This is a genomic window from Sphingobacterium sp. UBA6645 (assembly GCF_002455685.1).
Classification (GTDB): domain Bacteria; phylum Bacteroidota; class Bacteroidia; order Sphingobacteriales; family Sphingobacteriaceae; genus Sphingobacterium; species Sphingobacterium hotanense.
In genome coordinates, this window is sequence record NZ_DKLH01000045.1 from 1 (window position 1) to 230,686 (window position 230,686).

General features: G+C 40.6%; 187 protein-coding genes and 8 pseudogenes (1 of these 195 cut by a window edge). 149 read left to right on the forward strand and 46 right to left on the reverse strand.

The window, feature by feature from the left end; all coding sequences use genetic code 11:
- Positions 1–105: 105 nt before the first annotated feature.
- Positions 106–1,200: a tetratricopeptide repeat protein gene (locus B2400_RS07355; RefSeq protein ID WP_293932204.1), complete on the reverse strand. Its 1,095-nt coding sequence runs from the start codon at positions 1,198–1,200 to the stop codon at positions 106–108.
- Positions 1,201–1,396: 196 nt separating this feature from the next.
- On the opposite strand from B2400_RS07355, the gene B2400_RS07360 reads away from it, so the two are divergent.
- The 4 genes from B2400_RS07360 to B2400_RS07375 all read left to right on the forward strand — a co-directional run bounded on the left by B2400_RS07360 (position 1,397) and on the right by B2400_RS07375 (position 5,129).
- Positions 1,397–2,677 carry a replication-associated recombination protein A gene (locus tag B2400_RS07360; protein WP_293932206.1) on the forward strand — a complete coding sequence of 427 codons (1,281 nt, stop codon included), beginning with the start codon at positions 1,397–1,399 and terminating at the stop codon, positions 2,675–2,677.
- 25 nt (positions 2,678–2,702) lie between these two features.
- On the forward strand, positions 2,703–3,227 hold the full coding sequence (locus tag B2400_RS07365; protein WP_286650901.1) for an exonuclease domain-containing protein: 525 nt from the start codon (positions 2,703–2,705) through the stop codon (positions 3,225–3,227).
- A 2-nt stretch (positions 3,228–3,229) separates the two neighbouring features.
- Entirely contained in the window at positions 3,230–4,219 is a 990-nt protein-coding gene (locus tag B2400_RS07370) for a mannose-1-phosphate guanylyltransferase (protein ID WP_293932209.1), read from the forward strand.
- Between the two features lie 124 nt (positions 4,220–4,343).
- Positions 4,344–5,129, forward strand: a complete 786-nt coding sequence (locus tag B2400_RS07375; RefSeq protein WP_293932211.1) for a tyrosine-protein phosphatase — start codon at positions 4,344–4,346, stop codon at positions 5,127–5,129.
- Between the two features lie 250 nt (positions 5,130–5,379).
- Here B2400_RS07375 and B2400_RS07380 read toward each other — a convergent pair whose 3' ends face one another.
- Positions 5,380–6,843, reverse strand: coding sequence for a hypothetical protein (locus B2400_RS07380; protein WP_293932213.1), 1,464 nt, complete (start codon positions 6,841–6,843; stop codon positions 5,380–5,382).
- Positions 6,844–7,293: 450 nt separating this feature from the next.
- Here B2400_RS07380 and rfbB (B2400_RS07385) point away from each other — a divergent pair, with 450 nt between their 5' ends.
- From rfbB (B2400_RS07385) to B2400_RS07470, 19 genes and pseudogenes are all read left to right on the forward strand, one after another.
- Positions 7,294–8,346, forward strand: coding sequence for a dTDP-glucose 4,6-dehydratase (gene rfbB / locus B2400_RS07385; RefSeq protein WP_293932215.1), 1,053 nt, complete (start codon positions 7,294–7,296; stop codon positions 8,344–8,346).
- Positions 8,347–8,362: 16 nt separating this feature from the next.
- Positions 8,363–8,906 (forward strand): annotated as a pseudogene (gene rfbC, locus B2400_RS07390) (dTDP-4-dehydrorhamnose 3,5-epimerase).
- On the forward strand, positions 8,906–9,790 hold the full coding sequence (gene rfbD, locus B2400_RS07395) for a dTDP-4-dehydrorhamnose reductase (protein ID WP_293932217.1): 885 nt from the start codon (positions 8,906–8,908) through the stop codon (positions 9,788–9,790). Before rfbC (B2400_RS07390) ends, rfbD (B2400_RS07395) begins: the two are co-directional and overlap by 1 nt.
- Before the next feature lie 9 nt (positions 9,791–9,799).
- Positions 9,800–10,668: pseudogene (gene rfbA, locus B2400_RS07400) on the forward strand (glucose-1-phosphate thymidylyltransferase RfbA).
- Positions 10,669–10,860: 192 nt separating this feature from the next.
- A complete protein-coding gene (locus tag B2400_RS07405; RefSeq protein ID WP_293932219.1) occupies positions 10,861–12,477 on the forward strand; it encodes a hypothetical protein in 1,617 nt (538 codons plus the stop codon).
- 198 nt (positions 12,478–12,675) lie between these two features.
- Positions 12,676–13,182 carry a hypothetical protein gene (locus B2400_RS07410; RefSeq protein ID WP_293932221.1) on the forward strand — a complete coding sequence of 169 codons (507 nt, stop codon included), beginning with the start codon at positions 12,676–12,678 and terminating at the stop codon, positions 13,180–13,182.
- 195 nt (positions 13,183–13,377) lie between these two features.
- Positions 13,378–13,896 (forward strand): winged helix-turn-helix domain-containing protein, encoded by a 519-nt coding sequence (locus B2400_RS07415; protein WP_293932223.1) that lies wholly within the window; start codon positions 13,378–13,380, stop codon positions 13,894–13,896.
- 24 nt (positions 13,897–13,920) lie between these two features.
- Entirely contained in the window at positions 13,921–14,769 is an 849-nt protein-coding gene (locus B2400_RS07420; protein WP_293932225.1) for a nucleotide sugar dehydrogenase, read from the forward strand.
- A gap of 552 nt (positions 14,770–15,321) precedes the next feature.
- On the forward strand, positions 15,322–15,819 hold the full coding sequence (locus B2400_RS07425) for an adenylyltransferase/cytidyltransferase family protein (RefSeq protein WP_293932227.1): 498 nt from the start codon (positions 15,322–15,324) through the stop codon (positions 15,817–15,819).
- Positions 15,820–15,838: 19 nt separating this feature from the next.
- Complete coding sequence (locus tag B2400_RS07430; protein ID WP_293932229.1) at positions 15,839–17,236, forward strand: nucleotide sugar dehydrogenase; 1,398 nt, start codon at positions 15,839–15,841, stop codon at positions 17,234–17,236.
- 51 nt (positions 17,237–17,287) lie between these two features.
- Positions 17,288–18,346, forward strand: coding sequence for a dTDP-glucose 4,6-dehydratase (gene rfbB / locus B2400_RS07435; RefSeq protein WP_293932231.1), 1,059 nt, complete (start codon positions 17,288–17,290; stop codon positions 18,344–18,346).
- 7 nt (positions 18,347–18,353) lie between these two features.
- Complete coding sequence (gene rfbC / locus B2400_RS07440; protein WP_293932233.1) at positions 18,354–18,902, forward strand: dTDP-4-dehydrorhamnose 3,5-epimerase; 549 nt, start codon at positions 18,354–18,356, stop codon at positions 18,900–18,902.
- Positions 18,899–19,750, forward strand: coding sequence for a dTDP-4-dehydrorhamnose reductase (rfbD, locus tag B2400_RS07445; protein ID WP_293932235.1), 852 nt, complete (start codon positions 18,899–18,901; stop codon positions 19,748–19,750). The genes rfbC (B2400_RS07440) and rfbD (B2400_RS07445) overlap by 4 nt, the downstream gene beginning before the upstream one ends.
- 20 nt (positions 19,751–19,770) lie before the next feature.
- Positions 19,771–20,625, forward strand: coding sequence for a glucose-1-phosphate thymidylyltransferase RfbA (gene rfbA, locus B2400_RS07450; protein ID WP_293932237.1), 855 nt, complete (start codon positions 19,771–19,773; stop codon positions 20,623–20,625).
- A 2-nt stretch (positions 20,626–20,627) separates the two neighbouring features.
- A complete protein-coding gene (locus tag B2400_RS07455) occupies positions 20,628–22,052 on the forward strand; it encodes an oligosaccharide flippase family protein (protein ID WP_293932239.1) in 1,425 nt (474 codons plus the stop codon).
- Positions 22,053–22,058: 6 nt separating this feature from the next.
- A complete protein-coding gene (locus tag B2400_RS07460) occupies positions 22,059–23,144 on the forward strand; it encodes a glycoside hydrolase family 99-like domain-containing protein (protein WP_293932241.1) in 1,086 nt (361 codons plus the stop codon).
- Positions 23,134–24,120 carry a glycosyltransferase family 2 protein gene (locus B2400_RS07465; RefSeq protein ID WP_293932243.1) on the forward strand — a complete coding sequence of 329 codons (987 nt, stop codon included), beginning with the start codon at positions 23,134–23,136 and terminating at the stop codon, positions 24,118–24,120. The genes B2400_RS07460 and B2400_RS07465 overlap by 11 nt, the downstream gene beginning before the upstream one ends.
- Positions 24,120–25,124, forward strand: a complete 1,005-nt coding sequence (locus tag B2400_RS17865; protein WP_414712985.1) for an EpsG family protein — start codon at positions 24,120–24,122, stop codon at positions 25,122–25,124. Before B2400_RS07465 ends, B2400_RS17865 begins: the two co-directional genes overlap by 1 nt.
- Positions 25,125–25,127: 3 nt before the next feature.
- Positions 25,128–26,231 carry a glycosyltransferase family 4 protein gene (locus B2400_RS07470; protein WP_293932244.1) on the forward strand — a complete coding sequence of 368 codons (1,104 nt, stop codon included), beginning with the start codon at positions 25,128–25,130 and terminating at the stop codon, positions 26,229–26,231.
- A 69-nt stretch (positions 26,232–26,300) separates the two neighbouring features.
- On the opposite strand, the gene B2400_RS07475 is transcribed toward B2400_RS07470, so the two are convergent.
- The gene (locus tag B2400_RS07475; protein WP_293932245.1) at positions 26,301–27,845 is read right to left on the reverse strand and encodes a hypothetical protein; all 1,545 of its coding nucleotides are present in this window, start codon (positions 27,843–27,845) and stop codon (positions 26,301–26,303) included.
- A 489-nt stretch (positions 27,846–28,334) separates the two neighbouring features.
- Here B2400_RS07475 and B2400_RS07480 point away from each other — a divergent pair, with 489 nt between their 5' ends.
- The 20 genes from B2400_RS07480 to B2400_RS07575 all read left to right on the forward strand — a co-directional run bounded on the left by B2400_RS07480 (position 28,335) and on the right by B2400_RS07575 (position 54,711).
- Positions 28,335–29,420, forward strand: coding sequence for a glycosyltransferase (locus B2400_RS07480; protein WP_293932247.1), 1,086 nt, complete (start codon positions 28,335–28,337; stop codon positions 29,418–29,420).
- Between the two features lie 68 nt (positions 29,421–29,488).
- Positions 29,489–30,634 (forward strand): glycosyltransferase family 4 protein, encoded by a 1,146-nt coding sequence (locus B2400_RS07485; protein ID WP_293932249.1) that lies wholly within the window; start codon positions 29,489–29,491, stop codon positions 30,632–30,634.
- Entirely contained in the window at positions 30,634–31,551 is a 918-nt protein-coding gene (locus B2400_RS07490) for an NAD-dependent epimerase/dehydratase family protein (RefSeq protein WP_293932251.1), read from the forward strand. Before B2400_RS07485 ends, B2400_RS07490 begins: the two co-directional genes overlap by 1 nt.
- Positions 31,548–32,522, forward strand: a complete 975-nt coding sequence (locus B2400_RS07495; protein WP_293932253.1) for a UDP-GlcNAc--UDP-phosphate GlcNAc-1-phosphate transferase — start codon at positions 31,548–31,550, stop codon at positions 32,520–32,522. Before B2400_RS07490 ends, B2400_RS07495 begins: the two co-directional genes overlap by 4 nt.
- A complete protein-coding gene (locus B2400_RS07500) occupies positions 32,515–32,934 on the forward strand; it encodes a WxcM-like domain-containing protein (RefSeq protein WP_293932255.1) in 420 nt (139 codons plus the stop codon). Before B2400_RS07495 ends, B2400_RS07500 begins: the two co-directional genes overlap by 8 nt.
- Positions 32,935–33,052: 118 nt before the next feature.
- Positions 33,053–33,814, forward strand: coding sequence for a polysaccharide biosynthesis/export family protein (locus B2400_RS07505; protein ID WP_293932256.1), 762 nt, complete (start codon positions 33,053–33,055; stop codon positions 33,812–33,814).
- A gap of 5 nt (positions 33,815–33,819) precedes the next feature.
- Complete coding sequence (locus B2400_RS07510; RefSeq protein ID WP_293932258.1) at positions 33,820–36,216, forward strand: GumC family protein; 2,397 nt, start codon at positions 33,820–33,822, stop codon at positions 36,214–36,216.
- A gap of 409 nt (positions 36,217–36,625) precedes the next feature.
- Positions 36,626–38,428 carry a polysaccharide biosynthesis protein gene (locus B2400_RS07515; RefSeq protein WP_293932260.1) on the forward strand — a complete coding sequence of 601 codons (1,803 nt, stop codon included), beginning with the start codon at positions 36,626–36,628 and terminating at the stop codon, positions 38,426–38,428.
- A gap of 65 nt (positions 38,429–38,493) precedes the next feature.
- Positions 38,494–40,485: a DNA primase gene (dnaG, locus tag B2400_RS07520; protein ID WP_293932262.1), complete on the forward strand. Its 1,992-nt coding sequence runs from the start codon at positions 38,494–38,496 to the stop codon at positions 40,483–40,485.
- On the forward strand, positions 40,485–40,832 hold the full coding sequence (locus B2400_RS07525) for a YraN family protein (protein WP_293932264.1): 348 nt from the start codon (positions 40,485–40,487) through the stop codon (positions 40,830–40,832). Before dnaG ends, B2400_RS07525 begins: the two co-directional genes overlap by 1 nt.
- A gap of 1 nt (position 40,833) precedes the next feature.
- The gene (locus tag B2400_RS07530) at positions 40,834–41,883 is read left to right on the forward strand and encodes a glutaminyl-peptide cyclotransferase (protein ID WP_293932266.1); all 1,050 of its coding nucleotides are present in this window, start codon (positions 40,834–40,836) and stop codon (positions 41,881–41,883) included.
- Between the two features lie 288 nt (positions 41,884–42,171).
- Positions 42,172–42,471, forward strand: coding sequence for a TlpA family protein disulfide reductase (locus B2400_RS07535; protein ID WP_293932268.1), 300 nt, complete (start codon positions 42,172–42,174; stop codon positions 42,469–42,471).
- Between the two features lie 350 nt (positions 42,472–42,821).
- Positions 42,822–43,388 (forward strand): RNA polymerase sigma factor, encoded by a 567-nt coding sequence (locus tag B2400_RS07540; protein ID WP_293932270.1) that lies wholly within the window; start codon positions 42,822–42,824, stop codon positions 43,386–43,388.
- Between the two features lie 47 nt (positions 43,389–43,435).
- Entirely contained in the window at positions 43,436–44,596 is a 1,161-nt protein-coding gene (locus tag B2400_RS07545; RefSeq protein WP_293932272.1) for a FecR family protein, read from the forward strand.
- A 163-nt stretch (positions 44,597–44,759) separates the two neighbouring features.
- Positions 44,760–48,263: a SusC/RagA family TonB-linked outer membrane protein gene (locus B2400_RS07550; protein ID WP_293932274.1), complete on the forward strand. Its 3,504-nt coding sequence runs from the start codon at positions 44,760–44,762 to the stop codon at positions 48,261–48,263.
- A gap of 13 nt (positions 48,264–48,276) precedes the next feature.
- On the forward strand, positions 48,277–50,046 hold the full coding sequence (locus B2400_RS07555; protein WP_293932276.1) for a RagB/SusD family nutrient uptake outer membrane protein: 1,770 nt from the start codon (positions 48,277–48,279) through the stop codon (positions 50,044–50,046).
- 1 nt (position 50,047) lies between these two features.
- Positions 50,048–50,980 (forward strand): sugar phosphate isomerase/epimerase family protein, encoded by a 933-nt coding sequence (locus tag B2400_RS07560; protein ID WP_293932278.1) that lies wholly within the window; start codon positions 50,048–50,050, stop codon positions 50,978–50,980.
- A gap of 4 nt (positions 50,981–50,984) precedes the next feature.
- Positions 50,985–52,679: a BACON domain-containing protein gene (locus B2400_RS07565; RefSeq protein ID WP_293932280.1), complete on the forward strand. Its 1,695-nt coding sequence runs from the start codon at positions 50,985–50,987 to the stop codon at positions 52,677–52,679.
- Position 52,680: 1 nt separating this feature from the next.
- Entirely contained in the window at positions 52,681–53,820 is a 1,140-nt protein-coding gene (locus tag B2400_RS07570; RefSeq protein WP_293932282.1) for a YdcF family protein, read from the forward strand.
- A gap of 15 nt (positions 53,821–53,835) precedes the next feature.
- Complete coding sequence (locus B2400_RS07575; protein ID WP_293932284.1) at positions 53,836–54,711, forward strand: phosphodiester glycosidase family protein; 876 nt, start codon at positions 53,836–53,838, stop codon at positions 54,709–54,711.
- 424 nt (positions 54,712–55,135) lie between these two features.
- Here the strand turns inward: B2400_RS07575 and B2400_RS17920 are convergent.
- Positions 55,136–55,231 (reverse strand): annotated as a pseudogene (locus B2400_RS17920) (IS982 family transposase); the annotation flags it as partial.
- Between the two features lie 305 nt (positions 55,232–55,536).
- On the opposite strand from B2400_RS17920, the gene B2400_RS07580 reads away from it, so the two are divergent.
- The 20 genes from B2400_RS07580 (at position 55,537) to B2400_RS07675 (ending at position 76,361) form a co-directional block, all read left to right on the forward strand.
- Complete coding sequence (locus tag B2400_RS07580; protein WP_260039691.1) at positions 55,537–55,923, forward strand: Rid family detoxifying hydrolase; 387 nt, start codon at positions 55,537–55,539, stop codon at positions 55,921–55,923.
- 5 nt (positions 55,924–55,928) lie between these two features.
- Positions 55,929–56,915 carry a 3-hydroxyacyl-CoA dehydrogenase family protein gene (locus B2400_RS07585; RefSeq protein WP_293932287.1) on the forward strand — a complete coding sequence of 329 codons (987 nt, stop codon included), beginning with the start codon at positions 55,929–55,931 and terminating at the stop codon, positions 56,913–56,915.
- Positions 56,902–58,206 carry an aspartate aminotransferase family protein gene (locus B2400_RS07590; RefSeq protein WP_293932289.1) on the forward strand — a complete coding sequence of 435 codons (1,305 nt, stop codon included), beginning with the start codon at positions 56,902–56,904 and terminating at the stop codon, positions 58,204–58,206. The genes B2400_RS07585 and B2400_RS07590 overlap by 14 nt, the downstream gene beginning before the upstream one ends.
- Before the next feature lie 20 nt (positions 58,207–58,226).
- On the forward strand, positions 58,227–59,078 hold the full coding sequence (locus B2400_RS07595) for a 3-hydroxyacyl-CoA dehydrogenase family protein (RefSeq protein WP_260039686.1): 852 nt from the start codon (positions 58,227–58,229) through the stop codon (positions 59,076–59,078).
- On the forward strand, positions 59,071–60,150 hold the full coding sequence (locus B2400_RS07600; protein ID WP_260039684.1) for a dipeptidase: 1,080 nt from the start codon (positions 59,071–59,073) through the stop codon (positions 60,148–60,150). The genes B2400_RS07595 and B2400_RS07600 overlap by 8 nt, the downstream gene beginning before the upstream one ends.
- Positions 60,151–60,152: 2 nt before the next feature.
- Positions 60,153–61,511 carry a hypothetical protein gene (locus B2400_RS07605; protein ID WP_293932292.1) on the forward strand — a complete coding sequence of 453 codons (1,359 nt, stop codon included), beginning with the start codon at positions 60,153–60,155 and terminating at the stop codon, positions 61,509–61,511.
- Positions 61,501–62,607 (forward strand): alanine racemase, encoded by a 1,107-nt coding sequence (locus tag B2400_RS07610; protein ID WP_293932294.1) that lies wholly within the window; start codon positions 61,501–61,503, stop codon positions 62,605–62,607. Before B2400_RS07605 ends, B2400_RS07610 begins: the two co-directional genes overlap by 11 nt.
- 118 nt (positions 62,608–62,725) lie before the next feature.
- A complete protein-coding gene (locus B2400_RS07615; RefSeq protein ID WP_293932296.1) occupies positions 62,726–65,980 on the forward strand; it encodes a SusC/RagA family TonB-linked outer membrane protein in 3,255 nt (1,084 codons plus the stop codon).
- A 26-nt stretch (positions 65,981–66,006) separates the two neighbouring features.
- A complete protein-coding gene (locus B2400_RS07620; protein ID WP_293932298.1) occupies positions 66,007–67,464 on the forward strand; it encodes a RagB/SusD family nutrient uptake outer membrane protein in 1,458 nt (485 codons plus the stop codon).
- A 15-nt stretch (positions 67,465–67,479) separates the two neighbouring features.
- The gene (locus B2400_RS07625) at positions 67,480–68,643 is read left to right on the forward strand and encodes a sialidase family protein (protein WP_260039677.1); all 1,164 of its coding nucleotides are present in this window, start codon (positions 67,480–67,482) and stop codon (positions 68,641–68,643) included.
- A gap of 78 nt (positions 68,644–68,721) precedes the next feature.
- The gene (locus B2400_RS07630; RefSeq protein WP_293932765.1) at positions 68,722–68,985 is read left to right on the forward strand and encodes a hypothetical protein; all 264 of its coding nucleotides are present in this window, start codon (positions 68,722–68,724) and stop codon (positions 68,983–68,985) included.
- Positions 68,916–69,425 carry a GDSL-type esterase/lipase family protein gene (locus B2400_RS07635; protein ID WP_349681679.1) on the forward strand — a complete coding sequence of 170 codons (510 nt, stop codon included), beginning with the start codon at positions 68,916–68,918 and terminating at the stop codon, positions 69,423–69,425. The genes B2400_RS07630 and B2400_RS07635 overlap by 70 nt, the downstream gene beginning before the upstream one ends.
- 158 nt (positions 69,426–69,583) lie before the next feature.
- Positions 69,584–69,820, forward strand: coding sequence for a sialidase family protein (locus B2400_RS07640; RefSeq protein ID WP_293932301.1), 237 nt, complete (start codon positions 69,584–69,586; stop codon positions 69,818–69,820).
- Between the two features lie 360 nt (positions 69,821–70,180).
- A complete protein-coding gene (locus B2400_RS07645; RefSeq protein ID WP_293932303.1) occupies positions 70,181–70,588 on the forward strand; it encodes a sialidase family protein in 408 nt (135 codons plus the stop codon).
- An 89-nt stretch (positions 70,589–70,677) separates the two neighbouring features.
- Positions 70,678–71,532, forward strand: coding sequence for a hypothetical protein (locus tag B2400_RS07650; RefSeq protein ID WP_293932305.1), 855 nt, complete (start codon positions 70,678–70,680; stop codon positions 71,530–71,532).
- Between the two features lie 140 nt (positions 71,533–71,672).
- The gene (locus B2400_RS07655) at positions 71,673–72,914 is read left to right on the forward strand and encodes an MFS transporter (protein ID WP_293932307.1); all 1,242 of its coding nucleotides are present in this window, start codon (positions 71,673–71,675) and stop codon (positions 72,912–72,914) included.
- Positions 72,911–73,714: an HpcH/HpaI aldolase family protein gene (locus B2400_RS07660; RefSeq protein ID WP_293932309.1), complete on the forward strand. Its 804-nt coding sequence runs from the start codon at positions 72,911–72,913 to the stop codon at positions 73,712–73,714. The genes B2400_RS07655 and B2400_RS07660 overlap by 4 nt, the downstream gene beginning before the upstream one ends.
- Positions 73,714–74,667: an aldo/keto reductase gene (locus tag B2400_RS07665; RefSeq protein WP_293932311.1), complete on the forward strand. Its 954-nt coding sequence runs from the start codon at positions 73,714–73,716 to the stop codon at positions 74,665–74,667. The genes B2400_RS07660 and B2400_RS07665 overlap by 1 nt, the downstream gene beginning before the upstream one ends.
- The gene (locus B2400_RS07670) at positions 74,664–75,581 is read left to right on the forward strand and encodes a Gfo/Idh/MocA family oxidoreductase (RefSeq protein ID WP_293932313.1); all 918 of its coding nucleotides are present in this window, start codon (positions 74,664–74,666) and stop codon (positions 75,579–75,581) included. The genes B2400_RS07665 and B2400_RS07670 overlap by 4 nt, the downstream gene beginning before the upstream one ends.
- A 3-nt stretch (positions 75,582–75,584) precedes the next feature.
- Positions 75,585–76,361 (forward strand): SDR family oxidoreductase, encoded by a 777-nt coding sequence (locus B2400_RS07675; RefSeq protein ID WP_293932315.1) that lies wholly within the window; start codon positions 75,585–75,587, stop codon positions 76,359–76,361.
- Between the two features lie 10 nt (positions 76,362–76,371).
- Here B2400_RS07675 and B2400_RS07680 read toward each other — a convergent pair whose 3' ends face one another.
- The gene (locus tag B2400_RS07680; RefSeq protein ID WP_293932317.1) at positions 76,372–77,238 is read right to left on the reverse strand and encodes an AraC family transcriptional regulator; all 867 of its coding nucleotides are present in this window, start codon (positions 77,236–77,238) and stop codon (positions 76,372–76,374) included.
- 1,529 nt (positions 77,239–78,767) lie between these two features.
- Positions 78,768–79,193 (reverse strand): hypothetical protein, encoded by a 426-nt coding sequence (locus tag B2400_RS07685; RefSeq protein WP_293932319.1) that lies wholly within the window; start codon positions 79,191–79,193, stop codon positions 78,768–78,770.
- Between the two features lie 927 nt (positions 79,194–80,120).
- Here B2400_RS07685 and B2400_RS07690 point away from each other — a divergent pair.
- The 3 genes from B2400_RS07690 (at position 80,121) to B2400_RS07700 (ending at position 86,501) form a co-directional block, all read left to right on the forward strand.
- Positions 80,121–83,426 carry a SusC/RagA family TonB-linked outer membrane protein gene (locus tag B2400_RS07690; protein ID WP_293932321.1) on the forward strand — a complete coding sequence of 1,102 codons (3,306 nt, stop codon included), beginning with the start codon at positions 80,121–80,123 and terminating at the stop codon, positions 83,424–83,426.
- Between the two features lie 16 nt (positions 83,427–83,442).
- Positions 83,443–84,825, forward strand: a complete 1,383-nt coding sequence (locus B2400_RS07695) for a RagB/SusD family nutrient uptake outer membrane protein (RefSeq protein WP_293932323.1) — start codon at positions 83,443–83,445, stop codon at positions 84,823–84,825.
- Between the two features lie 206 nt (positions 84,826–85,031).
- Positions 85,032–86,501 carry a TlpA family protein disulfide reductase gene (locus tag B2400_RS07700; protein WP_293932325.1) on the forward strand — a complete coding sequence of 490 codons (1,470 nt, stop codon included), beginning with the start codon at positions 85,032–85,034 and terminating at the stop codon, positions 86,499–86,501.
- Between the two features lie 41 nt (positions 86,502–86,542).
- Here the strand turns inward: B2400_RS07700 and B2400_RS07705 are convergent, their stop codons facing one another.
- The 3 genes from B2400_RS07705 to B2400_RS07715 form a co-directional block, all read right to left on the reverse strand.
- A complete protein-coding gene (locus B2400_RS07705) occupies positions 86,543–86,815 on the reverse strand; it encodes a hypothetical protein (protein ID WP_293932327.1) in 273 nt (90 codons plus the stop codon).
- A gap of 129 nt (positions 86,816–86,944) precedes the next feature.
- A complete protein-coding gene (locus B2400_RS07710) occupies positions 86,945–87,376 on the reverse strand; it encodes a MauE/DoxX family redox-associated membrane protein (protein WP_293932329.1) in 432 nt (143 codons plus the stop codon).
- Positions 87,377–87,544: 168 nt separating this feature from the next.
- Positions 87,545–88,249, reverse strand: coding sequence for a Crp/Fnr family transcriptional regulator (locus B2400_RS07715; RefSeq protein ID WP_293932331.1), 705 nt, complete (start codon positions 88,247–88,249; stop codon positions 87,545–87,547).
- A 413-nt stretch (positions 88,250–88,662) separates the two neighbouring features.
- Here B2400_RS07715 and B2400_RS07720 point away from each other — a divergent pair, with 413 nt between their 5' ends.
- From B2400_RS07720 to B2400_RS07735, 4 genes are all read left to right on the forward strand, one after another.
- Positions 88,663–89,610 carry a hypothetical protein gene (locus B2400_RS07720; protein WP_293932333.1) on the forward strand — a complete coding sequence of 316 codons (948 nt, stop codon included), beginning with the start codon at positions 88,663–88,665 and terminating at the stop codon, positions 89,608–89,610.
- A 71-nt stretch (positions 89,611–89,681) separates the two neighbouring features.
- Positions 89,682–90,731: a hypothetical protein gene (locus B2400_RS07725; RefSeq protein WP_293932335.1), complete on the forward strand. Its 1,050-nt coding sequence runs from the start codon at positions 89,682–89,684 to the stop codon at positions 90,729–90,731.
- 18 nt (positions 90,732–90,749) lie between these two features.
- Entirely contained in the window at positions 90,750–91,496 is a 747-nt protein-coding gene (locus tag B2400_RS07730) for a LytR/AlgR family response regulator transcription factor (protein WP_293932337.1), read from the forward strand.
- 395 nt (positions 91,497–91,891) lie between these two features.
- Entirely contained in the window at positions 91,892–92,779 is an 888-nt protein-coding gene (locus B2400_RS07735) for a hypothetical protein (RefSeq protein ID WP_293932339.1), read from the forward strand.
- A 172-nt stretch (positions 92,780–92,951) separates the two neighbouring features.
- Here the strand turns inward: B2400_RS07735 and B2400_RS07740 are convergent, their stop codons facing one another.
- The 6 genes from B2400_RS07740 to B2400_RS07765 form a co-directional block, all read right to left on the reverse strand.
- Positions 92,952–93,155: a hypothetical protein gene (locus tag B2400_RS07740; protein ID WP_293932341.1), complete on the reverse strand. Its 204-nt coding sequence runs from the start codon at positions 93,153–93,155 to the stop codon at positions 92,952–92,954.
- A 776-nt stretch (positions 93,156–93,931) separates the two neighbouring features.
- Positions 93,932–95,920: a conjugal transfer protein MobC gene (gene mobC, locus B2400_RS07745; protein WP_293932343.1), complete on the reverse strand. Its 1,989-nt coding sequence runs from the start codon at positions 95,918–95,920 to the stop codon at positions 93,932–93,934.
- Position 95,921: 1 nt separating this feature from the next.
- Positions 95,922–97,019: a relaxase/mobilization nuclease domain-containing protein gene (locus B2400_RS07750; protein ID WP_293932345.1), complete on the reverse strand. Its 1,098-nt coding sequence runs from the start codon at positions 97,017–97,019 to the stop codon at positions 95,922–95,924.
- 13 nt (positions 97,020–97,032) lie between these two features.
- On the reverse strand, positions 97,033–97,383 hold the full coding sequence (locus B2400_RS07755) for a plasmid mobilization protein (RefSeq protein WP_293932347.1): 351 nt from the start codon (positions 97,381–97,383) through the stop codon (positions 97,033–97,035).
- A 10-nt stretch (positions 97,384–97,393) separates the two neighbouring features.
- Positions 97,394–98,302, reverse strand: coding sequence for a toprim domain-containing protein (locus tag B2400_RS07760; protein WP_293932349.1), 909 nt, complete (start codon positions 98,300–98,302; stop codon positions 97,394–97,396).
- Positions 98,303–98,998: 696 nt separating this feature from the next.
- Positions 98,999–99,505: an RNA polymerase sigma factor gene (locus tag B2400_RS07765; RefSeq protein ID WP_293932351.1), complete on the reverse strand. Its 507-nt coding sequence runs from the start codon at positions 99,503–99,505 to the stop codon at positions 98,999–99,001.
- 434 nt (positions 99,506–99,939) lie between these two features.
- Here B2400_RS07765 and B2400_RS07770 point away from each other — a divergent pair, with 434 nt between their 5' ends.
- From B2400_RS07770 to B2400_RS07845, 16 genes are all read left to right on the forward strand, one after another.
- Positions 99,940–103,038 carry a SusC/RagA family TonB-linked outer membrane protein gene (locus tag B2400_RS07770; RefSeq protein WP_293932353.1) on the forward strand — a complete coding sequence of 1,033 codons (3,099 nt, stop codon included), beginning with the start codon at positions 99,940–99,942 and terminating at the stop codon, positions 103,036–103,038.
- A gap of 8 nt (positions 103,039–103,046) precedes the next feature.
- Positions 103,047–104,723 carry a RagB/SusD family nutrient uptake outer membrane protein gene (locus tag B2400_RS07775; RefSeq protein ID WP_293932355.1) on the forward strand — a complete coding sequence of 559 codons (1,677 nt, stop codon included), beginning with the start codon at positions 103,047–103,049 and terminating at the stop codon, positions 104,721–104,723.
- Positions 104,724–105,453: 730 nt separating this feature from the next.
- Positions 105,454–105,834, forward strand: a complete 381-nt coding sequence (locus B2400_RS07780; RefSeq protein WP_293932357.1) for a hypothetical protein — start codon at positions 105,454–105,456, stop codon at positions 105,832–105,834.
- A gap of 171 nt (positions 105,835–106,005) precedes the next feature.
- Positions 106,006–106,281 carry a DUF4134 domain-containing protein gene (locus tag B2400_RS07785; RefSeq protein ID WP_286651439.1) on the forward strand — a complete coding sequence of 92 codons (276 nt, stop codon included), beginning with the start codon at positions 106,006–106,008 and terminating at the stop codon, positions 106,279–106,281.
- 13 nt (positions 106,282–106,294) lie between these two features.
- Positions 106,295–106,618, forward strand: a complete 324-nt coding sequence (locus B2400_RS07790; RefSeq protein ID WP_293932359.1) for a DUF4133 domain-containing protein — start codon at positions 106,295–106,297, stop codon at positions 106,616–106,618.
- A 10-nt stretch (positions 106,619–106,628) separates the two neighbouring features.
- Positions 106,629–109,112 carry a TraG family conjugative transposon ATPase gene (locus tag B2400_RS07795; RefSeq protein WP_293932361.1) on the forward strand — a complete coding sequence of 828 codons (2,484 nt, stop codon included), beginning with the start codon at positions 106,629–106,631 and terminating at the stop codon, positions 109,110–109,112.
- A gap of 1 nt (position 109,113) precedes the next feature.
- Complete coding sequence (locus B2400_RS07800) at positions 109,114–109,794, forward strand: conjugal transfer protein TraI (RefSeq protein ID WP_293932363.1); 681 nt, start codon at positions 109,114–109,116, stop codon at positions 109,792–109,794.
- Between the two features lie 11 nt (positions 109,795–109,805).
- The gene (locus B2400_RS07805) at positions 109,806–110,465 is read left to right on the forward strand and encodes a hypothetical protein (protein WP_293932365.1); all 660 of its coding nucleotides are present in this window, start codon (positions 109,806–109,808) and stop codon (positions 110,463–110,465) included.
- Positions 110,455–111,081 (forward strand): TerB family tellurite resistance protein, encoded by a 627-nt coding sequence (locus B2400_RS07810; protein ID WP_293932367.1) that lies wholly within the window; start codon positions 110,455–110,457, stop codon positions 111,079–111,081. The genes B2400_RS07805 and B2400_RS07810 overlap by 11 nt, the downstream gene beginning before the upstream one ends.
- A 26-nt stretch (positions 111,082–111,107) precedes the next feature.
- On the forward strand, positions 111,108–112,301 hold the full coding sequence (gene traJ / locus B2400_RS07815) for a conjugative transposon protein TraJ (protein ID WP_293932369.1): 1,194 nt from the start codon (positions 111,108–111,110) through the stop codon (positions 112,299–112,301).
- Positions 112,302–112,313: 12 nt separating this feature from the next.
- Positions 112,314–112,934 (forward strand): conjugative transposon protein TraK, encoded by a 621-nt coding sequence (gene traK / locus B2400_RS07820; RefSeq protein ID WP_293932371.1) that lies wholly within the window; start codon positions 112,314–112,316, stop codon positions 112,932–112,934.
- Between the two features lie 164 nt (positions 112,935–113,098).
- On the forward strand, positions 113,099–113,350 hold the full coding sequence (locus B2400_RS07825) for a hypothetical protein (protein ID WP_293932373.1): 252 nt from the start codon (positions 113,099–113,101) through the stop codon (positions 113,348–113,350).
- Positions 113,340–114,584: a conjugative transposon protein TraM gene (traM, locus tag B2400_RS07830; RefSeq protein ID WP_293932375.1), complete on the forward strand. Its 1,245-nt coding sequence runs from the start codon at positions 113,340–113,342 to the stop codon at positions 114,582–114,584. The genes B2400_RS07825 and traM overlap by 11 nt, the downstream gene beginning before the upstream one ends.
- Before the next feature lie 10 nt (positions 114,585–114,594).
- Positions 114,595–115,422, forward strand: coding sequence for a conjugative transposon protein TraN (gene traN, locus B2400_RS07835; protein WP_293932377.1), 828 nt, complete (start codon positions 114,595–114,597; stop codon positions 115,420–115,422).
- A 21-nt stretch (positions 115,423–115,443) separates the two neighbouring features.
- Complete coding sequence (locus B2400_RS07840) at positions 115,444–116,217, forward strand: hypothetical protein (protein ID WP_293932379.1); 774 nt, start codon at positions 115,444–115,446, stop codon at positions 116,215–116,217.
- A gap of 457 nt (positions 116,218–116,674) precedes the next feature.
- Positions 116,675–117,250 (forward strand): ferritin-like domain-containing protein, encoded by a 576-nt coding sequence (locus tag B2400_RS07845; protein WP_293932381.1) that lies wholly within the window; start codon positions 116,675–116,677, stop codon positions 117,248–117,250.
- A 477-nt stretch (positions 117,251–117,727) separates the two neighbouring features.
- On the opposite strand, the gene B2400_RS07850 is transcribed toward B2400_RS07845, so the two are convergent.
- Together B2400_RS07850 and B2400_RS07855 are read right to left on the reverse strand one after the other, a co-directional pair.
- Positions 117,728–118,723 carry an OmpA family protein gene (locus B2400_RS07850; RefSeq protein WP_293932383.1) on the reverse strand — a complete coding sequence of 332 codons (996 nt, stop codon included), beginning with the start codon at positions 118,721–118,723 and terminating at the stop codon, positions 117,728–117,730.
- Between the two features lie 55 nt (positions 118,724–118,778).
- Positions 118,779–119,237: a hypothetical protein gene (locus B2400_RS07855; RefSeq protein ID WP_293932385.1), complete on the reverse strand. Its 459-nt coding sequence runs from the start codon at positions 119,235–119,237 to the stop codon at positions 118,779–118,781.
- A 232-nt stretch (positions 119,238–119,469) separates the two neighbouring features.
- Here B2400_RS07855 and B2400_RS07860 point away from each other — a divergent pair, with 232 nt between their 5' ends.
- From B2400_RS07860 to B2400_RS07970, 23 genes and pseudogenes are all read left to right on the forward strand, one after another.
- On the forward strand, positions 119,470–121,362 hold the full coding sequence (locus tag B2400_RS07860) for a tetratricopeptide repeat-containing sensor histidine kinase (RefSeq protein ID WP_293932387.1): 1,893 nt from the start codon (positions 119,470–119,472) through the stop codon (positions 121,360–121,362).
- Positions 121,355–121,987, forward strand: a complete 633-nt coding sequence (locus B2400_RS07865; protein ID WP_293932389.1) for a response regulator — start codon at positions 121,355–121,357, stop codon at positions 121,985–121,987. The genes B2400_RS07860 and B2400_RS07865 overlap by 8 nt, the downstream gene beginning before the upstream one ends.
- A 45-nt stretch (positions 121,988–122,032) precedes the next feature.
- Positions 122,033–122,167 (forward strand): hypothetical protein, encoded by a 135-nt coding sequence (locus tag B2400_RS07870; protein WP_293932391.1) that lies wholly within the window; start codon positions 122,033–122,035, stop codon positions 122,165–122,167.
- A gap of 3,071 nt (positions 122,168–125,238) precedes the next feature.
- A complete protein-coding gene (locus tag B2400_RS07875) occupies positions 125,239–127,434 on the forward strand; it encodes an LruC domain-containing protein (protein WP_293932393.1) in 2,196 nt (731 codons plus the stop codon).
- 118 nt (positions 127,435–127,552) lie between these two features.
- Positions 127,553–127,918, forward strand: a complete 366-nt coding sequence (locus B2400_RS07880; RefSeq protein WP_293932395.1) for a response regulator — start codon at positions 127,553–127,555, stop codon at positions 127,916–127,918.
- The gene (locus tag B2400_RS07885) at positions 127,918–129,111 is read left to right on the forward strand and encodes a sugar transferase (protein ID WP_293932397.1); all 1,194 of its coding nucleotides are present in this window, start codon (positions 127,918–127,920) and stop codon (positions 129,109–129,111) included. The genes B2400_RS07880 and B2400_RS07885 overlap by 1 nt, the downstream gene beginning before the upstream one ends.
- A gap of 12 nt (positions 129,112–129,123) precedes the next feature.
- Positions 129,124–129,861 carry a TolC family protein gene (locus B2400_RS07890; protein ID WP_293932399.1) on the forward strand — a complete coding sequence of 246 codons (738 nt, stop codon included), beginning with the start codon at positions 129,124–129,126 and terminating at the stop codon, positions 129,859–129,861.
- Positions 129,862–129,863: 2 nt separating this feature from the next.
- Positions 129,864–132,014, forward strand: coding sequence for a GumC family protein (locus B2400_RS07895; protein ID WP_293932401.1), 2,151 nt, complete (start codon positions 129,864–129,866; stop codon positions 132,012–132,014).
- Entirely contained in the window at positions 132,014–133,441 is a 1,428-nt protein-coding gene (locus B2400_RS07900; protein ID WP_293932403.1) for an O-antigen ligase family protein, read from the forward strand. The genes B2400_RS07895 and B2400_RS07900 overlap by 1 nt, the downstream gene beginning before the upstream one ends.
- Positions 133,434–134,342: a glycosyltransferase family 2 protein gene (locus tag B2400_RS07905; protein WP_293932405.1), complete on the forward strand. Its 909-nt coding sequence runs from the start codon at positions 133,434–133,436 to the stop codon at positions 134,340–134,342. Before B2400_RS07900 ends, B2400_RS07905 begins: the two co-directional genes overlap by 8 nt.
- A 1-nt stretch (position 134,343) precedes the next feature.
- Entirely contained in the window at positions 134,344–135,549 is a 1,206-nt protein-coding gene (locus B2400_RS07910; protein ID WP_293932407.1) for a glycosyltransferase, read from the forward strand.
- On the forward strand, positions 135,506–136,636 hold the full coding sequence (locus B2400_RS07915; RefSeq protein WP_293932408.1) for a glycosyltransferase family 4 protein: 1,131 nt from the start codon (positions 135,506–135,508) through the stop codon (positions 136,634–136,636). The genes B2400_RS07910 and B2400_RS07915 overlap by 44 nt, the downstream gene beginning before the upstream one ends.
- A gap of 152 nt (positions 136,637–136,788) precedes the next feature.
- A pseudogene (locus B2400_RS17870) lies at positions 136,789–136,965 on the forward strand (acyltransferase); the annotation flags it as partial.
- A 75-nt stretch (positions 136,966–137,040) separates the two neighbouring features.
- Positions 137,041–137,238 (forward strand): annotated as a pseudogene (locus B2400_RS17875) (DapH/DapD/GlmU-related protein); the annotation flags it as partial.
- Complete coding sequence (locus B2400_RS07930; RefSeq protein WP_293932409.1) at positions 137,235–138,170, forward strand: glycosyltransferase family 2 protein; 936 nt, start codon at positions 137,235–137,237, stop codon at positions 138,168–138,170. The pseudogene B2400_RS17875 and the gene B2400_RS07930, both read left to right, overlap by 4 nt.
- Before the next feature lie 5 nt (positions 138,171–138,175).
- A complete protein-coding gene (locus B2400_RS07935; protein ID WP_293932411.1) occupies positions 138,176–139,627 on the forward strand; it encodes a lipopolysaccharide biosynthesis protein in 1,452 nt (483 codons plus the stop codon).
- A 615-nt stretch (positions 139,628–140,242) separates the two neighbouring features.
- Positions 140,243–141,394 carry a glycosyltransferase family 4 protein gene (locus B2400_RS07940; protein WP_293932413.1) on the forward strand — a complete coding sequence of 384 codons (1,152 nt, stop codon included), beginning with the start codon at positions 140,243–140,245 and terminating at the stop codon, positions 141,392–141,394.
- A 24-nt stretch (positions 141,395–141,418) separates the two neighbouring features.
- Positions 141,419–142,600, forward strand: a complete 1,182-nt coding sequence (locus tag B2400_RS07945) for a glycosyltransferase family 2 protein (RefSeq protein ID WP_293932415.1) — start codon at positions 141,419–141,421, stop codon at positions 142,598–142,600.
- Complete coding sequence (locus B2400_RS07950; protein ID WP_293932417.1) at positions 142,573–144,417, forward strand: PAS domain-containing sensor histidine kinase; 1,845 nt, start codon at positions 142,573–142,575, stop codon at positions 144,415–144,417. Before B2400_RS07945 ends, B2400_RS07950 begins: the two co-directional genes overlap by 28 nt.
- Before the next feature lie 24 nt (positions 144,418–144,441).
- Positions 144,442–145,470, forward strand: a complete 1,029-nt coding sequence (locus tag B2400_RS07955) for an endonuclease/exonuclease/phosphatase family protein (protein WP_293932419.1) — start codon at positions 144,442–144,444, stop codon at positions 145,468–145,470.
- 92 nt (positions 145,471–145,562) lie between these two features.
- A complete protein-coding gene (locus B2400_RS07960; RefSeq protein ID WP_293932421.1) occupies positions 145,563–146,693 on the forward strand; it encodes a hybrid sensor histidine kinase/response regulator in 1,131 nt (376 codons plus the stop codon).
- 23 nt (positions 146,694–146,716) lie between these two features.
- On the forward strand, positions 146,717–147,673 hold the full coding sequence (locus tag B2400_RS07965; protein WP_293932423.1) for a UDP-glucuronic acid decarboxylase family protein: 957 nt from the start codon (positions 146,717–146,719) through the stop codon (positions 147,671–147,673).
- Positions 147,674–147,695: 22 nt separating this feature from the next.
- Positions 147,696–149,081 (forward strand): nucleotide sugar dehydrogenase, encoded by a 1,386-nt coding sequence (locus B2400_RS07970; RefSeq protein ID WP_293932425.1) that lies wholly within the window; start codon positions 147,696–147,698, stop codon positions 149,079–149,081.
- 821 nt (positions 149,082–149,902) lie between these two features.
- Here B2400_RS07970 and B2400_RS07975 read toward each other — a convergent pair.
- A complete protein-coding gene (locus B2400_RS07975) occupies positions 149,903–150,379 on the reverse strand; it encodes an RNA polymerase sigma factor (protein ID WP_293932427.1) in 477 nt (158 codons plus the stop codon).
- A 559-nt stretch (positions 150,380–150,938) separates the two neighbouring features.
- On the opposite strand from B2400_RS07975, the gene B2400_RS07980 reads away from it, so the two are divergent.
- The 6 genes and pseudogenes from B2400_RS07980 to B2400_RS08000 all read left to right on the forward strand — a co-directional run bounded on the left by B2400_RS07980 (position 150,939) and on the right by B2400_RS08000 (position 155,169).
- Complete coding sequence (locus B2400_RS07980; RefSeq protein ID WP_286650065.1) at positions 150,939–151,133, forward strand: cold-shock protein; 195 nt, start codon at positions 150,939–150,941, stop codon at positions 151,131–151,133.
- Positions 151,134–151,367: 234 nt separating this feature from the next.
- Positions 151,368–151,643 (forward strand): hypothetical protein, encoded by a 276-nt coding sequence (locus B2400_RS07985; RefSeq protein WP_293932430.1) that lies wholly within the window; start codon positions 151,368–151,370, stop codon positions 151,641–151,643.
- 73 nt (positions 151,644–151,716) lie between these two features.
- Positions 151,717–152,085: a hypothetical protein gene (locus B2400_RS07990; RefSeq protein ID WP_293932432.1), complete on the forward strand. Its 369-nt coding sequence runs from the start codon at positions 151,717–151,719 to the stop codon at positions 152,083–152,085.
- Positions 152,086–152,776: 691 nt separating this feature from the next.
- A complete protein-coding gene (locus tag B2400_RS07995; protein ID WP_293932434.1) occupies positions 152,777–153,853 on the forward strand; it encodes a sensor histidine kinase in 1,077 nt (358 codons plus the stop codon).
- A gap of 854 nt (positions 153,854–154,707) precedes the next feature.
- Positions 154,708–154,839: pseudogene (locus B2400_RS17880) on the forward strand (hypothetical protein); the annotation flags it as partial.
- A 207-nt stretch (positions 154,840–155,046) separates the two neighbouring features.
- Positions 155,047–155,169 carry a hypothetical protein gene (locus tag B2400_RS08000; RefSeq protein WP_286650069.1) on the forward strand — a complete coding sequence of 41 codons (123 nt, stop codon included), beginning with the start codon at positions 155,047–155,049 and terminating at the stop codon, positions 155,167–155,169.
- Between the two features lie 466 nt (positions 155,170–155,635).
- On the opposite strand, the gene B2400_RS08005 is transcribed toward B2400_RS08000, so the two are convergent.
- Positions 155,636–157,132, reverse strand: a complete 1,497-nt coding sequence (locus B2400_RS08005) for a RagB/SusD family nutrient uptake outer membrane protein (RefSeq protein WP_293932436.1) — start codon at positions 157,130–157,132, stop codon at positions 155,636–155,638.
- An 11-nt stretch (positions 157,133–157,143) separates the two neighbouring features.
- Positions 157,144–160,347, reverse strand: coding sequence for a SusC/RagA family TonB-linked outer membrane protein (locus B2400_RS08010; RefSeq protein WP_293932438.1), 3,204 nt, complete (start codon positions 160,345–160,347; stop codon positions 157,144–157,146).
- A 726-nt stretch (positions 160,348–161,073) separates the two neighbouring features.
- Between B2400_RS08010 and B2400_RS08015 the strand changes: the two genes are divergently transcribed.
- The 5 genes from B2400_RS08015 to B2400_RS08035 are packed head-to-tail and all read left to right on the forward strand — an operon-like array spanning position 161,074 to position 167,718.
- Positions 161,074–162,540, forward strand: coding sequence for a hybrid sensor histidine kinase/response regulator (locus B2400_RS08015; protein ID WP_293932440.1), 1,467 nt, complete (start codon positions 161,074–161,076; stop codon positions 162,538–162,540).
- A gap of 3 nt (positions 162,541–162,543) precedes the next feature.
- The gene (locus B2400_RS08020; RefSeq protein WP_293932442.1) at positions 162,544–166,122 is read left to right on the forward strand and encodes a response regulator; all 3,579 of its coding nucleotides are present in this window, start codon (positions 162,544–162,546) and stop codon (positions 166,120–166,122) included.
- Between the two features lie 13 nt (positions 166,123–166,135).
- Positions 166,136–166,513, forward strand: coding sequence for a response regulator (locus B2400_RS08025; RefSeq protein ID WP_293932444.1), 378 nt, complete (start codon positions 166,136–166,138; stop codon positions 166,511–166,513).
- On the forward strand, positions 166,506–167,315 hold the full coding sequence (locus tag B2400_RS08030) for a CheR family methyltransferase (protein WP_293932446.1): 810 nt from the start codon (positions 166,506–166,508) through the stop codon (positions 167,313–167,315). Before B2400_RS08025 ends, B2400_RS08030 begins: the two co-directional genes overlap by 8 nt.
- Positions 167,316–167,352: 37 nt before the next feature.
- Positions 167,353–167,718: a response regulator gene (locus tag B2400_RS08035; protein ID WP_293932448.1), complete on the forward strand. Its 366-nt coding sequence runs from the start codon at positions 167,353–167,355 to the stop codon at positions 167,716–167,718.
- 711 nt (positions 167,719–168,429) lie between these two features.
- Here B2400_RS08035 and B2400_RS08040 read toward each other — a convergent pair.
- The 6 genes from B2400_RS08040 to def form a co-directional block, all read right to left on the reverse strand.
- Entirely contained in the window at positions 168,430–171,165 is a 2,736-nt protein-coding gene (locus tag B2400_RS08040) for a hypothetical protein (protein WP_293932450.1), read from the reverse strand.
- Positions 171,166–171,188: 23 nt separating this feature from the next.
- The gene (locus B2400_RS08045; protein ID WP_293932452.1) at positions 171,189–171,887 is read right to left on the reverse strand and encodes a DUF4998 domain-containing protein; all 699 of its coding nucleotides are present in this window, start codon (positions 171,885–171,887) and stop codon (positions 171,189–171,191) included.
- 25 nt (positions 171,888–171,912) lie between these two features.
- Entirely contained in the window at positions 171,913–173,109 is a 1,197-nt protein-coding gene (locus B2400_RS08050; RefSeq protein WP_286650079.1) for a DUF5000 domain-containing lipoprotein, read from the reverse strand.
- A gap of 12 nt (positions 173,110–173,121) precedes the next feature.
- Complete coding sequence (locus B2400_RS08055) at positions 173,122–175,005, reverse strand: RagB/SusD family nutrient uptake outer membrane protein (RefSeq protein ID WP_293932455.1); 1,884 nt, start codon at positions 175,003–175,005, stop codon at positions 173,122–173,124.
- 18 nt (positions 175,006–175,023) lie between these two features.
- Complete coding sequence (locus B2400_RS08060; protein WP_293932457.1) at positions 175,024–178,248, reverse strand: SusC/RagA family TonB-linked outer membrane protein; 3,225 nt, start codon at positions 178,246–178,248, stop codon at positions 175,024–175,026.
- A 507-nt stretch (positions 178,249–178,755) separates the two neighbouring features.
- A complete protein-coding gene (def, locus tag B2400_RS08065) occupies positions 178,756–179,976 on the reverse strand; it encodes a peptide deformylase (RefSeq protein ID WP_293932459.1) in 1,221 nt (406 codons plus the stop codon).
- A gap of 98 nt (positions 179,977–180,074) precedes the next feature.
- Between def and ruvX the strand changes: the two genes are divergently transcribed.
- Both ruvX and ybeY read left to right on the forward strand, forming a co-directional pair.
- On the forward strand, positions 180,075–180,488 hold the full coding sequence (gene ruvX / locus B2400_RS08070; protein ID WP_293932759.1) for a Holliday junction resolvase RuvX: 414 nt from the start codon (positions 180,075–180,077) through the stop codon (positions 180,486–180,488).
- Positions 180,489–180,490: 2 nt separating this feature from the next.
- A complete protein-coding gene (ybeY, locus tag B2400_RS08075; RefSeq protein ID WP_286650086.1) occupies positions 180,491–180,925 on the forward strand; it encodes an rRNA maturation RNase YbeY in 435 nt (144 codons plus the stop codon).
- A 340-nt stretch (positions 180,926–181,265) separates the two neighbouring features.
- Here ybeY and B2400_RS08080 read toward each other — a convergent pair whose 3' ends face one another.
- On the reverse strand, positions 181,266–182,657 hold the full coding sequence (locus tag B2400_RS08080) for a Gfo/Idh/MocA family oxidoreductase (RefSeq protein ID WP_293932461.1): 1,392 nt from the start codon (positions 182,655–182,657) through the stop codon (positions 181,266–181,268).
- 483 nt (positions 182,658–183,140) lie between these two features.
- Between B2400_RS08080 and B2400_RS08085 the strand changes: the two genes are divergently transcribed.
- The 7 genes from B2400_RS08085 to B2400_RS08115 all read left to right on the forward strand — a co-directional run bounded on the left by B2400_RS08085 (position 183,141) and on the right by B2400_RS08115 (position 193,072).
- Positions 183,141–183,686 carry an RNA polymerase sigma factor gene (locus tag B2400_RS08085; RefSeq protein WP_293932463.1) on the forward strand — a complete coding sequence of 182 codons (546 nt, stop codon included), beginning with the start codon at positions 183,141–183,143 and terminating at the stop codon, positions 183,684–183,686.
- A gap of 107 nt (positions 183,687–183,793) precedes the next feature.
- Positions 183,794–184,855: a FecR family protein gene (locus B2400_RS08090; protein ID WP_293932465.1), complete on the forward strand. Its 1,062-nt coding sequence runs from the start codon at positions 183,794–183,796 to the stop codon at positions 184,853–184,855.
- Between the two features lie 124 nt (positions 184,856–184,979).
- Positions 184,980–188,474, forward strand: a complete 3,495-nt coding sequence (locus tag B2400_RS08095) for a SusC/RagA family TonB-linked outer membrane protein (protein ID WP_293932467.1) — start codon at positions 184,980–184,982, stop codon at positions 188,472–188,474.
- A gap of 11 nt (positions 188,475–188,485) precedes the next feature.
- Entirely contained in the window at positions 188,486–190,303 is a 1,818-nt protein-coding gene (locus B2400_RS08100; RefSeq protein ID WP_293932469.1) for a RagB/SusD family nutrient uptake outer membrane protein, read from the forward strand.
- An 18-nt stretch (positions 190,304–190,321) separates the two neighbouring features.
- A complete protein-coding gene (locus B2400_RS08105) occupies positions 190,322–190,693 on the forward strand; it encodes a BACON domain-containing protein (RefSeq protein ID WP_293932471.1) in 372 nt (123 codons plus the stop codon).
- 6 nt (positions 190,694–190,699) lie between these two features.
- Positions 190,700–192,223 (forward strand): sulfatase family protein, encoded by a 1,524-nt coding sequence (locus B2400_RS08110; protein ID WP_293932473.1) that lies wholly within the window; start codon positions 190,700–190,702, stop codon positions 192,221–192,223.
- 57 nt (positions 192,224–192,280) lie between these two features.
- Positions 192,281–193,072 (forward strand): DUF2490 domain-containing protein, encoded by a 792-nt coding sequence (locus B2400_RS08115; RefSeq protein ID WP_293932475.1) that lies wholly within the window; start codon positions 192,281–192,283, stop codon positions 193,070–193,072.
- 191 nt (positions 193,073–193,263) lie between these two features.
- On the opposite strand, the gene B2400_RS08120 is transcribed toward B2400_RS08115, so the two are convergent.
- Positions 193,264–194,244 carry a hypothetical protein gene (locus B2400_RS08120; RefSeq protein ID WP_293932477.1) on the reverse strand — a complete coding sequence of 327 codons (981 nt, stop codon included), beginning with the start codon at positions 194,242–194,244 and terminating at the stop codon, positions 193,264–193,266.
- A gap of 256 nt (positions 194,245–194,500) precedes the next feature.
- Complete coding sequence (locus B2400_RS08125; protein WP_149524526.1) at positions 194,501–194,920, reverse strand: nucleoside-diphosphate kinase; 420 nt, start codon at positions 194,918–194,920, stop codon at positions 194,501–194,503.
- A gap of 288 nt (positions 194,921–195,208) precedes the next feature.
- Here B2400_RS08125 and B2400_RS08130 point away from each other — a divergent pair, with 288 nt between their 5' ends.
- The 11 genes and pseudogenes from B2400_RS08130 to B2400_RS08180 all read left to right on the forward strand — a co-directional run bounded on the left by B2400_RS08130 (position 195,209) and on the right by B2400_RS08180 (position 204,280).
- Entirely contained in the window at positions 195,209–195,730 is a 522-nt protein-coding gene (locus B2400_RS08130) for a hypothetical protein (RefSeq protein ID WP_293932480.1), read from the forward strand.
- A 58-nt stretch (positions 195,731–195,788) separates the two neighbouring features.
- A complete protein-coding gene (locus tag B2400_RS08135) occupies positions 195,789–196,637 on the forward strand; it encodes a 4-hydroxy-3-methylbut-2-enyl diphosphate reductase (RefSeq protein ID WP_260040904.1) in 849 nt (282 codons plus the stop codon).
- Positions 196,638–196,708: 71 nt separating this feature from the next.
- On the forward strand, positions 196,709–197,743 hold the full coding sequence (hemH, locus tag B2400_RS08140) for a ferrochelatase (RefSeq protein WP_293932482.1): 1,035 nt from the start codon (positions 196,709–196,711) through the stop codon (positions 197,741–197,743).
- A gap of 2 nt (positions 197,744–197,745) precedes the next feature.
- Entirely contained in the window at positions 197,746–199,002 is a 1,257-nt protein-coding gene (locus B2400_RS08145; RefSeq protein WP_293932484.1) for a metallophosphoesterase, read from the forward strand.
- Between the two features lie 817 nt (positions 199,003–199,819).
- Entirely contained in the window at positions 199,820–200,209 is a 390-nt protein-coding gene (locus B2400_RS08150) for a hypothetical protein (protein WP_293932486.1), read from the forward strand.
- Positions 200,210–200,241: 32 nt separating this feature from the next.
- On the forward strand, positions 200,242–200,430 hold the full coding sequence (locus B2400_RS08155) for a hypothetical protein (RefSeq protein ID WP_293932488.1): 189 nt from the start codon (positions 200,242–200,244) through the stop codon (positions 200,428–200,430).
- A 131-nt stretch (positions 200,431–200,561) separates the two neighbouring features.
- Positions 200,562–200,897, forward strand: coding sequence for a hypothetical protein (locus B2400_RS08160; RefSeq protein ID WP_293932490.1), 336 nt, complete (start codon positions 200,562–200,564; stop codon positions 200,895–200,897).
- 1,558 nt (positions 200,898–202,455) lie between these two features.
- A pseudogene (locus B2400_RS08165) lies at positions 202,456–202,737 on the forward strand (lysozyme); the annotation flags it as partial.
- A gap of 4 nt (positions 202,738–202,741) precedes the next feature.
- Positions 202,742–203,062, forward strand: coding sequence for a hypothetical protein (locus B2400_RS08170; RefSeq protein WP_293932494.1), 321 nt, complete (start codon positions 202,742–202,744; stop codon positions 203,060–203,062).
- Positions 203,063–203,212: 150 nt separating this feature from the next.
- Positions 203,213–203,848, forward strand: coding sequence for a hypothetical protein (locus B2400_RS08175; RefSeq protein WP_293932496.1), 636 nt, complete (start codon positions 203,213–203,215; stop codon positions 203,846–203,848).
- 195 nt (positions 203,849–204,043) lie between these two features.
- Entirely contained in the window at positions 204,044–204,280 is a 237-nt protein-coding gene (locus B2400_RS08180) for a hypothetical protein (protein WP_293932498.1), read from the forward strand.
- Between the two features lie 31 nt (positions 204,281–204,311).
- Here the strand turns inward: B2400_RS08180 and B2400_RS08185 are convergent, their stop codons facing one another.
- The 8 genes from B2400_RS08185 to B2400_RS08220 form a co-directional block, all read right to left on the reverse strand.
- Positions 204,312–204,779, reverse strand: coding sequence for a hypothetical protein (locus B2400_RS08185; RefSeq protein ID WP_293932500.1), 468 nt, complete (start codon positions 204,777–204,779; stop codon positions 204,312–204,314).
- 265 nt (positions 204,780–205,044) lie between these two features.
- Positions 205,045–205,353, reverse strand: coding sequence for a hypothetical protein (locus B2400_RS08190; RefSeq protein ID WP_293932502.1), 309 nt, complete (start codon positions 205,351–205,353; stop codon positions 205,045–205,047).
- A gap of 55 nt (positions 205,354–205,408) precedes the next feature.
- Positions 205,409–205,672, reverse strand: a complete 264-nt coding sequence (locus B2400_RS08195) for a hypothetical protein (protein WP_286650101.1) — start codon at positions 205,670–205,672, stop codon at positions 205,409–205,411.
- Positions 205,673–205,761: 89 nt separating this feature from the next.
- Positions 205,762–206,061, reverse strand: coding sequence for a hypothetical protein (locus tag B2400_RS08200; protein ID WP_293932504.1), 300 nt, complete (start codon positions 206,059–206,061; stop codon positions 205,762–205,764).
- Positions 206,039–206,263, reverse strand: coding sequence for a hypothetical protein (locus tag B2400_RS08205; RefSeq protein ID WP_286650103.1), 225 nt, complete (start codon positions 206,261–206,263; stop codon positions 206,039–206,041). The genes B2400_RS08200 and B2400_RS08205 overlap by 23 nt, the downstream gene beginning before the upstream one ends.
- A gap of 1,114 nt (positions 206,264–207,377) precedes the next feature.
- Positions 207,378–208,418, reverse strand: a complete 1,041-nt coding sequence (locus B2400_RS08210) for an ABC transporter permease (RefSeq protein WP_293932506.1) — start codon at positions 208,416–208,418, stop codon at positions 207,378–207,380.
- Positions 208,384–209,358 (reverse strand): ABC transporter ATP-binding protein, encoded by a 975-nt coding sequence (locus B2400_RS08215; protein ID WP_293932508.1) that lies wholly within the window; start codon positions 209,356–209,358, stop codon positions 208,384–208,386. The genes B2400_RS08210 and B2400_RS08215 overlap by 35 nt, the downstream gene beginning before the upstream one ends.
- A gap of 42 nt (positions 209,359–209,400) precedes the next feature.
- Positions 209,401–210,153 carry an NEW3 domain-containing protein gene (locus tag B2400_RS08220; protein WP_293932510.1) on the reverse strand — a complete coding sequence of 251 codons (753 nt, stop codon included), beginning with the start codon at positions 210,151–210,153 and terminating at the stop codon, positions 209,401–209,403.
- Positions 210,154–210,552: 399 nt separating this feature from the next.
- Here B2400_RS08220 and B2400_RS08225 point away from each other — a divergent pair, with 399 nt between their 5' ends.
- The 4 genes from B2400_RS08225 to arsB all read left to right on the forward strand — a co-directional run bounded on the left by B2400_RS08225 (position 210,553) and on the right by arsB (position 213,098).
- Positions 210,553–210,882: an ArsR/SmtB family transcription factor gene (locus B2400_RS08225; RefSeq protein ID WP_260040929.1), complete on the forward strand. Its 330-nt coding sequence runs from the start codon at positions 210,553–210,555 to the stop codon at positions 210,880–210,882.
- Positions 210,883–210,956: 74 nt separating this feature from the next.
- Positions 210,957–211,430, forward strand: coding sequence for a DUF6428 family protein (locus B2400_RS08230; RefSeq protein WP_260040930.1), 474 nt, complete (start codon positions 210,957–210,959; stop codon positions 211,428–211,430).
- An 18-nt stretch (positions 211,431–211,448) separates the two neighbouring features.
- Positions 211,449–212,063: a low molecular weight phosphatase family protein gene (locus B2400_RS08235; protein WP_293932512.1), complete on the forward strand. Its 615-nt coding sequence runs from the start codon at positions 211,449–211,451 to the stop codon at positions 212,061–212,063.
- Positions 212,064–212,066: 3 nt separating this feature from the next.
- Entirely contained in the window at positions 212,067–213,098 is a 1,032-nt protein-coding gene (gene arsB / locus B2400_RS08240; RefSeq protein ID WP_293932514.1) for an ACR3 family arsenite efflux transporter, read from the forward strand.
- A gap of 89 nt (positions 213,099–213,187) precedes the next feature.
- On the opposite strand, the gene B2400_RS08245 is transcribed toward arsB, so the two are convergent.
- The 5 genes and pseudogenes from B2400_RS08245 to B2400_RS17885 form a co-directional block, all read right to left on the reverse strand.
- Positions 213,188–214,228 carry an IS110 family transposase gene (locus B2400_RS08245; protein ID WP_293932516.1) on the reverse strand — a complete coding sequence of 347 codons (1,041 nt, stop codon included), beginning with the start codon at positions 214,226–214,228 and terminating at the stop codon, positions 213,188–213,190.
- A 342-nt stretch (positions 214,229–214,570) separates the two neighbouring features.
- Positions 214,571–215,209 (reverse strand): gluconate 2-dehydrogenase subunit 3 family protein, encoded by a 639-nt coding sequence (locus B2400_RS08250; RefSeq protein WP_293932519.1) that lies wholly within the window; start codon positions 215,207–215,209, stop codon positions 214,571–214,573.
- A 7-nt stretch (positions 215,210–215,216) separates the two neighbouring features.
- Complete coding sequence (locus B2400_RS08255) at positions 215,217–216,239, reverse strand: GMC oxidoreductase (RefSeq protein WP_293932761.1); 1,023 nt, start codon at positions 216,237–216,239, stop codon at positions 215,217–215,219.
- A gap of 15 nt (positions 216,240–216,254) precedes the next feature.
- Entirely contained in the window at positions 216,255–216,953 is a 699-nt protein-coding gene (locus B2400_RS08260) for a hypothetical protein (protein ID WP_293932521.1), read from the reverse strand.
- Between the two features lie 359 nt (positions 216,954–217,312).
- Positions 217,313–217,489, reverse strand: a pseudogene (locus tag B2400_RS17885) (DUF1963 domain-containing protein); the annotation flags it as partial.
- A 301-nt stretch (positions 217,490–217,790) separates the two neighbouring features.
- Between B2400_RS17885 and B2400_RS08265 the strand changes: the two are divergent.
- From B2400_RS08265 to B2400_RS08285, 5 genes are all read left to right on the forward strand, one after another.
- Complete coding sequence (locus B2400_RS08265) at positions 217,791–218,843, forward strand: UDP-glucose--hexose-1-phosphate uridylyltransferase (protein WP_293932523.1); 1,053 nt, start codon at positions 217,791–217,793, stop codon at positions 218,841–218,843.
- Positions 218,840–219,997 carry a galactokinase gene (gene galK, locus B2400_RS08270; protein ID WP_293932525.1) on the forward strand — a complete coding sequence of 386 codons (1,158 nt, stop codon included), beginning with the start codon at positions 218,840–218,842 and terminating at the stop codon, positions 219,995–219,997. The genes B2400_RS08265 and galK overlap by 4 nt, the downstream gene beginning before the upstream one ends.
- A gap of 22 nt (positions 219,998–220,019) precedes the next feature.
- Positions 220,020–221,186 (forward strand): aldose epimerase family protein, encoded by a 1,167-nt coding sequence (locus B2400_RS08275; RefSeq protein ID WP_293932527.1) that lies wholly within the window; start codon positions 220,020–220,022, stop codon positions 221,184–221,186.
- Between the two features lie 3 nt (positions 221,187–221,189).
- The gene (locus tag B2400_RS08280; protein WP_293932529.1) at positions 221,190–222,848 is read left to right on the forward strand and encodes a sodium/sugar symporter; all 1,659 of its coding nucleotides are present in this window, start codon (positions 221,190–221,192) and stop codon (positions 222,846–222,848) included.
- A 168-nt stretch (positions 222,849–223,016) separates the two neighbouring features.
- On the forward strand, positions 223,017–223,250 hold the full coding sequence (locus B2400_RS08285; protein WP_293932531.1) for a hypothetical protein: 234 nt from the start codon (positions 223,017–223,019) through the stop codon (positions 223,248–223,250).
- A gap of 108 nt (positions 223,251–223,358) precedes the next feature.
- On the opposite strand, the gene B2400_RS08290 is transcribed toward B2400_RS08285, so the two are convergent.
- The 4 genes from B2400_RS08290 to B2400_RS08305 all read right to left on the reverse strand — a co-directional run.
- A complete protein-coding gene (locus B2400_RS08290; RefSeq protein ID WP_293932533.1) occupies positions 223,359–224,237 on the reverse strand; it encodes an endonuclease/exonuclease/phosphatase family protein in 879 nt (292 codons plus the stop codon).
- A gap of 11 nt (positions 224,238–224,248) precedes the next feature.
- Positions 224,249–226,000, reverse strand: coding sequence for a RagB/SusD family nutrient uptake outer membrane protein (locus B2400_RS08295; protein ID WP_293932535.1), 1,752 nt, complete (start codon positions 225,998–226,000; stop codon positions 224,249–224,251).
- Between the two features lie 22 nt (positions 226,001–226,022).
- Entirely contained in the window at positions 226,023–229,541 is a 3,519-nt protein-coding gene (locus B2400_RS08300) for a TonB-dependent receptor (protein WP_293932537.1), read from the reverse strand.
- Positions 229,542–229,723: 182 nt separating this feature from the next.
- Positions 229,724–230,686, reverse strand: partial view of a FecR family protein gene (locus B2400_RS08305; protein ID WP_293932539.1) — the 3' portion only. 219 nt of this gene lie beyond the right edge of the window; only the last 963 of its 1,182 coding nucleotides appear in the window; its start codon lies beyond the right edge, outside the window; it ends in the stop codon at positions 229,724–229,726.

The window sequence follows — 230,686 nt, forward strand, 5'->3', positions numbered from 1 at the left end:
AAAACTGAGATATCTTTCTTTTTTTTGAGGAATATCAGTAAGGGGGGGGGATTCCAATCCTTTGAAAATAGTCCTTTTTCAGAAAAAAAATATATGGTTAGATTCTTAAAATAGTTCTCTGCGCAGTTTCCAATATTGAAATAGATGCTCTGCAGCATCCTCATAATTCCCCATAATCATATCAATCTCCCCCAGTTTATCATGAATAGCCAGCTGCAATACTTTGTTATTCTCCTGGTCAGCAAGTATTTTCGCATGCTCTAGCTCTGATTTTGCTACACGATAGTTCTGTTGTATGAATTTCGAATAGCCGAGCATATACTCAATCTCCGGCAGGTCCATTTTAAAATTACGGGCTTTCGCAAGCTCGCGCGCCTGAATCAAGAACCATTGCGCCTCGGTATGCTTATTCTGGATCTGATATATTTTTGCTAGTTGAATCCAAGCTTTTGTTTTGCCTTGCGGATCCTTGCTCTTATTGTAAAGCGGGATGGCGCGACGTATGATGCTGTTCTCGGCCGCCCTATATTCCTTTTGGTATGCACGGATCAACGCTACACGAACCAGTGAATTCGCTTGATCGACATTACTTTTGTTGTTGACTGCCTGTTGTAGGTATCGCTCTTGCAGCGCATCAGCATCAGCGTAGCTGCCCTGAAATAAATGCGCAGTTGAAAGGTTAAACTGAACAACGCCCGCCTCCTCACGCAACTCGGTATGCTGAACTAGAGCTAACGCGTCGCCCAACAAGCTTATCGCTTTTTTTATGTCATTTTGCTTGATGGCTTCCAGCGCATACTGATTCGTTAAGCCAACGGCAAGACGCGTATTGTTGTTCTTCTTTAAAGAATTGATAAGCTCAGTCCATTTTTCCGGGCTGCTGGGATAAGGGTCGAATTGTTGCTTGATATAGGACGCATTGGAAGTTAATTGAAACTCCTCCACCAGATTTTGATGGTCCAGCTCCCGGGCAATCGAATCATAGAAACTCTTTTTCTCTTGATAGGAGTCCGCTAACACTTCTTCTTTGGTTCTTGGAGCAGGTAACACATACACCTCAGGCCCCACGCCTTTAAACTTGGGGTTGTACTTTGTAACAAAGCCCGCAGGATCCAATACCTCACTATCACTCTGAGCTTTCAGCCCGCTCATCAAAATTATTAGCCCTAGGGCCAATAGCACACGTACTTTGTTAAACATCCTTTACATTGCTTTTTTCAAAATTATCAATTCCATTTAGATTTCATAATTTGAACTGTTAATTAAAGGTCAGATTCGTATATATAAGGGTAACTTCTATACCTATGGTAAAAGTTTAGCCACATTTTGGCCTGTATAGGATCGGGCGCTTAGTAAACATTGCCTTTACCAGCAAAATTCGATAGTTTTGTTTTCTATGACAACAAGGATACCATTGGCCGAGCGTATGCGCCCTAAATCTATTGAAGATTATGTGGGGCAAAAGCATATTATAGGCGAAGGGGCCGTTTTAAGAAATGCAATTGAGCAGCAGGTCGTTCCGTCGATGATTTTTTGGGGTCCTCCCGGCGTCGGAAAGACAACCTTAGCTCTGCTAGTGGCAAAAGCATTGGCACGACCGTTTTATAGCCTTAGCGCCATTCAATCGGGCGTAAAAGAAGTTCGGGAGGTCATAGAAAAGGCCGAGCAGCTTAAGCAGTTCAATCAGGAGCAGCCTATACTTTTCATTGACGAGATACATCGATTCTCCAAATCACAGCAAGATTCTCTTTTGGGAGCCGTGGAGCGAGGGACCGTCACACTAATCGGAGCCACGACGGAAAACCCGTCCTTCGAGGTGATTTCGGCTTTACTTTCTCGATGCCAGGTCTATGTGCTGGAAGAATTGACCAAAGAAGATCTGGTGCACATCGTTGATAAGGCCCTTGCGGAAGACGAGTATCTCAAGGCTGAGCACATTAAAATTGAAGAGTACGAAGCATTGCTGCAGCTCTCGGGCGGCGACGCCAGAAAGTTATTGAACATCTTGGAATTAGTGAGCCAGGCCGCGATACATTCGCAACAAGCCGTCACTAACCAGTTCGTGGCCAGGCATGTGCAACAGAATAGAATCCGTTATGACAAGTCTGGCGAACAGCATTATGATATCATTTCGGCGTTTATAAAATCTATTCGGGGATCTGATCCCAACGCTGCGGTCTATTGGCTAGCGCGTATGATTGAAGGAGGGGAAGATCCTAAATTTATTGCCCGGCGCCTATTAATCTTAGCCTCAGAGGATATCGGGAATGCGAATCCGAATGCTTTGCTTTTAGCGAATAATTGCTTTCAAGCCGTTAACGTTATTGGCTGGCCGGAGTCCAGGATCATTCTTTCGCAAACCGTAACCTATTTGGCGAGTTCTGCGAAAAGCAATGCCGCCTATGAAGCGATTAACAAAGCGCAAGCCATGGTGAAGCAGACCGGGAATCTCTCCATCCCTCTGCATTTGAGAAATGCACCAACAAAATTGATGAAAGAGTTGGATTATGGCACTGACTATAAATATGCGCACGCCTTTTCAGGAAACTTTGTTGATCAAGAATATATGCCCGATCAGCTGCGAGGGGTTAAACTTTATGAGCCGGGAAAAAATGCGGCCGAAGAGAAGATGCGACAGTCCTTGAAGGAACGTTGGAAAGGAAAATATGGGTATTAAATTAAAGGGCGTTTAATAGACGAATATGTCAAATACATTTACAAGTATAGATTTTGAATTAGCAACAGCGAAATATAGTAGCGTTTGTGCAGTGGGCATCGTCAATGTCGTAGATGGTATTATTACTAATGAATTTTATAGTTTGGTAAGACCCCCCGAAAATAAATATATGTGGCAAACTTCCCGAATACATGGGATTAAGTCAAAACATACGGAAAATGCGCCAACTTTTATCGAACTATTTCCCGAGATCAATAGTTTAATACAAGGGCAGGCTATGGTTGCGCACGATGAGCTCTTGGATCGCTCGGTGCTGAAGGAGACCATGGGTTTCTACAATTTATCATACAAAGAGTTAGAACTTCCGCAAATGTGGGAGTGTACTAGTAAAATATATCGTGCATTAGGTTTTGAGAGAACAAAGCTGAGTATTTGTTGTGAAATCATGGGCGTTTCGCTTCAACACCACGATGCATTGTCAGATGCGCGAGCTACAGCCGAGCTCTATCTGAAGAAAGATCAAGTAAAAAATAATTTAAAAATCGGTTAATCATGAGTAAAATAATAAATGTGGTATTGTCTGGAGGCATTGGGTCAAGGTTATGGCCACTTTCCAGAAAAGCAAAACCTAAGCAGTACCTTCCTATTTTTGGCGGTAAAACGCTTTTTGAATTAACCGTCGAACGGAATCAACCCTTGGTTTCGAAAGTTACATTGGTGGGTTCTATTCAGAATAAAGATCTTGCAGAACCTTACTTGAGTAAGTTCAATAGTGATATCATCGCTGAAGCGGCACCAAGGAATACGGCTGCGGCCATTGCTTTTGCTGCATTTCACGCCGATCCAGATGACATATTGATTGTTACACCATCCGACCACCTCATCGAAGGAGAAGAAGATTATCAACAGGCAATCAATCAGGGTATTGTGTTTGCTCAGGAGGGATATATTGCCACTTTTGGAATTATCCCGACACGCCCGGAAACGGGCTATGGCTATATCGAACATGAGAGCAATACCGTGTTGGCCTTTCGTGAAAAGCCGAATGAGGAAACTGCACGCGATTTCCTAAAGAAGGGCTCCTTCCTTTGGAATTCCGGAATATTCTGTTTCAAAGCAGGTGTTTTCTTAGAAGAGCTGATGCGTTTTGAGCCTAAACTATATTCTGCTGCAGAAACGGCTTTTGAATATGCGCAAAACTTAGTTCTTGATGAAGAACACTCTTTACAGATTCCATCCAAGAGTATCGACTATGCCGTTCTTGAGCGTAGTGACCTGATAAAAGTCGTTCCTGCGAAGTTTCGTTGGTCAGATATGGGAGCGTTCGACTCTTTGTTTAGTTATCTTAAGGAAAAGGGGCATCCGGTAGACGAGAATGGCAACATTGTTGTAGGTACAAATAAGCATACGGTCTTTGTGGGTTTATCGAACTGCATGTTAATCAATACAGAGGATGCAGTATTAATTCTCGACAGAAATCGTTCGCAAGATGTTAAACAGATTTACGAATCATTGGAAAAAGGAAATTCTCTCTTAATTTAATATTTACTGTAGCGTTTATTTTACAGTCGTCGTATTCTATAAATAAGAATTAAAAATTAAATTTACAATGGTTTCACTTTATCCAGTCTACCTGTTTACTCGATAAATACCTTAATTATACGCTATGGGATTTTGGAATAATCTATTCGGAGGAAAAACGAAAAACGAAAATACGTATCTGAATAAGCTTTCTTGGATTACTTGGGATATCCACAATCATTTATTACCTGGGATAGACGATGGAAGTCCGGATGTCGAGCAATCTATGGAGTTGATCAAAGGGTTAAAAGATTTAGGGATTCATAAATCAGTATCTACACCACACGTCATGTTTGGTGTTCATAACAACACTCCTGAAACAATTCAGGCTGCGCATCAGTCCTTAACGTCCGCTTTGACGAATAATAATCTTGATTTTGAATTAAAGTATAGCGCTGAGTATATGATTGATGATCAATTGGAATCGATCATCGAAAACGATCAGCTGTGTCTGATGCCGAATAAATACGTGTTGATAGAAATGTCATATCTGTCGGAATCGAAAAGCTTATTCATTATTATTAAGAACTTATTGGAGCGTGGACTCCAACCGATATTGGCACATCCTGAAAGATATAATTACTACCACAATAATTTCAAGATATTTGAGGAGATTAAGAATGCAGGATGTATGCTACAGCTGAATTTACTTTCTATCAGTAAATACTACGGTGAGCATGTAAAAACTGCTGCGTTAACCTTAATCCGTGCAGGTATGTATGACTTTGTAGGCACTGATATGCACCATACTAGACACTTAGATGCTCTTAAGGGCGTAGTAACGAAGTATGATGTGCGTGAATTGCTACGCGATTGTCCGATTAAGAATGCAAGCATGTTTGAGGCCGTACAGGAAAAAAAAATTGCTTAAGGATCGTTAAATAGTTTACAAGGGTAGCGGTATAATCTCAGGCTATTGGGTTTTTAAGCCCTAGTAGGCCTTAACAAAAGTGCGGATATGCCTTCCAACCTATTTGGTACCAGTCTAATTTAATTTCTTTCTCTTCTGATCCGTTAACGTTGTGCGCAAATCCTCGGCTCTATTGTCGGCGTGATTATTGACTTTCGGCGCGTGCCCTCCAGAGAATAGTTACCTTCATGTGAAGAAATAGATTATTGCACTACTTATGAAGCTGAGATTGTAGTTCTGTCTTTTCTTCGCTGTCTTTCAACATGCTCAAAAAATACCGTGCATCTATTAAATCGGCGTCCTTTCTACTGATGAGATATTTGGAGACATAAAAAGACGCTTGTTGGAAAAGGTACTTTCGGCAATCGATGTTTACAGATATCCCCTTCTGATGGGGACCAAAAGACAAACCCGTTACCACATTATTGGAAGAGACGGATTTCACCTGGCTAAACTCAATGCCCTTGATGTTTAGGGTAATAGAAGGGTAGTAGAAATTTTGTGTTGCTGGAAATTTAACTTTGAGTCTAAGGGTGTTATTTTCGATTGAAGGAATCACTACGCAATGTTTTCGGTTATAATTATACTCAAATAGTTCTTCCTGTGAGGGAAACCAAAGCGAATCGGAGCCATCTTTTCCGAAAGTGTCATTCAACCATAACATAGACTCTATATAGCTGTTATCGGTTTCATGTACTGCTACATAAACCGCTTCTCGGCGGTCAAGGGGTACGGAACTTTGCTTTTTTACTAAAATTTTTATGTCATCTCCTGATAGCAAGAATTGTCTTAACATGGGTACTTTAACCATTGAGCTGTTTGCCATCGCAGGAATGAAAGGAGATGCGCCTGACTGCACCGCCATGGTTTGGATATCCAAGTCGGTAAAGCCTGCTTCTATATATCGTTTGTTCCCATGTGGTTCTACTAAGAGCTTAACTCGCCTGCCACGCAGTTCTTTGCTGCTAATTTCTTGTGCCAGCTGTAAATGTTTGGAAATAGAATCTACTGGAGCTGAATTTCCACTCATGAGATCGTGTAAAGCCACACCTGTTCCAAAGTTCACCATTTCTTTCACATTTGCCCATCGCAGACCCGCCTTCATAAAAAATCGATAAAAATTTTCTTGAAAACCTGTGTTCACGTTAGTTCCAGCATTCATGAAAGGCCATTGAGGAGAGATGGTCGTAGTGAAATGAAATCGCACCTCGTTTCCATGCCCGTCGGTACTCCCTAGTGTTTTTCCCAAGCTGTATACTGCGGGTGGAAGATCTCCCATCTCAAGATGCTCGTAATCATAATAGTAACTTTTGCCAACAGGGTTGTGCGGCGTTATTGGTTTCCCGTTGATCGCTGCCCAAGTGCGACAAAATGCGGAATGTTTACAATCATCCTGTGTTAGCATGAAAAGTAGGGACTTATTATACTTAAGTGGTGGGATGCTAGTGACAATTGATGTTACATTACCAGATAGAGGTTCTTTGAGTTCAATAGAGATTTCGGCCTCTGCGCCTTGGATTTCTGATTCGAAAGGATAAAGAAATTGCGCTATACTAGTTTCAACCGTATCGGACGGAAGAGAAACTGAGCTATCTTTTTCCTGATATAGATCTTTCTTCATACAGCCGTAGCCTGTCGCCAGGATAATGATTAAAAGTCTTGTGAAATTCTTCATATTGTAAACTTCCTGCTGGGGTTTGAAGATAAGAAACTTACGGTAACTTTTCAATCGACGGAAGTGATTTTTAGGTGACTTAAGACGTTTCCTAAAAAAAATGCTTAAAACCAATATCTGAAGCTTTCCATAAATACCCTGTCGAGTGGCGAATTGTGGTTTGGTATCCGTTGGATACATAGTGCTTCAATAGCCGAATTAGTAGGTCGCTTTTCAGTTATCGTATAGGGATTAGGATGCTTTGGTTTACCTGAAAGCATCAACCCTGTGATATTCCCGTGATATTCGTGTCGAGAAAATCATCTGTCTAGTATCGATGGTTGCATTATTTCTCCGAACTTTTTACACATATATGGATTTGCTCCTTCAGGTCTTCACGTTTAATTTATCTTTTTCACCAGCAGAGAAAGATGTTCCTCTACCATAAAGAAAAATACGTATTTTTGAACTATGAAACGATGTGTGCTTATAACCGGAGGAGCGGGTTTTATCGGCTCGCATGTAGTTCGGCAATTTGTTAATAAATATCCTCATTACCAGGTCGTAAATGTCGATGCATTAACTTATGCTGGAAATCTTGAGAACTTAAAGGACGTTGAGTCTGCTGCCAATTACGTTTTTGAAAAGGTCGACATTACTGATCGCGCAAGATTGCATCAACTATTCGAGTTCCATCAGCCTGATGGAATTATACATTTAGCGGCCGAATCCCATGTAGACAGGTCAATTTCAAATCCCTTAGCTTTCCTCTACACGAACGTCATCGGAACGGTCAATCTATTAGAGGAGGCTCGAATGGCATGGCGGGACGACTTGCTGGGAAAGCGATTTCATCATATTTCCACCGATGAAGTTTTCGGTGCTTTAGGTGATGAAGGCCTGTTCACAGAGGAAAATAAATACGAGCCACATTCGCCGTACTCTGCATCGAAAGCTTCTTCTGACCATTTCGTCAGAGCTTATCATGATACTTATGGACTTCCCGTAGTTATTACCAACTGTTCGAACAATTATGGTCCCAATCATTTTCCCGAGAAGTTAATTCCCCTTTGTATCAGCAATATTTTGGAAAATAAACCTTTGCCGATCTATGGGGACGGGAAATATACGCGCGATTGGTTATATGTCATCGATCATGCAAGGGCAATTGATCTCGTGTTTCATGAGGGCAAGAATGCAGCATCCTATAACATCGGCGGATTCAATGAATGGAAAAACATCGATTTGGTCAAGGAGCTGTGTAAGCAGATGGATGTGAAATTGGGCAGAGAGCAGGGTACGTCAGAACGTTTGATCACTTACGTTAAAGACCGCCCCGGGCATGACCTAAGGTATGCGATCGATGCTTCCAAAATTAATGCAGAGCTCGGCTGGAAACCTTCTGTAAGTTTCCAGGAAGGCCTTTCGCTTACTATAGATTGGTACTTGGAGAATAAAGATTGGTTACAGCAAGTAACGTCTGGAGATTATCAGAATTATTACGACGAACATTATTCAAAATAAAGACGGAATTTAATTGATGAAGGCGATAGAGACAGCATTACAGGGGTGCTTTATAATTGAACCCAAAATCATTGGAGACAGCAGAGGCTATTTCTTTGAGTCGTTTAATGAGTCCAAGTTTGCGGAAGCAGTCAAACAGGAGGTTCATTTTGTGCAGGATAATCAATCATTTTCCAGTTATGGCGTGTTAAGAGGTACACGCGCAGGCAGGTGAATATGCGCAGGCTAAACTCGTGCGTGTATTGCAGGGAGAAGTATTGGACGTTGCGGTTGATCTGAGGAAGGATTCGCCTACATACGGGCAGCATATTTCTGTGCTGCTGTCAGCAGAGAATAAAAAACAGCTTTTTGTTCCACGTGGTTTCCTGCATGGCTTCCTCGTGCTCTCCCAGACTGCTGAGTTTTTCTATAAATGCGACAATTTCTATAATAAAGATGCTGAAATCGGAGTCAAGTTTGATGATCCGACCTTGGCAATAGATTGGAAAATTGCCCTCGATGAGATGATCATCTCTGAAAAGGATCAAAGTTTACCTTATCTAAATCAACTAGATCGCTAATGGAGGAATTCATCAAACCGACTGTTTTGCTGATTGGATCTAAAGGGCAATTAGGTTCGGAATTAAAAGCCTTATTAGCGGAGTCTGATAAGTATAACAGCATATATGTAGATAGAACGCTCTTTCCATTAGAAGAGCTCGAGCATATTCAAGAACGGTTATCAAGGTTTAGTCCGCAATTTATTATCAATGCTGCTGCCTATACAGCGGTAGATAAAGCGGAAGAAGAGTTCGAGTTAGCAAATCTGATCAATCATCTAGCCGTCAAAGAAATGGCCATCTATGCAGAACGGGCAAGCTGTCATCTAATTTCCATTTCCACAGATTATGTCTTTGATGGACATAACACTAGCCCCTGGAAGGAGGATGATCCCGTTAATCCGATCAATGTTTATGGGAAAACTAAGGCGTTGGGAGAAATGGCCATCATGCAGGAAAATCCAAACGCTATCATCCTTCGAACATCCTGGGTCTATTCTTCTTATGGATCGAATTTCGTGAAAACAATGCTTCGCCTGATGGCTTCGAAAGAGGAACTGTCTATCGTGGATGATCAGGTAGGAAGTCCGACTTATGCTAAGGATTTAGCCTTATGCATTATCAGCATGCTCGATAGTAAGATTTGGGTGCCAGGAATTTACCACTATGCCAATGAAGGGCATTTATCTTGGTTTAACTTTGCCGCAGCGATTAAGGAAGAAATAAAATTCGATTGCATGTTAAAACCGGTCCCGAGTTCCGCATATGAGACTGCGGCAGAGCGGCCTAAATACTCGGTTTTAGATAAATCGAAAATAAAAAGTACTTTTGGTATTCAGATACCCCACTGGGAAACTAGCTTGAAGAACATGCTAGCAGACTGGACGAGTAAAACGGGTTTGTAAATAAATATCATGAAAGGAATAATCTTAGCAGGTGGCTCTGGCACACGTTTGCATCCGTTAACGCAGGTGATCTCAAAACAATTACTTCCTGTATACGATAAGCCCATGATTATTATCCGCTTTCGGTGCTGATGATGGCGGGCATTCGAGAAATTTTGATTATTTCCACGCCTACAGACCTGCCCCATTTCCAGCGGCTTTTTGGCTCAGGAAGCCAGCTGGGGCTTACTATCTCTTATGCCCCGCAGCCGAGTCCTGATGGTCTAGCGCAAGCATTTATAATCGGCGACGAATTTATTGGCCAGGATGATGTGTGCTTGATACTTGGAGATAATATTTTTTATGGTGCAGGTCTGCAGGTGTTGCTCCAGGAGGCAAAACAAAAGGTCGAGAATAATAAAAATGCGGTTGTATTCGGCTACTATGTTGACGACCCGGAGCGATATGGTGTAGCATCTTTCGACGCTGATGGAAAAGTCCTCCATATTGAAGAGAAGCCTGAGGATCCGCAATCGAATTACGCGGTTGTTGGACTATACTTCTATCCAAATAGCGTAATTTCTATCGCCAAGGGGGTTAAACCCTCGGCAAGATGTGAGCTTGAAATCACTTCTGTCAATCAAGCATATCTCAATCAAGGTAGTTTACACCTACAGCTACTAGGGCGAGGTTTCGCCTGGCTGGATACAGGTACACACGAATCCCTTTCTGAAGCAACCGAGTTTATAAAGACCATTGAAAAAAGAACATCCTTAAAGGTCGCTTGTTTAGAAGAGATCGCTATTCTGAAAGGGTTCGTGGATAAGGATCAGGTATTGAAAGCGATTAGCGATAAAAAAGGTGATTATTACGATTATGTGAGGCGTATTGCCAAATAGTCCGCAAGTATTTTTTCTGCTACATCGAAATAATTCTGTTTCGGCATTTCGATTTTTTTTGAGATTTTTATATTAATGTACTCAAAACCGATACTGTTAACCTGTATTCAATTACTGTTTTTGTGCCTCTTAAATTTATCCGGCAAAAATCCCTACGCGTACTTATTGGACGTCAAAGGGGAAAAGGCAGTGATGGAAGAAGCGTTACGGTCCAAAGTCAATTTTGGAAAAGATACATTAGCCATCCATAAAAACCTAGACCCACTCCTTGATTTTGCGAACGAAAAGAAAAGTGCTAAACTAAAGTGGGCCTATTACATGTTGATGGCGGATGCCTTTTCCATTGCTTTTGATAATGTAAATGATCGAACCGATCGTTATTTCCAGTTAGCATTAAATACGATCGCCGATGGGAAAGAGGAGGGCTTAGAAATGCTGACGAACATACGTTGGGGCTATTACTATTTCACCTATAGAAACGTAGCGCGGGCCTTTCCTTATTTTTTAAGAGCAAATGAGTTCCAAGAACGTGTATTGTCGGCGACTATTCCCTTGGTGCCGCTTCATTATGGCTATATGGCGAATTTTTATAGCTATATTGGCGATCATAAGAAAGCGATAATCTATCTCAAGCTCGGTATTCCCTATACGGAAGAGATGAGTCGAAAACGTATAGATATGTTCAACGCTATCGGTGTTTATTTACGGCGCGACTTTCAGATGTCGGAATCTGAAGATTATTTCAAACACGCGCTAAAAGTTGCTGAAAATGCTAAAGACTCCGTCTGGATAGGTATCATTTCTGGTAATTTAGCAGATTTTGAAAGAACCCGGGGGAATCTGGATAAATGTCTGGAGCTGATACAGCGGAACATCGAATATTCGGAGAAGTTTCATGAACCCCTAGATGCCATGCGAGCAAACATCGCTCTTGCCGATATCTATATACAGCGAGGGCAATGGAAAAATGCAAAAGAAGCGCTTTACAAGGCGGAAGGCTATGTGGAAGATAAACCGTACTTTCTGCAATACAAAAAAGAGATCGCAAAAGCATTTGCAGATATCGCGCACGGCGAAGGTAATAATCCTAAAGAATTAATTCATTTGCAGCAATATCTCGCGCTGAATGATAGTTTGACTAAACAGTCGAATCATGATATGATGCAGAAGATCTACTGGCAATGGGAATCGGAGCGTTATAATCAAGCTGTCGCGACAGCAGAAATGAAAAAAGCGCAGACTCAGCAGAAATATCAATTAGTAGGTATTCTGTTGCTTTTGGTATTTGTGATCATACTGTTATTGATCAACCGCTCGAGAAATAAAGAACGAATAAGATCTGCGCTACTGGAGAAAGAGCAGCTACGTTTGGCTTTCGAAAAAAGTCAGGTCGATCAAGAATTAATGGTTCTGCGTGATTCTCTTCAGGAGTTTACCAATACGATAAAGCAAAATGATGCGACCATACAGCAGTTAAGGATGGAGGTGAAACATGGCGATGACCTAGATCCTGCCTACCAAGACAAGATCAACGATAGTCTGAGCGATATGCTTGAAACGCATATCATGACTGATGAGCGTTGGATGAAATTTAGAAAAGTATTCGACCGCGTGTATCCCGGTTTCCTGATCGGGCAGAAAGCCATATATCCTAAGCTATCAGAAAATGATCTGAGGCTACTGGCTTTAATGAAATTGGACCTCAGCAATCGCAGTATGGGCGATCTTCTGGGAGTTTCGATAGAAGCAATAAAAAAAGCAAAGCAAAGACTAAAGAAAAAGCAGGAAGCTATAGAAAGTCACGTTTAAAAAGACCCTATTCTATGGGTGGTTTTGCTTATGGAATTGATAAATAATTGTTTAGTGATTTATCCCGTGGAGTGGGTTTAACCGACTTGTAGCGATTTGTCCACCTTTTGTCCACCCCTTCAAATTTCCAAAAATCGACTATTGCATCTAAATTTGACTCATTCTCTAACGAGATCAATAAAAGTAATTAAAACCACGATGAACTATTTATTATTAACCGCGATCATTCCATTAGCTGTCGGAATCTTCTTTATCTATCGAAGACTTTCCTATAGCAATTTCGATAATTATGCTGACCTAAACGTGAGCGTATTATTAGACCAGAACAATGGGGATTTTAATTCCCATTACGGATGCATAATTTTTCAACTTCCAAGCTACGGGGAACATGTGAAAGAAGTTGTTATCACGGGTGTGCAAAGCAGCAACAAGCACATCCGTGTAAATGCATTCGAAAAATTGAATTTCTTCCTGACTCCTGGGAAATCAACAGAGAGTGCGATGCGATCAATCGGTTTCTCCATTAGCAATAAAGCCTTGTTGAATCATAAAGGGCAACAAGAGAGCGTGATTGTTAAAGGATATATCATTGATAGAAAAGGGGAGAAGAAATCATATTTAAAGACTTCCTATTATACTTTACAAGATTTTTCCAAAGAGAACTTTGGGAATCAATTGGTGAAGACTAAGGGATTAGCAGTGTAATCCATATTTTTAGTTTGTTAAGAGCATCGGGCAGTCATGTTGCGAAGCTTTTCCTTTCAGTTATCAACTGATTTTATAATCAATCGTTTGCATCCTGCTTTTCCATTGTGTTAACATAAGTTTAATACACGGAAAGCCTTTAAAGAATTTGTTTTAATCAAAATGTTGAGTACTTTTGTTGCTCAATACTGACACATGTTAGACTCGCTAATTACCTCGAAGACCCGATTGAAATTGCTTATCAAATTTTTTGTTTCGGCATCAAATAAGGGATACTTACGCGGTATAGCCGAGGAATTCAACGAGTCGACCAATGCAGTAAGAAAAGAACTCAACCAGCTGACAGATGCTGGATACCTAAATCGAAATCAAGAGAACCAGCGAATTTATTATCGAGCAAATACGCAGCACCCCTTGTTTGACTCGCTTCAGAACCTGGTGAGAAAATATCTAGGTATCGACAAGGCGATCGAACATGTATTGGAGAAGTCTGGCGATATCGAGCAGGTTTGTCTTCTTGGTGATTATGCGAAGGGTATTGATTCCGGTACGATTGAAGTGATGGTGCTGGGTACAGCCATTGATGTTGAATACCTGACCCAACTGGGCGCTAAGATTGAAATTTTATTGGATAAGAAGATTATGATCTATTTTGAGAAGCCGTCGGAAGTTCAACAGCAGATCATCCTTTTTGAAAAAGAAGATCATAGGTAATTATTAAGGATTAGCAGAATTCGAATGAGCATTAATAAAATAGCGTGTATTGGAGCTGGATACGATGGGGAACCGACCATGTCCGTCATTGCTCAGAAGAATCCGGATATAAAGGTCACTGTAGTAGACTTAAATGTAGATCGAATAAACGCATCGAACAACGAGAATCTAGATAATCTACCGGTATATGAGCCAGGTCTTGATGCAGTTGTAGCAGAAGCGCGAGGTAGAAATCTTTTGTTCTCTACCGATGTGAATAAAGCGATCGTCGATGCCGATATGATTTTTATTTCGGTAAATACGCCGACAAAAACATACGGTAAGGGTAAAGGTCAAGCCGCTGATTTTAAATTTATTGAGTTATGCGCTAGGCAGATTGCGGATGTAGCAACTTCTTCCAAGATCATCGTAGAGAAATCGACCATCCCTGTTCGTACAGCAGCGACGATCAAAAGCATATTAGATCATACAGGAAAAGGCGTGCAGTTCCATGTGCTTTCCAATCCTGAGTTTTTAGCGGAAGGCACCGCTATACAGGATCTACATAATCCCGATCGTATTTTGATCGGAGGGGAGGATCAGGAAGCCATACAGGCCCTAAAGCAGATTTACGAGGCATGGGTTCCCGAGGAAAGAATCATAACGACTAATCTTTGGTCTACGGAACTTTCCAAGCTGGTAGCAAACGCTTTCCTTGCGCAACGCGTTTCCTCCATCAACTCTATCTCGGAGCTTTGCGAGGTAACTGGAGCAAATGTGGACGAGGTAGCGAACGCCATCGGACAGGATTCGAGGATAGGTGCTAAATTTTTAAAAGCATCCGTTGGATTTGGGGGTTCGTGTTTTCAAAAGGATTTATTAAATTTAGTATAAATTGCCAGGCTTAGTAACCGGAATGAAGTAAGGGTTATTAAGGGTCCGGTAATCAAATTCAGTGCTCCCGAAAAAACTAGATTCGCAGAAAAGATGATGCAATCTATGTTTAATACAGTAAATGGCAAGAAAATTGCTTTTCTGGGGTGGGCGTTAAAAAAACACAAACCATACACGATAATCAACAGCGATTTATACCGCCTATCACCTCCTAGAGGAGCAAGTGCAAATTAGCTTGTTTGACTGGGAAGTACAAAAACATCAGATATACAAGGGCTTAAACTTTTAAAAACTCGCTCCCAACATGAAATAAAGAATTTTTGAAAGAAATTGTTAATCCTACGAAGTTCGCCAAGATGCACACGGTATAGCAATTTTTACAAAATTGGATGAATTTGAATACTATGATTGGATGAAAATTAAGGGCATTATGAAAAAGCCTGCTTTTTTTGGATGGGGAAAGTTGTTGCATAGGAAAGAGCAGAAATATTTAGATTTTGTCTATTATGTTATTGGAGAATAATTGATCCTTAACGCTTAACGATAAATACTATGAAAGAAATAGAAAAAAGTGAGCATGCAAATTTTGCGGCAAAACGTCACGATTATAATCCTGGACCTCGCGTAGGTATCACTTTTAGTACGTTCGATTTATTACACGCAGGGCACATCATGATGCTAGCGGAAGCCAAGCGACAATGTGATTATTTAATCTGCGGTCTGCAAATGGATCCTACTTTGGATAGACCAGAAAAAAATGCTCCAACACAAACCGTAGTCGAAAGATATATTCAACTAAGAGGATGTGTTTATGTTGATGAGATCGTTCCTTACTCTACGGAGCAAGACTTAGAAGATATTTTAAAATCTTTTAAGCTGGATGTTCGTATCGTTGGGGATGAATATAAAGATCGTGATTTTACAGGAAGAAAATACTGTGAAGAGAAAGGAATCGAGCTATATTTCAACAGCAGAGATCATCGATTTTCGAGCTCGGGATTGAGAAAGATCGTGGCGGATAAGGAGAATGCGAAGAATGGTAAAGCTTAAAGACTAAAATATTCGTCAAGTGTATACAGATCAACAGGATAAAATAGCAGTCATTGGATTGGGATATGTCGGCCTTCCACTCGCGTTGGAATTTGGTCGGCTGTTTTCTGTTGTTGGATTTGATATCGATCGAAAGAGAATAGATCAATTAAGGTTACGGAATGACGAAACATTAGAGGTTGATCTCAAGGAGGCCAATGCGATAAAAGCTTATCTTACGAATGAAGTAGGCTTATATCTTAGTAGTTCTGCCGCTGATATTAAAGATTGTAATATTTACATTGTTACTGTTCCAACTCCAATTGATAGTTACGATGTTCCAAACTTACAGCCATTAAAATACGCGACCGAATTGGTTGCGAACTGTTTGAAAAAGAACGACATAGTTATCTACGAATCTACGGTTTACCCTGGCTGTACGGAGGAGGAGTGTGTGCCGCTTTTGGAAGAAAAGTCGGGATTTCGTCTGAATAAAGATTTTTTTATCGGCTACTCTCCAGAACGGATCAATCCTGGCGATAAAGTGAACACTCTGGTCAATGTTGTTAAGATTACGTCGGGTTCAGATGAAGATACTGCCAGTCGTGTGGATGAACTTTACCGAAAAATCATTAAAGCAGGGACATTTAAGGCTGCCTCGATTCGTGTGGCGGAGGCTGCTAAGGCAATCGAAAATGCGCAACGTGATGTTAATATATCATTTGTAAATGAATTGGCCTTGATTTTTGATCGGATTGGTATTGATACGCAAGACGTGTTAGACGCTGCTGCTACAAAATATAATTTTCTTCCATTCAAACCAGGTTTGGTCGGTGGACATTGTATTTCGGTAGATCCTTTTTATTTAGCGCATAAAGCATCTCAAGTTGGATATCAACCACACGTGATCCTTTCGGGTCGGCGTGTGAATGAACAAATGGCGAGTTTTGTTGCTTCAAAAGTGGTCAAGCTCATGTCGGCAAAAGATATTCTCATCAAAGGCGCGCGCGCATTGATTTTGGGAATAACATTTAAGGAGAATTGTCCGGATATCCGTAATTCTAAAGTTGTCGATATCTATCGTGAACTACAGGATTATGGCATTAAAGTCGATGTATATGATCCTTGGGCGAGCCCAGAGAAAGTCCGTGCTCAATTTGATATTAATTTGTTGCGAAATCTACAGGGAATAAAACACAATTCTGAGAAAGAAATCAATAAGAGAAAGCAGCATACGCAAAATTATTCAGATTTTGAAAATGTGCTGGAACATGTTGTTCTTTCGGAACAGCAGTCAGATAAATATGACGCAATAATTCTTGCTGTTGCACACAAGAATTTTAATAATCTTGATATCACCGAGCTTAAGAAAGATAATGCGGTGATATTTGATACTAAAGGGGTACTTGATCGTAATCTAGTCGATTCTCGCTTATAATGGTAAAGAGTAAGCGAATATTAAAAAAGGACAAGCTGTAAAATATAAAAAATGGGAAAAACAATTTTGATCACTGGCGGGGCCGGATTCATTGGTTCACACGTTGTACGTGAATTTGTCAATAATTATCCAAGCTACAAAATCATTAATCTTGATGCATTGACTTACGCTGGAAATCTTGAGAATCTAACAGATATTCAAAATGCTGACAACTATGAGTTTGTGAAGGCGGATATTACAGATCAGGATAAGATTAATCGGATTTTTGAACAATATAAACCTGATGGAGTTATTCATTTGGCTGCAGAATCTCATGTCGACCGATCGATCACTGATCCGACGGCATTTGTGATGACAAATGTTATCGGTACTGTGAATTTGTTGAATGCGGCAAAAGAATTATGGAAGGATAATTTTGAAGGTAAATTGTTCCATCATGTATCTACGGACGAGGTATATGGTACCTTAGGTGATAATGGACTTTTTACGGAGGAAACGGCTTATGATCCACATTCGCCATACTCGGCTTCAAAAGCATCGTCAGATCATTTTGTAAGAGCCTATCACGATACCTATGGTTTGCCTATCGTACTGACCAACTGTTCAAACAATTACGGTCCGAACCATTTTCCGGAAAAGTTAATACCGCTTTGTATACATAATATATTGAACAATAAACCTCTGCCAATTTATGGAGACGGGAAATTTACGCGAGATTGGCTTTTTGTGAAAGATCACGCTAGAGCAATTGATCTTGTTTTTCATAAAGGTCAGATTGGAGCATCCTATAATGTTGGTGGCTTCAATGAATGGCAAAATATTGATCTTGTAAAAGAGCTTTGTAAACAGATGGATCAAAAGTTAAATCGTACGCCCGGTACTTCAGCGCAATTGATCACCTTCGTAAAGGATCGTCCTGGACATGACCTTCGTTATGCGATTGATGCGACAAAAATTAATAAAGAATTAGGATATCAGCCATCTGTTACTTTTGAAGAGGGCTTGTCGATTACTATTGATTGGTTCCTAAGCAATAAGGAGTGGTTGGAGCATGTAACGTCGGGCGACTACCAAAGATATTACGACAAACAATATAACAAAAGCAATTAATTCGAGCATGAAAGCGACGGAAACGAAGTTAAAGGGCTGTTTTATTTTGGAGCCTGCGGTATTTGGAGATAGTCGGGGATATTTCTTTGAGAGTTTCAATGAAAATACCTTCAACCAATTAACTGGAACACAGACGAAATTTGTACAGGATAATCAATCATATTCTACGCGGGGCGTATTGCGAGGTCTGCATGCGCAAGCGGGAGAACATGCTCAAGCAAAGCTAGTACGTGTAATAGAAGGCGAAGTATTAGATGTGGCTGTTGATGTGCGCCCAGGATCTGCAACCTATGGTGAATATGTTGCGGTTAATCTGAGTGCTGAAAATAAATTGCAATTGTTTGTACCTAGAGGTTTTTTACACGGTTTTGTTGTATTGAGCGAAACAGCAACTTTCTTTTACAAGTGTGATAATTTCTATAACAAAGAGTCGGAATGTGGCGTTCATCCGTTCGACGCAGAATTGGCGGTTGATTGGCAGATCGCGCTTGATGAGGTACAGTTGTCGGATAAGGATAAATTGGCACCTAGTTTTAAGGAGGTCTTCGGCGTATGAAAATCATAGTTACTGGTCGCAATGGGCAGTTAGGTTCAGAACTCTACGATATTTTAAGTTCTCAGCCGGATAAGGAATGTATTTTTCTTGATAGAGAAACATTGCCTTTGGATCAACCTGAAAAAATTGCCAAAGCATTATCTGCATATAAGGCTGATTACTTTATTCACGCAGCGGCATATACCGCTGTGGATAAAGCCGAATCGGAAGAAGAGCTTGCGGACAAGGTTAATCATCAATCTTCTGCAGAGATTGCAAAATATTGCGCGGAGAATGGAGTTAAAATTATTGCAATCTCAACGGACTACGTTTTTGATGGCAATTCCTCGCGTGCATTATGCGAGGACGCCGCAGTTGATCCGATTAATGTGTATGGGGCGACAAAGCTAAGCGGAGAGCAAGCTATTCAAAAGTATGATCCAAATGCGATCATTATTCGCACTTCTTGGGTCTATTCAACATATGGCAACAATTTTGTTAAAACGATGATACGATTGATGACAGAGCGAGAGGAAATTTCGGTCATTAACGATCAAATCGGTTCACCCACATACGCTCATGATTTGGCAAACGCGATAGTTGATATTATTAACACCGAAAAATGGTTGCCGGGAATTTATCATTTTAGTAATGAAGGAGAGACTACTTGGTATGATTTTGCAGCGGCCATCAAAGAAATTAAAGGATTAAATTGTAAAATTAATCCGATCCCTACTACTGCATATCCAACACCAGCGAAGAGACCGGCTTATTCTCTGCTGGATAAACAAAAAATAAAGCAACATTATGGAGTGGAAGTTCCTTTCTGGAGGAATAGTTTGGAACGTATGTTGGATAAATTATATTAAAGCGCTAATTATATACAAATATGAAAGGAATTATTTTAGCTGGAGGTTCTGGCACGCGACTACATCCATTGACTTTAGCTGTTAGTAAACAATTAATGCCAGTTTATGATAAACCGATGATTTATTATCCATTGTCAACCTTATTGCTTGCTGGGATTAAAGAAATTTTGATTATTTCCACGCCTCAGGATCTGCCTAACTTTGAGAAGCTATTGGGAGATGGTCGCCGAATCGGTTGCAGATTTGAATACAAGGAACAACCAAGTCCGGATGGTTTGGCTCAAGCTTTTATATTGGGTGAGGAGTTTATCGGTGATGACAAGGTAGCATTGATTCTTGGAGATAATATTTTTTATGGATCGGGAATGTCTAAATTGTTACAGTCCTGTGCTGATCCTGAAGGTGGTTATGTTTTTGCGTATCCTGTTCACGACCCTGAGCGTTACGGAGTGGTGGAATTTGATGGTGAAAAAAATGTAGTCTCTATTGAAGAGAAGCCATTGGAACCCAAGTCAAATTATGCGGTCCCTGGATTGTATTTCTATGATAATGATGTTGTGGAGATTGCGAAAAACATTAAACCGTCTCATCGTGGTGAATTGGAAATAACTGACGTAAATAAAGAATACTTAAAAAGAGGGAAACTGAAAGTGGGAGTATTTGATCGTGGTACAGCATGGTTGGATACAGGCACAATACAATCGTTGATGCAGGCAGGTCAATTTGTACAAGTAATCGAAGAGCGGCAGGGTTTGAAAATTGGTGCGATTGAAGAAATTGCTTATCGAATGGGATATATAGACAGAGAACAACTTCGAACAATTGCTGAACCTTTGAAGAAGTCTGGTTATGGAGAGTATTTAGAAAAGCTTTAATCGTGGCGTTAGGTAAAAATATAGTATTCACTTCCATATTAACTGTTTCTAATTATATCGTTCCATTAATTGTATTTCCATACGTTTCTAGAGTGTTGGGCGTTGTAAATTTAGGAAAATTTGGGTTTGTTGAAAGTGTTGTAAGCTTCGCACTTTTGTTTTCGATGTTTGGCATTTACAATCTCGGTGTTCGAGAGATTGCTAAATCTAGAGGAAACCAAGATAGTCTTAACGCAACATTTTCCAGTTTGTTTTTTCTAAATGCTATTAATACAATCATTGTCTTTTTCATTTTCATATTTCTAATTTTTACCTATCAGAAGTTTTTCGAATATAAAAATTTGTTGTTTTTTGGGTCTTTTAATATTTTGTTTAATTTATTTCTAATTCAATGGTTTTTCATTGGAATGGAAAAAATTAGTTTTGTAGTATATAGGACTATAGCATTAAGGATTTTGTATGTAGCGTTGGTTTTTATTTTTGTTAAGAATACAGATGATTATGACGTTTACTATTTGCTTTCGGTATTGTTCGTTTTTTTTAACGCTATAGTCAATTGGTTTTATTCACGTAATTTTGTTCGCCTTTCAATAAGGCTCATCAATTTCAAGACCTACCTTTCCGCTTATTTTCAGCTGGGCTTATATGCTATTTTAACTTCTCTATATACTACGTTCACTGTTACTTACTTAGGTATTGTAAAAAGCGAAGCAGATGTGGGTTTGTATACGACCGCAGTAAAAATACAGACTCTGTTCTTGGCATTATTTACGGCAGTTTCTACTGCAGTTGTACCTTACGTGAGTAAATTAGTTCACGAGAAGAATATGGAAGGGATTAAAGATGTTGTTGGGAAAGTTCAACAACTATTGATGTCTATAGGGTTACCTATTGTTATTTGTTTAGTGGTGCTTGCAAGCGAAATTATCAATATTATTTCGGGGAGAGAGTATATAAATGCATCCATACTACTACAAATTATCGCTCCGACAATCGTCCTAATTGGCTTTGCTCAAATACTGGTTTTACAATTATTAATACCATTTGGTAATGATAAAATTGTTCTAAGAAACGCACTAGTGGGAGCTACTATTGGAATTGTCTTGAATGTAATTTTAGTAAATAAATTTGGAGCGATCGGATCTGCTATCGTTTGGTTATTTTCGGAAATTGTCGTTTTAGTGCTTGCTCAAATTGCAGTTAACCGGATGTATCATATCAACATTTTAGACTCAAAAGTAATCAAGCAATTATTTAGTGCTATCCCGTATGTGATTATTTGCATCATTTTCAAAAGATTAGGGTTTTCTCCGATTATAACTTTAGCGCTGGTCGGTTTATCTTTTTTCTCGTACTTTATTTTCTTAAACATTTTTGTTACAAAAAACCCACTTCTAAATAATATTCTACAAAGAATTAAAAATTAAAATCCTATGTCAAGAACGTTATCAATTGCATTTTATTTACCTCAATTTCATCCTGTAAAAGAAAACAATGAGTGGTGGGGAGAGGGCTTTACTGAATGGACTAATGTTGGTAAAGCGAAGAAGTATTTTACATCGCATTATCAACCACGTGTTCCAAAAGATCTTGGGTATTATGATTTGAGGGTTCCAGAAACCAGAAAGGCGCAGGCAGAGTTGGCTAAGGAGTATGGAATAGACGCATTCTGTTATTGGCATTACTGGTTCGGTAATGGGAAAAGATTATTGGAGAAGCCACTTAATGCCGTACTGGAGCTTGGGGAACCAGATTTTCCATTTTGTCTCGCTTGGGCAAATGAGTCATGGAAAGGCTTTCCACATGGGCTGAAGAACAGAAATACGCTGATAGAACAGACTTACCCAGGTGAAGAGGACTTTGTATCTCACTTTTATGAAATGCTACCGGCATTTAAGGATAAGCGGTATCTTCGAATTGACAATAAACTAGTATTTGTAATTTATAAACCACTTGCCGATAAACAAATTAGCACATTTATCGAGGTTTGGAGAAAACTTGCGAAGGAGAACGGATTAAATGATTTCTTTTTTATAGGACATATAAATGAATCTAAAATTGAAGTTGAAGATGTCTTACGTTTAGGTTTCGATGCAGTCAATACAGTGCGACTGAGTGAATTTGGACTTGCGTTAAACTCTTTTCCTTATAGGTTGTATAAATATGCAGAAAGAACTATCTTGAAATTGCCTCGACGCTATCCCTTTAAGAAGATTATGAAATATTTTATCAACTCTGACGTTGATTCGCGTGAGAATGTCTTTCCTAGTGTAATTACAGGCTGGGATCATACACCAAGAAGTGGGAGTGATGGATTAATTTTTACAGGATTTGAACCAGAGGTTTTTGAAGAATATTTAGAAGATATATTTGAAGTAACCAAAAACAAGAAAAATAACATCATTTTTGTAAAATCATGGAATGAATGGGCAGAGGGAAATTATTTGGAACCTGATATGAAATATGGCAAGGCATTCTTAGAGGTCTTCAAAAAGATAAAAACAAAATATGAGCGATAATTTTGAACCCAAATCACCGATGATATCGGTTATTATACCTGCATTTAATGTTGTTAATTTTTTAGAACGTTGTGTAAACAGTATTATCAACCAAAATTTCAACAATTTCGAAATTATAATTGTTGATGATGGCAGCGATGACGGTACTGGAGAGTTATGTCTTAATTTAGCGAATGGAAATAAGAATATTTCTGTAGTGCGACAAGAAAACGCTGGTGTGAGTGCTGCACGGAATGTGGGGTTTCAAAAATCAAGAGGTGATTGGATCTTTTTTCTAGATGCTGACGATTGGGTTGATAAAGATATATTCGGAGTTTTTGAATCAGATAGGGGATTGCAAAATATTGACGCGATTCAATTCGGACATCGATTAATCCGAGAAGATGGACATATTTTACGTGAGACGAAACCGTCGAATAACGCAGTATTTGATAATGCAGAAGATTTAGTTCAAAAAAATGAGTATTTTTTAATGAATATTACTTTCTGTTTTTTTCGGGCACAAAAGGTGAGGGAACTAGGCCTTTTATTTTCTAAAGGTATTAGGTACGCAGAAGACCTGGAATTTGGGGTAAAATACTATTCGCATTGTAACGGTATATTGCAAATTGATAAAGTTTACTATAATTATTTCGTTCGCAACGATTCTGCAATGCAAACAGGCGTAACGATTCAAAGTCTTTTTGATCATATTGATGTTGCAACTAATTTAATCGCTTTTTTTAACATAAGACCGACGCCTCATAAAGAATTCAAGCGAATTCAGTTATCTTATATGATTAAGAGTTTTATTTCTAGATCCCTATTAACAAATTGGTCTAGGGAGAATAAGGAAAAAGCACAAAAATACTATAATAACTTTTATGATGCTAATGTGGCAATCGTAGGACCTTTAGATATCTTGTTTCGTTTGGGCAGAATTAATATTTCAATATGTAGATTTTTATATATGGCGAAGACAAAATTTTTTCTATAATGTTGATTTACCTAATTTTACTTTTATCTCATCTAGCTTTTCATCGTTCGAGAAGTAAAATCCTTTTTATCATTAGCTTCTTAGTTCTATTTTTCGTGATGGGATTTAGAGGTTTGGAAGTTGGTACGGATGTATTGCAATATAACAATGACTTCGACATTTATGCAACTTCCGGGCTAGTATTCTCAGTTGAACCTTTTTGGTACTATTTGAATGCTTCTGTCATTTATTTTGGCGGAGAATTCAGACATGTTTTAATTGTTTCTTCTGTTCTGATACTACTTCCGATCTACGTAGTAGTGTGGAAAAAATCGGAATATCCATTTCTTTCCTTGTTTTTTTTTATAGGACTATACTATTATTGCAATAGCTTTAATGCAGTTCGGCAATTCATTGGAGTTTCGTTATCGATGTATGCATTTTATAGGTATGTTATGGATTCACAAAAATTAAATCTAAAAACTGGTTTGATTTTTTTGTCTGCTGTTCTATTTCATTATTCCTCTTTAATTTGGATTCCTTGCTTATTTTTAGCTCGATTGCTTAGAAAATTTTCTACGTCTCTTCAACTTTTTGTATTTGTTTCTTATTTGCTAGGTTCTTTTTTAGCGGATTTTGTGATAAGGCTGGCGGTCGTTGTGACAGGATATGAAATTGAGTTATTGAATATTTGGGGAAATATGGCAACCGGATTAGTGTTGATTCTAATATTTCTTTTGATAAATTATTCTATAAAAGTCAAAGACAATTTGTTTTACATATTTTGTAGTTTTGTTATTCTATCTAATTTATTAATTAGAATTCCATATGGATACCGACTAGTCCTATTTGTAGGAGTCTTTCAAATCCTTTTATTCTCCAACTTATCAAATAATTTAAATATGTCAGTTTCGGACCGAAAGATAGTGAGGCTTATTTTAATCATTTATGCTATCTTGAATATGATATATTACCTTTCTTTAAACTTTGGAGATGTTGTTCCATATTATTTTGAAAATTTATAGATAATGAATATTGCATTCTATGCCAATGATGTCTCGCTCTTAGCTGGGACTGAGAGAGCAACTTTTCAAGTTGCAAATGAACTTGCGAAACACTCTGATATAAAGGTTTTTATCTTTTCCACTGTTGGGGAACGTCAAGATATTAAGATGGCTCTAGACAATCGGATTGAGGTTGTATCTCTGAACTATGTAAATCGATATTTTGGCTATTTCAATAATATATTAAAACTTAATAAGTTGTTGAAAAAATACGAGATTAACCATTTTATTACGGTTGAAATGATGTCGATTCTCTTCACACTGCCAACAATAATTTTTCGTAATAAATCTAGGAGTAATTTCAAGTATTATGCTTGGGAACATTTCAATTACACAGTGGATTTGGGGAGATCAATTCGTTCGCTTTGTCGAAAAATGGCGGCTAAATTTGCTGATGGTATAATAGTTTTAACAGAAAGAGATGTCGAGCAGTGGAGGTCGAATGTTAAGATTAATGGGAAAATTGAAAACATTTCTAATCCTTGTTCAATGGAAATTGTTCCGCGACAATATCCCGTACAAAATAATAACATAATTGCAGTAGGTCGACTGACATATCAGAAAGGATTCGACATTTTACTTTCAATTTGGAAAGACTTTTTAAATCAATATGAAGTTCCTAAAGAGTGGATGTTACAAATTGTCGGCGATGGTGAAGATAAACAAAAATTGTTAACATTCATTGAAGAACATACTTTGGGGGATAGGGTTGAACTCATTTCAAATACCTCCGATATCAAATCTTTATATCTCAATTCAAGTTTTTTAGCAATGACATCTCGATTCGAAGGACTTCCTATGACACTTATTGAAGCTCAAACATTAGGGTTGCCAATTATCGCTTTTGATTGTATAACTGGGCCTGCAGAAGTCGTTACAGAAGGAACAGGGTATTTAATCCCGTATGATGACAGCGAGCTATTTAAAGCAAAATTGTTTGATTTGATTTCTTCCGACACAGATCGTTCCAAGATGAGCGTGGAAGCCTTCAAACAGGCTCAACGATTCAAAAGTAGTCAAATAGGTAGCAGATGGATTGAATTTTTAAGATGTGTTTCGAACGATTAGGTATTTTCATCCAATGATCAATCTTTATGTATAGAGCATTGGATGAAATTCGATATTGTTCTAAGTAATCTAAAAACGTAGCAATGGGGTTTGTTTATGACCAAGAACGTTTAGATTTCCTATTTCGACGTTCTTTATTGATTCCTTTTCATTATTTCGATTATTAATATAGATTCCGTATTGCATAAATTTGCTAGAGTTGTGATCTATTACTTTGGCATTATTTATCCTTATACGAGGAGAAATCTTTTTATGAATTGGTTCAATGTCGTCTATATCTCTATATATTAATATTCCTGAACCGTAGAAGTCTTCTCTTTTAGTCCTATTCGGGTTTTCTATAGTTACATGATCAAATACTAGATCTGGTTGGTTATAATATGATCGAATTTCAATTCCAGCGATCGGCGCATTCTTACTCATTATTTGGTTAACATTTATCGTTCCTTTAACATTTTCTGATCTGGCACCACCAATAAAAAATGCTCTTTCTCCTTCGCTTATAATTTTATTTATTGTTATAGAAACTGGTACGCTTTTTTGATTCAATGCATGCAATGCGAAGATTATCCCAGTGTTTGCATTTCTCTTTGAATTAACTTCACCAATTTGAATGTTTTCTAATTTGTCGTAGTAGTAATCTGGCTCAAAATCAATTCCGCATTCTGGAGCAATACCATGAGTACTGTGTACATTTATATAATTTATTTTGATATTCTTGCCGCTACTAATCGTTAGACCCTGGCGTCTATTTTTGCTCGAAAATATTTTGTTAATAAATATGTTTTCATTCGACTTTCCTGAAATACCTCCAGCCATATCTCCATCTCCGGACAAAATTACCCCATCTCCCCAACATGATTCTACATCAACGTTATCTATCTGCACATTACTAGATCCGACGATAAATAATCCATACCCCCACTCGCCTTGCTTGCCTCGATGAGAGTTTCTTTCTCCAATAATTCTTAATGAATTTATACGAACATTCTCGACATAATGTAGAGAAATAATGGAATAATTTGGATCTCCATTCGGAATTGCTTTAAATATGGTTTTTGGAGAGGTTAAAATTTGTGAATTAGACGGTATGGAAAATCCCTTTTTATTCAAGTTATTTGGAGTTGTTTTTTTTCTTGATTTAAGGGATGCATCAATTAAATAGTTTCCATCGTTAAAATTTAAACTAATATTATGTTTCGCCGCAATTTCTGCCGCTCTGTTTAGTTGTTCTGTTATTTGAGGTCTGTCTGGGAAGATTCCAAAAGAAGATACATTGAGTTCCGATTCGAGTTCATAATGAAAAACCCCATTGATGTTGTTTTTAGCTCTAATGATATTTCCCCCATTGTCGTTATCGTGTAGAGTTTCATTCCAGGTATAAATAATAGGTTTAGGAAGATCGCCCGCCGAATAATATCCTAATATTTTGAAATGCTGAACGCCCCTTTGTAATGCAGAGTCGAGCTTAAATTTACTTATCTCTCTAAGTTGTGAGATTGTATTAAGTACGATGGTGTCCGTCCTAGCATTACCTGGTGACACCACATGAAACGTTGATTTTTGAAGAGTTTTGTTATCTCTTCCTGATTTTGAAGATATAGGTACATCCATTCGAGATGGGATATTTTCGTTCCTTGATCTTAAAATGATCGTTAAAATAACGAGTGTAAAAATGCATGATAAAAAAAAGATCGATTTCTTGTTCATAAACCCCTTTAGATTACGATTTATAGTCAACATTAAAGTATGATTTAAGATTCGAATATAAATAAAATAAGTCACCGTCAACTAATTTAGTTTTACAATGATTTAACTCTGTTATTTAGAAAACTCCAATTGCAACGACTTTAATTAACCCAATGAAAAATATCACTATATTTGCGTCTGCAAGAGTTTTTGAGAAACACATTGATTTTACAGCAATTTTGGTTTTCGTTTTGGCAACGTCGTAATAATTTTTGACTTTCTTTTTTAATTAAGTTGTAATACAATTGCGAATTAATCACGTTAATTATAAACGATCGGGAGTCGGTATGTTTGAATCACACTGTTTGGTATTTCAATTGTTCATAGTAGTCGGCATTATCTTGGGAAATATTTATGAAAGTTTTACACGTTATTAATAGTCTACACATAGGAGGAGCCGAAAAGCTTTTGGTCGATTTTATTCCACTAGTAAATAAAGATGGAGTTAATGCTGAGGTTCTTCTTCTAGACGGTACGAGTACTAAATTTAAAGAACGTTTAATCAGTCAATGCGAAACGCCCGTTTATTCTCTTGGGGCATCAATTTATAATCCAGTACATGTTTTTCGTATAATCAGGTATCTGAAAGGCTACGACTTAGTACACGTACATTTGTTTCCTGCACTTTATTTTGTTGCTCTCGCTAAACTACTGTCCTTTTCTAGAACACCTATTATATTTACTGAGCATAGCACTATGAATAAGAGAATGGGTAACCGGTTTTTCGCGTTGGTCGACAAGTGGATTTATTCTTTTTACTCGAGAATTATCTGTATTACTGAAGAGGTTAAGCAATCATTGATTTTTAATCTAGGCATAAAGGAAGATCGACTGGAAATAATAAATAATGCTATTGATTTAGATTTGATTAATAGGTTAATGGCAAGTGATAGACGGATTTTTGGATATAATGCTTCAGATAAGCTTGTCGTGATGGTCGCCGCATTCAGGGAGGAAAAAGATCAAGATACTTTAATTACTGCTCTCTCAGAGCTCGATGAAAATTACAAATTATTATTAATTGGTGACGGAGTCAGACGTGATGAATTACAGGCTTTAGTGGAAAGATTAGATTTACGTTCTCGAGTTAGTTTTCTAGGTTTGCGAACTGATGTTATACAGATAATCAAAATGTGCGATGTGGCAGTTCTGAGTTCGCACTGGGAGGGATTTGGTTTGGCAGCAGTGGAGGCTATGGCTTGTGGTGTGCCGTTGATTGCATCTAATGTCAAAGGTTTGGCACAGGTTGTTGGTGATGGGGGACTGCTATTTGAAAAGGGAAATATTAAAGATCTTGTTGGAAAAATAAAAAGTCTAGAAGATAAATCACTTTATTCAGAAGTTTCTATCAGTGGAGTAAGGAAAGCGACAAATTTTGATATATCAAGGATGGTAAACCGGTCAATTGAGGTTTATCGTTCTGTTGTTTTGGCAAATTAGCATAAAATAAGGAGAATCGAACTTTACAATAGAATTAACCAAGAAGTTTATATTAAGCCAAAATAATTATGTCCGAACAGAAAACCTTGCACGTTATAACAGTTTCTTTCGTAATCAACCATTTTTTTGGAGAGCAATTCGCTTTCATGTCGAAGACAAACAGAAATGAATACTTTGTTGCATGCTCCCCGTCAGAGGAACTAAAAATACTCTCCAACGCTCTTCAATTTGAGGCTGTCCCTATCTTAGTTACAAGAACTATTAATCCAATAGCGGATTTGAAAGCAATTGTTAAACTCTACGCATATATTAAGAAGAATAAAATTGACAATATAGTTGGCCACACTCCTAAAGGCGGCATGGTTGCGATGATTGCCGGTTATTTAGCGGGTTTAAAAAATAGAGTATATTTCAGACATGGTATAGTGTATGAAACAAGCAGTGGAATCAAAAGGTTATTACTTAAGTATATCGATAAATTGTCTGGAATGCTTGCTAAGCAAGTTGTTTGTGTAAGCAATGATGTAAAGAGAATATCAGAGATGGACTCTTTAAACTCTCCGAAAAAGAATGTTGTTTTGGGGATGGGAACATGTAATGGTATTGATGTCAATAGCAAGTTTAACCCGGAGAGATATTGTAGCGAAGATGTTGATTCTTTACGTAGAAAATTGGGAATCGAAGAAGGTGATTTTGTTGTTGGTTATGTGGGACGTCTGGTAAGGGATAAGGGGATAAATGAATTGATTGCGGCATGGAAAATGCTTAAGCAAATTAAGGATAAGAAATTACTATTAGTTGGGCCGATTGAAGAGCGAGACCCTATTTCCGAGGAGTCAAAACGTCTGATTTTTAGTGACCCATCCATTATTTGTACTGGATTTGTTTTAGACTCAGCGATATATTTCAAATTAATGGATATCTTTATTTTACCAACATATCGAGAGGGATTTCCGACAGTATCATTAGAGGCCTCGTCGATGCGATTGCCGGTTTTAACCACTAAAGCAACTGGGTGTAGAGAATCAATTATTGAGCATAAGACTGGGATGTTTATAGAAAATAGTAGCGAGAGTATTGCAAGTCATATAATGCTATATTTTAGAGATCTTGAAATGAGATTGGAGCATGGTGAAAATGGTAGAAAATTTGTAATTGAAAATTTTGATCAAATAAAATTGTGGAACGAAATAATTCATAAATTAAATTACTGATGGAGGTAGTGGTAACAGGTGCGTCAGGATTCGTGGGCACGAACTTGGTAGCTTATTTAAATAGTAAAAACATAAAATCAATCAATTTGTCGCTACGTAATTTTGATTGGCAAAGTCATTTTAAACCGAATACTCAAGCGCTTATCCATTTAGCCGGTAAAGCTCATGATACATCAAACTCTTCAAATCCGGAGGAATATTATAAAATAAATAGAGATTTAACAATTCAAGTTTTTGATTTATTTTTGAAATCTGAGATTAAAGATTTTTTTTACTTTAGTTCCGTAAAAGCGGTTGCAGACACAATAGATGTTCCATTAACTGAGGAACGGGTTCCAAATCCTGTCACACCTTATGGAAAATCTAAGTTGGAAGCAGAAACTTATTTGGTTAATCAAGTCCTTCCTGAGGGAAAAAGATTGTTTATTATTCGTCCAAGCATGATTCATGGTCCTGGCAATAAAGGAAATCTAAACCTATTATACAAAATTGTTCGAAAAGGTTTACCATGGCCACTAGGTGCATTCACTAATCAAAGATCGTTTCTTTCGATAGATAATCTTTGCTTTATGTTGTTGCAGATATTATTAAATCGTAAAATTGAGTCTGGTATTTATAATTTTGCTGATGACGGATTGGTGTCAACTAATGAGTTAATAGGGATAATCGGTTCTTCTCTTGGTAGGGAAACCAAGATTTATAAAATACCAAAATTGATTATTTCTAACTTAGTAAAAGTGGGAGACTATTTTCCATTTCCAATTAACTCAGAACGCTTAAAAAAGTTGACGGAATCATATATAGTTTCCAATGCTAAGATAAAAAGTGCTTTGAATATTTCTAATCTTCCGTTAACTTCCGAAGCCGGATTGTTAAAAACGCTGAATTCTTTCCAAACCTCTAATACTTTAAGATGATATATTTTTTTGTTTTGATTGCTTTATTGACGTTAGAGTTTTTATATTTTAAAGTAGCTGACAAGTTCGGAATAATTGACAAACCAAATTTCCGATCTTCTCATTCGAAGAGCACAGTGAGAGGGGGGGGGGTAATTTTTTATTTTGGGGCGTTATTTTTCTTTTTATATTCTGGGTTTCAATATCCTTGGTTCTTTTTCGGATTAACATTAATGACAATTATTTCATTTGTCGACGACATGTTTTCATTGTCAAATAAGCTTCGAATAACTATTCATTTCGTTTCTGTAATTTTGCTTTCAATTCAGCTGAATCTATTTCAAATGGATTGGTATTATTTGATTGTAACGTTTATTGTTGTAGTTGGAGTTATAAATGCTTATAATTTCATGGATGGAATAAATGGGATTACTTTTTGTTATAGTTTTGCCGTGGGTCTTCTTCTGTCTATAATGAATCATCAAATTGACTTTGTCTCACAAGACCTGCTAACTTTCACGTTAATTGCTTTATTGGTATTCGCATTTTTTAATTTTCGACAAAATGCAAGAACATTTGCGGGGGATGTTGGATCTGTTTCTATCGCATTTATTCTGATGTTTTGTCTTGGACTTCTGATCATAAAAACAGGAGATTTAATCTACATACTTTTTTTACTCATTTACGGCCTTGATTCAATTTGGACAATAGTTTTGAGATTAAAGAATAGGGAAAATATTTTTAAGCCGCACAGGTCTCATCTTTATCAATATTTGGCGAATGAGGCTGGTGTCAATAAATTAGTGGTATCCTCTATCTACGGTGTGACACAATTTATTTTAGGACTATTAATAATTAAAGTAGCGAAAGTAGATTCAATTTTAAAATGGCAATTCTCAATATGTTTTGTTGTTGTTTTAAGTGTTTTTTATTTGATTTTAAAAGGATATATTTTAAGGAAATACGTTAAAATAAAAAATTCGAATGTATAAATTGATAAAAGGAGGGAGTTCGACTGATTATCGAGGCCAGATCAAATTCATTAATGATTTTGATATGACTCCAGCAAAAAGATTTTATATTATTAAAAACGAAGGGACTGAAATTGTTCGCGGATGGCGTGCTCATATGATTGAAAGTCGATGGTTTTATGTGCTTTCTGGACGTTTTGAAATAAAAATTGTTCAAATTGTGGATCCTCAAAATGTGTCAAAGAATTCTTTAATCAATGGTGTTATTTTATCCGGTGTAGACAATTCTGTACTTTACATTCCACCAGGTTACGGAACTGCTATACGAGCAATTGAAGATGATAGTGAGATGTTAGTTTTTGCGGATCGAGCTTTAGACGAAGCACATTTGGATGACCATACATATCCTTTAGATTATTTTGTGGAAGAATAAAAAAAAATTACAAAATGCAGTATTTTTCAATATATTTAATTTTTTTGTTCTTACTTCTGTGGAATTCACCAATTTTGGATTGGTTTTTGTTTCAAACCGATATTAATTTTTTGTATCTATGAGAATATTTCTTGGTTTTATTATCTTATCAATATTTTTGACATCTTGTGCTTCCAAAAAGGAATTGGTTTATTTTCAACCAGATTCCACGCGTCTTGAAGAGATTTATGACCTACAAGTACCGAAACTCCAACCAGGAGATATTTTAGCAATTTCTGTCACTGCAGACGATGTAAGGGCAACTGCTCCTTTTAATCAAGTGTCTTCATATCAGGGAGTAACTGGAACGATACAAACGACCAGCCTTTTTGTGCCAACATATACTATAGATTCGGATGGTAATATTAATTTTCCAAAGCTCGGAAAAATTAGATTGGCGGGAAAGACGAGAGTAGAAGCTATAGAATACATGAAAACTGAGGTTGGGAAATTTATTTTAAATCCCGGCATTAGTCTCGAAATTAGAAATTTTCGCGTAACTGTTTTGGGAGAAGTAAACCGTCCAGGGAATTTCGAAATTACAAATGATCGGATAACTTTATTAGAAGCAATCGGTTTAGCAGGTGATCTAACTATTAATGGTGAACGTGGCAACGTTCTGGTTATTAGGGAGAATGAAGGTGTAAAGCGGGAGTATCGCGTGGATTTGACAAACAGAAATTCACTGAATTCTCCGGTTTATTATCTAGCACAAAACGATGTAATTTATATTGAACCAAATAATGCGAAAATTCAGTCTTCCAAATACACACAAAATACATCAATTTTCGTTTCAATTGCGGGATTAATTATAACAATTATTGCTGTAATCGTTAAATAAAACTTATGGATTATAATAAAAAGCCGGGCTTAGAAGGGGAAGCTAAGGAAGTAAATTTAAAACAACTGTTTGAACAGTATGTTTATTATTGGAAATGGTTCTTATTATCATTCATTATTTGTTTGATAGCTGCATTGATTTATTTGCGATATGCGGATAAAGTTTTTGATGTAAATGCTAAAATTCTTTTAGAAAGTGATGATAAAGCATCTGGCGAATTAGCCGGCCTTTCTGAAATAGCAAGTCTAAGTTCTATTACTGGAGGTAGTTCTGCTTTTGTCGCTGATCAAATAGATGTATTAAAATCCAGAAGGATATTCAGGAAGGTAGTCGTTCAAAGTAATTTGAATATCAATTATTTATTAAAAGGTAATTTAAAAAATACTGAGCTATTAGAAAAGAATTCACCTATAAAAATTGTCTTTGTTAATCCAAACTCCACTATTTTAGACTCCGTCAAAGCGAGTTTGCTCGTCAAAAGGGTAGGGAAAAAACTAGTGATAGAGGATAGTAAATTGGGTTCATTGGATTACGTTTTGGGACAGAAAATAAAAACGTCTCTTGGTGAAATAATCTTATTGCCTCAGAAAAATAAGATTTTGTCAAATGAAATCTTAATCTCATTTGTCCCAATTAATACTGCGGTCGATGAATTACTAAAAGTAGTTCAGATTACTCCAAACAAAGAAAAGCAATCTTATGTGGTTAATTTTTCAATGAAAAGTCGGAGTATTCCTAAAGCCGAACTCATTATTAACTCGTTAATCGAACAGTATAATGAAGATGCAACTGATGATAAGTTGAAAATATCTCGTGCTACTTCCAAATTTATTGACTCGCGTTTAGATTTAATTTCTCAAGATTTAGCAACAGCTGACTCTAAGGTCGCAAATTATAAGGATCGAAATAATCTCGTGGATATGAGCTCTGAAGCGGAGTTATACATGCAGAATTTGTCTGAAAATGAGCGAAGATTAGTAGAGTTTCAAACCCAACTTAGGTTAGCCGAGTTAATGGGCTCGGCAATTTCATCAAATACTTCAACACTGTTACCGTCTAATATTGGACTTGAAGATCAGAGTATTCAATCAGCTGTGAAAAGTTATAACGAGATGGTTCTTGAAAGAGATGATTTATTGAAATCAGCGACTCCAGATAACCCCGTTGTTCAAAACTTAAATAGGAACATAAATGAACTTGGATCAACTTTAAGAGGGTCGTTAAACAACTATAAACAAGGTTTACAGGCTAATGTAAATTCACTTCAAACTCAGAAAAACAGATTTGAAGGGAAATTGAATCAACTTCCAACACAAGAGAAGGGTTTCAAGGATATTTCTAGACAACAGCAGATTGTCGAATCCCTGTACTTGTTTTTGTTGCAGAAGCGAGAAGAAAATGAGATAAAAGCAGCTGCTACCCCCGCAAATTTAAAGGTTATCGATGAAGCTTATGGGTCAGACATCCCAGTTGCTCCGAAAAAGGCAATTATACTGCTTGGAGCAATGATAGTTGCTTTCGCAATCCCTTTCGGAATTCTTTATCTGAAATTTCTTCTCGACAACAAAGTACATTCTCGTCGAGACATTGAAGAGAAATTTGCAGCACCCATCCTTGGAGAAGTGCCAAGCTCAAATGATCCAATTGTTAAAGATAATGACCGATCTTCTCTCGCAGAGGCGTTTCGTATCCTTCGGACGAATATTGCTTTCATGCTAGGAACTAAAAAGGATTCGGCGGTTATTTTCGTTACTTCAACTACATCAGGAGAGGGTAAGTCCTTTGTTTCAACGAACTTGTCTAGGATTCTAGCCATGTCAGGGAAAAAGGTTTTATTAATTGGAGCAGATATCCGTTCTCCGAAAGTTTTAGACTATTTAGGATTATCTCATTTACAACATACAAATATCGGTATTACACAATACTTAATAAATCCCGATATGCCTGTAGAGAATATCATAATTAGAAAACCAGCTCCTTACGATTTCGATATCATTTACTCTGGATATATCGCACCTAATCCGGCAGAGCTTTTGATGAACGGCCATTTTGATGAAGTAATTGAATATGGACGCACGCATTATGATTTTGTGATTGTTGATACGGCACCGGTAAGTTTGGTTACTGATACATTGTTGATTGCTGAAAACGCAGATTTAACAATTTATGTAACGCGTGCGAATTATTTAGATAAGCGTCTTTTAAATGTTCCTAAGGAGCTTTACGAAGATGGTAAACTGAAAAACATGGCGGTCGTTTTAAATGATGTTGACTTTGCACGTGGTTACGGTTATGGCTATGGTTATGGTTACGGCTATGGATACATTGATTCGAGTTCGGTTTCTTTACGAGCGAAAATCATGAAGCAATTCTCTAATTTATTTAAGAGAAAGCAGAAATAGAAATATTATGAAAGAAAGAGGTAACATTTCGTTACCTCTTTTTTTAGTCTTTATTTTCAAAGGCCATCAAGAACTTTAATATTAGTGGTGTTTTAATGGAGTCATGGAAGAATTTTACTATCACGCTCTTAAAATCGAAATGTACCAAATTTGCGCTTTTTCTGCATCGTGGCACTAACTTTGCCCAAGCTATTCATATTTGGTAAGTTTTTATGTTTCTTTCCTCATTTTTTATTCACAAAGGTAAATTGACCTCGAACTAGGACACATAATGAACAGCAATTCACTTAGACGATATTTTCGTAAAGACAGCCCAAGGTGGGTTATTTTGTTAATCGACTTGTTGATTGTCCTTTTTTGTTATTTTTTGTCGAATTTCATCATTAACAGTTTTAAGGGACGATTTGATATGCAACTGATGGTAAAGAAGTCGATTTTCGTCTTTGCCATATATTACTTTTCTTTTCTTTATTTTAAAACCTACCGTGGGATAGTTCGTCAAACGGGATTGAGAGATGCTTGGGGTTTGCTCAAAGCTGTGTTCACAGCGTTTGCTGTTTTGATGTTTACCTCCTTTATCGTTCGTAGTATCTTTCAGGAATCTAATGCAATCAGCGTATTCTTCAGACCTTCATATGCAGTTATCTTCACCCATGCATTTTTTACGACAGTTTGTTTGGTAGCTGCACGTGTATTTTACCGAACAGTATATGAGAAGTTTTTCTTTAGCGGACGAGAGGTCGAAAGAGTAATGATCTTCGGTGCAGGTAACATGGGCACATTGACCTTAAACTTGTTCAGAAATGAAATTCGGCGAAAGGTTAAAGTAGTGGCCTTTGCGGACGACAATCCGATTAGAATCGGGAAGATGATCAATGGGTATAAGATTATCGATATGGAGAGGTTGACTCCAGATTTCGTCAAAAAAATACAGATCGACAGTATCATCATTGCATTGGATGATAACAATAAAGAACGCCTTTCGAAGATATCTGCTAGAATAGAGCCTCTACCTGTAAAGCTTAAGATTATGCCTACTTCGGCAAAGCTATTGAGTGGCAAAGCGGCAACCAGACAATTGAGAACGTTGAAGATAGAGGACTTATTAGGCCGGGAAGCGATAAAATTAGAGAACCCTGTGGTTCATGAGATGATGCGCGATAAGGTAATTCTGGTTACTGGGGGCGCAGGCTCTATCGGATCTGAATTAGTGCGGCAGATTGCTTTCACAGACTTCAAACATCTGATCGTGGTAGATCAAGCGGAATCAGCGCTATATGATATACAACAAGAGCTAAGAAGTAGTTGCCAAAAGGAAAATGTTTTATTCATGGTCGGAAATGTAAGAGATCGCCAATTTATGGACTCTATATTTGAACAGTACAGACCACAAATCGTATTTCATGCTGCAGCTTACAAGCATGTTCCATTGATGGAGCAGAATCCATACGAGTCAATTCTTACGAATGTCTGGGGGTCGAAAAATGTTGCCGATATGGCTGACAAGTATGGCGTTGAGAAATTTGTGATGGTTTCGACTGACAAAGCGGTCAACCCAACAAATGTGATGGGAGCAACCAAACGAATTGCTGAAATTTATGTCTCAGGACTCAATAGTAAGAGCCGCACAAACTACATTGTTACTCGTTTTGGGAATGTTTTGGGGTCTAACGGATCCGTAATTCCTTTATTCGAGAAGCAATTGAAGAAAGGTGGACCTTTGACCGTAACCCATCAAGATATTACAAGATACTTTATGACGATTCCTGAAGCTTGTCAACTCGTGCAAGAGGCGGCGGTAATGGGAAAGGGTGGAGAGATCTATGTTTTTGATATGGGCAAGCCGGTAAAAATTATCGATCTCGCAATTCGCATGATTCGACTTAAGGGCTACAAATATCCGGAAGACGTTAATATTGAAATTACAGGTCTTCGTCCTGGGGAAAAGATTTTCGAAGAGTTACTTGCAGATAACGAAAATACCAGCAAAACTCACCATAATAAGATTATGATCGCACGGGTGAATACCGATGATGTCGATTTGAAAAGACAAAAAATTGAGTATTTGTGTACACAGGTAGTCACACCATCTGGGGATCGTAACCCGATGTTACTTGTCGAGCTTGTTAAAGAAATCGTTCCGGAATATATTTCCAAAAACTCCATCTTCTCCAAGTTGGATAATGTAGGAGAAGCTGTCGTCACAAAATAGGCGCAAAAATTAGCGTCTTTTAACCTTTCATTTCCCTTAAGGAGCGTTATCTTTGTATAACAACGATGATCAAGAAAGAGACAATAGAAAAGGTTTTAGACGCCGCTCGTATCGAGGAGGTAGTAGGGGATTTTGTCGATTTAAAGAAAAGAGGGACTTCCTTAATTGGGAATTGTCCATTCCACAATGAAAAGACACCGTCGTTCCATGTATCGGTAAATAAAGGGATCTATAAATGCTTCGGATGTGGGGCGGGAGGAGATTCCTTAAAATTTGTGATGGAGCATGAGAAGTATGCCTATCCTGAAGCAATCCGGTACCTCGCTAATAAGTACAATATACCTATCGAAGAGGTCGAACGCTCGCCAGCTCAAATGGCAGCGCAAGACAAAAGAGAGAGTCTCTATGTAATCAATCAATGGGCATCAAAATTCTTTAAGCATACCTTATGGGAAACGGAGCTTGGCCAGTCAATTGGACTGAGCTATTTCCGTGAAAGAGGGTATCGGGATGATATCATCAAAAAGTTTGATCTAGGGTATTCTCCCGAGGCGTGGACTTCTTTGGTCGATGAGGCGGCAAAGGATGGTTTTGCGAAAGAATATTTGACTGAACTAGGTTTGGCTGTAGAACGCGACGATAAGTCTTTGTACGACCGCTTTCGAGGTCGTGTTATTTTTCCTATTCATAATCTTACTGGACGTGTTATCGGATTTGGCGGCAGAACACTAAAGAAGGATAAGACTGTTCCTAAATATGTAAACTCTCCGGAAAGTGAAATTTATCATAAGTCGAATGTCCTCTATGGCCTTCACCTAGCGAAGAAGGCAATTCTGGAAAACGATGTATGTTTTTTGGTGGAGGGTTACGCCGATGTGCTTTCCTGTCATCAGGCAGGAGTGGAACAAGTTGTTTCATCTTCGGGAACTTCGTTGACCACTGGCCAGATAAAATTGATTTCTCGTTATACAAAACAGGTCGTTATACTTTATGACGGCGATGAAGCCGGAATTAAAGCCTCATTGAGAGGGACAGACATGCTTTTAGAGGAAGGATTGAACGTAAAAGTGTTGCTTTTCCCTGACGGAAATGATCCGGATTCCTATATTCAGAAGTATGGTGCTAGCGAATTCCGATCTTATGTAGAAAAGAATCAGGAAGACTTTGTCTTCTATAAGACCAATATTCTTCTTCGCGACGCGAAGGAGGATCCGATTAAACGTGCAGAGGTCATTCGTGAGGTCGTTGAAAGTATCGCTCTTATCCCTGATGAAATTAAAGTCTCCGTCTACATCCGTCAGTGTAGCTCGCTTTTAGATATCGAAGAGCGCGTGCTGCTTTCAGAGCTCAATAAAATTCGTTTAGCAAAGGCCCGTTCCAAGGAGAAAAAAGAAGCTCAGGCACAGCAGAATCAAGCTGCTGCAGCCATGGATATGCCGCCCGGAGGCGAAGAGTGGTATCCGGCGGAGATGCTTGCAGCAATGGGAGCGGAGGTGCCTTCAGCAGAGCCCGTACAAGTAGAGTCTGCTGAGCTTCGCTTAGAAAAAGAGTTGGTTCGAATTTTATTGAACTACGGTAGAGAGCTCGTGCATTGGGAGGGCGATGGTGATGTTCCGGTTGCTCCTTTTTTGTTAGCTAGTCTGGATGATATCAAGATTATGGATAAAACCTGCAAGCTAATTGTCGACGAGTTTGCTAAGCAAGCTGAAAACTTTCAAGTGCCTGAAGCAAAGGTTTTTTTCTCTCATGAAAACCCTGAGGTTTCAACTTTAGCGGTAGATTCGGTAGTCAACAAATACGAATTAAGCCCTAGTTGGAACGACGATAAGCGGAAAATATTCGTGCCGGAGGAACTAGATCAACTAAAATCGCTCGTTATTCAAGTGATATATAGGATCAAGAAAAATAAAATAGAAGTGCAGATGCAAAGTATCCGGGAGGAGTTGAAACACACGACGGATGATGCGGACCTGCAAATTCTACTGGCGAAATATCAGAAACTAAAAGAAGGCGAACAATTGCTAGGAAACCTGCTAGGCAATATTGTCGTAAAGTAATGGATAGCCGCAAAATGATAGGGGATGAAGGAGAGAAGCAAGCGGCGGAATATTTGGAACACAAAGGGTTTGAAATTTTGGCGCAGACTTGGCGTCATAAACATCTGGAAGTTGATATTATTGCAAAGGATGGTACATTCTTAATCTTTGTTGAAGTTAAGGTTCGAAAAAGCGCTACTTACGGATACGAAAAAGCGCTAATTTCGAAAGCTAAACAGAAAGCTTTATCGCGCGCGGCAGAAGCCTACATCTTTGAAAATAATTATACCGGACAGATCAGATTCGATTTGATCAGCATCATTGATAAGAAATTAACGTATATTAAAGACGCATTTTGGGATTATTAATATGAAACTAAAACTTAGATACTTAGGATTTGTACTGGCTTTACCTTTCCTATTCATTTATAGCTGTAAAACACAAAAAGGTAAATTTGAATTTGTGAACCCTAAATCAGGATCGAAAGTCTTAAAGGGCGAGAAATTACAGCTCAAATTAAACTTTAATGACGTAGCGATCGACTCCGTTGTATATTCTGTGGATGGAGATATTATTGATAGAAAAACCGATACGACTGCTGTAGCATTCGATACAGATAAGCATGGCTATGGAAGTAAGCGCCTAAGTGCGAAAATCTACGCGCAAGGGAAAGAAGATATCGCGTACAGTGATCTGTTAGTCGTACCGCCGGCACCAAAAGCATACGCCTTTGAAGTCGTCAATACTTATCCACACGATTCTACAGCGTTTACCCAAGGCTTATATTATGATAACGGAACACTTTACGAATCAACGGGAAAAGAGGATAGAACCTCGCTGCGCAAAGTTGATCTAAAAACAGGAAAGGTGATCCAAAAGATAGACGGTGATGGTACTTTCTTCGGTGAAGGCATGACCGTAGTAGGTGATAAAATTTACTTTTTAACCTGGTTAAACAAAAAAGGATTTATCTATGATAAAACGTCCTTTAAATTAATCAAGTCCTTTGATTACGGAAAGAGCACAGAAGGATGGGGATTGACGTACGATGGAAAGCAATTTATTAAATCGGACGGCTCAGCAAATATTTATTTCCTGGATCCCGTCACTTTACAGGAAACAGGATCGGTTCAGGTGTTCGACGACAACGGCCCTGTAGATCGTATTAACGAGATGGAATATGTCGATGGAAAACTGTTTGCAAACATCTACGACCAATCAAAAGATGAAGTTGTTATAATCGACCCAACCACCGGTGTAATCGAAGGTAGAGTCAATTTTGTAGGACTATATGACGGTTTAAGGAAATCTGCTGACAACGAAATGAATGGTATTGCCTACAAATCGGGCACAAAAACTTTCTTAGTTACAGGCAAAGACTGGACGAAGTTATTTGAAATTCGGCTTAAAGAACGATAGTAAAAAATCAAATTCTTTATCCTAATTAAATAGAACCTATTATATTCAATAACTTAACAAAGAGGTGGACTAATATATTTTGTTTATTTCGGAGTTATCCACCTAATCTTTTCGTAGCATTAGCGGCCTTTGATTTCGTCCGATGGTTATTCTGGAGCAAGCTGACCCTAGTAATCTAGGCAAATAAGAAATTACTATCTGCAGTTAGTAACCGTTAAAGCATGGTATTCGTATCCGTCCTGTGAACTACGTATTGACTAGAAGTTGAGTTGTGCCTAGTTTTGGATTATGAATACAGAAGAGAAAAGAGAATATATGAAGCTGATGGTTTCCGAATGGCAGCAAAGTGGTGGATATTTCGGATCGATTTGTGCCAGTCATTTAAGTCTGTTAGGGCCAGTTATTACGGTTCAAAATGTGCCATGGCTAAATAAACCTGATATTGGAGGTGTCATTTCGGCAAAACTTGGGATAACCAGCATACCCGTTAACATTCTAATCAACCGCTCAGGTAAAATCGTATACTTTAAAAACGGCGGACAGCTTGACTTAGCTAGAATTCGTAGTATCATTATGACCGACAATTAAGATATTATATGGAATAATTCTATGTATATTAGAATATTGATAACTGCTTTATTTCACTAAATAAGTCTGGAATGTCGGCGTGATCACAAAACTTATACAACGATATAAGGGCCATTGACTCGTCTTATTTGGGATATGTGAAGATGACTATTAGCAATCTCAAACAAATAAAGAGCTAAAAAAGAAAATCTTTTCTCTTTTTAATTTTCATTATGCAGATAAAACTTTAATTTTAAACTAGAAATCACTTTAGGGTTTCCATAGCCAAATAATCCGAGCAAAATCAAATTTAATATATTGTTAATATTAGTTAAGTAAATTTGTGTTTACTAAAAAAGCATTCAATCAAGATGACCATAGAAAATCAGATATATATGGATTTGAAGAAGGGCGATATTCACGCCTTTCAGGTTGTATTTGATGCTTATTCAGCCAACATCTTTAACCTATCCTTTCAAATTCTGAAAAGCAAAGTACAAGCGGAGGAAGTCGTCCAGGAAACTTTTTTTAAACTCTGGTTGCATCGTGAGGAATTGGATGATGCCCGAGAATTATGGCCATATATTTATGTGATCGCCAAAAGAATCTGTTTTAATCAATTGAGATCATTGAAGTATGATCAACTAGCTCAGCAGGAATTAATCAAAAATATGACGCTATCGGTAGAGGATTCTGTTCATCAGCTTACTGAAATCAGTAATATTCTGCAGGAGTCTGTCAATTTATTGCCTGCGAGACAAAAACAGGTTTGGATCATGAGCAGGGAAGAAGGCAAATCGCATAAAGAAATTGCGGATGAATTGGGGATTTCTCCAAATACCGTAAAAAATACTATTGTACAAACCTTAAAAACTTTACGCCATACCTTTAAAGAAGCAGATTATCTGTATTTTATATTATTTTTGTTTTTCATATAGTCCCTCCCTCTTCTTCGTGTGTACATAGTATAGTAAATACTTAAATTGTGCATAAGAATCGTTTCGAAGAATTAAACAGAAAATTTTTAAATAACCATATTTCAGAAGAGGAACTTCAGGAATACCTTAAGTTATTGGAGGAGAATGAAGAATTATTCTATGATACGTTAGATACAGTTGACCCGATACCGAATCAAGGAGAATTTGATCAGCAGCAGGTGTTTCAAGATTTGTTGAATCAGATCAACCTAACAAGTTCACCTAAAACCAAAGGATTAAATTATACCTGGATTTCCATTGCGGCCACCTTACTTTTAGTGACGGGCATAGCCTTTTATATCTGGAGAAATCCAGACAAATCCTTAGAAAACATTAATCTAACTGTTATCCCTGCGTTTGAAAATAAAGAACAACCTTCAATTGATTCTGCGGTTATCGTATTAGCAGATGGTACACAATTGTCATTGGAAGATGTTGCCCAAGAGGGAATGGAACATGACGGTGTTACGCTTTCAAAAACAGGAAATGACATGATCAAGGTAGCCTTTAGCAAGAGTTTAGCGCATAAACAGAAAGCCTTCCATGAATTCAGAACCACAAAGGGAACGAGCTACAATCTTCAACTTCCCGATGGCACCAAAGTTTTCCTTAATTCGGGCTCCATTTTTAAGATCAGTTCTGACTTTAACGAGCAAAACCGAAAAAGTGAACTCTCTGGAGAGGCATTCTTTGAGGTTGCCCACAATCCTCAGAAGCCTTTTCTGGTAAAAACTAAAGATTATCAGGTAAAAGTGCTGGGAACCCAATTCAACGTGAAAAGCTATCCAACTTCCAGGGAATCAAGAACCAGTTTGTTAAAAGGTAGCGTACAGGTGAATTCGGCTGAGTCCAACATGATGCTTAAACCTGGTCAGCAAGCAATAGGACAGTCCGGGAATGAACTGAAGATGGCTCAGGCGAACTTTCGGGAGGTGCTCGCCTGGCGAGACGGTTATTTTAGATTTCAGAATGCAAGTGTACGAGATATTATGAATGATATCCTAAACTGGTATGATATAAAAGATGTCATATACGAATTCAATATTGATGAACATTTTACCGGTTCTATTAAGCGCTCTCGAAGCTTAAATGATGTACTTCAGGGCATGGAAAAGATATCGAACCTAAAATTTGAAATTAGAGAAGGGAGGGTGTTCGTAAGAAAGTAGTTGTGAAAGAGAAAGATACGGAAGGGCGGCCACCCTCCCGTGTTTCGAATGGATAAAATCCTTATTAACAGTAAATTATTTACCCAATACTAATCAAATGTATTATTTTTTTACTAGAAATCCCTATTCGAAAAAAATAGGACTAAACAAACTTTTGTTAATTATGAAACTGGTTTCGTTGTTGTTACTTGGAACCATGCTACATGTGAGCGCTTCGACCATGGGTCAGAAGATCAACATCCGCGCCAAGCAAGCGACTTTACAGGACATTTTACAGGATATTCAAAATCAAACGAATTACGACTTTCTTTATAGCAATAACCAAGTCAACAGCCTGAAAAGGATGGACGTCTTTGTGGAAAATAAAGACTTAAAGGACGTTTTAAAGAAGGTTTTGACACCTAATGGATTGGTGTTTTTCGTGGAGAACAACATGGTTCTGATTAAAACCCGTACCGAGTTGAACAGTGATCCAGCGTTGATCCAGCGTGTGATCGAAGGATATGTTAGGGATGAACAGAATCAACCGATTACCGGTGCTTCCGTTTCTCTTTTGAACAGCAACCTGGCGACTTCAACCGATGATAGGGGTTATTTTCGGCTAAATAGTCCGACAGAATCTGCTTCTGTTGTGATCACGGCGATCGGTTATGTCAGCCAGACTATTGCGATTTCGGGAACCTCAGCGACGAATATCGTGCTGAAGGAGTCCGTAAGTGGATTAGACGAGGTCGTTGTAGTTGGTTATGGTATCCAGAAGAAAGCAAATTTGACGGGCGCGGTATCGCAGATCAATGCCGAGGATATTGCCCTACGACCGGAAGCTAATATCGCTACCACCTTACAGGGGTTGATGCCCGGTCTGAACATTCAAATGAATAATGGTGACCCATCTACCACGCCCGATATCAACGTTCGTGGGTTTAATTCGATCAACGGAGGAAACCCGCTGGTGTTAATCGATGGAATTGAAGGGAATATTACCCGAGTAAATCCCAATGATATTGAAAGTGTAACAGTACTTAAGGATGCATCATCAGCATCCATTTATGGCGCACGTGGAGCCTTTGGGGTGATCTTAATTACGACCAAAACAGGGAAGGCGGGAACAACCTCGGTTACTTATACCAATAATTTTGGCTGGACTTCACCGACTGCAAGAACGGATTATATTTCTGATCCCTATGTGTATGGAAAAACGGTAGATGCCGCCCTATTTGGTTACAACGGATCTTCATATACCAATTACAATGAGATGGATTGGGAGACGATCAAGATGGTGGCAAATGGAGAAATCGAACCTTTCCACGAATTACAAGCTGATGGATCCTATAAGTTCTTCCATAAATCCAATTGGTGGGATCACATGTTTAAAAAGCATCAGGCGTCGAATTTCCATAATATTGCCATATCCGGTGGAACAGAAAAGCTGAAGGGCTACCTTTCTGGTCGAATCTTCGAGCGTGAAAGCATCAATAATATAAATGACGATGCCAATATGGATCGCCAGAACCTGAAAGCTAATTTGGTATTCACACCTAACTCCTGGTTGGAACTATCGAACAACATCCAATTTATCAACGAGAAGGACAAGGATTATGGTGGCTATACCAATGGTTTCGGTGGCTTGTGGAGTACAACCACCTGGTATAACCTGATGGCCTTTTACCCAATTATGGTAGATGGTGTACCGACCGATATCGGAACAGGTACTGGCGGCCAAGGAGGTAATGCCGGCCTGCATTCTGGTAAAACCTGGCGCTTGTTCAATAATGAGGAGTTTACCAATACGTTTCGTGTAGTGGCAAAACCATTGGAGGGTCTACAGATCAATTTCGATTATAGCAATCGTATTGAGAATACGGCACGCAGCTTTCGTTTGAATCCCTTTGATTATTTAGCCGGAAATAGATTAGATTTCCGTACAGTTGGCTTGAATCGATTGACCGAGTACAGATGGAAAGATAAGTATAATGCGCTAAACCTGTTTGCGACCTACAATAAAACGATCGCAAATAAACATCACATGAAATTGTTGGCAGGCTATAACCAAGAACAGTTTGATCGTGACCGTGTTGCGACCACGGCAGATAACCTGTTGATCGAAGACCTTTCTAACCTATCATTAGCAACGGTGATGAATAGTATTTCGGGCTCAGCAACCAACTGGTCTATCCAGGGATATTTTGGACGATTGAACTATGATTTCGATAATAAATATCTATTAGAAGTGAATGCTCGCTATGATGGTTCTTCCCGTTTCCCGGTCGACAGTCGTTGGGGATTGTTCCCGTCGGTTTCCCTGGGGTGGCAGGTGGATAGAGAATCTTTCTGGGAGGCTGCTCGTCCTTATGTTTCCTCCTTAAAATTCAGAAGTTCTTACGGTGTGCTAGGGAACCAAACTGTGGATGTAAATACTTTCAAGGAATTGATGAATGTAGGAACTTCTGAATGGTTGAATGGTGGTCAACGATTGATATTTGCGTCTGTACCAGGGCCTTTACCCAATGTGGTGACCTGGGAGACCACAAAAAGCTTGAATATCGGTGCCGACCTTGGATTCCTGGACAATAAACTCTTGTTGAACCTGGATTGGTACAGGAAAAATGTGGAAGGTATGTATCTTCCGGGAGAACCTCTACCAGCTGTGTTTGGTGCCAATGAGCCTAAGGAGAACTATGCAGCGCTGCGAAATGATGGTTATGAGATCGCAGTTACTTACCAGGATAAATTTGATCTTGCCGGAAGTCCATTGCAGTTTAATGTGACAGCCAACGTAAGCAATTTCAAAGGTGTCATCACCCGATACAATAACCCTAATGGCTTATTGAGCTCATACAACGAGGGGGAGCGTCTGGGCGATATCTGGGGCTACCGAATTGCTGGTCAGTTCCAGTCCGATGAGGAAGCATTGGCTTACCAAAACTCGTTTACCAATCCCGGAAACAGTCTTTCGCAAGTGTACAATGATATTCTGAACGTCATGCAGAACAGCGAATGGAATCACCTACGCGCTGGAGATATCAAGTATCTGGATCTCAACGGAGATGGAAGAATCGATAAAGGCCAAAATACGCTTGCAGATCACGGAGACTTAGAACGCATCGGAAACTCCATGCCTAAGTTCCCATTTGGATTGAACCTGAACATGCGTTGGAAAAATATCGATATGGGCGTAGCCTTGGCAGGAGTTGCCAGTCAGGATTGGTACCCTACAGGAGATCTTTACTGGGGACCTTACCAACGTCCATACTTATCATTCATCCGCAAAGATTTAGTGGATAATGCTTGGAGACCGGATAAGACGCAGAACACCTACCCACAGATTTATCGTGGATATTCATCGCTGCAATCTGGGAGATCATTATATGAATTGAACGATTATTATTTGACCAATGTTGGTTTCCTTCGTGTTAAGAACCTGAGTTTGGGTTATACTTTCCCGCAAGCCTGGACACAACGAGCAAAAGTGGACAAGGTAAGGGTATTCTTTAGTGGAGAGAATCTATTTACTTGGAGTTTCGGCGGCTTGACTAAATATCTGGATCCCGAACAAGCAGGCTCTTCCGTGGATTATTCCTCTCCGGCAACAGCGGATGATCGTGGTGACCTGCGGTCCTATCCGATGGGAAAAACGATTTCTTTTGGTGTCATGTTAACCCTATAAGTTGAAAAACATCATGAAAAAAATGACGATAAAATATTATATATACGCTGTGGCAAGTGTTTTCTTGCTAGGTTCCTGTAATAAGGATTTCTTAGAGCGGCCATCAGAGGATCAAGTAGAAGCGCCGTATTTCTTTAATACCGCAAAGGATCTGGAAGTGGCAACCAATGATTTTTATACCATGTTGGTAACGACATCCGTTTATTCGGAAGATGCCAACTCGGATAATTTAATGCCCCTGAATCCTGCCGATAAGATTAAAGGAAATAGGATTGTTCCGGTTGCCAGCGGTAGCGGCGGTTGGTCTTGGGGAAATCTTCGGAAAATAAATTATTTTCTAGCGAACTTTCATAAAGTAGCCGATGAAGATGCCAAAGCCAAGTATGCTGGAATTGCCCGTTTTTTTAGAGCGTATTTTTATTACGATAAGGTGAAGACTTTTGGTGACGTGCCCTGGTACGGAAAGGTCTTATCGGCAAACGATCCCAATCTTTTTAAAGCGAGAGATTCCCGGTTTTTGGTAATGGATTCGATTATGGCCGACTTGGATTATGCCATCGAACATATTCCCGCAGAGAAGCAGGTGAATTTAGTGACTAAGTATACCGCCATGCTACTGAAGTCACGCGTAGCCTTATTCGAAGGGACATTCCGAAAATATCATAAGCTGGAAGGAGCCGATAAATTCCTGAATGAAGCGGTTGAAGCTTCCCAGATGCTGATCAATTCATCTGCTTATACCTTATTTACTGACGGAGGGGCGGCTGCCGCATATCGAAATCTTTTTGCCCGTGATAAGCAGGATGCCATAGAAACAATATTGGCTGTTGACTACGAATTGGGGCTAAAGGTCCATAGCACGGCTTATAATTTTACTTCTGCTACTTCCGGTTCCTATGGACTGATGAAAGATGTAGTGAATAGTTACCTGATGAATGATGGCTCCCGATTTACAGACAAGTCCGGTTATCAGACCTATTCTTTTTTCCAGGAGATGCAGAACAGAGACCCTCGGTTGACGCAGACCACAGCTGGGCCAGATTTCAGAGTGAACGGTGAATCAAAGAATGAACCAGTGACCTTGAACATCACCACGACAGGTTACCGCCTGATCAAGGCCCTGCCAAACAGAGCCCAGTGGGGTACCGGAGCTTCTGTATTCGATATCGTTATTTTCCGTTTTGCCGAAGCATTATTGGTCAACGCGGAAGCAAAAGCAGAACTAGGAACATTAACGCAAGGGGATCTGGACAATACCATCAACAGATTGAGAGCGAGAGCGGGCATGCCTAATTTGAATTTGGTACAGGCAAACGCCAATCCGGATCCTTATTTGGAAGAAATGTATCCGAATGTGGAAAATACAGCTAATAAAGGGGTAATCCTTGAAATAAGAAGAGAAAGAAGGATAGAGCTTTTCAATGAAGGATTACGCTGGGATGACCTGATGCGTTGGAAAGAGGGCAAGAAAGTGACCAAGCCAATGGTCGGAGTATATTTCTCCGGTTTAGGAAGTCATGATTTTACCGGCGATGCCGTTCCGGATGTGTTTTTGCATACAGGAAGCACCGCAGGTGCACCTGCCTCCATCACTTCCTTTATCAATATCAATCAAAGAACCCTTAGAAATCCATTAACTGGTCAACAGAATGCGACTTCCGGAAATCTAGATCCATTTCCGCAAGGAGGAGTTTTCGATGAGCAAAGGGATTATTTTGCGCCATTGCCTTCCGAGGATTTGATCTTGAATAAAAATTTAGTACAGAACCCAGGTTGGAAATAAGATGAAAAAGATATGCTGTTTACTCGTTTTATGCTTCGGCTTATTTGTCCTTTTTGGGCAGGCCGAAGCTAAGGCGCCAAAGTTTCCGATTGGCTATGCCTTGGATTTCCAAAAAATTACGGACCAAAAGATGCAGTACATCAAGAGTTTGGGAATCAATTATATTGAACTCTCCGGCATTGGTGCCTTGCTTGACAAAAACCTCCAATCGACTCAGGTCGACCCTTCATGGACATCGAAAATAAAGGAAGTTGCTGCTATTCTCAAAAGGAACAAAGTGAAGGTTTGGTCGATCCACATGCCTTTTAGTCTACACCTGGACATCTCCCGGGTAGATGAAGAAGGAAGATTGCACGTAATGGAGGCACAAAGGAATGTACTTCAGGTGTTAAAGCCGGTGAAGGCAGAGATTATCCTGTTCCACCCGTCGTTTTATCTGCGGCTTAATGAACGTAGCGAGCGAAAAGCGCAGTTGCAAAAGTCCGTGGCGTACCTGAATAAAGAAGTGAAAGCCATCGGTTCGAATATGGTGGTGGAAAACATGTTGGGGCCGTCCTTAACGGTAAATGGCCGCGAACGACCTTTGATGCGGTCCGTAGAGGAGTGTTTAGAGCTTTTTCAGGGCTTTCCTAAAGATGTTGGCCTGGCAGTTGATTTTTGTCATATTGCTGAACCTCAACATTTATTAGCGTCATTTGGATCCAGAGTGAAAACCTTGCATGTTTCCAACGGCGACGGTACGGCCGAATACCATTATCTACCTTGTGATACCCGAGGGAAAAATGACTGGAACAGCATCTTTGCCACATTGGAAAAGATCAAGTATAAGGGGGTGTATATGCATGAGTGCAAATACAATGATGAAAAGGAAATTGTGGATTGCTATCAGCATCTGTGGGATGCTTATCAAACGAGTTTAACAATTAAAAAATGAAATAATGAAGAGTATATATAGCCTTTTGCTAATGATCACGATTCTTTTTGGATTTTCTTCCTGTAAAAAGGATAAGGAAACATTTGAAGAGAAGTTAATGGCGGGCACAGAATTGATGGAGGTTGGAAGTAAAACAGGGAAATACCAATTTGATGTCCTTTCCAACGAAAATATGCTGTTGGAGTCGGATGTAGACTGGATCGTATTGGATACCTCCGAACTTGAAAAAGGAAAACGTAAAGTTATTTTTGAGGTTCAAGCAAATGAGGACGATGAACGATCGGGAATTATTACCGTTCGCATTAATGATGAGATTTCTAAGCAGGTCCTGGTGAGCCAGGAATCAGGGAAAGTGCCGGTATTCTTTGTTAGCCCGAACGGGAGCGGAGATGGATCTTCTTGGGAAAGTCCATCAACCTTTCATGCGGCTATGGAAAAAGCCACCACAGGAAGTACGATCTATCTGATGGAAGGGACATATACACCGTTTAAAACCATCCGTAATGGAGACTCCGCTGAGGAATCTGATAAAACTTTTGAAATCAATAAGAATATCAGCCTGATAGGTGGTTTCTCATCAGATGCAAGTATCGGTGCAAAACCTAATGCATCGCTGTACAAAACGATTCTTGATGGCAGGCTTCCCAGTGGGAAACAAGCATTCCATACCGTGACAGTAACGGCTGCTAAAGAAGCGGAGTCTCAGGTATATATCGAAGGATTGGTGATTACCGGAGGTAATGCAACGGATCGAAGTACCAATATATCCATTAATGGGCTTAATTTTAGCCGTGGACAGGGTGGTGGAATAGCTATTGGTGGTTCACAGGTACATTTAAAGGCTGTGGAAATTATCGATAACAAAGCAACAGCAGATAAAGGAACTGTTGGGTTTGCTGCCGGTATGTACGCTTTTGGTTCGGCTGATGTCATTATGGAGAATTCTAAAGTCAATAATAACACAAATACAGGAAACAACGGTGGTGGCGTATGGATGCACACTTCCAATTTAACGGCTTATAATTCCCAGTTCAACGGCAACAATGCACGCGGCACGGCGGGCGGTGTGCATGGTTACCCAAATGCTAAGATTATTCTCTATAACTCTGAAGTGAGCCAAAATAGCAATACCTCGTATGGTGCCGGGTTATACCTTCGGGAAAAATCTACAGGGATCTTGGTGAACTGCTTATTGGTAGGAAATAAAAGCACCTCTAAGAACGGTGGTGGAGCAGTGATGCTGTATGATGATTGTAAAATAGATATCATCAGTTCTACCATTACAGGAAATGAGATTCCAGGGCCTGGCGCAGGTGTATATCGCCGTTCAAAAGTGAATAACCTGACCATCGTCAATTCCATTATCTCTGGAAACAAACAGGATGCAAGTTCTACCGATGTGGATGCCTATACGGATAATGCAGGAATTGCACCAATTATCAAGAGCTCTGCAATTGCCGGTCAAGTTTATTCGGAAGCAGGATCCGTAGTGTCGGACCTTTCCTTCAACCCGGCAACCATGTTAAGCGCTCAATATGTACCGATGGGCGTTAATAACCCGGCGTTAATGCATGGATTAAATGGCAGCTCCCTAACAACCCTGGGACAGACCTATAATCCGGTCTTGGAAAGCCAAATCAATGCCGATAAAAATGGCAACGAACGTATGGATAAAATCATGGGCGCTTTAATAAAATAACATGAAAAAGATTGCTTTGAGCATACTTCTAAGTGGTATCAGCCTATTTTCGGTTTTCTGTCATTCCAAGACCATCATGCTGGTCTTGGGATCGGCAGATCCAAAAGTATTGGATGAACGCATACAGATCGCTTTGCGTCTATATAAGATTCAAACCTTTGACGACATTATTGTTTCAGGAGGATGTGCTGCGCATGGCTCGAGTATATGTGAGGCCAGTAGAATGTTCGACCAGATGAAGGCAAGCGGAATCCCCCCAGAAATAATTCATAAAGAAGAGAATGCAAAGACCACCGTTCAGAATTATATATTCAGTAGGGTATTGGAGAACGAATCAGGAGAAAGAATCATGCAGCCTGGAGATACCGTTTTTGTGGTTTCCAACCATTGGCATGCTGTATCGGTTGCCGCACGATTACAAAAATACGATGGCGTGGTGGCCCGATTTTTTATTGAAGGTTCCCAACAGCCTAAGGAGACCGATAAGCTGGACTATGTCAATATTTTTAATGGGGAGAGCGATAATGAAAAGTTTATCGCCAAAGGCACTTGGTTGACTCCCGACGCCGTATGGTCAAAGAAAGATTCTGTTTATTATCTAATGGGTAATCTTCTGTATGTCAGCAATCCAGATAATACATCCTATTCTGTAAAGAAGTTAAGTTCAGAAATGGATCTTCTGAAAAGTCTCGAGCTTGAAAAGGACTTACATTTCATAGATGACGGAAAGCAGTGGGTGATTTGGGATGGTATTAAGTTTCAGAATATGGATAAGTTTACAGGCGAAAAAAGTGCGCCATATGATTGGCATGAGCTGCTGAGAAATGCCCCCGAATCATGGAAGCATTCCATGAATACCGGATTTATACAGGAAGGGACATTGTACCTCTTCTCAGATTCCAAATTACTTATCGCAAAGAAGAAGGGAAAATACTATGATTTTGTAACAGAGAGCTCCGCTGATCAATATTTTAAGAGTTGGCCGTTTGGATGGGGGAAAAGCAATGTGAATGCCGCCTCAATAAACCAACAGACCAAAGAAATACAGCTCTACAGGAATATGGAGGTATTAACACTTGACCTTAAAAAAAGAACAGTAAAGCAAGTTAAACCATTACGCTTAAAATGGGTGAATTACTAATAAAACAACCAATTCATGAAAAAATTTAATTTTATATACTACCTAGTTTTCCTTTTGCTTTTCACCTCTTGTGAAAAGAACGATGGGACCCAATTGCCCTACGATTACTCCCAGGATCAAACTTTAAGTATCCAGGAGACTTTAGAGAAAGCCGATTGGAAAATCAAGCAGGTGACGGACGGGATAACCTGGAAGCATGTGCAGTTTTCGCAGATTTTTGAATCAAAGCAATATATCAACATGTTCGAAATAGATTTGACCAAGGGCTTTGATATCGAAATCCCCTATGTGAAAACAGGATTCTTGAAAACGAGCGATGCTGCCACAAGAGCCAATGCATTGGTTGCATTTAATGGCTCTTATTTCAATACCAGTGTTGGTGGCTCAACCGTATTCTTCAAACACGATAATGTAATTCAAAATCCGACGGTGAATGGCTTTAATCCTTATCGGGAAAACGGAGCAATGGTAATCGACGCTTCCGGAAAACCAAAGATTGTTTCAAAACCTTCTTCCGGATGGACCTCGGTCGCAGAACCTGTTGCACTGGCTGGTGGTCCGCTATTGATCCAAAATGGCGAAGAGTTGTCACAATTGAATGTGGATTTCAATACGGCTAGACACCCACGGACGGCTGTGGGAATAACAGCAGATCAGAAAATGATTGTGGTCGTTGTCGATGGGCGTTCTTCTCAATCGCAAGGATTGAGCATTCCACAGTTGTCTTCACTCATGAAGGCATTAGGCTGCGTTGCTGCATTAAATTATGATGGCGGTGGTTCAAGCACCGCATGGGTAAATGGGGATGGAGTCGTGAATTTCCCATCCGATAATGGAAAATTTGATCATGAGGGTGAACGTGCAGTCGCGACAGTATTTACCGTGAAATAAACAATTTAAATTTTTGTGGAAGAGAATTTATTAGTTCGCTTCCTTGAAAGGCACAAATCAAGTTTTGTGCCTTTTTTTAACGGATGTAATCGGGTTTTAGGTTTTAAACACTCTCGTCCTAAAGAACAAATAATAAATAATAAAAAATACAGCGGTTTATGTTGAGGAGTCTTTTATTCCTATTTAAGTTAAAAACTTCAACATTAACTTTACATTTCATCTAAAAGAAACTTTTCAATTGTTTGATTTTTAATTGTCGAATCGCTACTAACATAGTGCTTATTGAATGATTCTACAGGTACCTTATTGTTATAGTCAACTAATTCCTTTCGTTGAGTTTCAGAAATGTCCTCTCGTTTAAATGACAAATCCCGTAGCTTGAAAACGGTGGCTAATGCTTCATCATTAATAATTTTCATGGATATTTCGGATCGATTTGCTTTTCTTCCAACATGGGCCTGATTTCTTTGCAAAAATCATCTACTTTAACGAATATTTCTATAACTTTATCTCTCAACATAAGGCTTGATTTATTATTGTATTGAATTGATAGACAACTATTTATATACAAAAATCAAGTCTGTTTTATGTTTTACAGCCTCTTTTTTAACGCTTTTTCTTATCCCGAACTCACGTTAAATAAGAAAGGAGATTATTCAAAGTAAAAACCAATCAATAATTCACTTTTAGCATTTAAAACATTATTTCTCGTCAAACCAGATACCCATAGTTGGACGTTTTGAAAAATAGTATAAGCAATCTAAATAAATACATAGGCTATTCGGCAGTTCTTCCCTTAGTTTTGATTCATTAATTAATGAAATTATGGAAAAGAGAAAAGTAGTTCATCCAGATCGTGACCCTAACTTTGTGACTGGTGCATATTCAGATGCCGTTCATGTAGGGGATTTGGTATTTGTTAGTGGGCAAGCTGCCGTAGATTTCAAAACTTCCGCCTTTGTGTTAGGTACCATCGAAGAGGAGACCATTAGGTCAATGGAGAATATTAAAGCAATTTTGGAAAATGCGGGTACAAGCATGGATAATGTACTAAAATGCACTGTGCATTTGGCAGATATCCAGGATTTTAGCGCTTTCAATAAAGTATATGGGACCTATTTCAATGGTGTACGGCCGGCGAGGACAACTGTCCAATCTGTGTTAGCAGAAGGAATAAAGGTGGAGATTGATTGTATTGCAAAATTAAAATAGAATACATGTCGGAAAAGCTACATATTATCGGAGTTGTTGGACTCGGATTGATGGGCAGTAGTATTATTGTTGCTCTATTGAAATCGGGTTGTCAAGTAATTGCTGTTACACCACTGCCCGAAGAATTGGAAGAAGGTACACAGCGCATTCTGGAGCAATTGCAATTAGCTGATGACATGCATCTTATTAAAGAAAATCAACCAACTTCCACAAGGAATCTTACAGTGTCAAGTGATTATAAAGCTTTACTTAACTGTCAATTAGTGATTGAATGCATCATCGAATTGGAAGAGATTAAAAAATTAGTCTACCAACAAATTGAAGCCGTCGTTCCGATAAGTTGTGTGATAGCGAGCAATACGTCGGCAATTCCCATCAATATCCTACAACAGTATTTACAGCATCCAAGTCGTTTTATGGGCATACATTGGGCAGAACCTGCTTACGCAACGCGATTCTTGGAGATTACCTGTGGTGGGAAAACGGATGTGTCGCTAGCTGAAATGGTTCAAGAAGAGGCTATTTCTTGGGAAAAGGAGCCAACTCTGTTGTATAAAGATATCCGAGGATTTATTACTAATAGACTTTTATATGCAGCTTACCGACAAGGTTTTGAACTAATAAACCAAGGTGTGGTGGGTATGGCTGGATTGGATAAGTGTTTCCAATATGATATAGGATCTTGGATAACCATCATGGGAATCTTTAAAAGAATGGACTATATAGGTTTAAATCACTATTTACAAACCTTTCAAACCATTTTTCCAAAACTAAGCAATAGCCACGAGGTTCCAAGACAGATGGAAGAAATATTACAAACGAAGGGGAGAGGAATTCATAATTTGAAAGGACTTTATCCCCACAGTGAACAATCCGCCAAACAGCTAGAACATAATTTCGCAATTTTCAATGAAGAGATTTATCGATTAGCGGATCGATATAGAAATCGATTGAAAGAATTAAACTTAGCAGAACCAAATGGAAAACAATAGATATGCTAAATCCAAGGAATTATTGGATAGGGCAAGTAAGGTTTTAGCTTCGGGAGTTTCTTCCGAATTTAGAAAATATAATCATCCGCATGCTTTATTTTATGATTATGCCCACGGGAGTATGATTCGAGATGTAGATGGAAATGAATATATAGATTTTACTCTAAGCCAAGGACCTTTAATTCTAGGTCATTCAAATAAAAGAGTATTGGATGCGGTAGAATCTTACTCAAGGGAAGGGCAGTTGTATGCAGGTCAACATTTGAAAGAAATTGAATTGGCGGAAAAGCTCCAAGAGATTATACCTACAGCGGAATTGATGCGTTTTTGCTTGGATGGATCTGAAGCAGTGCAGACCGCTTTCCGCGTGGCTAGATCCAAGACGAAAAGGAACCTATTCTTAAGGTTTGAGGGACATTACCACGGATGGTTAGACAATGTAGCTTATGGAATTTCTGTGCCTCAAGGAGGGTTTGGAAGCCGAGATAAGCCGAACATCTCTCCCTGGAGCCAAGGTATGGCAGTATCTAGCTCCTCGGAATTCATCTTAATTCCGTGGAATGATGTCGAATTATTAGAAAAGACCATTGGAAAATACAAGGATGAATTGGCAGCTGTGATCACTGAACCGATTATGTGTAATAATGGTTGTATTCCCCCTAGAGCGGGCTATTTGGAAAAGATGAGGGAATTAACCAGTAAATATGGAATTGCATTAATTTTTGATGAAGTAATCACTGGTTTCCGTATGAGCCTATCAGGAGCACAGGGATATTTTAATATCCAACCCGATCTTAGCATCTATGCGAAAGCCATGGGTTCCGGATATCCTATCAGTGCCATAGTTGGAAAGAAAGAATGGATGGAAGAAATATCTTCAGGACGTGTTATTCATGCCGGAACTATGAATGCCAGTAATCCAACTGTAGCAGCGTCGCTTGCGACGATCGAAGAACTACAAGCTGATACTGACGTCTACAGTCGATTATTTCGATTAGGGAATGATTTAAAATCTGGCTTGGAGGAGCTAGCAGCTAAACATGGACAAAATTTATTGGTACAAGGTCCGGGGCCAATGTTTAATACTTCATTTACTAACCTGAAAGCACAATATGAGTACCGCGATTTGCTACAAAACGATAAAGCAAAATTAAATCAATTTATCAGTCAGCTTCATGAAGAGGGAATTCGGGTGATTGGAAGAGGATTATGGTATATCAGTTCCACAACAACAGATGAAGATGTAAATAAAGCATTAGTAGCAGCTGGCAAAGTATTAAAACATTTTTAACTTAAATTGCTCTAAAAGAAATGATTAATACTTCTGATTTGCAGATTATTGTTTCCGGATATTCTAGAATTTCCCAAGCTTTATACAACTTTTTGATTGAAAAATCCTTATCAGTGACTACGTTCGATACAACTGTTAATTCCAATTCCACTATTAAAGCCGATTTAATCTTTATCTTTTGCTCCGATAATCAAGAAGAAAAGGTCAATATGTTGAGAAGCCTTAAACCTTACTTAAAGAAAGATGGCATCATAACTGTTAACCTGGACTCAGTAAATCTTCATGATCTTCAAGATGCGACTCAGCTCGAGGTATTAGGCTTAAATCTAAGCTTTCCAAAACAGAAATCCTTGTTCATGGAAATCATATCTACGAAAACAAATTCCAACGATCAGATTGATTTTTTAACAGAATTTGGAAGCAAGGTATTAGAGAAGGATCCTTATATGGTAAAAAATGGCATTAGTGCACGGGCTTTTATGTTGGCGGCCATGACTAGAGAGGCTTTTTATTTGGTCGATAACGGTTATGCCAGCATTGAAAGTGTGGATCGGGCATGTAGGAACGATGCAGGCTATTACATGCCCTTTACGGGAAATTATCTCTATATGGATCTAATGGGCACCGTAGCCTACGCTTTTGTCATGAAAGATTTGAATCCTGAACTTTCCAATTGCTCGGAACTTCCATCTTGGTTTGTGGATAAGGTATCTGCAGGAAAAACGGGAATGCGGGCAACTGTTGGTCTATACTCTTACGAAGAAGGAGATTTTGAAAAATGGGAAGATGTGTTAGAAGACTTTTCTGACGAAATAAATGCCCTTATTGAGAAAAATATTCAACATTATGAAAGGAGGTTGAACCATGAGTAAGAGATTGATCTTTGATGCCCATTTAGATTTAGCCATGAATGCTATAGAATGGAATCGTGATCTCCGTAAGAGTTTGCAGGAAATTAGGCAGCGAGAACTATTTATGAAAGATAAACCCGATAGAGGGAACGGCACAGTATGCTTTCCTGAGCTTCGGGCTGGAAATATTGGGATCGTTGTTGCGACACAATTGTCACGGGTAACCCCTTTAGGAACAGGATTGCCTGGATGGAATTCTCCGCAGCAAGCTTGGGCCATGACTCAAGCTCAGCGATTGTGGTACAAGGAAATGGAGAAGTTGGGTGAAATGAAATTAATACAAAACCTTGCTGATTTGGAGCATCATCTCAATGAATGGAATGCAACGGAAAACAAAGACGGATTACCGATCGGTTACATTTTGAGCTTAGAAGGCGCTGATTCTTTAGTGAATGTTGATTACTTGTATGAGGCTCATTCTTACGGTCTGAGGGCATTGGGACTATCTCATTTCGGTCCGGGACGATATGCTCCAGGAACTAGAAAAAGCGGGAAATTAGATCCTAAGGCTTATGAGCTTATGCGTGAAATGAGCAAACTTCATATGATTTTAGATGTAACGCATTTAACCGATGAAGGTTTCGATGAAGTATTGGATTTTTATGACGGACCGATTTGGGCAAGTCATCATAATGTGCGAAAAATCGTTCCAAACCAACGGCAGTTGACAGATGATCAAATCAAGAGATTGATAAATAGAGGGGCAGTAATAGGGGGAATGCTTGATTGTTGGGCGATGGATGTAAGGTTTATTGATACAGTATCTGATCCTTGGCAACTGGATATTAAATTAGAAATGCTGATTGACCATTGGGATCATATATGCCAGATTGCAGGAAATGCTCAGCATATTGGTATTGGAAGTGATTTGGATGGTATTTTTGGTACGGAGCAATCTCCTTGGGATTTAAACGCGATATCGGATCTACAGAAATATGAATTCTTGCTTCAAAATAGAGGATATACTGACCAACAAATTGATGATATTTTTCATGGAAATTGGCTTCGATTTTTAAGAAATAATTGGAAATAATAATGTTATACGGAAATACAGATCAAATCGATATTACCCCTTCTTTAGGAACTTTGATCAATGGTGAATTTACAACAAGATATGCCAACAAAATAGCTGATCCTTTATTCGCCAAAGCGATTTATATGCACGACGGAAAGACGAAGTTGTTGATAATGGTCGTGGATATCTGTGTAATGAAGCGAGATTTCCTAGACAGCTTGAAAGCTGGCATTGAACAAAGTATCGGAGTTCCAGCGTCCAATCAATTAATTTCAAGTACGCATGCTCATTCCACAGGAAGTATAGCTGATCTTTTGATGGGGCATATCGACTTAGCTTATAGAAATCAATTGGCTGAAAAACTGTTGAAATTAGCAACCGCAGTTGTTCAGAAAGAACAAAAGATTAAAATTGCTTTCGGCAAAGTTCTTAAGCCTGATCACTTAACATCTAGAAGATATCGGATGAAAGATTCATATCAACCCTGGAATCCAGTCTTAAAAACCGTAGATGCTATAAAAACCAACCCTTTTGGACATGAATTGGAAATTATAGAACGAACTAGCATTCCTGATCCTGAAGTTTGTTTTATAGGAATCAAAAATGGATCTGACGAGTGGATTGGATTATTGGCTAATTATGGATTGCATTATGTCGGTGATTGTGAAAGAGGTACAATTACAGCAGATTATTTTGGCTATTTTTCCAATAAGATTGCTTCTCTACTTAATTCGAATGGCATAGTAAGCATGATGAGTAATGGAACCAGTGGGGAAGTAAATATTTGGGATTTCATAGATGGAGACAGATATCCAAAAAATTATCACGAAAAAAGTAAATATATAGGTGAAGATATCGCAGAAGCAGTTTTTACCTCAATTGATGCATTGAGTTGGGAAACCGAGGCAGATTTGGAAGTTCTATATCAGGAAATATCTTTAAATAAACGATTAATTTCTCCAGACTTATTGAAAGAATCTTATTCAATTCTAGCGAAAACGGATTATGAAGCTGTGGCATATACGGATAAAGATTTATATGAGAAAGTGTATGCCAGAGAGCAGGTATTATTGGAGTCAATTCCACAGCAAATCTTTTTTCCAGTCCAATGTTTCCGAATTGGAAAAGTATTATTTGGAGGATTAGGAGGAGAGTTTTTTAGTGCCTCAGGGAAAGCTTTAAAACAAGAAAGTGATTTCTATTTCAGTATCTGTCTGGCAAATGATTACGTGGGATATGTCCCGCCAGCAAATGAATTTATAAATGGAGGATATGAAACCTGGCGTTGTCGCAGTAGTTTTCTGGAAGAAAATGCAGAAGAAAAGGTAATAGCATGCATGGTTAGTATGATTAAAAAATTGAAAAGTAATGAGCGATAATTTTAAAGATACTTATCATATTAAAGATACTTCTAAACTAGCAAGTCCAAGCTTATTAGTCTATCCGGATATGGTGAAATCCAATTTGGAAAAAATCAAAAAACAAATAGATTTAAATCGATTCAGACCGCATATTAAAACAATCAAATCTAAAGAGTTGATTCAAATGCAATTGAATGTCGGAATCCGAAAATTTAAATGTGCTACTTTAAAAGAAAGCTCCTTATTACTAGAACTGGGCGTAAAAGATATCTTAATTGCGTATCCTTTGATTGCCTACCAAATGGAACAATTCCTAGATATGGTGAAACAAAATCCTGGAATTAAGTTACAATGCTTGGTTGATTCAATCTCGGCTGCACAATCTATGGATCAATTTGCTAAAGAACTGGAAATAATGGTGCCCGTCTACATAGATGTGAACTTGGGCATGGGAAGAACAGGTGTTATTATCCAAAATCTCGAGGATTTTTACGATGAATTATTGAATTTAAATAACTTAGACATAAAAGGTTTCCATGGTTATGATGGACATATCCGAGTAATAGATTTAGCTGATCGAACTAAAGTGGTAGAATCTTATTTTCAAGAGTTTCTAAAGGTGCTGAAAATTGTAGAAGAGAAAGCCAACGAAAAACTTATTTGTGCCTTTGGAGGTTCTAATACCTTTCCAATCTACATGAATTATCCGTTTGTAGAATGTAGTCCAGGCACCTTTATGCTTTGGGATTGGGGATATCACGAAAATCTACCCGAGCAATCTTTTGATTTTGCCGCTATTTTGTTTACAAGAATCATTTCTAAACCTACTATAAACCATATATGTCTTGATTTAGGATATAAATCCGTTGCATCGGAGAGTCCGATCGAACAACGTTTTCATTTTCCAGAGCATTCGAATTGGATTCCTAAATTCCAAAGCGAAGAACATTTGGTTCTGGAAGTTCCCGCTTCAGAATGGGAAGGTATTCAGGTGGGTCAAGAGTTATATGGTATTCCATATCATGTCTGTCCTACAGTGGCTTGGTATCCTTTTTATCAAGTAGTTGAACATCAAGAAGTCAAAAATACTTGGGCAATCGCCGGTCGGTATTAAACCCTAAAACCTTCTGAAATATTGTATCTATAATCTACATAAAAGTAGTAGAAGCGAGAGTGGCTTAGGTCTATCTTTGAGATAGTATCAATACTTAACAATCAATTTCCTAACAATTATGATTAAAAATTTAAAATTGAATTTAAGTAAATCAGGGAGCTATAAATTAGCTGTCGTGAATCGTAGCGGGTTGCTGAATCGGGCGGTATTGCTGTTGTTTTTCGTATGTTTTAATATCTTGGCATATGCCCAAACGACAGTGAGAGGAAAGGTAATAGATCAAGATAAGAATCCTTTTTCGGGCGTAACGATTACTGAAAAAGGAACTCAAAACGGAACATTTACCGCAGAAGATGGAACTTTTGCCCTCCAGGTAAGATCAAGTCAGAGTATATTGTTGATCAGTTCCGTTGGAAAGAAAAGCTTAGAAATCCCAGCAGATAGTCCTTTATTAACCTCTATTAGTTTGGAGAATGATGACACCAATATTGATGAAGTGTTGGTCGTAGGATATGGAACACAATCCAGAGAAACTTTAACAACGGCCATTTCTAAGCTTGATGAGAAGGTCTTAGAAAATGTAACCTTCGCGAATCCGGCTTCTGCCTTACAAGGAACGGTTTCTGGCGTACGCGTTCAAAGTACTTCAGGCCAGCCAGGAGCAGCTCCCCGTGTGATAATCCGTGGAGGAACGTCCATTAACAATCCGAATGGCGCAAGTCCGCTATATATAATCGATGGGGTTATTCGGTCGAATATGAATGATATCAACTCCGATGACATTGCCTCTATGCAGGTACTAAAAGATGCTGCTTCTACTTCCATTTATGGAGCAAGAGGATCTAATGGAGTAGTGATTATCACCACGAAATCGGGTGATTCTAATCGTACTAAAATAGAATATTCTTATAACCTTACTTCTTCAAAAGTTGGTCAATTGTACGAGTTGGCTTCTGCTAGGGATTACATCTATTATGCACGTGTGGGTGCTCAAATAGCGGAACGAAAAGTTCCAGGCTCGATCAATCAATTAACACAACCTATTGGTTTTGGTACAGGAAATGATTTGACCAACAATACAGGATTTACCACACAATATCTTACTGATGCTAATAAGCATAAATTGAACGAGGGGTGGCAATCAATGGAGGATCCAATTAATCCAGGTAAAACCATCATTTTCCAAGAAACCAATTGGCAGGATATCTTATTCCAAAACAGTACCACTAATGATCACCATCTATCGGTTTCGGGTGGCACAGATCGCGCGACGGTAAATGCGAGTATTGGTTATATGAAGAGTAATGGTATTGCGATTACGACCTTCTATGATCGTATTTCTGCAAACTTGAATTCTGATTTAAAGGTAAATGATAAATTGACTGTCAATGGAAAAATGATGTATAGCTATGCAACTAACAATTCGGTTTACAGTGATACAGAACTATTCTTCCGAGCAGCTGGTATGGCTCCGACAGCTAAATATACATTTGAGGATGGAACTTTAGCCCCTGGACAAGGTCGTAGCACTGGTAATCCTGTTTATTACTTAAACAAAAGAGACAATAAAAATGCCAATGAGAATTTAACGCTGGCACTTTCTGGAGATTGGAAACCTATAGAAGGATTAACTATTTCTCCGCATGTATCCCTATACAAAGTAGCTGGTGATAACTATTCCTTTATTCATTCCTATATGAATGGCGTGGGTAATATCAACACAACCCGACCTGCATCTTCTGGATACAATAAAACAATGCAAACCCAAGCCGACCTTATTGGTAATTATACCAAAAGCTATGGTAATCATGCTTTCGATGCCATGCTTGGTTTTTCATACTTCCGTAGATATGTATTTGGCTTGAGTGCGTCTGGTCAAGGAGCGGCAACTGATTTAATTCCAACTTTAAATGCCTCTTCTACTCCCGTATCAGTAGGAGGAAATGAGAGTTTATTTGCTATGGTAGGTTATTTCACCCGCTTAAATTATAATTATGCTCAAAAATACCTGCTTTCCTTAACTGCTAGGTACGATGGTGCTTCTAACTTAGGTACAAATTACCGATGGGGATTTTTCCCAGGAGTATCTTTGGGATGGAATGTACATAAGGAAGATTTCTTCCAAGTTACAAAACCTTATTTTTCCACATTCAAGTTGAGAGCAAGTTATGGGGTAAATGGTAACATCTCAGGATTATCTGATTTCCATGCGCAAGGATCTTATTCGGTGGGTAACCGTTATTTAGGTGAATCTGCAGTAACCAATACAGTTCTTGCTAACCCGAACCTAAAATGGGAACAGTCCAAAACATTAGATTTCGGGGTGGATTTAGGGTTTATGGATAACCGATTCAACATCTTATTCGATTACTACAATAGAAAAACGGATGATTTGATTACTAATTTAACACTTCCACCATCCACAGGTTTTTCCAGCATTTCAACTAACTTAGGTAGTCTTCAAAATAAAGGTATTGAAGTGGAACTAAACGCGGATATTCTACGCAGAACTTCGGAGTTAGCGTGGAATATAGGATTCAATATTACTACTACCAAAACTAAAATATTGAAATTACCAGATAACGGAGTTTTGAATAACCGTGTCGGTGGTGTATATGTTTGGGATAATGCTTCTGGCGGATATGTTTGGGGTGGAGGGTTACAAGAGGGTGGCCGCATAGGGGATTTTTATGGGTGGTTGCAAAATGGCATATACCGTACTGATTCAGAAGCTGCGAATGCCCCTGTCGATCTAACTATGCCTTTTGCAAATAAAACCAAATATGGCGGTGATGTAAATTATGCCGATTTGGATCGTAATGACACCTTAGATACACGCGATTTAGCTTATTTAGGAAATCCTTTTCCAACCATAACAGGAGGTCTTTCCACTTCCCTAAACTATAAAGGATTCTCTTTATATGCACGTTTGGATTACACAAAGGGGCATACCATCTACAATTATGCGAAAATCTTTTTAAGTGGGCATTGGGCCCAAAACTTAAACATCCCCCAGGAAATGGTTGAAATGGGTTGGAAGCAAGATGGAGATATTGCTGAACGTCCTCAATACATACCAGGTACAGCAAACTACAGTTACTGGAGAGGAAGTGCTTACCATTTATCTTCTACAAACTCCAAATTCTATGAAAAAGGAGACTATCTCGCGTTACGCGAAGTAACTTTGGCTTACCAATTTCCTTCAGCATGGACTGAACGTATTAAGTTAAACAATGTACGCGTGAATGTTACGGGAAGCAACTTATATTACTTCACAAAATATACAGGAATGAATCCTGAGGATGGCGGTACCGACCAAGGACGTTATCCAATCCCTCGAAATTTCTCTGTTGGACTGAAAGCAGCTTTTTAATCCCCACATTTAAATCAAAAAAGGTTATGAAAAAATCAATCTTAAAATTAGGTCTATTAGCAGCTGTTCTTTATTTTCAAACAGCTTGTAATACAGCTTTAGAATTAGATCCCACGAGTGTTATCACGAATGCTTCTTTCTGGAAAACGGAGGATGATGCAAAAGGAGGATTGACAAGTTTATATGTGAAACAACGTGCTCTAGCTAATATAAATTTATTCATTTGGGGGGAGGCTAGATCTGAAGTCATGGAGTGGGGAAAGGTCAGTGGTACCTTAGATTATGATCGTTACTACTTGAATACGTTAAGTAGTGTATCTGCAGGACCCTCTTGGCAATCTATTTATTCGGCAATCAATGATGCGAATTTAATCCTAAAATATGTACCCAATATTACGTTTTCTAACGAAACGGACAAGAATAATTTATTAGCTCAAACTTATGTCTCTCGAGCATTCCTGTATTTTGTTCTGGTAAGAACTTGGGGCGAAGTCCCGATCCGCACAGAACCAGTGGAAGGAGCTGAACCGGATGTAATTCAAAAGGTTAGGTCTTCTCAACAAGATGTATTCAAATTGATCAAGGAAGATTTGGAAAAAGCTAATTCGCTTTTTGCTAGTTATGGGTTCATCAAAAATAGAAACTATTGGTCTAAAGCGGGAACACAAGCACTAAAAGCGGATGTCTACCTATGGACCGCAAAAAGATTAAACGGTGGAAATGCAGATTTGCAAACTGCAATAACGGCCTGTGATGATGTGGCGAAAGCTGATGTATCTTTGTTAGCGAATTATGCTGACTTATTCAAGTACAGTAATAAGAATAACAAAGAAGTTATCATGGCCATTGGAAACAAAGAACTAGAGAGTAGTAACAATTATTTCTTTAACATGTATTCTGCTCGTTTACCGAATGAGATTGATCCAAACACTAACGAGGTAATTGGTCAAACTGCAGGGGGAATGGTGTGGACAGTAACTGATTTAGCAAAGAATCAATTTAAACCAGGTGATTTAAGGAAAGCTGCTTCGGTATTAGATTTGCCTGCTCCAGCTTTATATCCTACCTTAATTTTAAAAGGTCGAGGTACTTTGATCTCAGGAGTGCGTTATTACACCAGTGATTTCGTTATCTACCGTTATGCAGACGTACTATTGATGAAAGCTGAAGCGAAAAATGCATTAGGACAAGATCCATCTTTAGAAATTAACCAAATTCGACAACGCGCTTTCGGATCCGCATTTGATGCTAATAGGTTTGTCAATGGATCTAAGGCTCAGAATGATCAACTAATACTGCAAGAACGATTATTGGAATTGATGTTTGAGGGTAAGCGTTGGTGGGACTTACTCCGATTTAATAAGGCTTTCGATTTAGTGCCGACATTGGCAGGGAAATCTAGCCTGAAACATTTGGAATATTTCCCAATTTCGGAACAAGTATTAAGCTTAGAACCTTTGGTAAAACAAACAGTGGGTTATTAATAAATATTGATGAACATGAAAAGAAATAGCATAGTCGGAATGGCCTTAGCGCTCTTATTTTCAACGCAAATGAGTGTTGGGCAATCAAGTAAGGTAAAGAAAGTCAAAGATATGATTATCTATCAGGATAACTTTTTTTATTCCAGCTTTCCATCTATAGTTAAAACCAAAAACAACAATTTTCTGCTATCCTTTCGTAGAGCTCCAGAACGTAGGGCTTTCGGTGAGAAGGGAACAAACCATGTGGATCCCAACAGCTATCTAGTGAAATTAGAATCCAAAGATGGACAAAATTGGACCAAAGTCCCTAAGTTACTCTATTCTCACCCTTTTGGAGGATCACAAGACCCTTGCTTGTTGACACTGAAAGATGGAACCATACTATGTGCCAGTTACGGTTGGTCTTTCTTACGTGAGGATGGATTAAAAAACTTAAAGAAGCAGCATTTTCAATCCGGTGATGGAACGTTTTTGGGAGGATATATTGTCAGGTCAACAGATAACGGAAACACTTGGAGCGATCCTATATACCCACCTTCGATCGCTCAAGAAGTGAACTACGATATGTATGGAAATAAAGTTCCAGTATATAACCGAGGTGCCATGTACGAATCAAAAACAGGAAGAATATTCTGGGTAGTGGCAGCAACCGATAATGCAGAAACAAAGAAGACATCTAACTACTTGATGTATTCGGATGATAAAGGAAAGACTTGGAAATATATGTCCGTGGTGGCAGAAGATCCAAAGGTTTCCTTTAATGAAACATCCATTTATGAAACTCCAAAAGGTGATCTAGTCGCATTTCTACGTACTGCAGGCTATGACGATCAGGCTTGTATTGCTCGATCTACTGATGGGGGAAAGACCTTTGAATGGCAGAGCATGGGTTTCCAAGGGCATCCACTACAAGCCATACGATTACCGGATAATCGAGTATTTGTGGTATATGGATATAGACATCAACCATACGGAATACGCGCAAAAATTCTAAATGCTGAATGTACCGACTTCGCTACTGCCGAGGAAATTGTGATCCGTGAAGACGGCGGAGGTTGGGACATCGGTTACCCTTGGGCAGTCATGTTGAATAAGCACCAAATCTTGGTTACATATTATTTTAACATTAATAACGGAACCCGACATATCGCAGGAAGTCTGCTTGAGTTAACGAAATAAAGTGATTCTATCTAAACTCTATACTGGACTATCTCTTGGTGGTCTAGTATATTATTTTTAAATCAGAATCAAAATCGGATGAAGACAAAAATTACTTTTATCTTTCCTTTTATATTTGGATTTAGTTTTGTCAGTCAAGCGCAGCAAATTGATTCTCTGAAAAGGCCGGATATCTATCAGGCTCAGGTCGCCTTGCACCACTCTTTCAAGAAATCGAATAAAGATGCGGTTTTCTTAGGTAATAGCATTACTTTTTGGCAGAGTGGACGGAATTGGTTCCCGAAGAAAAGTACCTTAAAAATACAGGAATCCCAGGGGATAATTCCTTTGGCGTATTGGTGAGATTGGACGATATCCTAATTGGAAAACCAAAGATGCTTTTCCTCATGATTGGTATTAATGATTTAGCTCAGGGTATTCTTATTGAGATTCTCCTATGTAATATCAATCGAATCTGTAAAAAAACAAAACAAATTAGTCCTAAAACAACCTTGATCATTGAAAGTATCCTTCCAACAAATGAAAACTTTAAAAAACTGAATGGGCATTGTAAAGCGCAAGATCTACTACCAAAGATAAATTCGGAGCTAAAAATACTAGCAGAAAGACAACAAGTAAAGTATCTGAACCTTCATACGCACTTTGTAGATTCCCAAGGTCTATTAAAAGAAGAATTTAGTTGGAATGGAGTACACCTTACTCTAGCTGGTTATCAACAATGGGTTAAAGTGATAAAGGAAGATGGATACCTAAAGAAAAATAATCATGAAAAAGCTATTTAGACACTTACTGCTCGCAATAATGTGCATGCCAGTAATACTACAAGCGCAGAAAAATGTGGGTAGAAGCCAAGTGATTTCCAAAGGAGGAACCGCTGGAATATACCAAGCCTTCACTGATACTACGAAACTTAAAAACGGGGAGATTTTAAGTTTATTTTATGCAGGGCGGATCTCCTGTTACCTATCCGAGTGAGGCTTATCCAAAATCAGGGCGAATTTGTATAGTTCGATCCAAAGATAATGCAAAAACATGGTCCAAACCGATTACAATTTATGACGATGAGGCTGATAACAGAGATCCGCGCATCAGTCAAATGTCTGATGGAGCGATTGTGGTGACTTTTTTCAAAACACGCTTTGAGGATCTAATAGAAACCCTGTTAGCAACAGTATAACTACATGGGCACATTACACAGGTCAGCGCAGAGAAATAAAGAATGGGGGCATTCATTACATTTCATCCAAGGATAATGGTGAAAAATGGTCTGAATTAGTAACGCTGAACACAAGAGATTTTAATAATGCGTGTTCGGCATCTATGCGTGAACTATTTGATGGCACTTGGGTGTATCCAACCTATCATCAAGGGAACCATGGAGCATTTGGCTGCCTGTACTTCTCGAAGGATAAAGGAAAAACTTGATCTGATCCCATGTATGTTGGTCAAAGAGAAGGGAAATATCTACCTGCAGAAATGGATGTAATTCAATTAAAAAATGGGGACATATTAGCAGCTCTACGGGGAGATATCAATCGTGACCATAAAATGCATTTTACAGTATCTAAAGACCAAGGAAAGACTTGGGAGTAAAGTTTATTGCGCAGGTTATCAAGACCGCTGTCCACATGTTGCAAGATTATCCAACGGTGCTATTGTCTTAATTTATCGTGCTTTTACAGATGATTTGACCGCTGAATCAGGCTATACCGGATTGCGTATTTCATATGATGAGGGAAAAACTTGGCAAGGACCATATTTGATTGATAAATTCTGCGGCGCTTATGCCTCTACGGTAGAGCTGGCAGATAAAAGTTTATTAATTACTTATTATGAAGAAGGAAATCAAAGTGCTGTGCATGTAATTCGATCTAATGCTCCAAAACAGACTAATAAAACACGCAATTATGCTAATCCTGTGCCATTGAAAAGGCTTACTTTCTAATTTTTTATAATATGAGATTTTATCCGTTCAACATACTTATCGTGTTTATAGCTTCCTGTCAATCGAACCAAAATCATCCCGAAAACTTTATGGAAAATACTAAAATAGAAGAATTAAAAAACATCTTAAATACACAGGAAAAATGGGTAAAAGTTCATGCTGCAGAGTTTTTAATATGGGAGGACCATGAAATTGATTTCGTAAAAAAGGCTTATCTAAAAGAGGAAAAGCTTTTTGATTCTGTGCCTCAATATAGAATAGGAATTTGGCGAGTTCTCTATCAAGCTGCAATGAATAAAAATGATGAAGATAAGTACCTGCATAAGATCCAAGCAGCATTTCAATCAGGACCAGATAGTTTACATGCTTTAGAAACGTTGGCCAAATTAAAACAGCCCATTTCTCAATTAGAGCCTCAATTTGCCAATCAAGTTTTACATGCCGAGGATATCTCATCATTTGAAATCTATGGACTATGGAACTTATACCATGATACTAAAATCGATAATAATACAATCTTGGAGCAGCTCCTAAATATTTTGACTGATCAAAAACAATCGGATTTGAATAAAAACATTGTTGCCTACGTTCTTAGGTTCATTGAGATACCCAAAGATGTTCAGGAGGAAATACTTCAAATAGACCTAAACGGTCTATCGAAATCGGTTCAGGTGCAATTGTTGGCTACTATTCTGATTTCTTTTGATGTAGAAGGTCAGAAGTACGAATTCTATAAACAAAATCTGATGTCATTAGAACGTGAGCCTAATTTTTATTCTACAGCAATTCTAGCATTAGCAGATAAAGGTCTGCAAGAGAATGCGAATGAGATTGACAAGTATGCTGTTAGGCTAACAGATAGTACCGCTAGTACATATAGTCCTGACCATCATGCAACTGCAAATTATGCTTGGTTAAAATATCACAGATTGATCAAAAAATAATTTTCGATATGCTCTGCGTTGCTACCATTATCTGAAAGATAGTACTAGGATTAGGGTAATTTTCATTCATAAAATTTAGGTGCTACTTATAGATTTGAGTATATTAAAAACGCATTTACTATGCACCTAAATTAATATTGATGATGATTTATAAAAAGTCCTTTTATCCTTGGTTATTAGTTGCCATGCTTTGTGTGGTCGGCTGTTTAAACTACTTGGATAGAATGATGATAACAACGATGCGTAGCAGCATCTTGGAAGAAATTCCAATGACTGAAGCTCAGTTTGGTTTATTGACCTCTGTATTTCTTTGGATTTACGGTATAGCAAGTCCATTTGCAGGTTATCTAGCAGATAAGTTCAATCGAAGTAGGGTCATTATTGGAAGTTTATTAATATGGTCTTTAGTCACCTGGTTGACTTCTCATGCATCCAATTTTGAAGAATTATTATTGGCAAGGGCATTAATGGGTATCAGTGAAGCATGTTATATTCCTGCTGCCTTGGCCCTCATTGTTGAATATCATCCCGGAAACACCAAATCCACCGCTACAGGAATTCATATTGGCGGAGTATATATAGGTCAGAGTTTAGGATTCATTGGCGGTTGGATTGCCGAAACACATTCTTGGCATTATGCCTTTAGCATCTTTGGTATTATTGGAGTGGCTTATGCCTTTATCTTAATGTTTTTATTAAAAGATAAACGCAATGATCTCACAGATCCAGCAGCAGAAATTCCAACCAAACAATCAATCAACTTAGGTGAAGCTTTTAAGTCCCTTTTCAGCAATCGCGCTTTCAATTTGGTACTTTTTATATGGGGATTAGCAGGTGCAGTATCCTGGATGGTTAATGGCTGGCTTCCAACCTACTACAAGGAGAAATTCAACCTTAGCCAAACTGAAGCTGGGGTATATTCTACTGTTTATTTCTTTACTGCTATGTTATTAGGTGTCATCTTAGGAGGCGCCATGGCTGATCTTTGGGCAAAAAGGAACAAGAATGCAAGAATTCTATTACCTGCAATTGGTTTTCTAGTCGCTGTTCCAGGCGTTATTATAGCAAGTTATACCGATTTAGTTTGGGTAACAGTTATAGGTTTTATTCTTTATGCATTCACACGGCCATTTATTGATGCGAATATGATGCCAATATTAGAGCGTATGATTGATAAAAGATACCTCGCAACCGGTTATGGAATCTTAAATTTCTGTTCATGTATAATTGGTGGAATAGGGATATATGCCGCTGGCGTGCTAAGAGATGCTCAGGTTAATTTAAGTGCAATTTTCCAAGTTGCAGCATTAACAATGGTTGTCTGTGCGTTTGCCTTATTTAGTTTAGTTCCAAAATCGAGCAATAAAAGTTTAAAGATATGAGAAGAAGCAAAGTCCTTGAGAAACTTCGCCAAAAAGAAAAAGCAAGTTGTTTCAAAGTAAATCTAAAAGATGCGCAAGTAACAGAACTTGTTGCTAAGTGTGGGTTTGATTGTGTATGGGTCGATCAAGAGCATATTGGGCAAGACTGGTCTGTAATTTCATCGCATGTATGGGCCTCAAAATCTCAGGACGTAGATTTAATGGTTCGAGTGGCTAGAGGGAGTTATAGCGACTATATTCGTGCGCTAGAGCTCGATGCCACAGGTATCTTGGTTCCACATATCATGAGTCTACAGGATGCTAAAGATGTTGTTCATATGACCCGGTTTCATCCAATTGGTAGACGACCAATTGATGGAGGTAATGCAGACGGAGGATATACGATGGAGGATTTTAACACCTACCTTCAAGAAGCAAATGAACAACGTTTTATAGTTCTACAAATCGAAGATCCAGAGCCTTTGGAAGAATTAGAAGAAATTGCGCAACTTGAAGGATATGACATGTTATTTTTCGGTCCAGGTGATTTTAGTCAAGGAATTGGTACTCCTGGAGATTTCTCTAACCCTTTGATTGCTGAAACTCGGAAGCGAATCGCTGACGTAGCAAATAGATACGGAAAGTTTGCCGCTACTGTTGGAACGGTTGATAACTTGCAAGAGCTTCATGATATGGGTTATCATTTTGTCAGCGTCGGAGCGGATGTTGTAGGACTGAAGACCTATTGTCAATCCATCATACCGTTGTTTAATATGAACGATGAAAATAAACAGAATAGATCTTATTTAGAGAAAAACTGATGCAGTATAAATACCTAGGAAATACAGGATTAAAGGTTTCAGAAGTGGCATTTGGTGGCGTAGAAATAGGCATGCCCTATGGCTTGAAAATGTCTCAAGCCAAACATATGTTGCAGAAACAAGATGCAATAAAACTATTACATCATGCTTTAGACCAAGGAATCACTTTATTTGATACAGCTAGATTATATGGGGAATCTGAAAATATTATGGGTGAAGCTTTTCAGGGAATTCGACAGCAAATCGTCCTTGCATCTAAATGCAGACATTTTAGAAATCCCGATGGTACTTTGCCGGATAAATTCGCATTAAAGCATATCGTTAGACAATCTATTCACGAGTCTTTAAATGCTTTGAAAACTGATTACATCGATGTTTTTATGATGCATCATGCCGACTTGGAAATGCTTGAAATCGATGAAATTTATGAAATCTTTACGGTTTTACAGAAAGAAGGATTGATTCGATATCCTGGAATCTCGGTGTATGAAGTAGAGGAAACTAAACGGGCCTTGGATAAAGGCTTTTGGAAGGTGATTCAATTACCTTTCAACCTCATGGATCAAAAACAGGGAATACATTTTAAACAGGCGTATGAACAAGGTGTGGGAATTATAGGGCGTTCAGTATTGATGAGAGGCTTGTTAACCGATAAATCATTTCAATTACATCCTGAATTAAGGGCCGTACAGGATCATATACTCAAGTACAGGCAGTTATTTAATTCAGAAATAGATAATTTGGTCGCATTGGCTATGAAATTTGCAGCTTCTTTTCCTGAAATATCTTCAGTGTTGGTTGGATTCGATAAAATCGAATTCGTAGATCATGCCTTGGAGATATTTAATAGCAAGTATTTAAACGAAGAACAAGTTGCTTTAGCAAAATCATTGAGTTATCCAGATCAAGGATTCCTTAATCTAGCTCAATGGGATAACAACGGTTGGTTATGATAAAAATTGGCATGATTGGCATGAGTGTGGGAAATGCTCATCCTTATTCCTGGACAGCAATTATCAATGGACGTTTCAGTCGAAAAGAGATTGATAAGGCGGGATTTCCAGCTGTATCTGATTATCTTGAAGCTAATCAAAATACTTTAGGTATAGCAGGGGCAAAAATAACCCATATCTATTGCGATGATCAAGAAATTGCAAAAAGTATTGCTCGTTCTGGAGGAATTGAAACCGTTGTGCCGAGGATTGAGGATCTGATTGATCTGGTAGATGCTGTTATTTTAGGTAGAGATGATCCTGAAAATCACTTAAAAATGGCAAAACCATTTATGGATGCTAAAGTACCCATATTTATTGATAAACCATTATGTATTGATCTGGAAGAACTTAAGGTTTATGAAGCCTATATTAAACAGGGTGGATTTCTTATGTCTTGTTCGTCTATGCGCTATGCAGCAGAAGTGATGGCTGTGAAATCTAATATTAACAAATTGGGTCAAATACAATTGTTGACAATCGTTGGCAAGAAAGATTGGAAGAAATATGGAGTACACATGGTTGAAGCATGTATGAGCCTTTTGAATGACCCGAAACCTATATCTGTTCAATATTTAGGAAAGGAGAATTTTGATATTGTACAATTAAAAATCAGTCAAACATGCTATGCCAGTATTCATTTGATTGCGGATATCTCCGGAACATTCCAGATGAATGTATTTGGAACAAAAGATTGGGCACATATAGACATCCAAAATTCCTTTTCTATGTTTAAAGAGAATATCCTAGAGTTTATAAAAGGCTTGATGCAAACAAAACCTACTTTGGATTTTGATAAGACTAAAAATGTGATAAGAATTATTGCAGTAGCTTTAGAAAGCAAAGAGAAGGGGAATATTAAAATTGACTTATAGATTATGCACATCAATCAACTATTTGATTTATCTGGCCAAGTAGCAGTTGTTACAGGCGGGGCAGGAAATTATGGAAAATGTATCGTTGAAGCCTTATTGGAGGCCGGAGCTACTGTGCTGGTGACTAGCCGAAATGTGAAAAGAGCAAAATCCGAATTACAAATTCATTTTGGATATCAAGACAGATTAAACGTACTGCCTCTAGATCAAGAATTTCCTGATAGCGTCGATGCTTTCCTATTTAATTTAAAACAAGATTATCAGAAAATCGATATCTATATCAATAATGCAGTTGCTAGACCAATGAATGGCTATTCTGGAGATATAGAACAGTTTAGGCAGTCTATGGAAATCAATGCCACAGGAATGTTTCACCTTTTAAGAGGTCTTTCCGATTGGATGGCAGAGACCGGAGGTGGTTCTGTTATCAACATTGCTTCAATGATGGGGATGAAGGGGCCAGATTATTCAAATTACAAAGGAACTTTGATGGGAGATTTACCACCGGATTACTTCTTCCACAATGCAGGATTAATCAATCTGAATAAGTTTATGTGTAAGAAATTTGCTGGTCAGAAAGTGCGCTTCAACTGTATCTCTCCAGGTGGACTATTCAATAACCAAAATGAGAAATTCTTGGAAAATTATTGTGAGAAAGTCCCGTTAGGTAGAATGGCGAACCATGATGACATAAAAGGCCTAATCGTTCTTCTAGCTTCTAATGCCGGTGCATACATTAACGGGGAAAATATTCTGATGGATGGGGGGCTCAATGCCTAGAGCCCAATCCTTAATTAACATCTACTGTTCTTTTGAATTCAGAAGGTGACATTCCTTTAATTTTCTTAAACTGACGATTAAAATTAGCAATACTATTAAATCCACAGATATAGGCTGCCTCTAGAATGGATTTGTCATCTTCGGAAATTAATTTACAAAAATGACCGATTCGAATTTGAGTTACATACTCCACAAAAGTCATTCGGTATTGTTCCTTAAAGAAGTTGCAAAATGTTGTGGTTGCCATGTTAGCCTCATCTGCTACTTCTTTTAAGGTAATTGGTTTATGATAATTCCTTAAAATATAGTTATTAATTCTGCTGTGTCTACTATTTACTGAAGTTTTATTCGTGTTAAAATTCGGACTTGCTAACAGATCATAATCTCTCATTGAACATATAATATCAAAAATCTCAAAGATCGAAGCCAAACGCTTTAATCCACTTTCAAAAATCATATTATTCATAATATCTGCAATGGACTTACTTTCTTTCCCTTTGATATGTATGCCACGCGAAGATAAGTTCAAAATTTCAATCAAAGAAGAAAATTCTGGAATACGGAATATATCCTGTCCTATAAAATCCGAAGTGAAATGAATCACTGTTGCATCCGCTGCTTCGTGATGTTTGTTCTCTAAATAGATATTATCATTTACCCAAACATGTGGTAATTCTGGCCCCATCAAGACCAAATCTCCTGCTTCAAAATATCCTATATGGTCGCCAACCATGCGCTTGCCAGTACTGCGATTTACCAGGACAAATTCGAATTCAGGATGATAATGCCACGGACATGGAAAATGGGAGCCTTTTTCATTGAATACAATAAATGATTTATCGAACTCTTTTGGAAGTCTAAATTCTATGGCTTTCATAATCGGGATATATGGTTATACTAATTTACGTTAATTTACCCTTGAATATCAAGAGTAACAGTCTAATTCTGAAAAATAGTATTAGGCTTAAATAGAAAAAGATAATTTTCAACCTATTTTTCACGCGCTAAGCGTTGAATATTTATGCCCAGATGAAATAGTAAAATATAGCCAAGCAATTAATATCGATGTGCAGAAAAAGAGGGATAAGTGAACTTTGAAAAATTGACCGTTTTAAGCTCAAAAGGATTCTATTTTTCACTTATTACAAAACTTAGTAGCTTGTAAAAAGCTGTTGTTCAATTCGGTTCGAGATTAAAACTTTACTTTTCTAATCTACCGCAACAGCAAAGCTGCGGATCGATTGCGGTCATTGTAAAACAACAGCGTAATCAAACAGAAGAAAAGAAGTGTGAAAACTTTGATAAATAATGGGTTTATTTACTTTGGAGCAAAGTAATTGAATCTTATTGAATATTCTGGTCATGTTGACCCCTTTCTGACAATATTGACCCCGTGATTTTTGGTTTACAGGATTGCCTACAAATGGCCTGTAAGATCTTTCTAGGACTAATGATTAAATCTGTAAAGATTTTTTTGGAGGAGACAAGTTCTTCCGCATTATTTTGCATATAGTCATTCTGTTCGGAAGCTTTGCAAGAGATGATTGGTTAACGACTAATATATTGACGATGGAGTTATGTGCTCTTACAGAAGTGATTTTGGTTCTTTAGTGGTAACGAAGGGAGTTAGACTTAAAGAGTTTGATATTAGAAATAGAATTGAAAATAGGATCCGATCCTATAGACATCAGATTAATCCATTAATGCATGAGTTAGGAACGGTTTCTTTGAAGTGGAGAAAGATACCAAAAGTTCTGTCCGCGTACGAAATTTGGCTGGTACCCAATAGATGCTAGATAGCTTACGATATCAATGTTCTTAGTTTTTTCCAATCGATCCTGTTCCTATTAGGCACCATAGTAAATCTTTAATTCTCTATCATTTGGTTACTTATTAGTAGAAGTAACTGAAGAACTCTTAGAAAGGAAATACCGCATCCAAAAAGAGGCGAAAGGTGACCTATTATCGGTCAGACGATTTATTTTAGAGACGCTGTATGGGGATGGTTTTAAAGAGTGTCCGAAAACAAAACTTTCGGTAAACGTAGATGAATTAATATTGAACCAATATAATACACGGAATTATGTGAGGTCTGGTTATAAAACCGCTGAAAATTGAATGGTTTTATAAGAGACGGGTGGCGCTTCGAGTTGTTTTAAAGGTGTAAGCGCTGAGGGAAGAAAAGCGGCTAGAAAGGAACGCAGTAGTGCAGATTGCTTGTCTCAGCTTCTTCCTCTCAACAAGGGATTCTTCTGTAGGCTCTAAAGTACTTCGATTTTGATTTAATGTTTGAAGCATCGTTAATTCCTTATGTTTTAACGGTTGTAATTCATTATCAGAATATATGTCGTACTATTACATAGGTTTTTAATGTGGGCATTCCAAATTTTCTTGTATCTCTCGATATTATTTCATTTCTCCCATTTTAAACTTCTTTAAGAGCGTATTATATTTTGCCACAGAATTAAGTTTAGTGTTCGGAAATCTCAACTTAGAAAAGGTGCCGAGATCAACCCCTAATGCAAGTTCGATTTTAGTAATTTCATCTATTTTGATAGTTTTATCTTCTTTCGTGATTATGTATTTTATTCTTGCAAGATCGATCCCCGTTGCGTGACTTAGTTCTTTTCTAGAAATTAATTCTACCGAAAATTTCTTCGTTAGAATTTCTCCTAACACCGTAAGATTTTTCGATGGTTGAATTTGTCTTACCTCTCTAAAATACTTGTCTCCAAATATTCGTAATAGGAACGAACTATGATTTTCGTTGAAAAGCAGTTTGAGTTTTAAAAATTGGTCAACTCTTAGGCTTTCTTGTTTTTGATTGCTCATATTGCTTATCACAGAGGTTGAGATCCCCGTCCAAGCTGATATTTGTCGATCACTAAATTCAGAATTGTTGATAATAAAAGCTAAATTTTCTTTCCAACACATAAAATAAAAAAAATTTCAATTTTTCGATTTTGATAATTCGAAAATTATTTTTATACTTGTAAAGTATTAAACGCGAACATTTTGAGTTAATCTTTTGGGTTTGCTCGTAACGATGTTTCTCGCTCACGTTCCGCCAGAATTAACCCGCGAGTGACCTCGAGTTCGCCTATCAACTGGATTTCTCATATATTTATAATATAAATCCAGTGGGCGACCTCTTGATAAACTTGAGGGTTCCTAAGTGTCCAAGCTTAGGCGGTCTGGCGGCTGTAAAGTGATCAAGCAGAAAGAGGTTCGTCAAACTGGAGAAAATTCCTGAAGCCTCTCTCTAAAGCTTGCGAGTTCTTCGTTCAAATAAATAAACTTATATTAGAATGAATGTACTAGCCGCATCGCCAGATACTCAGCTCAAGGAGCGCGGTAGCTGTTTATCCAAAAAATTATTGTATAAGAACGTGTATTGTTCGCCCGAATAAACATCGGTCAACATAGCAAGGGGACGGGCATATAGCTATTTGCTATTGCCCAACACCTTGCAGCCAGCTACTTTCTTTGTAAAAAAAGACATGGAAATCCTTCTAACAAAGATTTAAATAGTCGCTGATTTTACTTTTCCATCTTAAATCTAAGCTATTTTTTTCATTGTGTCAAGGCATATCTCATGGTTTTGAACTCTTCAGTACGTTCAGGTAGCTGGTCACGTTCTTGTTTCACTCTTACATCGCTCGATGTAGTAATGTTAACATTCTTCATTAGAGCGTATTTTGACCAGTTATAATCGAGTGCTAAGAGCTCTGCCTAGTGCACTCACAAATTTTTTGACCGATGAAAAACTATAATCTATTTTATTATGGACAGGTGCGACCTTCCTTGGAATTGCTGTTAGAGCCTCGCAGGAGGTGTCTAAGGAGCATATCTATTTTTTTATTTTGTTGTTTCAATTGTTTCATTAGTGGTCAAGTAGTTGCCCAAACGCCCCAAACCCCAGGGGCGAGGGGCGGCCTTGTACTTCGTGGAGTTATCCGATCTGGGCTGGACAGCACCTTTTTATATCAGGCCACTATTACAGTAGATGGAAAATCTACCCAGACAAACCAAAATGGCGAATTCGTGCTCCAAGCGCCTATCGGCAGCAAATCATTTCAAGTACGTTATATGGGGTATCGCGATACCTTAGTGGAGGTTAACTTCAATAACGCTGAAATTTATTTACAACCACTTTCCCATATCATCCGAGAAATCGAGGTTGTAAGTACAGGTTATCAGCGAGTTCATCCAGAGCGGCTAGTAGGGAGTGCGGTACAGGTCGATAGCGAATTGCTGAGACGTAGGGTTAGCACTGACGTTTTAAGCCAAATTGAAGATGTCGTGCCCGGATTAATCTTCAATCGGAATAATCCTGTCTCCGGTGCACCAACTAGCGCAAGTAGTATAAGTATACGGGGCCAGAGTACTATCATGGGCAACGCCGATCCCCTGATCGTGATCGATAATTTTCCCTACGAGGGCGATATACGGGATATAAATCCGAACGATGTGGAGTCGGTTTCAGTTTTAAAGGATGCTTCCGCTGCCTCAATTTGGGGAACCCGGGCTGGTAACGGAGTAATTGTCATCACAACGAAAAAGGGTTCTTATGCGAAGGCACCAAAAATATCTTTTTTTACAAATGGGACACTTGGCGCTAAACCGGACCTTTTTTATCAACCTCGAATGAGCACCTCCGATTTTATTGATGTGGAAAGAATGCTATTCTCTAAAGGATATTATGCGGCGGCGGAATATTCGCTTACCAACGAGGCATTAACACCTGTTGTTGAACTACTCATTGCCGAGAGGGACGGACTAATATCGAGCGATGAGGCTACACGTAGGATAAATGATTATAAGCAAATAGACTATAGAAACCAAGTTGTAGAGTATTTCTACCGACCTTCGCGCAATATACAGTCAGCCCTTAATATTACAGGCGGCAGCAATCACTTACGGTACTTTTTATCTGGTGGGTTTGATAACAATCAGCACAGTTTAATAAATACAGGTTTTAGGCGTGTCTCTCTAAACGCCAATCAGACCCTCAGTCTGTTGAGTAACCGCTTAGAAATAGGCTCTGCGATTTATTTCGCTCAAACCAATGAGCCCCTTTCCACAATGGGTTTTAATGAAGGGTGGAATACTCCATACTATCCTTATGCGAGATTTGTAGACGATGAGGGAAACGCTTTGCCCGTAACGCATGGTTTCCGCAAGGGATTTATTGAACAAGCAGAGAACAGCGGACTTATGAGCTGGCAATACATACCTTTAGAAGAACTTGAGCACGTCGATCATTTCAAATCAGGAAGGAATTATAGAATTAATATTAACACCGATTTTAAACTGACAAAATATTTGTCAGCAAGTATGTTCTATCACTATAGTGGTGCTGAAACGCTGGAACGTCAGCATCAAAGTTCGAAGACGTACTATACCCGTAATCTTATAAACAGCTTTACAGAGATCGGAGGTGGTGAAAAACTAATTTATAACCTTCCGCCAGGAGGAATCCTCGATCTGACGACCGGTGCGCTAACCAATCAGAACCTGAGAGCCCAAATTAATATTAATAAACACTGGTCTAATTCCCATCGTCTGGAGGGAATCGCCGGATATGAATTTCGAAATCAGCACTCCCTAGAAAACAAAGTACGTCGATACGGATATAATAACGATCTAGGGACATTTTCGCCAGTGAGCTATTTAATTCCCTATCCACAGTATTATTCTATATTCGGCGCAACGGCAACGATTCCTTTTGCCGATTTTGAACGGGAATTGGTCGATAGGTTCCGTTCATTTTATAGCAACTTTACCTATACTCTTCAAGATAAATATATTCTGAACGCTAGTGCCCGACTGGATCAGAGCAATATTTTTGGTGTCAACACAAATGCAAAGGGGGTACCACTCTATTCCATTGGATTGGGATGGAATATACATAGAGAGCGATTCTTTAATGATCGTCTATTCTCGACATTGAAACTTAGACTTAGCTACGGTTATAATGGGAACGTATATAAAGATATCTCTTCGATGACTACCGCAAGGGCTGAAACATACTATTCATACCCAATTAATTCTGGTCTCCCTTATTCAGAGATCGTGAATCCCCCATATCCTGACCTTCGTTGGGAAAAAGTAGGAGTTGCCAATGTGGGGATTGATTTTATACTCAAAAACCAACGAATAAAAGGCACATTGGATATATTCCAGAAAAAGGGCGTGGATTTAATCGGACCTATGTTTATGGACCCTACAACCGGCGTTACTTCGTTTACGAGTAATAATGCCAGTACTCAAAGCTTTGGAGCTGATCTATCTCTTACCACCAAAAATCTTCTTGGAGAGTTGCAGTGGCAAACCGATTTGTTACTAAGCCATTTCAGAGATAAGGTGCTGAACTATCAGTTTATGTCTCAGGAGAATGGCTTTGTTAACGTCGGTTATCCCATTGAAGGGAAACCTCTCTACGCCTTGCATAGTTACGCTTGGGCAGGTTTGAACCCCCAAACGGGCAAACCGATCGGAATATTGAACGGAGAACCAACGGAAAACTACCTGCAGATTATTAATAGCAGTAAAGCTAGCGACCTAATCTATAATGGCTCATTGAGACCAACGTGGTTCGGCTCGATTCGTAACTCATTCCGTTGGCGAGATTTTGCGATCTCTGCAAATATCACCTATCGCTTGGCATACTCATTCCGAAAGAACTCCGTAAATTACAACCGAGTACTTCGAGCAATGGGCGGTCATGGAGATTACGCGCTTCGCTGGCAACGACCTGGCGATGAAGCGCATACTTTTGTCCCATCATTACCAGAAATGGAGGGAGATCCCTCCACAACCTTTTATCTGTCTTCAGATGTATTGTCCAGGCCCGCTGATCATATTCGTTTCCAAGACGTAAGAATTGATTATAACTTGAATAAGGAAAAATGCGTGGCCCTACCGTTTAACAATATCGGCATCTATTTATACGCCAACAACTTGGGGGTAATTTGGGCGGCAAATCAAGAGGGAATCGATCCAGATTTCCAGACTCAACCATTACCCAAAACCATATCTCTAGGAATAAACTTGAATTTCTAACGCAAATGATCGCAAAATGAAACATAACTTAAATGTCATACTGAGTCTTCTACTGACCATTTTTATGCAATCGTGCAAATCGGATTTTTTGGATGCCAAGCCAGATAAATCATTGACAGTTCCTCGGACCCTCGCTGATTTGCAATCTTTACTAGATAATAGCGATAACGTCATGAACGAAACGCCTTACTTGGGCCTCGTAAGTTCTGACGATGTATACATCAGCGATCTCGGATTAGTGCCGATGAGAGCTCCTGTACCCGCGGCATATAAATGGGAAAAGGAGTTTTACTCAGGACAAGTAGATTATTCTACGGACTGGATTACGTGCTATAAACAGGTTTTCTATTCAAATATTGTTTTGGAAGCCGTGGATAACTTAACTGAGAATCATGCAAAATCTTCGCTGGACAACGTAAAAGGAACTGCGTATTTCTTTAGAGCATATGCTTTTTTTCAGGTTGCCCAACAGTTTTGTGAGACCTATGACCGCACAAACGCTAGCGAAACCCTAGGAATTCCCCTTCGTTTGGTCCCTGATGTTGATATTCCATCAGTTAGATCTTCTTTAGAACAAACCTACACACAAATAGTTCTCGATCTCGAGCACTCGTTGAGACTTTTGCCTGAGGTGCAGATAAAGCTTACTAGGCCTACTAAAATAGCTGCTTGTGCATTGCTTGCAAGAGTTTATTTGGTCATGGGAGACTATGAGAATGCTGAGCGCTATGCAAGTCAAGTATTGGCAAAACAGTCTACTTTATTGAACTATAATCAGTTCGATCCAAATTCTACCAGGCCATTTCCGACCGTTTTACAGGAAGGATACAATCCTGAAGTTTTATTTTATAGTGTAATGGGCACTATACCAGGATTCCAGATATCTTCTGAGGCGGGCGTAGACACGGCTCTCTATCATGCGTATGATGACCATGATTTGAGAAAAGGTTTATTCTTTCGCAAGCGGAGTCAAACTGTCTTCAGCTTCAAAGGACAGTATTCCGGCGCAGGTGTTTATTTCACTGGTTTGGCTGTTGATGAAATCTATCTCATAAGGGCGGAATGTCGAGCACGAATGGGCGACTTTAAGGGTGCATTGAGCGATATCAACAAGTTATTGGTAACTCGCTGGAGAGTAGGGATGTACGTGCCGCTCAGTTCTTTGGATCGTGATCAGCTTCTTTCCCAAATTCTTAACGAACGTCGCAAACAACTTGTTTTTAGAGGCTTACGTTGGTCAGATCTTCGGCGGTTAAACAAGGACGAAAAAACAGGTATGTCGCTATTTAGAAGGGTGCAAGGTGAATTAATAGAACTTCGGCCAAATGATCCCAAGTATGTCTTCGCTTTACCTCCCGACGTGATAAAGTACTCCAACATGGAACAAAATCCAAGGTAAAAATAAAGATGGTACAATAAGATTAGATATTAACATCTTAGAATCCTGGCGTAGCAAACGGAACAATGTGTGTAAGCGTTGATGCCGGCAGGCATAAACTGGAACTATGATAGCATAGTTATGCCTTGAACGGAATTCCCACCCGCGGGGTAGAGGACCTTTCCATCTCAATGAAAGAATAAAAATAAATAAAAACAGATCAGAAAATGAACAAGTTAAAAGTAATGATAATACTGGCCGTAGCTTTATTTCTTGCGGTCAAGGTGAGTGCGCAAGGTTACGCGGTCATAGCGGGAAGGTTGCAATTCGGTCCGCCAGACGCTAATATAAAGTTAGTTGTAATGAGCAATACTTCCAAAGGTAGTGCATCAATGGAGATAGATTCTGTATCTATTCAGCAGTTGGATAATAGGAATTTTGAGTTTCTAGTGCCCGTTCGAGATGAAGTGGAATATATTGCATTAGATTTAATAGAATATAGGGATTATCATGAAAAAGGTGTGCAGTTATCTACATTTTTCGTTAAGCCCGGGGACACGATCTTTATCCACGCGGACCAAGATAAAAAGCTTAAATTTTCTGGAAATGCCAGAAAACGTCTGGAACTTAACTACCAACTTTCTGGAATTGGCTATCCAAAAAGAGTCTTTAATACCGATCCAGCAACGTATTACAATTCATTCAAACAAAGCTATGCTAAAGGGTTGCAGCTCATAAGCGATGCTGAAGGGAGCATAGACGCGGAGGACCTCCGCCTGATTGAACTAGATTATAAAAGCACATCTTTGGGGGCTCTCTACCAGGTGTTCGATCTTTTTAAGTTTGGATACGGTTACAACGAAAAATACGGCGATATCGGAAAGAAAGTCTATGAAGACTTTCTCTATAAAGCAGAAGAGGAAAAGCAAGACGAATCTTTGGGTATACGGTCACTTTTCTATGCGAGATATTTGTTGTTCAAGTGTCTGGCCGACGCGCGGTACGACAGCGTGATTCGTAAAGTTCCAGTACACCCGTTGGAATTTCTTACCACGAAATATTCAGCAGGAGAATTGCGTGATAGAATCCTTACTAGCTATTATTTTCGGAATCGGCGTGGTATGAACAAACGTTATCTCGAAGCAAGGCCCTACTTGCACACCGCTAAATATCATAAAATCTGGGATCACCTAGCTCAGTATCATTTATATGGAAACAAGGTTGATCTGAAAACTAGATTTATTAATCCAAAAGGAGAAAAGGTTACCTTGGAGGATTTTAAAGGTAAAGTGATGGTAATCGATATGTGGTTTACGGGATGTGCGTCTTGCGTTCCGGTAGCGCAGGCAATGCCTAAAATAGAGAAGGCCTTTGAACACCGAGATGACGTTGTAATCATCAGCCTATCCGTCGACGCTAAGATAGAGAGTTGGCTGAAGAGTATCGATAGAGGTGATGAGCATGGTCAGAAAAGAGGTCTTTTCTATATTAGCGACCAAACAGATTATCTGAAAATTGAGGATAACCCAGCAAATAGTAAGTTTTTGAAAGATTTTCATCCTACCCGCTCTTATCCGTATTTGTTGTTGTTCGACAAGAAGGGCAGAGTTTACGATAACGATGTTCCCTTACCTCAAGTAAATCAGGGGCGTGATCTAATTGCAGTGATTCAGAGCGCATTATCTAATGGCGACTAATCGAAAAAGGGTCCTAGGCGATTGCCAAAGGACCCTCGTGCTTATCTAATTTCAATAAGCTCTGCGATTCCGCGATCCGCGGTAGGGACAAAATTATCCCCAATCTTTACAGCTGTGCAGAGCTGTGACTCAGAAGCAGTACAGTCAACGGAATAGCCGTTCGGAATGGGCTGCCAGTCAGGCGCTCCAGAGGAACTATTAGCATTGTAATGCGTTGGCGACTGCAGGGTAGAGCCGCTCATAGCTAAGGCGCTACTGGTAATCAATACGCCCGCAATAGCTAGCATATTGACATTTTTAAAAATTGTTTTCATTGTTTAAGTTTTTGAAGCACGGGCTTCGATTAGTTCCCTGCGGATCCTGGATCCTCGCCACAAGGAAAATGGAATATATAGATATCATATGTCAGGGTGGATCCCGATCCCTGCTTCGATGTTCATTAGTTATCGTTGCACTGCACTTTGTTTTATTTGCCGTGATAAACATAAACCGACTATGCTTATGCCAAGAAAAAGAAGATTAAATGCAATGTGCCATGGGTAGCTCAAGTGCTGTAGAATCCCGCCGCAGGAACAGGGGCGATGCCCGAAGGTGCCGTTCATAGCAATGACGATGTATACAGTAAATGCTATCAAAAGGACGAATGAACTCCATAAGCCCAAGCGTTGAGAAGGACGAAAGAGCAAAAGTAGAACCGTTAGAAGCTCCAATACAGGGATCAGCCAGCTCAATACATCAGCAATGGGCAACGGAAATACCTGTTTGCGCATGCTCGCTTGCGCGAGCTCATAATCCATTAGTTTCACGAGTGCCACGTAGAAGAACATGCTGGCTAAAAGCATCGCGCAAAGCTGAAGAAGAGGATTGTTTTTCATAGCAATATGATTTTTATCAAAATTAGCTGGACATACGTAACTTCTGTTAGCTTCTGTAAAAAGGCTATTATAGGGGTGTTAGAATATAGCAACGGATTTATTGGTAACATGTTAGGTAGTTTACAAGGAACGAGGGTAGGATGTTGTCACGCAGTACCGCTTTAACGATTAACGGTTGAATAGCTCGCGGCGCTTAATCTTTTGAAGGGTCGATCGGGATATGCCAAGCATTTGTGCCTGTTGGTGCTGATTGAGGAAGGATGCGATCTCGGGAAGTAATCTATGAAAATGCTGATAGCGTTCCAACGGTGTATGTTGGCCTCGGACCTGATTCAACAGATAGAGGAACCGAATTTGTTTGTTAAAAAGAATCGAAACCAGCGTATTAATATTTTGGTCTTGATTGATCCATTTTTTGAGGTCTTTATAAGGGAGACACAATACCTGACCTGGTCGGATAACCTGGATCGATCCAGCAATAGGCTTATTGCTATGTAGATGGGCCGTCGTACTGAGTGCCATTTGGGGAACAGCAAGGTTCAAGATAGTTGGTTTACCCAATGAATTGTTTACTACATTGATAATGGCACCCTGATCTACGATGAAAAGGGTCATTTTCGGCCGTTCTTCTTCAAAAAGGAACTGACCTTTTCGCGTCCGGATAGCCTGCAGATTTTGTTTTGCCCATCGGATATGCTCGGGCTTCAGGTCACAGAATCGTGACCATCTGTTTATCAGGTTTTTAAATGCCCTATTGTGATGATGGATTTGCTTGCCTGTCATGTTCAGTTTCAAGACTGCTGATGAGCTAAGTTCATGAATGCGCAGGTAATTTTCGAGTAAATAGGTCAAAAGCGACGTTTTGTCTGTCATAAGCGTATAATAAGCAGTCAAATCGAATAAACTTATATAAATACACCGCAAATAGGGCGAGTTGATACATGTTTTTTGAATGTTCTCTGGCAAAAAGACATTTTTGTTTCGATCGATCAGAAGACTTCTAGGCCAGAAGCCGTAATTCCGGTGCGAGACCGGAGTATTGCTTACAAGAACAAAAAACGACTATGGAGTTGATGCAAGAAGTGGGAAATGCCCAGGTTCATTCCAACCGGTTATTGGCTCGCCCAGAGCAGCGAATATTTGGACAGGACGATCCAGATGATAGAAAATGCAATATTGTATTTCCTTTCTAGGTTCAGCTGGCGTGTTCTAACCAGAACACGCTAGTTTTAACTCTCCTTGTGCGCAGACTACATGGTCCCGTTCTGCAAATAAAAAGTCAAGAAATGGATCAACACCTTTTTGAATGCTTCCAGCAGATGGATGCACCAACAAAGCGGCGATTGGCATACGTCACTGCCAATTTTAAAAATGTCTTCGCTAACCAAGATTTAGCAGCTGGTTTGCAATTTTTTGAAAAATTTGAGTCCTTCGCTCATCATCGTTCAAAAGCTCATCCCGATGCGATCGAACAATGTGCCGGTGAGGATGCGCTCGCCCTTTCCCCCTTTATGGATATCCCACATTTCTGGGTTAGTTTTCATTATGGAGTTTACCAATTTTTACCTTTTCGCCTAATCAAGCAAGGTATTTCGGTTTGTTTGATCATATCTCGGAAGGTAGCCCCAAAATTTATTACCTACTATACAAGAGCGCTTGAAAGATATCACCCAAGCGGACGTCTCTGTTTTTTAATGGCCGAAGACCCGAGACTCTTCTTTCAGCTACGCCAAAAAATCCATGAACAGTTCCATCCTTTTGTTTTTGCCGATGGTAATTACGGCGCATGGCCCGCTCAACATGGGAATCTGATGTCCGTTCCGCTTTTGGGGGCAAGATTGAACGTTCGCTACGGTTACCTGCGTATAGCGTCTTTGCTCGGCTTGCCTGTCCACCTGCTATTGGATGAGTCGCATGATCCACAGATGCTTTCGCCGATACGATCATCACCATCGGGAGAATTGCGAGGAAACAATATCCGCTGTATTCTAGAGAAACTCTATATCGATTTTTCTCACTCGCTATGGCAATCTCCATATCTTTGGGAGGCCTGGTATTACCTTCATGAGCAAGCAGTGCCACAGAGGCTCCCCAGACGAGGAGCTGTTGTAGAGGACATGATTCCGTGGGTCAATGGAACAGGATATCAAGCACTCGACTGTCATTCATATGAGGTTTTTTCGATCAGCGAAACGACATATAGACAACTGATGACAAGGATTTGTACAGAATAGATTATTTTGTATTTTTATGGTTCATAAAATGTATTTTAACCCATCAGGAGTGCCCGCTTTTTTGTTAAAATATGGAATCTCATATGAAAATAAAAGAACATGTTTGGCTCTGGATATGCTATACTTTTTATTTCTACCTTATTAATCTGTTGGGGAACCCCGAGCTTCCGATTGCAACTGTTCTGCTTTCTGTTCCTGGCTTTATGTATGTATTTTACGCTATTTCCTGGATCCTTGAGCAGTATTTTTCGCAAAGGAAGTACTGGAGTGCTGGTCTCGGCTTTTTTACGGTCTACGGGAGTGTTGGAATATTGCTCTATCTGCTGACCCGACCCGAGTCGGGGATGAATATGGTCTATGGGAAATATTTGGTTGCCGGAAGAGATTTCCAATGGCGTCAGTTCCTGCAGAATTATTTGGTTTTCATCGGCCACTTTACATTTTTGGCGGTACTTTCCCATCTGAATGCAAGACGCAGACTGGCCTGGGAAAACAGTCTCAGGGAAATGGAAGCAAGATTGAAAGAGGAGCGTCTGAGAAAAGAGTTTCAGTACAGTGCACTGTCCCTGCCTGTCCCCTCGCATCTGTTGGTCAATGTGTTCCAATCTTGGCATAATCAGTTGCACGAATATGATCTTCCCATGAAAGATCAACTGCTTGAAATGTACGAACTGATCCGCTTCTTCATGATCTCCTGCCTACCGGAAAGTCCCCGAACGATATCTTTGGCACGGGAGATCGAAGTATGTCAGCAGTATCAGCGGATCCAAGAGCAACTCGCGGGGCGTCCCATGTATATCGATTGGAGGGTCTCCGGAAATATTCATGGCGTAGTCATCCCACCTACAAGCTTGCTTACTTTGCTGATGAACGTGTTCAAGCATGGCGATGTGTTCTGCCAGAGCAGTCCGGTGCGCATACGAGTTGACGTAGAAAAAAACGCTTACCAAGTTCGTATGGAAAATGCACTTCCTTTACATAAATCTTCGTTTGCAAGCCACGGATTAGGGCTAGCAAACTTAAAGCAACGATTGGAATTCGTATTCAAAGATCGCGCAAGCCTCAGCTTCGGAACATTCCAACAGACCTTTAAAGTCGAACTGAAAATCACAGACATTTGATCACTAAACAATAAAAAAATGAAACAGTGGAGCGCAATCATTGTCGATGATCAGCAAGCGAGCATCGATCATCTGATATTAATCATGAAAGAAATTGAATATATTAAAGTAGAACGTACCTTTACCGATCCGATGAAAGCGCTACGGTACTTGCGCATCAACGAAGTACACCTGATTATTTTGGACGTAGAACTTGGATCGATGGACGCATTTGACTTTTTATCTTCCATGCCTCGCAGTGACGCTAAAGTAGTCTTTTATTCTGCCCATGCGCAGTTTGAAGACCCTGGTTACGAGCGCAACGTGGTAGATTTCCTATTGAAACCAGTCTCCCCGCTTCGATTGAAGCGATCCATGCAGCGGATTAACGAGCAGCTCAACCTCCAACTTCCAGACCTCGGGCTTCCAAAGACTTTGGACCATTACGACCATTTCTTTCAGGTAAAAGGCCATACGAAGTTTATGCGCACCCGGGTGGAGTTCAAGAACATTATCTACATTACAAAATCGGGCAGGCACCTTTTGATCTACCAGAACGACGGCTTAATACCGGCTGTCAGCAGGGAAAGTTTCGATTACGTGCTGAGCCTGCTCCCAACAAATTTCTTCATCCATTGTGCCCAATCTACGGTATTTAACGTTATGTATTTCCATTCCTATGTTGACCAAAGCATAAAATTGAATCTCATAAAAGAGCCGATCCATGCTGGCAAGTTATCGGTTTATAAAGACCTTAGAAATTTTTTAGAGACAAATAAGATTTAAGTTGAGTTAGGCTTTACTTGGCGTTATGGCCGCACGTTAGCATGGCCCGGGCTCTGCCGTGCCTAAATATGATCGACCACTACCCAATAAGTTAATTTATGAAATCTAGAAAATATATTTTGCATTACTTCGATAACCTCGTTCATCGCCTTGTTTCCGATTCAGAGGATATGGCTCCAGATCAGCATTCTCGTATAGCCGAGCGAACGCGCCGTGAGCAGCTAAATTTTCAGATCGCCATCAAGGAAGCCGTATGTTCTATCTCAAGAGAAATTGAATTGCAGCGTTTCCTGTCCAGGCACTATTTAGAGGCATTACATCTCCAAGAAATTCTGATTGCAAGAATTCACAAGGATCCGAGCTGGTATAATGGCCAGTCACTCCTGTTGGATACATTGACCGACGTACTGGGCGGACTAGCAAAATATTTGGAACAACGCTATGGCTATTTACTCAGGTTCCCTGATCCGCTCCCCGACTCAAATTTAAAAGCACGAGTAGCTAAGATCTCGGCAGAATTTCAATCGGTAAGCTCACTTCTTCCTCCGGGCTTGTTTAGCGAGCTTCTCAGCATGCACTTCGTCCGGCTCGCAGAGCGCGTCAGGTCGCGTTTCGTGTTCAGTAAATCTTCATTAGATTATATGAATGCACTTGTTCGCAGGATACATGAGTGGGACTGGGACAACTCGCACAAGGCTTTTGATGCAATAGAGCGATTCTTTGTGTATATGAACTTCAATTCCAAAGCTGTCATGGATCTGATGATCGCCAAGATGGAAAGCCAGCTCTCGCTATTGGAGAAATCTGAAGATAAGCTGCTCTATTTGATGGATCGATTGCGCTCGTTTAGACAGCTCCACCGTAAACCGCGTATTTGCTTAAATCCGGGCTATTGGTCGCTCGATCAGTTCATCGAGAAATGGTTTGAAGCGGAAATCGCTTTTCTGCGCTCGACCACGGCGCTCGCTGGTCACGGAGTGCCGCATCCATCCATAAAAGCGCCGCTTGCCCAACAGGTATCCCTACCTATGCAGAAAATTCGCTGCGGGCTTTCGGGCGACCAGATTGCGATCGTTTTGCGTGCCGCTGATGAGGTGAGAATGATCGAATCGCGTTCGTTAAATATGGTATTCAAAACGATGATTCCATATATTGCAACCGACAATAGGTCGACGCTCTCCCCCTCTTCTATTAGAGTAAAATCGTACCATCCAGAGCATAGAGATAAGAGCTTTGTGATCGATAAATTACATCAAATGATTGAGAAAATAAAAGACTATTGATGCGACCGCTTGTGGGTCGATTTGCGAACCTCCAGCGTTTACCAGCCAGCACTAGGCCTATCGCAGTAGAATTCGTGGAATCAGTACAAGCCTTCAATACAGCATAAACTATTGTTAGACTTTATTTATAAAGATCCAAGTCGTTTTCCTGCACAATCGCTGACAGGTTGGTTTAGCGCCAATCAACCTCGAACTTTATTCGTAGCAAAATCTGGTTTTTAAAATTTTCATCAGAATAGCCTTTGTATGTAAATTCCTTGACTTCCTCAATCTTACGTAAAATGTCTTCGATTTCTAATATAAAGTTGGCGGTTAACTGGATATCACTAGCTTGTTCGAGGGTAACATAACGCTTGAATGTCAATGTCTTTTTCATAAGTTTTTTTATATGGGTAAACCAACTTTCGAACAATTGGTGTGATTCAAGTTAAATTTTCGGTTGACATTCGGCAGAACGCAAAAAATTTTAACTAATTCACCTTTCTTTTTTTTTTTCGCAGTCACAATAAAATAACAAAGGGCTCTACATGTTGCTTGTTATGTTGGCAATAAATAGAACCCATGGGATAGTTAGACGAGCGTAGATCTGCGCGCTACGCCGCATCTTTACCTTGTTTATCTTCATCCATTTCCAAAATGGCCATAAGGAGTAAATAGTAACCTCTCTCTAACCCTAAATTTGCTGCTTTTTCTTCTATGCTTTTCATGATATTAGTTGTTATGGTGAATGTTTATTAGTTGTTTTGAAATATTCTTGCAACTTCAGTGCAAAATTTGCAATCGACGTATTTCTTGACTACAATTAATATTTGGTTATCCAGTTTAAATGAAAGGAAAAAAAATTACTTTGCAAGGAAAAAGGAGATAATAATGATATGGCGACAATCGATAAATACTGTCCTAAAAAGAAGACGGTTTATTGATTCCTAAAGACCAATCAAAAGAGTGATGAGCCGTAGCTATCGAAGCTACAGTTTTTGACGTTTTCCGCAGTTAGTGCGCAACATATATCGCCTGTTGTAATTTGTAACCCTGAGGATCGGTAATCTATGGATTTAGATTCAGATAAGATTTTTCATAAGGACTGGGGATCAACAATGCTCGACTTCCGTATAGCGCGTACCCCAGCTAGCGGTCTATTCCATCAGATAATCATTTCGTCTTACTAAGAACCAAGTGCTGCAATTCGGGGTCGGAGAGTAATCGTTCGATTTCAGAGAATGCTATTTCAGAAACGTCCTTTTTTATCTGTAAATAGTTTTCTTTTACGAAAGAATCATCGATAGGGTTGATCAATTGAATTGGCTCATATGCTGACTCTTCAGCTTTCAAGGCACTGTGGTTATTAAGAATTTGCGCATGGAAGCTTTTCAATTCTATGGGCGTTTGCGGCTCGTCGGCGACCACACCTACAAATTCTCCTGAGGAAAGAGATGATATTGTAGATGCCGGAACGGCCAGGTCGAGCTGTTGAGAATGACTGATAGATGTTCCCGAATCATTAATCGATACGCTCTCCCTATCCTGCATAATCTTCCCTACTCTTTCGGATAACTGACGAGCAGTCTCACCTGAAACCTGGCCACTAATAACGTTTCCCACGATGTTCATGATGACGTCGGCCAGGTCGCGGCCATAGTCTTTTCGCAGCTGGCTAATGTCTTGAACGCCTAGACAAGTGGCTACTCGATTGCTTCGCGCTGTAGCAATCAAACTGTCGATATTATTCAGGTAGATTGTCGGAAATTCATCGAAAATCAAGCTGCACTTCTGCATACCCTTTCGATTGACCTGCTTGATAAGACGATTGACGTATAACGATAGCACTGCGCCATAGATTTGAATCTTCTGAGGATTGTTGCCCATACACACGATCTTAGGATCCATTGGGTTATTGATATCCAAGTTAAAGTCATTGCCCGACAGCACGAAGTAGAGTTGGGGCGAGGAAAGTCTGGCAAGCGCAATCTTTGCAGATGCGACTTGTCCCTCCAGCTGTTCCATTACATTGTTAATGTAAGCATTCACGAATGGATTGATCAACACTTCAATTTCTTTATTGGTGCGCAGGAGAGAGAAAAGCCTGTCGTAGTCCAATTGCATAAGTTCTATGACGTGAGGCAAGGTGCAAAATTCACCGTCCTGGTATCGACGTAAATACCATATAACAGCGGTTAAAAGGTTAATCGATGATTCGATAAAGAAATCTCCTTGACGCTTTATCCAATCTCGGTTCAATCCCAACAAGATGGTTCTCGCCGATTCTGCGGCGTCTGAAATATCGGTCATCGCAGACGGTTCCAAAGGGTTGCACCGATGTGAGCGTCGCAGATCATCAAAGTTGATGCAGAAAAAACGACTTTTAACAGATTTGCTTTGTTGGGAGAGCTTCCAGTGATGGTACGCGATCTGCGTCAGGTCATCGTATTTGAAATCATACACGAACATGGCAAACCCCTTTTTTATATGTTGGGAGATGACATGGCGGATAACGAAGTAGGACTTGCCCGCACCTGGGTTACCTAACACTAAGAGCGCCCTGAAAGGATTAATAATGTTGATCCAGCTCCGGCGGACTTGGTTCTTTAAACGGTAGCGACAGGGCAAATTGATAGAGTATTCATTCTCGATAAGCTCTTCTTGTTGTGGAAAAGTTTGATTGTCGCGATTAAAGATGTCTTTAGCTAACAAGCGCTGTCGAATCACTCTAGTGATCTGCGTAAATCCTCTGATGAGTAGCAGAAATCCAGCAATCGAAGTGAAAGTATAAAACAGGGACTGCATCTGATGCGTTAAGGGAGTAAACCAAACGACCGAGTTCAAAAGGTAGAGGATGAACCCACTTACGATACAGAGGAGTGCGGGGCCGACTTTGAATTTTTTCTCTTTTTTCCCTTTGGTGCCTATCAAAGATAACAGCAAAAACGCAAGAGCCAGTATTTTCGCAAAATGATAAGTTCTGAATAGGGCAGTCTGTAGCAAGATATTCTTCAGACGTTTTACCCATAGCGAGTCGAGAAGAGATATAGCAAAGCTGCCTTCCACCACCAAAAGTATATGCAGGATCAAAAGGCAGAACGCCAAAACTCTGCACATGTCGCTTATTTTTCGCAGCGCCTCTATATTTTCTCCCGTATTCATGCTAAAAACTTTTCCTGTAAGCTTTCTCTGTAGTAGTTTTGAGCTCTGTAATGTTCCGGTCGCAAGGGTCATCGGGGCCCTGTAGACGTTTTGACGCACTAGCAATTTGTTGATAAGCTTCTTTTGCCAGCCCTTGACTCAAAGAGCTCAGCACACAATGGTGGACATGATCCACTAGCATAACCTTGCTTTCTCCATCTTGAACAGGAGCGTGATAGATGCCAATACCCCGCTTGGATAGTTCAGAGCTTAGCAGATCATCAGAAATCTGGCGATTGGAAAGAAGCAAGCTGAGCTGGATTCGCGTTTCCCTGCTCCTTGCTGAAATTCGGAAAGAATTCATCTTAAAGAGACGTTCTAAATTCCTATAAGTGGGTTTGGTCTTCAGTTGGCTTGCGAGGATACCCGTGCCTATATTTTTGTTTTGAGAATCGATACTGAAGTATAGCAAGCCGGGATGTGCTACCGTAGATCTTTTTGCCAAGGTTACGGCTCTAATCCCATAGGAGGCCAAAACAGCATTCCACTCCGCTAGATGTGTGAGGCAATACCGTTTTTGAACAAACCGGATGATGTGCTCCATACGGTGTTTGGTCGCCGATGTTCCGTACTGCAATCGAGTGGGACGCTTTTTATCCAGTTGGGTCAAATCAAGATGTTTCGGCGTTCGGTGCAGGTTATGTTTTTCTACTAAAATTTCCACAGCAGGAAGTGATAAACGTTTCCACAGGTTGCTGGTGTTTATACGATTTCCATTAGAGTCTATAGCTGTGGTCACGATATGTAGGTGGGCAACTGTAGTGTCCATGTGCTGATAGGTTAGATGGGGCTGGTCCCTAAAGCCTATTAAGGCCATGTATTCCCGCGAGAGCCCCCGCAATTGTTCTAGTGAAAGATTGGTCTGGTCAGGTGAAAATGAAAGCATGATATGAAGGCTCTTTACCTGAGACCTCAAATTCAAGTTGTTTCTATGTTTGAGGTAAGACTGATAGAACGAGCTTGTGATCTGCTGTAAAGGTAATGGGAAGTTACAGCAGTCGATCAAGCTCGCTTTCGCAGATAGAACCTTTTGCTCGTTATAGTGCAATATTGAACTCATTTGGGTTACTTCTTCAATTCGTGCGAACATAGCTCCATTGGTGTTTAATTTGTTGGTTTAATTCGTCTATTAATTTGATTAATAGGTTGATTTTTGCCTCATCAATGGAGCGTAGACTTGGGTTATAAAGGCCAATCCTCTCTAGTTCGCGTTGAATCCTTGAAAGAGCGTCCATCATGGCATCCTCTGATAGATTTCGAGTAGTTTTTATGATTCTCCGTCGGAAGATCATTTGCCGAACATAATGAGATAGCGATTGACACGTGCTGCCTTGCTGTCTTTCAATCAGCAAGCTATATTCTTGTGGCGTCAGGCGAATACGAATGCTTAAGGAACGCACGACCTTCTTTCTTGCTTTTTTCATAAATGGGTGCTTAGGATTTTATCTTCAATGATCCGAATGCTACTTTCTTCGGGCGCCCGATCGAACAGGCCCATTCATTCAGATCTTTATGCTCTTTGTATAGATTGCTCTCATCCGTGTACCTTTGATCAGATGCAAGTGCCATCTGTGTCAGATTTTTACCTGTCTGATCCTGGTCGAAATAAAGAGAGATGTTTTGGTGCTGCTCCAGCACAGGTTTGGCGCGATCGAAGAACGATGCAGAGTTGAGAATAACGAAATCCATTCTGTTCTCATCTAAATCTCGATGTAAGGTTCGAAAAGTGAGAAAATCCATAAAGCCTTCAAAGGCTGCCACCTTTGGATGATCTTGGATATAACTAGAAATATCTTTAGGGGAGCTGCTAATCTTCATGAAACTGTTGCGAATTTCGTATCCACCAGAACGGTTAGGAAAGCCCAAACCGAAATATGTCTTATTGTCGATTTCAAAATGTAGCTCGCGAAGATAGCGGTCGGCGATGCTGATCGAAATGCGCCTTTCTTGAAGGTAGTTAAGCAATGCATCATGGCGCAAGGAGCGGTTCTCTACAATCCTCAGTCCGCTTCTGGTATTCCATTCGGGGTCCTCTGCTCGCTGCCTTTTTTGCTTGAGCGTCGAGGCGTGGTTAATAGAGTCCAAAAACTCTGCAATAGTGAATTGATTGTATCGCATAGCGAAATCAATTATATTTCCTCCCTGACCCATTCCATAGTCATACCACCTGTTCAACCGTCGATTGATCTTGAAAGAAGCTTCCTTTTCAAGGCGCAGAGGAGAAAGATACCAAAAATTATCCCCACGAACCCGTGTAGGCTCGTGGCCTAGACTTGAGAGATAACTCACCATGTCAATTCCCTTGATCTCGTTCAAGTCGGGCGTTAGTTTTTGAAACGTCATACCTATTCTTCTAATTTCTGAACGACTCTGAATAAAACTAAATTAGTAAGTGATGGTCAACAAAGGAATACATCACAAAAAAACGATAGGGGTGCCCATTGCAAAAATAGGATAGGGCATCCCATAATGATTCCAGGAACGTTATCTTTTTCACTGCCTGTTGAGCGGAAGCTTTAACGCCGACAAACTCGCCGGACTCCCTAGCGGAAACTCATTGCATCGGAGCGTTCAGCTGGTAGATATTTTCGATATTGTTTTTATTAGACTGCGTGAGATAAAAAAGCGAGGAGCCTGTTGCTCAGATAGATACCGAACCGGGTCTTACAAAGATTATTCTAGATGTTCTCCTACGATTTTTTTCCAAATACAAAGGAACAGGGATAACCAAACAGACGAGGATGAGCGAATAAAAAAATAATGCAAAAAAGTAGCCAACCTAGGGGGAGGCTGGCTCATTACGCTAACTTCCTTCGAATAAGGAGATCTAATTATTTGACATCAATATAATCCAAATGGATAGAAGATCGCTTTCTTTTTTGTGTACGACGATCTCGAATAATTTTTCAACTTGTTATTCATACCCTCCCCCTCCGATTTAAAACAGCCCGATTGAGTGTTATAGGGCTAATTGCTTTTAAAAACCTAGGGGTGGGTGGGATTTCTGGGTGGATGATGAAAAGATAATCAGGCAAGTTTTCAAACATTCCACTGATATTCTTTGAGTTTTTGCTGAAGGATTTTCCGAGCAGTATGAATCCTAGTTTTTACCGTGCCTTCAGGAATATCTAGATGTGCCGCTATCTCATGATATTTATAACCCTCGAAATGCATTATAAATGCTTGATAATATTTCTCAGGTAAGCTTTGAAGCGCCTCTTGAATTTCGCCCTTTATAAAAGTCCTTTCCCCGTGGTTCGATACAGAGGTTAAAACCTTGCTTTCTTGAGACTGTTGATAAGTTCGATAATTCTGCGCTAAGGTAGATTTACGACATTCATTAATGAACGTATTTCTCATTATCGTGTAAATCCATCCAAGGACATTGGTGCCCTCGACAAATTTTGTATGGTTTCGCACAACTTTTAATAACGTACTTTGGACCAAATCTTGGGCGTCCTCATCATTTCCTGTAAACTTAGTCGCATATTGCATAAGCGCTGCCGAATGAGCCAGCACTTCCTTCTTAAAAAAATCATTGCTCATGTTTTAAAAGTTAAGTTTATCCCTACGAATTGTTGATTATGTCTCTTTCCAAAGACGGTTTAGATAACTAAGCTAGCGAGAAAGCCTCGCGCCACGCGCTAGCCTGTTGAATGTTAACGGTTGTAATGCTAATGAAACAGCAAGCGTTATGCCAAAATGACGATTTATGTCGCTGTATTGCATCAAAATTCTTGAATCGTTGAAAATAGCTGTATATAAATTATCGGCCAGATATGGCACGCTAGCTTTTGAGCTTGAACATTTTGTTCGGTCCTGCGCGTTGCATAAACCGATTCTTAATGATTTCTTAACCTAACCTTTATCCACGATGACTTTACAATGCATCTTTTTTTTTCTTAGTTTTGTGCGCGTTAGGACAGCCTAGCTAATTAATCTATAACCATTTCCTGCCAAAGGAAATACAAAACTCACCTATGAAAAAAAGACATTTATTGCTATGGGCAGCGATGGGCTTAGCACTTCATTCACGGGCAGATGCAAAACCACCCTTCCTCAGCAAAGACCTGGGAAATTTGCACCATGCCTCCTTACAACGAACGATACAAGGATCCGTGAGAAGCGTTTCCGGCGAATCAGTTCCCAATGCATCGGTAAGTAATTTATCCACCGGAAGCTCTGTACAAACCGACGAACAAGGTCGCTTCCAAATCGAAGGACAGGTGGGTCAGCAGCTCCGAGTGACCATTGTCGGCTTTGAATCCAGAACACTTACGGTGGATTCCTATAACATGGAAATTTCACTTGATCCTCGTGATGAAGCGTTGGAAGAGGTGGTTGTAGTAGGGTACGGAACGCAAAAAAAAGTGAACTTGACCGGTGCAGTAGCTACCCTGTCTGGCGATGAGTTAGAAAGCAGGCCTATTGCCAACGTAGGGCAAGGGCTACAGGGACAATTACCAGGATTGACCATTAAGAACAACAACACTGGACCAGGGAATTCTGCGCCACAAATCCGCATTCGCGGTATTGGAACTTGGGGCGATGCTAACCCACTGATCGTTATCGATGGTATACCCGGAGGTAACATGAATATTCTAAATCCCGAGGATATCGAAAATATATCAGTGCTCAAGGATGCTGCTTCCTCGTCAATTTATGGTGTGCGCGGAGCCAATGGCGTCATTTTAGTTACGACCAAAAAAGGCAAATCGGGAACACCGAGCTTGAACTTCAATAGCTATTACGGATGGCAAACCCCCACAGCTTTGCCTAAGTTCCTCGGATCCGTGGACTATATGATTCTTCAAAACGAAGCCAACGAAAATGCTGGGCAAGGGCCTACCTACTCCCAAGATCAGATCGAGATTGCCCGAAATGGTTCTGACCTAAACTATTTCGCCAATACCGATTGGATACAGGAAGTATATAAAAAATCAGCCCCTCAGCAAAACTATAACCTGAGCCTCCAAGGAGGAAAGGATAAAACCAGCTATTACGCTTCCTATGGATACCTGGGAGAGGGTGGACTGGTCATCGGTGATAATTTCAAAGCGGGCAGGCACAATGCTAGAATACGGTTAAGCACCGAAATTCTCGATCGCGTGCAGCTCGACGGAAATTTAGGCTACGTTGATCGCGGATATAATGGATCGGCCTCAGGAAATGATCCGTTATCCATGGCAACCTCCATACGACCGCTAGTGCCAGTGCGTTTTTCAAATGGTAGTTGGGGATATCACGGCGGCCAAAGTAACCCAGTGGCGATCGCAACAGATGGTGGAACCGATCGTTTCACCTCACAGGAAATAACAGCGAACATTTCGGCTACTGTAAACCTGATGGCCGGACTTGATCTTCGCGGACAATACGGTTTGGTAAAATATAACTCAAAGCGTAATAAACTACTCAAGACGATCAATTACTATAGTCCGGATGATGATAAATTGATCTATCGGTCAAATTATCCAAATAACATCCGCATGGATCATTATTCGCAGACCTACCAAACCTTTGTGGGGACGGCGACCTATCGAAAAAGTATCTTAGAGAAACATAACTTCACCGCCCTGCTGGGTTACTCGCTAGAAGAAACGGTTGGCGCCGATTTTTGGGCGTCGCGCCAAAACCTGCCTGTTCAGGATTTGGAATCCCTTGCAGTAGGAACGGAGAATCAGCTAAATAACAGTTCCAGTAACCAGAATGCACTCATGTCGTTCTTTGGTCGCCTAAATTACGACTATCAAAGCAGGTACCTCTTGGAAGGTAACTTTCGTTACGACGGATCATCGCGCTTTCACCCGGATGTGCGTTGGAACTGGTTCGGATCCTTCTCGGCGGGGTGGGTGCTTTCCGAAGAATCTTTCTTTCAGGATATGAAGAGCTTCTGGAATTTCGCCAAACTGCGACTTTCTTACGGTACGCAAGGTAATGATAAAGTGGGCCGCGACTTCCCGTACATGGCAACCCTTTCCTCGGTACAGATCACCAGTAACAATCCGATAGGCGATGAAGGACAAGTGGGATTTCGGCAGACATTTATCCCGAATCGTTACATCACGTGGGAATCCTCAGAAAAATCGAATGTGGGCCTAGACCTTGCATTCTTGAATTCCCGATTGAGCGTAACGGGCGAGTACTTCGTGAACAATACCAAGTCGATTATCTTAAATCCTCCATTGCCCGATGTAATTGGCGTAGGCACGGGATACCCCGCGCAGAATTCTGGACAAGTACAGAATAAGGGCTGGGAAGTTGTAGTAGGATGGAAGGACAAGGTAGGCGAACTTAGCTATTCTGCAAACTTTAACCTCTCGGATGTGAAGAATAAGATTACCAAGTTGGAGAATTATGCGACCAATTTAGGGGATAAAGTTCGATTAGAAGGCTATCCGTTGGATGCATTCTATGGATTTCAGGCGGATAGGATAGCACAGCAGAGCGACTTTACGTTGGTAGGGGGTAAGTTAGTTCCCAACTTTCCATTTCAAAAAGGAGATCTGGTTGCCCCTGGTGACTTGATTTATGTTCCTCAGAATCCTGAGGCAAAAGAAATTACCGCTAAAGACGACCGCGTTATATTGGGGAGCGACATTCCACGTTACACCTACGGATTCAGGGGCGATCTGGCCTACAAGGGCATTGATTTGAGCTTTTTCCTACAAGGTGTAGGTAAAGCCGACGGTTATTTAGGCGGTTCAGCACGCCATCCATTCATCAACAACAGTGCGATGCCTCAAGAGGTACACCTCGATCGATGGACGCCCGACAATTTAGATGCTTCCTATCCACGGCTGGTTTATATGCGAACCCATAATACGCGCCTATCATCCAAATGGATAGAAGATGCCTCGTATCTACGATTAAAAAATATTCAGATCGGTTACAGTTTCCCGACCCAATGGATGGAGAAAGTGAGAGTTTCAAAGATGAGGGTATTTGTTTCGGCAGACAACTTATTTACCAAAACAGACTTCTTTTATGGCTACGATCCGGAAATTCCATCAGGAAATACGGGTAACTTTTACCCGCAGGTGAAAACATATGTCGTAGGTGTCAATCTTAATCTTAAATAGTAACAGCCATGAAAAATATCATTAAAAATATCACTCGTTTAAAACATGTATGGATCTTTGTTCCCTTGGTGGCCCTAAATAGTTGTAGTGATTTCCTAGACCGCGTCCCTCAAGACGAAATTGTCGATGAAACCTATTGGAAGACGCAGGAACAATTGGAAATGGCCGTAACGGGAATTTATTCGCGTGTCAAAGCCAAGAACATCATCGATATGGAGAATATGGGGGAGAACACCATGTGGCCTACTACCACCGAGTATAAGGATATCGGTTCTGGCGTATTTCCGGTGACCCAGCCTACAGTGGATAACGAGTGGCGCAACATGTATCGAGACATTAGAGAATGTAACGTGTTTTTGGAAAACTATAAGCGAGCTCAAGAGACCGTACCTGGAGCTAACGAACGTCTGGCAGCAGAGGTTCGAGTCATTCGTGCTCTAGGTTATAGCTTCTTAACATCCTTCTATGGCGATATCCCGCTTATCTTATTGCCCTTAGAACCCGATGACCCTCAGCTTTATGAAGGGCGCAAAAAGCAGGAGGAAGTCGTGGATTTTTTGATTAAAGAACTTGATGAGGCAGCAGCGGTTCTTCCCGAAAAGATTCCGACAGGAAAAGACCTTGGCCGCATTAGCAGAGGAACAGCGCTTGCGTTGAAAGCCAGAATTGCACTAGCTTATCAGCGATATGAGGTAGCCGAGAAAGCAGCAAAACAGGTAATGGATATGGGGGTGTACAAGCTCTATACGACGGGCGATCCCAAAACGTCTTATCACGACCTATTCACTAGAAATGGGAAATTGGCATCTGGAAAAAATCAAGAGACCTTGTTCGCAAGACTCCACAAAATGGACGTGATCATGCACAATTTAAGTCGAGAGATTCAAGTACCCGACCAATTTGCGCGTTTCGTGCCGACTAAATCACTGGTAGATTCCTACCTGTGTATCGATGGGCTGCCGATTGAGAAATCACCGCTTTACAGCGATGCGACCTACCAAGATGTATTTAAAAATCGCGATCCCCGAATGACCCAGACCATCTTGGTGCCCGGAGATCAATGGGGAGGACGATATGACGGTCGCCCCGTAGCGCAGAATCCAGATCCAAGTATTTTTATGGTACCCAAATTTACCCAGGACGGACGCGGATCGGTAACTACAACTGGCTATTATTATAAGAAATATGTAGAGCTGTCTGCTGTGCCCAACTACAACCGAGATGATAACGATATCCATCATATCCGCTACGCAGAAGTATTATTGACTTATGCAGAAGCACGAATGGAACAAGGTAAATTAACGCAAGCCGACTTGGATATGTCGATCAATCTGCTAAGGGATCGCGTGGGGATGAAACATATGAACCTGAATTTTTTAGCGCAGAACGGCATGGATATACGTACGGAAATCCGCCGTGAACGTCGCGTCGAGCTTGTTCTGGAAGGACAGCGCTATTTTGATGTTCGCCGATGGAAAGAAGGTGATCGATTGGGTAAAGATATTGAAGGCGTAAAAGCATCTTGGTTTGGGCAGCTAGCAAGCTCCGCGTATAGAAAGAATGCAGAAGGATATTTGGTAGTACAGTGGAACAGAGCTTTCGAAAGCCCTAAAAACTACCTATGGCCCGTGCCGCAGACTCAAATCGATAGAAACCCGAACTTAGGTCAGAATCCAGGTTGGTAAGCACTCTGAGTTCAAATGAGGGATACTCGTAGCTGTTCAACATTGTTTGGCGTGATAAATTATAAACAGCTCTACGCATTTATGGGATATTTATTTATCGCTGCCCAGTGTGAACTCAATTAACTTCTTTCAATAGCCAGCCCCTTTTTGGGCTGGCTATTTTTTTATTTCAGCTTATCGAGATCGGCGCATTATTTTTTTGGGATATTGCCAACGTTAATTTAGGCGCTCCATTGACTAAAAGTATCGACCGACAACCTTCCACTCGAGCTTTTCAGCGGAGAATCTCGACAATCTGCTTCTTCCCAAACAGATGTATATTCTACCTGTAGAATCCCACCACATCTTTTCAGCCCGCATCGCCCTAGGTCATTTGATCTATCATCTCTGATGAAAGATAGGGGACTCAGCAGTCACTTCCGATATACCCTCTGAATACGGTTCGAGTCAACCCTAGAAGAAAATTCGAGTGGAAGAGATTAACAGCCTTTATCCCTCTCCAGCAGGTTGCCCACAGCACATTGCTTGAAAAGGTACAACTTAGGGTACAGAATAAATTTGTGCTTGCGCTTCCTAGCAATATGGTTTTGCTTTGCTATGGCAAAGGTTAAACATCGGTGATGTTGCCACATCATGTTCAGCAATTTTTGACCCAAAATTAAAAAAGGAGGCTTTTATGTTTCAAGAAATCACGTGGTTACAATTTTTGACGGCTTTACTGCTTGTTGTTTTGTTGTACTACCTAATTATTTTTATGTTATTCAGTAATGGGGATTTCAAAAAGCTCCTCAGAAACGGGAGCTTGAAAGATGAAGACATAGATCTTAATCCATCTCCCCTGCAGGATGCGACAGGGGACCAGAACGCGGAGCAGGCGACACTCCACGACGAGTTTGTTAGCCAGCTCCGATTTTACCTCGAACCCTATCAAGGTGAAACGATCGACCGGGAAGGCATCATGTCGGTACTTGCCGGCCTATTAATTCAATATCCTGAACTATTAAGCATGCTCGGATCGCAGGGCTTTATAGCACTGGTAAAAAAAGAATTGAAGCAGGCGGAAATTGATTTCGTCCCTGACCTGGCATGGGACGCGCTATTAGCTAAATAATCCACAAAGGCTCCTCACCCGCTCCCCACGCCCAGCGTATCACCTAAGGAATGTGAGGTGACGGGCCTTTCTATTAAACTCGAAAACTATTTTTTTATGAAAACAACTAAAAAAGATTGGATGGGGAAACTACCGGTGTGGTTCATACCCACAGCACATCGCGTGAGCTGCATGCTCCTGCTTTTTATCTGGACATTACATGGCCATGCTCAAGATGGTATCGCCGGAATCAATGCCGCCAATGAGCAGGTGCGTAGTTATTTCGAGGAAGGTACCAAGTTGATGTATGCTGTAGGGGCTATACTTGGTCTTATCGGGGCCGTTAAGGTTTTTCAGAAATGGAACAACGGCGACCCGGATACTGGTAAGGTGGCGGCAGCATGGTTCGGAAGCTGCGTTTTTCTGGTTGTCGTGGCAACGGTTATCAAATCATTCTTTGGCGTTTAACTCAGGCAGAGCTATGGCAAACTCAATTTATTCCATCAATAAAGGGGTTAACCAACCCATTATGTTCAAGGGATTTAAGGCCCAATACATCACTTATCTAGCTATCGGTCTGGTAGCATTGCTCCTGCTGTTTGCGATCATGCACTTTTTTGGCATGCCCTCCTACCTGAGTGTGCCTGGCGTGCTCATCGCGGGGCTTTTCTGGGTACGATACATTCACCTTTTAAGCAACCGATATGGTCAATTTGGTCTATTGAAAAAGCTGGCGAGAAGTCGCATGCCCAATAGCCTCCACATCGACACGCGCCGTGTATTTATCCGACCTAACAAATCATAAATTCAATCTTATGGGCATCAATTTAGAAGATATTTTCCCTATAATGGACGTGGAGCACGATTGCATACTCAGCAAATCGGGAGATGTAACTATTGCTTATGAGGTAACGCTTCCTGAAATATTTACGCTGTCGGATCTGGAATACGAGTCGCTCCATCAAGCGTGGATTAAAGCCATACGCACGCTTCCCGAGGGGACCATTTTTCATAAACAAGACTGGTTCAACTTAGCAAAATATACTGCGGATTTCCATGACGGCAGCCTCAGCCACTTAGACCGGTGCAGTGAAGAACACTTCAGCGGTAGGCCTTTCCTTAAACATCGCTGCTTTATGATGCTAACCCGATGTTCGAGCAGCAGAAAAACAGTGAGCTCACTAACCAGCAGCCTGGTTTCTGGGAAATTTATTCCGACGGAGCTCCTGGAAGAAAAATGGCTAAACGATTTCGAGGGAATCTGTTCTCAGTTTACACGTATTTTGAACGATAGCGGTTTGGTAAAAACTAAGCGGTTGACAAGAGAGGAGCTTCTGAGCGACGCGCACAAGAAAGGATTTATTGAGGCTTACCTAACCTTATCCCTTACCGAAAAACCTTTACAACTTAATGATATTACGATCGGCGAAGAACTCAAGATTGGCGATCGCTTGTGTCAGCTATATTCGCTTTCGGACGTGAGCGACCTTCCTAATGTATGTGGCAGCAGAATTGACTACAGTCGATATTCGACGGAAAGATCCAAGTTGGGAATCGGTTTCGTATCGAGCATCGGTCAACTGCTCCCGTGCGATCATATCTATAACCAATATATGTTTATTGATAATCGCATCAAAACGATCGAGAGATTTGAGCGTAGGAGACTTCGGCTTCAATCGCTTTCAGCATATTCTCGAGAAAATGCATTTGCGCGCCAGGCAACCGATGAGTTTCTGCAGGAAGCAGCCAGCTTGAAGCGACAACCTATCAAAGCACATTTTAACCTCTTGGTCTGGGCCAGCGATAAATCGCAATTGCAGCAGATAAAAGATCGTGTCTCCTCAGCATTGTCTCAAATCGATGCTGTCACCAAGTTGGAAACCGTCGGTGCGCCACAAATTTTTTGGGCCGGCATACCCGGGAATGCCGCAGAATTTCCAATGAACGATACGTTCCACACCTTTGCACCGCAGGCTGCTTGTCTGCTGAATTTGGAGACGGCTGCTCGAAGTTCGAACAGTCCGGTAGGAATACGGCTTGGAGACCGGTTGACAGGCAATCCCCTGCACGTGGACATTTCCGATGAGCCGATAACAAAAGGATTTTGTACGAACCGAAACAAGTTCATTCTTGGACCCTCCGGAAGCGGCAAATCATTTTTTACAAATCATCTAGTGCGTACCTATTTGCAGCAGTCCAGCCATATCGTGTTAGTTGACGTTGGACACAGCTATAAGGGTCTGTGCGAGATGGTCTCAGGTTATTACTTCACCTATAGTGAACAGCAGCCTCTTGAATTCAACCCCTTTTATCTGGAGGCGAGCGATTCATTGGATACCGAGAAAAAAGAGAGCATCAAATCGCTTCTGTTGGCACTCTGGAAAAAAGATGATGAAACATTTAGGCGATCCGAATATGTTGCCTTATCCAATGCGATAACCGGATTCTACGAGTATTTGGGGGCTAACACCCATATTTTTCCGTCGTTCAATACTTTTTACGAATATCTCAAAGAGGTTTACCACAATCAGCTAAGAAGAGAACATGTCAAGCAACAAGATTTTGATATGGACAACTTTCTATATGTTCTAAAACCATACTATTTAGGCGGAGAGTTCGATTACTTGCTGAACGCACGAAAAAATCTGGATCTTATTCAGCAGCCCTTTATTGTATTTGAACTGGATCAAATTAAAAACCATCCCATTCTTTTCCCAGTGGTTACTTTGATCATTATGGAAGTGTTCATCTCTAAGATGCGTAAGTTAAAAGGCATTCGCAAAGTAATCCTAATTGAGGAAGCATGGAAAGCGCTAATGAAGGAAGGATTTGCCCAGTATATACAATATTTATTCAAGACGGTTCGAAAATTTTATGGCGAAGCGATTGTAGTTACACAGGAAGTTGATGATATCATTTCTTCGCCGGTCGTTAAACAGGCTATCATAAACAACAGCGACTGCAAAATCTTGCTCGATCAGAGCAAATACCAGAATAAGTTCGATCATATCCAAGAGCTCTTGGGGCTCACGGAAAAGGAAAAGGCCCAGGTGCTTTCTCTGAACCGCTCCAATGATCCGGAATTAAAATACAAGGAAGTATTTATCAGTTTAGGAGGAGTGGTAAGCAGAGTGTTTCGTACGGAGGTGTCCTTGGAAGAATATCTGATTTTCAGTACCGAGCAGAAAGAAAAGTTGATGCTCAGCGAGTATGTACGTCTGGCGGGCGGCAGCCTGCATAGCGGGGTGCGCAACTTAGCTAATGCCATTAGAAGCGGACAGGTAAAACTAGGAGATTGATATGAAAAATAGAAAATTCGCACAAATACTGCTGATCGGCCTACTCGTTTGTGTTCCCATAACGCAGGGATATAGCCAGCTGGCGATCGCTCAGGTCATTAAAGCTGGGATCAAGAGGGTCATCAAAGCGGTCGACCTAAGGGTGCAGCGGCTTCAGAACCAAACAATATGGCTGCAGAACGCTCAGAAAGAATTAGAAAATAAGCTCTCTAAACTTCGACTTCAAGAAATCACACAATGGTCTGAACGTCAGCGCCAGCTTTATAGTGAATATTACAATGAACTAACGAGGGTGAAAACTGTGATCCGGTATTATCGCCGGATTACTGAAATGGCAGCCCTGCAGAAATCGATTCTTCAAGAATATCAACGGGCCTGGAGGAACTTCTCCTCAGATCCGCTATTTAGTGTGGCGGACAAGGCCCACATTAAACAAGTTCATCAAGGCATTTTGCAAGACTGTATGGAGAATGTCGACATGCTTACCCTTGTGATCCAATCTTTCACTACCCAAATGAGCGATGCTGAGCGTCTATCGCTGATCGAGCAGGTGCGTGAGCGCATGGAAGCGAACTACTTTGACATGAAAGTTTTCAACCAACAGACCAATATCCTGCGTTTGAATCGGCAAAAAAATGTACTGGACGACCAACATCTCCGATCTATTTATGGACTAAACTAAAAATGAATCCTATGGATAAGAAACTTATTATTTCAGTATTGTTGGCAAGTTTTGTAACCCATACCAACGCGCAAAACACCGCCGAGTGGCTCCGGCAGAAGCGGACTCAAAATCGGTATTCTTTAGAACAGGTTCTCGCAGCCAATATGTATTCCGATTATATCAAGAAGGGTTATGATGTACTTGCCGCGGGTCTGGCCGCTGTGGCAGGCAGCAAAAGATCCGAACTTGAGCAGCATCGCACTTTTTTCGAACGAGTCCGTATGGGCATGATACGCGCGATCCCTATATCTTATGAGCAAAAATTTAAGAGAATAAATTTACGTATTTCCTATAACCTGCGACTTGCAGCTAAACTAACCGAAAATGGTGCCTTGGCGGCATCGGAAAAACAGTATTTCCGTGGAATATTTTCGAGAATAAACCTAGATAGGATGAGGCGAGAGGAAAAGCTCAAAATGGTTCTATACGCATCGGAACCGGCGATGAACGACCAACAACGTTTAAGCTTCCTGGATCGTTGTTTAGCCGAAATGGAATCTGAGTTCGCCTTTTCAAAAACCATCGTTACGGACTTAGATGCGCTGATAGCTGCAAAAGGGGCGAAGAAACGCGAGTATCATAGACTTAATCGGCTTTTATTGGGGAAGGAGGTTGTGGATGAAAACTAAAGCTAGGTGGATCCTAGCATTGCTGATCTTTCACTTACCCGTGTACGTTTCGGGTCAAAAACACGAAGTCACACAATTACTGCTGAACGTAGAAAAGCTGGCGCAGTTCAAGGATGTCCTACGTCAAATGAAACAGGGCTATGAGATTCTATCGAAAGGTTATGGAAGCGTTAAGGATATCACACAGGGTAATTTCTCCTTGCACAAAGCTTTCCTTGACGGATTGCTAAAAGTTAATCCGACGGTTAAAAAATATTACGGAATCTCCGAACTAATCAGTCTACAGCTTCAACTCCTGGATCAAACCAAGCGCTCTTATCTATCCTTCATTCGCTCCGATTGTTTTAACTCCAATGAACTCCAATATATAGCGCGTGTACATGGTAGGGCTATGAAAGAAAGTGTGGAAACCTTGGAAGAGCTCACTGCAATCCTTGCAGATGGTAAGTTTCGAATGAGCGACTCAGAAAGGATAGAAGCGATAGACGCACTGCTGGAAAAACAAAGAGAACGCAAACTATCGATAAACGCCTTTGATTCCCGTAACAAGCTATTGGTCCTTCAGCGCATGAAGGAATACAATGACGTGCTCTGGGTTGAAAGGATGAATCGCTGATAAATTTTTATCAAAAATATATGCTTATGAGAAGATTTTTAGTACCCTCGCTTTTACTTTTTGCTCTACCCCAAGGGGGCAGGGCCCAAGATCTTGCCGGCGAGATAGCGAGTTTGCAGCAGGTGCTCGACCAACTATATCAAGAAATGATCCCGCTCTGCAGCGGACTGGTCGGGGCCGGGCAAGGTATCGCCGGGTTTGCGGCGCTGTGGTATATCGGTGCCCGAGTTTGGCGACATATCGTGCGGGCCGAATCGATCGACTTCTATCCCTTGCTTCGGCCGTTCGCTCTTGGCTTTTGCATCGCTTTCTTTCCTAGTGTCGTTGGGCTAATTAATGGAGTCCTGCAGCCGATCGTGCAGGCCACGGGCCAAATGGTTGGCAGATCAGATAAAGCGATAAGCGAACTTTTACGAGCAAAAAAGGAGCAAATAAAAGAAACCGACACCTGGCAAATGTACGTCGGGCACGACGGTGCTGGCGATAGGGATCGCTGGTATAAGTATACCTACGATGATTCCCCCTCGGGAGAAGGGATGTTGGAGGGGGTTGGCAATGATATTAAGTTCGCGATGGCCAAAGCGTCATACGCTTTTCGCAACAGTGTTAAAGAATGGATGAGCGAGATCCTAGCGGTGCTCTTTCAGTCTGCCGCACTATGTATCAATACGCTACGCACATTTCAGCTGATTGTACTAGCTATTTTGGGGCCTCTCGTATTTGGGCTGTGTGTTTTTGATGGATTTACACATCTGCTTCGCGGGTGGTTGGCCCGATATATACAAGTTTTTTTATGGCTGCCCGTAGCGAACATCTTTGGTAGCATTATCGGCCGTATACAGGAGAATATGCTGAAGATTGATCTCGCCCAGATCCAAGATGCGGGCGACACCTTTTTTAGTCGTACGGATGTGGCCTATCTTATCTTCTTGCTCATCGGAATCGTGGGTTATTTTACAGTGCCCGCCGTTGCTGGCTACATTGTCAGTGCTGGTATGGGCGACGCCTATAGTCGGCAAGTTTCAACGGCTTTCACTACTACGGCAAATGCTGGAGCTGCAGCTGTTGGCGGCGCCGCCGGTGTGGCTCTGGCAGGAGCGCAGCATGCCGTCAGCCACATTGCAGATGCTGTAGGAACTCCATCAAGTTCCGATAAGCCCCAGGAACGCCCCCAACGTTCAGAAGATTATATGCGCGAAAAAATGAAAGGGACACCCTAAAAAAAGATAAATATGTTCAACAAAATAAAAAATATCGATACGGCTTTTCGTCAGCTGCGACAGACAGTGGTGCTGGTGATTATTTCCAGCGGTCTTGTACTAGTAATCGCTTTGGGATTCGCCTACCGACTGGTAAGTCGAACGCAGGACCGTATTTATGTACTGGCCGATGGGAAGGCCTTTCAGGTTTTTGCATCCAGTACCAGAGACAATATTCCCGTAGAGGCGCGTGAGCACATACGCAGCTTCCACCGTTATTTCTTCACCTTAGATCCGGACGAGAAAGCCATCAAATATAATCTCCAGAACGCATTATACTTGGCCGATGTGAGTGCCAAGCGCGCTTATGATGACCTACAGGAAAATGGCTTCTATGCAAGCCTGATTTCAGGCAACGTCAATCAAACCATTCGGGTGGACAGCGTACAGGTCGATGTGGAAAAGTATCCCTACCGTTTTCGATGCTTTTCAAATCAACAGATTATTCGTCCACGCAGTATAACACATCGAGAGTTGGTTACCGAAGGCTACTTAAGAAGAGTGTCCCGTAGCGATAACAATCCCCACGGTTTTCTTATTGAGCGTTGGCGGACCGTTCGTAATAGAGATTTATCCACTCAAAACAGATACTGATGAGAAAATTAATGTTCTTTAACAAGTTTCCTCGCAAGCGGCTCCTAAATTGGCGGGCAAGGAAGGATCAGAAAATGTTGCTCCGGCGAGGACTACGCCTTGCCCTGTTTCTTCTTATTGTTTTCCTAGTAATCATCATTCAATGCTTTGTTTATCGCCCGTCAATGTTGGATAGCATTGTTTTTCCAAAAACAGGTCCAATTGCTTGGCTAGAGGCATCGTTCCCAGCTGACGAACTGCCGATAATGGAGAAAGAATATCGCCGAATTCAACGATTCTGCCGCTATATGGACAGTCTGAGCAGAAGCGAGCCGGGGAAACATCTCCATGACAGCATTATGAACAAGCGCCCAGGACTATTAGATAGCGCAAAACTGATATTGTTACACTATAAAAATCGTTACCATGACTTTTAGAATTAGATTACCGCTGAAACTTACACAGGCTAAAAAACGGCTTTTGCTTATCCTGCCATTCCTGTGTTCCCCTTTTCTGGCTGTCATCTTTTGGGCGATGAAATCAGGGACATCCGCCCAACAGGCTAGTACAGCATCGCATGGAGGGCTAATGCAGCTTCCCTCGACGGATCTCAACAGGGACCGTGAAATGTCCAAATTGGACCACTACCGTAAATCGGAAAAGGACAGCGCCGAGCATTACAACCAATGGGAACCACTTATGGACAACTGGACCGAACAAATCGATGGTTTATATCCAGTAAGTGAACACGCTAATGGGATGCATGAGCAGGGGCCTGATTATGAAAAACAGCTCTATTTGAAATTGGCGGAGTTGGATCGCAGTCTCCACGAAGTTTCGGATTTTGATGCCCCCTCTGGTTCTTCCACCGCTGCTCAGCGGATCGAGACACCCTTAGAAGTAGATGGTCCGAAATCGATGGCAAGGCCAGCTAGAGCTACTCCGCTTTATCACTCAAACTCCACGCTGGAAACTGAGCCAGATCCTGAAATACAGCAGCTGAACACGATGTTAGATAAAATTATCCAAATTCAAGGGCCGCAGGAAGCCTCAAACGCATCCTCCTCCGAAATTGAGCTTACGCAACAGCACCACTTGGAGCGAGAAGCCTCCAGTAGAGGAACATTACTCCAGGAGCGTATGCAAGATTCTTCATTGACCAGCGGGTTTTATTCCAGTGTGTTTTCTGCTGATATGGCCGCTCACAACGCAGTAACTGCCGTAATCCACGAAAATCAAGTTGTTGGAAATGGATCGGTGCTGAAGATGAGGCTCTTAGAAGACTACCATGCCGGAAGTGTAAACGTTCCCAAAGGCACGTTCGTATATGGAGCTGTTCAGTTAAATGGTGAACGGATGAAGATCCGCGTCGGGAACATCAATGTGAATGGCCGCATCGTAAATACTAAGTTAGAGGTTTATGACATTGATGGCATTCAAGGGATATACGTGCCCGAGATGCTGGACCGGGAGGTGATCATCAGATCAGCAGATCAATCCGTACAATCAATAGGAATTGGACAAAATATCTCTTCTGCACTAATTTCTGAGGCTACCAGCGCCGGAATCCAGGCTGCAAAGTCCCTGTTTTCCAAGAGAGCTAGGCGTATTAGAATAGAACTCAAGTCTGATTATCGCTTGCTTTTAAAAGACCTATCCATTGTTAAATAATCATTATGCTATGAAACTCCTATTAAACATTTTATTTTACTTGCCACTGCTGATGGCAGAGCTATGTTCGGCGCAGTCTTCGATAAAAACGTATGCACGTTTGCACCGAGATACAATAAAGATTAATGAAAAGCAAACTACTAATATTCTGTTTGCCCATCCCATCACGGTGTTTGACCGAGGAAGCGCGGACATTCTGGCTCAACGGTCACCCATGGCGGCTGACCTACTCCAAATAAAAGCATCAGGATCCGGCTTTGAGAACACTAACCTTTCCGTGCTGTGCGCGGATGGTAGTCTGCATGTTTTCAATGTTTCCTACGAGCAAAGCCCCACAAAACTCATCTGGGAGGTCGGTCTTGTACAACCAGACGCCGTCAATGATCGCGCTACTCAGGCTCGCAAGCGGTATCACGCTCGCGCCCTAAAGGTATCGCAATTGCTAGTGCCTAGTATGTCGGTCGGCCGGGAAAGGCAACAGATTGGCCTACGCCTTAACGGGATTTATATCAGCGAAGATCAGATGTACTTTCATGTTAAGCTTACCAATAAGAGCTATATTCCTTTTGATATCAGTCGGCTAGCGCTCTATAGCAGCGATGGAAAACGTGCGCGACGTGGGGCCCACCAAGAAATAGAGATACCTCCGCTATATGTCTTGGGTGATGTCAGACGATTGGAACGACGTTCTGCACATTCCGTAGTGCTAGTGACACCTAAATTGTCGCTGGGCAAAGGGAAAGAATTACGACTGCAGCTTTGGGAAGATCAAGGAGGGCGCCACCACCAACTGGTGATAAAGAATAAGCACTTAATGAAAGCGGTTCCGTTAAACTAAACATAAGAAAGGAAAATTATTATGAACCAAAAAAATTATGAATACCTCCGAGACCAATTATTGTATAGCGGATTTGGCGATTCGATGAATGCTAATTTGCAGAAAGCTATGAAAAAAGGCCAAGATCAATTTACGCTTAATTTTAAACGAGAGGACCAGGGCGAACGAATTGCTGCCCAACTAAGATTCTCTAAATCTAAACAGTCCGACATGTATTTTTTTAATTCCTATGAGTTGAAAATCACCAACCGCGCGAGCCAGCAGAGCATCAAGCAGCGGTTTTATGTGAACGGAAGAGATCGCTTCACTTTAAAAGAGGCCTACAATCTGATGCATGGGCGCGCTGTACACAAAGATTTAACCAACAAGAAGGGTGAGCGCTATCGGGCATGGGTGCAGCTTGATTTTAAAACAGTTGATTTGGAAGGTAATAGGAAATTCCGCCATTATCATGAAAATTACGGGTTCGATCTCCCTCGAGAGCTAGAGAAGTTTCCCATCAGCGATCTGCAATACCCGGACAGCAAAGAATACCTTATAGCTTCGTTAGAACGCGGGAATCGCCATGATGTAACTTTTATGTTGGAACAAGGGTCGCGGCAAGTTTCTCTGGAGGCGAATCCCAAGTTTAAGTCCGTGGCAATTTACGATGGTTCGATGCGCCTAGAATTCGTCTCAATGAATTTAGACAAGCACGGACAGCAGAGTGCGCAAGATGTGCAGATGGAAAATAAACAAAAACTTCAGGAAGATCAGCAGCCACCCGCTAAGCAATCAAAAGGAAAGAGGCTCTAATTCAAAGAAGATGGATGGTATGAATGTTTCTTCTTGCTTGCATCGATTTTTCCGCAAATCCGCTCAAGACCCGCGGATAGGCAAGTCGCACTTAGCCGTCTACATTGCACTGCTCCAACGATGGTATGAGCATGAATACCGCTCTCCTTTGCGCATGTTCGCGCGCGACGGTGCACGGGCGGCAAGAGTATCGGTCGCTACCTATCACCAGTGCATAATTGATCTGCACCAGATGGGGTATCTTCGATACCGTCCATCGTTCCGCAGCGATATCGGAAGCCAAATCGAATTTTTTAGATAGATGATATCAAATTATCGCTTGCTATCCCAGTGTTGGCTAGCTGCTGCCGGAGTTAGCGTTCGGCGCAATAGGATGGTGCTCTCGGCAATAATTTCATTTAGTTGCCAAACCATGTATTAAAAAGTTTGTTCTACAGAAAACATAAACATCTTAATTATGGCAACAACGACTAAAAAAGAAACGAAGAAAAATGAACAGCCGGCTTCTCAAAAGAAGGCAACGGTAAAAGCGAAAACGGACGCTGCAAAAGATCTTCAAGAATTATTCGAAGACGGGCTGAAAGATATTTTGTGGGCAGAGAAGGAATTAATTAAAGCATTGCCTAAAATGGAGAAAAATGCCACATCGAAAAAGTTGAAAGATGCGATCACTGGACATCTGGAAGAGACCAAACAACATGTTGAGCGATTGCAAGAGGTTTTTAAATCGATCGGCGTGAAAGCTGAAACTGAGAAATGTGACGCCATGCAGGGACTCATCGAAGAAGGGGAGAGTATCATGGAAGAAACGGCGCCCGGCGCAGTACGTGATGCGGGAATAATTGCAGCTTCTCAAAAAATTGAGCACTATGAAATAGCTTCTTATGGGACACTGGCGGCCTTCGCAAAAGTCTTGAAACACGAAGAAGCGCTCAAATTGTTATTGACCACGCTTAAGGAAGAGAAAGCGTGCGACGAAAGTTTAACATCACTCGCCGATACTAATTTGAATAGCAAGGCTGATAAAAAGTAGAATAGGCATAAATTCAAAAGATGGCGGACTCTAGTTCCGCCATCTTAATGAATAATCTTTTGTAACTAAACTTCCGCTAAAACCAATTCAAACTATTAATTAACTAGAAATACATATAGCTATTTTCCCGACAATCAACCGAGTAATATGCGATCGAAATCAACAGCGTACGGATATTGATTATATATAGAAGGGGTGCATAATTGAGCCTTTGTTGCCCAGATGCGCTCACATTACAAACAGCAGAGGTCTGTTGCCTATCCATGTCCTGCTTCGCCCTCACTAAAATATCTAAAGCCTCAAACACATCGATTTTATACCTAATCAATTTAACAGCATAATGCGAACGATGACACGTTTATGTGGCGAGCTATTTTTACAGCGTCAAACCACCCATCAAATTTTCTAATAGAAATTTTCATGAATATCCCGCAATGAAATAATATACTAATTAGAAAATAATCGAGGGTATTGGCCTTAATTTATTTTTACTAATTCGACTCGACGGTTTTTTGCCTTATTTTGTTCTGTATCGTTGCTGAATAGGGGACGATCAGAACCAAAACCTTTAGCGATCAATCGGTCCTGCGAAATGCCATCTAAAATTATATGGTCCATCACCGCCTCGGCACGATCCTGCGATAACCTTTTGTTATGTGTAGCATCGCCTGTATTGTCGGTATGGCCATCGATCGAGATCTTTAGCGACTTAACCTTATGCAAGGCTGCTGTAATTTCCTTTACAACCTCTTTTCCTTCCGCTGTAAGGTTGGATTTGTCGGTGTCAAAATTTATATACAAAATAGCCTTGCCTTTCTCAGCTAAGTCATCGGCAATTTTATCAGAGGTTATTTTCGTTATGGTCTGCTCAAATACCGTTTCCTGGAGAATATTTAACTGACCACCGGCATTATTGGATGTGTATTGTATATAAATGTTCCCGTTGTCGTTACTGCGCACGACGTAGAAATGAATATGCTGGTCCCAATAACCCATGTCGCCAGCTCCACCTTTATTAGGATCCTTCCGATGGTACCTTTCGTATTCTTCTTTGCTGATTTCCCCATCAAATACTTTGACGGCTCCAATCGCCAATAGGTATTCTTCTATACTTTTTTCGAAATATCGTTGGGAATAGTCTTCACCTTGACTCGCCACGACATTGGCCTTATATAGTCGGCCCTCAAATGACACCATTCGTCCATCTAGCGGAAAGAAACAAACATCAAAGTTCTTTTCTAAAACATTTGCCGCTTTCAACCCTGTAGGGAGATTTAAAAACGGAAAATCACCAATGTCGGCGCTGGACACCTCGATGTCCTCTATTTTGAAATCTTCGGAGATAGTAGCCATCTCGGTGACCATTTCCTTTGATTCGATGAGCCTTGGCGAAGACTCTTCCTTTTGCTCTGCCTCATGGTTGCACGAGGCAAGCAATACCGAGATAGCAAGAATTAACGATTTCTTCTTCATTATTGTCGTGATCTTTGACTCGGGGAGTTGATTCCCGAGCCTGTAAAAAATCAACTTATTGCTTTACACCCTCGTAATGATATTGTAACTCCGTCTCTGACTGCTTTTCTGCGATAACAGAAATATTTTTGTTAGAACCGTAAAAGTGAAAAATCCCTTCTAAACTGCCTGTTAAGCTGACGATATCCTGTGTGTTTTCACCGAAGAATGCCCCTGTTTCTACCGTAAAGGTCTTTGGATTAATGAGGGAATAGGGCTCGCCCGTTTTAGCTGTAAATTTTAACTTGTTGCTACCTTCTTTGGTAACGATAGTAACAGCATTGTACCATTCTTTTACGCCAGAATTCGTATATACCGTTAATTTTCCTTTGTAAGTGCCTACCGCCGGATCGATTGTAGCATTAGTAGGCTCTTCGTATCCGTCATCATCTTTGCTACAACTGGTCGCTAGTGTTCCCATTGTCAATACCAAAGAAAGTCCTAAAAGGGCAAATTTTGCATTTACTTTTTTCATGATTTGTTTTGAATTTATGATGAGATACAAATCTCCATAAAATGGAAAATCAAGACAATCAGTGAAAACCTTGATTTCATTTCTAATGGTTTACCTGTAGTTTTTATTTAAACTGAAAATTACACCCTTTTTATTTGGATATTTGCCTTTTAATTATTTAGCAGTGTATAGACCGATTTGCATTTTAATTGTTTTTCTATCCCTTGTTCATCTATTGCAAGCCCAACAGCTCATGCCATTAGACGAAGAGGATTATCTAAAGAAAATCAACAGGGAGATTGATCATACAAAAGACGACAGCACCCGCTTGTATCATACCTTGTTACTGTCAGGCTATTGGGCGCAGATGGACAGTTTGAAGAGTAAACAAGCCCTGGATCTAGTAATAGAATCTCCGCATAAAAACAGATTGCCTAAAGGCATATTGGCATATTTTCAAGGGCTCCATTATTCCCACCAAGGTAACAAAGAGCGAGCTAAGTCATACTATCAGGAGGCTATCACTGCTCTTGAAAAGCATTCCAGCAGTCCGGACATCCTGATCAGGGCATGGTATAATTATGCATACATACAAGTGGAGGATAAGGGCTACGATTATGTCGTAAAGACGCTTACTGAAAAGTGTATTCCCCTGAGTGAAAAGAGTAAAAACACTGAGCTTTTAGCATATAGCTATACGCAGCTGGGGTTGACGTTTATGTCGGTGGGCCAATTTGGAAAGGCTGAAGAATATCATAAAAAAGCCCTCGGCGAGCTTGATAAAATCGAACACAGGAATAGCGTTCACTTAATTACCTATTTCAACCTAGTGAGTAATTATTGCTATAAACCCGATAGCAGAACGGCGAAAGTATATTTAGATAAGGCAAAGCAGCTTATTGGTCCCTTTCCCAAATCACAGCATTATCCGAATTATTACTTTCAAGAGGCAATGTATTACACGACAGTTCAGGATTTCCCAAACGCCCTGAGCAGTCTAAGAAAGGGCACTGCACTTGCTAAAGCAGCAAAGCAAACAAAATTATTGCATCTTTTATACTTTAGAATGTATAATGTTTATTTGATGCAGAAAGACTATCATAAAGCAAAATCGCAGTTAGAATTGATTCTAGCTGAAAAAGTATTGCCTGCCACAGCGGTTAACCGGAGAATAACATACGAACAGTTAGCGGGAGTCAATAATATGCTCGGCCAATACAAAGAGGCTTACCAATGGATGAAGAAAGCCGCTGTGTTAGGCGATAGCCTCCAGCAAAACAAATTGTTAGAAAAAATGCATGAGTTGGAGATTCTGCATCAGACAGCCGATAAGCAACGAAAAATTGATGTGCTAGAAAAACAGAAGGAAGAAAATGAGCTGCTGAGTAAAAATAAGAACCTACGAATTACCATTTTGCTCATTGCTCTTATTTTGAGCCTAGTGATTGCCTTGCTAGTGTTTATAAATTACAAAAAGCAACACAAACTAAATGACCAAATCAGTCGAAGCCATCAGCAAGATCTGCTGCATATCAAGGAGCAAAGAAAGTACGAAGCGACGCAAGCCATATTGCAGGGCGAAGAGCAGGAACGTCAGCGTATTGCGCAGGATCTACACGATAGCTTGGGAGGAATGCTCGCCAATATACGTATGACGATTTCTGATAACGCATTGTTTCAAACGGATCAAGTAATTGAAAAGATAGATAAGTCTATCGCCGAAATGCGCCGAATCGCCAGAAACTTGATGCCAGAAACCTTGAAGAATATCGGTTTGGAAATCGCCCTGAAAGAATTATGTGAGGCCATGGCGCAAAAACACTTTTCGATACAATTTGAGTCATTCAATCTCTCGGAGGATATATCCTTTAAAACGCAAACTGCATTATACCGTATTGTTCAAGAAAGTATAAGCAACATTACCAAATATGCTCAGGCTAGCAGTGTGATCGTACAAATTAGTCAAAACAACGATTTGTTGAGCCTGACCATAGAAGACGACGGGGTCGGCTTTGACAAATCGGAAGTAATATATGGACTGGGGCTCAAAAATATTCAGAACAGAGTGCAGTTAATCAATGGAACAGTTGATATTACTTCAACCAAAGGCGAAGGAACAACGATAAATGTGGAATGTTATGTATGATAGAAATACATTAAAACTGACGATAGTCGATGACCATCCGATGATTTTGGAAGGGCTGAAATCGCTTTTAGAAAGGAACACTAAGTTTCAAGTTTTTTCTTTTACCAAAGGATCAGCTGCCATGGATTTTATCCAAGAGAACAAAATAGACGTAGTTTTATTGGACATTGTCTTGAACGATGGAAGCGGACTGGAGTTTTGTAAGCTCATTAAGCAGAAAGTGCCGCAATGTATCGTCATCGCATTGAGCAATCAAGCTGAACGCAGCATAATCTTTCGATTTTTAGAAAATGGAGGAAATGGATATATTCTGAAAAATGCAGATTCACGGGAAATAACTGACGGTATCGAAAAAGCGCTGAACGGGGATCTGGCATTGAGCAGAGAAGTGCAGGAGATTATGTTGCGCAGTTCGTCATCCGGATTCCAGCTTCCGAGGTTGACAAAACGGGAAAAACAGATCTTGCAAGCGATCGCCAAAGGGAATACTTCTGCGCAAATTGCTGAGCAATTGTTTATTTCGGTAATAACCGTAGAAACTCATCGCAGGAATCTGTTGCAGAAGTTTAAAGCAAAAAATATGGTTGAGCTAATAAAGATTGCAATACAAAATCAGTTGATTTAAGTCTTTGACGCCTAGGTGTTTGGTTGCGGAATAGCTTGAGCTCCCATGAAAGAGAGTGTTAAGGTTTTCTCGGTAGCTTATCGATACCTGATTAAGGCAAAGGTAAGCGCTCGTCAGCGCGGAATCCCAAAAATCATTCTCGGCGAACCATTCGAAAACGTTGATAAGATAGCTTGCTAAAAGAAAAGTTTTGTTTGTCAAAATGGATAGCATCTGCAGAATGAAAGCTTCAAGTTGTGACCGTGGCAATTGTTTTATAGTCAGGCGAAGATATTACAAAGTGAGTTTGGTAGAAGCCAGGTATTCGTCTTTCAAGTTGTTTTTCTGCGATTGCCTCTTGGAATTCAATGAGTAGAGACCATACCCAACACCGAAGATTATTATTTGTGGGCAAGCGCCTTTCAATCAGAAAAAGGAATGTCATAGAGGAAATAGAAGCGGAGGAGCTAGCTGTGAATGTGAAAAATTAGCCCAACCCCTTATACAAAAGTTGGGCTAATAACATAAACTACTGAGTGTGCCTATCAAAAAGTTGATAGAAGGCAAAATTAAGGATTTATTTGAAAACGAAAAAAGTCCACCGTCTATTGACGCTAGGCGTCAATAACAAACCTTTAAATTTTATGTAAAATTAGCAAATTCTTGTCCAACGTGCTATGCCGAAATGGCGAATAAAAGCTTTTTATAGCAAAATTGTATAGCATTCTTAGAGCATTAAACCATGCCATGGGAACAAGTCATCATGCAAATGTTGACCTGCCCGGATTAAACGTTATTGTTTTTTTGGGGAGGTCCGGCGTAAATAAGAAACGCGAGAAAAATGTTACACAGAGAAGCATAGCGTTAATGTAACATAAGACTTCAATTCAATATATCATTACCGCATGGATATATCAAAAAGGGAGCCTAGCGAACATTGCGCTAGGCTGGTGTTAGTTGTTTTGAAGCAGTTTATTAAAAATAATATAATAATATCGAAAAACAAAAACACGTGACTATGAGTGGATAAGTTAGTAAGAGAGGCCTATTATGGAACAAGTCTCTTTCTGTCCGGATTGCCAGCGCAGATCTTTCGGTTATTTTGATCCGTATTGCTTAATGGATGAACATTCCTCTTCAATTTTAAGATTATAATCTAAATTACGCTAATATATCCTCGTGCTTCATTATCCCCGCAGTTATAAGATGAATCTTTGTACCTCAATTCTTGGAAAATTTAATTTTCTTGGATTTCGGTTTAACATGACATTCGCCTACAACACCCAGTCATTACTGCTAATTTTATGCAACCACTGTAGATCGAGGGCTATTTATCTATAATTGATCTCGGCACGATAGGTGGTTATTCTCGTCGGTTCATCTGTTTTGAATTGTTGTCCCTGATAATCCTAATTCCCTCTTTCGGTTTTCAACAATCTTCCAATAACCTTTAAAAGGTTGTCAAATATTAAAAATACGTGGCGAGTCAACTCTCGCCTTATGTGGTAGTCTAATTCAAAGTTTGTTGAGCGAGTTTGCGATGCCCACATTGTTGTAAGCCCTTTAACGGTCTATAACATTTCCAACACCAGTAGCCTACTTAAGGCTACCCTAAAAATATTCATAAAAAAATACATTCAACTTGAGGTTGTTTCTATTTTTCTTTATCTTGCGTGGTATTAGTTAGTGTGTATGGGCTCATAGCCTCCCAGGTTATTGGGCCCTTTTTAGTCTAGCATACCTACATTTGCTAGGCTAATTTTATATGGAGATTCCGCTTAGTACCTTTAATGTTTTATTCAGTGTTTAATTCGTGAGTTTTGTTTACTCAGCTTTTTTGTTTTTTAACACACTTATTTAACAAATAATTTATGGATTTTTAGCTTTAATTTAATCCTTTATTTATATTTTTGATTGCCTTAAATATCACATTAAGACGGAACGTAGGTTAGGGCTCCCTTGGCCGATTAATTATTTTGCTAAACCCTAATCATCGGTGGTTAGGGTTCGTTTTAATCGGTGTTTTTATTATATTTGAGATAGGATTTCAATGATATGTTAAGTAATTGGCTCAGCGCATTCAAGCGCTGGGCTTTTTTTAGAATTTTTATTATATTTAAACAAACATTGTTTTCGAAGAGCAATGTTTCCATTCAGCCTGACGATTCGCTGTTCCTCAGGCATTATTTCATTTGACGGCCCCGTCTCTCCATTATTTGTTTCCTATCTGGGTAACCCTTCTTTCATCACGCCACATCAATAAAATAGCTTGATTAGTGACTCTATAGTTTTCACAGGTAGAGTTTTTATATATTGTGGGTAAGACTTTTTTGTTTAACATTAGTTTGGTATATTTATAATGAATTTCAGAGGTTAATTAATAAGCCTGGCGCCTAAGCAACGTCGGGTTTTTTAAATCTAAATTTTTTCTGATCTTGTATTATTAATAAATGATTTGGAGCCGAATTGCCGCCCGGTTTAAGTGGCTCATAAGAGCCTAGCGTTTTCTTTGCTAGGCTTTTTTATTTCATTATTTAATTCCACATTTATTCTACCATTGCACATGGTCAATGTTGATTGGTACGTTTTACTCTCCTGACGATCGCAGTTCGTCAGGCAATTTTCTGTTCTTCTTTGTTTTTACTATAGCAAGTATTCTTTCTGTTGTATTCGTTTTCAAAGTGGCATTCGTCTGATCTTCTTTTAATATAATTCAAATTTTGAAAAATGTTATTGGCAGACGGGATTTGAAGTGCGGATGCGCCCTGTGGGCGCCGTGCTGGCGCGCTTAAACTGCAAGTTTTGAACCTTTGTTTTATAGCTTCACTATAATTTATGCCTTAGAACCAATATTTGGTCTCGCAGATGCATCCTAAGTTTCGGTTTAAAGGGGAAAATAATACTAATCATTTTTTGTGTAAAGCGGTGTTTAAATAGCGGATATAAAGAATTTAAGATCAACTTTTGTTAAGAATGCCTGATAAATAGATGGAGAGTTCACGATCAGACTTATTAGCAGGGTAATGCCAGCTGCTAGTTCCCACATTCTTCCATGTTATTGTGCATGTTTGTTAAATGGCCAAGCGAGTAGAGGGGCTTTAACGCCCGCACTTTTATTTTGTGGCTTTTACTCTACATATGGGGGTTAAATACTTGTAAGCGTGCAGATTTTATAAATTAAAAAAGTATCTTTGCCCTATAAAACGTGACCTCTAGGTAGTCACCAAAATATTTAATATTGAATCACATTGAAAAAGCTATTTTTAAGATTAATGCTATTTCCAATCCTATTTGCATCTTGCAGTAAGATTGAAGATCTGTATGAAGAAAAGAAAAACGAGTCTAATTCTTTATTCCCTGCTGGAGTTAATATTCCTGAAAACTTCAACTGGTCAACAACGAAAGAAGTTGAGATCAATATTTCGGTTAACGATCAGTACGATGGAAAATTTGATTATTTGATTGAATTGTATAATAGCGATCCGTTCTTTGCTGAAAATGCCCAATTGCTGGGAGCGGGGCTAGCTAAAGCTGGAAAGGACTACTTGGATAAGATCGATATACCGTCGTCGTTAGAATATATCTATGTAAAGCAGACTGATCCGAAAGGCAATTCCTCTTTAACAATGTTAAAGGTAACTGAAGCTGTTCTGAAGCAATCTAGTCTCTTAAGCAGTAACCTGAAGGGTTCTGGTAAAATTCGCATGAGCACTTCGGATCAACCAAAGACGGTTGCTCTAGGTGGGTTAGGTGCGGTAAGTGCAAGGCAAGTGCCTGCCGACGCTATTGCAATCTCAGGCTCAAATGATGTATCCTTACAATCCAACAAATCTTATGTCGTCAAAGAGAATTCGACGTTTACGGGAAACATTATAGCCAATAACGGCTCAACCAACGCCTTGGTGTATGTTGAAGGAGTCTGGAATGCGCCGCACAACACCCTGGATATTGGTGCATCGAACGGTTTATTTGTTATGCAAAAAGGAAGTGTAAAACTTGCTGGCATAAAGCAAAATACACAGGGTTCTTTAGAGAGTTATGGTCGTATTGAACTGGACGCCCTTTCAATCACTAACGAAGTTGTTTATAGAAATTTTGGAGAGATGACTGTACGTATTGCTTCCATTTCTAATGGAAGTTTAATCAATTTTGGTAAGGCAATTATCGGGAAAATCGAAAGTACCACATCTTCTACGCTTATCCAAAATCAAGGTACTTTGATGGTGTCGGCAGCAAACTTGACCAACGCGACTCTTTTGACAAATTGCCATACCGAAATAGCGACTTTTATCAACAATGGCGCCAAAGTAAAGGTAGCCAGTGGCGCGCTATTGTCGATCGGTACATTGCAATCCAATGGCACCACATATACGCTGGAAGCAACTGCAATCATGGATGTAAAAGAGACGGCCTATTTCTCAGATAATAAATCATTTGTAGAGGGGATAGGGAATAATTTTGCGCTTGTTCGTATGAGTAAGGTTCAAATTGTTGGCTGGGAGGCCTTGAATTATGTAGGAAACGTTCAGATTGCTTGCTCGGAACATACGCCGAACGGGCAGTGGGATAGAAAGTATACTATTACCTCACCTGCCACCATAGTTCCTTTGGATCAAACGACACTAGAAATTCCAGCAAACGCGTGTAACCAGGGCGGAAATAATGATGACGCAAATGGGAGCAATCCGGAGAATCAGACGCCACCAGAAGTAGCCTTGGAGCCCTATACATTTGCTTTCGAAGATAACTGGCCTAAGAAAGGGGATTATGATATGAATGATTTCGGGGTAGAAATTAGGGTGGTGAAAACTCAAAATCGAGAAAATAAAGTATTAAAAGTTAAGCTTTCAGCAAAAATCACTTCTGTTGGAGCTGCCAGACGACTTGCAGCAGCAATACAGTTGGATGGAATTCCAGTGGGAAATATTAAGTCTGTTAACTATTCTAGAAGCGACCTGTTGGGACAAGCATTTTCCTTGGACTCTAAAGGAATAGAAAAAGACCAAAGGTATGCCGTGGTAGGATTGGTGGGCGATGCTCACCGCGCATTCGGAATCTCACAAGTAGCGTTCATATCAACGCAGAATGGTTCGTTTAAGCCAATAGAACTCGATATTACAATTGAATTTAATGCGCCTCTGGACGGTTTCACGCAAAAAGCGCTCAACCCCTTTATTTTTACCGAGTCTCAAAATAGTGCTGGCCGAAGTGAGATCCACCTGGTGGGTCATTCGGCTACCGATAAAATGAACATTGCCCTAAAAGAAAAGGCGGTAAAAGCAGGCGATGTGAGCGTTAGCGACATTTTCAAAACGCAAATGGGCGAACCTTGGGCACTATCTGTACCAATCTCCTTTCAATTTCCTACCGAGGGCAGAGACATCACCAAGCACTACCCGAAGTTTATGGAATGGGCGAAAAGTGGCGGTGTGATTCAGACAGGATGGTACAACGATTTTCAGAAATAATATCCAATCCAAATAATGAGATGCTAGCGAAAATCTTAAGGGTAACACCCTTGAGATTTGCTAGTATATTTTGCTATCCATAAAAGCAAAAATCCCACATTGCTTTAAAAAAGAAAAAATGAAGAAAAGAATACTTATTATAGACGATAAACCGGCAATTGGACAGCTCATATCTATCTATTTGGGAAACGATTATGAAACGCATACCGTATTAAGCGCGGTTTCAGCAATGGAATGGTTGCATAATAAAAATACGGTCGATTTAATTATATCCGATTATTCAATGCCTGAAATGAACGGGTTTGAATTTTTGATGCTTTTGAAAGGTAATGAGCTTTTCAAACACATCCCAGTTATTTTTCTTTCCGGGGAGGACAGTACAGCAACTCGTATTAAGCTTCTAGAGAATGGTGCGGATGATTTTATACTGAAACCGTTTAATCCGATGGAATTGAGATTGAGGATCAACAAAGCCTTAAAGTAATGTCTGGATTTTGTGATTATATCTTTCTTGGTGATTTTAATAGCCTAGATGTATCGTTCCAGAAAAATTTCAAAAATTTATCTGAAAATGATACCTATTATTTCAAGGATGTAGATTCTTGTAGATCGCATCTAGCCTCTCGCGGAGAGGGAACCTATCGAGTGCTGTTCTATCTCGAAACAGTTGATTCCGAGCAAGATATTTGCATATTAAGTCAAATTTCAAAGCAGTTTCCATCGCTGATCATTTTGCCGATAACAGATCTGTTGACAGAGGCGAGAAAGAAAGCATACCAAGACATAGGTGTTTCTAGCATTATTAGTACCTCCGCCGATAAGGACGTATTTAGATCATTAAAGAAGTTTATTTTTCTCCATTTCGAAACCCTTCATCTGACTCACGATGATCCTAGCATCCCTCTTTCGGCGCCACCTGCCTTTACCATTCCTATTGGCAAAAGAATCGCCGACATCATTCTCTCTGCTACATTAATTCTATTGTTGATGCCCTTATTCTTTGCTGTTATTGTAGCCATAAAGTTGGAAAGCCCTGGTAGGGTAATTTACGTGTCTAAGCGAATAGGGTCGGGATATCGAATGTTCAACTTCTTTAAATTTCGATCGATGTTTTCTGACGCTGATACGCGCTTAAAGGAATATATGGCGCTGAATCAATATGCTGCACCCGCGCAGTCTAAGGCGAGTGAGCCAATAAATTCGCTTGTCCTGAGTCCTGAAGAACTAACCTGGGATCATCCTGAGGATATTTTAATCGACGATGAGGCAATTTTCAGAGGGGCCAGTGCGGCCTTCCGACAACAAAAGTCAACTTTTTTTAAACTGGAAAAGGATCCTAGAGTAACAAAAGTAGGTAGGGTCCTAAGAAAATACAGTTTAGATGAGTTACCTCAACTGTTTAATGTGTTGATTGGGGATATGTCGATTGTGGGTAATAGACCGCTGCCGCTGTATGAAGCCGAAATGCTTACAACCGATGACAGCGTCGAACGCTTTATGGCTCCGGCTGGAATTACGGGGCTATGGCAGGTGGAGAAGCGTGGAGATAACGGAAAGCTGTCCAATAAAGAACGTATAGCACTCGATATTCATTATGCGAGGCACTACTCATTTCCGCTGGATCTAAAAATTTTGTTTAAAACGTTTTTTGCATTCGTGCAAAAGGCCGATGTTTGAAGAATGTTTAATATGAGATCATTTTTTTGTACGTATTTACTATGCCTAATGGTGCTAGTGGCAACTGGTCAACAGCAAGTTACACCAAAACAAGCTATTGACATTGTGGATTTATCCAAAGTGATTTTACCCCCCTTAGATACTCTTTTTGAAAACGCGAAAAAGAGTCCTAGCGTTGAAATGTACGAAGCAAAAATGGAGGTCCAAGACAACCAACTTACCAGTGAGCAACGAAGCTGGCTGAAATATTTCCGTGTAGGGGGATCTTGGCAATATGGTAATATCGCAGTTAACTCAGCCTTCACAAATGAATTTACACCGCTATTTTATCAATCCTCTGGGGTAACCCAGAGTTCTTGGTACGGTACGGCTGGTGTCAATGTGCCCCTAGACGATCTTTTCGATCGAGGAAACCGAGTGAAGCGGCAAAAGATGGAGCGTCGATTTACGGAACTGGAACGAGCTAAATGGTTAGATGAGCAAAAGATCCGTATCGTCAATGCTTATCTTTCGGCAAAGGCTGCAATGCAGACGCTTCAGAAGAAAGTAGAAGAATACCACATCGCCGAAGCAAATTACAAGATGCTAGAAAATGAGTTTAGATTGGGTAATGCGACCATCACAGATCTAAGCACGGCAAAAAAGCTCGAGACGGAAGCTTTCGATATTCTAAAAATGAATGAGTATAAAATAAGGAACGAAGTGCTTATCTTAGAAATATTGAGCAATACAAAAATAATCTCGTTTTAATCATGAACGCACTCACCTATATCTTGCGCCTCATGTTTCGAATGAAATGGTGGCTTATTTTAGTGCCTTCGGTTGTGACATTGGTTACGATCTATGCAACACGCAATGCCGACCTAGAATATGAGACCGATACGACAGTATATACCGGGGTAATCTCGGGATATGGAAGCGATCCCTCGGAAACCAATTCTGCTCAAGATTGGAATATTTTGAATAACTCCATCCAGAATATAATCAATACCATTAATTCGAAAGAAACCCTTAAGAAGCTTTCCTTACATCTGTATGCCAACTGCATGATCTACGGCAGTCCTGACCGAGATAATTTGTATATCAAAGCAAAGCACTATCGTCAACTTTTGGACATCACGCCCAAAGATGTACGTGCATTAATCGATAAAACTTCTGTAGAAAAGACTGTAGCGAATCTACTAGCCTATGAAGTGGCGGACAGGAACAATTTTGTATATGGACTGACCAATTGGAATCATCCCTATTTTAGTTATACCGCATTGCAAGAAAAGATTCATATAAAAAGAGTAGAAAACAGCGACGTGCTTCATATCAGCTATCAAGCGGATGATCCTAGCATCGCCTTCCAGACACTTGATATTTTGAATAAGATTTATCCAGAGGAATATCGTGAACTTCAATACGGAAAGACAAACAATGTGATTCGATATTTCGAAACTGAATTAGCTCGCGTCGGCGAGGAGTTACGCGGGCAGGAAGATTCCCTTACGGCTTATAATGTGCAGAACAGAGTGATAAACTACGACAAGCAAACAGAGGCTATAACGGTTTTAGATAAAGAGTTTGCGCTGAGAAATCAAGACGTTCTTTCCAGTTACAATAGCGCGCAAGCTGCTATAGCGCAGCTGGAGATCGGAATGGATGCAAACATGAACGCTATAAAGAATAACAGCGAGTTTCTTACGCGCTTAAATCGTATTTCGGACTTAAACTATGATATTGCCAAGCTCAAAACCGTTTCGCCAGATTCGTTGGGTAAGCCTTCAAACGAAATCCTGACTTCCTTTAGCAAGGAACTTGCCCAGCAAGAAGGTAGCTTTAAAGAGTTTATGGAACAATATACTGCTCGTCAATATACAAAAGAGGGTTATGCAAATGCTAAGTACGTGGAACAATGGGTACAAGAGCTATTGAAGTTTAAACGCGCCGAGGCGGAAGTAAGGGTCGTTGATGAGTTCAAACGGAATTTGGACAACCAATATACCCATTTTTCACCCATCGGATCCGTGTTAAAAAGAAAGGAGCGAAGTATCTCCTTTATCGAACAATCTTACCTATCGATTCTTTCAAGCTTAAACGCAGCGCGTTTGAAGTTAAAGAGTCTTGAAATGAATTCCGCGACGCTCAAAGTGATCAATCCTCCTACTTACCCCTTGAACTCTTTGCCTAGCCCGCGAAAAAAGAAAGTATTGGTTGCTTTTATAGGGTCATTGTTATTTGTGCTGGGTACTGGAGTTATGTTTGAGTTATTAGATCGTACCTTAAGGGATCGAACCCGGACACAGCGTATCACCAAAACGAAAGTCGTTGCCGCGTTTGCAAATCCAATAATTGCACAAAAGACACCCGAAGCTGATGAAAAATCTTCACTAATATTGGCAAATCAGCTGTATGGACGTTTCAATAGCGATAGAAAGGTTAATTTTATAAACCTTATGGGACTGGCCCCCACAGAAGATGCCCGTCGCGTATCCCGCCTTTTGGAAACGCGTTTTTCAGAGATGGGATTGGGGATAAGTACACAATTTGCGGGATCTGATTTCCATAGCGATTCTAGAGGGTTCCTGATCGATATGGATCCAATACGTGGCTTTGAGAGTATTGATATTGGAATGATCAGTCATAATCCTCTAGGAACGACTCCTTTGCCCACTGAATATCTTCAAGAAGCAATGGTGAACCTATTGATTTTAAGGGCCGATAGTTTTTGGAGATCAGAATACGATTTATTACTCGAAGACTTAAGGAATCGAGCTGCCCAGGTGCCCCTATGGATATGTCTAACCAATGCCGATAAATCAACAGTTGAGGAATTTACGGGTCTCTTGCCGCCATATAGTCTAGCGAGAAAGTTTGAATATCAGCTTAGCAATTTAGGATTAACTTTTTCTAAGGACTAATGAAACTTAACGGCTCCCAGTCAACTCTACTTATTCCTTGGTTGTTGCCGATGCTACTCGGGCTTGGCACTATTCTAGGGAGTGCGCTAATCGTAGAGGGGCACGTGGAAATGGCAGCTCTATCGTTCTTGATGCCTTGGCTTGTCACGCTAGGTGCTCTAACGATCTGTTTGCCACGTCTCAGTTTTGCTTTGTTATATGTGTCAACTTTCTTGCTGCCAGGATTAGCTCGATACGTGGATCTCCCAATACCGATGGGACTAATTCTGGATCTGTTTATCTTGCTAAACTTCCTCGTGCTCTCCATACGTTATATCGCTGGTGGCGGGTGGAACAAAGTCATTTGGAATCCATTTTTTATTTGTTGTGTAGCATGGATGATTTATTGTATTTTTCAAATTGTCAATCCATACTCCACGATTTCCAATTGGGCAACCACAGTCCGGAACATTGGACTTCACATCGTACTCTTCCAACTATTGGTCATGTTCCAGTTAAACAGTGTGAAACACGTCGAGGCATTTTTGAGGCTGTGGGCGATTCTGGTCATACTTGCCGCTATCAAAGCGTTGGGGCAAAAGTTTATTGGCTTTGATGGGCCCGAAAGCCATTGGCTTTATACAGAAGGGGCACATACCCATGTAATCTATAGTGGGGTTCGTTATTTTTCATTTTTTACGGACGCTGCTAATTTCGGATGTCATATGGGATTTGCTTTTGTTATTTTTAGTACGATTGCTATAATGGACCGCAACAACCCATTTCGTTTGATCTATACTTTGGCCGCGGCGTTAGCCCTCTGGGGGATGTTCGTTTCCGGGACTAGAGCCGCCATAGCAATTCCTTTTGTGGGATTTTCCGTTCTTGTACTGCTATTAAAGGAATGGAAATTGCTATTTATGGGAGCCGCCATTTTGTTGGGAGCATTTTTATTTTTTTATTATACCACGATAGGTAACAGTATTGCGGAGATCAGGCGGATGCGCACGGCATTCAATTTGTCGCAGGATGCGTCATTCCAAGTTAGATTAGAAAATCAGGCGAAGATGAGTGTTGTACTGAAATCGCTACCTTTTGGTCTAGGATTGGGTTCTTCAAAACATACCGATATTCAGCACCCACTCTACGGAACAGCTACTGATTCATCGTTCGTGTTTATTTGGGTAGAAACAGGGGTGGTTGGGCTGGTATTTTATGTGGGGATTTGCCTATTGATATTAGCGTATGGATTTTATTATTCTTTATTCGGTATAAATGATCAAAAGCTTCGAATCATAACGATGGCCTGTACATCGGGTCTTGCGGGTATCATGGTTGCAGGGTATGGTAATGAGGTGCTTCACCAGATTCCCACGGGACAAACGGTATACATTTTGATGGGAATACTGATGATAATGCCGTGGATGGAAAGGGAAATAAATGGATAAATATAAAGTTAAATTGAGCTTTATCATCGTCAACTTTAATGGGATTTCGGACACTTTAGAGCTAATCGATTCCGTTTATAAAGCCAACCTAAAATTTTCCCATGAAATCATCGTAATTGATAATGGTTCGAAAAATAACGAATTTGAGGCCATCAAAATGAGGTATCCTAGTATTAAAGGACTTTATCATAATGAAAATTTGGGTTTTGCGGGCGGAAACAATTTAGGGATTGATATTGCAGTCGGGGATTATTTTTATTTTATAAATAATGACACGCTGCTTCCCCAAGAAGCCTCTGCAGAAATAGCTGGAATGATGACTTTTCTCACGATGCACCCCTGGGTTGGCGGGCTTAGCCCTAAAATCCTTTTTGGCGAACCCGAAAACACGCTGCAATTTGCGGGGAGCACACCGCTCAGTAAACTCACCTTGAGAAACAAGCAATTAGGTTATGGCGAGCTGGACAAGGGGCAATATGATGAATTAAGGCCGATACCTTACCTACACGGAGCTGCAATGATGCTGCCTAAGCAAGTTATCCAGCGAGTAGGAAAGATGCCAGCATTTTATTTTCTATATTACGAGGAGCTGGACTGGTCCGTAACTATAGGGCAGGCGTATGAGCTATTTTATTATCCAGGTGCTCACATTTATCACAAAGAAAGTGCTTCAACAGGACGCGATTCGCCTTTAAAAATGTTTTATTTGTCCAGGAATAGAATAATTTTTGCGGCCCGTAATTGCAAGGGTAGCGATAAGGTTTTCGCATTAATATATTTGGTTTTTCTCGCCGGCATGTGGCAAGCACTGAAACTCACCATTCAAGGTCAATTAACATTACTGGGCGCACATCTTCGCGGGATGGGGTCCGGAATTTCATGGGTTCAAAAGGTTCGATAATATGGAAGTGATCTTCATACTGATAGATATTATCCTATTTTTAATTTGTACCGTTTGGGTAGTGTATTTTCTTATATTTTCCATCGCCAGCCGAATAAAACGGAATAAGATATACCCGATGACAGATCTCCGAAATAGATTTTTAGTGATATTTCCTGCTTATCGCGAGGATGCTGTAATCATACAAAGTATAAAACATTTTTTTCAGCAAACCTATCCTCCCGCCGCTTTTAAAATAGTGGTCGTCGCTGATTCCATGAGTGAGGCGACAAATAAGGAACTACATGAGCTGGGAGCAGATGTTCTCATTCCCAGCTATTTGAACCGTTCCAAAGCAGCCGCATTGAAATTAGCATTGAAAAATTATTCGGGGGATGGTTTTGATGCTGTAGTCATCCTAGATGCGGACAATATCGTTGATCCGGATTTCTTAGAACGCGTCAACGAAGCTTTAGCTAATGGGGCAATGGCCATTCAAACCCATAGGATAGCAAAAAACTACAATACGGATCTAGCGTATCTCGACGGAATCGGTGAAGAAATCAATAATGCAATTTTTCGTCAGGGGCATGTTAACTTAGGCTTGCCCTCGGCTCTGATTGGATCAGGGATGGTCTTCAATATGGAATGGTTTACCCAAGCTATGCCAAAAGTTCATTCGATGGGGGAAGATAAGGAGTTAGAATTTCTCCTGCTCCAGGATCGGATATTCATCGAATACCTACCTCACGTGCTGGTCAAGGATGAAAAAGTTCATAATAGAAAAGACTTCTCTAACCAACGTAAACGTTGGATTGCATCCCAATGGGAAACGTTCCTTTTTACACTTAATCGATTGGGCCCGATTTTACGGCAAGGAAACCTTCCGCTTCTTGATAAATTTTTGCAGTGGTCACTGCCTCCAAGGGTGATTTTGTTGGGATTGCTCATACTTTGGATACTTCTATTGCAGCCAATAGCTCCTCTGAGGGATACAAAATGGTTTTTTATTTTAATAGCTTACGTTTTCGCCCTGTTTTTAGCGGTTCCAAAAAAGTACTACACTACTCGAACACTAAGATCAGTGGCCAATCTTCCCTTTATCTTCATGGCAATTTTGCGTAGCTTTAGTAGTGTCAATAACGCGAATAAAACATTTATACATACACCTCACGGAATACCAGATGAAGACAATCGTAATAGAAGCGCAAAGAATATTCAGGAGTAAAAAGCACGGGATGGATCGAGTAGCGTTGGAAATGATTCGTGGACTTCAATCTTTGGACACGAAAAATCGTTATGTCATCGCCGTTGGCCCTGGTCCCGACCGATGCCTTCAGGAAACGGCTAATTTTAGAATAGAAGTACTCCCGAGTGAAAACTATTTCATCTTCGAACAGATTCTTTTGCCATGGCTTGTCTTGAAATTAAAGGCGGACCTTTTACATTGCACATCCAACACAGCACCGATGGTGCTACCCTGCCCGATGGTGCTTACCCTTCACGATGTTATTTTCATGGAGCCCAAGGTAGGGAACTCTGCTTCATGGTATCAAAAGTTAGGAAGACAGTATAGACGCATGTTCGCTCCAATGGCCATTCGTAAAGCGAAGGCAATTATAACAGTTTCTCATTTTGAACGCCGAAACGTTCTGGATAGGTTTCCGCAAGTCATGAACAAGCTTAAAGTTATCTATAATGGAGTTGGAGAACAATTTAGAGTGTTGAATAAAAAATCCCATTCTCAAAATATAACATTGGAGGATGAAGGATACTGGCTAATGCTGGGCAACAGAGACCCTAAAAAAAATTTGGAGACGACTTTAATCGCCTTTACTAACTACCTTAAGTGTAGTAAAACTAAAAAGAAACTAGTGGTGGCGGATATGGATGAAAGCTATCTTAATCAGCTTTTAACTCGCTTGGGGCTTTCCTCTATACGCGATTTTGTAGAAGTGAAGAGCTATTTAAGTTCCCAAGAGTTGGTTGCAGTATACAACGGTGCGTTTGGTTTTTTATACCCTTCGCTACGGGAAAGCTTTGGGCTACCGATTTTGGAAGCAATGGCTTGCGGTACTCCTGTAATTAGTTCTAGCACCTCTGCAATTCCAGAAATTGCAGGTTCCTGTGCGATTCTGGTCGATCCCAGAAGTAGCCAGCAAATAGCTGATTCAATGCTTGTGCTAGAAAGTGATACCACCTTATACGATCTGTTGGTCGATGTGGGGTCAACGCACGCCCAAAAATTTGGTTGGAATAATACGGCACATCAAACACTTAATACATACATAGAAATATTGCAGAGCTTAGCATGAAAAAGTTTATTACATCCAGGCCTTGGCTGAAGAAAAAAGCTCATGCTTTTCTGATGAACCCGCTGTTGGCAAGACCTCGTTGGTACGTGCGGATTTTTCGATGCTTTTATATTCATCGTGCGCGAGGTTCGTTCATATATCGATCAGCACGAATGGATGTTGTGCCGTTTAGCGATTTTAGTTTGGGAGAGAGGTCAATTATTGAGTCGTACAGCGTGGTAAACAATGCGGTCGGCCCTGTTCGTATCGGAGAACACACACGAGTGGGGATTGGGAGTACGGTTATAGGACCGGTATCCATTGGCAATCATGTCATAATTGCTCAACATGTTCTTCTAAGTGGACTTAATCACCGTTATCAGGACTCAACAATACCAATTTCATTACAGGGTATTCAAACCAATCCTATCGTGATCGAAGATGAAGTTTGGATAGGCGGCAACGCGGTGATATTAGCCGGCGTTACTATTGGTAAACATGCTGTTGTCGCAGCAGGTGCTGTGGTAACCAGGGACGTCGATCCATATACTATTGTGGCGGGTAACCCTGCGCGTGCTATTAAGCGCAGAAGTATCCAGGGGAATAAATGGGAATCAGTATGATAAATCCAAGTATCTCCATAGTAATGCCCGTGTTCAATACGCAAGAGTACCTTAAGGAGGCTATCGAATCAGTTTTAGCACAGGATTATACCAATTTCGAGTTAATCGTCGTAAATGACGGTTCTTGGGATGGGAGCCAGGCGATAATAGATTATTACCACAATTTGGACAGGAGGATTAGAAAGGTGTGGCAAGAAAATCGAGGGCTTTCATCGGCCCGAAACAGGGGCATGGACCTCGCGGTGGGAAAATATATTTATTTTATGGATAGTGACGATCGAGTTGAACCGAATTTGCTCAGCCAGGCTTTAAAAGTTCTCGAATCTTCAAATGCAGAGTTCACGTTTTTTGACGGCGCTTCCTTCAGCGATGATTTTGATCTTTCACAAAGGAGAGATTTAAATCACTATAAACGTAGCTTAACTGTTCCAGCGCTGGTAAAACCAGGATATCAAATGTTTAAGGAACTGCTAGATAATGGTGAGTATTTCTCGTCAGTCTGCTTGCTCGTTATCAGGCGTGCTTTTCTTACCGATAACGCGATACGTTTTAAAGAAGGTGCCCTGCACGAAGACGAATGGTTTACATCCGTTCTTTTTCTAGAAGCGAGGCGCGTGATTTACATGGCAGATCGGCTGTTTTGGCGACGCTATAGAATGAATTCGATCATGACACGCTCCTTCTCAATGGAAAATATGAATGCTTATTTGCAAACGGCGGAAGATTTATTGGCATTCTATAAGCGTGATGAGACCGAAAAACGACAGTTAGTGAAGCGCTATGTAACGCTAATGCTCAACGCTGCATTACGAAAAGGCTACCAGATGGATATTCTTGCACGTTTCAAACTCTTGAAACGCACAGTGATGCGCTTTCCGATGCTTATTAGTGCGAAAACCGTTATGATATTGTTGTTGAAAAGCAAAAGTTGAAAGAGATGGCTAGTATAAGAAGAAAAATGGCCTCTGGGATATTTTTTACTGCCATTGCAAAATATGTTGGCGTGGTCATGTCTTTAGTTGTGACGGCCATATTAGCTAGACTTCTATCACCTGAGCAGTTTGGAATTATAGCAATTGCCACTGTGATAATTGCTTTTCTGAGTATGGTGGCGGATTTAGGGTTAACAAGTACCATCATTCAATATAAGAATTTCAGGCGCGAGAAATTGGGGAATTTGTTTTCTTGGTCGTTGTATATATCTGTTGCATTATCAGTTACGTTGTTGCTAATCGCCCCTTCGCTTTCCTCGTTCTACCAACAGCCCGCATTGACCGAAGTCTGTCGTTGGCTCGCTTTGAGTCTTTTTTTTTCAGGGGCCTCAATCGTTCCCTCCGCGCTATTTTATAGAGAACAATTATTTCGGAATTTGGCATGGCGTTCCGTAACTGCACAAGCTATAGGAGGAATTGCCTCTATTGGTGTGGCATTCGCACAGGGAGGAATATATGCGTTGCTCATTGGCCCGGTTTTATCGTCCGCCATAATCTTTGTAATCTCCTATAGCAAGTTCCCACTTCCATTCTATGCTATTCCTTCCACAAAACTCTTAAAATCCATATACCGTTATTCGGGATACCAATTCTTATTCAATATGATTAACTTCTTCTCTCGTAATGCAGATACCTTGCTGATAGGTAGAATACTGGGGATGGAGCGGCTAGGACAATATGATAAAGCTTATAGACTTATGTCACTGCCTTTGCAGAACATTACCCAAGTGGTTAGCCCAGTAATGCATCCTATTTTAATCGAGGTAGCACATGATAAAAACTTTCTCCGAAAATTCAATGAACAACTGTCATTTGTGCTAGCCTCGATTGGTTTCCCGCTAAGCGTATACTTATTTTTTTGTGCTCACGAGCTGATCATGCTCTTTTTTGGTGACCAATGGGAATCCGCGATCCCACCTTTTCAAGCGCTCAGTCTTAGCGTAGGAACGCAGATTGTCCTTTCCTCTTCGGGAGCCATCTTTCAGACCGTCGGAAATACGCGTCTACTTTTCTTTAGCGGTCTAGCATCAGCAGTATTAAATGTTGGTGCCGTGTGTGTGGGGGTACTGCTTGGCAAGAGTATAAACACGGTTGCCCTTGGCCTTTCCCTTACCTTTTCAATAAATTTCGTATGCACTTATCTGCTAATGTACCGAGTCGTATTTCGGAGCACGGCAGCAAATTTTTTTAAGAACTTAACCAAACCAATCTTATGGTCCGCTGGATTGGCCGCTTTATTTACGACATACGGTCATTTATTTGAAAGTGATCAACATTATTTATGGTCTCTGGCAGCCAAAACTCTTATTTTTTTATTGTTCTTATTGGTTGTTATAAGGCAGTTGCGATTAATAGAAGCGTTTCATATGCTCGATGGCGGGGCGGATAGAAGATAGCCTTGATTAGCATACCGGCATCAATAGGCATAGGATAAGCAGACTAAAACTATTGCGCTCCATAATTAGTCAAACTGTCCTCAAGCATTAAATGCTTTTAAAAATATTGAAGTAATTAGGAGTGGACGGCTAGAATCCCTTTTGTCTTTCTTTTCCTTGATCCCTAGCGTAAAGCAGTGGTGGATGGTAACTCTCTAAGTCGATCTGTTTCTCCAGAGGATTTTGGTTAGAATTTGTTCTATATTTGTTGCACTCGCGTAATTTTAAGGGGGACCGTCGAAAGAGCTTCAATAGTGAACTATTTGAAATGCTAGCAGCGTTACTTTTTGAGCTTAATGAACAGCGATTAGCTTTATCGATCGGCAGGCAACGGCTCATAAGGAGAAAAAAGTATAATCATATGCAGTGTCAGAGACTAGGGCCTTTTATAAACTGCAAGGACATTCATGTCGGATAATGATCTTTGGATAGATATCCTAGATGACTTCCTAAGAAAGATGTTATTTTTTTATATATTTTGACGTGCTGGAGTATGTTACAATAGTTTTATCGAAAAAGGGGTTAACCTAACGTAACATTTTTAAGAATTAGTTGTTTTTAGGGTAACATTCGTCTATGACAGAGCAGGTCAGAATTTTATTTTTAGTCTTCCATGGTTTTGCCGAGCACAACGGCATTAGTAAAAAAATATGGGGACAAATTAAGGGCTTGCGCGACGCCGGGCCTATCGTAGACCTTTGTTCATACGAGGTTATGCGCGAGGGGAACCGGGGGTGGTTTATAAACGGAGAGCCACTGGTGCTTTTTGGAAGAACTCTCTGGGGTAAAATTAAGCGAAGATTTGCTTATCAAGCTTTAGCTAGTTATATAGACCAACAAAATTATGATCTCATATATATACGCTCAGATCACAATGCTAATCCTTTTACGATAAGATTTCTAAGGCTACTCAGGAAGAAAAAATCAAGGATTGTCATGGAAATTCCAACATACCCCTATGACGGGGAATACAGAGGATGGCGTATGCAGTTAGAGCTCGCTGTGGATAAGCTTTACAGAAAAAAATTTGCATCGCTACTGGATGGCATTGTAACATTTTCTGATGAAAAAAGCATTTTCGGGCAAAAAACATTTCGAATTTCTAATGGAATTGACCTTTCTGCAGTAAAGATCCGAACGCCGAGAAAAAACATAAATAATGATGACTTAAATATAATAGCGGTTGCTGAATTTCATTTTTGGCACGGTATCGACCGAGCCATACGGGGATTAGCATGCTATATGAAAAAAAGTGTCGATCCTGGGATCGTTTTACATATGGTCGGTTCTTTTACTGACCCAAATGAAAATTTGGAAATACAAAGTCTAATTAAGAATCTTGGTCTACAGGATAACGTCTTGTTATACGGTAATCAGTGGGGCGAGGATCTCGACCGGCTTTTTGATCAAGCAGACTTTGCTATTGGAAGTCTGGGGCGCCACCGTTCAGGTGTGACAACAATAAAAACATTAAAGAATAGAGAATATGCCGCTCGCGGAATTCCTTTCGTGTATTCGGAGCAAGATAGCGATTTTGATGGCATGCCGTATGTGCTTAAGGCACCGCCGGACGAATCGCCCCTTAATTTTGTAAGCATCGTCAATTTTCTAGCCGATTACACGTTTTCAGCCCAGCAAATTCGAAACAGCATACGCTATTTAGACTGGTCGCAACAAATGCGGAGCCTTCTAAAGAGTCTGGACGTTCACATAGATAACGAGTGCTAAACTAGCGCTGTAAATTATTCCACCATGTCAATAACAATATTCTGGATCGCGATATTTATTGTTTTTTATAGTTATCTGGGGTACCCCATGGTCATATTTGTTTTGTCACGATATTTCCCATACCAGACAAAAAGACGCGGATCAGCTGCCGCCGTCGAAGAGCCTGAGGTTGCCATTGTCGTGGCGGCGTATAATGAAGCGCAATGGATAAGGAAAAAGATGGATAATCTTCTTTCCCTAGACTACCCGTCCGATAAACTAGAGATTATATGGGTAATTGATGGGAGTTCTGATCAATCCCGGAGTTTACTGGACTCTTATTCCCAGGTGATTGTTTTAGATGCCGGCCGTCGTGAAGGAAAGACAGCAGCGCTGAACACGGCTTATGCTAAAGCAAAAAGTCCTATATTAGTTTTTACCGATGCGAATTGTTTGCTTAACGCCAACGCACTTCGAGAAATAGTAGGACACTTTGAAGATCAGACCATCGGATGTGTTTCCGGGGAGAAGAGAATTGCTTTCGATATAACGGATGATGTGGCCTCCAAAGGTGAAAGCCTCTATTGGAAATATGAATCTAAATTGAAAGAATGGGACTATCGCTACTACTCGGCTGTGGGCGCAGCAGGCGAACTGTTCGCGGTCCGAAAAGAATTGTATATAATCCAGCCCATTGATACTATTTTGGACGACTTCATGATCTCCATGCGCATCGCGCAAAATGGATATCGAATTGCTTATACACCCTTAGCATATGCCGTGGAAAGCGGATCGCTGAATATGGTTGAAGAGCAGAAACGAAAGGTGAGAATTGCTGCCGGCGGTATCCAAGCGGTCGTTAGACTGAGAAAATTACTTAATCCGTTTCGCTATGGAAAACTGACCTTTCTATATTGTTCGCATCGTGTCTTGCGATGGACCATTGCGCCTGTTGCGTTAATACTCTTGTTGGTTTCAAATTTGATTATTGTTTTGGGAGAGCGGTCACTAAACAATATGTTTTCCATCATTTTATTTCTACAGATGCTGATCTATCTTTGTGCGTTAATTGGTTATTTAAAGAGTCGTATGAGCAATTCAGTTCATCGAGTCTTTTACGTGCCTTATTATTTTTTATTTATGAATCTCAATGTGTTTTTAAGCATACCTTATTTAATGACTCGCAATAAAACAACAGGATGGGAAAAATCAAGGAGAAAAGATTAAAAATGGGAAATAGATTGCTTAAGGATTTCGCACTTATGCAGAAAGTTCTTCAACTCACCTGTGACACGCTTCTGGTGCTGGATAAAGAGAATATCTGTCGTGAATTGATATTGAAAACATCCAATCCTGTGATTAATGAACGAGCAGAGATCTTGGGAAAGAATTTTATTCAACTCTTACCCTTCCCCCTGTCTAGTGAAATCGAAAGAGAAATACAGTATGTTCGTAGTACTGGGGAAGCATCCAATGCAAACTATGATCTTCCCACAGATGATGGAATGTATTACTTTAAGTTGATTGTGCAGAGGTTAGATGAAGACTATGTGATATGCCAATACCGTGATATTACACAGCGGAGCAATATGAAGAGACGATTGAAGTCGGCACTGACAGCTCAATTGGAAGTAGGAAAGGTTGCTAGAATAAATCTTTGGTCCATTAATATGGATTCTGGTGTTATATCTTTTTCCGGTTTTTCAAACCTTCAGCAACGGCATGTTCAGGAACCCCAAGAAATTACGTTGGAAAAAGTGCTTTCCGCTGTCCATCCGGACGACCGAACACGCTTGGAAAAATTTCTCTTTGAGCGACAATCAGTTGAAAAATCGATTGAATATCGCCTAAAGATGGGTGATCGTCCCATAGAATATATTCGGGCGACTAAATACAGCTGTCGGACTGAACAGGGACAGCTAATCGTTGACGGATTTACCCAAAATATAAGCGACTTTTTGAAGAACCGCAATGAATTAGAGATGGTGCTCTCGGTAGTATATAATGCACCGTTTAGTATTCATGCGAATCATTTGGATGGGAGAATGGTGTTTGCTAATAAAGAATGCCGAATGCAAAATAAGATACCCATGGGCCTTGACATTACTAACCTTTCTGTCAATTCTGTACTTCAGAACTTTGCCTCGCAGAAGAGTTGGGATGAGTTGATTGAAGAAATTAATCACAATAATGGTATAAATCGATACCGATGTGACCATGCGTATCCTGATATGGACATAATCGGTTCTGAGTGCTATTCTTTTATTGTTCAAAACGGTATTGGACAAGAAATAGTCTGGACAATTCGACGCGATATCTCTCACCAGATACGTTATGAGCAGCAGTTGCTTCAGTCCAAGGAGGCAGCCGAGACTTCCGAGAAGTTGAAGTCAGCATTTATATCAAATATGAATCATGAAATCAGGACACCATTGAGTGCGATTATCGGGTTTTCAAACATCATCGCTGAGACGCCGGATCCTATTTTGCGAAAAGAATATGGTAAAATACTCTCGTCCAATAGTACGCAGTTATTAAGGCTAGTAACCGATGTGTTAGAAATGTCGGAAATGGAGGCAGGTAAGCTCAATTTGTTGCCCGAAAATGTTTCTCTCAATGGAATATTAAGTGAATTGTCCTTAAGTTTCGGAGAGTTGAAGAACTGCGCAAAAATTCGGTTTCATCTAGCCCCACAGGATGCAGTGTTAAGTATGGACCGCGTGCGCATCATACAATTGTTAACTAATTTAATCAATAATGCCTTAAAATTCACCCCACCAGACGGATTAGTGAATGTGGGCTATGAGTTGTTCCCAAATCAAGTACGCTTCTACGTAGCTGATAGTGGAATAGGTATTGCTAAGGAAAAACAACAAGCGATTTTTGATCGTTTTTACAAAGCCGATGAAAGATACCATGGATCAGGATTGGGGCTAGCCATATGCCGCAGTATCGTCAACCAAATGGATGGACGAATATGGGTCGAATCCACGGAAGGTGAGGGCGCAACTTTTTTTATAGAAATTCCCATAGCAAATGTTTAAACAAGATAACTGATAATTGAACTCATGGGAACAAACGTAAAACGTGTGATGCTCTTGGCGATTCTTTGCGTCTCATCGATTTCTTGGTTGGCATTCTATGTGTCCCCGGAGACGTTCGTTTTTTTTCACGTATGGGCATTTCTGACTCCCTTTCTTCTGCTAACTGGTTTTTCTTTAGGAGTTTTCGGGATAATCAAAAAGGATAAGTGGTTAACTTTCTTTTCATGCCTTGCTTTTTTAGGAAATATATATTATATACCCTACATATTCCAACCCTTCCGCCAGTCGTTGACAGATCCCAGCCCGGCAGACCTTCGTATCATTACATACAACGTTGCAAAGTTTCAGATGAAACATAATATGCCCTCATTGATGCATATTTCCGATTTTTTGATCGAAAATAACCCACAAATAATTTGTCTTCAAGAGGTGTCCGATGAGCAGACGATTCGTCTGTTACAGAAGATTACTAAAATGCCCTATCTAGCGGTGTCTGAAGGAATATCTCATGATCAGCGCTTGGCGGTACTTTCACAGCATCCTTTAGCTAAACATCGCACTTTGCATTTTCCTGGGCGTCCGCATTTAGCGCAACTGGTTGATATAATATTGCCTAACAGACGGGTTCGTTTGATGAACTGTCACCTGCAGACCACTAATATAAATCAAGTAATGAAGAGTAAAAACATGGGGTTGCTTCAAGGTGTTAAACTGATATTGAAAAATGCTAAAATCCGGGGGGAGCAAGCTGAGATGCTTCAAAAAGAATTGAGTATTCATGCTGTAAATATTATTTGTGGTGATTTTAATGTCCCACCCATTTCATATTCTTATTCTCAATTAAAGGGGGATCTGAAAGATGCGTTTAAGACAGCGGGGATCGGATATGGGTATACCTACAGGTACATGATGAAGTTTTTTCGAATCGACTATGTTTTTTATGATGAGCAACACTTCAAAGCGTTAAGATATCGTACAGAAAATTTGGAGTATAGCGACCATTTGCCCGTCGTGGTCGATATGAAATATAAAGTTAGCGATGATAAACAGTAAGGTTAGCGATTGTGCCTTTAAAATGTTTAAAATAAAGGTATCTTTACATATATTGTTTGCTTTGGGAGTTTTAGGAAAGGAGTTTAAAGACCATGAACGTACAGTTAAACCAGTTTAAAATACTGGTCGCCGAAGACAATCCAATACATTCCCTGATCTTAGAAAATATTTTGCGAATGCAAGGCTATGGTGTGTTATTAGCGGACAGCTTCGATAAAGCGTTTTCTATTCTATCAAAAGACCATGTTGATTTAATTCTGATGGATGTCATCATGGGCGATATGTCGGGTTTTGATATCGTGAAAACTATTATGGAAACACCCGAGTATCAGGATATTCCAGTTATATTTATCACTTCATTGGATAGTACGGAGGACATTATAAGAGGATTCGATGTTGGTGCCGTTGATTATATTAGAAAACCCTTCGAGCCGCAAATTCTTCTTCGACGGGTTAGACAGCAAATTAATTTGTTGTATCAACGTAGAATTATAGCGCTACAGAAAAAGTCTCTAGAGGCTGCTATAGCCAGCAGAGACCAAATTTATGCGATCATATCTCACGATTTGCGTACCCCCATTGCTTCCCTGAAGATGATCTTAAATATCCTTTCCCTTCAAGAAGTTCACAAGGATCAGGAATCCTTGCGTCAAATGGTATATTCCGGTAATGATATTGCTGAACAGTTGTTTTCGCTTCTGGACAACCTGCTTAAGTGGACCAAATCGCGTTTGGGTATGCTAAGTTTCGTTCCTCAATCCGTTCAATTCGATGATGTAATTTTTGGAGTTGTTGAGGTATTGAGGCCCACTGCGCTGCTGAAAGATATAACAATTGAGACGTGTATCGAATCGTGTATTACGATATATTTCGACACCGATATTCTAAAAAGTGTTATACGCAATTTGCTTATAAACGCTTTAAAATTTAGCCATAAAGGCTCTTCGGTAAAGATTTTGCTTTATTCCGAGGGAAATTATGCTGTGATGGAAGTTGTCGATACGGGCATAGGAATGGATGAAAGTATTCAAAAGTCTATTCGCGAATCTCTGCCGTCTGGCTCTAGGCCGGGTACAGCAAATGAGCAGGGTTCCGGACTGGGTTTGTGGATCGTCAAGCAATTTGTGCAGGGTAAAGAAGGCGAGTTCTTCTTCGAATCCGTTGAAAATCAGGGTTCCAAATTTGGATTGCGAATACCAAAATTAGACCGAAAAGAGCTGTAATTATATTTTCAATAATATTTTTAATGATAAGATCAAGAAAAAGAGTACTTGTTACGGGGGGAGCAGGATTTATCGGTTCGCATCTCTGTGAGGAACTGTTAAAACGGAATTGCGAAGTTTTATGTTTGGATAATTTTTTTACAGGATCCAAAGCAAATATAGTTCATCTCCAAGAAAAGAAATACTTTGAAGTCATCCGACATGACGTTATTGAACCGTTTTTAGCGGAAGTAGATCAGATTTTTAACCTCGCATGTCCAGCCAGTCCAATTCACTATCAATTTAATCCCATTAAAACGATCAAGACTTCTGTTGCCGGTGCAATCAATATGCTTGGCCTTGCCAAACGAGTGAAAGCTCGGATTCTGCAAGCGTCCACCAGTGAAGTATATGGCGACCCCCAGCAACATCCTCAAAAAGAGGGCTACTGGGGACATGTGAACCCCGTGGGAATTCGATCCTGCTACGATGAAGGGAAGCGTTGTGCCGAAACACTGTTTATGGATTATCATCGGCAGCATCAACTCGATATCAAGATTGTACGCATATTTAATACATACGGTCCTCGGATGCATCCTCAGGATGGGAGAGTTGTGTCGAATTTTATAGTTCAGGCACTGCTTGATCGCGATATCACCTTGTACGGTGATGGACTCCAAACTCGTAGTTTTCAGTATGTTGATGATTTGATTACCGGGTTAATCGCTATGATGGAAAGTCCTCAGGGATTTATCGGGCCAATTAATATAGGCAACCCTTGCGAATTTACCATTTTAGAGCTTGCAGAAATGATTATTCAACTCACCGGATCTAAATCAAAAATAAAGTTCTTGCCCTTGCCACAAGACGATCCTAGACAAAGGAAGCCGGATATTGATTTGGCTAAAACGGAGTTGAATTGGCAACCCAAAATTCAACTTGAAGATGGATTATTAAAGACTATCGCATACTTCGAGACTCAATTAAGGGAAAATTTTTAAATTTGAATTACTGTAATATTTTATGAAACTTAATATTAAGAAGATATGCTGTATCGGCGCCGGCTACGTTGGCGGACCCACTATGGCGGTCATAGCAGATAAATGTCCCGAAATCCAAGTAACATTGGTCGACTTAAACGCTGAAAGAATAGCAGCATGGAATTCGGCGGATTTGGGGGAACTGCCCATCTATGAGCCAGGCCTCTCAGAAATTATAGAACGGACTCGTCACAAAAACCTGTTTTTCTCCACCGAGGTGGACAAAGCAATTGAGGAAGCGGAGATGATTTTCATTTCTGTAAACACGCCGACAAAAAATTACGGTGTTGGGAAGGGAATGGCAGCAGACTTAAAATATATTGAACTTTGTGCTCGTCAAATCGCTCGGGTATCCAAATCCGGCAAAATTGTTGTCGAAAAGTCTACCATCCCTGTGCGCACTGCCGCCACGATTAAAAGTATTCTTGAAGATGCAGTGGGCGGACTTGAATTTCACGTCCTTTCCAATCCCGAATTTCTTGCAGAAGGCAGCGCTATTAGTGATTTGATAGATCCGGACAGAATTCTTATCGGCGGAGAAAGTGATGAAGCAATAGAAGCGCTCAAAGATATCTATCAACGATGGGTAAATCCGGACAAAATCTTAACCACAAATCTTTGGTCGTCTGAATTGTCCAAGCTTACAGCCAATGCATTTCTTGCTCAACGTGTATCTTCGATTAATGCGATATCAGAGCTTTGTGAAAAAACAGGTGCTAATGTCGATGAAGTTGCCACAGCAATAGGAATGGACTCCCGCATTGGATCAAAATTTCTTAAAGCGTCGGTCGGTTTCGGAGGCTCTTGCTTCCAAAAAGATATTCTAAATCTCGTTTATATAGCACGTACTTATAACCTAACTGAGGTTGCCGATTATTGGGAACAGGTAATCCTAATGAACGATCATCAAAAATCTAGATTCGCGAATCATATAGTAAATACATTATTCAACACTGTGAATGGGAAAAGGATAGCGATGTTGGGGTGGGCATTTAAGAAAGACACCAATGATACTAGAGAATCTGCTGCAATATATGTTGCTGACCATTTGTTGACCGAAATGGCTCAGCTTGCAGTGTATGACCCTAAGGTATCGGCTTCCAAAATTTATCAAGACATCGATGCAATATCCACCCGATCCTCTGAGGAAAATAGGGATTTATTATCCGTTCACCTTAACCCTTATGAGGCGTGCAGAGGTGCTCACGCCGTAGCCATACTAACTGAATGGGATGAATTTAAGGAGATTGATTGGCAAACCATAAAGGATAATATGCTGAACCCCGCATTTCTATTCGACGGTCGGAGACTGTTAGATCGAAAGGAGATGGAAAATTTTGGGTTTAAGTATTATACGCTAGGAGAATAGCGTCATAAGCAGATCAACTCTAATGAAAATTCACTGCTAAAATTTTTAAACCCAACTAGCAAGTAAATGTTTGATGTCTCCTATAATGGGCGATTTTCAATTCAAGAGTTCTATAAGCCTCAGTAATCTCAAGCTTATAGAACTCGGCTTGCAATTAACGGCTAAATCGAATTTCTCTATGCAGCCTGCACATCTTTATCCTCTGTCCTTAAAACAGTAAGAATTTTAGCGGTAAAAAAGATGCATAGCTTGGTGGTCTTAATGTCCTCTGGATCATTGCGGATCAAAACTGAAGCCCTGACCGCTGTAATAATTGAAAGTTTTATGTATCCCTCACAAAAGTGATATCTAATATTTCGAATTTGACCTCGCAGTTCCGATTAAGGCGAGTATTACGCTCTTAGTTTCGTAGTTTTGGCGATATGAGCTTCAGAGAATGGTTGTTCTACCAAATCGCATCATAGTTGAAATCCTTCCCACGAAATCTATAATCTCTCCATATGGAGATAATGCAAAATAAATGCTTATAAACGAACGAGGGGGGAATTTAAATGCAGATGATCCTAGAGTAGGAGGTATAATGGACGTTCTGATTTTTAAGAAATTCCGACTCCTAAAAGGAGTCAAAGTTTTACTTTAAGTTACTATGCTGTTCATAAATAAACATCGATTATAGGTGGAACTATACGAACGTGAATAATGGTGCATCTAGCGTTTTGCGCAAGTATTAGAGCCCCTAGAGGTAGTTGAATTATGTGTTGTGGAGCTGCATGGTGATTTATAAAAATGGCGGATTTAGGAATTTAATGTCTACCCCATAGTCAGTAGTTTAACTTATGTTCTTTTAGCTTATTTTGAAGAGCTTTTCTTGCCGCGTGAATTCTCGTTTTGATGGTCCCCTCGGGTATATTGAAGTATTTGGCGATCTCATGATATTTGTATCCTTCAAAGTGCATTATGAACGGTTTGTAGTAAATTTCAGGTAAACTTTCCAAAGCGTTTTGAATCTCTTTCTGGATAAACATTCCTTCTCCGTTATTCGAAACCGATGCATTGTTGATGTTTTGAGTAGCCTTGGCGTGGTCCATATACTTTAAAACTAGAGAGTTTCTTCTGCAGTCGTTTAAGAACGTATTTTTCATAATCGTATACATCCATCCTAGCACGTTGGTTTCCTTTACAAATTTTGAGCGATATTTATAGACCTTCAATAAGGTGTTTTGAACTAAATCTTCGGCGTCATCTTCATTCTTGGTAAACTTGTTTGCGTAACGCAAGAGCGCAGAGGAATGTACCATTACTTGGTTTTTTATGAAATCGGTGCTCATCTCTAAAGGATTATAAAATAAAAAAAACGAACTTATCTTTAGCAAAAACTATGAGTTGAATTTGTGGCTAGCGATGAAGCCTCGCGCTAACACTAGCCAAAAATTCTTAAGGTTGTAATGCTAGAGTAATAGCAAGGGGTGTGCCAAAGGAAAAATATAGTTGTAGAACGAAAAGGAGGTAAAATTATTCAATTTGTTAGAAGGGCATTAACAGAATACTTTTAGACTGTTATACTCGACTCGTTGAATAAAAGTAGTTAATTTTTAAGGTGTTCAATATAAGGGAATTGTCATATTTGAGATAGAGCATCAAGGAAATAGGAATATTTATCGTTAAATTGCATTGAAATTTTTACATGGATGTAAAGACAAGTCTGGATTTGAACAGGTCTAAAAATTTCGTCTGTAGCCCTCCTACTGTTTTTATTGATTTATAAGTTCTTGCCAGAAGCGTCTTAGCTTCGCAGATGAGTAGGTAGATACTCGAATTTGTAAGGGTGGTTGTTTAGATTTTATTAATTGATTACAAATGAAAAAGGGACGAGTTAAGTTTTTTAGCGGAGAAAAGGGATATGGATTTATCACTCCTTCAGATGGTGAGAAAGATGTTTTCTTTGCTAGACAGGACGTGGATTATGTTTTCCAAGCCGGGGATCAAGTAACCTACGAACTAGCCTTGGGAAGAAGAGGGGTTTGGGCTGTTGAGGTTCGACTTCAAAAGTAGCTGGAAATTTTAAAGCGATTCTCAAAGTCCATTAGTTAGGGCAGGCTTTCGTTTTGTAGAGCAATCCTTATCAATTGAGATCTTCTATGCCATCAGGGCGTAATGCTTTTATATATCGTTAATTATTTGAACTATTATCCGTATAGATGATAACTGAATATCTTATATTTAACCGAGCACCAAAAAAATCGTTTATATTCGCGTGATGTGTCTTAATTATTGTGAACTTATATTATGTCTCTCATACCGCTATATACTGTCGTTAAAGTCGCCAAAACGTTGTTAGAGATTGGATTTACAACCTGCCATAAGGAACTGACCTTTCCGGTTTTTGTTCCGTCAGATTATGATAAAGTCCTCCTAGGATCCCTCTTGGAGCCTTTAGGGGAACAACTTAGTCCCGAATTCCATGTAATGTACACAATCGACGGAAAAGAATGGTATCTTAAGGCCACCAATAAGACGGTATTTTTGGGGATTTACCCATTCCTTTATCAACCATTAAATTAAATAGTTCAAGAAGATCATTCCTAAATTAATGGTTTTCTTGATGGGGACTAGTTAAGATAGTAGATTTATTGAAATGATGTTTTTTTCGGTAGAATACCTTATTGCTTTGCTCATCGCCGGCAATTTGTTGACGGCATTCCTACACCTATATGAGATTTTGATGCAGAAAAAGGAATTTGTCTCTACGAGGGTTTTGATGCTTAAAGGTAGCCTTTCTATATGCAGCATCTTGGCGACATTGGTGCTCATTGCCACGAGCTTATTTAGCTCAAAATCGTTATCTGGTTGGAGTTTGGTAGTCGGTCTTTTATGGAGTGGCATGTGTGGGTGCCTTGCGCTAAAGTGGCTAAATGACATCAGAGGGATCTACCTTCAATGTTTGCCAACACTTTTAATCATTTTGGCAGAGCTTTCCCTACTGATCGGCGAGACCTTGGCGTAAATCGTCCCTCTTTCTTCAGAATGCCTCCTGGTTCAAATAATTTTCTTTTATGTGGTCAACTCATTAGCGTAAACATTCATAAAATCTTATACAGAGAAAATAAATTGGATAATTACGCTCAACGACGGTGGCAATTTTCCTGGAGCGAGTGGAGGGCCTTATTAACCATTCTGTAAGATTTCAAAAAGTTAGGGCTAACCGAATAACAACTTTTATAAGCTTTGATTGTTATTTAAAAATAATACGATGAAGCAAGAAGTACACGTTTCGCATCAAATGGTACTTTTTCGCGCTTCGCAAAAATGCAAAGCAGGCTATTGCAAACAAGCCCTCTAAGGCGGAATATCTTAGTCGATGTATATCATGGAATGATTTTTCAATGATAGGTAATGGGTTAGGGCGAATACGATTTGCTACCTCTGGGGATTTGTCCGAGGATATCATCTAGCAATCGGCGCGAGGCGTCATCTTCATCCCTAAATATCCATGCCTCTATTGCACATCGTTTGTAGTAATGGGCAACTCGATACTTTGTGTTAAAATCGATTAGGATGGTGCCTCAGAGGAAGGTATCAACACATTGTTATTTATCAATACCTCAATGCCAAGCAAGTTAAACCTGATGATTAGGCGAATCTAGGATTAATAATTCTGTAACAAACATTAACGCTTTACACTCAAATAATATAACATGAAAAATCAAGCATTCAACCCCATCGCACCCTTAACTGGCAACGACTCGTATATGATTTTTTCTTTCGATCGAGTGACTTTAAGGTTTGGTTATATGAATCCCCTTTTTCAACAATTTTTTGGATCTTCAACCTCCCAGAGTGGGTTCGGTACGTTTGTAAATGAGCTTCATGAGGAAGATAGAGCATTGCTTGAATCGCTATTACGATTTGGGGATGACAAGTCCATTGAAGGACTTGTATTGAGGAGAATCAAGTTTGGACAAATTAGTTATTTGAAATGTAATTTTTATCCTATTCTAGACACCTCTCAGGTGTTTGCGCTAGCGCAGGATATAAGTGATATCTTGGAAGCCAACAATGTCGTACTTAAACATAATGCTCAGAAAAACGCTATTTTAACCATTTTGAGCCACGATGTAGTCGGTGCGCTTTCCACGGCAAGCACGCTAATTGATTTTGCATATGGTAAAGCAAGTTCGCAAGAGATGCCCAAGGTGCAAGAGATACTTAGCGTAGTACAACAGATATGTAAAAGTAACATCCAGATGATTCGTTCGTTTTTACAGAAGGAATTTCTTACTTCTTTAAGTGTGCCGGTGGTAAGCGTTCGAAATGATATAGTGGATTGTCTTAGAAAACTGGTAGAGCAATATAAGATAATGAAAACCCAACTTGGTGTGGACGTTATTTTTTATAGTAATCAAGATCAGATATTTCTACAAGTCGATCGCGAGAAGCTAATACAGGTAATCAATAATCTTATTTCTAATGCGTTGAAGTTTACTCCAAAAGGAGGGAGCATCAGCGTCTCTGCTGTTGAAACAGAACGGGCAGTTGAACTAAAAATACAGGACACTGGCGTGGGCATTCCGGATCATATGAAACATGATATTTTTTCAAAATTTAGTACCGCCAGGCGAGAAGGATTACATGGGGAAAAAACCAATGGAATTGGCCTATGGGTTATCAAAACAATGGTAGAGTGGCTGGGGGCAGAAATTAGTTTTCAGAGTCAAGAGGGTTGTGGGACAACGTTTGTCGTTTCTTTTTTAAAAGAGGGTAGGCCGTGCTAATGAAAAGTGGACAGGTACTAATCTATTGATCATCTCAAAGAATTGAATAGCATTAACTGTGCCTATCGAGATGTCGCGCTTTGATTTAATTTAATAAAACACTCCCGCTATTATTAAATGAAAAAATTACTTCACGGAAGATGAGCGATGTTACTCTGATGTGCAGCGCAAAGATAGGGATCGTACTGGTAAAATAGACGTTCCATGTGAGGAGACTAAAAAACTCGCCTTTTCAATTGGGAAAACAAGGGGCGGAAAACAACAGTTTTCTGTTTCCTTCTTCGTGTCTTAAAGTAGGTTTTAACGGACGTCAGGGTGCTTTAACTCGGCAAAAAAGAAAATGTTCCGTATCGTGCGAGCGAAAAATCGCAGCCTTTAATGTAGGGCGGGATTTCGAACATTTAATGGAATAGATGTTATTTCAAGCGTATCGCCCGAATAAAACACAAACCCCACAGGGAGAGGAAGCTGATTTGGCCAACCAAATTTAAACTTAACCATGCAAGTTGAAGGGGACGGATTCGATCCTTTCGGACGCTTCCCATAAAAGTTTTGCCACGCTAATTCCTTATCGCCGGGGTAAATATATATCTCTTTGTGTTTGCGGTTACTAACCTCCCAGAAATAGAATGCAGCTAGGGAAGCGCGGTTGTCCATCATCATTTAAGTAAGATTTCAGCTCCGTCGTTAGTTCGAATAGATTTACATCTTCAGGCGATGCTTGTTGCCTTTGACGAACTGTCCAGCGAGCAGCATACAGAGAGATGGGAGGCTATTCGCGCCAGGGGTATAACGGCGCCTGAAATTCAAGCAAACCGCTTTATTATTTCGCTACCAGCCATAACAATGCGAAATGGAATAACACTACGGTACATGAAGTAGCGGAAAGCACCGATTCAGGCGGAGAACTTTTAAAAAGAGCTAGGGAACGTCTCGGACTTTCGGCTCGCGCTTTTGATCGGATCTTGAAACAACATGCACCATAGCTAATCTAGACGGTGCTGTTCAGATAGTAATCTGTATTCGCTGCGACCACAGCCGATCCGCCATTACCTTGGACATATCCCTCTCATGCCCGTAAAGCTTGCCGAAAATATCCTTGGTCATATCCATCATATGCCCTCATCTGCTGTCATCGTCATGTTTTTTGGTGGATTAAAACGAGACGCTTTCACCGTTATAATCAGGTGCCGTTGGAACCGGTAGAGCCGACCGATGGCACAATAGCGCCGTTCTGCGCTATCCGTGAAGACTTTGTACTGACGGATTCGTCTGGTTTGGCAAACTTTGGGTATGCGAAGCATCGATTAAATTAATCCCTTCGCTATTTGTCAGACGACGCATTTTGACAAACCACATGAACTCAATCCCATACGGGAAGTGAAGCGCGAAGATATGGCTGTACGAGGTCAATCCGTGAAATACATCCACCAGGAGGAGCTATGCGTATACGTAAAAGGACTTTTGTTTCGTATATCGTAGCGTATGAAAAAGGATTATCAGACTGATCACCTCATTCGGGCCGAGCCCAGTGGCACGGTTGGGCATGCCTAATTTCTCTCCACAATTAGCCTTAGGTCAATGATCGGCCGCATTTCTTTACTTAAAAGATCAATGCTCACAAGGGTTTATATATCCTCATCCAGAAGGATAAGGCTTGATTCTTAACTGTATCAATCTGATTGTAACCTAATTAAATACAAGAATCAAGCCTTTTTTTGCCTTAAAAACTCTTTCCGAAACTCTTTATTATCCAGAGTTCAGGTTGAGTACATTTTTACGTTAATACCCCTCGTTTTGTTCCAGGTTGGGATTCTTAATGATCTCTTCCTGAGCTATAGGATAATACTGATGGAAAGGCTTCACTTTTGCTGCGCCAACAGGGTTGTCGACTGCGACAGATTTTGCGGCCTCTACTAATTTTCCCCAACGGTTTAAATCGAATCTCCTTTGAAATTCCCCCACAAACTCGATGGCTCTTTCGTTAAATATCTTATTGGTAATTTCAGCTCGGGTCGTGCTAGCCGCTAATTCAGGTAGACCGGCTCGAACCCTGATCATATTCATCCATCGAATACTTTCGGCAGTGTTTCCAAGTTCGTTTTCAGCTTCGCTGAGCATGAGAAGCACGTCGGCATAACGAAGAAGATAAAGGTTTTTTCCCGAAGACTGCCCATTGGCATTTAAATCCCAAAATTTGCTGCCAAACCAAGGATATCCAGGCTTGGGGAATCTAGTGAACTTTTGGTCTCTAAATCCGAAACCTAGCACGATGTCTTTACGCTTATCGCCCGGCTCGAACATGGATACCAGTTTTGCGGTGGGTAAAAAGACGCTCCAACCGTCGACAACTAGATTGCCAAAATCTACCCCGGCGTAGGTCCTTTTTCCGGCGTCACGTTGTGGAATATAATAAGATATCTGGGAATGAGTGCGCGTGTTTGTATTGGAAGTCGGTTCCCTTAAATATTGAACCTCAAAGATGGATTCCTTATTATTCTTAAAACCAGTGTTCACGTCAAAGAGTTGATCGTAGTTTGTCATTAGCGAATAACTGCCGGAATTAACGACCTTCAAAGCGGTTGCCTTAGCATTTTTCCAATCTTTCCCAAATAGATAAACCTTTGCAAGTAAAGCTTGCGCAGCACCTTTGGTTACCCTACCTATATCAGACGATGGATAGGAGAGGGGAAGTCCCATTTCAGCCTCAGTAAGATCCTGAATAATTTGAGCTCTTACATCCGCTAAGCTGCTTCTGCTGAGCGATGAGACGGCATTGATATCAATTTCCTGTGTCCATAGCGGTACGCCGCCAAACGTATTGGACAAGTTGAAATAATACAGGGCCCTTAGGAATTTGGCCTCCGATAAGATTCTTTGTTTTATTGTGTTATCAATTTCAGCAGCTGCGACACGACTGATCACCAGGTTAGCATTCTTTATTCCTGAATATGCGTTAAGCCAAAGACTCCCGGTTCCGTTACTGCCTGATCCGAACTCGTAGTTCTGGACTGCGGAATTCACGTCAATTGAATAAGCAACGTCCGTTCCCAAATCCACCATGCGCCAATAATCGGGTGAACTGTAAATGCTGTATAGGGTTTGGTACACCCCATTGACAGCTTGAATACATTGAGTTTCATTGGTAAAGAAATCATCTGGATTAATAAAAGTCTTCGCCTCTTCTTCCAATGATTTTTCACAGCTTGTGAAACCGGCACTCGATAATAGAATGGCTAAAAATGCCCCGGTTCTGTATAATTTAGATGCTATTTTCATCTTATATTTCATTAAAGTGTTAAGTTAACGCCGAATGTAACCACTCTGCCGTTTGGATAATTTCCGTTGTCGTTAGCAATCAAGGTAGAACTTCCGCCACTGGTGTTAACCTCAGGGTCAAAACCGCGGTATTTTGTCCATAGAAATAAATTGGTACCACTGGCGAATACATCCATATCTTTGATGATTTTCGGAAGTATCACCCCACCTAGAGCGTATCTGATTTGAGCAGACTTGAATCGGATGAAAGAGGCATCCTGTAGTAGCCTGGTGCTTGCGATGTTGTCCCTTGATTCAACTTTTGGAATATCAGAACTTGGGTTTTCAGGAGACCAGCGATCGATTATGTACTTGAATTGGTTAGAAAACGAGGTGCCCGTTCCGTTAAAAAATTCCATCGCGTTGTACATCTTAGCACCCTGATTGAATTGAAAGAATACGTCTAGCGACAATCTTTTATAAGCGAATGTACTTCCCACACCACCGAAAAGTTTCGGGTTAGCCTGACCTAGGTAATGGTAGTCGTTTACGTTTAGTTGACCATCAGCGCTATAATCCTTGTATTTTGGTCCTCCGGGAAGGTAATGACTGTTGTGCGAGACGAACTCTCGATCTTGAGCAGGCTTTGCGAGCTCAGCGTCGATTTCCTGTTGACTTTTCCAAGTTCCGACATATTCTAGACCGAAATTTGCTCCAATTGGATATCCTTTCTCTAGGTAACTGGTGGTCACGCCGTACCCAATGCCAGCATCCAAAAAGACTTTGCTAAGGGGACCGATATCGGTTACTTTCTGACTGTTGGTGGAAACATTCACGTTGGCCTGCCAAGAGAAATCTCCTTTGCGAAGCACTTCGCCCGAAACAGAGAAGTCAAATCCCTTGTTTTGCGATTTTCCAAGGTTTATCAGTCTGGAGGTGTATCCGGTTTGAGAAGGCAGCTGAACGGTTAGCAGTAAATCGCGGCTGGTCATATCGTAATAATCTGCCGTTAAATTAATTCTGCCGTTAAAAAAATGGACGTCCAGTCCGGCATCAACTTGCGCTGTAGTTTCCCAGCTTAAATCCTTATTAGATAGGTTCCCTTGGGTGTAGCCTAAGGTCTGCTGTCCCCCAAAGATATAGGAGTTGGTGGTCGAAGGAAGCGAGGCTAGCGATTGGTAGTTGGCGATCCCTTGATTTCCAGAGATACCGTAACTAGCGCGGATCGCAAGTTCTGAAATCGTTCCGTTTAGATTGGATTCCAAAAAGAAAGGTTCTTGAGAAATGCGCCATTTAGCAGCCCCGGAAGGGAACATTCCCCATTTCTTTCCTTGGGCAAAGTTGGAGGCACCATCGGCCCGGCCGGTAAGTGTCAAATAATACTTTCCAGCATAATTGTAATTTACTCTTCCAAGAAATGAGACGATAGTGTTTTCATCCAGATGGGATGCTAACCCACGGAATTGCTGCTCGGCCAGCCCTAAATTGTTATACTGGGTAATATCATTGGTTAAATTACTTCCCGAACCAAAAAGCCGATTGATACTTTTGGTCTGGTAACTTGTTCCGGCCAAAAGATCCAGAGTATGCTCTTCGAAGGATCTCTTGAAATTCAGCGTATTTTCATTAATCAAACCCAGGGTGTTGTAGATGTCGGAATTGGCAGATCCGAATAGACGATTATTGAAAATATTTTGAGGCATATCCGTAGGGCTGTAGTAATCTCCCCGCTGGTTGATGAAGTTTACTCCTAGAGTGGATTTCACTTTCAAATCTTTGAGAAGCTCAATTTCTAAGTATGCATTGGACAATATGTTATTGATCGCTCTTTGGTTCTTTACTTTATCCAGAACCGCTACGGGATTGTTGATATGTCCACCGGTATACCAAATCGGATTGTAGGTCTCATAAGAACCATCTTCTTTATAAATAGGCATCGTAGGAGGAAGGAAGATATACGAGGTAGACCAACCCGTATTGGTGCCAAAATTCAAGCTGCTGATTCTGTGCTGCTCTCTACTGATATTGGTGCTTACCCCCATATTAATTCGGTTCCCAAATTTCTTGGTCAAGTTTATTCTTCCTTGATACCTTTTAAACCCTGTGTTTTTAATAATCCCATTCTGGTCTAATAGATTGGCAGAAACGAAATAGGTATATCCCCGGTCACCGCCTTCTCCTCCCGATGCTGATGCATCATAGCTCGCGAATGGAGCCGTTTGGGTAACCGCATCAATCCAGTCAGTCCCTTCTCCGATCTGATTGATCAACGAGTCGACATTGGGGTAGAGAGGAGGTTTATTGCCATATACCAGAGCCTCATTAATAAATTCTGCAAATTCTCGGGCATTCATTAAGTCCAATTTTCTGGGAAGCTGTGAAAAGCCCTGATTGGTCGAAAAGCGAACAATATCTTTACCGGCAACACCTTTCTTTGTGGTTACCAGGATTACACCATTTGAAGCTCTAGAACCATAGATCGCTGTTGTGGAGGCATCCTTGAGGATGTTTATGCTTTCAATATCGCTTGGATTAATGGAATTTAAACTGGTACCACTTGGATCCACAATCCCGTCAATTACATAGATCGGTTCATTGGTCGCCGTAATAGATCTAGAACCGCGGATTCTAATGGTCGTAGGTGCGCCAGGTGCTCCATTGGTAGACTTCACATCCACCCCAGATGCCTGGCCCTGAAGTAGCTGGTCAATTCGAGTTGCCGGAGCGTTTTCAAATTGTTTAGTTGAAATGGTACTGGTAGAACCTGTAACATCGGTCTTTTTGGAAGTACCGTATCCAACTACTACCACCTCGTCAATTTTGTCATTGTCTGAAGCAAGGGTAAAATTATGGCGTTCATTTGTATTCGAGGTAACCCGAATGCTCATTTCTTGAGTAATATAGCCGATAGAGCTTACTTTAATTATATGAAGTCCGGTAGGTACGTTGATACTGTATTTCCCTTGATCGTCGGTAGAGGTTGTAATTCCTCGATCACTGATGCTGACGGTAACACCTGCAATAGGAGTCCCCGATTCATCTAAAATGGTTCCTGAAATTCTGCCTCTTTCTTGTTGCGGGGCATTTAGAGCGGCTTTGATTGAAGGAAATGTTGCTGGACCCATTAAGTGAGTCTCTACTGCGTAAGAATAATTAATGCAGGGTAATTGCATTAAAAAGCAAAAGCCTGCGGCGTACGAAACATGTGCAACACCCTTTTTTAAGTTTATAAACATGTAAAAATATTTTATCAATTTCACGGATTGAAGTTGTAATCGAATTGTTAAGGTTGATTCTTGCCCGGTATATTCCTTCGATATAGGAATCCTCCAGCATGTATCATATAAAATCTGAGTTAGTACTTGTTATTGCGGCACGATTGTGTTATGCTATCCCTCCCTTCTTTAGTAAGTTTTTCAGATGCCGAAAATAAATAAGGTTTATTAAGTAAATATTAAGGAATTATTTTAAATTAATGAATCATTCGAAACCATATTAAATGTTTTTAAACATTATTACGCTTATGTGCTCGGTTCTTCCTCAATTGATGATGTGTTTACTGCTCGATTACACTTAACCAAGGTATGCCAGAGATTGCCCTAAAGAAATAGCCTTAGTCTACCACCTAAAACGCATCCAACACCTGGAGCGGAGCTTTCCTATTATTGTATGGATACGAGTAAATCCCAATCGCAAGCTAGAATAGCCTTCAATAGGCTAACAAAACAAATTTAGATCTCAACATTAAGCGTTTATAAATTTTACACCAAACCTATTAATAAAAGATTTTGCCCATAATAGCTGACAAACTGATTCCGTTATCCTAACCGCCTGTTTCTTTGAGCGAACTTTAAGGGAAAATCTTATAGCTTTTTATGATTTTTTTAATAATTTAGTCCGTTCATCTACTGAGCAACAATGGATACTCGATCTACCTGATGTTCTTACATAATATTTATTAAATGATTCTAATCGTTGACGACAAGCAGGAAAATATATATTCGCTTGAAAAAACGTTGCAATTAAAGGGATTTCGGACTGACTTCGCCAATTCCGGTGAAGACGCTTTGAAAAAATGTTTAAAAACAGACTATGCATTAATAATTCTCGATGTTCAAATGCCGGGGATGGATGGCTATGAAGTCGCAGAAACCTTATCTGGAACTAAGAAGACCAAGGATATTCCCATCATTTTTCTTTCTGCCGTGAATCGCGAAAAAAAATATATTACCAAGGGTTACGAGTCTGGGGGTATCGATTATATCACAAAACCTGTCGATCCAGATATCCTCTTGTTAAAAGTAAAAACGTTCTATCGCCTATACGAACAAACATTCGCATTACAACAGATGAAAACGTATTTGGAAAGTGAGGTTCAGCAACGTCAAAAGGCGCAAAGTGAGCTCGCAGAGAAGCTGCAAGAGCTAAATGTCACGCTAGAAGCGCTCCCGCAGATAGCATTCACTACCGACGGCATAGGAAACGTTGATTTTGTGAACCAGCAGTGGTACCGATATGCTTCTTCTAAAGATAATTGGCCAGAACTACATCCCGATGATGCTGACGTTTTTGAAATTTGGAAATTGCAGCTAGAAGATCGACAGCCCATACAGAAAGAAGTTCGCTTAAAGGAAAATAATACGGAAAATTATCGATATCATTTAGTGAAGATCGCTCCTGTCACTAAAGATTTGGAAACCATTCGCTGGGTAGGTACCATGACGGACATCGATGAACGTAAACAGTTGGAGAGAAAGAAAGATGAGTTCCTGAGCGTCGCAAGTCATGAGCTAAAGACGCCCTTGACTAGTGTTAAAGCCTTTGCAGAAATTGCTTTGCGCGCAATGAAAGAGATCAGTAATCATAAGGCATACGGTTATCTTGCCAAAGTTCACGATCAGGCGCAAAAACTAAACCTACTTGTGCAAGATTTATTAGATATTTCCCGTTTAGAAACGGGCGGATTGAAAATTAACATACAACCCGTCGATTTGGAAAAAATCATTCAACATGTAATTGATACAACGGTGATGACCAATCATCATCGGAAGTTGCAAATTCTCCGAACGGGTGCACGGCTAAACAAACCTATCTATGCCGATTCTCTACGTATTGAACAAGTATTAATCAATTATCTTTCGAATGCAGTGAAATACGCCCCTAATTCGGATGTTGTCATTGTTGATACCCAAATAGATGATCAAGTCCTGACTGTAAAAATTCAAGATGAAGGGATGGGGATACCACCCCATAAAATTCCTTTTGTATTCGATAAATTCTTCCGTGTGCAGGAGGCATCAGCTCAGTTTCAGGGGTTAGGACTCGGCTTACATATTTGCAAGGAAATTATAGCGCAACATGGAGGCTTGTGTGGCGTAGAGAGCCAAGTTGGCCAAGGGTCAACATTTTATTTCACATTACCAGTTTAATAAATGCAGCAAAATATACTTCGGAATCTACAGTTGGGGTTTGGATTTTCCATGACTGTCTTATTGATCGCTTCTGGCATACTGTTTTTATCGATTCAAGACCAGCGTGAAAACAAAGTGCTGATGGATCAAGCGCAACATAATATCACTAACGCACAGTTAATACTTATCGATCTACAAAATGCTGAAACCGGACAGCGTGGATTTCTTCTTACCGGACGTGATAAATTCCTGGAACCCTACCGCGATAGTCGTAGCTCATTACCTCAACGAATTGATGCGCTTATGAAAGGAGATTTAACTTCCGATCAGTACACTCGCGCTCAAAAGCTCACCACGCTTGCCACAGAAAGGATAGAGGTTCTGGATGAGTTAATCGAACAGCGCCGCAATATGTTGGAGTTATCCCCCGATCTTTTAGATCGTGGTAAATCCATCATGGACTCTTGCCGCTCGTTGATTAAGTCGATCCGACAGCAGGAAGAAAATCGCGTCTCCAAACGTTCAGAAGAATTAGAAAGTGCTGCCTTGACCACTTCCGTTTTAATAGCTATCGCCTCACTGCTATCGGTGATTATAACTTCAGTGTTGTTTTGGAAGTTGCGTACGGATTATAAGCGTCGTGGAGCACTTCAACAGGAACTTATCGCTAAAGATAATGAAATGAGTCGAAGGCTGAATCTGATACGTGGGATCGCCCAAGAGATAACAAAAGGGAATTATGATATCTCCATTGATGATAGTCAAAAAGACGATCTAGGGACGATTGCTAAAAGTCTCCGTATAATGACTAATTCTCTGCAGCAAACCTTTGAGCAACTCCGGTGGAACGACTGGCGAAAGAATGGGCTTGCCGAACTCAGTGCCGGTTTGATGGGTAATCCCAATTTGTTAGATATTGGCCGATTTAGTCTGAATTTCTTAGTTGACTTTCTAAAACTTGACAATGGTGCCATTTACGTAGTGGAAAGAGACTTATTTAAGCTCAAGCATACAGTAGGGTTGAAGACGCTTCCTCAAGACGAAAGGTCTATCCATGTTGGATTATTAGCCGAAGTGTATACCAATAAGATCCCTCGGGTAATTAGTGATATGCTGCCCGAAGAATTTAATCTGTCATTTGCTCAAGGAGAGTTACAGGTGAAGCAAATCGTATTGATGCCCATTATCTATCAGCAACATTGTTTAGGGGCTATAGAAGTTGGAGCACGTAATACGATGCTCCAAGATACCATTGAGGTGATGGGCGATTTTTGCGAAATTATAGGGGCAGCAATTGCCGCTGCGCAAAGTCGAGAACGCGTTCAGCAGCTTTTAGAGGAAACCCAGACCCAAACAGAAGAGCTTCAAGTTCAACATGCGGAGCTAGAGAGTCTTAACACTGAACTAGAGGCACAGGCAAGCAAACTGCGCGTGTCAGAGGAGGAATTACGATCGCAACAAGAAGAACTTTTACTCTCCAATAAAGAATTGGAAAAGAGATCGCAAATTCTCGAGGATAGAAATCAGATGATCGCGATCCGAAATAGAGAAATTCAGGAGAAAGCTGAGGCTCTTGCTTTGAGTACAAAATATAAATCTGAATTCCTTGCTAATATGTCACATGAACTCAGAACACCACTGAATTCCATCCTGTTACTTTCAAAAGTTTTGACCGAAAATAACGAAGGAAATCTCAATAGCGAGCAGGTAGAATCTGCCCAGGTAATCTGGTCCTCAGGCACAGGTTTATTGACGCTAATTGATGAAATTCTAGACCTTTCCAAGATCGAGTCTGGAAAGATGTCTCTGGAGGTGGAGCAGTTTTTTCTAAGTGAATTGATAGGTGATCTCACTCAGATGTTCAAGCCATTGACCAAAGAGAAAGGGATTAATTTTTCTGTGGAATCTACGCTGCCGGAAAATTTTCGCATGAAAAGTGACCGTCTTAGGTTAGAGCAAATTTTACGTAATTTGCTTTCCAATGCTATCAAGTTTACGGCGCAGGGATCAATAACGTTGAGGGTAAATCGCTCAAGCTCAGATGGTGAGGCTGTGATGTTTAGCGTACAGGACACAGGAATAGGAATATCACCCGAAAAACAACAGCTAATCTTCGAAGCATTCCAACAAGCTGATGGATCTACACGCCGACGTTTTGGTGGTACGGGGCTTGGGCTCTCTATTAGCCGCGAAATTGCAAGATTGTTGTCGGGAGAAATACGTGTGGAAAGTGAGCTTGGACAGGGGAGTTGCTTCACTTTAGTTCTCCCCCTAGAGCATACCAAAGCAGAAGAAAATATTATTGCTAATCAAGACAGCCCGCGCGAAACGTCAACCCCGGAATCGACCGTTATTAAACAACCTAAAAGTTCTAACCTCCCAGAAGAAATTCCTGATGATCGGCATACAATAGACCAAGGGGATAAGGTAATACTGATCGTAGAAGATGATGTGGTATTTGCAAAAGCACTCAGGGATTATGCTCGAAAAGCAGGGTATAAAACCATCGTTGTAGGGCGTGGGGATCTAGTATTGTACGCAGCCCTGCAATATAAGCCTAAGGCGCTTCTGTTAGATATTGTTCTTCCTATTATGGACGGTTGGCAGATATTAGATGAGCTAAAATCCAACGTAGAAACGCGCCATATTCCCGTACATATGATGTCCGCAGAACAGGCAAGGAAAAATGAAAGTATCCGACGTGGGGCAATTGATTTCATTCGCAAGCCGTTCCAAAAGCAAGGATTTCAAAGTATATTCTCAAGAATAGAGGAAGCTTTGAATAACGGCTCGAAAAAGGTACTCATTGTTGAAGAGAATCCAAAGCACGCTGCCGCTCTTTCCTCGTATTTAGAAAGTTTCGAGATTTCTACTGAAGTAAAGAGTTCCGTGGAACAAAGTGTTGAAGCCTTATCTAACGGAAAGGTGGATTGTGTTATCTTAGATATGGGAATTCCTGATGAAGTTGCATATGAGACCTTGGAAACCATAAAAAGCAACAGCGGCTTAGAGGACTTACCTATCATCATATTTACAGGCAAAAGCCTGTCAGGTCGGGAGGAAATGCGCATTAAAGAGTATGCTGATTCAATTGTAGTGAAGACGGTTCATTCTTACCAACGAATTCTCGACGAGGTTAGCTTGTTCTTACATTTGGTAGATAAGAAGGGACAAGCGGTGCCCGAAGACGTACGGAAAGAGAATAGAAACTTAACTGACGCATTACAAAATCGTAAGGTTTTGGTCGCCGATGATGACATTCGAAATATATTCTCGTTGTCTCGAGCGTTGGAAAAATATAATGTGGAAGTATTTTCGGCAATGGATGGACAGGAAGCCTGTCAGGTGTTGGAACAAAATCCGACAATCGACATTGTGCTTATGGATATCATGATGCCCAATATGGACGGTTTTCAAGCCATTCAAAAAATTCGTGCTCAGGACCACTTCAAAAACTTACCGATTATTGCCGTTACCGCTAAAGCGATGACTGGTGATCGAGATAAATGCATGAAAGCTGGAGCCTCCGACTATATTTCCAAGCCTGTAGATATAGATCAATTAGTGTCTTTACTGAGAGTTTGGTTATTTGAACGTTAACCCCCTAAAGCAGATGAATATTTTAATTATTGACGATGATCTGCGAAATATATTCGCGTTGAAAACGGCCTTGAAATCACGAGGTCTGAAAGCAGAAGGTTGTATTTCTGCAAAAGAGGGATTAGATTATCTAGAGAAGGAAAAGGGGGTTGATATCGTACTTCTGGATATGATGATGCCGGAATTCGATGGGTTTGAACTCCTTGAATTTGTTCATCAATCGCCACGAAAAGATTATCCACCCATTATAGCGGTGACGGCTAAAGCGATGATCGGTGATCGGGAACGATGTATTTTGGCCGGAGCTGACGGCTATGTCGCCAAACCGGTAGATATTGATAAGCTGTTAACGGAAATTAATAGAATACTTTTAGCAGAGAGTGATGATTGATAGAAATGAAATGGATTCGTTTTTCCAGGTGCTCTTGAATCAATTCGGATATGACTTTACAGAGTATAATCGAAGTTCATTGGAACGCAGGCTGAAAAGAATATTATTGATTTGGAAAAGTCCTGATTTGGAAGATTTATTTCAAAAGATAATGCGAGATACCTCTTTACTTTTACCTTTTGTTCAGCAGCTCACTGTTCCTTTTACAACAATGTTTCGCGACCCGGAGTTTTTTTTATCTATGCGGCAGCAGATAATTCCTTATTTAAGCACTTTCCCCTTAATCCGAATTTGGATTGCAGGATGCTCAACAGGAGAGGAGGCATATACGACTGCGGTACTTCTAAAAGAGTGTGGTTTACTGCAACGATCGCTGATTTATGCAACGGATATCAATGGATCGGTAGTGGAACGAGCTTCCAAAGGCATCTTTCCAATGGAAAACATGCATGAGTATGTACAAAACTACGCCTTGTCTGGCGGGAACAACGGCCTATCAGCTCATTATTCTGCAAATCATGGAGTTATTCAATTTAGCGATGAACTGAGGTCACGTATGGTGTTTTCAACTCATAATTTGGTTTCAGACGCTTCATTCAACAGCTTTCAACTTATTTTGTGCCGCAATGTACTTATTTATTTTAATCGTACGCTACAAAACCGTGTGATTAGACTTTTTTACGAAAGTTTAGAGAACTCGGGTTTTCTGGGATTGGGGCCAAAAGAGACATTGGTGTTTTCTACACTAGAAAGTCGTTTTCAGCGCATAGGGCAACAAAAAATTTGGAAAAAACTCACTTAATTATTTACTTAAAAATCATAAATAATTCCACGGCTAAATGACACAAAAAAAAATACTTATTTTTGACGATGACCCATATGTGCTGGAAATTTTTTCCATCGTATTGGAAGATTTGGGTTATGCGATAAATCAATCATCGACCTCACATGATGTTCTTGAGAAAGTAGCTACCTACCAGCCAGATTTGATTTTGATGGACAATTGGATACCGGAAATAGGTGGGATAGCAGCCACACAGCTCCTCAAGACACATCCGAAATTTTCTAATATACCGGTCGTTCTTGTCTCAGCTAACAGTGAGATCGAAACTTTAGCAAAGCGTGCTCTTGCCGATGCTTTCCTTCCCAAACCGTTCGATCTGGATAAGTTGGAACAACTAATTGCGGATCTATTAGAAGGTTAAGGATTAAATGCATAAGCGGAGAGTAGAAACGGGCGGATAGGCTTTTATCTTTTCTTGTATAAAATCCTCCAGGAGGGAAGTGATAGATGGCCTTTAAGCAAGGTAATTAGCGAGAGGAAAGGCTTTTTATATTTAGAGTTCTCCATGATGGAGTGAGGCATTTTGAATTATTTTTATCGTTGGGATTTCCCAGGCGGTTATGAACTTCCGCACTTTGCTGCGTTAAGAGGAGTTTCAGCGCCCCGAGGTTGCATGGTAGGCGGATAATAATTAAGAATTGTCCCACCCAACAAATTGTGAATATATCGCATTCTTATTACCAACCAGCAAAACATGATAATAGGTTCTAAACACTTACGACAGCGGCGAAAGGTACTTTTGCAATTCTCAGTGCTTAAGATCGCAACACATGTCATCATCAGTTATTACTTACATGAAATTGAAGCTTAGCTTGCCGATGCTGAACTTAAAGAGAAGCGTACTTATGAGGAATTAAATTTCTCTGTCTGCCTCAATGATCGCAATATCGATTTAAACAAAAGGGTTCCTTAATAAGTAATTAAAATCCTCGGAGGCTGCTTTGGTTGAAAGTACAGCGCTCTTTGGGGGTCCAGAAAAGATATTCATGCAATAATTGAAATTAATAGTAACCATAAATAATCCGGAAATCTCGTGTAGCAATTTGTAGAAGTGCTACACGAGATTTTTTCTCTACTTCATTTCAACACTATACGCTCCCGCCCGATCCAGCTCAAAGTATGCAGTTCTTTCCTTCGCACTGACCTCTTTCTCAGCTATCACTCTCTTACCACGACGCAATATCCATTTTCCGGGTTTCAACCCAGTTAAAATAGCCTTGCTGTTCTTCCGATTGTTTTTAAACCCGAATTTTTCATTGATCTCTTTTGCGGAACTGGCTACGAGTAAGTCATCTCCAATATATATCAAATCAACATTTCCGCTCTTTTCTTGCGAAAGAACCAGCGGAGAGCTGTTTCCCTCGCATACCTGGAACACTGTAAGATAATGATTCGTTTTTTCCTTTGATTGATGAGAAACCAGTGTTCGATGACCCTTTCCCTCTGCTAATGGTGTTTCAGGAACTTCTAACTGTTTCCCGAAAACATTCGTCGTCATAGAGTCCGAAAGCACGTTAACATCATATCCGCTAGAAGGGCTTAAGATAGAAACATGCGTTTTCCCGACACGTCCATTTAGCGAATTGTGTAGTACAAATCCATTAGCGGTAAGCTCTGGTTTATTAAGCGACGCGATCTGCCAATATTTGTCGATAGCTGGAGTCTTGGTCTCCATCTGATCGTTTAATACAATCACCGCAGGAATATCTTTCCGGCCAGTATTAATAAAACAAAACTGTCGCGTGTAATTCAGCATTTTTTCCGAATAGGCGCTGCTTAAGTCCGCAGCAAAATAACTGTAATACGGTTGCTTTGGATCGGGACCTACAGCAGTCGCCATTACCTTTCCATTGTGGAACCAAGGATCGCTTTCAACTTCTTTTTGAGAGCGTGGCGCACGCTGGTTGAAGCGAGTACCACCATCATTTACGTCGCTACGGTAATATTTTTCATTTGGATCGACAGCAAGCATCACGCTGTGGGAAACCGAGCGCTTGTTGAATCCCATATCATAGGGAGTTCCGTAGAATCGATAGAGTCCGATATCACCAAATTGAAAGCCTCTGTAATATAATTGAATGGCGCCAGCGTCCGCGTGCTGATGGTTCCCGAAATGATAACCACCACCTTTGATCTCTGCCACCACATCGTCGCTATCAGGACCGATATTCCAACCGGTCCTTGCTACCATGGATCCTAAAATTGGGCCAAAGTCCTTTGTAAGAGCTAAACTATTCAAGCTAGGTTCGGCTTTCAAAGTTGGGTCGTTCAGCAATAGAAACATCGTCGGGTTATTGAGCTGGCCATGCCGAAGGAATTCTCCCTTCACAATAGGATCTCGCCCGTAAGTGGACATTAAAAACATTACTTGTGGCGATTTCCAATAGAAAGGCTCACCAGCTTTTCCCGATGCAAAACCATCTCCATCTCGTAACATCTCGCCAGCAGGGGAGCGCATATACATAAAATAGGAAGGCATCGAAGTGATATTATCATCAAAGACTTTCTGTCCCGACATTCGATAATACAACCATGCCGCATGCATTTCCCAAGCAAAACGATAAGCCGCATAACCAATACCTTGGTTGTGACGTGGTGATTGATATTCAAAACGTCGCATCGGTACTAAATCTTCTAATATTTGATAGGATACATATTGATAGGGTACAGGATCTTCGTCATAAATCGCAATGCTCATTGCTAAGAAGTCACGGTTGACCATGGCTTCATTTCCGTGGCCATTCAATATATTCGTACGAAACGGAGGCCAGCCGATTTCCATATCCATCGAGAGGCGCATAAAATCCTTAACCAAATTTTCCTTCTCCTCCTTCGATAGAAGATCATATGTCCAGTCGTACACCAAAGCTGCTGTATAAATTGCACGGCCCAGTTCCCGCGTGATGTCCAAAATATTACCGAACTCCACATGAGAAAGATACGCCTTTGTTAGGTCAATCGCCTCCCGACCTATCTTTCTGTCACCAGACATTAAATAATAGAACGCTTTTAGCTCCATCGCCTTCTCCAGGTCAACATTATAAGACATCTCTTCGTTGGGGTCGAAAACAAGCGGGAATGGCTTTAATGCATCGTCCTTAAGTTTGTTCCAAATAGGCGCATGTTCTGGATCAGTCAGATTCTTTTTGACCATTGGTAGTGTTTCCTGATTCACCCAAAGCCGTGGCCGACTGCTCGGAGGGCTGACTGATGGCTTATAGGAAGCTGCAGCCGTCGGGACTTTAGGAGCGACATATTTTTGAATCTGTACGTATTCAAATCGCACTCCTCGAGGCAACCAGATTTTGACATCCTGCTCGCCGGCAGGAAGGTCAAAAATTCCGGTATGCTGGACTGGACGGTCCCACGGGACATATACCACTCGTTTGGTCCCTCGTTTGTCGCCAAATTGTATCCGCATAAACAAGGACTCGAACTTCGATTTCGCTTTTTTCATCAATTGAGCTCCCTCTGCGTCAGTCACCGCATTGGTATAAATCGTATAGTGGCCGGCAGTAGGAATACGAATGCGGAACGCTATATCCGATTCCTCTCGCTCAGAATTTATGGCCTGGGCAATACCTTCTTTCAAGGTGATTCCGGACTTAGTCGTTAACCTAGAATCGGTAATTCGTTCGCTGCTTTTCTCGTTAATGCGCATTGCATCGCTATTGATTTTGATGGCCTCGGTCGCCGGAATGATTGTTAGTTTTTTTTGCTGACCTAGCGCGATGTTTAGACAAAAAATCGATAAAAGAAATAGAAACAAAGGAGGTTTACATCGTCGGTTCTTTTGCTGTAGTATCATAGTGTTGGTTTATTAGTGTTGATTTAATTGGTTTTGACTTCTGCAAAATTTACATAAAACGTATCTATCGCCAATGAGTCTGGCAAAAAGCCAGAACGAAATTCAAAGTTGCCTTTCAATGGAAATTGTGCTAAAGTCGTGGTATCCTTAAAATTCTTGTTCAGGATCAGCCTTTGATTATTTGTCATATCCAAATACTTAATCTCAGTTACACTCAATCCTGCCGGTTGATTGACATTCCAAATGATTTTCAGATCATCAGATTTTCTAAGAATTTTCGAAATGGTAGCATTCAGTAAAGATTTTTCATAGAGGGTTCCATAAACGCGTCCGGAGATTTCTGCTTTAACAGAGCTATTTCCTGAATCGTCATAGGTAAATATTTGAAAAGTCTGATTGCCTTCTGGAAGGTTGTTAATGATGACACGTACGGTGTCAACATCATCTGACTTGCTAACAGTGTTTTCTAAAGAATCTCGACGTTGGTTCCAATATATCTTATACTTCTTAACTTTGGGATCCGATAAAAGTAACCAAGAGAGTTCAACTCTGTTTCGTCCTGATTTTAATTTTAGCGAGTCCGCTTTTGCAACGTATATTTTTTCTCCACCTTCCAAAAATTGAACATAAGTATCATCCATGCGACCACATGACCCAGCTGTTAAAACGACAGCGAACAAGATGATAAATAGTATAAAGGGAGAATTAATTTGCTTTTTCATACACTTTGTTTTTTTAAGTTCATAACTATTGATCCATTGGCTGGCCATATAAATCTAGTTGAGTAAGCATCAAGTTTTGTGCACCAGTCCAAGAACGGATCGTTTTGAATCGGATGTATCGATATGCTTCGGTTTCTGGGGGGAAGTTGTAGTTCTCACCAGCCAAAGCATATGCGCTATCTTCAGGAGTGCGCTCACCTACCGGGCTGCCCGAAGGCTTTATAGACTCACAATGAATTAGCAGGGTCCAGCCGTCAAATGAGCCGTCTGGATTTGGATTATTTGACCCCCAAACTTCATAGGTTCGAGGTGTTCCATAGTTATATGCATAGGTCGGACGTTCCGTAGGTACTTGGAAGACAACCATTCGGCTAAATTTAGATTTTTTGCCTAAATCAATTGTGAACCAATTCGGCATAGACGCACCGGCAGTAGCTTGATAATATAACTTGGAAAGACGAACATAATCCCCGTCCCATATATTGCTAATAGGTCCCCAACTTCCCTGCACCGTATAAGTGTCGCTAGGTAGTGGATAAGCTTTCCACAACTTTTTCTCCAACATTTCTTCATACAGCGGAGTGATATTCGTCTTTAAAGTGTCCGAATGATTTCCCCATTCATCACGGAAGAAAAAAGCAAAATCGGTCGGATTCGGAAGTAATCCTCGAACGGAATAGTCACGAAACTTCGCTGAGGTGAAGAGGCGATCGTACTGTACCCAATTTCCTTCTTCATCTTTATAAAGGGTATAAAAAACAATGCCCTTTTCCTTCTCGTTGCTAAACTTAGCATTTAGTCCTCCAAAATCTCGATTAACAACCAACGTTTTAAAGACTTCGTCGATTGGAGGATTTAATGGATTAATTGTGAATTCGGCAGGACTTGAACGAACTTCAGCTTTATTAACACTATACAGTTTAATTTGATAAGGATTGGTATCGCCAAATCCTTCAAGCTCAATGTAATTCTTATAAACTGACGATTTAATCTCACGTTCCTCGCCCTTCCCAGTATTATAAACAGCAACAACATATAATATACTAGGGTCGTTGGGTATTGAATACGTTACTTTTGCCCCGCCGTTTATATTCTCAATTTTCGTTACGGTCGGTTGCCCGGGCGTTGAAGAGACTTCTTCTAAAGGGCTATGAATCATTTCTTGGCAAGCTGCTAATACCATGATAACAGCAATTGCGATATATGTGGTTATTCTTTTCATGATTTTATCATTTTACCATCCTGGACTTTGAACTAAGTTTTTGTTGACGATTAAGTCGTATTCGCGAATCGGCCAGAAATAGTCCTTCAGCGCGAACGATTGACGAAATATGGTTTTTTCACGATAGTAATCTTCCGCACGTGCCTGATCCATATCCCAACCGCTAATGACATCATTATAAACTTCAATGGCGGTTTTCCAACGACGGACATCCCAAAATCGCTGCCCTTCTAAGCAAAACTCAATATTACGCTCCTGCTGGATAATCTCTCTAAGCCCTTGTTGAGTGTTGAACTTTGTTGGATTTCTCGAATAGGTTGTCCACGATTCCTTGACACCGGCTAAACCTGCTCGCTTGCGTACGAGGTCTAAATAGATGAAGCTTTCATCGTTAGGACCCTGCAACTCATTTAATGCTTCTGCGTATAACATGTAGAGGTCTGTTAATCGAAGCATAGTCCATGGGTAATTCACCGATGTATAAGTATTAGCAGTCGTCGATAAAACATTCGTATAGTAGATATATTTTTTAGGATAATATCCGGTTACGGTATGGTTTAGATTTCCTCTTTTTCCACCGCTTTGTCCAAGTTTTAATTCTAGCCAATATGCGTTTTCCTGATCAAAGTTACCTTGGCCAAACCAAACTCCTCCATCGAAGCCAAGCGTCGAATAAAACCTTGATTCTCTGTCAAAATTGTATTCCGCTGTCGTATATCCTTTCCGAATAAAAAAGCGATCTTTATCACCGGCCGTTCGCAAAGAAAACCGATTGTCATATGGCCAGCTGATATCCTCATCGATGGGTATACCATGTTCGCTGTAAAATAAATCGGCAATTCGCATCGGAACTGCAAAATGTCCTTCCACTACGCTATTGCCTATGGCTGCGGCAGGCAAACTTTTAGGCATGGCATTGACTTGTAAATCGCGCGCATTATTCTTCGTATGTGCCCAAATGATTTCTGAGTTCCAACGTTCTACAAACGAATTCCGCGTATTCATTTGAGTCTTCAAGGAATCCGAAAGATTTCTCGCAATATTGGTTTCCTCAAAATAATACAATTCCATTCCCAATGAATGGCACTTATCAATTGCCTCTTTACACGCAGCTACGGCTTTCGCCCATTTTTCAGGACTCGCAGATTGGCTAAACAGTAGCGTACCGTCTTTATTTGAATAACCAGAGTAATCTGGGTTTCCATTAAATAGTGGACTTGCTGCATAGACCAATATTTTTGCTTTCATACCCATCGCAATAGGCAATGTGATTCTTCCTAATTCCGAATTCTCGTCGTCAACAAGATCTGGCAAGTCTAGGCAAGCTTCATCAATTAACTCGACAATATAATTGAACACCTCGTCGACAGGTTGGCGCGAAACGCGAACTTCCTCTTCGGATGCAGAAATTGGGATGTTTTCCTTCATAATTGGAATCGGCCCATACATTCGCAAAAGGAAAAAATGATAATAGGCCTTTAAGAACTTTACTTCGGCCGCCCATTTCCTTTTTTCAAAATCTTCTACATCCTTGACGTTCATGATGTTTTCTAAGAAAATATTACATTCCCGTATGGCACGCCAAAGAGGGTAGGTGTCATTCCAAAAGTTTAGATAGGGATTAGTGACGTTTTGATTTCCTCTTGCAATATGCCATGGGTTTGAAGAGATATTCTCGCGCACCCACCACAGCTCATCACCTCCAAAGAGTGCAGGACTTGTGTTTCTATTTCCAAGCTGTGGGAGGTAGGAATAACAGGTAAATAAATAACGTTCAGTAGTCGCGCGTAATCGAAATGCATATTCGATCGTGGCTATATTATCCGGAACGATATCCAAGTATTTGTTACAGGAAGTCGCCAGAAATAGTATGAGCAGAAAAATGTATTTTTTCATAATTACAGATTTAATAGGTTAAAAGGATAGGTTGATTCCAAAATTGACAACTCTTTGCAAGGGGTAGCCAAGACCGTTTCCGCCCATTTCGATATCCCATAATTTGAAACCACTTATTAAAAACAGGTTCGTCCCACTTGCGTAAATTCTTAACTTATCCGTATAAAGTCTTTTTGCCAAGCGATCTGGTAACGAATAACCAATCTCTGCTTGTTTTAACCGTACGAATGCGCCATTATTTAGCCACCATGTGCTTAACTGCGTATTATTGGCTTGATTTTGTGTGCTTAAGCGTGGCCATAGCGCATATAGATCTTGATTCTCCATAGAGAAATGACTATCTGAAAACGCTTTTAGGATTTGTTTTCCGCCAACAAAAGGTTGGACATTGGCTGGTCCGGTAACTCCATTTACGACCCCGCCAGTCCAAAAGGACGAACGTGCAGAACCTTGGAAGAATGCCGAAATATCAAAGTTTTTATAGCCAATAGAGAATCCGCCTCCATAAATAATCTCTGGAATAGTAGGGAATCCGATTGGAACCTGATCCAATGTGGTTATTAAACCATCGCCATTGACATCTTTATATTTGATATCACCCGCAACATTGGTGGAGCCAAATTGTTGACTCGGTGAATTCGCCACTTCACTGTCATCAACGAATAGGCGTTCAGCAATATATCCCCAAGGCTGATGAATCGAATATCCTAAGCGCGACTTCCACCATTCTTTTTCATAAATAGGCTCTTCATAAGCTAAGTATTTGCTTTTTGCATAAGTGAAGTTCCCTCGAAGTTGCATCCAAAAACCGTTTGAAAAGTTTTCTGAATAGTCGACTGACATATCCATTCCCTGTCCGGAGGCACGACCGACATTCGCGCGAACAGCAGCCGACAGACCCATCGTTGTGGGAATTGCCGAGCGGTTCATCAATATATCTTTTCTTTCTTCTTTGAAGAAGTCCGCTTGAATATTAACCTTATTAAATAGACCTAATTCAAGAGCCAGATTTGTCTTATAGGACGTTTCCCAAGTAATGTCGGGATTTGAATAACGTGTTACATTGATTCCAGGTTGAGTAGTACCATATTCTCTTCCAAAAGTAAATCCTTTGGAGGCATCATTCATTACCACGTTGGATAAATAAAAGAAACGATCTGTAGCCGAGCCGATAGCGTCATTTCCTACTAATCCGTAAGTACCGCGTAGGCGAAGATTGTTAATTTTGCCTTTTAAAGGTTCCCAAAATTTCTCGTTGGAAATGCTCCAAGCCAATCCGAATGAAGGGAAAAATCCGTATCGATGGCTTTCGTGAAAGCGTTCTGAGCCGTTATAACCGAAGTTCACTTCGGCATAGTAGCGATTATCGTACGAATAAGTTGTGCGGCCTGATAGTCCAAAATTTCTTGACGGTAAGGAAAGCTGTAGACTACCTGCAACGGCATTGGTGCTAGAACGGAGGATATTTACCAATAAAGCACTAATACTATGTTTCTCATTAAATGTTCGTGAATAATCAATCGCATTCTCCATGTAAAAAACGGAGTTTTGAGCACGAAGCTCGTTGTCAAGACCGAAGCTTAAAAATTCCTCCCCTGAATTTTCATTCGTGATAGAAACCACATAATCTAAGGTTCGACGATCGTAATAGGCTAATTCATAGAAGAAAGGTTTATATGCGCGTTCGATATCGTATCGGGAGATTCTGTTGGTATTGAACATGGAGCGAAAGCGCAATCCTTCCGTTAAAAACGATAAGTTCTGCTTTATCTCCATCTGGGCCATCATCAGCGAACGATCGTAATCTTTGTAGCCTTTAACCATGTCGGCATACGGATTTAAGAATGCGCGTTCTCGCAAGCCGCCAAACATGATGTGTTCGATATGGCTATGTAAATCATCCACCGGATAGAAAGGGACGAAATCAACAGGATTTGCGCGAACGACTTTGTTATACATGGCACCACCACCTTCAAGGGGACCTGTATAATTATCAAAATTTCCATTAAGGCGGACAATTAATTCTGTGCTTTTTGTCAGATCTATGTTGACATTGGCGCGTAGGGTGTAGCTCTTTAAATCGACGTTGTTATTGAAGTTGTTTTTTCCGTCGACACGTAGCATACCGTTATCTTGCGCAAACGATCCGGCAACATAGTAACGAGCAACTTTTCCGCCACCCGTCACGTTCAAGTTGTATCGATGATTAAACGTTTGATCTTTAAAGAGAGCAGAACGCCAATCAACAGCTGGAAATATAATGGGGTGTAAACCCTCGCGTGTCGATTCGATTTTTTCTTGTGTATAGAGGGGTTCGGCGAAAGGGTCACGTGAAACCAAAGCATTGTTATAAAGTTCCATGTATGTTACTGGGTCGGCTAATTCAACATTACTTGTTGGAGCAGAAACAGACCCTTCTGCACGCAAAGAAATGTTAGCTTTTCCTTCCTTACCTTGCTTTGTTGTTACGAATATTACACCGTTGGCTCCGCGAGCGCCATATAAAGCGGTGGAAGTCGCATCTTTCATGATCGAAAAGCTCTCGATATCATCGGGACGTAGTCGGGCAAGTTCCGTAACACTTAATTCAACCCCATCAATTAAAATCAATGGATCCACTTTCCCCGTACCAAAGGAAGTCACTCCGCGAATAAAGAAATCAGCATTATCCATCCCCGGTTCACCGCTTCTTTGAAAGGCAATGATACCTGCGGCTTGTCCTGCCAGAGCCGTGGTCAAATTACTGCTGGGAACCCGTAGGTTGTTAGGCTTAATTTGTGTTACAGAGCCCACCATATCCGTCTTTTTCTGCGTTCCAAAGGCAACGACTACGACCTCCTCCAATGCTTCAGGATCTTCAACAAGCACAATATCGATGCTTTTTTGATTCTCGAGAGTGACTTCCTGAGTCAAGTATCCGGTAAAACTGAACACTAAAACACTGCCCTTCTCTAAATTGGGAAACATAAAATGTCCGTTGCGATCTGTTTGGGTTCCGACTGAAGTACCCCTAATTGTAACTGTCGCTCCCTCAATGGGCTTTCCATCTTTGTCCTTCACAATACCCTGTGCTGTTTGTAGGCTCATCAAACGAATGCTGGAGTGGGCGTAAAGGATGCTCGGAGGGATTCCGAGAAATACTAAAGGAAATGATAGCAGGACAAGCCGCTGTCGTGTTGCGATTCTTAATGTTCTAAATCCTCGGTAGAAATAGGATTTAGAACAGACTGGTTTGTTGCTCATAATTTATATAAATTGGTGGTTAATATTATCCGGTTACGTAACCGGCATTATACTGAAACTAATTCATGTTATGATAAATCCTATTTTGATATGCAATAACTGCATTCAAACAATAAGAATCTCTAAAAACTAACCTCGATAAACGGTGGTTAAAGCCGTCTAATAAATTATATTATTTTGGTTTATGTTGAGTCGGTTAAGAAACCGAGTGGTAATACTGTATGCTCTAAGATAGGAAGCATTCGTTGAATTAACAAAATTTTTTTGACAACCTTTTTTAAACGCTTTATTGAATTGCGAATTATACATCATCTTTTTGGTCCTGGCTCGGTCATAATAGCCTGTATAAAACTTTCATGTTTCCAATGAAAAGTCAATGGGAATAAACGTTCTTGGTGACTGTTGAGCAACAGAAACTTTCATAAAAGAAAAGGGGAAGCCTCAGTTGTATGCTCCCCCAATAGAACTTTGTATAGCGGATAATTTTTCTTGCCACCATCTCCATCCCTAAGGAATAATACTTCCCTTTTCAACCTGAAACCTAATCTTATCATTCAATGGAACTGCTTCTTTACCTTCTTGCTCCTCCAACCTATCCGGATACAGAATCCCATACAAATGGTCTACCTCATGTTGAAAAATAACAGCAGTAAATCCTTCAATATTTTCTTCAACGACATTACCCTTCCTATCCACATATTGCAAACGAATGGCATAGCTACGTTGAACATCCTCTTTGCGATCCGGAATTGAAAGGCAGCCCTCAGCACCGATGCGAATCAGTTTCGAACGCCAGATAATCTTTGGATTGATATAAAACTCAAAAGGTTCATCGGCTTTATCGAAGCGCTGCACCCAAATAACGTTCTTATTGATTCCTACCTGCGGACCTGCGATTCCCACCCCTGTATGCTGCGGATCTTGCACCGTTTTAAACATTCGTGAAGCCAATTTATCGACGAGAGGATCATCAAATTTCAAATCTTCCGATGGTTTTCTCAATACCGCCAATTCCTTCTCGTCGGTAATCAGATAAACATGCATTAGCGTAGTATCATCAGCAGAATTGATGATCTTTCGCTCCGTGTTGTTAAAGTTTTTTGCCGCTGATATATTCACTTTTCTCTCGTTTTTAGGGCCTTTGTATTTTTTTTCACCAGCTTCGATAGCTAGGGATAAGATATTATCCTTTGGTGGCTGTGGGCACCTATAACCATTGCTATATGCGCAATAGGGGTTGTAGGCCTTGTTAAAATCTATGGTTAATTCGTTATTTTTAATCTCTTTGATACTTAAATCCAAGTATCGCCCTCCCTCATAGCTGCTAACACCATTCGTGTTGTCCATAAAAGGAACAAATAAATGATCCCTGTAGGCTTCCGTCTGAAATAATGCAACACTTTGATAGGCTGTCAGGGTATACTTAGCTCCTAATAAATCAAAATGTAATAAAGCATAGCGCTTATACTCGTTCGATGTGCCGTCATAGGTTGGCATTCGGAATGTTGGCTCATCGGGGAGTAATTCAACCTCTGCCTGCACGCGATACTGTGGGTTTGCAGGGTAGTAATCTAAATAAGATAGCTGATCTGCTTTCAACGGTCCATATTCATTTTTTAAATAGGCTGCGTCTTTTTCCTTCCTATATGTTGCTATTTCTTGCACATGATTTTGTGCAAAAATTAACGAAGGAACGAAGATGAGTAGCAGGAAAACGATTCTTTGCATAGTTTATTATTAATCTCTATCAAATGTATAGATTTTTAAGAAACATTGAATAAGAATACTTACAAACTTTAATCGTACTTTTGTGGAAAACAATGCCCATGAGATTGATGGCTTTCGATTACGGGACGAAACGTATCGGCATCGCCGTTTCTGATTCTTTACAGATTATCGCTACAGCACTCGATACAGTGCATCCTGAGGAAATCTGGACCTTCCTCCAAAAATACTTAGCAACCGAACAAGTGGAAACATTTGTAGTAGGAAAACCTATGCGGCTGGACGGAAGCCCTTCGCAATCAGCACAGCATGTCGTTGGATTTATGCGTAAGTTAAAGAAGACTTATCCAAGCATTCCTGTGGTGGAAGTTGATGAACGCTTTACCTCGAAGATTGCCTCTCAAGCCATCGCCCAATCGGGACTGAAAAAACAAAAACGCCAAGAGAAAAGTTTGGTCGATACGGTATCCGCCACGCTTATTCTTCAAACTTATATGGACAGCAAAGCATTCTAACAATGGCTCTTAAGGATATACATTTTTTTTCAGAAGACATCGCATTTACCTTAAAAGAAAAGCAAAAGGTGCGTGAATGGATCTACCAAACGATCAAAAATGAAGATTTTATTCGCGTAGCAGAACTCAATTTCATTTTCTGTTCTGACGAATATTTACTGACAATCAATAAGCAATATTTGGATCATGATACCTATACCGATATCGTGACCTTCGATTCTTCTGAAGAGGAAGATATCATTGCCGGCGATATCTTTATCTCTATCGATCGTATTCGTGAAAATGCCGAGAAGTTTGCTGTTGCAGAACGCGACGAACTTCATCGCGTTATTATCCACGGCGTTTTGCACTTGTGTGGATACTACGATAAGAAAAAAGATGATAAAGCACTAATGACGCAAAAAGAAGATCAATATCTCAAAGCGAGATCCTTTTAAGATTACCTTTTGTCCATAAGTAAGTATGACTAGCATCGATGACCAATATTACCTTTAATAATCAAAGCTTTTTCGAGGGCTTGGAGGTTTGATCGCTCAAGGAGAAGTCTGTACAGTTCCTATTGAACGGACGTAGCATGCGACCTTTTATTCTTGATGGATGTAAAATAACCGTGGGCCCCATGAAATTCGAAGACGCGAAGATGGGTGATGTGGTTCTCGCGCGCTGGCGAAGCGGCTGGATATTACGGCGTGTTCTATTTAAGAATAAGCGTTGAGGGAGACCATCATTTTCCGCTCAAAATTGGTTGCAACTTCAAGATAGTCTCCCCTTCAAACCCTAACTCTTCTTTATCTCCGGCTTCAAGTCCGTCAGCGACCCAATCTGAATCGGTTTTCCTGCTTCGATACTTTTTCTAGCAGCCACACCGATGAGCACCGACAAAACGCCATCCCTCAGATTAGCTCTGTGGTCGTAAGGATCTTCAGCCGACTTCTTTAAAAACAAATCTTCCTGCAAACGGCGGTCGCCACCGCCATGGCCACTACGCTCGCTAGAAACCGTAACGACCTCATATTTTTCCCAGTTTCTGAACAAAATAAGTTGTGATTGCGTAGTGTCACTTTTCGCCTGTTGCATCTCTGCAGCGTGCAATTCCTCCTGGCTTAAACTCTCTCCGTTGATAAAAGGAATATCTAGCCAGGCATCAATTCTACCTTTCTGCCCATTGAATGCAATTCGCCAACCTTCATATGGAGAATAGGTGGTTAGAGAGTAATTAGCGATTACGCCATTTTTGTATTTGATCTGTGCGGACATCTTATCGTAAATATCGATTTCATTTCTATACACGCAGCCATCTCGAAGATAGCCATCATAATTTTCGTTCGCTACATATAGATTCATTGCTTGTTTATCCTTCGTAATGTCCCAATAATAAGCGCAGTCTTTTTTATGATCACACGAGCGACAGTTCTTTCCACGGAATGGACCATTTTTACCATAATGCTCTAAAGCACCATATGCAAAAACCTCTTCCGGTTCTGCCGATAACCACCAGTTCAGCAAATCAAAGTGGTGTGTTGCTTTGTGGATCCATAAGGAGCCACCTTTATTCATCAATCCGTGCCAGCGGCGGAAATAAGAAGCGCCATGATGAGTATTCAAGTACCAGTTAAAATCCACAGAAGTGACCTCGCCAATCGCGCCTTCTGAAATAAGCTGTTTAATCTTGGTCATGTAAGGGCTCCATCGGTAATTGAAACCGACAATCACATTCTTCCCATATTTTTTCTCCGCATCAATGATTGCTTGTGCCTTTACTTCATCGATAGTTAATGGTTTTTCCGTTAAAACATCACAATAAGCCAAACCTTTGATGATAAGTTCATGATGAGAGGCATCGGTCGTACAGACCATGATTAAATCTGGCTTTGTTTTACGCAGCATCTCGTCATAATTTACAAAAGTCGGACAAGATACCCCCATATACTCCTTCGCATACTTTAGACGCCCTGGATTGATGTCGCTTAAACCGACAAATTCGAGCGTTTCAGGAAACTGCTCAACCAATCGACGTCCCCAGAATGTAATTCCACGAATCCCAGTACCAACGAGTACGACGCGAAGTTTTCGATTTAATCCAAAAGCATCAGTAGGAAGGTTGACCATCGTCCCTATGCTCAGTAGCGATAAGGTCTTTAAAAATGTTTTTCTTGAAATACTATCCATGATAAATTGTTTTTCATTAGTAAATGCTGTAAAAACACAGAAGCGATTTTACTTTGGTTTAGCTGGTTTTTCGAAGGCAAAACAATCGACGGAATCTATCGAAATTAAAATTCCTACGGAGCTACAGATACAAATCATAGCCCATGTTCGACCAAGAATAAATTGACAAGTTTATAATTTTATACGAGCAAGGATAAGCCTCGCTCTTTTATAACAATCTACGAAAATCAAGGGTTACTAAGATTAAAAATCTACGCAAACGATGCCGGTATTTTTTCAAGGAATGTTGGAGTAAATCCATGTAATTCGATTTTAAATCGCGAGTTGTTGCAATCGGGATATTCAAATCTATGAAAGCCTGTGCTGGTAAAAAACTAACCTGATTAAGCGAAATTCCAATCTGCTAGCGAAGGATTCCGCTTCATTGCTTTTCCAATGCTGTTTGTATTAAAATTCTTATCTTGCGAAGTCACTGTGAAAAAAATGCCGTTTAAACCACTAACTTCCCTGGAAAAGGAACGCATTGCGCAATATAGAGATGAGATGGTTTTTAAATCTTATTTCCTTAGGAACTACAAAGTTCTTGAGCGGTATGCCTTTGGTTTTCTAAAAGACTACGCACTCGCTCAGGACGTCTGTTCGGAAGTGATGTGGAAGATGTGGCATTTAGGAAGCGACCTCATGCATGTCTCTTCCGTGGAAGGCTACCTCCTACGGATGGTGAAAAACAGATGTCTCAATTTATTACGATTAAATCAACCTGTTTATCTTCTTCCCGACGATTTCGCGGAAATGAACATAGAGTTCCCGGATCCCGAGCGCCTAATGATGGAAAGTGAAGGGGTTAAAGAAATACAACAGGCCATTGACGCACTGCCTCAGAAAACAAAGCAAGCTTTTCTTCTCGTTAAAGAAGAGTCTCGTAGCTACCAAGAAACAGCGGAAATAATGAACATCTCCAAGAATACCGTCGATCGACATATTCAGATCGCACTCGCAAAAATCTGGCAATCCCTAAAAAATAGATAGTTTTTTATCGCTTAGTATCAGTCTTTTATTTTCTTTTCTCGGAATTTCCAATAAGCGATTGGTGATTTTATCGACCTCATGTGTCTATGTGAGTGAAGACCAAAAGTATGAATCACACGGACGAAGAATTTCTTAGTTTATTGAATTTAGCACTCGCTAACAAACTGTCAGCCGATCAGCAGATCAGGTTGCAAGAGTTGCTATTGCAAGATCCCGACCGCGTGATACTATACGAGTACCTACTATCGGAAGAAGAGACGGAGCAGGGCAGATTGGAGTTAGAAGTACTTTATGAGAAGTCCAGACCTAATGATATCCCTGGTAGCGTAGCATCAAATCCAACAGAACCAATAGCGCGCATCTTCCCTTGGAAGAAATTCTTGCAGGCGGCCGCTGCGGTATTGCTGATTTTTTCAGTGTTCTATCTATATAATACCAAAGAAAATCCAGCAGTCGATGGCGATTGGATGGAATTGACGACTCACAAAGGCGAACGTAAATACTTTAAGCTAGTCGACGGAACGGAGGTTTGGCTCAATAGTGATAGTAAGTTGATGTTGAAGCAGGGCTATGGGAAAGAACATCGCAACTTACAGCTGTTGGGTGAGGGTTACTTCTCGGTGGCGAAGAATACGGCGCTGCCGATGAAAGTAAAAGTGGGCGAAGTCGATGTGAATGTCGTAGGAACTATTTTCAACCTACAGGCCTATCCGGATCAAGGACAAGTTGTGACTTCCTTGATAGAAGGAAAAGTAAAACTAACCTTGAACGAAAGCAAAGGCAGCAAGGACTTCGTAATGAAACCCGGCGACAGGATAGAGATTGCTCGTAAGGAAGTCAATGGAAAGGTGAGTTTGGCTCTGGCAGATACAACCGCTATTCAGCATACTGTCGCTTTCCGCAACGTCGAGAAAAAAGACAATAAAGCATTAGATGCACTTTGGACCGAGAATAAATTGGTGTTCAAAGCAGATCGCTTGGCGGAAGTTGTAAAAAGGCTTGAACGCTGGTACGACGTGACCATTATCGTAGAAAATGATCAATTAAAAGAACAAGCCTTCACAGGAGTTTTTGAGGAACCAACCTGTCAGCAAGTCTTGTCAATACTTCAAAAAACTAATAAAAACCTTAATTATACGATGAAAGGAGAGACCATAATTATCAAATAAAAGATAGAAGATAAACACAAAAAAGGGTATCCCTTTGGAAAAGGAATACCCAAACGATTTAACCATGAGCATCTCGCCCTAGGAAAGTTGGATGCTCAAATCTGATTAATTAAAAACTAAATTTATGAAAAAAAAATCACATGAACTAAGTCGTGTGCCCATTCCTTATTATGTTAAGTGGCTCTTGATGGTCAAATTTATCCTGATTTTTATGTTAGCTTTTGCTGCCCACAGCATGGCTAGCGAATCCAAAGCACAGAACAAAGTTTCCATGCAATTTAAAGATGTGAAACTCAAAAATCTGCTCAACTCAATCGAAGAGCAGACCGCAGTATCATTCATCTACAACGACAATGCTATTCGCGATATCCGGATCGCAGATATCCGCGTTGAAAAGAAAGATTGGCGCGAGCTTTTGCGTCCAATACTGAAGGCGCAGAACTTCCAAATGACCTTAGTAGGAACGAACCGCGTCTTGATTGAAAAGAATAATGAACAATCCAATATAGCTTCAGGGACTGTTAAAGATCAACATGGAAACCCGCTCGTGGCCGTGTCTGTCAAGCAAAAAGGGACCGAACGTTCCACAAGCACGAACAGCGATGGTCAGTTCTCGTTAGAAACAGAGGGGAATAGCCCGGTCTTGATCTTTAGTTACGTTAGTTTCTTGAGCCAAGAAATACCATTCACCGGACAACCGATGCAGGTAACCCTCGCTGAGGATCTTGCCCAGTTGGAAGAGGTTGTTGTGGTAGGTTATGGTACGCAAAAGCGTGTTAATTTAACCGGTTCCGTAGCAACGATATCTGGCGACCAGATTGCAAATCGACCAGTGGTCAATGCGACACAAAGTTTGCAGGGAACCATGCCTGGTCTGAATGTAAGTGTTAATGGTGCAACAAAGCCCGGACAATCTTTCAAACTGAACGTACGTGGTACAGGGAACTTAAGCGGTTCGGATCAGCCTTATGTGTTGGTAGATGGAATGGAGATGTCGCTGGCTGATGTCAATCCTAACGATATAGAAAATATCTCCGTACTCAAAGATGCATCTGCTTCAGCAATCTATGGTTCTCGCGCGGCATACGGTGTTATCTTAGTAACAACGAAAAAAGGTGCATCAGGTAGAAAGCAAATCAACTTCAGCTCGAATACAGGTTTCACTTCACCGGTAAATCTACCGGATATGGTCAATTCTGTAGACTTTGCAAATTATTTCAATGCAGCAACTTTCAACGCATTGGGCACGAAGCAATATTCCGAAGAGAAGATTGCCCTTTTGCAGCAATATATCGATAACCCTGGCTCGGTTTCGATATTCCCGGAAGTAAATTCCAACAATTACGGCAGCTGGGAGAACAGTGCAAATGGGGTAGCGAATACAGATTGGTTTAATTTTCATTATAAACCCTATGCGCTTCGCCAGAACTATACCATGAACCTAAGTGGTGGAAATGATGGAACACAATTCTACGTTTCCGGAGGTGTTTACCAAGAGGATGGTGCATTGCGTTATGCGGATATAGACTACAAACGCTATAACGTCAATGTGTCTGTAAATTCACAATTAGCCGATTTTATCAAGCTAAAAAGCAATGTGAAGTACACGCACAATCAGAATCAATCGCCGTTGGCAGGTTATGAGGGCTTATTCTTTCACAACCTTGCCCGTATGCGTCCAAACGTATCGCCATATGATTTCTATGGTAATTTTACTGAGCAATCCTTCGTTCCCTATCTGCAATCCGGCTCACAAGATAAAAGCAATAATGCGGCCCTTGTTATCCTTGGTGGTTTAGAAATAACACCGGCAAAGGACTGGAAAATATTCGCGGATCTCAACTTCAGCAAGCGCAATTTTGAAGGCTCGACTTTAAAAATCCCTGGTACAATTTATGGCGTTGATGGTACGCCGATTACCATGAACCGTTCGGAATTTAATATTCCGCTAGCGGGTAGCTTCGCTCGTACCATGTATGAGCAAACCTATATTACGCCGAATATCTATACCAACTATAAAGTCGCTGTAGATAAACATCAATTTGATTTAACGGCGGGTTTTCAACAGGAATACAACCAATACAAAGAGCTTGGCACTTCAGCGACGGAGCTGATCAGTTTCGATCGTCCGGGAACAGACCTGGCGACAGGCACCAAAGCTTCTTCCGAAGTAAGGAACCACTGGGCAACAAGAGGTTTCTTCGCTCGTATCAACTATAATTTCAACAGCAAGTTCCTTTTAGAACTTAACGGACGCTACGACGGGTCTTCGCGCTTTGCGAGCGACCAGCGATGGGGATTCTTCCCATCTGTGTCCGCAGCGTATAATATCAGCGAGGAGCAATTTGTGAAGAACAGCTTGCCTTGGCTGAACCAGTTGAAGCTACGCGGATCTTATGGTAATTTAGGAAATCAAGCGGGTGCAAATATGTACGCCTACCTAGAGAACATGAATATCGTTGTTCCTGGATTGGGAACCGGCGGCCGCTACTATTTTGGCGACGAGCGCGAAAGTTATATTCAAGCGCCAGGTGCTTTCAACCCGTTGATTACTTGGGAGAAAGTCCAAAGCACGAACGTCGGAATAGATTACGCGATGTTAGAAAACCGTCTATCTGGAACATTAGAGTGGTATCAACGCAATACCAAAGATATGTTAGGGCCATCTCGCGATGTAGCAGATATGTATGGTGCGACACCACCACAGTCGAATAATGCAGATTTGAGAACCCGCGGATGGGAACTATCCATCAAATGGAAAGACAATATCTCGGAAGACTTAAGCTATGATCTAGGTTTAATGTTGACCGACTACCGTTCAGTTGTAACTCGCTACCAAAACCCTACGCGTTTTAATCCGGCGGGAGCTTGGTACGAAGGTAAGAATGTAGGTGAGATATGGGGATTTACAGCAAATAGCCTGTTGAAAACTGCCGAAGAAGCCGCTAATTACAATGCAACATTGAATAGATCTTATCTTTCTGCACGTGATTGGGTGGCTGGCGATGTAAAATATGAAGACATCAACGGCGATGGCAAGATCGATATCGGTGCAAATAGAGTAGGAGATTCGGGTGATTACAGCATTATCGGAAACAGCAGCGCACGATATAACTTTAGCCTTTCTGGAGGCGTTAATTGGAAAAATTGGAGCCTGAGCATGTTATGGCAAGGTGTTGGAAAACAAGACTTCCTGCCTGCTGCCTTAGACGCTTACTTCTGGGGGTCTGGTTCCTTGGCACAGGTTACTGTTTTTAAAGAGCATTTAGATTACTTCAGCGAAAGCAATCCTGACGCATACTATCCGAATCCTTATGCTTCCCCTGTTGGTGCTATTGCTTCTTATACCAATAAAACACAATCCCCTGCCAGCCGATATATCCAAAATGCTTCTTACATCCGTTTGAAGAACCTGACGCTGCAATATACGTTCAACAGAGAATGGACACAGCGTATGAAGATAAATCGATTGACGGTATTTGGCACGGGTGACAACTTGCTGACCTTCACAAAGCTCGCTGGAATGTTCGATCCTGAAACATTGGTTGGCGGACAAGGAACGGGTAAGTTATATCCGTTGAGCAAGGTGTATTCTTTTGGTGTAAACATCACATTTTAAGGCTATTTCTCATGAAAAAACATCATTATCTATATTTTTTATTAGTATTCTTTACAACTGGTTGTAGTAAAGATTTCTTAAATCGACTGCCACAAGATCAACTTTCCACGAGTGGAAGCTTGGCTACAGTCAACGAATTACGACTGTATATGAATCAGTTTTATGAGCAACTTCCAAACCATCCAAATTTTACAGGAGGTGAGGGCATTGCTTATGACGATGCGCGTACGGACAACATGATCTTTACCACCGTCAACCCTCGGTTGAACGGACAGCTGACCATTTCTAATGCAACAGCATTGACCGAGTATAATCAGATCCGCGGATTGAACTTCTTTTTGAATCAAGCCAAACAAGCTAAGGGGAATGCGGCAGACATCAACCAATATTTGGGGGAAGCCTACTTCTTTAGAGCCTGGTTTTATTTTTCATTAGTAAAAAAATATGGTGATGTAAGCTGGGTCAATACCTTACTAAATTCCGAGGATGAATCGACCTTTTTACAGCGCCATAGCCGTTTGGTGGTCGTTGACTCCATTTTGCAGGATCTTGATCGCGCAAGTGAACTCCTTGCTATTCAAAACAACAACAATAGCATGCGTGTACACCGAGATGTGGCTTTCGCAATGACTTCTCGTGTTGCTTTGTACGAAGGAACATGGCAAAAATATCATCAAGCAAAAGGGACTGGATTCGCTTCAAGCGCTGTCACCGCACAGAAAATTAATGCATATTTAACGCAAGCACGCGATGCTGCGAAGAAAGTAATCGATGCTGGGCGCTGGCAGATTTCATCGACAGGAAACCCGTTAGCAGATTACAAGAATATATTCAACAATACAGATCTGCGAGGAAATAAAGAAGTCCTTTTATTCCGCCGATATAATCCGGCAGAGAATATCGGGCATGGAGTTTCTAAGTATTTATCGACTGGTGGTGGGGATATTGGCTTGACGCTAAGCTTGGTAGATGATTACTTAACGCGAGATGGGAAGCCTTTTGTAGGAGCTGCTCGCGAGCAAGCACAAAAGACCTACGGACAGGAATTGCAACCGACGCTACGCGATCCTCGATTATTTCAGACTGCTGGTGTTTCCGGGCAACCATTGCGACCAGGTGGCGTCGTGCCTCCTTTTCCGCCCATCAATCAGAGTGGCTTCAATAGAAATACGACAGGATATCCGATGTATAAGTATATCGAATACGATAATATCGCTGCAACCACTGATGATGGCATGAGTGCCGCACCGGTTATTTATTTCCGCTACGCCGAGGTACTTCTAAACTATGCTGAAGCGATGATCGAATTAGCCGGCGACGTTAGTTTAGCGACGCAGGCATTGACTCCGTTGAGAACACGTGTCGGTATGCCGGCCGTGAATATCGAGCTAGAGTATAATACGCAAGCTGACTATGCATTCCGCAACTTGTCGAAAGCCCTGCAGGCTGTACGTCGCGAACGCCGAGTAGAGATGGTCGCTGAAGGTACGCGTTTAGACGATATCATGCGCTGGGCCGCTGCGGATGTGCTATTGGTTGGAAAAAGACCTTTGGGAGCGCTTTTCGTAGGAAGCGATTTGGCTGCGCAAAACACAGCAACCGGTTTCTACAATGATGCCTTGCTTTATTTCGATACCGCTCCTGCCGGTAAAAGTGTAAACTTCTTCCTGAGCGGACAGCCTAATGACGCTAAGCGATATATAGACCCGTATAAGCAAGTTATGCCGAACGGCTATGGATTTAAAGTGAATAGAGATTATCTATTGCCAATTCAACAAAGAATGTTGGAGTTGACAAATGGAAAGTGGAAACAGAACCCTAATTGGTAAACGATTAAAATTAATATAATGCAATTTATTCGACATACATCTTATTTTCTGATGGTATTGCTTTTTGCCATCTTCTTCTCTTCTTGTGAGAAGGATCAGCATGTGAAACCTCAACCCGGACCATTTGATGTTACTCATGAAATTCCGGCAAGTATTCCCGCAAATGGCGGCTCTTATTCGCTTACCATCGATGCAACAACAAATGGATGGTGGATTGAAGCAGGAGCAGACGCTTCTTGGATCAGTATCAATCGCAAATATGGTTCTGCAAAAGTAACGCAGCAAGTAGTGGTTGCTAGCAATACGACTACCGCTGCGCGCGAAGCAACGGTGCTTATCAAATCAACCAACGGAGAAACCGTTAATTTAGTTTTTAAACAACAAAAATAAGTCGATATGAGGATAGTGTTCTTTATCATGTATATGGCTTGTGCAATAGCTGCTTTAGGACAGCAAAAGAAGCCCAATATAGTCATTATCATTTCTGATGACCATTCCTATCAAACCATCGGAGCCTACGGTTCACAGCTCGCGAAAACGCCTCAAATCGACAGGCTAGCAAAAGATGGTGCGGTATTTACGAACGCATATGTCAATAACTCGATATGTGGTCCTTCTAGGGCCACATTATTGACCGGAAAATACAGTCATAAAAATGGGTTCAAGGATAATGAAACCTCTGTATTTGATTTCTCACAAAACCTCTTTGTGAAGGAATTGCAACAGGTTGGCTATCATACTTCCTGGATTGGGAAAATTCATTTGGGTGAGGAGCTTCAAGGTTTTGATTATTATGATATACTCATCGGTCAAGGACACTATTTCAATCCTGATTTTGTTTCAAAACAAGGAAAAAAACGAGAGGAAGGCTATGTATCTGATTTAGTAACCGATAAAGCGTTGAATTGGTTAGATACGATCGATCAACAAAATCCGTTCTGTTTGATCATTGGACATAAAGCGACACATAGAACCTGGATGCCGGATCCGAAAGATTTCGGAACTTATGACAATCAAAATATTCCGGTTCCTACAACCTTCTATGATAACTACCAGAGCCGAAAAGCTGCGGAAGTTCAGGAAATGTCGATTGACAAGGACATGCGCATGGGATACGATCTCAAGATGTTCAACTCGGTGGAGGAGATGATGGCTGATGGTAATTTCAAAAGGATGAACGCTGCACAGCGAGAGGCCTACATCAAGTATTATCGTCCTATCTTTGAGGATTACAAAAACCGTAATTTGCAAGGTAAGCAGCTCGCAGAGTGGAAATATAAACGCTATATGATCGATTATCTGAACACAGCGCAGTCTATGGATCGCAATATTGGTCGTGTTTTAGATTATCTGAAGAAGAACAAATTAGAAGAGAATACGATTGTCATTTATCTTTCCGATCAAGGATTTTACATGGGTGAACATGGATGGTTCGATAAGCGTTTCATGTATGAAGAGTCTTTCAAAACGCCAATGATTATGCGTATGCCGGGGCTTATTCCGGCAACTTCAAAGATTGAAGCTAATGTAGTGAACGCCGATATAGCGCCAACCCTTTTAGAACTAGCGGGTGTTGCCAAACCTGCAGATATGCAGGGAAAATCATTCGCTGGGGTGCTCCCAAAGACGGATAAAAAACATCGTGAGGATGTTTTCTACCATTACTTTGAAAATGGAGAACATGCGGTGTCGCCACACTTCGGCGTGAAGTCAGGACGGTATAAGCTGATCCGATTCTATAAACGTGTAGAGGCATGGGAACTTTTCGATTTAGAAAAAGACCCGCAGGAGCTAAAGAACCTGGTATCAGATCCTTCCTATCAAAGCACTTTGAAGAAAATGAAGAAAAAGCTATTGAAGCAAATAAAAGCATTTGATGATGCGCAAGCAGAAGAGATCTTCCATCAGAAACTGAAATAGGGCACAGAAGTTTTCGGAAAGCTTAAAGCTAGCGATCCCCAATTGCGCAACCATCACATGGGAGCGCAATTGGGGATTCTTATTTGGCCTTTCTTTAATTTTTTCAAGAAGTCTATCAAGATTTTTACTTACGGTAATATTTCAGCTTTTAATGGTATTATTTATCTTGCTGAAATGAAATCTACCTTTCTTTTTTTAGCACTTGCTATCACCGGCATAGGCTTTTCTTATGCACAACAGTTAGAATCGGCCCTCTTATATTACGGTCAAACAAAGTTCGACAATAGCCGATTTGGAATTTATCATGAGGCGCAACTTCGAGATTTTCAATTCGGTGGAGATCATAATCAGACTTTAATCCGAGTAGGAGGGCAATACCAAATTAAACCCTTTCTAACCGCAGTATTAGGTTATGGTTTTATTTACTCAGAATTGAAAGGAGCTCCGAACGCCCCTTTCAACGAACATCGCATCTTTCAAGATTTCGTGCTCACGCATGCTATAAAATCCACCCGGATCCGCCATCGCCTGCGCCTGGAAGAACGCTTTATAGAAGATCGTGATTTTTATGGACGAGCTCGTTATTGTCTATTTGCAGACATTCCGCTCAGCGAAAAGAAGTTCAACGCAGGCGGTACCTATTTAGCATTATACGAGGAGGTATTTATCAACGCTTTCCAGCCCGAACCCTTGAAAACGTTCGACAGGAATCGTATTTACGCCGCAGTAGGCTATAAGGTGAAAGATAATTTAGGAATTCAGCTGGGAAGTATGTTGCAGCATGTGGGCTCAAATAAAGGGACCTTTCAGATGCAACTTTCCTTTCACCATGTGATTAACGTGAAGTAAACCATTGCATCCTGATAACAAAGACAGACCAAAGATGTATTATCTCCGATATAATGCCAATACACCCCCCCAATCATAACCGTCTCGAAAGGGTTATGATTGGGGTTTGTATTAAGTTTGAAAGGGCTTTGAGCCGAAGGAGTTACGACCTTAATAGGTCTACCTCCTGAACGATAATCCAATATCAGTGCTTAATCTTCAACCACTTCGTTGGTTTGTGCTAGGCGTTGCGATCCTGCGTTCGCAGGGCAAGCAATATCGTCTGTGGCATCATAAATCAATTCTTTTCCCGCATTTCTTTCAATGGTCTCCGCCGGCACATAAATTTGCGTTTTCGTACGGCTGTATCCGCTTGGGAAATAACGGATGTAATAACCATCTGGGTGGTAGGTCCAAATGCCGCTCGGCGTATCTTCTCTTACCGGAGCCATGCCCGCTAGAATTGCATATTGCTCAAACTCTGCATAAGAATAGTTTCCGGATGAAACTAGGTTTCTAATCTGGTTCTCGGCCTCAAATACCGCCTGCAGTTCTTTTGGTAATTTATTCTTTGCTTCTTGAACAACGTCAAAGGGTAGGATACCTAGGGCTCCGCCCTCCAATTGCAATAGCTGCTTTGGGCTCAATAATTTTAAAGCCGTCACCTTTACCGGGCCAGAATAATCACTGAACTTTGTGCGAGCGATGATGGTCCATAATAGCATCTGTATATCGCTTTGTTTCACCTCAGGGTGCTTTTCTGCGCTCTTTAAGATAGCGATTACTAGCTCCTTTTTCTTGCCCAAAGTTGGTGCATACATATAGCCATCACCCGAAGATGGGGCATAGGTGCCGGCCTTTAGGCAATAACTCTTGTTGGTGATTTCATAATGTCCCGCAGCTAACACATAGCCAGCGTCAGTTTTTTTCGGAAGGGAGGTTAATGCTTTATAAGTCGCATCATTTTGAAAGTCAGGCATCTCTTGGCCTTGACGGTTGACATCCTCGAAATTCGTGCTGATTGCTTCCGGTGCTTTAAACATTTTATCGAGTCCAAGCATCTTTGCTCCCTTGGCACCCGTTGCTTTCGCAGCTTTGTCCAATAGACCTCCAAATTGCGCATGACTGGCAATCGGTAGAAAGATCAGAAGAACGAATAATGAGGGCAGTGCAGATAATTGTTTTGTTTTCATTTTGTGTGCGGTTTTCCGTTTAGTCGTAGTTAATACCAAATATATTCATTTTTTTAAAAATGAAACTGCTTCGCGCGTTTGCGAATCCTTGATATCATATATAGTTTAACAGTTTTTCTAACTTACAGGTGGAGAAACCTCGCTGACGCTATGGTAACAGGGGTAGGGTTGAAAGATTTGTATGTTGCTTAAAAACAGGTGTATATAAATAAAAAAGGGAGCAAAGCTCCCTTTTACTATAATATTTTAATGCAGGTTAAAACTTCTCGAATTGGTTGAAGAAGAAGTTTCCTTCGATTTCTGCGTTTTCGTCAGAGTCTGAACCGTGAACCGCATTCGCATCGATAGATTTCGCATATTTATTACGGATGGTACCTTCAGCAGCTTTTGCTGGATCGGTAGCACCGATTAATGTACGGAAATCTTCAACAGCGTTTTCTTTTTCTAAGATAGCAGCCACGATAGGACCTGAAGTCATGAAGCTTACCAAATCGCCGTAAAAAGGACGCTCCTTGTGAACTGCGTAGAAGTTACCCGCAGAAGTTTCTGTCAAGTGAATGTATTTCATTGCTACGATTTTGAAACCGCCAGCAATAATGTCATTTAAGATAGCACCAATGTGACCATTTGCAACTGCATCTGGTTTAATCATTGTGAATGTTCTGTTTGTAGCCATTTTACTCTAAAAATTTTTTGCAAAGTTACGCTTTCCCTACAATAAATAAACAGGAATGCTGTTAAATGTCCCGCTTTTTTTCTTGGAGTGTCTGTTTTTAAAGCGGATTGCTATGGATCAAGAGAGAGGCATATCCTCAACCCTAAGTAGGAATCTAAATATTCAAAGACTGATTTGATGCTTTTTACCGGTCTAAAACTCGGTTTTAACGTATTTTGGCAAGTTATTTGTTTAAACAGCGGAAACTTTGATACACAAAGTTAATAAATCACAAACACTTTATTAGATATGAAAAAAATCATTTTGCCTATTTTAATGTCATTCGGATTCCTTTTTGCATTTACCGGGGTACAGGCACAAACGCCTTATCGTACTGCATTAGGCTTAGGTATTGACGCTGGAGATGGACAAACGTTGTTTGGTCCGCAAATCAAACACAGTTTTGGAGGTTATAATGCCGGTAATGCACAACTATTGTTCGGTGATCATATCACGGTTTTGGGCGTTGATTATTCTTACAATCAGCGTATATCGGGTGCTAGGGGCCTATCATGGTATATTGGCGTTGGTCCACAATTATCGTTCATCGATCATGGAAAATGGGATGATGATTGGTTTGACGATGATGATCGTTGGGATGAAGACAATCACGTAGACGTGGCGATCCGCCCGGCAGTAGGTTTGGAATTCAGAATTCCTTCAACACCATTAGCCATGCATTTTGACTGGAAACCTTGGTGGAATCTATCGCATAGTTCACATTTTGAACCAGGAAGATTTTCATTAGGATTCAAGTTTGTGCTGAAGTAGACAATAGAATTATAGTTCAGGATATTGTTTAGTAGACGCTAAACCGTAACTTTGTAGTATGTCGAAGAACCTGCAAGTGACCATAGATAAAGATTCCGGCTTTTGTTTCGGAGTTGTGTATGCCATTGATATGGCTGAAGAGATTCTTGATGAAGAGGGCTATCTTTATTGTTTGGGAGATATTGTGCACAATGATGAGGAAGTCGCTAGGCTAAAAGCCAAGGGACTTCGCATTATTTCGCATGATGACTTGCAGACCCTTCAAAATGAAAAGGTGCTGATCCGTGCTCACGGAGAGGCGCCTGAAACCTATCGAATCGCCCTTGAAAACAATATTACGCTGATTGATGCGTCATGCCCGGTGGTGTTGAAACTTCAAAACCGTATCAAAACATCGCATGATGACGAGGAGAAAATCCTGATCTTTGGAAAGCACGGACATGCCGAAGTGATCGGCTTGCAAGGGCAGACGAACAATGAGGCTATTGTATTTCAGGATATTGACGAGCTCGATAATGTGGAATTACCGGCTAAATTCACCTTATATAGCCAGACAACCAAGTCGGTTGATCGCTTTTATCAGATCAAAGATGAGCTGTTGCGTCGCGGCTATGAGGTGAAAGCAAATGATACCATCTGTCGCCAGGTTTCGAATCGTTATGAGGATCTTGGAAATTTTGCTGGACAATACGATAAGATCATCTTTGTATCAGGTAAAAAATCATCAAACGGTAAAGTCTTGTTTGAAGTTTGTAAACAAGTCAATCCGGAAACCCACTTTATTTCCGATCCGGCAGAACTGGAAAGCAGTTTATTTGCTGAGAATGAAACCGTAGGGATCTGTGGAGCCACATCGACTCCGATGTGGTTGATGAAGAAAGTAAAAGAGACTATTGAGTCTTATTAATCGTCATCTTATTTTAAAATTCTATAGCAGAGCCTCTTTTGCTATAATTAATAATTATTTTTGCTCTTCATATGAGGAATAAAGCTAAAAAGGGGGTGCTGCTAGTGCAACTGGGGACGCCTGACTCACCTGCTAAAAGTGATGTTAAACGTTATTTAACACAGTTTTTGATGGATCCGCGTGTTATGGATATTCCCTATATCTCCAGAACACTGTTGGTCAAAGGTATTATTGTTCCAAAGCGATCCGGCAATTCTGCTGCGACCTATTCTAGTATTTGGGATAATGAGGCAGGTTCACCCTTAATGACGTACAGCCTATACCAGCAAAAGAAACTACAGGAAGTATTAGGCGATGAATATCATGTCGAATTGGCGATGCGGTATCAGAACCCTTCGATAGACAATGCACTAGCGAAAATGGAGGCCATGCTGCTTGAGTCAATAACCGTTATTCCTTTATTTCCACAGTATGCCTCAGCAACAACCGGCTCTGTTATTGATAAAGTAATGGAGATTATGCGTACGTGGCAATTTATTCCGAAGATAAACTTCGTCAGCAGCTATTACGATGATCCTTTAATGATTGAGGTAATAGCAGAGCATGCTTTAAAGCATGATTTGGCATCCTTTGACCATTTTTTATTTAGTTATCATGGTCTTCCAGTTCGTCAATTGGGCAAGGTACATGCAAGTGGCGATGTGAAATGTCCAGACTTTGGTTGTGATCATTGTAAGAAAGAGGCAAATCCATATTGCTACTTGTCGCACTGTTATGCAACAACGAGGGCGATTACAGAGAGATTAAACCTACCAAAAGATAAGTTCACTGTTTGCTTCCAATCTCGCTTGGGTAAGACGCCTTGGATTCAACCATACACGTCTGATACCCTTCACAAATTAGCGGAGAGCGGGGCAAAACGTATTTTAGTATTCAGTCCTGCATTCGTTGCTGATTGTATCGAGACGATCGACGAGATTCAGGTTGAATATGCTAACGAGTTTAAAGCATTGGGTGGAGAAGAAGTGCATATGGTAGAAAGCTTGAACAGAAATCCGAAATGGATTGAAACGCTGCGCAGGTTGGTGTTAGCAAATAATAATTAAAGATGTTACAATTAAATACAGTTCTATTATTCATACTGGACTTTTACATATTTTTCGCCCTTCGCGCGACCAATATTGAGTTCGTAAAGACAAAGTGGTTCAGCTATTTGTGGTGGGGTTATTCGATATCCTTGCTGATAGGACTGTTTATTTCTTTTCAATACAGTATTCCACTGATGTATCGCTCGATCATTCTTGTTGCTTTCTTTATGACGGCAGTTAGCAAGTTTATCTTTGCGGCGGTATTGATCATCGATGATATCAGGCGTGGTGGGATATGGCTGTCGCGATTATTCAGCCCTAAAAAGGTAACTCATTTAGAAGAAAATATCGAAGAACTTGAAAAGCCGCTTCCGGAAGTTCCTAAAAACGGAATCTCCAGATCGGAGTTTCTCATGAAGTCCGGGATATTAGTCGCGGCACTTCCGATGCTTCCTTTGGCATGGGGCGTAATTTCAACGGCATATGACTATAGAATCCGTCGTCAGAAATTAGTATTGCCTAACCTTCCGAAAGCCTTCCATGGACTTAAGATTGCACAGATATCCGACGTGCATTCGGGTTCATTTTATAATAAGAAAGCCGTACTAGGTGGTGTTGAGATGTTATTAGGCGAAAAGCCAGATATGATTTTCTTTACTGGAGACTTAGTGAACAATGTGGCTTCCGAAATGAGAGACTACCAGGATATCTTCTCGAAGCTGCACGCCGATCTGGGTGTGTTCTCCACTTTGGGTAATCACGATTATGGCGATTATTACTATGGCAAGGAGGATTCTCCGGCAAAGCGCAAGAACCTTCAAGACGTTATTGATACGCATAAAGTGATGGGCTGGGACTTATTGATGGACGAAAATAGAACCATCAAGATGGGTGCCGACGAGTTATCAATCGTAGGTGTACAAAACTGGGGTACCGGTCGATTCCCTAAAAAAGGCGATCTGAAGAAAGCTTTGATGGGCACGGAAGAGAAACCCGTTAAACTATTGCTATCGCACGACCCTTCTCATTGGCGTGCGGAAGTGTTGAACACCGATGTTGATGCTATGTTTGCCGGCCATACGCATGGTATGCAGTTTGGTGTACGTGGCGAGAACTTCCAATGGTCGCCGGCAAAGTATATCTACAAAGAATGGGCAGGCCTTTACAAAGAAGGAAACAGCCAACTGTATGTCAATACAGGCTATGGATTCTTAGGATACCCCGGCCGCGTAGGTATTGCACCAGAGATTACCATCTTTGAGTTGGCGGCTTTTTAGTGTATCGGCGATATTTTATATGCTTTAATCTGATATACAATGTCCATGTAGGTTTTGATGATGATAAAAACTTAATTATAAAGGTTCATGTAATATTTCTTCTTAAGTGTATCGATCAGATCTGTTAATTGATAAATTACTATATCAACAACGATATGAATGCGACAGCATTGAATTTCGCAAAGTAACCATTTGATGTATCCCTTATATTTTCTAAACTATTGTCCCTACAGTAGTTTTTTTCGTGTTAAGTAGTCTGATTCTTAATTGATTGGTAGTCTGTGCACTTTTAGACACCGGCGCACTTAAAAATGATGCGAACTCATCGTATTCTCAGCCATTATCCGTTATAGGGTATGACGTTATCACGATTATAGGAAGGCACGCGACCAAAGGTAACTTACGTTTTCTAAATTCTGTAGGCGGCTTGCTTAAACCTGTAAATGACGATGGTAGCGAATTTATAGATTACTCACTCACATAAAATGGGAAACAAATAAACGATACTTTCAAAGTTCCAACAGGAGCGGTATCGTTGGAAATGAATACCAGATTCAATCACACAGGTGACGGAAATGGCGTAATGGCGCTGCTGGGTAAAGCTCCGTTAAATTCAATATATCAATCTTATAATACAAGCGGGCAGGTAAGACCTGAATATCTCCCAAAGGTAGCTACTAGCGAAAAGAAGTATAGAATTCGTTCTATCGGGGGCTAGCTCTATTTAGGAACTGTAATTTCATGTCAATACGACATCGTTACAGGATTAAGATTTCGATCATCAGCAAATAACGTTGTCAATATTGCATCTAACAAATTGATCAACAAAGGGGATAATGTAGAAGCTACGGCAGTATTTGGGCTGAATGGAGGAAGCTCTGACGAGGCATCAACTATTAACTTCAATGGAGGGCATTTAGGGAGCAATCACGGTTATTTTGGCGTAGTTAACGCTACAGTGACAGGGCACGGCAAGACTGTTTCCGATGTTGGCAGTGTTTGGCGAGATGGTAGCGGTTTGAAATTCTATCTTTTACAGGTACCGGATGCAAATACACTAACTCTTATCTCGCAAAATACCGCTACTGATAATGGATGGCTTTTCGTTTCTCCTTCGCGCAAGTCTTTAATATATGTATCAGGCGCATCGAATACGACAAACTTTGCTGTTGGATCAGCTAGTGCAGTTCAGCTATTCCTTGTATAAAAAATCTTATACAGAAAATTAAGGCTGACGACTTGAATGTTGTCCAAAAGCCAGCGACGGCAATTAACTATGCTTCGGATAAGATTACTATCAATGAAAGCTACGATATTATTGATGTAGCTACGATGGTAGCGTTCATCGTTGAAAATAGACCTGTAGGTGGATATACAGCACAACCTTCTTTCGGTCAGGGTGACGCTATTTTAACCGTAAATAAATAGATATGAAATAGGGGATAAGAATAATATAGTTCTTTCGTGGTGTCACATTGGGAAAAACTCTTGAACTCTCCCATAATTTCGGTACTCAAAACACCTATGTTAGGCCAGCGTGGTCACCAACATACAACAGAATGATTCCGGAATCGTTGCCTATTAGCGATGGAACTACGGTGTACGATTTCAGAAAACCTGTAAATATCGCAGCATCCAACTATGCGACTAACATGGACTTGAGCTCTGCACACTGGGAGAACGGTGTTGCGCCTGTTAGAAATGTAGATGGACTTTCTAATGGAACTACACTCGACCTGCGATTTAATAAAGCTATAGTTCCGACGATTGGCGCATCTAAGGATCGAAATGAAGATGTTGGCAGGGCTTTTTATCTAGCTTCAACACGCAAAACATACCCTATCGTTATGGACGATAAGGTTAAGCGAACTTATCCTGTAGGGGATGGAATTTAAGAGGTGAATTACCGAGGATTTACACAACCATCAGGGAGTAGGTACATTTATTTTCAATACGAAGTTGGAGAGAAACTATATGTATTTATCGACTACGCATCCGCAGGGGTAGATACACTTAATTTGGATAGCAAATGGAGTGATAGGCCTATTGCGGTATATAACAAATCGAACAACGTTAAGGTAGTAGGGGAAGTAACTACATCAGAGATCGGTATAATTGTTTCCCCCTTCGTCACAATCGAATGGGTTTGTAGAGTTAATTATTGGTAAATCAATCAGCCCCTATCTCGGTAGGGGTTTAACAAAAATGCCCGACGTCTTCTCCACGTCAGGCTTACACTTAACATTAACGTTGCCTTATGTTAAGCAATGTCAATATATAAATATAGGAAAATATTTATATAAAAAAGCCTGACGATCTGCGAGACGTCAGGCCTGTAAAACATACCAATTAACATCGTTTATGTAGATCGGTAAAACAAAGGTATAAAATTTTAAAACAAAAAAACCTAGCGCAAACGAAAGCGCTAGGCTAATAAAACCAAAACATTTGCCCTATTAACAAAATTTTAATATATAAATGTAGTGAAATAAATTAAGGAAAAAAGCTAAACCGATGGAAATTTATAAGGACTCTTTAATACGGCTTTACTGAAGGTTAAAAAAAGGGAGCTTGTTTGTAGCCACGCACAAGCCCCACGCTTTGCAATACTTACACTAACCCTATGAAACTAGTGTGAGCGTAAATGTAGAAAAATATTTTTAATCAAAAAAGCCTAGCATGAATGTAACGCTAGGCTAATAAATAAACATATGAATATAAATCCTATTTCAAATATACTGAAAAAAATGGCTCGCCAAAAAAGAAAGCCTAACAGCTGCTTATTGTTAGGCTCTCTAATATAAAATATACTTCCAATAATGGAAACGGATATTTAAAGTTAGTGAAAATTCTAAGGCTTTAAAATAAATATTTAGAACGTGCAGCGATTAGTATTTGACAAACACCGGGCCAATTTTAAAAAGATTCGCTTTTGAGGAGAAGGTCAAAAAGGTAGAGCCCGACGAATTGCGAAACGTCAGGCTCAATGGAAACATTGCTCTTCGAAAACAATGTCTATATAAATGTACTGGAACAATGTCTATATAAATGTACTGGAAAATCTTTTAAAAAACAAGCCCAGCGGTTTCTGGCTCCGCTAGGCTCACTAATTAACTTATCATTGAAATGTTATTTCAAAGATAATAAAAAAAGCCTAGCGGCCACTATTCCGCTAGGTTAAAATAAGTCCAATGAGCTGGGAGGCTCTTGGACTCTTCACACTAAACTAATGATAAAGGTACAATATAAGTAAAAGTTGAAATATCATAAAGGAGAAAGAGAAATGAAAACGGGGAAAAGGGATTAGCGCTCATTAAGAGCTTTGAGAGATTGTATAGCGAACCATAAAAGGACCCGATTGGTATCTCGACGATCCGATACGGGTTTACGTATTACCTGCCTAACAGGCGAAAGGTAACGATGCAGGACCGACCGTAGGCAGAACATCAGGCTGCTTGCATGCTGAAGGAGATTTTGAAAGGTTATGAGGGGGATTTATTGCGGTTGGTTAAGTTCAAGCTGACACAAAACCAATTTGATGCTCTAGCAAGTTTCACATTTCATTTGGGCGGGGCAAATCTCGGCAAATCGACCCTATTGAAGAAGTTCAACATCAACCCAATCGATCCGAACATACGTGAAGAATTTGCCAAGTGGAACAAGGCAAGGGGAAAAGTTTTCGCTGGATTGCGAAGAAGAAGAAAAGCGGAAGCAGATTTATATTTCAGTAAGTAAGAGAATGAGCGAGGTTAAGCAAGATATGATCGACAGAAAAGTCGACGGAGTAGTAAAGATATTTGGACTAGCGTATAAGGATGTCGTAGCTCTGGTTGCAACATTATCCATATTGCTCAATGTCTACTTGGTGTATAAGATCATAACCATGAATGAGGACCTAAATGCGAAGATCGTAGAAGAAGTTCGCAGGCAAGTTCCTAGGGCAGTTGAAAAAAGCGTTCCGGCGGTCGTAGACAGCAAGCTCGAAGGAGTCCGCGAGGGGGTAGATAAAGCATTAAATAAAGTAGATACCATCGTTCAAAAGATTGGAGGTAAGGAATGAAAAAGGCACTGATATTATTGATGTTGTTATCGTGGGGTATCATCACCTCGTCAAGGCAAAGCAAGCCGATAGAGCAGCGTAAGCAACCAACACTTATAAAGTCATTAGACAGTCTAAATAATTCATTAGACAGGCTAAAAATAGCGATAGATGAAAGGGATTAGAATATTAGCAATGGCTGTCATAGTGATGGTTATTGCATCATGCGGTACACTTCGTAATAAACAGAAACAATCATCCTCTTGGAAGATCGTTGAGGGGGCAAAGGTTGAGCAGACTTTAACCGAATCCACCGGCGCGAAAACCGAGATCACGGAAAAGGAAGTCGACAGTGGTACGGTAGTCACCGAACGCGAAACGACTACCACGACTACCCGCGAAGGTAGCAAGATACGGGTTACAACCAAAAAGGAAGATCTAAAGCCTGGCGAGAACTTTCTTCGAGATTCAGCAGGTCAGCAGGTCAAAGCTATTCTCGATACGCATAATAAAACGCTGACAATCGAAATAGAAACGAAACCGGAACGAGTGGAAAAGGGAGAAAAGGAAAAGATCACCGAACGAAAGGACGCCACCAAGGAAAGGCAGGAGGAAAAGCAGGATAGCACAAATAAGCAGGTAGCAACGCAAGCGCAAGCAGATAGACGTGAATCGTCAGCTACTGCAGAAAGCGAAAGCAAACCTAATGTGTGGGCGGTATTCGTCAGCAAGATCGGTTGGGGCATTGCTTTTCTTGTTATACTGATTGGGGTAGCCTTGCGGTTGGGATTTAGACCGAGTAAATAAAAAGAAGCCCCACGATCGCGGGGCTATAAGCATTGTATGTTACGAGCAACAACGTTTTGAGATGGTTGTAATCATTTATACTACAAACGGTTTATGTAAAAGTCTGCAAATACATGAAATATAAAAATCACATTTTTTCAAACACATTATTGTCCAGCTTGTTGTAAAAGAGAATCACAGTTAAATTATAAACTTATGGCACTAGACACAGCAAACGAGGACAAAGTAAGCAAGGCTATTGAAAGTCAAACCGCGAAGATTCCTTCGGTGGTTTTTTTAGGAGCTGCGTTATTATCTATGGGCGTATCAGCAGCTCTCAAATGTAGTAGATGGAAAGACGATAAAGATGCACTTTTTATCGGACAGTGGGCAGCGCCGTTTTTACTTCTGGGTATTTACAACAAGATTGTAAAGACAGAAGGACATGATTAAGTAGTAAAGCCCCACTTACGGGGCTTTTTTATTACCGATCCCCCTTATACCAAGATATCTCGCCTGTTCCAATCTTCCCGATATACTTTCTGATGTGATCGTCGGTAACTACGCCGCTTTCATCCTCTAAATTGTATTCGAATCTCTTAGTGAATTTATCGTAGGATATTGTCGCTACATAAGAAAGGTTAACGTAAATATGCCATAGATTGCCCTGTTTCTCGCGAACCTCTACCAATTTACGTTCGCCTTTGTAATAGAAAATGTCACAGATTGTCTTATCGAATCGAATAATCAGCGCGTTGATAACAGCTTCTTTAATATCCTCATCTAGATAACCTAATGTACATTTCCAATGACCTTTCTCTTTAGTGAATACATACAGCGAAACCCCGTCTTTTCCGGTCAATACATAGTCACGTCGGCCGGATCCGCGGTCGCGCAATGATATCTTTGCATACATCACTCTATTTCGACAATGGATTTCCAATGGTTTCATTTCTGCAAGTTTACTAAAAATATTAGTAATATTCCCCGTGCCGGCTGCCAACTATTTTTATCTATCGAGGTTTACTTGATATGAAAAGGGAAGAAATATAACGACTGATTCGCGACGGGTATCATATCATTCGTAGGGGACTGCCGGGAGTGGTCAAAGGCGATCTTCGGGAATATCTAGATAGTTTAGATGACGATTCTGGAGTGCTAGTGCTGTCGGATTTGCTGACATGGAGCGATGGGGGGCTGGCAATTATTAAGAAAGCCTAACCCGCATCCTTATGAGACAATATTGCAACACCCCAACTTACGACTAAAGGAACGCCAAAGAGAATCGCATAATATTGAGCTTTCCACGTTTTGAAGTCCAATCCAAAAGCGCCTAAGCATAAAAAAAGATTACTTAAGAAGGTCAAAGTGAGGATGGAAAACATCATCTTTCGCTCCGATGGGGTAAGGCTAAAGGCTCGTTTAATCCCTCCTTTGTCATTTAATACTTTTGTAATTTCAATTCCTTTGATGGCAACTATGATTCCTAGAATGCCAAACATTACAATATCGACAATCTCAAACATAACTTAATGATTAGTTTTTGATTATGTTAAATTTAGTCAATATCTATGAAAAAGCCTAACGATGGGTTTGTCTAGTGAATTTTGGTTTAAAATCTTGCCATAGTGCTATGGCAGTTTCTTGTATTTGAGGTAACCAATCTTCGTTGTTTACTCTTATTCCTTTCCTTTTACCCCTTTCTAAGTAAGTTACAAAAGCATAGTATGACATGTTTTCCTTTGATTTATTATACTCATATCTAAAACTATCAAAGTGGAATGTAATTTCAACTTTTAAACGACTGCCATTATCTAATTTGAATATCTTCTCTTTATGTGCCATTGTCTATAAAATTAATGATTTTCATTAAAGATTTTTAGCGCCCTTTCAATAGCTTTCTCGAAGGCTTCTTGGCGGTTGTATAGTAAAGCTTAATCGGTGTGCTTAGACTTAAATTTCGGCCAAATGTTATATCCGATCTCTGGATTATTCGATTGGTGTTTTCTAATCAATTCAACCTCTACCTTATTTACCTCTTTTATATCCGCTGTGAAGGATTCCCAAAGAATCTGTTTGCGTATAGTGAAGTCCACCATTTGTTCTTCGGTGAAATCAGCAGCAATCAATCGGCTGTTGGCACTTGCCCAGTAATTCAATGTATTGGTGAGGTCTTTACCTATAAAAATTTTCCCATTGGGGTAAGTGATTTTATAGACTACTTTCTTTTGCATTGTATTTTTCTAGTTCCGTATGGAGCTCCTTAAAATTATCAATTGGCTTTTTAAAAAACTTTGAATAGTACTTTAACTTATCACTATAATGCCAATAATCTAAATCATACAGATCATTGCCAAACTCTTCGATTTCCCATTTACGAAAATCTTCTTTTGCTTTCCCATGAAGTTTTAAAGCGGCTTTGTTTGTTCGATTCATAACTTGTTGAATATAAATCCCAAAATAATTAGTATAGTTGAAATATGAACACGTTTTTCATAATTTGTACTGCATTTGGGTTGCTAGGCGATTAGATTACATTCACGAACTACTTAAATAAGCTCAGAAAAAGTAGTTTGTTGCAAACTATGAAAACAAAACGACGACGACAGGTTGGGAAAACTGTCGCCTAATTATTATTCTTCATATCCCTTTTTTTTCGTTCAACCATACATGGGTGTAATGAACAGTGTAATTGCACATAATTGAGCGAATTGAAGTTTTTTTTCTACTTATTATCGCACACTGCATTGAACGGATCTATTCCGCCGTAGGTGGCGGGTTCTTTGTCGAATTAGTACAATGTTTTTAAATCATATTTGATTGTCGACGTAAATTGAAATATTACATTTCAAACTTCCCAAGGGAAATATGGGTATCGGGATGAATTCGACTAAGAATGGTTTTTGCAATTGTTTTGCAATATAGGGTTAATTGAACAAATTAAGCTAAAGATAGGGAATATGCATGGCGGCTAAACCGCGATTCATGAACGTTCGGTTCTTAAGTTAAACTTAATAAGAATGTACAAATGGAGAAGCTTATTTTCGCTTTTAGTCGATAGACAAAAGACAATTTGCACATTTCAGCATTAGAGGTGTTGAGAAGGTTCATTAAAACTTGTTCAGTACTTTAACGGTACGATACCTTAAGCGTATTTTCCATCGAGTTCTACTTGAACGCTTGAGATTAATTCGGGCCCGAACGTATAACTACTAGATTTTCAAAAAAAATGCACGATTAACGTTTTGAATTGTTTTTCTTTAAAATTCACATGAACCAATTAAAGAAATTAAACTTGAACGCATTTATTCTGAGACATGCACAATACCTAAAAGAGAACTACTCTCAAGAAAAAGCAGAAGACTTCATTCTAGAGACCCTAAAGGAATATCCTACAGATTTAAAAAAACTCATTAAGTTAATTAGGTGATCCTTATGAGTGAATCTGGAGTGAATTGTCGAGAAATCGTTGGTTGTATGCGATCAGGAAGGTAGCCAAAAGTTGGCTAGCTTTCTGATTTCTCTTAGCGACAAATCTTATTCCGCAAGGCTAAACTCGGACCTCTTTGCGCATAAATAAGAAGTAGCATCCTGCAAATAAGACGACTGTGCTCGCCATTAGCCCGCTGAGCTGTGGAAAGATGACCGCTAGCGAATTGCCGATCGTGAGATCCGTAGGCAAGGCGCCGAAACTTTGCTGTAGGCTCATTGGCCCTAGACTTCTGATGGATGGAGTTAACAGTGCTGCTGTAGCATCATTATAGAGCTGACTCGGAGAGATCCTCGATAAGTTTAATGCGATATCTGCATAATGGAAATACTGCTGCTCGGAAAAATTAGCCGGATTGCCAACCAGAAAGCTCATCAGCAAACTGACCAGCATCGGGTAGAATACCGAAAAAAACAACCAAAATCCAATCCCTGCCATTGCTGAGGTAGATGGTTGGGAAAAAATAATGGAGCATAAGATGGACAGGCTTAACCAAAACCCAACATACACTATACTTACCAACACGAAGAGTAGGATACGAATGAATTCCGCAGGGCTGACCGCAACACCGGTCAGTAGCATCACGGTCCCTAACATCAATAAGGTAATCGAAAGGAATAGCACAGCAATTACGCTTAACGGTCCAAAAAATTTGCTCAGTAGTACATTGTCACGATAGATCGGTTGAGAGAGTAAAGGTATCAAGGTTCCGTTGTTGCGCTCTGCATTGATTGCATCGAAACCTAAAGCAATGCCAAGCAGTGGTGCTAAGAAATTAAGAAATACATAAAAAGGGGGGATCGACTGTTCGCTGGCGGTGAATAGCTTAAGATATAGGTGGAAGTTTTCGTTGCTTGTCGCCTCCCTAAATTTTGCGATCGCTAACAGCGATACATAGGTTGAACCTATAAAAATCAGTGTGATCAATGCGACTAATATAATAAACTTCCAGCTCCGGATGGCCGTGCGGATTTCTTTGCTCACTAGTGCGAAGATAGGCGCTTTTGTACGTGGATCTAAATCTGAACCGCGCCAGATGTTACGCGTCATAAATAACGTGCCGACATCAAACAGCGGTGCTTTTTGTTCTGCTTTTTTCATTTTCAAAATACTTGCCGTAGATTTCTTCTAAAGTCAATTCATTACTTTGTACTTGCATGATAGGTAAGCCTTGACTTGAACACCAGGCTACCAACTGTGGAGTCAAATATTCGGTTGTGGTAATGCTTAGGCTGTTCTGTTCCCAACTTATCTGCGAAGATGCAAAACGCGATCTGAGCAAACCATCAAGCGCTTTGGTGTCCACTGTCGCTTCTTTATGCCACTTGATAATGCAGTTATGCCCCAGTTGTAGTGAGAGCTGCTCAGAAAGCTCTTTGATACTTCCAATGGCCTGGAGTTTTCCATGCACAAAAATCCCAACTCGATGACAGATTTTTTGCACTTGATCAAGTTGGTGCGAGGAAATGATTACTGTCATACCATACTGTTGGTTCAATTGCTGCACTAGATTTAGCAGCTCTTCAACTCCCCGCGGATCCAAGCCCAATGTCGGTTCGTCCAGAATCAAAATTTGGGGACGCTTGATTAGTGCTTGCGCAATTCCTAAACGTTGTTTCATTCCCCTGGAATATGTGCCGGCCTTTTTGTTTGCGACATTTGATAGCCCCACTAAATCCAACAGATCCTCCACACGTCTGTCCAAATGTTGGCTAGGAACCTGATTGAGCCTAGCAATGAAAGAAAGGTTGTCCTTTGCGCTCATTTGCTCATAGAATCCTATAGTATCGGCCAGATAACCAATCTTGCGCTTGACATGGATGGCAGAGCGATAAGGAGAACGGCCCATCACATTGATTTGGCCTTGGGTAGGTTCTATCAGCCCTAGAATCATGAACATGGTCGTGGTTTTACCTGCTCCGTTGGGCCCAAGTAGACCAAAAATTTCACCTTTGGTAATCTGCAGATCCAAGTCTTGCACTGCATGGTGATTGCCATAACGTTTGCTCACGGATTGGAATTCAATGATCGTCTCTTGCATTTCTGATGTTTAAGGTTTAACAGAGTCCCAGATCGACCACCGTTAGCGGCGACCATACTTTTTAATCAGCAGATAGACTAAGCTCACGGCAATCAGAATGGCCAATATCCCCAACCATCCCGATAAAAGGGAAGCCTTAACAGTTATTCGAATATCCTTGTGGTCATTGACGTGCGTGTTCTTTGCCTCGACAGTCACCATATAGTCGCCGACAATCGTTCTCTCCGGCGTTTTGAGACTCACCGTGACTTCCTGCGTGGCTCCAGACACAAGCGTTTCGACTTTGGCAGGATTAATCTGTGCTTCCCAGTTGGAAGGAACTTTAGAACTCAGATCGATGTCTTTAAGATCTAACGATCCTTCATTTTTTAACAGGAGTTTGAGGGTTCTCGTGCCTCCGGCGACTACAGTTTCATTAAGGCGCGAATCTGGCGTGCTGAGGGAGACCTTATAATTGCCCTTGATCACTGCTTGGAGTTCCACCGAGAGTGTGTCTGCACCTGCCCTTGCAATGATCCGAATAGGATAGGTGCCTGCTTTGACGGAATGCGAGGGGTAGATCTCCACGCTAATTGGATAAGGATCCTTATTATTAACTTGGATAGCGCGGACCGCACTTCCTTGCGCCGTAAAATTTGCCTGCCAGCCATCCGGCAGGACTGCGCTCAGTTCATAAGTCGTCGGGTTTTCGTACCCCTGTCGGAGCTCCAATTGATAGCGGAACACCTCCGCAGCACTTGCTTCTAAGTTGATTAGATTCGCTGATAAGGTCCCTTTTTGTGCGATGGCAGGCATTAAGCCGGTGCAAAAAGCTAAAAAGAGGAAAACAGCAACAATAAATTGATTTTTTTGGTTTTTGGTTTTGTAAATAATAGTTTTCATAACAGAATTCAGAACTAAAATATATGGCGATCACAATGATAGTTTCAAATTTTGCGACAAAGGCTGTTAAATACAGAGTCCGCAGGTCCGAATTTAGAAAACTGACGCGGATTCTGCAAAAATATTTTTTTCAAATTTATGCGCTCTTCGAGCCACCGTTCTCTATAAGCTCATCAGTTATAAGAAAAGATTCTGTGTTATGATCCAAGTTTTTGTAAAGGGAATAATAGTGAGCTTTCAAAAAAATAAAAAATAAAAATCTTTTGTATTTAAATTTAATATCGTAATATTGCGATGTAAATAAACTTAGAAATGGGAATAACAAAAACAGAAATGTATAAAGACGAGCAAAATAAACTTGCATCGCTTCTTAAAGTTTTAGGGCATCCAGCCAGAATAGCAATCCTGCAATATATTATCAACCAAAAAGCATGTATTTGTAATGATCTAGTTGAGGAATTAGGTTTAGCACAGGCAACTATTTCACAACATTTAAAAGAATTAAAAACCATAGGAATTATTCAAGGTTCAATTGAAGGTAAATCTGTATGTTATTGTATCGACGAACTGGTATGGAAACAATTTCAAGAGGAATTTAATGGCTTTTTCAATCAGGATGTAAACGTAAAGCAGTGCTGCTAAAGCATTTTTTTATACTTTAACATCGTTATATTGCTATATATCGTTATTTAATTATCATTTTAAAAGTTAGTATTATGAAATTATCGGAAATCAAAGAAATTTTACCAGCATTAGAAAATGTTGAATTTCAATTAGAAAATGGAACATTTGTTCCTGAACACTTTCACGTTACTGAAGTGGGGCAAATAATCAAAAATTTTATTGATTGTGGCGGCGTAATCCGTAAGGAAAAAGTAGTCAACTTTCAATTGTGGAATGCCGATGATTATGAGCATAGGTTGAAACCAGGAAAGCTATTAAGTATAATTAAACTTTCAGAAGATAAATTAGAAATTGAAGATGCGGAGATAGAAGTGGAATATCAAAGCGATACTATTGGTAAATACGATTTGGATTTCAATGGAAATACCTTTGTACTGAAAAACAAAGCGACTGCCTGCTTGGCTCAGGATGCTTGCGGAATTCCTTCTGAAAAACAAAACAAAAGCCTTTCCGAATTAACAGCAAATCAATCAAATTCATGCACTCCAAATTCAGGATGCTGCTAAACCCTAAATCGAATATCTATGTATTCAACATTATCAGAGACAATTCAACAGTTAGAATGGGAGAAAATCAATAACGATGAGCGTAAAAGTACCTTGCAGCCGTTGATTGATTTTATTCAATTAAAAATAAATAGCAAGCAGCAAATAAATATAAATTTCATTTGTACCCATAATTCGCGAAGGAGTCATTTATCACAGGTTTGGGCACAAGTAGCAGCCTCTCATTTCGGTATTGAGAATGTGATTTGCTATTCAGGAGGTACTGAAGAAACCGCATTATTTCCAAAAGTAGCAGAAACATTATCCGATCAGGGATTTAATATTTTCAAAATAAATGATGGCTCCAATCCTGTTTATGCTATAAAATATAGTGATAATTCCCAACCGATAATTGGATTTTCTAAAAAGTATGACAATCCTTTTAATCCAGTCTCTGCTTTTGTAGCTATAATGACCTGTTCACAAGCAGATGGTGGATGTCCATTTATCGCTGGGGCGGAAAAAAGAATTCCCATCACATTTGAAGATCCTAAAATTTCAGATAACACTTCCGAACAGACAAAGATATATTCAAAAAGAAGCTTACAGATAGCATCGGAAATGTTTTATGTTTTTTCAAAAATTACTAAATAGCCGATGCAACCAAAACTAAAATTCTTAGACAGATATCTAACTTTATGGATATTTCTAGCTATGGCTCTTGGCCTAGGCTTAGGATATTTCTTTCCGGGTATTTCTAATATTACAAATACACTATCTGTCGGCACTACAAATATTCCGTTGGCAATAGGTTTGATATTGATGATGTACCCGCCACTGGCAAAGGTGGATTATTCATTACTGCCTATAGTATTGAAGGATACAAAAGTTGTTAGTATTTCTTTATTATTGAACTGGATTATCGGGCCTATTTTAATGTTCGGATTAGCCATTCTTTTTCTAAGAAATGAGCCTGATTATATGATTGGCTTGATATTGATAGGCTTGGCAAGATGTATTGCAATGGTCATAGTATGGAATGACCTTGCAAAAGGTAACAGAGAATATGCAGCCTTATTAATTGCATTAAACAGCATCTTTCAGGTATTTTCTTATAGTTTCTTAGTTTGGCTGTTTATCAATGTACTGCCAAACAGATTAGGCTTGGCAAGTTTCAATGTAAGCGTATCTATAAAAGACGTGACTGAAAGTGTATTGATTTATTTAGGGATCCCTTTCTTGACTGGTTTTCTTAGCCGTTACTTACTTGTTAAATCCAAAGGCATAGAATGGTATAACCGTAAATTTGTGCCCAAAATATCGCCGATTACATTATACGCATTATTGTTTACCATAGTATTAATGTTCAGTCTTAAAGGTGATAAAATAATAGAGTTGCCAATGGATGTCATTACGGTCGCTATACCGTTAGTCATCTATTTTGTACTAATGTTTTTCGTAAGCTTCTTTATCAATAAATCTTTGAATGTTCCGTACGACAAAAATGCAGCAATTGCATTTACAGCCACAGGAAACAATTTTGAACTAGCTATTGCAGTGTCCATAGCTGTATTCGGAATCCAGTCACCTCAGGCATTTGTAGGCGTAATTGGGCCATTGGTAGAAGTTCCCGTTCTGATATTATTAGTAAAGATAAGCTTGTGGTTTAAAAAGAAATATTACAAATAAATAAAATGTAAAAAGAGTTCAGGGCTTGAGCTAAAAGCTAAACCTCTTAAACAGATTACAGGGGGAGTGACTTATAAACTTCCCCTTTTTTATAATGATACTTCCTGAAATGGAATAATTTGATACTCGTGCTCTGAATTATAATAGGAATTATTTTTCCATAAGATAAAAGTCAGTTCCAGCAGTTTTCTTTGGATGGCAACTATAGCTTTCATTTTAATTCCATGCCTTGAAACTATTCTTAAGAAAATATCTCTAAACCTTTCATCGGTTCTTATTGCAGCCAGTGCAGGAAAGTGCATTACTTTCCTTAAATTCCGATTACCACGCTTGGATATTCGGGGTTTGGATTTCACTGAAGTTCCAGATATCTTTTCTCTTACATCTAATCCTGCATAACTAACCAACTGTCTTTTATTCTTTATTAACTCGAATCCGTTGGTTTCGGCGATAATTGTTACAGCAGTCAGATTTCCTCTTCCCGGAATTGAAGATACTATTTTCATCTTTTCTACTAGAGTTTTATCTCCTTTGATGAGGATAGCAATTTCGCCTCTAATCTCCTTTTCCTGCAAATCAATAAGAGCTATTCTTTTTTTAGTTCGATTAACTGAGCTTTCACTTGAAGTTGCAGAAGTACGTTCCGCGTGCAGTTGATTTTTCAACATTGTACGCTCATGTACAAGCTGCTCACGTTCCCGACAAAGCTGTCTCAAATCATTAAATATTTTTAAAGGAGGTTGCCACACTTCCAATTGCCTTTCTAAACCAAATCTAGCAATCGCTTGTGAAGCGCTCTTATCAGTAATGGTTTTTATGTCAAGTGTTTTTGCATAATTACTGATCTTGTTTGGCAAAACGATGCTGACTTGTTTTCGAATACTGTAAAGATAGTAGGCTAAGGATTCATGGTAAACTCCTGTTGCTTCCATTACATACCGTACTTCTGTTCTAGTTGATGTCTGTTTATTTACCCAGGCGACAAGACTTGAAAACCCTTTTTTAGTATTGGGAAATACTTTGTAGGCATAGACTTCTATGCTGATCTGTTCATCCATTCTACCAAGCGATACAACTAATTCATTTTGTGCAACATCAATTCCTACTGTCTGATTTAATAATACCTTCATCTTATATGGTTTAGGTAAGTGATAACCTTTCTTCATCTTTTCTCCAGACTGGATATACTGGCTATAAGACTCATAATAATGAGCAAATTCCTTACATTCTGTTCAGATTCTAAAAGGTTAAAGAAGAGGAGGCAGTCTCTTTTCTTGAATATACCATAAGGCTATTTAAAGCAAAATCTGCTCTCGCTCTTCTTCACTTAGATTATATTATACAAACATAGGAGGAGCAAAATTTAAATTGAATAATCTCCCCAGATAATAAATCGAGCAGGAGGAATCAAATAGTTAACATGAAAAATAGAACCAACAGGGTATCCCTGTTCGTTCTTTCAAACTGTACGACTAGCCCAGAAATTTTGTAGGGTCGAAACCATGAGCGATCATGATGTCGTCCGGTACACCGTTCCACAGGTTGGGCTTATTCCCGACATAACCCAAGTCCTTAATTCCCATTTCGCTGGTGAAGAAGCCTGAGGATGTGAAATTGCGCATCAAAGTGAAAAACGCCACGCCCTGCATCATCTCCGGTTTTGCTTTTTCCGGATAGGCGATATCATCGACTAAGGCCAGTTGTTCTTCTTTTTTGCATCTGATAAACGGGTTGGAAAAACGCTTCTGCGACTGTATATCCAACCAACGTAATCCGCCACGCATCGGTACCTGATTGCGTGGAATATCTTTGACCATAAATTCGATGAAAGCCGGTACACCGGCCTCAGAGGCAGATCCGGAGATTTCATCCTTTGGAATGATAATATCGGCAAGCACGGTGATGGTCGCCATTTCATGTTCAGTAAAGAAGGTTTCGTCCAAGAGTTCCTGCGTGCGCTCATGTTCGAAGTCTTGCACACCCGGAAGTTTATCGCCTGCATTTACCGTAGCATTCTTCGCATTTGTTTTATCGTCTTTACATGCTCCTGCCATTACGCTAGAGCCTGCAGCAATAAGCCCTAAGGCTTTTAATGAATCTCTTCTGTTCATCGCTCGATTAGCTGTTTAATTTGTTTTTTTGTTCTAAGATGTATTCTGCCGTACGCATGGATAAGGCTAGGATCGTCCAGGTCAGGTTCTTATCGCCTTGTTGCACGAAAGGACCCGCATCAACTACATAGAGATTGTTGCAATCATGTGCCTGGCCCCATTTATTCAAGACGGATGTTTTCGGGTCATTCCCCATCCGGGTCGTGCCGCCTTCATGGATAATCTTTCCGGGAGCTTCTAAGCCATATAGGGTATCTGCACCAGGGATAGATGAAGTGAGGATAGCGCCCATTTCATGCATGATCGCCTGAAAAGTCTCCTGCATATGTTTCGCCTGCGCTATTTCTTCGTTTGCCCATTTATAGTGGAAGCGCAGTACCGGGATTCCAAACTTATCGACGCGGCTGGGATCAATCTCGCAATAGTTATCCTTGCGGGCTAGAGCCGTGCCACGCCCTGCCATCCCCACGTTTGCACCATAGAACCGGCGATAGTCTTGCTTCAATGAAGCACCATACCCTCCGGCATCTTTTGTTTCTCCATTTTTGCCAGGCACTTTTCCGTTGATGCTCGGCACACCGTTGAAAGAGCCATAGGATGGCATGCGCATCCCGCCACCATATTCGATATGATAGCCTCGCGGAAAGTTGAGTTTGCTATGGTCGCCCCACCATGGCGAGTAAATATGTACACTGCCCGTGCCATCTTCGTTATAGCGCTTTCTATCCAATAACTGTGGTAGGAAGCCGGATAAGCTGGCTCCGGTGGAATCGTGTAAGTACTTGCCGACCAGTCCACTGCTATTTCCAACACCGGCAGGATGTGCTGCGGACTTCGAGTTGAGCATCAGCCTCGCACTTTCGCAGGCACTGGCTCCTAAAATAACTGTTTTGCCCTTTGCGGTATATTCTTGTAAGTCACTGGTGTTCACATAGGAAACTCCGGTTGCCAGTCCTTCATCGTTGGTCAACACCTCGCGAACCATCGCATTATCGATGACTTTTAGATTGCCGGTTTTCATAGCCGGTATAACGAGACAGGAGGATCAGGAGAAGTCGCCGTAGACTTTACAGGACCTTCCGCATTGTCCGCAGTAGAAACAGGTTCCTCGGCCTTTGATCTCGGAGGAGGCTTCGGTAAGGACAGCGCCCCGGCCAGGAATAACAGGAACTCCTGCTTTGCGAGCTCCGCGGGCAATGTAGAGTTCATTTAAACGAGGCTTTGGCGGTTTCATAAAGATTCCGTCCGGTTCGTTATGAATCCCTTCAACAGTTCCATAGATGCCGATCATACGGTCTACTCGGTCGTAAAATGGTTTCACTTCCTCATAGCTGATGGGCCAGGGGTCGGTGATCCCGTCCGTAGGTTGGAAATCGTCAGGACCCATACGTAAGGAAATACGGCCCCAATGGTTTGTTCTTCCGCCGAGCATTCGCGCTCTGAACCATTCGAATTCGGTTCCAGCGACCGTGCTATAGGGTTCACCATCGAGTTGCCATCCGCCATAGGCAGCATCAAAGTCGCCAAAGGGACGGGTTGTCGATGCGCCGCGACGTGGAGACTCCCAAGGCCAGCGCATCTGTAAGGCATCTTTGGCTGGGTCAAAGAAACGACCGGCTTCCAGCATCAATACCTTCAAACCAGCATTCGCTAGAATATAGCCCGCCATGCCACCACCAGCACCCGAGCCGACAACAATAGCATCATAAACTTCTGGGTTTTCTTTTATTTGAAAAGCACTCATTAGATAAAGAATGATATGATAATTAAGGTTTAGCAGCGTTAGCTGTTATTTTGCTAACACTTTTTAGTTGAGTTGAATATAGGAAAATATTCTCTAAAGTCAATAAGGTAATATGGGTGTAGTTGGGTTTAATTCATGACTATTATAGCGGAATATAGCACCGATTTCTTCTAGGCAAGGTTCTAAAAGATGGGCACGAACTTGCAAAGGCCAATTGAAAACAGCGTCTCGGATTGTTTATCTCGGGAACATCTCTTCAACAATTAAAGCGGTAAATCATTCAACAGAAACAATTGAAAAGCATGACTGTAGTTGCTTTTTAGTTGTTGCCCACAAGTTATTTAGTTGCTAACTACTTTCTATTGTGACAAATATTTGCTGAAGTCTATTTTAGCCAAATCGCTTTTGTGGATTACAAAAAACAAATCTCCAGCATCTCCCCATTGCAAATCGCCTGGAGATTTTACCAATAACAAAATCACCCAATCTTGGGGATTGCCTTTCCAAGTTAGTGATGCGTGTAATTCAGGTGACTCATGTTGCGTAAATGCTTAACAATTCATCGCGTAGTCAAATTCTTTGAGATCCAAAATAGGAGTTTCAAGTTTATCGGATAATTTGTCAAGAAATTCCTCTTGCTGAAGCAAAGATTGGCTCTCCCTTCGAAGAAATATTTGTTTTGATGGTACGCCTAAAAACAGGGTGCAGGGCTCCATACAAAAGCATCTGCATTATGTGCTGTGTAAATACGAACTACTACTAAAGTGTGAAATAAACACTTAGTTCTTCGACTTATCATTGTATTTTGTATTTTAGATAAAAGAAGAGCAAAAACCCATGCCTGAACCAACAATAAACGAAAATCCACATAAACGATTAAACTTACTGACGGGTGAATTTGTCCTGGTATCCCCGCATCGAAGTAAACGGCCTTGGCAAGGGCAAGTGGAGGAAACCTCTGCAGATCAACGTCCGGAATATGATTCTACCTGTTATTTATGTCCCGGAAATCAACGTGCTGATGGCACCTTAAATCCGGATTATAAGGATAGTTTTGTTTTTGTAAATGATTTCTCTGCCTTGCTTCCTGATACGCAAAGCACATTCATCGATGAGGATGGTCTATTGATTGCGGAGACCGAGCGGGGAATCTGTAAAGTTATTGCTTTTAGTCCGCGACATGATCTTACCTTGCCAGAAATGGAAGTTCAGGATATCAAAAAGGTCGTGGATTTATGGAAGCAGGAGTTTGTGGAATTGCGCCGCAATGATTGGATCAAATACATACAGATTTTCGAAAATAAAGGGGCGATCATGGGCTGCAGCAACCCGCATCCGCATGGTCAGATATGGGCACAGAGTAGCCTTCCTGTAGAAATTATAAAAGAAGATATACAGCTACGTGCATACTTTGAAGATCATCAAAGGAGTGTACTTGCCGATTATATAGATCTAGAAGAGCGAAAAGATGAACGCGTGATCATCGCTAATGAGCACTTTGTGGCACTGGTTCCGTATTGGGCATCCTGGCCTTTCGAAACGATGATTGTCTCGAGAAGGCATGTACAAGATATTAGTCAGTTTACTGACCAGGAAAAGGAAGATCTTGCCAAGACCATAAAGGAACTCACAGTCCGTTACGACAATATTTTTAAAACATCATTTCCATACTCTGCCGGGATGCATCAGGCTCCTGTCAATAGTGAAGATCAGCAGCATTGGCATTGGCATATGCACTTTTATCCACCACTATTGCGGTCTGCTTCGGTTAAAAAGTTTATGGTTGGTTATGAGATGTTGGCCAATCCACAGCGAGATATCACCGCTGAGCGTGCAGCAGAAATCATTAAAGAACAAAGTACTACCCACATTATAAGGCTCAATAGATGATCGATAAGCATATACTCGAAACGCGTTTTAAGGAAGTTTTTGGAAAGAATCCTGACCTTGTTGTTAAATCTCCGGGGCGAATCAATATTATTGGCGAGCATACAGATTATAATGAGGGTTTTGTACTGCCCGCAGCAATTGATAAAGCGGTATATGTAGCCGTTGGGAAATGCGATGATGATCTCATCAACCTCTATGCGAAAGATTTTAATGAGAATTTTGCGATTTCAATGAAAGACCTCGCGCCGACGGCGCAAGGTTGGCCGAACTATATACTGGGCGTAGTGCAGCAAATACAGGATAAGGGGCTAAGCCTATCTGGTTTTGACTTATATATCGACGGAGACATTCCTGTAGGGGCGGGTTTATCGTCCTCGGCTGCAGTAGAGTGTGCAACGGGTTATGCTTTGAACGAATTGTATGGGCTGAATCTTGATCGCGTCACCATTGCTAAAATGGGGCAAATGGCGGAGCATACCTATGCAGGGGTGAAATGTGGGATTATGGATCAATTCGCCTCGGTATTGAGTAAGGCAGCTCATGTAATCCGTTTGGACTGTCGCGACCTTAGCTATACCTACGTGCCCTTAGATTTGGGGAACCATGAGCTTGTGCTTCTTAATACCAATGTAAAGCATGCTTTAGCATCTTCTGCATATAATGACCGTCGTCATGCTTGCGAGCATGCGGTCAGTCTGCTGCAGGCTAGATACCCGCAGGTGAAGAGCTTGCGCGACGTCAGCATAGCGCAGTTGGACGAACTGGTAAAGCCTGTTGATCCGGAAGCCTATGCGAAGGCTAGATTTGTATTAGAAGAAAATGAACGTCTAAATAAAGCATGCGAAGCCTTACAGGCAGGCGATATTACTGCCCTTGGCGAGCAGTTATTCCTAGCGCATGAGGGATTGAGCAGGGATTATCAGGTGAGCTGTGCCGAACTAGACTACCTAGTGGACCGGGCGAAGCAATTTGAACAGGTGAAGGGGGCAAGAATGATGGGTGGCGGTTTTGGTGGTTGCACCATCAATATCGTAGAAAAGGGATTTGGCCCTCAATTAGTTGAAGCCTTGTCCGAAGATTACCGCTCGAAATTTGACTTGGAATTAACGGCTATTTTCGTCGGCATTGATAATGGAACGGAAGTCGTATATTAGATACACGATTATAAACAATCTTATGAATAAGAAACTAATCAACCTAATCCTGGGTTGTGCTTTGTTGGCTCTACTATCTTGCCAGCAGGGTACAAAACAAGATAAAACCAGCCCATCACCCACGGCGAGCAAAGAGCTAGTCGACTCCGCGCAGTTTAATGAAGATATAGACGGTAAGGCCGCAAGATTATTTATTTTAAAGAACGCCAAGGGAGCGACTGCCTATTTGACCAATTTTGGCGCCCGCCTTGTTGGACTTGTAGTTCCGAATAAAGATGGCGCTATGACTGATGTTGTTTTGGGATTTAGCAAGGCTTCGCTGTATAACAATCCCGAAGAGCCTTACTTTGGACCAATAGTTGGCCCTTTCGGTAACCGAATTGCAAACGGGAAGTTCAGCATTGATGGGGAGCAATACATGACGCCTACGAACAATGGAAAGAATACTCTGCATGGTGGATTTAAGGGCTTGCATTTTGCGAATTGGGAGGCTGAACAAACCGACGAGAAACGCGTTGTTTTCTCGCACACCTTGCCCGATAGATACGAGGGTTTTCCTGGTAATATTAAAATTGAAGTGATTTACAGTCTGTCTGATCATGGTGAACTGACGATTGCTTACCATGCAACGACTGATAAAAAGACGGTTATCAACCTGACCAACCACGCTTATTTCAATTTAAACGGCGAGGGTAGTGGTTCCATTACGAATCATAAATTGACGCTATTTGCGGATCAGATAACCCCGGTGGACAGCACACTGATTCCAACTGGAGCGATTAGTTCGGTTAAAGGAACGCCATTTGATTTTACGAGCGCGAAAAGCATTGGTAAAGACATTGAAGTTGCTAATGAGCAACTGACTTTTGGCAAAGGCTATGATCATAATTTTGTGTTGAATGGCACAAAAGTCGACGGTCTGAATCATGCTGCCAAGGTTGTTGGAGATCAGTCTGGCATTGTGATGGATATCTATACAGAAGAGCCGGGCATTCAGTTTTACTCCGGAAACTTTATGGCAGAAAAAGTAACCCTGAAGAACGGCAATAAAGACAGTTTCAGGACGGGCTTCTGTCTGGAGCCGCAGCATTTCCCGGACTCGCCAAACCAACCTAATTTCCCGTCGACCATCCTTAATCCCGGCGACAGCTATTCGACCAAATCTGTTTATAAATTCTCAGTTCAATAATCCATGGAAACTAAAGATTATATCGTATTCCTATGCTATTTCGCTATCGTTGCGGGCTATGGACTTTACATTTATTATAAAAAGAAATCAGCTTCAGGCGATTCTAAGGATTATTTTCTTGCCGAAGGATCATTAACCTGGTGGGCAATTGGAGCTTCGCTTATAGCGTCCAATATTTCGGCGGAGCAGTTTATCGGTATGAGCGGCTCGGGTTTTAAGATCGGGTTGGCGATAGCGACTTATGAATGGATGGCTGCTGCGACCCTAATTGTCGTTGCGGTGTTTTTCTTGCCTGTCTACCTTAAGAACAAGATATTCACCATGCCGCAGTTCCTGAATGTGCGGTATAATGGAACGGTCTCGATGATTATGGCGGTCTTTTGGTTATTGCTTTATATCGTGGTCAACCTTACTTCTATCTTGTTTTTAGGGGCATTGGCGGTGTCGAGTATATCGGGTTTAGATTTTCAACTTTGTATGATCGGATTGGCGGTGTTTGCCATCGTTATCACCTTAGGGGGGATGAAAGTAATTGGTTATACCGATGTCATCCAAGTATTTTTCCTTATCCTGGGTGGGCTTGCTACCACGTATCTTGCCTTAAATCTGGTTTCTGACCACTTTGGTGGCGAGGGGATCCTGCAGGGTTTCAATATCGTGCATGAAAAAGCTGCCGATCATTTCCATATGATCTTAAAACCTGATAATCCGAATTACATCGATCTTCCGGGCTTAAGTGTCTTGATCGGTGGTATGTGGGTGATCAATCTTAGTTATTGGGGCTGTAATCAATACATCACGCAGCGCGCATTAGGAGCTGATCTAGGAACAGCAAGAAACGGGCTATTATTTGCAGCGGTGTTAAAGTTATTGATGCCGATCATTGTGGTATTACCTGGAATTGCAGCATTCGTGCTGTACAATGATGGCTTGTTCCAACAGGAAATGATGGCAAGCGGGGAGCTTAATCCGGATAGAGCTTATCCGGTGTTGCTAAGTTTGTTGCCTACAGGTCTAAAAGGTTTGTCATTTGCGGCATTAACGGCTGCTGTTGTGGCATCGCTTGCCGGCAAAGCAAACTCGGTTGCGACGATTTTCTCGCTAGATATTTACCAAAAGATATTCGATAAGAACGCTTCGGAGCGGAGATTGGTGAATGTGGGAAAGATCACTATCATCGTTTCCATGATCTTAGCGATTATTATCGCACCGCATTTGGGAATTGATAAGAAGGGTGGTTTCCAATATATTCAGGAGTATACCGGCTTTGTTTCGCCAGGTATCTTTGCGATGTTCTTGCTCGGATTTTTTTGGAAGAAAACGACGTCGAATGCCGCCCTGTTTGCAACCATTGGCGGGTTCTTGATGTCGATCGTACTAAAGTTCTTGCCTCAGTTTATGGATCTATCTTTTCTGGCATCTACGGGGTTCGCCATCCCGGTGAATGGTGTTTATGAAATACCATTTATTGACCGCGTTGGTTTTGTATTCTTGTTCTGCGTAATCGGAATGTATTTTATCAGTATTTATGAGAATAAACGAGGCGTAGTTCCGAATGGATTGGAAGTGGATACAACGATGTTCAAGACAAAGACTGGTTTTGCGGTAGGCGCATTGCTGGTATTGGGAATTACAGCGGCCTTGTACACCATATTTTGGTAAGGAAGTAATTTAGCCTAGCATTTGCACATATCGGATAAGGGAGGGCATGGTGTTTGTGAATGCTGTTAATGGTGTCTTCAATTTAAATCAACTTGCTAAGTGCCGTTTTTATCTTTCGGCCTATCGTGCAAATGAACATGTAAAAAACAAAAAAATATAAAACCGTTTATGGATTTAACTAGAATATTTGAGAAGCAGCTTTCAGATCGGACGATCACTTTCCATGCAACATATGATCTTAAGAGCCATGGTTTTAATATTACCGAGGATGATCGAATTTCTTACGAACTTAGGTTCGATCCTTCGAATAGGTCTTGGTTTGTGACCGGGGAACATCAGCCTTCAATTCCGGTAGAGGAATTGGCGAGGTTGGTGCAAGCAAGCTATGGTCATTTTGTATAGCCATTGGCTGTAATAATGGCTTAATAAGGATTCGATGGTTTTCCGAAAGGAACTGTTAAATAAGCTCCCTTAGCGATGTTTTCTTCTAAGGGAGCTTGTTGATATTTTTTAGCGTAGCTCTAGCTCAACGTATACTGGGTAATGGTCGGAAATGATGTGTGTTTTCTCATTTTTGAGTACAATACTCTTGGTAAGCATCTTCTTTGCTGTTTGGTTTGCCCAAAGAAAGTCTATTCGCTTTCCGATTCCTGCATTAGATTGCTTAATCTTAGCTTCCCCACTTTTGAAGGTTGGAACGGAGCTTTCAAAATTCTTGTTCAATACCTTGTAGGAGTCATAAAATCCTGCGTCTTCCAATTTTTTTAACACGGAATAATCAATCGCCCCATTGTTCAGATTGCGAACCTGTTCGCGCTTTATTTCCTGTTCCTTCATGGATGCTAGCACCGCCTGGTCATAGTTTTTGCTGTCAGATTCAGATAAGGAGTTGAAATCGCCCATCATCAGGATCGGTTCTTTAGGATTGAGCTCTTTGGTCTGTGCAATGATGTTCTCCACCTCTTCCAAACGTTTCTTATAGCTAAATGGCGAGAAGTGGATTACGAAAATGTGTATTCCCTCTATCTTCGCATAGATATAGCTGTGCCACATATTCTCGGTTACTTTTTTGAAGTTGACCATTGGCTTTTTCGAAGTAAGTGCGGTCGGGAAGCCTTCTTCTTTTGATTGCAAAGCATAGGGGTGGTTATAGCGTTTTGCTAACTCTTCCAATGTTTTTTGCTTCCAACCGTTCATTTCTTGGGTAGCGACTATATCCGGATCTAATTCATTCACCAATTCGACATAGCGATCGATGTTGGCTGTAGAATCCTTCTGCAGTCCGTATAGCACATTATAAGATAAGATTTTAATCTTTTTTTGAGCTACTGCTTGTGTGGATACACAAGCAATAGCGATAATCGATAAGTATTTTACGATGTTTTTCATTTTTGTGAGTTCTATGTTCCTGAAGATGCCCATCCTGGGTTTTGTTTCAACTGAGGGTTTAATTCAAGTTCTTGAGTTGGAATAGGGTAGAGATAATCTTTTCCTTCATCCCATTTTTTGATGATGTCTGGGAGATTGACGATACGTCCGCCTTTATTGCCATTCTCAAGCACTAACTCACCAAGTTTTTGATATTGGACGCCTGGTTTTCTCGATGGTGCAGTACCTTCGTAGATCACTAGATCAATCGTACCATTCTTATCTAAGTCATACTCACCAGCCCCCGGGAAGTATTGCCCATAGAATCTCTTCGATAAGCGCGCGCCTTCTTTCCAGCGCATTAGATCATTATAACGTTGGCCTTCTTTTACGAGCTCGATACGTCTTTCCCGGCGAACCTCAAGGATAGCGCCCGTGAAACTGCTTTTGGTAACATTGGGATACTCCGATAAAAGATAAGGGTCTGGATTTGCATTGGCAGCTTGAAGGTTCAGATTCGGCATACCGACACGATCACGTATTAATTTAATACTCTTATCGATGTCAGCCTGCGTTAAAGTTCCTAGTTCTGCCTTTGCTTCAGCATAATTTAAAAGGACTTCCGCATAGCGAAAAATCGGCATATCGTTCGTTGATTGTCCAGCATCAAAAGCCGGCGCCAAGATATATTTACTGTACTGATATCCCGTTACTGAGGTAGCAAAGTCAGGAACAGAGGTGCTGTTGCTACCGATTCTCTTGTATCCAGGTGTACGAATGGTCTGCGACAAGCGAGGGTCTCTATTCTGCATTTCTTCGTAGAACTGCATCGTTTGATAGTTCGCTTGGTCGGTGAAGCGCGATCCATCTTTCATCAAGTAGCTGTTGACTAATGATTTTTGCATGCCTGGTCTTCCGTAAGACGCTGAAAGAATATAGAAGTTGGCAGAATGTACAAAAGGTACGGATGCATCGTACTGCCTTGCCAGAATCATTTCGCTAGCAATGGCATCCTCAGCGATAAACAGTTCATGGTATGCTTTGTCTGTTGTGCTTTTATAAATGCTAAAAGGTCCTGTGTTCATGAGTTCCTCTGCTGCAGCAGCGCCAGCGTTCAAAACTGCTTCCCAATCGCCTAAACCATGATATTTGCGGAATGTTCCCTCAAAAAGACACATTCTTGATTTGAAAGCTAGCGCCGTCCATTTGGTGATCAATGTGGTGCTTTTCTCAGTTTGACAATTAGCGATCGCAAAGTCAATGTCTTCCAACATTTTTTCGAATATCACTTTTCTGGAATCTCTCGCTTTAAATAGTCCCTCGTCGTCAAGTTCAAGGACGCTGTCGTACCAAGGCACATCACCGAAGCGAACAACCTTTTCATAGTAAAAATACGCGCGGAAGAAGCGTGCGACACCTTCGTATTTCAAACGTGCTGCTTCATCGGTACATTTATGTGAATTTTCTAAGAAGAAGTTGATCTGGCGTAGTTCTGCCCAATCCCAGCCGGCGCCGCTGGATGGGGTTTCGCGAGTCCCTTGTATTTCCGCAGCTAGCGTATTGCGTGCTTCATCATCCGCTTGCCTCGGGTTATTATAGTGAATGGACAATGCATCTGGAAGCTCTTCATAAAACGCATTCGTATAATTTTGTAGCTCCGCAGCGGTTAAGAAATAGTTCTCTGGGGCCAATTCGGATAGTGGATAACGCTCTAAGTAATCATCATTACATGCCGTCAGCAATCCGAATAAGGTTATAATAGGTAATATTTTTCTGGTTTTCATACTGGTCAAAATCTATTAATAGTTAAAAGGATAATTGAGCACCGAAAGACACAACTTTACCCATCGGATAGCTTCTACCTGTATTATCTGTCATCACTTGCTCAGGATCGATGTAATCGGTTTTCAACTTCGTCCATGTGACCAAGTTTTCACCGCTCATAAACAATCTAAATTTATTAACGTGAATTCTGTTCGTTAAGCTGGTTGGGAAAGTATATCCCACCGTTAAGTTTCTAATCTTTAAGTAAGAGAGGTCTTGTAGATACATGTCGTTATTAACCGATAGCTCGGAATTCTGCGCTGTATATCCACGTAAAAACGGGAAGTAGGCATCCGGATTCTCCGGCGACCAGATTTTATCTGGAAAGTCGCTTGGGATAAATGAATCATATGGTCTTGCGTATACCGACCAGAACGCTTGTGCTTCCAGGTTTGGATACCAGTGTCTTTTACCGATTCCTTGGAAAAAGATGGAAGCATCGATTCCATTCCAGTTGGCACTAAGTGTTAACCCGTAGGAATAGCGTGGTTGGCTATTACCGATAATTTCGCGATCTCCAGGATCTGATAGAGTACTCTTTCCAGCATTGATAATTCCATCGCCATTCAGATCTTTGATCTTGATGTCTCCGGCTTGTAACCTACGCAAATCCTCGGTAGGGGCCTGTACTCTTCGTCTATTGATCTGATCTTGATTAACTATCTTAGCGTATTCTTGCGCCTCTTCGGTTGTTTTGAAGAAGCCATCATAGCGATATCCCCATATTTCACCCAATTGCTGACCTTCATAATAGGTATTCAGCAGACCGGCAGGGTTACTGAATTTGGTGATTTCGGATGTGTAATCAGATAGAATTGCTCGAACAGAATATTTGAACGGCTTGCTAGCTAAGTTCAACTGATCGCGCCAAGTAAGCGATAGGTCAAAACCTTTTGTTCTTAAATCGGCTGCATTGACCTTGGGTTCGCCGGCGCCGAATACATCTGGAAGCGTTTCTCCGATACTTAACATGCCAATCGTATTACGAACATAATAGTCGGATTCTACGCTTAAACGGTTGTTTAGGAGCGAGAAATCTAAACCTACATTGCTCGTTGTGATTTTTTCCCATGTTAGCGATGGCGCAACTGGGGACGGATTGTACGCCACGTTCAGTTTTTGCCCATCGACTAGATAGTTTATTTGTCCTGTTCCCATAGACGCGATGTAAGCGTAGGTATCTACCTCCTGGTTTCCTAGAGAACCGTATGAATAACGAACTTTCAAGTTATTGATAGTATTCTTGATCGGTTGGAAGAAAGCTTCTTCGCTAACTCTCCATCCGGCAGAGAAGGATGGGAAGAAACCAAAGCGACTTGACTTTGGAAAACGCGAGGTACCGTCGTAACGGCCACTAGTTTCGAATAGATATTTGCCTTTGTAATCGTAGTTTAATCTATAGAAGCCACCACGAACGGCCCATTCATCTGCTCCGGCATTGAATTGCTTTTCTCCGATAACCAGATCCAGATCGTTCAAAGTTTCGGATAAAAGGTCTTGTCCCACCCCGCCAATTCGCTTATACTTGCGGTCTTCCTGATTGAAACCTGCCATCGCAACGATGTTATGATCGCCAAAGCTCTTTTGATAGTTCGCAAAGACGTTAATGAAATGCCACGAGTATTTAGTCATAGCTTCCGTCAATCGATCTTGATTTAAAGCTCCTAACGAAGACAATTCCATGACGCCAGGGTATTTCGAATAATACTGTTTGGTCTGGCGATAACTGTTTTCCCCTCTGTATTCGCGGTAGGAATAGTTACCTGTCAATGTCAGGCCATGACCAAGGTTGATGATGGCTTCGGTCTTGTTGGTAAACTCTGTACCATTACTATATCCTTTCATTGTACCACTTTCTAAAGCATTGTGAAGGCCATAGCCAATAGGGTAACTGTTGATTCCCGAATAACCAGTCAGTGTTCCGTCCGGGTTTCTAGGTACATACATTGCGTGGTAGTGGTAGGTAGGACTGTTGCTTACGTTGTTAGCAACTTTACTGAAGTTAGTCGAGAGTCCCGCCCAATCGTAGGAAGATTTAAAGAAATGGGTACCATTGCTCACGGTCAACCAAGGTCTAATCTCCGTCGATATATTCGCTCTTAAGTTATAGCGCTTGAATTTATCCGGTTGTATATTAAAAATACCTTGTTCATCCGATATCGCACCGGACAGCGCATAACTCGTCTTTCCAGACATACCGCTCAAGGAAAGATTGTGATCAGATTTTGGACGATTGTCGTCGTAAAGGTAGTTGAACCAATCAAAATTTGCATAGTAACGGTAGATATCATTTCCACTCGCATCTTTCTTCACGACAACCCATGGTCTCGAAGGGTCTTCTGTCTTATCATTCACGCGGGCCAGCAGCTCTTCATAGTCTTCATCGGTATATCGGGTTGTCCGATAACCTAAGGCATTGTACATGGCATCATCGTTGATTTTCGCATTCCAATATCCTGAAGTGATAAAGTCAGTATTGGTAGCATGCGTCGTAAATCCGAAGTTTGCGGAATAATCAATAGATGCTTTGCCGTCGACTTTTCCTTTTTTCGTAGTCACGAGGATTACACCGAAAGCACCTCTAGCGCCATATACTGCAGCTGCCGATGCATCTTTAAGAACAGTCACCGATTCTACGTCATTGACATTGACACGGTCCAGTGTACCTAGGATACCATCGATAAGGATTAGGGGCTCACCACCATTAATCGAGGTGTTTCCTCGGATATTAACAGAACCGCTGGTTCCTGGCTGTCCGGACCCGAAAGCAATATTTAAGTTGGGAACATTTCCCTGAAGAGCTTGCGTAAGCTGCGTAACTGGTCTATCTTCAAATTCTTCTCCGGAAATTTGGCTTACAGCGCCCGTTAAGTTGACTTTTTTCTGTTCACCATAGCCTACTACGACAACCTCATCAACTTCGGTCATAGCAGGTTGAAGCGTCACTTGTACCGAACTGCGATTTGTCAGAGCAATCTCTTGTTTTTCAAAGCCTATATTGCTGATTACAAGGATAGCATCTGCTTTCGAAACAGTAATTTCAAAGTTTCCTTGTTCATCACTCATCGTACTGGCAGTGCCGCCTTTCTCCGTTACGGATACATTGGAAAGAGGTTCGCCTTCGGCACTCTTCACTGTTCCGCGAATCAGAGATTGTTGTATTGAAGAAGTCGCTTTTGAAATAGTATTGACAGTTCTCGAAGCTGTAGGCTTCCGGCGTAAGATCACATTCTTATCAACAATGTTGTAATCGATCGAATAATCCTTTAATAAGCTTTCTAGCGCTTTGTCAAAGGGCTTTTTGTCAAAATCTACGCTGACTAACAAATTGCTCGGGAAAAATGAACTGTCGTAGAAGATGTTATAACCACTTTGCTTTTGAATGTCTTTTAGAACATTAGCTATCCTAACGTTCTTCTTCTTTAAAGTGACCGTTTGCCCGAAGGTGAAAGCGCTAGCTTGAAACACAGAGGCAAACATGAGGGCAATAGCTAGTTTCATCGATAGATAATTAGGTTTTCGATGCACAATATCTCCCATGCAGGAGATAATTTTGTTTTTTTTATACATTTGTAAATCGGTTGATTAGTTAATATTTAGCGTACTATCAGTCGAACTATTTATCAATTTTTCAGGGGCGGTCCTAACGCTCCTGTTTTTTCGATAAATGTGAAAAAGTAAGTTTAGCTCATTACGATTATCCTCCTTTCTTGAATCTTAAATTTCACACTTCCTGTGAGCTCTATGGCTCTTAAAACTTTATCTATACTCTCGTACTTTGAGATTGTTCCTGAAAACCTAATCTTCGAGAAGTTACCGCGATACTCAATCTCTACATCGTACCAACGTTCTAGATCTTTCATAACCGTACTCAACGATGTGTTTTCGAACGCAAAATTTCCATCTTTCCATGCGATAGTGTAAAATGGATCGACATCTTTAATTTCAAATGCCCCTTGGCTGGAATGATAACGGCTCTGTTGATTAGGGGTTAGCAATCCCCCTTTCTTGTTTGGATAGCTTAATTGAACCTTTCCTTCTACCAAGGTAGTTTCGATTCGATCGCTGTAAGAGTTGATATTGAATGAGGTGCCGAGTACCTTGAGCGTCTGTTCCCTGGTTTTTACAATGAAGGGAATCGAGTTATTATTTTGAATCATTTGTTTTACCTCAAAGTAAGCTTCTCCATCAAGTTCTACTTCTCGCTTTGCTTTATCGAATTGTAGGGGGTATCGAATCGTCGAGGAGGCATTTACAAATATCTTGCTGCCGTCGGGAAGCTGCAGGTTATATTCCCCACCCTTGGGGGTGACGATCGTATTGTAAAGACCCGTTGAAGCAATCTTTGCGTCTGTCAATGTATAAGTAAGCTCACCTTTGGCATTTTTGTAGATTTTATAGCCAGCAAGTTGTAATGTCGTGTCTGTACTTAAATTAGCAAGATCGACAATCTTACCATCTTCTAATACCAGCTTCGCTTTCGCACCGCCAGGAAGGATGGCCATCTGTTCTTGCTTCGCTAAAGCAGCTTCCTCAGTTGACTTCGAAAGAATAGATGGATTCAAATAAAAGGATAGCAGAATTGCGGCTGCAACAGATGCAGTCGATATATAAAGCCAGTTTCTTAATCTGTATGGCTGCTTTTT

Excerpts from the sequence above, each read along its gene's own strand:
- B2400_RS07860 (WP_293932387.1), top strand. The coding sequence starts at position 119,470 with ATGCCATTAGACGAAGAGGATTATCTAAAGAAAATCAACAGGGAGATT.
- B2400_RS07795 (WP_293932361.1), top strand. The coding sequence starts at position 106,629 with ATGGGCATCAATTTAGAAGATATTTTCCCTATAATGGACGTGGAGCAC.
- B2400_RS07660 (WP_293932309.1), top strand. The coding sequence starts at position 72,911 with ATGAGAAGAAGCAAAGTCCTTGAGAAACTTCGCCAAAAAGAAAAAGCA.
- B2400_RS07720 (WP_293932333.1), top strand. The coding sequence starts at position 88,663 with ATGGATCAACACCTTTTTGAATGCTTCCAGCAGATGGATGCACCAACA.
- traK (WP_293932371.1), top strand. The coding sequence starts at position 112,314 with ATGTTCAACAAAATAAAAAATATCGATACGGCTTTTCGTCAGCTGCGA.
- B2400_RS07715 (WP_293932331.1), bottom strand. The coding sequence starts at position 88,249 with ATGACAGACAAAACGTCGCTTTTGACCTATTTACTCGAAAATTACCTG.
- B2400_RS07530 (WP_293932266.1), top strand. The coding sequence starts at position 40,834 with ATGAAACTAAAACTTAGATACTTAGGATTTGTACTGGCTTTACCTTTC.
- B2400_RS07675 (WP_293932315.1), top strand. The coding sequence starts at position 75,585 with ATGCACATCAATCAACTATTTGATTTATCTGGCCAAGTAGCAGTTGTT.
- B2400_RS07805 (WP_293932365.1), top strand. The coding sequence starts at position 109,806 with ATGGATAAGAAACTTATTATTTCAGTATTGTTGGCAAGTTTTGTAACC.
- B2400_RS07875 (WP_293932393.1), top strand. The coding sequence starts at position 125,239 with ATGCTATTTCCAATCCTATTTGCATCTTGCAGTAAGATTGAAGATCTG.
- B2400_RS08265 (WP_293932523.1), top strand. The coding sequence starts at position 217,791 with ATGCCTGAACCAACAATAAACGAAAATCCACATAAACGATTAAACTTA.
- B2400_RS07910 (WP_293932407.1), top strand. The coding sequence starts at position 134,344 with ATGGAAGTGATCTTCATACTGATAGATATTATCCTATTTTTAATTTGT.
- B2400_RS07810 (WP_293932367.1), top strand. The coding sequence starts at position 110,455 with ATGAAAACTAAAGCTAGGTGGATCCTAGCATTGCTGATCTTTCACTTA.
- B2400_RS07785 (WP_286651439.1), top strand. The coding sequence starts at position 106,006 with ATGCTCCTGCTTTTTATCTGGACATTACATGGCCATGCTCAAGATGGT.
- B2400_RS07855 (WP_293932385.1), bottom strand. The coding sequence starts at position 119,237 with ATGAAAAAAGTAAATGCAAAATTTGCCCTTTTAGGACTTTCTTTGGTA.
- B2400_RS07565 (WP_293932280.1), top strand. The coding sequence starts at position 50,985 with ATGAAGAGTATATATAGCCTTTTGCTAATGATCACGATTCTTTTTGGA.
- B2400_RS07990 (WP_293932432.1), top strand. The coding sequence starts at position 151,717 with ATGATGTTTTTTTCGGTAGAATACCTTATTGCTTTGCTCATCGCCGGC.
- B2400_RS07595 (WP_260039686.1), top strand. The coding sequence starts at position 58,227 with ATGATTAATACTTCTGATTTGCAGATTATTGTTTCCGGATATTCTAGA.
- B2400_RS07505 (WP_293932256.1), top strand. The coding sequence starts at position 33,053 with ATGAGAATATTTCTTGGTTTTATTATCTTATCAATATTTTTGACATCT.
- B2400_RS08180 (WP_293932498.1), top strand. The coding sequence starts at position 204,044 with ATGGCACTAGACACAGCAAACGAGGACAAAGTAAGCAAGGCTATTGAA.
- B2400_RS07405 (WP_293932219.1), top strand. The coding sequence starts at position 10,861 with ATGGAAGAAGCGTTACGGTCCAAAGTCAATTTTGGAAAAGATACATTA.
- B2400_RS07605 (WP_293932292.1), top strand. The coding sequence starts at position 60,153 with ATGTTATACGGAAATACAGATCAAATCGATATTACCCCTTCTTTAGGA.
- B2400_RS07870 (WP_293932391.1), top strand. The coding sequence starts at position 122,033 with ATGAAAGAGAGTGTTAAGGTTTTCTCGGTAGCTTATCGATACCTGATT.
- rfbD (WP_293932235.1), top strand. The coding sequence starts at position 18,899 with ATGAAAATCATAGTTACTGGTCGCAATGGGCAGTTAGGTTCAGAACTC.
- B2400_RS07365 (WP_286650901.1), top strand. The coding sequence starts at position 2,703 with ATGTCAAATACATTTACAAGTATAGATTTTGAATTAGCAACAGCGAAA.
- B2400_RS07690 (WP_293932321.1), top strand. The coding sequence starts at position 80,121 with ATGAAAAACTATAATCTATTTTATTATGGACAGGTGCGACCTTCCTTG.
- B2400_RS08275 (WP_293932527.1), top strand. The coding sequence starts at position 220,020 with ATGAATAAGAAACTAATCAACCTAATCCTGGGTTGTGCTTTGTTGGCT.
- B2400_RS07950 (WP_293932417.1), top strand. The coding sequence starts at position 142,573 with ATGGGAAAAATCAAGGAGAAAAGATTAAAAATGGGAAATAGATTGCTT.
- B2400_RS07705 (WP_293932327.1), bottom strand. The coding sequence starts at position 86,815 with ATGAAAACAATTTTTAAAAATGTCAATATGCTAGCTATTGCGGGCGTA.
- B2400_RS08120 (WP_293932477.1), bottom strand. The coding sequence starts at position 194,244 with ATGAAAACAAAACAATTATCTGCACTGCCCTCATTATTCGTTCTTCTG.
- B2400_RS08250 (WP_293932519.1), bottom strand. The coding sequence starts at position 215,209 with ATGAACAGAAGAGATTCATTAAAAGCCTTAGGGCTTATTGCTGCAGGC.
- B2400_RS07380 (WP_293932213.1), bottom strand. The coding sequence starts at position 6,843 with ATGAAGAATTTCACAAGACTTTTAATCATTATCCTGGCGACAGGCTAC.
- B2400_RS08045 (WP_293932452.1), bottom strand. The coding sequence starts at position 171,887 with ATGAAAAAGCAAATTAATTCTCCCTTTATACTATTTATCATCTTGTTC.
- B2400_RS07700 (WP_293932325.1), top strand. The coding sequence starts at position 85,032 with ATGAACAAGTTAAAAGTAATGATAATACTGGCCGTAGCTTTATTTCTT.
- B2400_RS08130 (WP_293932480.1), top strand. The coding sequence starts at position 195,209 with ATGAAAAAAATCATTTTGCCTATTTTAATGTCATTCGGATTCCTTTTT.
- B2400_RS07355 (WP_293932204.1), bottom strand. The coding sequence starts at position 1,200 with ATGTTTAACAAAGTACGTGTGCTATTGGCCCTAGGGCTAATAATTTTG.
- B2400_RS07410 (WP_293932221.1), top strand. The coding sequence starts at position 12,676 with ATGAACTATTTATTATTAACCGCGATCATTCCATTAGCTGTCGGAATC.
- B2400_RS07650 (WP_293932305.1), top strand. The coding sequence starts at position 70,678 with ATGGAAAATACTAAAATAGAAGAATTAAAAAACATCTTAAATACACAG.
- B2400_RS08105 (WP_293932471.1), top strand. The coding sequence starts at position 190,322 with ATGCAATTTATTCGACATACATCTTATTTTCTGATGGTATTGCTTTTT.
- dnaG (WP_293932262.1), top strand. The coding sequence starts at position 38,494 with ATGATCAAGAAAGAGACAATAGAAAAGGTTTTAGACGCCGCTCGTATC.
- B2400_RS08215 (WP_293932508.1), bottom strand. The coding sequence starts at position 209,358 with ATGCAAGAGACGATCATTGAATTCCAATCCGTGAGCAAACGTTATGGC.
- B2400_RS07465 (WP_293932243.1), top strand. The coding sequence starts at position 23,134 with ATGAGCGATAATTTTGAACCCAAATCACCGATGATATCGGTTATTATA.
- B2400_RS07985 (WP_293932430.1), top strand. The coding sequence starts at position 151,368 with ATGTCTCTCATACCGCTATATACTGTCGTTAAAGTCGCCAAAACGTTG.
- galK (WP_293932525.1), top strand. The coding sequence starts at position 218,840 with ATGATCGATAAGCATATACTCGAAACGCGTTTTAAGGAAGTTTTTGGA.
- mobC (WP_293932343.1), bottom strand. The coding sequence starts at position 95,920 with ATGAATACGGGAGAAAATATAGAGGCGCTGCGAAAAATAAGCGACATG.
- B2400_RS07880 (WP_293932395.1), top strand. The coding sequence starts at position 127,553 with ATGAAGAAAAGAATACTTATTATAGACGATAAACCGGCAATTGGACAG.
- B2400_RS07615 (WP_293932296.1), top strand. The coding sequence starts at position 62,726 with ATGATTAAAAATTTAAAATTGAATTTAAGTAAATCAGGGAGCTATAAA.
- B2400_RS08080 (WP_293932461.1), bottom strand. The coding sequence starts at position 182,657 with ATGGATAGTATTTCAAGAAAAACATTTTTAAAGACCTTATCGCTACTG.
- B2400_RS08195 (WP_286650101.1), bottom strand. The coding sequence starts at position 205,672 with ATGGCACATAAAGAGAAGATATTCAAATTAGATAATGGCAGTCGTTTA.
- B2400_RS07750 (WP_293932345.1), bottom strand. The coding sequence starts at position 97,019 with ATGAGTTCAATATTGCACTATAACGAGCAAAAGGTTCTATCTGCGAAA.
- def (WP_293932459.1), bottom strand. The coding sequence starts at position 179,976 with ATGCAAAGAATCGTTTTCCTGCTACTCATCTTCGTTCCTTCGTTAATT.
- B2400_RS07550 (WP_293932274.1), top strand. The coding sequence starts at position 44,760 with ATGAAACTGGTTTCGTTGTTGTTACTTGGAACCATGCTACATGTGAGC.
- B2400_RS07965 (WP_293932423.1), top strand. The coding sequence starts at position 146,717 with ATGATAAGATCAAGAAAAAGAGTACTTGTTACGGGGGGAGCAGGATTT.
- traM (WP_293932375.1), top strand. The coding sequence starts at position 113,340 with ATGACTTTTAGAATTAGATTACCGCTGAAACTTACACAGGCTAAAAAA.
- B2400_RS08050 (WP_286650079.1), bottom strand. The coding sequence starts at position 173,109 with ATGAAAAGAATAACCACATATATCGCAATTGCTGTTATCATGGTATTA.
- B2400_RS08170 (WP_293932494.1), top strand. The coding sequence starts at position 202,742 with ATGAGCGAGGTTAAGCAAGATATGATCGACAGAAAAGTCGACGGAGTA.
- B2400_RS07610 (WP_293932294.1), top strand. The coding sequence starts at position 61,501 with ATGAGCGATAATTTTAAAGATACTTATCATATTAAAGATACTTCTAAA.
- rfbC (WP_293932233.1), top strand. The coding sequence starts at position 18,354 with ATGAAAGCGACGGAAACGAAGTTAAAGGGCTGTTTTATTTTGGAGCCT.
- B2400_RS07535 (WP_293932268.1), top strand. The coding sequence starts at position 42,172 with ATGAATACAGAAGAGAAAAGAGAATATATGAAGCTGATGGTTTCCGAA.
- B2400_RS08035 (WP_293932448.1), top strand. The coding sequence starts at position 167,353 with ATGACACAAAAAAAAATACTTATTTTTGACGATGACCCATATGTGCTG.
- ruvX (WP_293932759.1), top strand. The coding sequence starts at position 180,075 with ATGAGATTGATGGCTTTCGATTACGGGACGAAACGTATCGGCATCGCC.
- B2400_RS08020 (WP_293932442.1), top strand. The coding sequence starts at position 162,544 with ATGCAGCAAAATATACTTCGGAATCTACAGTTGGGGTTTGGATTTTCC.
- B2400_RS08010 (WP_293932438.1), bottom strand. The coding sequence starts at position 160,347 with ATGTTTATAAACTTAAAAAAGGGTGTTGCACATGTTTCGTACGCCGCA.
- B2400_RS07375 (WP_293932211.1), top strand. The coding sequence starts at position 4,344 with ATGGGATTTTGGAATAATCTATTCGGAGGAAAAACGAAAAACGAAAAT.
- B2400_RS07370 (WP_293932209.1), top strand. The coding sequence starts at position 3,230 with ATGAGTAAAATAATAAATGTGGTATTGTCTGGAGGCATTGGGTCAAGG.
- B2400_RS07625 (WP_260039677.1), top strand. The coding sequence starts at position 67,480 with ATGAAAAGAAATAGCATAGTCGGAATGGCCTTAGCGCTCTTATTTTCA.
- B2400_RS07525 (WP_293932264.1), top strand. The coding sequence starts at position 40,485 with ATGGATAGCCGCAAAATGATAGGGGATGAAGGAGAGAAGCAAGCGGCG.
- B2400_RS07360 (WP_293932206.1), top strand. The coding sequence starts at position 1,397 with ATGACAACAAGGATACCATTGGCCGAGCGTATGCGCCCTAAATCTATT.
- traJ (WP_293932369.1), top strand. The coding sequence starts at position 111,108 with ATGAGAAGATTTTTAGTACCCTCGCTTTTACTTTTTGCTCTACCCCAA.
- B2400_RS07960 (WP_293932421.1), top strand. The coding sequence starts at position 145,563 with ATGAACGTACAGTTAAACCAGTTTAAAATACTGGTCGCCGAAGACAAT.
- B2400_RS07500 (WP_293932255.1), top strand. The coding sequence starts at position 32,515 with ATGTATAAATTGATAAAAGGAGGGAGTTCGACTGATTATCGAGGCCAG.
- B2400_RS08135 (WP_260040904.1), top strand. The coding sequence starts at position 195,789 with ATGTCGAAGAACCTGCAAGTGACCATAGATAAAGATTCCGGCTTTTGT.
- B2400_RS07845 (WP_293932381.1), top strand. The coding sequence starts at position 116,675 with ATGGCAACAACGACTAAAAAAGAAACGAAGAAAAATGAACAGCCGGCT.
- B2400_RS07580 (WP_260039691.1), top strand. The coding sequence starts at position 55,537 with ATGGAAAAGAGAAAAGTAGTTCATCCAGATCGTGACCCTAACTTTGTG.
- B2400_RS07710 (WP_293932329.1), bottom strand. The coding sequence starts at position 87,376 with ATGAAAAACAATCCTCTTCTTCAGCTTTGCGCGATGCTTTTAGCCAGC.
- B2400_RS08205 (WP_286650103.1), bottom strand. The coding sequence starts at position 206,263 with ATGAATCGAACAAACAAAGCCGCTTTAAAACTTCATGGGAAAGCAAAA.
- B2400_RS07490 (WP_293932251.1), top strand. The coding sequence starts at position 30,634 with ATGGAGGTAGTGGTAACAGGTGCGTCAGGATTCGTGGGCACGAACTTG.
- hemH (WP_293932482.1), top strand. The coding sequence starts at position 196,709 with ATGAGGAATAAAGCTAAAAAGGGGGTGCTGCTAGTGCAACTGGGGACG.
- B2400_RS07620 (WP_293932298.1), top strand. The coding sequence starts at position 66,007 with ATGAAAAAATCAATCTTAAAATTAGGTCTATTAGCAGCTGTTCTTTAT.
- B2400_RS07685 (WP_293932319.1), bottom strand. The coding sequence starts at position 79,193 with ATGAGCAATCAAAAACAAGAAAGCCTAAGAGTTGACCAATTTTTAAAA.
- B2400_RS08025 (WP_293932444.1), top strand. The coding sequence starts at position 166,136 with ATGAATATTTTAATTATTGACGATGATCTGCGAAATATATTCGCGTTG.
- rfbD (WP_293932217.1), top strand. The coding sequence starts at position 8,906 with ATGGAGGAATTCATCAAACCGACTGTTTTGCTGATTGGATCTAAAGGG.
- B2400_RS07905 (WP_293932405.1), top strand. The coding sequence starts at position 133,434 with ATGGATAAATATAAAGTTAAATTGAGCTTTATCATCGTCAACTTTAAT.
- B2400_RS08260 (WP_293932521.1), bottom strand. The coding sequence starts at position 216,953 with ATGAGTGCTTTTCAAATAAAAGAAAACCCAGAAGTTTATGATGCTATT.
- B2400_RS08290 (WP_293932533.1), bottom strand. The coding sequence starts at position 224,237 with ATGAAAAACATCGTAAAATACTTATCGATTATCGCTATTGCTTGTGTA.
- B2400_RS07975 (WP_293932427.1), bottom strand. The coding sequence starts at position 150,379 with ATGGTACATTCCTCTGCGCTCTTGCGTTACGCAAACAAGTTTACCAAG.
- B2400_RS08160 (WP_293932490.1), top strand. The coding sequence starts at position 200,562 with ATGATTCCGGAATCGTTGCCTATTAGCGATGGAACTACGGTGTACGAT.
- B2400_RS07725 (WP_293932335.1), top strand. The coding sequence starts at position 89,682 with ATGGAATCTCATATGAAAATAAAAGAACATGTTTGGCTCTGGATATGC.
- B2400_RS08230 (WP_260040930.1), top strand. The coding sequence starts at position 210,957 with ATGAAATTATCGGAAATCAAAGAAATTTTACCAGCATTAGAAAATGTT.
- B2400_RS07670 (WP_293932313.1), top strand. The coding sequence starts at position 74,664 with ATGATAAAAATTGGCATGATTGGCATGAGTGTGGGAAATGCTCATCCT.
- B2400_RS07775 (WP_293932355.1), top strand. The coding sequence starts at position 103,047 with ATGAAAAATATCATTAAAAATATCACTCGTTTAAAACATGTATGGATC.
- B2400_RS08110 (WP_293932473.1), top strand. The coding sequence starts at position 190,700 with ATGAGGATAGTGTTCTTTATCATGTATATGGCTTGTGCAATAGCTGCT.
- B2400_RS08300 (WP_293932537.1), bottom strand. The coding sequence starts at position 229,541 with ATGAAACTAGCTATTGCCCTCATGTTTGCCTCTGTGTTTCAAGCTAGC.
- B2400_RS07480 (WP_293932247.1), top strand. The coding sequence starts at position 28,335 with ATGAAAGTTTTACACGTTATTAATAGTCTACACATAGGAGGAGCCGAA.
- B2400_RS07900 (WP_293932403.1), top strand. The coding sequence starts at position 132,014 with ATGAAACTTAACGGCTCCCAGTCAACTCTACTTATTCCTTGGTTGTTG.
- B2400_RS07590 (WP_293932289.1), top strand. The coding sequence starts at position 56,902 with ATGGAAAACAATAGATATGCTAAATCCAAGGAATTATTGGATAGGGCA.
- B2400_RS07935 (WP_293932411.1), top strand. The coding sequence starts at position 138,176 with ATGGCTAGTATAAGAAGAAAAATGGCCTCTGGGATATTTTTTACTGCC.
- B2400_RS17865 (WP_414712985.1), top strand. The coding sequence starts at position 24,120 with ATGTTGATTTACCTAATTTTACTTTTATCTCATCTAGCTTTTCATCGT.
- B2400_RS08280 (WP_293932529.1), top strand. The coding sequence starts at position 221,190 with ATGGAAACTAAAGATTATATCGTATTCCTATGCTATTTCGCTATCGTT.
- arsB (WP_293932514.1), top strand. The coding sequence starts at position 212,067 with ATGCAACCAAAACTAAAATTCTTAGACAGATATCTAACTTTATGGATA.
- B2400_RS07585 (WP_293932287.1), top strand. The coding sequence starts at position 55,929 with ATGTCGGAAAAGCTACATATTATCGGAGTTGTTGGACTCGGATTGATG.
- B2400_RS08115 (WP_293932475.1), top strand. The coding sequence starts at position 192,281 with ATGGGAGCGCAATTGGGGATTCTTATTTGGCCTTTCTTTAATTTTTTC.
- B2400_RS07840 (WP_293932379.1), top strand. The coding sequence starts at position 115,444 with ATGAACCAAAAAAATTATGAATACCTCCGAGACCAATTATTGTATAGC.
- B2400_RS07995 (WP_293932434.1), top strand. The coding sequence starts at position 152,777 with ATGAAAAATCAAGCATTCAACCCCATCGCACCCTTAACTGGCAACGAC.
- B2400_RS08040 (WP_293932450.1), bottom strand. The coding sequence starts at position 171,165 with ATGATACTACAGCAAAAGAACCGACGATGTAAACCTCCTTTGTTTCTA.
- B2400_RS08055 (WP_293932455.1), bottom strand. The coding sequence starts at position 175,005 with ATGAAAAAATACATTTTTCTGCTCATACTATTTCTGGCGACTTCCTGT.
- B2400_RS07865 (WP_293932389.1), top strand. The coding sequence starts at position 121,355 with ATGTATGATAGAAATACATTAAAACTGACGATAGTCGATGACCATCCG.
- B2400_RS08225 (WP_260040929.1), top strand. The coding sequence starts at position 210,553 with ATGGGAATAACAAAAACAGAAATGTATAAAGACGAGCAAAATAAACTT.
- B2400_RS07600 (WP_260039684.1), top strand. The coding sequence starts at position 59,071 with ATGAGTAAGAGATTGATCTTTGATGCCCATTTAGATTTAGCCATGAAT.
- B2400_RS07765 (WP_293932351.1), bottom strand. The coding sequence starts at position 99,505 with ATGAGCAATGATTTTTTTAAGAAGGAAGTGCTGGCTCATTCGGCAGCG.
- B2400_RS07940 (WP_293932413.1), top strand. The coding sequence starts at position 140,243 with ATGACAGAGCAGGTCAGAATTTTATTTTTAGTCTTCCATGGTTTTGCC.
- B2400_RS07495 (WP_293932253.1), top strand. The coding sequence starts at position 31,548 with ATGATATATTTTTTTGTTTTGATTGCTTTATTGACGTTAGAGTTTTTA.
- B2400_RS07475 (WP_293932245.1), bottom strand. The coding sequence starts at position 27,845 with ATGGATGTACCTATATCTTCAAAATCAGGAAGAGATAACAAAACTCTT.
- B2400_RS08295 (WP_293932535.1), bottom strand. The coding sequence starts at position 226,000 with ATGAAAACCAGAAAAATATTACCTATTATAACCTTATTCGGATTGCTG.
- B2400_RS07575 (WP_293932284.1), top strand. The coding sequence starts at position 53,836 with ATGAAAAAATTTAATTTTATATACTACCTAGTTTTCCTTTTGCTTTTC.
- B2400_RS08200 (WP_293932504.1), bottom strand. The coding sequence starts at position 206,061 with ATGCAAAAGAAAGTAGTCTATAAAATCACTTACCCCAATGGGAAAATT.
- B2400_RS07555 (WP_293932276.1), top strand. The coding sequence starts at position 48,277 with ATGAAAAAAATGACGATAAAATATTATATATACGCTGTGGCAAGTGTT.
- B2400_RS08245 (WP_293932516.1), bottom strand. The coding sequence starts at position 214,228 with ATGAAGGTATTATTAAATCAGACAGTAGGAATTGATGTTGCACAAAAT.
- B2400_RS07885 (WP_293932397.1), top strand. The coding sequence starts at position 127,918 with ATGTCTGGATTTTGTGATTATATCTTTCTTGGTGATTTTAATAGCCTA.
- rfbA (WP_293932237.1), top strand. The coding sequence starts at position 19,771 with ATGAAAGGAATTATTTTAGCTGGAGGTTCTGGCACGCGACTACATCCA.
- B2400_RS07485 (WP_293932249.1), top strand. The coding sequence starts at position 29,489 with ATGTCCGAACAGAAAACCTTGCACGTTATAACAGTTTCTTTCGTAATC.
- B2400_RS07895 (WP_293932401.1), top strand. The coding sequence starts at position 129,864 with ATGAACGCACTCACCTATATCTTGCGCCTCATGTTTCGAATGAAATGG.
- B2400_RS07730 (WP_293932337.1), top strand. The coding sequence starts at position 90,750 with ATGAAACAGTGGAGCGCAATCATTGTCGATGATCAGCAAGCGAGCATC.
- B2400_RS07665 (WP_293932311.1), top strand. The coding sequence starts at position 73,714 with ATGCAGTATAAATACCTAGGAAATACAGGATTAAAGGTTTCAGAAGTG.
- B2400_RS07655 (WP_293932307.1), top strand. The coding sequence starts at position 71,673 with ATGATGATTTATAAAAAGTCCTTTTATCCTTGGTTATTAGTTGCCATG.
- B2400_RS08235 (WP_293932512.1), top strand. The coding sequence starts at position 211,449 with ATGTATTCAACATTATCAGAGACAATTCAACAGTTAGAATGGGAGAAA.
- B2400_RS07800 (WP_293932363.1), top strand. The coding sequence starts at position 109,114 with ATGAAAAATAGAAAATTCGCACAAATACTGCTGATCGGCCTACTCGTT.
- B2400_RS07680 (WP_293932317.1), bottom strand. The coding sequence starts at position 77,238 with ATGAAAGCCATAGAATTTAGACTTCCAAAAGAGTTCGATAAATCATTT.
- B2400_RS07510 (WP_293932258.1), top strand. The coding sequence starts at position 33,820 with ATGGATTATAATAAAAAGCCGGGCTTAGAAGGGGAAGCTAAGGAAGTA.
- B2400_RS07945 (WP_293932415.1), top strand. The coding sequence starts at position 141,419 with ATGTCAATAACAATATTCTGGATCGCGATATTTATTGTTTTTTATAGT.
- B2400_RS07470 (WP_293932244.1), top strand. The coding sequence starts at position 25,128 with ATGAATATTGCATTCTATGCCAATGATGTCTCGCTCTTAGCTGGGACT.
- B2400_RS07790 (WP_293932359.1), top strand. The coding sequence starts at position 106,295 with ATGGCAAACTCAATTTATTCCATCAATAAAGGGGTTAACCAACCCATT.
- B2400_RS08175 (WP_293932496.1), top strand. The coding sequence starts at position 203,213 with ATGAAAGGGATTAGAATATTAGCAATGGCTGTCATAGTGATGGTTATT.
- B2400_RS07695 (WP_293932323.1), top strand. The coding sequence starts at position 83,443 with ATGAAACATAACTTAAATGTCATACTGAGTCTTCTACTGACCATTTTT.
- B2400_RS07420 (WP_293932225.1), top strand. The coding sequence starts at position 13,921 with ATGAGCATTAATAAAATAGCGTGTATTGGAGCTGGATACGATGGGGAA.
- B2400_RS08085 (WP_293932463.1), top strand. The coding sequence starts at position 183,141 with ATGCCGTTTAAACCACTAACTTCCCTGGAAAAGGAACGCATTGCGCAA.
- B2400_RS08005 (WP_293932436.1), bottom strand. The coding sequence starts at position 157,132 with ATGAAAATAGCATCTAAATTATACAGAACCGGGGCATTTTTAGCCATT.
- B2400_RS08285 (WP_293932531.1), top strand. The coding sequence starts at position 223,017 with ATGGATTTAACTAGAATATTTGAGAAGCAGCTTTCAGATCGGACGATC.
- B2400_RS08015 (WP_293932440.1), top strand. The coding sequence starts at position 161,074 with ATGATTCTAATCGTTGACGACAAGCAGGAAAATATATATTCGCTTGAA.
- B2400_RS07755 (WP_293932347.1), bottom strand. The coding sequence starts at position 97,383 with ATGAAAAAAGCAAGAAAGAAGGTCGTGCGTTCCTTAAGCATTCGTATT.
- B2400_RS07415 (WP_293932223.1), top strand. The coding sequence starts at position 13,378 with ATGTTAGACTCGCTAATTACCTCGAAGACCCGATTGAAATTGCTTATC.
- B2400_RS07890 (WP_293932399.1), top strand. The coding sequence starts at position 129,124 with ATGAGATCATTTTTTTGTACGTATTTACTATGCCTAATGGTGCTAGTG.
- B2400_RS07955 (WP_293932419.1), top strand. The coding sequence starts at position 144,442 with ATGGGAACAAACGTAAAACGTGTGATGCTCTTGGCGATTCTTTGCGTC.
- B2400_RS07825 (WP_293932373.1), top strand. The coding sequence starts at position 113,099 with ATGTTGGATAGCATTGTTTTTCCAAAAACAGGTCCAATTGCTTGGCTA.
- B2400_RS08095 (WP_293932467.1), top strand. The coding sequence starts at position 184,980 with ATGAAAAAAAAATCACATGAACTAAGTCGTGTGCCCATTCCTTATTAT.
- B2400_RS07640 (WP_293932301.1), top strand. The coding sequence starts at position 69,584 with ATGCAGGGCGGATCTCCTGTTACCTATCCGAGTGAGGCTTATCCAAAA.
- B2400_RS07630 (WP_293932765.1), top strand. The coding sequence starts at position 68,722 with ATGAAGACAAAAATTACTTTTATCTTTCCTTTTATATTTGGATTTAGT.
- B2400_RS08125 (WP_149524526.1), bottom strand. The coding sequence starts at position 194,920 with ATGGCTACAAACAGAACATTCACAATGATTAAACCAGATGCAGTTGCA.
- traN (WP_293932377.1), top strand. The coding sequence starts at position 114,595 with ATGAAACTCCTATTAAACATTTTATTTTACTTGCCACTGCTGATGGCA.
- B2400_RS08060 (WP_293932457.1), bottom strand. The coding sequence starts at position 178,248 with ATGAGCAACAAACCAGTCTGTTCTAAATCCTATTTCTACCGAGGATTT.
- ybeY (WP_286650086.1), top strand. The coding sequence starts at position 180,491 with ATGGCTCTTAAGGATATACATTTTTTTTCAGAAGACATCGCATTTACC.
- B2400_RS07850 (WP_293932383.1), bottom strand. The coding sequence starts at position 118,723 with ATGAAGAAGAAATCGTTAATTCTTGCTATCTCGGTATTGCTTGCCTCG.
- B2400_RS08090 (WP_293932465.1), top strand. The coding sequence starts at position 183,794 with ATGAATCACACGGACGAAGAATTTCTTAGTTTATTGAATTTAGCACTC.
- B2400_RS07540 (WP_293932270.1), top strand. The coding sequence starts at position 42,822 with ATGACCATAGAAAATCAGATATATATGGATTTGAAGAAGGGCGATATT.
- B2400_RS07515 (WP_293932260.1), top strand. The coding sequence starts at position 36,626 with ATGCAACTGATGGTAAAGAAGTCGATTTTCGTCTTTGCCATATATTAC.
- B2400_RS08190 (WP_293932502.1), bottom strand. The coding sequence starts at position 205,353 with ATGTTTGAGATTGTCGATATTGTAATGTTTGGCATTCTAGGAATCATA.
- B2400_RS08210 (WP_293932506.1), bottom strand. The coding sequence starts at position 208,418 with ATGAAAAAAGCAGAACAAAAAGCACCGCTGTTTGATGTCGGCACGTTA.
- B2400_RS07980 (WP_286650065.1), top strand. The coding sequence starts at position 150,939 with ATGAAAAAGGGACGAGTTAAGTTTTTTAGCGGAGAAAAGGGATATGGA.
- B2400_RS07930 (WP_293932409.1), top strand. The coding sequence starts at position 137,235 with ATGATAAATCCAAGTATCTCCATAGTAATGCCCGTGTTCAATACGCAA.
- B2400_RS07460 (WP_293932241.1), top strand. The coding sequence starts at position 22,059 with ATGTCAAGAACGTTATCAATTGCATTTTATTTACCTCAATTTCATCCT.
- B2400_RS07560 (WP_293932278.1), top strand. The coding sequence starts at position 50,048 with ATGAAAAAGATATGCTGTTTACTCGTTTTATGCTTCGGCTTATTTGTC.
- B2400_RS07570 (WP_293932282.1), top strand. The coding sequence starts at position 52,681 with ATGAAAAAGATTGCTTTGAGCATACTTCTAAGTGGTATCAGCCTATTT.
- B2400_RS08145 (WP_293932484.1), top strand. The coding sequence starts at position 197,746 with ATGTTACAATTAAATACAGTTCTATTATTCATACTGGACTTTTACATA.
- B2400_RS08185 (WP_293932500.1), bottom strand. The coding sequence starts at position 204,779 with ATGAAACCATTGGAAATCCATTGTCGAAATAGAGTGATGTATGCAAAG.
- B2400_RS07425 (WP_293932227.1), top strand. The coding sequence starts at position 15,322 with ATGAAAGAAATAGAAAAAAGTGAGCATGCAAATTTTGCGGCAAAACGT.
- rfbB (WP_293932231.1), top strand. The coding sequence starts at position 17,288 with ATGGGAAAAACAATTTTGATCACTGGCGGGGCCGGATTCATTGGTTCA.
- rfbB (WP_293932215.1), top strand. The coding sequence starts at position 7,294 with ATGAAACGATGTGTGCTTATAACCGGAGGAGCGGGTTTTATCGGCTCG.
- B2400_RS07760 (WP_293932349.1), bottom strand. The coding sequence starts at position 98,302 with ATGACGTTTCAAAAACTAACGCCCGACTTGAACGAGATCAAGGGAATT.
- B2400_RS08220 (WP_293932510.1), bottom strand. The coding sequence starts at position 210,153 with ATGCCTGCCATCGCACAAAAAGGGACCTTATCAGCGAATCTAATCAAC.
- B2400_RS08030 (WP_293932446.1), top strand. The coding sequence starts at position 166,506 with ATGATTGATAGAAATGAAATGGATTCGTTTTTCCAGGTGCTCTTGAAT.
- B2400_RS07915 (WP_293932408.1), top strand. The coding sequence starts at position 135,506 with ATGAAGACAATCGTAATAGAAGCGCAAAGAATATTCAGGAGTAAAAAG.
- B2400_RS07770 (WP_293932353.1), top strand. The coding sequence starts at position 99,940 with ATGAAAAAAAGACATTTATTGCTATGGGCAGCGATGGGCTTAGCACTT.
- B2400_RS07970 (WP_293932425.1), top strand. The coding sequence starts at position 147,696 with ATGAAACTTAATATTAAGAAGATATGCTGTATCGGCGCCGGCTACGTT.
- B2400_RS08100 (WP_293932469.1), top strand. The coding sequence starts at position 188,486 with ATGAAAAAACATCATTATCTATATTTTTTATTAGTATTCTTTACAACT.
- B2400_RS07740 (WP_293932341.1), bottom strand. The coding sequence starts at position 93,155 with ATGAAAAAGACATTGACATTCAAGCGTTATGTTACCCTCGAACAAGCT.